Source organism: Clostridium weizhouense, assembly GCF_019431045.1.
Lineage (GTDB): Bacteria > Bacillota > Clostridia > Clostridiales > Clostridiaceae > Clostridium > Clostridium weizhouense.
Map to the genome: position 1 here is coordinate 1 of NZ_JAHXPT010000009.1, position 191,283 is coordinate 191,283.

Here is a 191,283-nt window from a genome sequence, read left to right on the forward strand (position 1 = left end):
AGTAAAGATCCACTAAGTATAAATTTTGATGATGAAACAGGAGTAACTCTTACAAGTCCAACAGGATTAAACCTAAATGCAGGTGGAAAAATAGCAATAAGGACAAAAAATAACGTAAACATAACAGCACAAAGCAAAATATTAATGACCAAAGGAAATACAGAAAATGGAGTCTCAATAGAAGGAGAATTTCATATAAAAGGTAATAATGTAATAAAAAAATGGAAGCTGTAGAGAAACTTATGCTCCTTTTGCAGAGGGAGGAGTATAAAATGGACTTTAATATTGGAAATTTAGTAAGTGGTGTTGTAGGAGGAATAGCAAAAGTAGCAAATGCAGTAGGTAATGCATTATCAGCAGTAGCTAAAAGTGAAGGAATCATTGGAAGCTTTGCTGGAGTTGCAGCAGTTCTTGCAAATGTTTGTGAAGATGGAGAGATTGATGAGGAGGAAGAACTCCTCGAAGAAGTATTTAAATTGTTGGTTGGAGCTCTTATACCAAGGTTTGGTTTTGAATGGTCAGACGGTGATTATGATGATGATATACCTAGTGATCATGTGTGTTATATCTTATATCAAACAGGTGAAAAATCTGGTGATAAAAAACATACATTTGATGAACAAGCAAAGATACAGATGAGAAAATATGAAAAAAAATATCCTGGCACAAATGTAATTTTGATGCCAGTTAGCAATCCTCAAGAATTTAAGAAAAATGGAATAATATGGATGATGAGTATAATAATATTGATGCTGTAGAAATTATTTTACATGGTAGTATAAATGATGATAATGATGATGATGACTATAAGGGTGCAGGATTTATGTATTTTGAAGATGAAACACACAAAGATCATCCAGATACTTGGTGGTATAGAATTGCAACGGATACAACTGTTATTCCAGATCAACAAAAACAAGAGGCTATATTGATATCAGATTTAGATAAGAAGAAAATGAATGAATTATATTTTAGTTCTTGTAATTCTGCTAATCCTGATGCACAAAATACAGCAAGTGCATTTGAGGAGATTGTTGATGCAAATGAGATAACTGGATGGGATGGGGGAACAGTATATGTTTATAATGATAAAGAACAAGAAAAATCAGAAGAGGTTGCAGGAGGAGAAGGATGGCTAAAAGATTGGGAGTATAAACTTACTGATAAAGGTTTATTAATATATCCAACTTCATCTAAAGGGCAACCAACTTGGTGGAAATATGTTGAAAAAGATGAATATGGATGGCCAGTTAGAAAAAGACAAGGAAAAGTAAGAATAAAATAATAAAAGTTATAATAAGATTAAATTTACATATGAAAGGAGGACTATTGTGAAAAAAATATTAATTGCAATAAGTATAATTTTTATAATAGTATCAATTAGAATATTTCATAGTAGTACCAAAGTAAAACTTTTTGAAAATATTGATATAGAGCGTGTTGATCAAATTTCGATTTCATATATTGGCGGAACATTTAGCACTAAAGATAAAAGTCAGATATCAGAAATTATGAATTATCTGAAGAATGTGCAGTTTTCTGAACGTTCTGACAACAATGCACCTAATACTACTCCAGATGTTTTAATAGGGTTAAGTGGTAAAGACAACTATGATATTCCGTGTTTAAAAATTTATGGCGATTTAGCTAGAGTTGTACCTGAACAAGAGCATGATTATACAATTCCAGATGATTTTTATAGGGAAATTGAAAGTTTATGTAAAAAATATAAAGAGGCTAATAATTAATTATTATGTAATTTACATTACAAAGTTTTAAAGAAAGCATTTATATTAAGTAATTACTTCAATTATATTAGGATTTTGGCTAAGAGAATTTTTATAAAAAAAGATAATTATTATTTATTATTTTAACTGACTGCAATTTTTTGGTCAGTTAAAATTTTTCTTAAAATCCAGTTATGATAACAGCACAAAGCAAAATATTAATGACAAAAGGAAATACAGAAAATGGAGTCTCAATAGAAGGAGAATTCCATATAAAAGGTAATAATGTAATAAAAAACGGAAGCTGTAGAGAAACTTATGCTCCTTTTGCAGAAGGAGGAGTATAAAATGGACTTTAGTATTGGAATTTTAGTAAAAGGTGTTGTAGGAGGAATCGCAAAAGCAGCAAAAGCAGTAGTTGATACAGCAAAATCTATAATATCAGGAATTTCTGAAATATTTTCATCAGCTGGTGGAGCACTTGCATCAGTTCTATCTGGAGCAATGTCTGTACTTGGTGTTGTGGATTTTGATGAAGATGGTGATTTGGACATTGATGACGCAGAAGAATTATTAGGAGAAATAAGGTATGGATAAAAAATTTATCGTAGCAATATTAATTTTTGCTTCAATAATATATTCATGTTACTGGGTTAATGGAGGAAGTAAGTGTGGGAGACATAAAACAATGGTCATTTGAATTTTATGAATTGAAATTTTTTTTGTTTAATAGAAAAATTTGTAGAATATGTGGAAGTAAAATGAAAAAAATAACAAGCAAGAGATATATTGGAATGAAAAAGTTTAGAGGTATTGTGACAGGTTTATCATATAGTAAAGCATATGAAATCACAATTTTTTATTATTGCTCAAAATGTGATAAAAAATATTCTTTAGAAGAGCTAGCAAAGGGGAACAAATAATTATGAAAAATTTAATAAAAAGAATAGTAACCAATAAATTGTATATAGGATGTTTGGGAGCTGTATTAATACAATATATTTTTAGAAATAATTATATTAAACAAGCATTATTTAATACCACAAACATATCATCAATCAGTCAATATGGATTATTAGTTTTAACAATTATAGGAGCGACTATTCTTGCAGGAACTATACTTTTTGGTGGACTTTATATTTTTATACTAGTATTCACAAAATTTATATTCCCAGGATGGAGAAAAATTTTTTATATGTTAAAAAAATAAAAAAGGAGATTTGATTGTGAAAACATTATTACCAATAGGTTCAATTGTATTATTAAAAGATAGTAATAAAAAATTAATGATAATAGGAAGATTGCAGAGAGAATTAGAAAGTAGAAGGGAAAATTAATGGGATTATTCTGCTTGCTTATATCCAGAAGGAAATTTAAGACCAGAAAGTGCGTTTTTATTTAATCATGAACAAATTGAAAGGGTTTATTTTATAGGGTTTCAAGATATAGAAGAATTAGAATATAATAAAAAAATAAGTGAATATATAAATAAAAATATTTAATAAAATTAAATGTAAGTGATAATTTTAGGGATAAAAGAGTTAGATATTTTCAATCAGGTGAAAAAATACTGTAATAGTATCTATGGATGTATTTCAACATGTTTGCCAGCACAATACCCTAGCCATAAAAAAAGAAGAACAATTTGGTATAAAACACTAAATAAATCTGAGATTATTAAGGCAATAAATATTGACCAATTATTCAAATGTATTGTATTAAAGAAAGGTAAAGATTTTTACGAATATAAAAATGCAATACTATTCAATCCAGCAGCAGTTAATGCAGAGGCTTATAAATTACCCGTCTCAGAATATAGTGCTGATATGACTTCATATATTGTGGAAGGTGAAGCACTAAATGCTTGTGAAGATGTTATATCAAAACCAATTAGTAAAGCAGTTTATTTACCTACGCAATATCCTGTTGATACTGCGATAGGTCCAATAAATAGTGCAGATGCAATTGCAAATCACTTAATTGGTGCAGTAAAAGAATCAATAAAGCAATATAATTCGAATGAAAAGGTGATTATATCAAGGACAGTAGATAATAAAATTAAAGAGTTAGGTGAGAATTTAAATGAAGCATTTAACAGCCCTAAGGTACAACAGTTCTTAAGATAAAGGATTATATTATCAATGCGAAGGAGAAATAAGGTATGGATAAAAAATTTATAGTAGCAATATTAATTTTTGCTTCAATAATATGTTCATGTTACTGGGTTAATGGTGGATCAACATACATAATAAATAATGTAATTGATTATATTTCTAGTAAAACCAATAATGGTGAATATAAAATTATTAATATAAATATTTATAGAAACACTCCAGCATGGAAATTAGCATTAGCTGTAAGAGATGAAAAAACTGAAACTATAGAAAAAATAATAAAAGATAATGAGGAATTATTGAATTATCAAGACCCTAAATATGGTGCTACTTTGTTATTATGGGCAGTAGGTATGGAAAAGTATAAATCAGCAGAGACATTATTAAAATGTGGTGCAGACCCCAATATAGCATCAACAAGTGAGGGAGAGACTCCACTTTTTCAAGCAGCAGGTTTTTCTTGGATAGATAACGATGCTAAAAATGATCCTAAGTATGTAAAACTTCTATTAAGTTATGGTGCAGATCCAAATAAAAATTATGTCGGAAAGGATCATGACATTATAGAGGAAGGCACAAGCCCATTAATGCATTCAATTATATGTGGTATTGAGAAAACAAAAGCTTTAGTAGAAGCAGGAGCTGATATTAACTATAAAACAAAAAGTGGACATACAGCAGGAATCAAAGCTTTACATGCAGGTGGCCCAAATGCTACATTGGAAGGCATGCAATATGCATACTATTTAATTGTAGAGAAAAAAGCAAAAGTAAATGAAGCTTATTATGCAACAGAAAATGTTACAATGCCAGGTGATGATCCTAATGAAAAATTTTATCCAGTAGATATACTAAGGAATTGGATATATGAATTAGATTCAGAAGAATATAAGATTAAAATGGAAATTGTTAAAGAATTTAATAATCAAGGGGTAAAATACTGGGAGACTAAAATTCCTGAATATAGGTTAAAACTAATTAAAAAGACTTATCCAGATACTTGGGAAGAATATATAAAAAAATATTAAAAATATATAATAAAAAAAATCCTCCTAACTTCTGTAATTAAAGATGAGGAGGATTTTTAGTGTTAATAAATGTTTTAAATTACAAATGAAGAAGCCTATTGGTTTAGATATGCACCATCACTTATTCAATGCCTATTCTTGGAGAAAGTGCAAGGCTTTATTTTCCAAGTGAAGATGGTGCAGAACCAATTATTACAGGTTGCATAAGAAAAAATGGAGATACTTGTGAAAAAACATCTGATACAACAAATAGATATTTTGCTTCAGAACATGGAAGTGAGATAGAAATGCTTCCAGGAGCTTTAAATATAAATGGTGGAAGTAAAGATCCACTAAGTATAAATTTTGATGATGAAACAGGAGTAACTCTTACAAGTCCAACAGGATTAAACCTAAATGCAGGTGGAAAAATAGCAATAAGGACAAAAAATAACGTAAACATAACAGCACAAAGCAAAATATTAATGACCAAAGGAAATACAGAAAATGGAGTCTCAATAGAAGGAGAATTCCATATAAAAGGTAATAATGTAATAAAAAACGGAAGCTGTAGAGAAACTTATGCTCCTTTTGCAGAAGGAGGAGAGTAATATGGGTTTCTGGGGGAACATGGTAAGTGCTGTTAAGGGAGCAGTAGCCAAAGTAGCAACAGTAGTAACACAATTAGAAACAACAGTAAGTAATAAAATAGCAGGATTATTTGAAATAGGGACTTCAATGATAAATCTAGTAGGAGATGTTACTGGAGTTATAGCAGATATTGCAAATATTTGTGATGATGGGGAGATTAATGAAGACGAAAAGGAAAGACTAAATAAAGATATAAATAAAGTGTATGTTGGAGCTTCTATATTATTTAACGAATTAAAAGATTCTGATGTTGGAAAGCTCATTGATGATCCTACAAGTACATTTAATCAGCTAAATGATAACCTTAGAAGCAGTAGTTTTAATAGATGGTTAAATGATAAAGAAAATGATAATGGATTAATAAAATGGGTTAAGGATGAAGTACACGATACTTTAAAGAAGAGAATAATTAGAGCAGAGGCAATGACATCAACTGTAATTAATACAACAAAGGGAGCGATAGAATTTGTAGAGAAACCATTTGAGTTAGAGACAAAAGAAAAATGGAGATATGTAAATTCATTATTTGGAGAAGATGGATTTTTTAGAACAGGTAATCCTGATAAGTTTATAGATGCAAATAAGCAGAATTTAAAGGAAAGAGAGCAGTGGGTAAATCAAATAAAAAGTATTCCAGGTCAAATAATTGACGATGCAAAAACAGCATTAACACCTAATAAAATATATGATTGGTGCTTTAACCCTGATATGAGTTTAGAAGATGCTACAGAATCGAATCAAAGTACGGTTAATACAGCAATGTTAGTAGATGGTGTGAATGGTTTGGTAAAGGGAAAATTTAATAAGGTATTAAAAGAAAATATGAATCTATAAATAATAGAGTAGGGTTATTTGGACTAGGATGGACATTTGCAGCAGGTGTTGTTGCAGGGTGTACTATTTGAGCAATAGGTGAGTTTTGGAAAGAGAGTTGGATAAAATGATTGACACAATTAAGTACCTTTTAGTATTGGGAATATCAATATCTTTTATTTACTATACAATTTTTGTTGTCAAAAAAGATATTTGTTTAAAAATATTTTCAATGTTACTTTCAACTACTGGGATCTTACTATTTTTATGGAAAGTTAGTGGTATAAATGAAGTTCTATTTAGAAATTTATTTTTTATTTCTACAGCAGTATTAGTAATTCAGATAACAGTTATGGCGTGGAGAATAAGAAAAATTCCAGATAAGAGATATGGTACATATGCTTGGTTAGGTACACTTATTTTCTTGTGTTTAGCCTTAATCGCAATTTATGTAATGTCAAAAATGGGAGTATATGGATAGATGGATTATGCATCAAATCTGTTGTGAACTTTTTCGCACACATATTTTGCATAATATAATGAAGCAACAGTTGTAAATAATACAAGTTTTTCCAATGAGTAGGTAAGAAGAGTTGAAAGATAAGCTGATGCAATTTGTGACCCAACTCCAGAGTCAGAAGAAAAAGGAGGACAAATATCTTATTATAACATAAATGATAAAAATTTAAAATTTAAGATAGAAGATAAGATTAGGCAATTTTCAGGAAGTAAATTTAATACAGAAGGATGTGATAATTATCCAGCAAAATATGTTAAGGAGGAGAATAAAGATATGTTTGAAGATATATATTGGGAGAGAATTTATGAAGATGGACATACCGAACAAATAGATATTGGAGGACCAAGAAAATGAAAATAATTAAAATAATAGGTAGAAGTATTATAGCATTTATTTTATTAATACCTATTATTGTTAGAATACCTGTAGAGCACATTGCAATTCATATAAATACTACTAAAGGCTTAAAAGAAGATTTTGTTGAAGAGAAAACAGCACAAATTTATGTTGGTAGCTATCCAGAATATCCTGGATGGTGTATATATGGAAAAGATGGTGTAATGTTTGAGTTTGACAAAGATCATCATATGGACTTTATATTTATTACAGGTAATTTTCCAGATAAACTAAATTATGATTTGGTTGAAAATACTTTTGTTCTTAATGGAAAATATTTGGGTGAAAAGAAATATAAAAATATTTCTGCAGGTTGCTTCTATGTGGAAAGTTGGGGAACATTAGGAGATGTTAAAAGAAGCAAGGGAGATTGCGAAAATTTCTCAAAGTCAAGTTTAACGATACTAGATAAAGTATTTACCGACCCAATACTTGTACATAGTCTTGATGAATTTGAGGATGTGGGCTATTCTAAAATTACAGAATAATATTATTTAGAAAATAAGGAGTAAGTATAAATAAAGTTAAAATGAAACGTATAGAGAATTAATATGTATAAGAATACGTGAACTGCCAATAATCCTTCTCATTTATATAATTAAAGATAAGGAGGATTGTTAATTGATAGTATGAACTATGAGGCTTTCAAAGATTTAAAAAGATTTCATGAATCTGGTGGAGATGAAGCTTATAGAAATAAGGAGGAAATAATCTATAAATATAAATTATGTAGAAAAAATGGGGTATGGCAAATAAAAGAGAAGAAGAGTTACCTGATTCTGCATCTTGCAAGGCTGGACGAATATTTGGTGATATATGGTCACTTATAGGAAGTGGACTTGAATTTGGTGGTGGTAGTTCTGAAGCAATGGGAGGCGTTGTTTTAGATAGTTCAGGAGCTGGAGCTGTAATAGGTGTACCACTTAACATATCTGGAGTGGCAATTGCAGCAGATGGAGTTATTAATGCGGAGAGATCATTTAATAATCTTGCAAAGGATACAATGAGTCTTATATCTTCTAGGAGGATGAGTAAGGCGGGGAATAGACCTCTTAATTTAAGTCCAGAAGGAGCGGAAGAAATGATAAAATTAGATTTATACTAGCATGTAGTAACGAGATCTATTCATTAGTTAATGATAATAATATTCTAAAGGAATATAAATTTTACCTTGTAGTAAATAAAAAAATAAAAGACATAAATTCAAGAGTAGAAAATTATAAAAAAATATGGAAAGATATGAATAAAAATTGGAATATAGAAGATTTTAATAAAGGACCTGAGATAAAAGTAGATATTGAAGGGAGTTATTATTTCTCTAGTATTTCAGAATTTAATATAGAGAAGCTCCCACTTGCACTTGAGATTGTTTCAATTAATTCAAAACTTAATACAATTATTATGAGTAAATGTGATGATATTTTAACAGAAAACTATATAGATGAAATGTTCCGGATATTGTTCAATTGTGAGGCACAGTATTCAAATGAAATTGATTATTATGGTTTGGCTATGCAATGTTGCAATAAAGGGGATATTGCAATAAGATGGGGGACCTCGTTTGAGGAAGTAGAAGCTGCTTTAATCTATAACCCTAGTATAGTAAATATATAATAAATGCAGTGATTTTGGTGTCTGAAAAAGCATATTAAAAACAAAAATACAACTTGCAGAAGAATTAGTTGAGTATGATAAAGTTAAATATTAAATTTTATTCTTTTTTAGATGGAATATAGTGTAAAAAATAAGTGTGTAAGTGTATTTACACACTTATTTTTTTAGATTTTACACTATAAAAATAATCTATAAGTAAGTAATAAAGCCATTTTAGGAATCTTTATTTATATATTAAAAGTTGGCATGTAATTTGCTTTATATAAAAGGTGTACGATAAAAAATATTAAGTTTAAATGAATATGTTTACAAGAAGAATGAGATTTATGTTTAGAAAAGGATTATAGTTATTAAAACACAATAAAAAAATATAGGAGGAATATAAATGAAAAATATATTATTGGTTTGTTGTGCTGGAATGTCTACAAGTTTATTGGTATCAAAAATGCAGCAGGCAGCAAAGGAAAAAGGTATTGAATGTAATATACAAGCAACAGGTGAAGCTGAAGTCAAACAGTATATAGATAATACAGATGTTTTATTATTAGGTCCACAAGTTAGATTTTTATTATCAAAATTTAAGAAAAGTTTAGCTGATAAAAATGTACCCGTAGAAGTAATAAACACAATTGATTATGGAACAATGAATGGTAAAAAAGTTTTAGAAAGAGCCTTAGAAGTTATAGAAAATAATTAAAGCATGAAGGGGAGAAACTTAATGGAAGAAATAATAATGACTCTTATAGTACACAGTGGAGAAGTTAGAAGTTATTCAATGGAAGCAATTCAATGTGCTAAAAGTGGGAATATAGATGAAGCAAGAGAACTTATTAAAAAAGCTGAAGAAGAAGAATCAAGGGCGCATAGTGTTCAAACGTCTTTAATACAAAAAGAAGCTAATGGAGAGAAAACAGAAGTTACTTTATTAATGGTTCATGCTCAAGACCATTTAATGACAAGTATGACAGTAAAATCTCTTGCGGTTGAAATTATAGATATACATGAACAATTGCATAGTAAATAAAAAAGTCTTGTTGTTGTATTTTAAGGAGATGTTAATACTACAATATAAACACTATTTTAAAATATAAATGACTAAATATTAAGTGAAAAAAGTGTGGTGATTATGTGAAATATGTTATAGGAGTTGATGGTGGAGGCACCAAAACTGAAGCTATTGCTTATTCTTTAGATGGAAAAGTTATTATGAGTTCAATAAAGGGATTTGCTAATTTATTAAATAATAAGGAAAAAGCTTTAGAAAATATAGTAGGTTCTATAAAAGAAATAGTAGAAAAACTTGGATATGAAGAACTTAGTGGTGTATATCTTGGTGTCGCTGGAGTAGAGGTTGGAGATAATTCTAAAGTAATAAAAGATGCAGTAAAAGATAAGCTTAATATTGACTGTATAGTTATGAATGATGCAGAGATAGCTTTAAAGGCAATGTTAAAAGGAAAAGATGGAATATTAGTTATAGCAGGGACAGGCTCAGTAGCATTTGGAGTTAAAGATAATATAAATGTGAGATGTGGAGGCTGGGGAAATCTATTAGGTGATGAAGGTAGTGGGTATAAAATAGCAATAGAATCAATAAAAAGAATGATATCAGAAGAAGAATATTCTTTAGAGCAATCAGAATTATCTAAAAGGATTTTAGAAAATCTAAAAATTAGTTCAGTTAATGAAATAACAGAGTTTGTATATTCTTCAACTAAAGATGAGATAGCGTCATTAACCAAAATAGTTGCTAGATTAGCTGAAGATGGGGATATTATAGCAAGTAAAATATTAATAGATGAAGCAAGAAGTTTTGGAAAGAGAGTTGAAAATGTATACAAAAAATTGAACTTTGAAAGTTGTTCTATAGCATTAGTTGGAGGTGTAATTAGAAAGGCAAAGGTATTTAGAAAAGCTTTTGAGGAGTATTTAAAAGAAACTATAGTTCTTGATGAGATTGTAGATGAAGAAATTTCTCCTACTATAGGGGCTTATTATCTGAATAAACAATAGCTTCAAAAGTTAAATTCAGATTTTAGTTTATCATTATGCCACAATATAAATAATATTTTAAAACACAATTATTTATACGTAAGAGTTATAGATTGATAATAATAGATATAGAATTAGTGAAATCAATTATTAAACTGTTTAGATTAATCAATATAAGGTAGAAAATGGAGGGAAAAGGATGAAGAGGTTAGGGATTTCAGTATATCCAAATCATACTGATATAAATGAAATCGTTAAATATATACATTTAGCAGGAAGGTATGGATTCAAAAGAATATTTACATGTTTAATTTCTGTAGCTGATAAAAATTTGGATGATGTACTGGGTGATTTTAAGCTTATGTTAAATGCTGCAAAGGAAGAAGATATGGAAGTAATTGCAGATTTAGAGCCAGCTGTATTTAAGTTTTTAGGAGCATCCATATATGACTTGAAAGCGTTTAAAGATATGGGCTTAGATGGTATAAGATTAGATTTAGGCTTTAGTGGAATGGAAGAATCTATAATGAGTTTCAATGAGTATGGTTTAAAAATAGAATTAAACATGAGTAATGGAACTAAATATGTGGATAATATTCTTTCTTATAATTCTAATGTGAACAATTTATATGGATGTCATAATTTTTATCCTCATAAATACACAGGACTTTCACTTGAACATTTTATGAAGTGTTCAAAACAGTTTAAGGAACTTGGAATAAATACATCAGCATTTGTAAATTCCAAGAGTGCAAAATATGGTCCTTGGCCTGTTTCAGAAGGATTATGTACATTAGAATCTCATAGAGATTTAAATATAGAAGTACAAGCTAAACATCTTTTAGCAACTGGATTAATTGATGATGTAATAATAGCAAATTCATTTGCATCAGAGGAGGAATTAAAGGCATTAAGTGATTTAAATAAAGAAAAATTAGTTTTTAATGTTCAGTTTAATGAATATGCAACTGAACTTGATAAAAAAATAGTTCTTGAAGAATATCACTATAATAGGGGGGATGTCTCAGAGTATATGTTAAGATCCACTCAAAGCAGAGTTAAATACAAAGGAGAAAGTTTTCCACCAGTTAATACTCCAGATATTAAAAGAGGAGATATATTAATAGATTCAGATTTATATACAAGATATGCAGGGGAACTTCAAGTTGCTTTAAAAGATATGAAAAATACAGGGAAAACAAATGTTGTTGGAAAGATAGTTGATGAAGAAATATTTTTATTAGATTATATAAAGCCTTGGACAAGCTTTGGCTTTAAGCAATAATTATGTTTTAAAGAAAAGTTTATATTTTTAAGTTTTACTTTATCCTAAAATATAAACAGGTATTTTTAAAACACAGTCAAATAAATAAGAAGATTAGAAATTATAATTATTATTTAACTTAGACTAAAACAATATTAAATTAGTAAATTTATTAAAAAAATTTATATTAACTAAAACTTAATACAAATCTTATAACTTAAAACCTAAAATTTAATATAAACCTAAAAACATATATAAGTTCTAATAAAGTTTGTTCATTAATATAAATCTTAGAATAGTTATAAATAGTATTACTTATAAGTAGAGTAAGAAACTTATATAGAAAATTTATTATATAGAGATTTATAACTAGAAACTATTAATTAAAGATATAATTCTTTATAAAAACTTATATAAAAGATTTTAAATGTAATAACTTAATTAGAACATATAGAATTTAGAAGTTAAATCTTAATCAATAGAATTAAAATATTAACTGAATTAAAATAAATATTTAATATAGGAGGAAATATCAATGAAAAAATTTTTTGATTGGATGGAAGAGCATTTTGTACCGATTGCAGCAAAGATTGGTTCACAAAGACATCTTGTAGCAATACGTGATGGTTTTGCAACAATAACACCATTAGTTATGGCTGGAGCATTTGCGGTATTATTCAATAATTTAGGATTTAAATGGTATCAAAACTTTATGAACTGGTTATTACCGGTAGGATGGACAGCTTGGGGTGGAGCTATTTGGAATGGTTCCTTTGGAGTAATGTCAATATTAATTGTATTTACAATATCATATCATTTAGCTAACGGTTATGGTAAAGATGGACTGTCTGCTGGAATAGTTTCTTTATCAGCAGCAATGATTTTATATGCAACTAATGCTGAAGGTGCATTACCATTTGATTTTTTAGGGGCACAAGGATTATTTGTTTCTATAATAGTAGCATTAATAGCAACAGAACTTTTTGTTAAATTAATAGGAAATCCTAAGTTAGTAATAAAGATGCCAGATGGTGTTCCACCAGCAGTTGCTAAATCTTTTGCAGCATTATTTCCTTCAATGATAATATTAGCAATCACAGCAGGAATTAAAGAAATATTTATAGTTTTAAGTGTTCCTGATATTCATAAAGCATTATTTACAGCATTACAACAACCATTACAAGGAGTTGCAGGAAGTTTAGGTGGAGTATTACTTATAATTTTTGTATCTCAATTATTATGGTTCTTTGGATTACATGGTTCAAATATACTTGCACCACTTATAAATGCATTATTATTACCATTACTTGTTTTAAATACAGAAGCGGTAAAAGCTGGATTAGAGCCAAAAAATATTGTAAGTAGTCAATTCTTAGATTCATATGTAAATATGGGAGGATCAGGAGCTACAATTGCATTAATTTTAGCGATATATATTTTAGGAAAGAAAGCTGGTTCTCAACAAAAGATGATAGCAAACTTAAGTATAGCTCCAGGATGTTTTAATATAAATGAACCAATAATTTTTGGTATGCCAATAGTATTAAATCCAATGTATTTTATTCCATTTATGTTAGCACCTCTAGCTTCAGCGTTAATAGCTTACAGTTTAACTGTAATACACTTTGTACCAAAGGTTTCCATTATGGCAACATGGACAACACCACCAATTTTAGGTGCATTTTTATCAACTAACTCAATTATGGGTGCAGTAACAGCTTTAATTTGTTTAGCTGTAAGTGTATTAATATATCTTCCATTTGTATATGTAGCTGGAAGACAAGAATTAAAAAATAATAAATAGATTTAATTTAAATTTAATTTTGCCTCTTAAAATAACCCATATTATATAAATGTTTTATTTACAAACAAAAAAAGCACCCCTGGGGTACCCCAGGGGTGCTTATTACATATAATAATTATAGAAATTTAGTATGTAATTTAAAATTACGTATGATACAAATTATATTTGCAACATAATGTCGAAATTTAAACTAAAAGTATATTTAATAAATTAAGTATATTAAATTTTATACGATAAATATAAAGAAAAATTAAAATATATAAGGGGTAAATTTGAATGATGGGTTTTAAAAGATGGTCTTTAGTAAAAAAAACTGTTACTTTTACTACAATAATACTTTTATTATATAGTCTAATTTTAGGTGCAGTAACATCTATAAAAACTAAAAATAATATACAACAAGAATTTAATAAGAATATTGTCAACACATTAAATGTAATTACTGCAAATATAGATGGTGATAAACTTGAGGAATTAATAAAAAAAGGTAAAGAATATAATGGTTACTATGATGAATTGCATCAATATTTAAAAGATGCCAAAGAAAAAAGTGACTTTAGATTTTTGTATACAATAGGAAAATTTAAAGATAATAATTTTTATTATTTAGTAGAAGGATTAGATGAAAATAGTGAAGAGTTTACAGGTTATGGAGAACAAGTTGAAGTCACAGAAGATGAAGAGATTAATTATAAAGATGAAAATGAAGCTTTAAAAAAAGGAAGTTATGTTACAGATATAGAGTATTATGAGGAATGGGGATATTTAATAACTGCTAATGTAGCTATATATAATAGCAAAAATGAACCAGTAGCAATTTTAGCGGCAGATTTGAATGCAAATGAGTATAATAGTACTTTAGATAAAACCACATATTTTATTATAGCTAATTTAATTTTTGGTGGAATTCTTATAGCGATTTTTATAGGAATTTATTTATTTAAGGCATTAAAACCTATGAAAAAGATTGAAAATGCAGTATCAAGTATTGCAAAAGGAAATCTAAATGTTTCTTTAGATGTAAAATCAGAAGATGAAATAGGTAAAATATCTAAAGCTATGAATGATATGGGGTCAAATTTAAATAATATAGTTAGTAATATAACCAATAATTCTAAAAATGTATTTATATATTCTAATGATTTGCAAGAACAATCTGAACAATTTACATCTTCAGCAAAACAAGTAGTTGAAAAAACAGGAGAAATAGCTGAGTTTTCTGAAATACAATATGACAAGATACAATTAATTGTTGATAAAGCAAAGAGTATTAATTCAGAAGTAGAAAATATTATTAATAAACTTGAAAAAGTTGCATCGGAGATTGAAACATCTCATAGTCATGCAGAACAAGGTGAAAATATAATAAAAAATTCTACAGATAAAATTATAACAGCTAATAATAGCATGGAAGTATCTAAAGAAAAGATTTTAGAACTAGATAAGAAAATAAATGATATTATAAATTTTGTAGAAGTAATAACTAATATTTCTGATCAAACGAATCTTTTAGCATTAAATGCTTCAATAGAATCATCTAGAGCTGGAGAAGCTGGCAAAGGATTTAGTGTGGTTGCTGAAGAAGTAAGAAAATTAGCAGATGAATCTTCAAAAGCAACTAAAGAAATAAATACTATTCTTAAAGATATTAACTTAAGTTCTAAAGAAGTTTTTTCATCAATTGATAAAACTTATAATGATTTAAAACAAGGGACATCAAGTTCTAAAGAGGCAGAAAAATATTTTGTAAATATACTTGCCTCAAGTAATAATGTGAAAAATAATACCTCAGAAGTTTTAAAAAGTATAGATAATTATTCAAAAGAGACAGAGGATATTTTAGTTGCAGTTAAAGATGCAGATGATAGTATTGAAAAGTTATCTAAGAGTTGTGAAAGTATTTCAAAAATATCAGAAGAACAATTTGCATCTTCAGAAGAAATATTAAGATATGCTTCAGAATTAAAAATGGTATCAGAAAAACTTGATGAATCTATTAAGGTTTTTAATATCCATAGTTAAAATTATAAAAATATTAGCCCCTCTGGGGTACCCCAGAGGGGCTAATATTTTTATATATCAGTTGATTCTAAATTTTCTCTTCTATTATCTAATGGATTAAGATTTATGTGATGAATTCTTTTGTTTTCATCAGCATTTAAAATAAGTCTATCTAAATAAATTCTACCATCTGGAGTGTTAGCTACAACACAAGGTTCACCATTTATTCTATGATTAACCCAAGTATATTCCTCAGTTACAACAGTTTTTAAATCTTTAGCAGAAATTAAAGCTTTTGAATGTGCGTTGCCATATTTATCTTTTAATATTATAGCAACAGTTTTATCATCAATTTTTTCAACTTCGTTTAATTCATTTCTTTTAAAGATTCTTAAATTAACTCTTCTATTGTCTAAAGTGTCACCATTTATATGTATAACAGGTGTAGCAGGATTAACATCCATAATAACTGTTTGTAGGCTTTGCTTTAAAGGCTTAGATTTTTTATTAAGCTTAGTTGAACTTATATTTTGAACTAAATAACTATTAAAATCTTTATGCCATTCAGCAAACCAAATTCCAGCATTTTTAACCTTTTCTAAGTCAACATTATCTATTTTAGCAGTAAGTGAAGTTCCATTTTTCTTTAATACAGTCATTAATGTAAAGTTTTCTTTGGATTCGAATTCATTCTTTGTAGTTTTATAATTAGTATTTATGATGTATACCTTCTTTCTTTATATTTAGTCACATCCCTAAAAATAATAGACAACCATTTGGGCCTATTACTTTATGTCATGTGCCTTAATAGCGTTTATTATGTCATTTAGTTATTATAACAAATTAACATAACAAAAGATATTAAAATAAGTATTTTAAATATACTCCAATATACCCCTGGGGTACCCCAGGGGTATATTTTTTCATTATTACAAAAAATATACATAGTTTTTATAATAATATAAATTAAAAAATAATATATAGATATAAAAAAATGGGAATTAAATACGATAATAAAACAGAATATGAATTATTTAATAAAATAACCATTAATAGGTAAGGAGGATTTATGAAAAGAGAAAAATCGATAGTTAAAAAAATAGCAATAAGTTCAGTCACGGTTACAGTGCTTAGCATTATAATATTAACAGTAGCTGTATTTTTTATGGTGTTCAAAGAGAATCAGGATAATTTTATAGGAAATGCAAATAAGTATAATAAAAATTTAGAGCAAACGTTAACATCATATTTTAATAGTATAGAACTAAATTTAGATGGTATTATGAAATCAAAAAATGCAAGTGAATTAAGTAATAATTCAATAACTACATATGTTGATAAAATAGGTGAAGGTGGAATTGTAAAGATGACACCAGATCAAAATGGAGAATTTGAAGCAGATCTATATAATTATTTTAAGAGCATTGCAGAAAGTAATCCTATGATTAAAACAATGAGTTTTGCATCTCAAAAAGATGGTGGTTATGTACAATATCCAGCAGAAGACAGAAAGAATAATTATGACCCAAGAGAAAGAGGTTGGTATAAAGATGCATTAAATGGTGATGGAATAAAATACAATATATTCTCAACTACTAATGGAAATTTAGCTGTTGCTGCTGTAAAACAACTTAAGGTAAATGGTGAAGTTATAGGAGTTTTTAATATAGGTTTATCGCTAGATACAATAGTTAATACTACAGAGAATTATAAAACAGGTGACTTAGGAAGAATTTTAGTTGTAGATTCAAATAATGTAATTATTGCTGATAGTGATAAGAAGTATACTAGTAAAAAAATAGAAGATATTGAATTAAAAGATGAGTATAAAGACAAGCTATTAAAAGAAAATATAATTTTAGATTATAAGGGCAATAAATATCAAACTGTTATTGATAACTTTAATAAAAACAATTTAAATCTTACAATAGTTTCTATGGTATCTAAATCTGAAATGTTAGGTTGTGCAAAAAAGACGGTTTCTATTATATCAATAATAACAATTTTAATAATAATAATTTTAATCTTTATATGGATTAAATTAAGCAAGAATATAAGTAATATAATGAATAAAATTATAAAATTATTAGGTAATATAGGAAATGGAAATTTAAATATTGAAATTGAAAAAGAACTTTTAGATAGAGAAGATGAAATTGGAATGATTTGTAACAGTATAAGTAAAACGAAAGACTCAATTAAAGGGGTAATTGAGCAGTTAAATGAAAGTGTGGAAAAAGTTGAGGATGGAATTATTAAATTAAATGATGTTTCATCAACAGTAAATAATTCATCAAGTAGAGTATTGTTATCAGTACAAAATGTTGCAGAAGGGTCTAGTACACAAGCAAGTAGTTTAATGGATATTAATAATGTATTAAATGATTTTAATGAAAAGATTAAGAATATAGTTCTCAATATTGATAATTTAAATATTAGTGCAAAAGATGTTAAATCAGATAATATTGATAATAAGATAATAATGGATGGGATAGTGTCTAGTTCAGATGAGGTTTCTTCAAAGGTTAAGGAATTTAATAATAAGATAGGAACTTTAGGAAAGAGTATAACTAAGATTGGTGAAATTATAGGCGTTATAAATGGAATGTCTGAGCAAACTAATCTTTTAGCATTAAATGCATCAATTGAAGCAGCACGTGCAGGGGAGGCAGGAAAAGGATTTGCAGTTGTTGCAGATGAAGTTAAAAATTTAGCAGAACAAAGTAGACAAGCGGCGAAAGAAATAGAAGATATTATTAATGAAAATATTAAGCTTATGGATACTATTTCAATAGAATCAAATGGTGTTAATAAAACTATAGAAAAGCAAGTTATAGAGATGAAAAAAGGTGTAAATATATTTTCTAAAGTTAATCAAAGTTTAGATATTATAATTCCACAAATAGAATTAATAGATACTGATATTAATCATATACAAATAAAAAGTGGTAAGATATTTGAAAAAGTAGAGGAAATATCATCAGTTTCAGAAGAAGTATCTGCTTCATCACAAGAAATAGTGTCTCTAGCAAGCGAGCTAGAAAATGTAACAGGAGATATATATAGTTTATCAAATAATCTTAATGAAGTTTCACATGAAGTTACAGAAGGACTTCAAAAATTTGATATATAGATGTTGTGTAGTAGCTTATTTTATGTGAAAAAATGGGACAGTAGATAATTTTGGTTTTTTACACAAAATTATCTACTGTCCCACTGTCCTATAAAATTAGCTACTATCTATATTATTATATTACTTTACTTTGTAATGATAGATTATTTATCATTAGTGATATTTCAATCTAGTAATAAGCAAGTGTTATTGTTCCATCGACCTCTATACAAATATTTAAATTCTTCATTTAAATTTACCTCTATGGTTATAATACTATTTAAAGGTTAAAATAACAATTAAGTTTAGATTAAGGCACATGAAATAAAATAATAGATCAAAGAGGAGTTGTATATTTTGTGTCAGACAAGGAAGTAAACTTACTTAATAACAGCTATTAGCTAAATTTACTGACGCAGTATCACACAAAATAGACTAGAATACTGGTATATTATTTTTTGAATGTGCCTAAATATAATTAAATTTTATTGAGGGTGATAAAAGTGATTAAAAGAATTGGTTATGCTTGTATAAATAATAATTTAAAGCCAAGAAATTTTCAGCAATGTAGGCTTAATTCTGTATACAAATATGGAATAGATTATTTAAGAGATAAGATAGTTAATAATTTGGAGTTAATTAAAGATATATTAAGGTGGAATATTGATAATGGAATATTTATGTATAGAGTTACTAGCAATCTATTACCTTTAGTAGAGCATCCTGATATATTAAAAGATTTTGAGTGGAGATGGAAACAAGATAAAGAATTATTAAATATAATGTATGAAATAAAGAATATCGTACAAAAAAATGATATTAGACTTTCGATGCATCCAGATCAATTTACAGTCCTAAACAGTACTAAAACAAGTGTTGTTGAAAACAGTATAAATTATTTAAATCATCATTATGAAATATTAAATCTTCTTGGTGGGAATGATATTATTATCCATACTGGGGGAGTTTATGGAGATAAAACTAGTGCTATTGATAGATTTATAGAGGTATACAAGGAGTTATCAAAAGGCATTAAAGAGATGTTAAGGTTAGAAAATGATGATGTTTCATTTAATATAGATGATGTATTATTTATAAGTAAAAAGACTTCTATCCCAATAGTTTTAGATGTGCATCATCATCGTTGTAATAAAAAAAGAGAGATAACAAATGATGATATAAAGATTATAAAAGATACATGGAAGAATACAGGAATTATTCCTAAGATGCATATTAGTAGCGGGAAAACAGGTTTTTATGATAAAAGTCATGGTGATTATATATTAGAAGAAGATATTAAATCATTTATTTCATTAATTCAAGATATTGAGATTGATTTAATGGTAGAGGCTAAGGAAAAAGATAATGCTGCTTTAAGATTAATAAACTATTTATAGGAGGAAGATATTTATGATAGATAAAAATAAGCCAACTATATTATTAAGTAGATGTTTAGAGGAAGCTTGTCGCTATGATGGTACTGCGAAAAAGAATACATTTATAGATAGGTTAAAACCTTATGTAAATATAATTACAGTATGTCCAGAAATGGATATTGGTTTGCCAACTCCTAGAGAAGCTTTAAGATTAATTGAAAGTGATTATGGATATTCATTAGTTTTTTCTAAAACAGGAAGTGATTTAACAGAAAAAATGAATAAATTTTCAGATGAATTTATTGATAAATTATTATCATTGAAAATTGATGGTGCTATATTAAAGAGTAAATCACCTTCATGTGGAATAAATGATGTTAAAATTTATAAGAGTTTTGGTAAGTCAGCTAAAATTTCTAAAAAAACTAATGGGATTTTTGCAGAAAAGCTAATTAATAGAGTTAATAGTATACCAATAGAGGATGATGGAAGATTAACTAATTTTAACATAAGAGAACATTTCTTAACTAGATTATTTGCTATGTTTAATTTTAAACAAGTTGAAGAATGTAAATCTATCAATGAACTTATAAAATTTCAAAGTGAGTATAAATATTTATTAATGGCCTATAGTCCCTTAAAACAAAAGCAATTAGGAAGGATAGTTTCAAATACTGATAAAGAAAATATAGAAAAATCGCTGACAGAATATAAGGAACTTTTATCAAAGGCATTATCTGTATCTCCAAGTACAATGAGAAATATAAATATGTTATTACATCTTTTTGGATATTTTTCTAAGGATTTAACTACAAAAGAAAAAGCATTTTTTTTAGATAATTTAGAAAGATATAGACAGAAAAAGGTACCATTTTCTTTGCCTTTGACAATAATAAATTCTTGGGTTATAAGATTTGATAATAAGTATCTTTTAAGTCAAAAGATATTTCAAGCATTTCCTATAGAATTAGTTGAAGTAACTGATTCTGGAAAAGGAATATAAATTTATATACAAATTATATACAAAGATAAAAATCTAGTAACTTAATTAGAACATATATATTAAAAATAAAGGAGATGATTCATTATAAAAAAGCATAATAATATTTTAATTTATATTAATAGGATTTTTTTTATGGCATTAGGTGCACTTTTAGCATCAGTAGGACTTGAAATATTTTTAATACCTAATAATATAATTGATGGTGGAATGACAGGAATATCGATAATGGCAAGTTATTTAACAAAAGCTGAATTGGGAATATTTATATTTATATTTAATTTACCTTTTGTTATTATAGGTTATAAACAAATAGGAAAGACATTTGCCTTATCAACTATATTTTCAGTAATATGTTTATCAATTTGTGTAAGTTTATTTCACTCTGTTCCAAGTATAACACAAGATATATTACTTGCTACTATATTTGGTGGTATAACACTTGGTGTAGGGGTTGGATTAATTATAAGAAATGGTGGTTCGCTAGATGGAACTGAAATTGTAGCGATAATATTAGATAAAAAAAGTGCATTTTCTATTGGTGAAATAGTTATGTTCTTTAATCTATTTATATTAGGAAGTTCTGCTTTTATATTTGGATGGGATAGAGCAATGTATTCTTTAATAGCTTATTTTATAGCCTTTAAAACAATAGATATTACTGTTCAAGGTCTTGATGAATCAAAAGCAGTAATTGTTGTTTCTGAAAAAAGCAAAGATATTTCTGAAGCTATAATGGCAAGGCTAGGAAGAGGAGTTACCTTTTTTGATGGAAAAGGTGCTTATAGTGGTAATAAAACAAATGTAATATATGTTGTTTTATCAAGACTTGAAATAGCAAAATTAAAAAATATTGTACACGGTTTTGATGAAGATGCCTTAATTACAATCACAAGTGTTGAAGGCACAGGAAAAAGATATGGAAAGAAAGCTATACATTAGAGATAATTTTAAATTTGGCATGGAGAAGTTGCATACAAAAATAAAGTTGTTATAAAAGCATTTATTTTTGTAACTTTTTATATTTATTAACTATTTAATAGTAAATTAGCTAATAATAGATTAAGAGAATAATAAAGCTGTTTTTTCAAGAAAGAATTAAACATAAGATGGTTATATAGTAATAAAGAAGCTAATGATATTAAAGGGAACATTGGCTTGTGTTATAATTGTCTTAAAATATAGCGAAATTTTAAGAGGGGAAGTGAGATGGTGAGGAAAAGGTTTAATACAACAGGGGTGTGTATCCCTAGAAAGCATTACATGGTAGATATATCAAAGAAGATAGATGAAATAGAAAAACTTGTAGAGGAAGAATTTTATTTTGTTATAAATAGGCCAAGACAGTTTGGAAAAACAACAACATTGAATGAATTATATAAGAGATTAAATAGTAAATACAGCGTAATAAGAATGGATTTTGAACTTATAGGAGAAGATTTTGCAAGTGAAGAGAGATTTTGTGAAACTTTTGTAGATTATATGTCTAGATTCACTAATATAGATATAAGAAAAGCATCAACATTAACGGAGCTTTCAAATAGAATAATGGATTTGACAAAAGACAATGAAATTATACTTATTATAGATGAAGTTGATAAAAATTCTAGTAATAAATTATTTTTAAGTTTTCTTGGTATGCTTAGATCTTTATATTTAAGTAGAGAGCAGGATCTTGCTACAACTTTTAAATCAGTTATATTAGCAGGTGTGTATGATATTAAAAACTTAAAGTTAAAGGTTAGAGATAATTCTGAAATAAGATATAATTCACCGTGGAATATAGCAGTTAATTTTAATATAGACATGAGTTTTAGTGAGATAGAAATAGGAACTATGTTAAGAGAATATGCTGATGAAAATGCATTAACATTAAATATAGAACTTCTTAGCAAGGAGATATATAAATTTACATCAGGATATCCATTTTTAGTATCAAGAATATGCCAAATAGTAGATGAGATTTTATTAGCAGAAGATAAAAGGGAATGGACACCATTTGATATACAAAGAGCAGTAAAATTATTATTAGAAGATAAAAATACATTATTTGATGATTTAATTAAAAATCTTGAAAATAATTCGAATTTATATGAGTACTTGTATAATATTTTAGTTAGTGGTTTACAAATAACATACAATATAAACAATCCCACTATAGATTTAGGGCATATGTTTGGATATTTAATAAAAGATGAAAATAACAATACTATTGTATCAAATCAGATTCTTAAAGAAGTTATTTACAATTATATGATATCAAAAACAGATACTAGAACAATGTCTAGATATAATTTTAAAGATAATTTTATAAATGAAGATAATACGCTTGATATGGAGAATGTATTATTAAGATTTCAACAATTTATGAAAGAAAATTATAGTTCTAAAGATAAGGAGTTTTTAGAAAGGCAAGGCGTTCTTTTATTTTTATCATTTATAAAACCAATAATTAATGGAGTAGGCTTTGATTATAAAGAAGTTCAGATTTCTGAGGAAAGAAGATTAGATATTGTTATTCAATATAATAAATGTAAGTATATTATAGAAACAAAAATTTGGCATGGAGAAGTTGCACATAAAAAAGGTTTAAATCAATTAAAAAATTATCTTGAAATAGAAGGTTTAAATAAAGGATATTTATTGATATTTAACTTTAATGAAAATAAAAAATACACTCATAGTGAATATTGTTTAGATGATAAAACTATATTTGAAGTTATTGTTTAGCCACATTCAAAAAAATAATAGCCCAGTATCTGCATTAAAAGAAATAGTAGTTTCACGATTAAAAGTGAAGCTACTATTTTTTTTGATGTATAGACCAGGAAATTATAGAATTTTTGAAGACTTAAAGAGTGATAAAATCTAAGGTGAAGGATATATTTTTGAATTGACAATGGACAATGGACAATTGACAATGTAGGATGAAATCACTCTGTGATTTCTAAAAAAATATATATTAAATAAAGCCCGTGGTTTTCAACTGCAATTGTCAACTGTCAATTGAAACATGCTTTTTGTTGGTTAAAATTATTTTATATGAAAAATGAACCATTTATAGACTTGAAGGCTCTTATATATAGATGCATCTTAAAAGGGATTATTTAGGAAAGGAGATATTACCAGTGAATGAAGCAAAGATTGTTAAAAAAATCCAGGCTGGTGACATGAATGCTTTGGGGGAAATATTTGAAATATATAAAGATCAGGCATTTAAATACTCATATCTTATTACAGGTAATAAATTTACAAGTGAGGATATTGTGCAAGAGACATTTATAAAATGTTATTTAAGTGCAAAGAGTTTAAGAAATGTAGATCAGTTTAAATCGTGGTTCTTTAAAATACTTACAAGAATTGCATGGAAACATGCAGGTAAGGATAAAAAAGCATTACCATTAGAAAATATTTTTGAAAAAGCTGACAATAACAGCATTGAAAAATCAATAAATATGTATATAAAAGATCAGGAGGCAGAAACACTTCATGCTGAAATTGAGCATTTAGATTTAAAACAAAGAACCGTTATAGTACTTTTTTATTTTAATGAATTGTCTGTAAAAGAAATTGCAAAAGTTATGGGGTGTTTTGAAGGTACAGTAAAATCAAGACTTCATAGTGCAAGAAAAAAATTAAAGGCAAGTCTATTAAATAATGAAGATACTAGATATGAAAAGATAAAGGGGTGTGAATCTTAATGAGAAGAAAATTTAATGAGGATATAGATAGAAAAATTACTGAATGTTTAAATAATAAAGCAGAAGAGATTTCAACTCCAGAAAATATGTTTTTTAAAATTAGAGGTGAAATTTTAAAAGAGAAAAAGGGAGGATTTTTAGATATGAAATTTAGATTTTTAAAGGGTAAAACAATAATAGTAGCAGGACTTTTATGTATAGCAACAACAGTAAGTTGTGTTGCAGCAACAAATGGTAGACATTGGATTTCAAGTACTTCTAGAGCTACTGAAATTAAGAACTTTCCTACAGAGGATAAGGTAAAAGATACAGTAGGATTTTCACCTAAATATGTAGATTCATTTGAAAATGGGTTTAAATTTGAGTCATTTAATGTTTGTAATGAAGCAGAAACGGATGATAATGGAAATGAAGTTAGAAAACTAAAATCAGCAGAGTTTGATTATAAAAAAGCAGGAGCTCAAAAAGGTCAAAGTTTATCTATGAACGCTCAAGCTATAGATGAAAAAGAGTTTGATCAGAATATAGAAATGTTTAAAGATAACATGACAGAATATAAAGGTGTTAAAATATATTACCATAGTATGCATAATAAATTTGTTCCAGAAGGTTATGTAAAGGCAGAAGAAGAGATAAAATTAATGGAAGAAGGAAAGTTAAATATAGGCTATGGTAGTGATGAAATTCGTGAGTCTGATAGTCAATCTGTTTATTGGTATCAAAATGGTATTCAATATTCAATTTTTAATATGGAATATAATGATGTTGATAAAGATCAAATGATAAAAATGGCTCAAAATGTTATAGATAAATAAATTTTAAAAAATAGACTAGCATACTGACTTGTTATTTATTTTAATGTGCCTAATTAAATATTGAGTTGATATTGTAGTATGTACTAGAATATCAACTCTATTTAAAAATATAGTTAAATAAAGATAATAATACAAAAATGATTGTCTTTAACTTATATGACATTTAGACAATCATTTTTACTATTTAGTATTGATATAATTACCACTTATTTCATTTATATTATCTACTACAATAATTGTTTGATCTTCATCATCTTTGAAATTATATCTCATAGAAACACATCCAGATTTTTTTGTACTCTTATAATAATTGTTATAAGTCTTTAAATTGTAATTATTTTCCATTTTATATACGCCTCCAACCTTGATTGATAATATTAATATTCATATTCATTCTTTCAACATTTCCTTCAAAAATATAAGCATTGGATTCATTCAGTGTTTCAATTATTCCTGAATAAACAGAAAAATCACCATTATTATCAGCACAGTTTTCAGCTACAAATGGAGTATTTAGCATAAAATCATTTTCATATGTTTTATATAAATCCCAAATTTTTTTTTCAAATGCATCATCACAATAGGTTACAGGAAGTTTAATATCTTCTTTTGCTTCTTTTCGTGTAATCATATAGTTATGAGAAGGCAATCTTTCAGTAAGAATATTTACAATTTCATTTATTTTATATTCATCTTTATAATCCATATGTATTAATAAAAGTTTTTTTGCTATAGAACGTATAAGTGCATGAGTTCTATACACGCTTCCAGCAGCAAGAGGATGAACATATTGAGTTAATTTCATAAACATATTCATTAAGGATTCATCTGTTTTAATACCAACTATATCTTTTGCTAAAGATATAAATGAGTAGACATCTTCAACATTAATAGGGAGTTGATTCTGTAAATCATTATCCTTAGTATTAAAAGGCGTGATTATATTAGGATCAACTGGACTTAATTCAGACATTTTTCCCATAACTATTTCTGAAGCACCAAGACATATAAGTGTTCCTGAACTGTATGCTTTATAAGGGACAATAACTGAAAAGTTATCAGTAAACTCATAAATAAGTTCTACTAACCTTAAAGCTGTTAGAACATCACCACCTTTTGTATATAAAATTAAATCAATTTTATCATTTTTATCAATATTTTTTAATTGATTATAAAATATTGGAATAATATCAGGTGCAATTCTTATACTTACATTTTTTCTATCACCACAAATGTAGCAAATTACTTTTGAGTTTCTTATCTCTGAAATCTCTTTTATAAGAGATTTTCTATTATTATCCATACGTTCACCACTTTCTTTTTATGTTCTCTTTTGAAATACTTAATTAGTTTATACAAAAAAAAATAAATTATATATGTTCTAATGTGATTTATTTATAAAGTACTTAGTTTTAATTTAAGTATAAATTTTTAACATAATATAACATAAAATTTTAAAGTATATATTTTTCTTCTTAGAACAAAATAATTGAGTAATTTAAAATTGATTTTTTTTTAGAGGAGGAATTACAATGAAAGTAAATACAAATTTAAACAATTCAGTATCAAAAATGCACTTATCACCAATAAGTTCAAATATTTCCTTTGGAGGAACAACTGTATCTTATGGTATTAGAGGAGAAGGTGGAAGTTCAATTAATGCCTTTAATAATCAAACTTTAGCTTCTGGTAATTGGGGAAATAATTGTGGTAATTGGGGAAATGGTCAATTAACAAATCAATGGCAACAATCACAAGAAATGTATCCTACTATTTCTGCTTCAAACTATAATCAATCTAATAGTGGAATGTATCATCATGGTAATCAATATGGAAATCAATTTTCTAATCAAAATTGTCAGTTAAACTATGTAAGAAGATTTACTCAAGGTCAATCATTACAACCTACTGTAGATATATCAGAAACATCAAATGATATAGTAATATCAGCATATGTATCAAATGGAATTATGGATGATATTTCATTAAATGTTTCAGAAGATTCTGTTACTATTTCAGGTTCAGTATGGAATGGAAATGATGGAATTGCTTTAAGAAGAATAATTCCACTTTCAACAACTGTAAGAGCTGAAGCTTGCGATGCTTCATTACAAAGTGGTATGCTTGAAATAAGATTACCAAAAACAGAAAAAATGAATAGAACTAGACCTACATTATCAAATGATTCGTCTAATATTAAATAATTAATAAAGTAAAAATATTATATAGTAAATATAAAAATAGTAGTGCTCTAATTAAATTTAGGTACTACTATTTTCATGTTTATAAATATATTATTCAAAATAAAGAAAATATTGACATATATATATCACAGTGATATATTATATATATCATAGTGATATATATAATAGAGGTGAAGTTAAATTGGCAAAGGTAAATAAAACTAGATATGCTCTTTTAGGAGTACTAAGTCTAATGTCAGGTTCAGGTTATGATATAAAAAAGTTTTGTGATTATTCTATAGGTCATTTTTGGAATGAAAATTATGGACATATATATCCTGTACTTAAAAAAATGGAAGAAGAATTTTTAATAACAAAAAAGGTTGAACAAACAGAAGGAAGACCATCAAAAAATATATATTCTATTACTGAAAAAGGTAGAGAAGAATTAGAAAAATGGATCACTCTTCCGGTAGAGCAAGAACCTATTAGATCAGAACTTTTGTTAAAAATATTTTTATCAAAAGATATACCAGTAAAAAATGTTATTGAAAAGATTCAAAAGTTAAAGGAAGATTCAGAAGAAAATCTTAAAAAATATTCAGAAGTTGAGAATTTGATTAAGGGTAAAAATGATATAGATAAAAAGAATTTAATATTATGGCTTAGTACCATTAATTTTGGAAAGCATGATGAGGAAGCAAAAATAAAATGGTGTGAAGAAACATTAAATGCTTTAGAAGAAATAAAAGATTTATAAAGTATTACACTATGTTTTAAGTGAATGTTTATACTACAATATTAACACTATTTTAAAACATAGCTAATAATAAAAGGGAGAGATTTGAAATGAAGGTTTTAGCTATAAATGGAAGTCCGAGAGGGGAAAAAGGGAATACACAGGTTCTTTTAAAGTCTTTTCTTAATGGATGTGAAGAAGCCGGTGCAGAAACAGAAATAGTATATCTTAAAGATAAAAATATAAAACATTGTAGTGGATGTTTTACTTGTTGGACAAAAACTCCAGGAAGGTGTATTCATAAAGATGATATGGAGGAATTACTTAACAAAATATCTGAAGCAGATATAATAGTTTATGCTACTCCTTTATATTATTATACTGTTACTGGGCTTATGAAGGATTTTATGGATAGAATGCTTCCGTTAAATAATAAAGAAATTGTCAAAGTTGATGAAGGGTACTCTCATCCAAGGAGATTTAAAAGAAAAACTTCTCTTAAGACTGTACTAATTTCAAATTCAGGATTTCCTGGTGCTTATAATTTTTCAGGATTATTAGAAACTTTTAAAGTGCTAACAAAAGGGAATCTGGCAGGCACTATTTTATGTTCACAAGGTGGAGTTCTTAATAGTGTTAATACTAATGATATATTAAGAAAAATGTATAGTCCATTTTTTGAAGCATTAAAAAGTGCTGGAAAAGAAGTAATAAATGATGGGTATATAAAATCTGAAACTCAAGAAATACTTGATAAAAATATTATTGATCCAGATGTTTATGTAAAAGCTGCAAATGAACATGCAAAATATTAGGGGGAAAAAGTAATGGAAAAATCAATTGGTAATTTAAATAAAAATAATTCAGTATTAAAAAATATATTAAATAAAGAGTTTGTTGTAAGTGCAATTATTCCTATTATAATATTTTCAATTTTTGATAAATTACAGATGACTTTTACTGGAATAATATTATCTGGAGTTTGGAGTATAGGAGTAGTTGTAATAAATTTTATTAAAGAACATAGAATTAATGCACTTGCATCGATGAGTGCTATCTTCTCTGGAATTGGACTTGTAGGTACAATTGTTTCTAAAAATCCAAATTTTTATTTAATATCTCCAATAATACAAGATATCTTATATGCTTTAATTTTTTTCGGATCATTATTATTTAAAAGATCATTAATTCAAGTAATAGTAGAGCAAAGTTATTTAAAAAATGTTTCTGAAGAATTTAAGAAGCAACCAGAGTATAAATCAGTTTGGAGAATACTTACTGTAGCATGGGGATTTTTAAATATAAGTCAAGCTGTTTTAAGAACTATATTGTTATACTCTGTATCTATGAGTTCATATTATGCAATAAGTACTTTATATAGCAATATTTCTTCTCCATTACTTATAGCATTTTCAATTTTGTTACCTAAATGGTATTGGAAAAATAAACATGTATATTAAAAGGATATGATGTTATATTTTATAAATATAATAAAAGTTCTAACTACTATGAAATCGTGATTATGACTTTTATTATTTTTAAAACATAGACAAATCTTATAATTAATGATTTTTTAATAAATAAGTATATTTATTATCTAAATATTTTAATATATAATAATATACAAATATTAAGTGAGGTGATAGGGATGAAAAAAAAGGTAATATTAAGTGTTTTATTTATGTTAATTATTACAATTATTTTATTTATACTTAAAACCTCTGTAGGATTGCATAAGGATGTTAAAAATGTTAGGATTCCTACTAAAGAAAGTAGACATTTGGGTGAAATGAGTACTTATAAATGGATTACAGTTAAAAAATTATCTAAAAAGTATGACATAAGTGAAGAAGAAATTTTTAAGACTTTTGAAATTGTTCCAGAACCAGGAGATGAAAATATACCTATTAAAAATTTATCTCAAAAATATAATATATCACTTGAAACAATGAAAAATAATTTATCTAAGATTATAGGACCATATGAAAATAAAAAAGGGAAAAAAGTATGAATCAAGTTATAATAGAATATTTAAGGATATATAATGTTTGGCTTTTGGGTGTTTTACTTTTGATTCAGTGTATAGGAATCCCAACAGGAGGAACTTTGTTAGTAATTGCTTCTGGAGCTTTTGCTTATGCTGGTGAGTTTAATATATTTATTCTTTTTATAGAAGTTTGGATTTTTTTATGTATTGGTGATGTAATAGCTTATATGTTATGGAATTTGATAGGACATAAGATATTAAATAAGTATCCTAAGCTTAGAATTTATGTTAAACCTAAAATATTAAAAGGACATAAATATTTAGAAAAGCATGGTAAGGGAGCAGTTTTTTATACTAGATTTTTAATATCACCAATGGGGCCGTTTATAAATGCAGCAGCAGGCATTACAGAATATAAATTATCTCACTTTGCTGTTTTTGCAGCTTTAGGAGAACTATTTTGGGCTTGCATGTATTTGGGATTAGGATATTGGTTTGGAGATTCATGGGAAAATATAATTCCAATAATAACTCAAATAAGTAGAATTTTTGTTTATATAATTATATTAATAATTATTTTATACTTTTTTATAAAAATACTTAAAGAAAAATAAAAATAAGTCAAGTTTTATAAATAAAAAAATTAGTAGCTTCCAAATTGCGTGTGGGGCTACTATTTTTTTGATATTTTATCTATAAGTAACACTACGAATTTTAATAGTGTTAATAAAATAAATAATAATATTAAAAAATTCTAAGGAGATATTATGTTATAATTTCTAGTGGAAATAATATCTTTATAAGATTTTATTAATGAATAAACTTTATTGGAACTTATATAAACTAAAGAATAGAATACGGAAGGGGATATAAATTTAAGTATGACTAAAACTGAAAAAAATAATATAAGCCGAAATAACTGGATAATTCTTGCGATAGTAGTTATGTCACCATTTATGGCATGTCTTGATAGTAGCATAATAAATGTAGCATTACCTGTTATGGCAAAGGATCTTTCAACAACTATGGCTGGTATACAACAAATAGTTACAACATATCTTATAGTAATTTCTGCAACTATACTTATATTTGGAAGATTAGGAGATATAAAAGGAAAAACAAGTGTATTTAAATACGGATTTATAATATTTGTTTTAGGTTCTTTATTGTGTGGAATATCAACTACACTTAATTTCTTAACATTTTCAAGAATAGTTCAAGGAATAGGTGCAGCTATGACTATGTCAACAAGTCAAGGAATTATAACACATACATTTCCAAAGAATGAAAGAGGAAGAGCACTTGGAATCTCTGGAACTTTCGTAGCACTTGGAACTTTACTTGGACCACCTTTAGGGGGATTAATAATATCAATAGTAAGCTGGGAGTACATATTTTTAATAAACGTTCCAATAGGAACACTAGCATTTATAGCAGCTATGAAATATTTACCTAAGGATAAAATAAATTTAAATACAAAGCAAACTTTAGATTATAAGGGAGCTATACTTTTTCTTATATGTATAGTTTCATTATTTCAAGGACTACTTACAGGGCAAAAGATTGGTTACAATCATATAACAGTAATTTTATCATTTATAATAGCTCTAGTTAGTTTTATTATATTTATTGTATTGGAATTAAAAATAGAAGATCCACTTGTAGATTTATCAATATTTAAAAATAGAGTTTTTTCTATTAATGTATTTTGTGCATTTTTATCATTTGTAGGAATCAGTTGTATAAATATAATACAACCTTTTTACCTTCAAGATGTATTGGAATTATCACCAGGTACAACTGGATTTATCATGATGGGTTATCCTATAGTTTTAACTGTTATAGCCCCATTAAGTGGATATTTAGCAGATAAAATAGGAAGTAAAATACTTACTTTAACAGGTCTTATGATAAGTGCGATAGGTTTATTTACTATGACAATTTTAAATGAACATTCATCATTTTTAATAATAATAATTTCTCTATCTATAGTAGCTTTAGGTAATGGGATTTTCCAATCACCTAATAATACTTTAGTTATGTCTTCAGTTGAAAAAAGTAAGCTTGGAATAGCTGGAGGATTAAATGCTCTTATTAGAAATTTAGGATTTGTTTTTGGAGTTTCATTTTCAACTACTGTATTGTATAACAGAATGAGTTATAAAATAGGGTATAGAGTATTAGGTTATGTAGAAGGTAGAGGAGATATATTTATATATGGTATGAAATGGGTATATGCTCTTGCTGCAATAGGATGTATTATAGGATTTATTATATCTTTAATTGATAAATTAGAGGTAAGAAATATTAAAAAGAACAACGAACCTAAAATTACTGAACAATCTATATAGGAAAGAATATGTGATTATGTATAATAGTTTGTTAATATAATAAGACTATGATAATATATAAGCCTAACACTAACGAATGGAGGAAATGAATTAATGGTTAATTTACCAAATTGTCCAAAATGTAATTCAGAATATACTTACGAAGACGGAAATCTTTTTATCTGCCCAGAATGTGCTCATGAATGGAATTTAGAATCACAAAATGCAGGTAATGATGATGAACTTGTTGTAAAAGATTCAAATGGAAACATTTTAAATGATGGTGATTCTGTAACAGTAATCAAAGATCTTAAAGTAAAAGGATGTTCATCACCTATTAAAAAAGGTACAAAAGTAAAGAATATACGTTTAGTTGATGGAGATCATAATATTGATTGTAAAATTGATGGTTTTGGTGCTATGCAACTAAAATCTGAATTTGTTAAAAAAGCATAAATTAAAAGCTCATGCCTAAAATTATTAAGGTATGAGTTTTTTTAGTATGTCACTTTTAAATGAAAATTTCCATTCTGTATACTCTTCTATAGGAATTTTGTATTATTTATTTTGTATATTATTTTATTTCATATGCATAAAGATATAATTTTCTATAAAAATTATATAAAACATTATAAATGTAATAACTTAATTAGAACAGATGTATTAAGTAAAATGAAAATAGTTTATAATAATACTAAAATGCTATGTTTTAAGTGTATTTTAATATTATAGAAAATAAATTTTAATTTCATTTAGTCGTATACTATAATATTAAGATTGGTTTAAAGTATAGCCTATAAAAAATAGTGTGGATGGAGGTTTTATTCTATGAAAAAGAGGTTTAATACCACTGGGGTTTGTGTACCTAGAAAACACTATATGGTAGATATTACAAATAAACTTAAAGAAATAAGAGAACTTATAGATAATGAATTCTATTTTACTATAAATAAACCTAGACAATATGGAAAAACAACAACTTTAAGTGAACTAAAAAAATTATTAAGTGATGAATATTTAATAATAAGTATTAGCTTTGAAGGTATTGGTGATAGTGTATTTGAAACAGAAGAATATTTTTCAAAGACTTTTATTGAACTATTAAGTGAAAATATAGAATTTATAGATGAAGATGAAAGTAAAAGATTAGATTTTTTAGGCAATAATACAAAAAGCATAAAGGATTTATCTAAGGTAATAACTAGATTTGTTAGAGATTCAAAAAAAGAAGTTGTTTTATTTATTGATGAAGTTGATAAAAGTTCTAATAATCAATTATTTTTAAGTTTTATAGGAATGCTTAGAAATAAATATTTAGATAGGGAAATGGAAAGAGATTATACATTTAAATCTGTTATATTAACAGGACTTCATGATGTGAAATCATTAAAGTTAAAATTGCGTCCAGAAGATGAAGCAAAATATAATTCACCTTGGAATATAGCTGTGGATTTTAATGTAGATATGAGTTTTTCACCAAAAGAAATTTCTACAATGATAGAGCAGTATAGTAGAGAAAATAATATAGATATGGACAAAAAATCTATAAGTCAAGAAATTTATTTTTTTACAGAAGGATATCCTTTTTTAGTAAGTAGACTTTGCCAGATTATAGATGAAAAGATTAAAAAGGATATAAAAGAAGCATGGAGTAAAGAGGATATTAAAAAAGCTGTTAAGATGATTTTAGAAGAAAAAAATACTTTGTTTGATACTCTTATTAAAAATTTAGAGAATAACAAAGAATTATATAGTTATATAGAAGATATTATTATTAGAGGTATTGAAAAAGGATTTAATAATGATAATCCTCTTATAGAAATTGGAATAACCTATGGTTACTTTAAAAATAGAGATGGAAAAGTAGCTATGTCTAATAAAATATTTGGTGAAAGAATATATAATTACATGGTTTCAAAACTAGAAAACACTTATAGTAAAATGGATGGATATAATTTTAAAGGTGAATTTATAGAACCAAATGGAGAACTTAATATAGAAAAAATTCTTAAAAGATTTCAGCAGTTTATGAAAGAACAATATTCATCTAAAGATCAACAATTTATAGAACATCATGGAAGACTATTATTTTTAGCGTTTATAAAACCTATAATCAATGGAACAGGATTTGATTTTAAGGAAGTACAAGTTTCAGAAGAAAAAAGATTAGATGTAGTAATAACATATAATAATTTTAAATATATAATTGAAATGAAAATATGGAGAGGACAAAAGTATCATGAAGATGGGCTTAATCAACTTTGTAACTATTTAGATATTCATGGATTAGACAAAGGATACTTGGTTATATTTAATTTTAATAAAAACAAAGAATTTAAGGAAGATAGATTAAATATTCAAAATAAAGATATATTTGAAGTTTATGTTTAAAATATAGATTAAAAGCTGTTATAAGACTAAATGAATTAGTTTTATAACAGCTATTTTAAAAAATTATCTATTGAAGCGTGATGTAGATAATTTTATTTTTAGAGTAAAATAATTAAGTATATAAGTTCCAATAAAGTTTGTTCATTAATATAAATCTTAGAATATTTATAAATATTATGACTCACCAGTATAGTAAGGAAATTATATAGAAAATTTATGATATATATGCTTCTAACTAGATATTATTAATTAAAGATATAATTTTCTATAAAAATTATATAAAAGATTATAAATGTATTAACCTAATTAGAACATATATATTAAATTTTTTTAGTAGATCTTTTAGCTTTTAATCCTGCTACAGCAAAAATAATTAATGTCCAACAACTAATAAAAGAATATCGAGGTTGAACTTCAGAAATCAAATAGAATGAAGTAAATCCTAATGAAAGTATTAAAAATAAATTTAATTCAGTTAATAAAGTTTTATTTTTTCTTAGACCAATAATACCAAAGTAAAGTAGAAATATATAAAATAGGGTTATTAAGGTTAAGAAGGTAAATTCAAAATATCGTAATACTCTAATTCCTAGTGTTTGGTCACTACTTATTACTGTAAATTGAAAAGCACCAAAATCACTAACACCAACCTCACCTGACAGTTTTCCAATATACAAAGCTGCTACGTTTTTTATAGGTGAATGTAGCAATCTTTGTTCAATTAGTTTTATACTTTCTTTTTTTATCTTGTCATTGTCATAATTATATTTGATTGGAATATTAGAATCTTCTTCATTCCAAAATCCAAAGGAATTTAAATTCGTACCTTTTAAAACACTAGTTAAAACTGTTTCTTTAGGTTTCCATAAATGTGATTCTGTTATTTTGTTATTAAGAAGTACAGAACTTATAATATACATGGGTAATATAAACATAATAACAGTAATTAAAATTGGTTTTATAGAACTTTTAAATCCTTTATAAATAAGTAAATACATTAAGTATGCTATTAAGAAAATAATTCCTACCATTCTAAATAGGTTTCCAAATGAAAGAGCTAGTCCACTAAAAATAATCCATCTACATTTAGTTGTATTTTTTATATATTTTATAAAAAAATATATACTAAGCAAGTAGAATGGTATTGCTATGTTTTCTGACAATGCTTGAGAGTTATACATTATAAATGGTGGAAATAACGAAAAAAGCATTGATGATACAATTGCACTTTTATAACCAAATAATTCTTTTACAATACAATACATAATAAAAACTGATACAGTTGAAAAAAGTACATTAAAAAGTTTAATTAAAAAAATTGGATTATCATTAAAATTAAAAAATAAAGAATAATATAATACTGGAATAGTATCATGAGTAAATCTAGCGAAATAATTAAATCCATGAAAACAACTAAAATTTCCATTAAAAACATCTTTACTAGAGTTATACATAATTGCAAAATCAGAAACAGGTATAGTTTTAGTTAAGCTTATCCACAAAATTCTAATTATAAAACTAATAAGCAATATAAAAATTATTAAATTTTTAGTATCTAGTAGTTTTTGTAACCAATTTATTATCTTATTTCTTTTATAATAAATTATACTTAGCAGTAATATTATTATTAACATAGAAAAAATATTTGCTACAAGCTTCATACCTTTTGGAATTTCAATATATACAGCAAAATTTATAATAAAATTAACTAATATAGAACTTATAATAGAAAAAATAAATATTCCAATCATAAGCTTTCTTAAAAAATTATTAAACAGGTTCTTTATCATAGGGTTATCTCCTTAAATAGAATATATTTTATTTATCTTTAAATGAAATTTTCCATTCTTTCTACTCTTCTATAAGACTTTTGTATAATTTCTTTTGGATATCCTATATAATCTAAAAGTTTAATTGCATTTCTTGTTTTAGATATGCCTTTTTTTAGCTTATAATCAAACTTTAATCCATTTTTATTATCTACATCTTCACTAAAATAATAGAAATCATAATTTTCTTTAAGAATATCTGAAAGTTCTCTATCATGGGTAGCAACAATACAAATGGCATTTCTTTTATTGATATAATTAAGTATCTCTGCTGAGGAAGATATTCTTTCAGCAGGATTTGTTCCCCTGAATATTTCATCTATTGGACAAAAAACAGGGATTTCTTTTTCTGATCCTTTTATTATTCTTAAGATAGATTCAGCTTCTGCTAAGTAGTAGCTTTTTCCACTAGTAATATCATCCTTTGGACTTATTGATGAGATTATATTTAAGAAACATCCTTTATATTCATGTGCTAAAGCAAAATTAAAAGTCTGTGCTAAAAGTATATTGGTGCTTATCATTCTTAAAAATGTAGACTTACCAGACATGTTTGTCCCAGTCAAAACAATTCCTTTCTTAAAAATTTCAAGTGAGTTTGCAACTGGATTTTTAAGAAGAGGATGTATTCCATCTGTTATTTTTAATGAATTTTCTTTAATAAACTGTGGTGTGCAGCATTTTTCTTTATTATCATTTTGATAAAGCGAGATTGAAATTAAAGCATCAAGTTCTCCAACTAAATAATATAATTCTAATATTTTATTTTTCTTACCAACTAATTTTATACTCATTCTATAAAATACACTTTCTTCTATAAGAAAAGGAATAGAAAACATCTGTAAAAGTCCACCAAAAGAATTAAGTACTTTAAGTAAGTAGGTAGATTTATCTAAAACGCTTAATTCATTTAATAAAGTTTTCATTTTAGTAGTATATAATTTAATTTCATCATTTTTAATAGAGGATAATTTTTTTGATGTATTTATCAAATCTCTTAAATAGATAAGTCCTATAGCATTTATGGTACTTTCTTCTTTATTATGTATATACATATTTATAAATATATCTACTAGTACAGCAATCATTATTTTAGGTTCTTTAAATATAATAGCAGCCAATATTAATAATATAGGTATAATACCTACAATGCCATAAAAAAAGGATTTTAACTTACTTACAGGAATTAAGTCATTTATCATATCTAGTAATCTATTTTTACTATCATAAATCATATTGTAAAAGGTTTTTCTTAAATTTACTGTTAAATCTAAATTTTCTTTAAATAGATCTATTAACTTTCCTCTTTCTTTTAATTTTTCTTCATCCATTATTGGATTTCTAAGCATTTTATATAAAGCAGCTTCCCCTTCTGTTGAATAAGTCCTATCTAATTCATAAAATACTTCATTCATCATCAAATCATCCCAAGTCTGATCATCAATAGTAAAATCATTTTTTTCAGTTAGTTTAAATAATGTGTTTATTTTGTTAATATTTCTTTTCCTATATTTTGTTGAATTAAGATCTTTTTTAATAAAGTCTTTGCTGACATCAAGAAACATAAAATCACTCTTTTCTATTTGGCTATGTTTTAAAACATAACCTTCTATTTTTAATTACGTATAGATTTAATAAGGCACAATTAAAAAATAAAAAGTCCATTTTCTAGCCTAGTTTCATGTGCATAATATAATAACAATCATTCTAGAATTAAATAAAGAAACTTTATTTTAGTAAATATGCTTTTGGTATTATATATCTATTATAATACGATTAACATAAAAAGTATATTTTGGGAAGGAAAAGTTATTGCAAATTAGATCGAATAGGATTGTAAAGATTTCACAAAAGATTATAAATTGTAATAACTTAATTAGAACATATATATTAAGTAAAATGAAAATAGTTTATAATAATACTAAATGCTATGTTTAAAAGACAATTTGAATTTTTACAAAACACCCATTTATGCTTTAGATGAGAGATAGTTTTGAATTGACAATGGATAATGCACGATTGACAATTTAGGATGAAATCACGCTGTGATTTCTAAAAAAATATATATTAAAGAAAGCCGAAGGCTTTCAACCACAATTGTGAATTGTCAACTGTCAATCGTCAATTGAAAAGGGGCTTTTAACTAAAACTGTCCATTATCAACTGTCAATTGTTCATTAAAACGTGGCGCAGCCACTTTTGTTGAAACATAGCTTATAAAAAATAGTGTGGATGGAGGTTTTATGCTATGAAAAAGAGGTTTAATACCACTGGGGTTTGTGTACCTAGAAAACACTATATGGTAGATATTACAAAAAAACTTAAAGAAATAAGAGAACTTATAGATAATGAATTTTATTTTACTATAAATAAACCTAGACAATATGGGAAAACAACAACTTTAAGTGAATTAGAAAAATTATTAAGTGAAGAGTATTTAGTCATAAGTATTAGCTTTGAAGGTATTGGTGATAGTGTATTTGAAGATGAAAAAGATTTTTGTAATAAATTTTTAAAGATAATGGCTAAATCTTTAAAGTTTACTGATAAAAAAGAAAGTGAAAGGCTATTAGAATTAAATGAAAATGTTAATGACCTTGAAAATACATCAGAGGTTATAACTAAATTTATTGAAGATGCATCAAAAGAAGTTGTTTTATTTATTGATGAGGTTGATAAAAGTTCTAATAATCAATTATTTTTAAGTTTTATAGGAATGCTTAGAAATAAATATTTAGATAGGGAAATGGAAAGAGATTATACATTTAAATCTGTTATATTAACAGGACTTTATGATGTGAAATCATTAAAATTAAAACTACGTTCAGAAGAGGAATCAAAATATAATTCACCTTGGAACATAGCAGTGGATTTTGATGTAGATATGAGTTTTTCACCAAAAGAAATTTCTACAATGATAGAGCAGTATAGTAGAGAAAATAATATAGATATAGACATAAAATCTATAAGTGAAGAATTATACTTTTTTACAGAAGGATATCCTTTTTTAGTAAGTAGACTTTGCCAGATTATAGATGAAAAGATTAAAAAAGATATAAAAGAATCTTGGATTAAAGAAGATGTTCAAAAGGCAGTTAAGATTATTAATGAAGAAGTTAATACTTTATTTCAAAGTATAGTAAAAAATTTAGAAAATAATAATGAACTTTATGAATTAACAAAGAGAATTTTAATAGATGGAGAACAAATAATTTTTAATCCATTAGATCCAGTAATAAGCATAGGGTTAACTTACGGTATATTTAAAAAGGGGAAAGATGGACTAGAGATAAGCAATAAAATATTTGAAGAAATTATCTATAATTATATGATATCAAAGGTAAGAACTTCCACTGAAAATATGAGTATATATAATATTAAATCAAGATTTATAAAAGAAAATGGAGAACTTAATATAGAAAAAATTCTTCAAAGATTTCAGCAGTTTATGAAAGAACAATATTCATCTAAAGATCAAGAATTTATAGAACATCATGGAAGATTACTATTTTTAGCGTTTATAAAACCAATAATAAATGGAACAGGATTTGATTTTAAGGAAGTACAAGTTTCTGAAGAAAAAAGATTAGATGTAGTAATAACATATAATAATTTCAAATATATAATTGAAATGAAAATATGGAGAGGACCAAAGTATCATGAAGATGGACTTAATCAGCTTTGTGATTATTTAGATATTCATGGATTAGACAAAGGATACTTGGTTATATTTAATTTTAATAAAAATAAAGAATTTAAAGAAGAAAGATTAAATATTCAAGATAAAGATATTTTTGAAGTTTATGTTTAAAGATTAATATAAAAACACTTATACATAAGTTGAATTGCCCTTGTCAAGTAGATAGAGAGCAATTCAAGTATAGGTGTTTTTATATTTAATTACAGAATTTAAAATATACTAAAATAATTTTGATAACTAACAGAAAGTTTTAAATTTTAGATAAATGAGTATTAATATTTTTTACCCAAACATTCATATCTTCAAAGTTACCACATATATTACAATTATTTATTAATTTTCCTCTAAATTTATAATTATGTTTACTTAAAACAAAATTAATACCTGGATTTATTGATCTAGCTAAGCTATACAAAGCAATAAATCCTTTAGACTTAAGGTCTAATTCTAATAAATGAACAATATTTGATAATATGCCTTTACCTCTATATTCAGGATAAGTAGCACAATCAGTTATCTCAGCATTTAAGTTCTTTTTATCCATATCTGCTGAAGCTATAGCAATTACTTTCCCATTATCTGTTGCAACTTTATATAGAACTTTCTTATTCATAGTTTGTCTTAAAAATTCTTCATCATAAACTGGAGATGGATAAGTTGAAAATACATTAGAAAATAGTTTTACTATTTCTTTTATATCATTCTCATTTGCATCTCTTATATCATATGCACTATTATTAATGTTATTATTGTAAGTATTTTCTAAATCTAAGCATTTATTTAATATTAAATTTTTTTCATCTATATTATTGTAAATTCTTCTTTTATTATTTATAAAATAAGACATTAAAAATGCATCTTTTCCTTTAAAATAACCTTCAATTTTACCCTCTAAATCAAATCCGGCTTCAAAGAAAAATTTTAAATTTTCAATATCAGTATTACAAAGTATTTTACTTAAATTCTCCTGAATACAGAAAGACATTATATTCTTTATATTTTTTATAGATATATTATTAAAATCAATTATTTTTATACGTTTATTAGTGTAATCTACATAGAGATTGATATCATCTATTGTAATATAATAATTTTTATTTATTTTACAATTATTTATACTCATAATTTTACGCCCTTCTTTTTATTCTAATGTTACTTTGAGGAATTAAGCAAACACGTTCATCTTTAAAAAGTTGCTCTAATCCTTTAGAATCATCTTTTTTAAATTTATTACATATTCCACAATGATGACATTCATGAGTTTTATCGGTTGGTTCATTATAAGTACATAAAACACCTTCATAATTTCTAAGAATTAATTTTTCAGGAGATTGTGAGATTAAGTATTGAGGATTAATAGGAATTTTCCCCCCACCTCCTGGAGCGTCAATTACAAATGTAGGAACTGCAAATCCAGAAGTATGTCCACGTAAAAGTTCTATAATTTCAATACCTGTTGAAACAGGAGTTCTAAAATGTTCAATTCCTTGAGATAAATCACATTGATATATATAATAAGGTCTTATTCTATTCATCACTAGTTTGTGAACTAGACTTTTCATAATATAAGGACAGTCATTTATATTCTTTAATAGAACAGATTGATTTCCTAAAGGAATTCCAGAATCAGCAAGCTTTTTGCAAGCTAAAATAGACTCTTCAGTTATTTCACTTGGATGATTGAAGTGGGTATTAATCCAAATTGGATGATATTTTTTTAAAATATTACAAAGATTACTAGTTATTCTTTGTGGCATAACAACAGGGACCCGTGTTCCTATTCTTATAACCTCAACATGTTGTATTTCTTTTAATTTCTTTAAAATAAATTCAAGTTTTTCATCTGATACACACAAAGCATCACCACCTGATAATAATACATCTCGTACTTCTTTATGTTCTTTTATATATTTAATAGCTTTTAGGATATTATTGGTTGAGAGAGAACTATCTTTGTGTCCAGCAAATCTTCTTCTTGTACAATGACGACAATACATTGAACATTGCTCAGTAATAAGAAGAAGAACTCTATCAGGATATCTGTGTGTTAATCCAGGGACAGGAGAATCAATAGTTTCATGTAAAGGATCATTACTATCATATTTAGAAATTTTTGTTTCTTGAATAGTAGGAATAGCTTGTCTTCTGATTGGACAATTATAATCATTTGGATCTATTAATGTTGCATAGTATGGTGTTATTGCCATTTTAAGTTTTTTTAGAGTGGCTTTTATTCCATTTTTTTCTTCATCAGTAAGATTTACAATATGTTCTAATTCATCTATTGTTGTAATTCGATTAGCAATCTGCCATTTCCAATCATTCCATTGTTCCTTTGTGGTATTTTTCCATAATAATATATCATTATAGTTTCTTTTCAATATAAACACTCCTTTTATAGTTAAAAAATAAGGTATAAATTTAATGTAGAATTATAGTTAATTAAAATTTTGAATTATTATAAGAAGGGTTATAACACTTTAATATTTTTATGAAAGTCTTTATTTTTTGAGAAATAAAGATTATTTAAATAGACTTTTATTAAGAAAATTTTATAGAAAATTTAAAATAAGTTATAGAGCATTTGTTTGTTGAGATAGATATAAATCTTCTATAACTTTGGATAAGCATAATATATCACTCATTTCATAAAAGCCAATTTTATTTTGTATAAAATTTATTGCATAAATGGCTCCTAGAGCAAAAACTTTTCTTGAAAATGATTCATGAGAAATTGTGATTATATCATCTTCACCAACAATAGATACTGTATGTTTTCCAACTACACCACCAGCACGTATGGAATTTATTGAAATTTTTGATTCATTAATATCTTTACCAGAGTATTTTAATCCATTTTCTATTTCAGTAGCTATTTTTAATGCTGTACCAGATGGGCTATCCTTTTTATTTTTATGATGAATTTCTGAAATGTTAAAATCATAATCGTTTAATAGAACAGATGCTAGTTTAGTTAAAATCATTAATACATTAATTCCAACTGTTATATTTGGAGCATAAACCATTCCAGTATGATTCTTAGTAGCTAAAGTCTCTAGTTTTTTTAAATCTATTTCTGAAAAACCTGTAGTACCAATAACCATATTAACTTTCATTTTTGAAATCAGATTTGCATTTTTTAAAGTAGCTTCAGGATTAGAAAAATCTATAACAATATCTGGTTTAGACTTTAATATATTTTGTTCTAATGTATCAATACTTTCTATTTTGATATCAGTTTTTTGTATTTTAAGAATTTCACCTAAATCTCTATTTTTTTTACTACTGTTAGGACTACATAGAACCGATACAAGCTCCATATTTTTATTCTTAAGTATCATTTTAGCAATTTCCTTACCAGTTTTTCCAAGACCAATTAAACAAATTTTTACCATAAAATACCTCCTTAAATTGTTTGTTAAAAAATAATAAGCTGCAGAGAAGTCTCTGCAGCTTATTAAGCATCATAAATTATAGGAACACTAAAAAAAGTATATAATAGTATACCTAAAAACTTCCCTTCAACGCTTACGAGATTAGCTGACGGATTCGGATTGAAGAAATTAACCCTACTTATCATAACGATAAGATTCACCCCAAAAATTGGTTCTCCCGCTCAAATTGATTCAGCGCTATAAATATTCAATTACTCTTTTAAATTAATACCATCTATAAATAATTTTATCTCTTTAAGATAATAATGTCAAATAAATACAAAAATAGCTTGTTTATTTTAAAATAATGTATTGACTATAACGTTACGTGATAGTTTATTATAAAGATGTAAGAAACAAGTACTAAACAATAAGGGGATGATTTTATTTCTTATAAAGTAAAAGAGGTCTCTAATATGGTTGGAATAAGCGTACGAACACTCCACTATTATGACCAAATTGGATTATTAAAATCAGATACTATAACTGCCGCGGGGTATAGACTTTATACAGAAAAGGATCTTGAAAAATTACAACAAATCCTCTTTTTTAAAGAACTTGATTTTAGTTTAAAAGAGATAAAAAACATTATAGAAAATCCGGGATTTGATAGAAAGCATGCATTAAATAATCACAAAAATTTATTATTGCAGAAAAAAGAGAGACTTGAAAAAATAATAGATACGCTTGAAAAAACTATAAATTCAATTGATGGAGGAAAAGAAATGGATAAGAAGGAAATGTTTAATGGATTTGATATATCTGAAATAGAAAATTATAAGGTTAAATATGCAAAAGAAGTTAGAGAAAAGTATGGTAATTCAGAAGCATATAAGGAAAACAAAATAAAAACATCAAAGTATACAAAAGAAGATTGGAATAATATTATGGCATCTGGAAATTTAATATTTGAAAAATTATCAAAATTAATGGATAAACCAAAAGAATTTTCAGAAGTTCAAGATGTAATTGAAGAATGGAGAAGGTATATAACTAATAATTTTTATAATTGTACACCAGAAATATTTAGGGGTTTAGGACAAATGTATATTTATGATGAAAGATTTACAAATTTTATTAACGAAATTAAACCAGAATTAGCTAAATTTTTTAGTGAAGCAATTGAAGTATATTGTGATAATATAGATAAAAAATAGTAAACAAAGCATTGTTATAAAAATGAAAAAATTATTGAACTATATTATGATGATTTAAAAGTTTCCATGAAAAATAATAAATAAAAAATAGCTTATATAACTAATAATTATATAAGCTATTTTTATGAATAAATTATAAAATTAATATGTTATATAATGTTAATATATAGTATAGTTAGTAAAAATTAAAATAAGTTAAGAAAGAGAAACGGTGATTATATGGATACTTGTAATATATTAATTATAGAAGATGATGATGAGATAAATGATTTGATTTGTGATGCATTAAGCAAGGAAAATTATAATATAAGTCAAGCATTTGATGGAAGACAAGCTTTGGAAATGTTCAATGATAGTATTAAGTTAATTATACTTGATTTAATGATCCCATATATTGATGGAATAGAAGTATTAAGAAGGATTAGGGAAAAGAGCATTTTGCCAGTAATAATTATTTCAGCTAAAGATGATGAATGTGATAGAGTAATTGGTCTTAGTATGGGTGCTGATGATTATATGATAAAGCCATTTTCAGTAAGAGAATTAACAGCTAGGGTAAAAGCACAACTTAGAAGATATGTTGATTACAACAATAATGAAAATAAAAATTCTATTTTACAACATGATGAATTAAAATTAGATGTTTTGAATTATAGAGCTTTTAAAGGGGATAAAGAGTTAAATTTAAGACCAAAGGAATTTGAAATTTTAAAATTATTTCTTTCAAACTCTAATAGAGTTTTTACAAAGGCTCAAATATTTAATAATGTATGGGAAAATCAATATTTGAATGATGATAATAATACTGTAATGGTTCATATAAAAAGACTCAGAAATAAAATAGAAGATAATCCTAATGAGCCTAAATATATTCAAACTGTATGGGGAATAGGATATAAACTTGGTGAATAATATGAGTGTATTAAATTATGTATTAATTACTATCATAGTCATTCTTGTAATTTTGCTTGTTTCATTATATCAAAAGTTAAATTATATATGTAAAATACTTGATCAAATATTAGATGGAAATTTAAATCAAAGAATAAGATTTCAAAATCATGTGAGACTTTTAAAAATATTAAGCATAAAAATAAATAAAGTAGTTGAAAAATTTCAGAGGTTATATGAAAAGAATAAGATAGATGAAGAGTCAAGAAAAAGGATGATATCTAATATATCTCATGATCTTAGGACACCTTTAACTTCAATGCTTGGATATATGGAACTTATTCTTGAAGAAAGTAATTTTAATGATGAAGCTTTAAACTTAAATAATAGATTAAATGAAACTCAATTAAAAAATAATACTTTAAATGATGAACAAATATTGAAATACTTAAAAATAGTTTATAGTAAGGGAAATTATTTATACAATTTAATGGAGGAATTTTTTCAGATTTCTAAGTTAGATTCAAACGATATAAAATTAGAAATGAAGAAAATTAATATATCTGAAATTATAAGGAAAAATATAATTTCATTTTTTAATGAGATAAAAAAGCTTAATATAGATCCAAAAATAAATATTACAGAAGAAGACATATATATATTAAGTGATGAAAAAGCATTAAATAGAATTTCAAGTAATTTAATAAATAATTCGTTAAAACATGCCTCAAAGGCTACAGAAATAGGAATTGATTTAAATTATGATGAGAATAATGTTTTTATTAATATATGGGATAACGGTATTGGAATACCAAAAGAAGAAATAAAATATATTTTTGATAGACTATATACAGTAGAAAAATCAAGAAAATTAAATTTAAAAAGCAGTGGACTTGGACTTACTATAGTAAAGAAATTAGTAGAATCATTAGGAGGAAGTATATCTGTGAGCAGTGTTCCGTTTGAAAAGACAGTGTTTAGAGTTATATTGCCAAGAAATTTTAAGAAAGTATCATGAGATATTTAATCATATTCCGTTATGATTTAAAGAATATTGATATTATAGTTATAAGATTATAGAAAGTAAATTTTAATGTTAGTTCACATTTATACGATATTTTTAAATTTTGATTAAATTTCAATTTACTAATTAATGGGAAAGTTAAGAAATATGTAAGAACTTATTAAAAGTGGTGTAAGGACTATGTTGTATATTAAAAACATAGTCTTTTTTAATGTCTAGGAAAGTATAGAATTTTTGAAACCTGAAAGCCTATGACTTTCAAGCACAATTGTTCATTGTCAACTGTCAATTTTTCATTGGAACGTGGCGTATTCGCTTTTGTTCTTTATTGAATAATTATTAAAAGATTAATTAAATTTAGGAGGAGAGAGATGGATTATATTTTAAAAACAAATAATTTAACTAAGAATTTTAAAAAATTCTCTGCAGTTAAAAATTTAAATATGAGTATCAAACCAGGAGAAATTTATGGTTTTCTTGGTAAGAATGGTGCTGGAAAAACTACAACAATAAGGATGATCATGGGACTTATAAAAATTACTTCAGGTGAAATAGAATTATTTTCACAAAAATATTCAAATAAAAATAAAAATCTACTTCAAAGAGTTGGATCAATGATAGAATATCCAGGTTTTTATCCCAATCTTACAGCAGCAGAGAACTTAGAAATACACAGAAGAATGATGGGAATACAAGATAAAGATAGTATAATAGACTCCTTAAAAATAACAGGTATAGCAGATGTTAAGGATAAAAAGGTTAAAGAATTTTCTTTAGGTATGAAACAAAGACTTGGAATAGCTAGATCACTTTTGCATCATCCAGAATTTTTGATATTGGATGAACCAATTAATGGACTTGATCCAACAGGAATAAAAGAAATTAGAGAATTGATTATAGAATTATGTAACAAGCAAGGAATTACATTTTTAATTTCAACACATATATTAAGTGAAATTCAACAGATGGCAACAAAGATAGGAATAATTCATAAAGGAGAGTTGCTAGAAGAAATAAATTATGATGAATTACAAAAAAGAAATAGACATTATATAAATATAAGAGTAAATGATGATAAAAAGGCTTCATTCATATTAGAAGATAAATTGAAATTAAAAGACTATGTTATATGGGAAAAGAACACTTTAAGAGTTTATGAAAATTTAGAACAAGCCTCAATTATAAATAAAATCTTAGTTTCAAATAATGTAGGGATAAATGAATTATGCATTAAAGCAGATAGTTTAGAAGATCATTTTCTAAGACTTACTGAAAAGTAGTAGATTTTATGTAAATAAAAAACAGTAGAGTAGTATACTTGTTTACTAAATGGGAGGAAGTACATGTTTAATATAATATATTCAGAATTTTTGAAGCTTAAAAAGTCATACATTATTATAATTGCTTTAATTGTAACATTGTTTATTCCAATAGTTATGGTTATTGAAATGGGAAAAGATAATTGTATTAAAGGTTATATAGTAAATATGGATTTCTTTCAAATTCAATTTATATATATAGTTATTTTTTCTTTAATATCAAGTTATATTTTTTCAAGGGAATTCATAGATAAGACTGCTAATGTGATATATTCTTATCCAATGAGTAGAATGAAAATTTTTTTTGGAAAATTCATTACAATATTAATGATTATTTTATTTATATATGTAATCAATTTTTTTATTAGAATTTTAATATTATATGCAATATGGGGATGGGCAGAAGTCAAAGATGTGATTAATTATGAAGTCAAAATACTAGTATATTCATTTTTAGCTCAAATTTTAATAATTCCTATACCAATATTAATTGGAGGTATAAGTAAAAATATTATATTTTCAGTAATATATGGTGTACTAGGAGCAGTTTCATCAATATTTATGATGATAAGTGGAATATACATGCAATGTTCACCTTTAATGATACCATTTCTACCTGTTTGTTATTTCTATGTAGGAGATCCAATTGATTTTATATTAGTTCCTATTGTTGGAGTATCAACTTTTGTTATATCTATGTTTTTATGTATATATCATTACAATAATATAGAGATAAATTAGGCACATTCAAAAAAACAACTAGTCCATTTGCCAGCCTATTTCCCATCAATGGTGTCGATAAAAAATATTCATGGCAACTTTAGATTTATTATTTATTTTCATGTGCCTTAAAGAATGGAGGATTTAAGATGTTAAATGTAATATATTCAGAATTTTTAAAGCTTAAGAAATCTTATATTATTCTCTTAGTATTAATAGGAGGAAGTGTAAATCCAGGATTTATGGATTTAGCAATAATGGTATCAGGAGAAAAAAATAGGACTTTTGAAAAGTATGTTTATAATATAGAGCTAATAAATTTTAGTTTGATATATGGGATTTTATTTGCATTAATAGCAGGATATATTTTTTGTAGAGAGTATAGTGATAAAACTGCAAGTACACTGTATGCTTATCCAATTAGCAGAGTAAAAATATTCATAGGAAAATTAATAATAATATATGCACTAATTACTATAGTTTATTTTATTCAAATGGTAACAATGTATCTAGGATATTATATGTTATATGGTTCAATAGAATATAAATTGATAATTAATGATATAAAGGTTAATATATGCTCACTATTATTTCAATTTTTACTCATTCCAATCCCAATATTTATTGCAAATATAAGTAAAAATATTGTGCTTACAGTATCATATGGAATATTAAGTTTTATAATTACAGCATCATTAACTAGAATGAAGTCTTTTTATATAAAATACATTCCATTACTTACACCATATTTTTGTGCAAAAAATTTTTATTATCCAGGTAAGGTTGATATGATGGCAGCAATAACTTCTGGAATTATATGTTTTGTCATATCAATAGCATTATGTATTTATCAATACAATAAAACTGATATGACCTATTAATTAATATGGCTATGTTTTAAGTGAGTGTTGATATTATAGAAAGCAAATTCCAATGCGATTTCGCCCTTATACTAGAATATCAATACTGTTTTAAAACATAACCATTAATATTAAAGATAGAATATATAAGAAAAATTTCATATTAAGGAGTTTTATATGAGAAAATTTATAAAAATTAATTTCTGTTTTGTATTAGTTTTTTTACTACTATTTATTACTGGATGTGAAACTCAGTATTTAGGAGGAGATAGAAATACTAAATGGGAGAAAGATTTAAATTATTTACAAAAAGCTCTTCCTAAAAAGCATGTAAACTTATTTTTTAGAATTAGTGAAGAAGAATTCAACAAAGAAATAAATGATTTAAAAGAATCAATTAATACGTTAAATGATGATGAGATAGTAGATGGTATTTATAAGATTGTTGCATCTGTAGGGGAAGGACATACTAAAGCTTATAAAGGTTTTTTGAAAAAGTATCCTTTACAATTTTACTATTTTGATGATGGCATATATTTAATTAATACAATGGATAAATATAAAGAAGCATTAAATTGTAAACTAACAAAGATAAATGGAATGGATATACAATCTATTAAAAATATTTTGTTGCCTTTAGTATCAAATGAAAATGAAGCAACTATAAAAAAATGCATTCCTACTTATTTAAATGTACCAGATGTTCTTCATGGAGTAAAAATAATTGATAATATTGATTCAACTAAATTTACTTTTGAAAATGCGGATGGAAAAGTATTTGATTTGCAAATAGATGCACTGGAAACAGATAAAAATAATGAAGAATTTATTGTAAGTGATGAGAAGGATGATTCTTATCCTCTTTATATGCAAAAAAGAAGTTTAAATTATTGGTATAAATATTTAGAAGATGAGAAGACGTTATATTTTAAATATAATCAATGCTTACCAGATGAAGAAGCGGGAGATATAACTAATTTTACTAATGAAGTCTTAAATTTTATTGATAATAATCCAGTAGAGAAATTTGTAATTGATATGAGAAATAATTCTGGTGGAACTAGTGGATATTTAGATCCTATTATAGATGGGATAAAGAGAAGAAATAGAAATAATGAAAAAAAATTATTTGTTATAGTTGGAAGAGAAACTTTTTCTGCTCCAATAGTAGATGCATGTAAATTAAGAGAAGAAACAAATGCTACATTTGTTGGAAGCCCAACTAGTGGTAAGCCTAATCATTATGGTGAAGCAAAAGGATTTGAATTACCTAATTCTAAAATATCAATAAGATATTCAACAAAGAAGTTTGAAATATCTAAGGATGAGGGTGATGCATTAATACCAGATCATATTATTGAGATTTCTATGAATGATTATTTAAATAAAAAAGATCCTGTTTTAGATTATATTTTCAATGTGGCTAAATAGTAAATTAAAGTATTAAACAATACATTAAAGTTTAGTATTTTAAGTATCAGTAATGTATTAAGTAAAATGAAAATAGTTTATAATAATACTAAAATGATATGTTTTAAATGAATGTTGATATTATATTCAAGATAAAGATATGTTTGAAGTTTATGTTTAAGTCTTAATATAAAATAATAAAACACCTATACATAAGTATAGGTGTTTTTATGGTTGCGGGGGCAGGACTTGAACCTACGACCTTCGGGTTATGAGCCCGACGAGCTACCAACTGCTCCACCCCGCGTTAATTTATAAGACATAGTTTTTAAATAACTCCTGTCTAGAGTTCTACTATACCTTAATAAATACATAAAGTCAAGTAATTATACTAATTAGTTTAAAAAAAGACCCTGTTTTAGATTATATTTTAAATAATGAAAATTAGGCTTGGTAGATTGACTTGTTATTTTTTTTGATTATGCCTTAAATAAAATAATAAATGAATAGGTTTCTATATTATTTTTATTAATATTATTTATGAGTAAAGTTATAATTTAAAAACAATTATACTTTTAATCTTAAAAATAATATATTAATTATAATATTCTGTCATAGTTTGATATAAAGTTTCATAATTATATATATTACCCTAATATTATTTTATCTTAATAATTGTATATATTGTTAAAATAAGCTATTTATTTAAAAAAATTGTTAATAATTTGTGATTTATAACAAAAAAAGAGTTATTAGATATATAATTTTTGTATTTTATCGAGAAAAAAGTAATTGAATAAAATATCTACAAAATATTACATTTTTCAGTATTTACTTCCAAAAATTATTAAGGTATGATAGTTAACGATTTTAAATTTTAGGGGGTAATTACAATGAAAAGAAACAGAATATTATGTTGTATAACATCAGCGTTAATAGCTTGCAATATGTTTATTTCAGCACAAGCTATACCAGCAAATGCTAGTTGTGTTAATAAGTCAACTACTGCGGCAGCTGTAAGTTATGAAGTTAATCAAGATAAGTTAGAGGGATCAAATTTAGATGCTGAAGTATCTTTTTCACCATTTGATAATCAAGTAGAAAAGGTGCTTAAAGTTTTAGATGAAGCACAAGAAGAAGTAGTTATTGCACATTATAATATACGTCTAACACCAATATTATCTAAACTTGTTGAATTATCAAAAAGAGGAGTAAATGTTAAGGTTGTAGTGGATAAGGATAATGCACTTAAAGAATGGAATACAGGGGATGACTATTTAGAAGAAAATGGAATAGAAGTTGTAAAATCTAAGCCGGAAAAGACAGTAGGAACTACAAATTATTCAATAATGCATTTAAAATCAGTTGTAATAGATAAAAAAACTGTTATGACTGGATCACTTAATTGGAATGCTACAGCTGCATATTGTAATGATGAAAATATGATTCTTATAAGAAATGAACAAGTAGCTAGAATTTATAGAAATCAAATTCTTCAATTATTTGAAAAAAAACCTTTTGAAATAGAAAAAGATCAATATAATGATGTAGTATCTATTCATTTTTCTCCAGAACAAGGTTTATCAAGATATATTGAAAAACAAATAGAAAAAGCCAATAAATCTATTGAAGTTTCAATGTTCACATTCACTAATAAATACATAGGTAAAAGTTTATTAGATGCAGCTAAAAGAGGTGTAAAGGTAAAAGTAATAATGGAAAAGAAGCAATGTGATTTTTCCAAAGTAGATGAAGAGTTAGAAAATCAACCTAATATAGAGTTATATAGAGTTGGTAATAAATTATCAAAATTTTCAGCTATGCATCAAAAATATTGCGTAATTGATGATAAAACAGTTATAACAGGATCTGCTAACTGGACAGCATCTGGCACAAAATTTAATGATGAAGATATTTTAATTTTAAATAATAGAGACATTGCAAAAAGATATCATCAAAACTTTTTAGATTTAGTACATGTATATAAAGGTATATCAAGTACTTTTGAAGGGGAAGAGATTAGAGAAAAGACACCTATATTATTTCATACAAATTGTTCATTAACACAACCAAGAGATAAGGTTGTTATTGTAGGAAATGTACCAGAACTAGGAGAATGGAAGGCAGAAAATGGCTTAGAAATGTCAACATCTGATGATTTATTTCCAGATTGGTTTGTTAAGGCTGATATTAAATCAGGAAGTAAGATTGAATATAAATATGTAATAGTAAGAGCAAATGGTAATGAAGAATGGGAAAATGGGGCAAATCGTAGTATAGATATTTCAGATACATCAAGAGCTTTTGAGGTTAGTGGAGCATATGGAGATACTTCGAATAATTGGCAACCATCACAAGAATAAAATATAAATAGTAACTTCATAGGAGGAATTTAAATTGAGTAAATTTAAACAAATCAAAGCTTTAGTTTTAACAGTAATTTTTATAACAGTTGTTAATTTAAATGGAGCAACATTTGCAAGCACAATTGATAAAACAGAAATGAATCAAGAAAATGTTATAGATATAACTGATATATCAAATGAATCTGAAGCAAACGAAAAAACTGTAGAAGATAAAATTAAAGGTGATAAATTAGATAATCAAAATACGGATAATATAATTAAAGACAATGATTTAAATAGTGAGAATAATGATTTAAACAAGGATAATAAATTAGATAAAATTGAAACAGAAAATAAAGAAAAGAGTATTGTTACAACTGAAAAAGTTGAAAAAGATGCAGATAAGGCTATAGACATAACTGAAGATTCTAAAGAAAATATTGAAGATATAGAAGAAGACAATGAAAATATAGAAGTCAAAAAAGAAGATTTTGCAACGCCTATAGATTATGGTTTTTGGTTTGACAAGGATAATAAAAATAAAGATATAATTAGAGCTTATGTAGATTTAGGGGTAAATAACTATGAATATCACAAAAAAATGACTCTTAATATGCATATAGAAAGAGAAAATGGAGCTATTGAACATTATTTATATTACTTGAAATATAAGGGGAATATAGAGAATGGGAAAGAAAAGTGGGGAACTGATAGAATAAATATTGATACTAATCCTAGTTGGAATGGTGAAATAAAAAATGTATATATTACATACAATATTTTAAATGATATAAATGATGATGGAAAAAGAGAATTATGTCCATCAAAAAATAAGTATCTTATTGCAACTTTAAAAGATTTAGATAAAACAAATTTAAAAAGCAATATAGGAATACCTAAAGTTGCAAAAGATAATGATTATATAACTCCTAATAAAGTTGTGGATACATCTTTAGCAAAAACTATGTCTCATAAATTTAAAGATTCAATACCAAAGACAGATGTATATTTTGCACCTTATGGTAATCCAGAATGTAGAGTTATTAAAGAAATTGAAAAAGTAATAAAAAATAAGCAAAAAGATCCTGATGGATATCATTATATTCACGCTTCTTATTATGATATAAATGATTATAGAATTGTTGATAAACTAATAGAAGCTCATAATAAAGGTGTAGAAGTTTTAATATTAAGTGATTCTAGTCATATGTATACATCAAAAACTTGGGAAACTGAATACAAAAAGATGCAACAAGCAGGAATTGAGGTTTTAGGAGTATGTAGAGAAGGATTTGCAGCTTCAAATCATACTAAAATTGCAATATATGATGGCGATGTGGTATCAACTGGTTCTTATAATTGGGAGTATGGAGCTGCTGAACAAAATTGTGAAAATGTATCATTTTTCACTTCTAAAGAGTTAGCTTCTGTTTATGAGCAAATTTTTCAAAGTGTTGCAGGTTTAGGAGAGATTACATATAAGAATAGTTCATCAAGTAAAATAAATGTATATTATTCTCAGTATCATAATATTCCTAAAGCTATTTATGATGAAATTGAAAATGCAAAGGATGAAGTAGTCATATCAATGTTTACATTACGTCATTTGAATTTTAATCATAATGGTGTAGAAAAAGACATGCTTGATGCATTAGTAAGAGCGCAAAAAAGAGGAGTAAAAGTTAGATTAGTTTTAGAAAGTAATATTGCTGATGAAGGAGAATATTATGGAACAACAACTCCAAATGATTTAACAGATGAATGGCTTTCAGAAAATGGAATAGATGTGGTTAAAGTTCATACGAATTATCATGGGAATAAATATTCTACTATGCATCATAAATTTGCTGTAATAGATAGAAAAACTGTACTTACAGGTTCTGCAAATTGGTTTTCAGCTACAGTTGTTTCAGATGATGATCTTATTGTTATAAGGGATAAAGACGTTGCAAAAAAATATTTTGGTGAATTTGTTAATTTAAGAAGTCATTATGATCCTAAATTTAATGCAGAAGAATTTCCACAAACTAAATTAAGTTTTTCTATGTTTAATAATAATACAAGCTTTGGTGAAAAGGTATATGTAGTAGGAAATATTCCGGAATTAGGAAATTGGGATATAAATAATGCACTTGAATTAAGTGGTGATAGTTGGCCAAATTGGAAATCAACAAATAGTATAATTCTTCCATCAGGAATGAATTTTGAATACAAATATGTTGTTAAAACATCAAATGGTTTAGTTTATGAATCAGGTGAAAATAGACAACATATTGTAAATCCTGTTGATTCTGAGGACAATATAGAAGAAAGTTTTAATAAAAAATAGGGGTAAAACTACTGGTAATATGTTTTAAACACCCTATAATATAGAATTTAAGTTATTTAGGCAACTGGTATTACTAGAAAAAAGTAGCTTCCATTTACGATAATGGGGCTACTTTTTTTGAAATTTTATTTATAAGTAACACGATAAGGGATAGTCCTAATATATGATCTGATTACTGAAACGTACATACACTAAAAATGTTAAAAGTGTTACTAAAAATAATTAGGGTATTTTGGACAAGGTACTTTCTTTTATATGACTAACATTAAAATATTGTTAATTATATGTATCATCTCTTTAGAAAAGGTAAGTGATACTAGTAACCCATATTCAAATATATTAAATTGTACCTGAAAATTAGAGCTTAAAATTTAGTTATATAATTCAACATTAAAGCTTTCTAATATTTTCATTACATTTCTATCTGGAATTTTATCTGTAACTATTCCATTAATATCATTTAAATTTGAAAAAGTATATATACCATGAGAATAGAATTTTTCATTTTCTATTAATATGTATGAATTATTACTTGAATTAATTATTTCTTGTTTTGTATTACCTTCTTCTAAATCAAAATTATAAACATCCCCATTTTCTAAATTTATGCCTGAACTTCCAATAAAGGCTTTATCAAATCTATATTTTTTTAATGTATTAATAGTTTCTGCACCAACTGTTCCACCTAATTCTTTATTGTAAATTCCACCAATGACAATTAATTTACAGCTAGAATTATTTTTAAATAATTCAGGTATAGATGACATATTTGTTATTAAGGTTATTTTTTTATCACTATTTGCAATTAATTCTGCCAACAAAAAATTTACACTAGAGATATCCAAAAATAATGTATCAGAATCTTTTATTATATTAAATGCTTTTTTTGCAATTATGTGTTTATTTTCAATATTTTTATGCATTCTAGTATCAATATTTAAAGTTTTTTTAATTTCATTATTTGCTATAGCACCACCATAAGTTCTTGTTAGCTTCCCCAGACTTTCTAATCTTTGAAGATCTTTACGTATCATTCCATCAGACACACCAAATTTTTCACTAAGATTTTTAACAAAAACTTTTCCTTCTTTATTAACTATATCTATTATTTCTTGTAATCTTTCTTCTTGAAACATTCTTTACTTCCTTCCTAAAATAAAACAATTGATTTTAATAATTAGCTATATTTTAAAATAGTATTGATATTAGTATAAGAGCAAAAATGGTGTTGGAATTTTCTTCTTAGAATTTTTAAGTAAAAATGAAAATCTAAATTTTATCTGATAACTAGTATCTGTAATTTTATAGCAGTTACATGTCCATAAATAACTAATTCTAACCATCAATTAAATATAAACTTTATCGGGTGATTAGAATTTTGTTTACACTATAATATCAATATTTATTTAAATCATAGCTTTATAATTTAATTCATAATTATAATAACATAATAATTAATTATTATTATAACCTAAAATGATAATGAATAATACTAAATGATATTAAAATTATTGACAAATATAAAAACGAGGGTTAAAATAAAATCAAACAATAATAAATAATAATAAACAAAATTAAATAATAAAAAATAATACTACTAGAAGGAGGTGAAGTTTAGTGAGAATTTGTTCATAAGAGTATATATCTCACTAAATATGAATTATGGAAAAAGCACTTATTTGTAATATTGAAAAATATGCTACCCATGATGGACCTGGGATTAGAACAGTAGTTTTCTTTAAAGGATGCCCACTAAAATGCATATGGTGTAGTAATCCTGAAACTCAAAGTAAAAAAAATGAATTATATTATAACAAGAAAAAATGTATTAGTTGTGGAAGTTGTATAAAAAATTGTGATAAAAATGCACTTTCATTTGAAGATAATCTAATAAAAATTGATAGAGATAAATGTATTAGTTGTGGTAAATGTACAGAGATTTGTCCTACAGATGCTTTGAATATGGTTGCAAAAGAAATGACTACAGATGAAGTATTTAAAGAAGTTATTAAAGATGAAATTTTTTATTCTAAATCTGGAGGTGGAGTTACATTATCAGGTGGGGAAGTATTAAGCAGTGGAAGATTTGCATTAGATTTACTTAAAAAATGCAGAGAAAATTATATTAATACAGCAATTGAAACAAGTGGATTTGGAGATACTGAAACTCTTTTAAATTTATCAAAATTTTGCGATTTAGTTATGTTTGATATTAAAAATACTAATAATGAACTTCATAAAAAATTCATAGGTGTGGATAATTCTTTAATAATTAAAAATTTAGAAAGATTAAGTAAAGTTCATAACAATATAATTATAAGAATTCCTTTAATACCAGCTTTTAATGATAATGAAGAAAATATAAAAAAAGTTATTGATATAGCTTTAAGGAATGGAATAAGAGAAATTCATTTATTACCTTATCACTCATTAGGTAAAGAAAAATATAATCAATTAAATAGAAATTATGATCTTGAGGATATGAAAACGCCTAATAAAGATAAAACAGAAAGCTTAAAAGAAATTATTGAAAAAAATAATATTAAATGTGTTATAGGGGGTTAGTAAAAATGAGAGATTATACAATTAAAAGTGAAAGAATAAAAAAATTAAGAGAGAGTGTACTTAATAAAACTCCTTCTGTTTGTATTGAAAGAGCTAGATATTTTACTGAAGCTTATAAGGAAAATGAAGATAAACCAATATATATAAAGAGAGCTAAGGCCGTAGAAAAAACCCTAGAAAATATGAGTATTTATATTAAAGATGGTGAACTTATAGTTGGTAATCAAAGTTCTGATGAAAGAACAGCACCAATATTTCCTGAATATGCTGTTCAATGGATAGAAGACGAATTAAAAGAATGTGGTAATTTTAATAAAAGAGAAGGAGATAATTTCTATATAGATGAAAAAAATATAGATGAACTTTTAGAAATAGTTCAATACTGGAAAGGCAAAACATTAAGAGATAAATGCTATGGAATAATGCCAGAAGAAATAAAAAAAGCGATTAATGTTAAGGTAATACATGGAGAAGGAAATATGACTTCAGGAGATGGTCATATAGTTCCAGACTTTGAAAAAGCTTTGAAATTAGGTCTTTATGGAATAATAAAAGAAGCAGAAAAAGCTTTAGAAAAAATTGATATAAGTGAAAATGATGGATTTAAAAAGAAAGCTTTTTTAGAATCAGTAATAATCATAAATAAAGCTATCATAAACTTTGGATTAAGATATAGTGAACTTGCTAAAAAATTAGCACTTGAAGAAAAAGATATAAATAGAAAAAATGAATTATTATTAATATCAGATATATGCTTAAGAATACCAAGAGAAGCTCCAAAAAACTTTTATGAAGCAGTTCAAATGATTTGGTTTGTACATTTAGTAATACAAATAGAAAGTAATGGTCACTCAGCATCATTAGGTCGTGTTGATCAATATTTATATCCTTATTATAAAGAAGGAATAGAAAATGGAACTTTAACAGAAGATTTTGCTAAAGAATTATTACATTGCTTATGGATAAAATTATTTTCTATATTAAAGATTCGTCCAACATCTCATGCAGGGTATGGAGCAGGATATCCAACTTATCAAAATGTAACAATTGGAGGATGTAATGAATTTGGAGAAGATTGTACAAATGATTTAAGTTATTTAATATTGCAATCTGTTGGAGAAATGAAATTAACTCAACCAAACCTTTCAGCAAGACTTTTTTCTAATAGTAGTGAAAGATTTATAAGAGAATGTGCAAATGTTATAAAAACAGGATTTGGAATGCCAGCACTTCATACTGATGAAATAATAGTACAAGCATTATTAAATAAAGGTGTTAATTATAACGATGCATATAATTATACAATGGTAGGGTGTGTAGAAGTTGCAGTTCCTGGGAAATGGGGCTATAGATGTACTGGTATGAGCTTTTTAAACATGATAAAAGTAGTAGAGTTAACTTTAAATGATGGATATGATGAAAGAACAGGGGAAACATTACTTACTGGAAATGGAGATTTATTAAATTTTAATAATTTTGAAGAATTATGGACAGCATGGGAAAAGAACATAGCTTACTACACAAAATTAACTGTTGCATTAGATAAAATTGCAGATACAAACCTTGAAAAATTTCCAGATATATTCTGTTCATCATTAGTAGATGATTGTATAGGTAGAGGAAAGTCTATTAAAGAAGGTGGAAGTATATATGATATAGTTGCAGGTCTTCAAGTTGGCTTAGCAAATGCAACCAATTCATTATCAGCTTTAAAAGATATTGTTTTTGATAAAAATATACTTTCTAAAGAAGAAGTAATGAGTGCATTAAAAAATAATTTTGAAGGTTTAGAAGGAATTAAAGTTAAAAAAATATTATCTTCTTCACCTAAGTATGGAAATGACATAGATTGTGTTGATAATATGGCAAAAGAGGTTTATCAAACTTATATAAATGAAATATCAAAATATAAAACAACAAGATATGGTAGAGGACCTATTGGTGGAATCTATGGACTTTCAACATCAGGAATTTCTTCTAATGTACCAATGGGATGTGTAACAGGTGCTACTCCAGATGGAAGACTTGCATGGACTCCAGCAGCAGAAGGGGCATCACCAATGCAAGGATCAGATATAGAAGGACCAACTTCTGTTTTAAAATCTATAACTAAGTTACCTACTATATTAATCACTGGTGGACAATTATTAAATATGAAATTTTCACCTAATTTATTAGTTGGAGGAGAGCAATTTATAAAGTTTATTGATCTTATAAAAGCTTTTGTTGCAATGAAAGGATGGCATATACAATTTAATGTAATAGATACTAAAACTTTAAGAGAAGCTCAAAATGACCCTGAAAAATATAGAGATGTAATTGTTAGAGTAGCTGGTTATTGTGCTCAATTTGTAACTTTAGACTCAACTACTCAAGAGGATATAATATCAAGAACAGAAGAAGTATTTTAGGAGGAATTAATTATGATATATATGATAGATACAGCAAACGTTGAAGAAATTAAAGATGCTATGGAATATTATCCACTTAGTGGAGTAACAACAAATCCAAGCATTCTTTCTAAGGAAAATAAAGACCCAATAAGTTTATTAAAAGAAATTCGTACTGTTGTTGGGGAAGAAACAATGATACATGCACAAGTTATCTCTATCTCTACTGAAGGTATGATCAAAGATGCAGAGTATTTAAAAGAAAATATAGGAGGAAACTTATATATTAAGATTCCAGTTACAAAGGATGGGATTAAAGCTATAAAAATTCTTAAGTCAAAGGGTTTTAATATAACTGCTACAGCTATATTTACAGCTCAACAAGGATTAATGGCATCAGTTGCAGGGGCAGATTATATAGCTCCTTATGTAAATAGAATTGATAATTTAAGTGGTAACGGTGTATGTGTTGTTGGATATTTAATAAATATGATAAGAGAATATAATTTATCTACTAAAGTTTTAGCTGCTTCTTTTAAAAATGTTCAGCAAGTACATGAAATAAGCAAATTAGGTGGACATTCTGTTACAGTTGGAAAAGATATTTTTGATAAATTAATAGAACATCCAATGACTGATTGGAGTGTTGATAAATTTATAGAAGACTGGGAGAAAGCTTTTAATAGAAAATCTTTAATTTAGGCTATATTTTAAAATACCATTTCAGGCTTATACTATAAAATATCAATATTCACTTAAAACATAGTATTAATTTAATATATATTTTAATTAAGATCATTTAAATAAAAAATTTACTTATAAATAACTACACCAATTTTTAGTATAATTGTTTTATAAACAAATCTAATACTAAGAATTGGTGTATTTTTATTTTTAGTAAATTATCAAAATTTAAATTAATGTATGACTTATATTAAAATATAAGTTATAAAAATATAGACAGATAATTTACTTATAATATTTTCTTTAGATGCCTAAAAAAGGGGTAGCGTAAAAATTTGATATTTCTATAGTACTACTTGGAAAAATATTCATTAAGAAAAATAAATTTAATATTTTTCTTAATGAAATTAAAACTAAAATAAATTATTATAAATAAAAAACTAAAAAATTTATATTTTTTGATATAAAAAAATATGTTTTGTATAATTTTTAGATTGAAATAGAAAACAATTTGTAAAAATTTGCTTGAATATTTGATGTTTAAATATTACAATAATTACATAAAATATTTAAGAAAACGTTTAAAAAGAAAATTATAATTTGAAATTTATATAAGAGATAATATATTTGTATGTATAAGAGATAATATATAATTAAAAATTTAAGTATTTACTTTTTAAAAATTATTTTCGTATTAAAAAATATGATTGAAAAAAGGGGAGTTTATTATGAAAACAAAAATGCATGCAAAAACCATTGCTTTAGTACTATCAGCACTTACAATTACGCAGTTTGCTTTAGTAAGACCAACAAAAGTATATGCTACTGAGACACAAAAACAAATAATTGCTCATAGAGGGGCATCAGGATATTTACCTGAACATACGTTAGAAGCATATTCTATGGCATATGCAATGGGAGTAGATTATATAGAAGCAGATGTTAATATTACTAAAGATGGTATTCCAGTAGTAATGCATGATACTCATTTAGATACTACAACTAATGTAGCCAAGCTTTATCCAGAAAGAAAACGTTTAGATGGAAGATATTATATAGTAGATTTTACATTAGCTGAAATTAAAAAACTTAGTGTACATGAACGTATAGACCTTGCAACAGGAAATCCTGTTTTCAAAGATAGATTCATTTTAGATAATTCTCATTTTGAAGTACCAACTTTAGAGGAAGAAATTCAATTAATTCAAGGTCTTAATAAAAGTACAGGACGTGATGTAGGAATATATCCAGAATTAAAGTTTCCTAAATTTTATAAAGAAAATGGGTTTGATATAGGTGAGATAACTTTAAAAATGCTTGATAAATATGGGTATAACCAAAAAGATGCAAAGTGTTATATTCAATGTTTTGATCCAACTTATTTAAAGAATTTTAAGGAAACCTTAAAGCCTAAATGTAAATTAGTTCAATTAATAGGTCATTCAGATTGGGATGATAATAAAGGTGATGATGTTCCATATTTACTTTCAGCTAAAGGATTAAAAGGAATATCAAAATATGCTGATGGTGTAGGACCATCTATAGACCAAATATTAGATGAAAATGGAGAACAAAAAAAGAGTGAGTTAGTTTGTAATCCAAACTTTGTAAAAGATGCACATGATAACAATCTTGAGATACATCCATACACAGTACGTAAAGATGATCTACCTAAGTATGCTAAAAATGCAGACGAATTTATTAGAAAATTATTATTTGATGTTAATGTAGATGGACTATTCTCAGATTTTGCTGATATAGGAGTACAAGCAAAGAATGAAGGCCTATTAAAAAAATAATAACAATAAATAAGCTATGTTTTAAGTAAAACTAATGCCAGTTAATTTTTACATTATAATATAAGCACAGCTAATAAATAAAATTTATTAAAAATATAAAGTAGCTCTTACTTAAATTTCAAGGTAAGAGTTACTTTTATTATTTTACTAAGAATTTTTACTAAAAAAATTTAATATTGGTACGATAATATAAGATGGTAGTATTTTAGTTTAATTATAATAATTTAACTAAAAAATTTGTTTAAGTATGAAAATTGTATAATATTTCATAATGTTGTATCATAGACAAAGAAAGATTTTAAAGTGATTTTAATATCTTTATTACAAAATAATCATATGCCGTACCATTATTCCAGTACTACGTTTGGAAAGGATGCATGGCTAAAAAAAATCGTGGCACCACAGTCGTCTTGGCGATTTTTTTTAATAGCAAAACAGTAAAACGGGACGAAAATCTCATTTAGGGTTATTAAATTTATATAAAAAGTTTTAATAATTAAATTTAATAAAAGTAATAAATGATTAAAATTTGGATTGGAGGGATTTTTTGTACTCAATTATTTTAGTAGAAGATGATTTTATGCAAAGGACTATTTTAAAAAAAATGTTAACTTCTACATATGATTTTGTAAAAGTTTATGAAGCGGATAGTGAAAGTGGTGCTTTAGAAATAATAGAAAATAATGAAATTAATATGTTTATAATAGATATTAGTTTAAAAGAATCTTCAGGGTTGGATCTTGCAAAAAAGATTAGAAATATTCCTAAATATGAATTTAATCAAATAATTTTTTTAACGACTCATATTGAATATATAACTCAAGCATTTAAACAAGTACATTGTTATGATTATATACTAAAACCATATGATAAAGATGATGTATATGCTATGCTGAATAAGATTATACTTAATGAAAATAAAAAAACTTTAGAAGATAATAAAGAAATTGTTGTAACATTAAAATGTGGAATATATATTGGAATAAAGATAAAAGAGATTGTTTTTATTGAAGTGAAAGGAAAAAATTGTGATATACATACTCCAACAGGTACATATACAGTTACTAAGACAAGTTTAAAAAAAATAATGGAATTAATTGATTCTGAGAATATACTGCAAAGTCATAGAGCTTTTGCTATAAATGTAGATTACATATCTAAAATAGAGAAGGTAGATAGTAAGTTAAGTATTATATATTTTAATGGAACTTCTGAACAAGCATTTTTAGGGTATAAATTTAAAAAGAATGTTATAGATCAATTCAAAAAAGGTAAAGTGATATTATGTTAACTAGTTTTATTATAAATGGTCTAGATACGATTAATATATTGTATTTATATACAAGCCTTATTAAAAAAAATAACAATATATTTAAACTATTATTAACAATATTACTTATTTCTATTGCAGTTACAATTACTGAACAATTAGGATGCAACTTTATTTTTATATATGCAATAAATATTATAATAATTAAACTTATGTATAAAGAAAATATAAAAGAAATAATATTAAAATTCTTTTTGATAATTCTTATAGATATAATTTTACAATCAATATTTGCTTTAGTAGTTAATCAATTCATCTATAATTATTCAATTGTGGCAATTATTGTTGAGTTTATAATCTTAGTAGGAATAGTTATATTATCTAAGTTAAATTTATTAAATATTAATTTTAAACCTGTAGATAATGGTATAGTAATTTATTTAATATCAATATTTAGTATATATTCTATAGTCTTTAAATTTATTTGGGATTATGATAATAGAATAATTTTAAATAATTTATTAGTAATTTTTTTAATAATGAGTGTATTAGTTATTTCTCAAATATTGATATATAGTTATCTTATTAAATTAGTAAAAGAAAAAGAAAAATTAAAGCTTTCAAATGAATATAATGTTGTTATTAATGAAATAGTAGAAGAAATAAAAAGAAGGCAACATGATTTTGTTAATTACAAAAATACAATAAAAGGTATAGTAGAAGTTTTAGATGAAAAAGAAATAAAACCTGCAATTATTAAATATATAAAAGGTGAAGATGTATCAGATAATAATATAAATAATCTTATATATATTGATAATTTTATTATTAAGTCTATAATATACAGAAATATATGTAGAGCTAAACAATACAATATTAATTTAAAATATGAAATCCAAAATAATGTTTTAGATGATATTTTAAATTATCATGAAATTTCTAATTTATTAAGTAATTTATTAAATAATGCTTTTGATGAAGTTATACAAAATGGGTGTAATAAAAAAAATATAGAAATTAAGATTTTCACTGTAATGAATGAATCACATTTGATTATTAAAAATCAAGTTACTAACCCTAATAACATTGATATAAGTAAAATATTTAAAAAGGGATATTCAACTAAGGATCATGATAAAAGAGGTTATGGATTATATAATGTGCAAGAAATAGTTAATTCACATAAGGGACACATAAAAATAAACATAGAATCTGACGAGATTATCTTTGATATTTGTTTTAATAATTTTTAATGCCAGTTCGCCCTTATACTAGAATATCAACACTGTTTTAAAACATAACGTAAGAAAAAAATAAAGAAAAAATTATATTATTTAATGTACTGTAAAATGATACCTATAGAGTAGATACTTAGAAAAAAGTGTCTTTCTATAGGTGTTTTTTTATATTTGATTAAAGTTTGGATTATTATTTTTACCAAATAGTTTTACAAAAAGAAGAGAACCTAAAAGAATTAAAAAAATACCTAATAGATCAAAGCATAAAGGTTGATGAACTACTAAATCAGTATTTAAATTAAAACCTGTTATATTGATATTAAATATATATGTAAGTATGCGATGTAAAGAATTAGATAAGAAATGAGCAAATATATTTGAAAAAAGAGAATTAGTTTTAATATAAATCCAAGCAAAAAATAAACTACTCCAAAATGCTTGAAATGATTGACCTATTTCAAAGTGCATAAGTGAGAAAAATAAAGATGATATGATAATAGAAGTAAGTTTACTGTAGTTTTTTAAATACCCATTTAGTATTATACCCCTAAAAATTAATTCTTCTAAAATGGGAGCGATGATAACAGGAATTATTATAGCGGCTATAAACATATTCTGGTTAGTAAATCCACTCTCTAAAGTATTGTGACCATGATTACAATTAGAACAAATTGATTGGATTATATTATCAAATTCTGATAATATAATATTCATTCCAGTTGAAAAAATAGCTATTGAAATTAGAACTACAGGAGAGATTTTTTTAAATGAAAAAATATCCTTATATAAAAGTTTACTTTTTTTTGTAGCATAAAAAATAATAAAACCTTCACTTAAAATAATCATAAATATTTCAGCATAAGGGGTGTTAATAAAATCTGTATTATATAAATTATCAATAAACTGAATAATGGCATATGAAAAACCAAATAACGCGAGCATGATAATTAAAAGTCTTATACTATCTAAAATAGTAGGATAAGTTTTAGTCTTAGTCATTATAAATGTACTCCTTGTATAGAAAATTTATTTATTATTTATATATAATCAGTTTTGTGTTTTACTTAATGGAATTTTTAATATTATGAAAAATGTTATAATGAAAATTATTATACTAGTTATGCCTTTATAAAAACCTTTAGCAAAATCTTTTGCATTATCATAACCGTGATCCCTCAAATCTTTATAAATATGTTTAGCACCATCATAAAGGTCATCAATACCGATAAGACTCTTTTTTTTACCACCTTCTATTTTTAAAAGTTCATTTTCATTTAAAGTTAACATTTTCAATCACTCCTAATTATAAATTTTAAATAGATGTTTAATAAGCTGGAGTACAGCCAATGGTATGTCTCCAAACGTAATTTGCTGCTCTGCTAATATCACGTCCGACTTTATATCCAAAATCCGTATCTTTTTTACTACCACCATTTATTTCTGAAATTTCATCTAAAGAAAGTTCTGTTAATGATTTATTTAAAGCATTCATAGTTATTCCTCATTTCTATAATATTACAAAATTTTTTGTTTTATATTCTTTCGCGATAGAATATTTAAATAAGTTTTATATTATATAATAATTAAAATTAAATTCAGATATCTAAGTTCATATACAATATTTACATAAAAAAGAGAAAAAGTTAATAATTTATACTTAAAAGATATAAATTAAGAACTTAAAAGGCCTAATTGAGTGTATTAACAATAGAAAAATATGTTTTATTCCCCAAAATGTAATCTTTATGATTATAGTATTGAATTTATAATAAAATATGTTATAAATTTCATAGTATTTAATTAAAATATATACTATTAAAGAATCTGTTATGCTGAATAGTTACTAAGTATTTTTATTTTTTAAAAATTTCCATATTACAATTCCAAATAATGATCCACCTAATAAGGAGAATATTAATATATTAATTACTGTACTAATTATAAAACTTTTTATTGAATGTATATTAGAATCAACAAGTAACATTAATATAGAATATAAAATACCTGTAGGAATTCCCCATCTAACAATTCCATATTTTAAGATAAACTTTTTTATCCCAATGTCTTTAATATTATTCCAAGTTAGGGTATTGTTATTTTCAAAAATAACTTTATCATCTGATAGATAATCTAAATATATCCATTTTGAAGGAAAAAATAAATAGAATAAGACAAACAACTGTTTTAGTCCACTTATTGTACTTCCACATACTAAACTTACTTCTTGCTCTTTAGTTAAATTTAAATTTAATTTTTTACTTTTACACCAATCAATTTTCATATAGATTTGGTGATAACCTTATGAAACTTCAAATATTTTTTTTCACTATCATTAATTGAACTTATTTTTTCTTCATCCATATAAATATCGTATTCTCTCATGCGATTAATTCTTTGAGAGGTTCTTGAAATTATTATTTTAGGCATATATATCACCTCCAATTATATATGTAATCATCAACTATTCTTAATTAATGAATAATGTATACTAAATATGTGTAATCTAGATTTCAAATTAATTCTTTTTATATGTAATAATGGATATTAAATATAGCATAATTGCAATTATAAGTATAAATAATTGTATTAAAGTTAGATAAGACATTAAATTAGAATTTAGTATTTTATCTAAAAATAGTATTCTACAAAAATCTATAAAAAAGAAAATTGATAAAAGTAGTAATTTTATATTTCTATCAGTTTTGTAATAATATAGAATTGATAAAAATATAATGAGTTTTATTACAATATTCATGTAAATATCTCCCAAACTAGTATTAGTTTATAATAATAGATTATTTTCTAAATTATAGTTATAATAGTTTTTTATTTAAACACAATCAATTAAATAGCATGTTATAGAAATGCTCAAAATATATAAAGTGAAATTGATATTTTTAGGGTGCATTAAAAAATTTTAAGTAATACCATAGATTCAGTAATTATAATAATGAAAACTAATATAAATCTTAAATTATTTATAAACGTAATAACTTAATAAGAAGATATATATTAACAAGCTATATGAAAAAGGAATTTTCTTCATATAGCAATAAATCTAATACAGCCCCATATTTGAATAATCTTACAACTAAATAAAATAAAAAACTTTAATAAACTTTATTTAGTTGAGTATTACTTTTCTAGATAATTTATTTTAATTCTTCTGGATAATCAGGTTCACCAAATAATCCTAAACAAGATGTATTAGATATTAAATCAAATAATCTAATTAATACTGTTGAAAAAACTCTTGCAGATCTTTGCATTTGAAATTCCTCCTTTTATGTTAAGTATAATTACTTGAAGTATTTGTAAAAATATGCTTAAAAATATGCAATTACATATTTTTGTATTAGATAATCTAAAAAATAAAATACTCCAAAAAGTAAGCGATATTAAAGATAATATTTTTAACAGCCTTTTATTTTTTATAGGTCTTTTTCCATTATTACATGGAGCAAAAATTAAAGTAGTAATAATTGAAAAGATAAGAAATAATAAATAAAAATTAGTATGCAATTTAATTGGCAAGTTACTAAAAAATAATATGCTTAAAAAATAAATTACACTACATATTAAACATGAACTAAAAGTTTTACAGTGAATGCCACCAAAGAAAAATCTTATTGAAATTAAAATAATAAATGAAAATAAAAAAATAGATAATTCATTTAAACTTAAAAATATTAAGAATAAAATTAAAAATTTACTTAAATCACCTAAGATTACTTGAAGCGAATATTGTATTTTTAGTAAATCATTTTTGGTTAAAGCAGTGTTATTTTTAGCTAGGTATTCAGATATTAAATTTGATAATGTTTTTAACATTTTAACCTCACTTGTATTATAAGAAAAAAATATATATAACATTATAACTCATTATGTAAATTTATCAAATAAATATAATATTATCTAATATTAACATATTATTCTGATTTTTATATTTAAAAAATTAACATAATGAATAATATTATTAAAAATATATAATTTAAGGGTAAAAAATCTGTTAATCTAATGCTTCTAAAATAGAAAAGTATAAAAATCGACAAAAGTATAATTTCATTGAAGCTTTTTTAAATATAATTAATATATTTTTAAAAAATATTAAAAAATTTACTTTGAGTACGATAATAATAGTGTAGTGATATGGTTGGGCTTATTTAGAATAGATTGGAGTGTGATGTTTAAGATTATGTATTGATAATAGTGTAGAGTATATGGAAATAAGCATTTTTTATTAAATGTTAATTTTTACATATGAATTTAACAAAGGAAAAGTGATAGTATGTTAGAGAGTTTAGTAATAAATAGTATAGATTCAATTAGTGTGATTTATTTATGGACATGCCTAACTAAAAATAATAATAACTTATATAAATTATTTTTTAGTATAATTAGTTCTTCTATTATACTTACAGTAAATGAGCATTTTAATTTAACTTTTCTTATATCATATATAGCTATTATTACATTGCTTGTAGTTATATATAAAGAAGGCTTGAAAAATACTGTACTAGTATTTCTTTTAGTACTATTTGTAGATATAATTTTACAATTAATGTTTTCTTTAATTATTGGTAGATTTATAAATGCTTATACGACTCAGGGAATGATTGTTGAATCATTAATATTGATTATAATAATTATATTTTCAAAGACAAAGTTCTTAAGGAATAAGATTAGTTTTGATAATATAGAGAATAATATTTTAATATATTTAATTTCAATATTTTGTGTATATGTTATAGTCTTTAAGTTTATTTGTGAATATGATAGCAGAATAATTTTAAATAATACTTATATGACGATAATTATAGTAGGTATATTATTTATTTCGCAAATATTAATATACCTATATCTTACTAAAGTAATAAAGGAAAAAGAGAAGTTAAAGCTTTCAAGTGAATATAATAATATTATTGATGAGATAGTCGAAGAAATAAAAAGAAGGCAACATGATTTTGCTAATTATAAAAATACAATAAGAGGTATAGTGGAAGTTTTAGATGAAAAAGAAATAAAACAAGCAATTACCAATTATGTAAAAGATGAAGATACATATGATAATAATATAAATGAGCTTATATACATAGAAAATGTGGTTATTAAATCTATAATATATAGAAGTGTATGTAAAGCGAAAAAGTATCATATTAATTTTCACTATGAGATAGAAAATTATGTTCTTGATGATATATTGAATTACCAAGAAACTTCTAATCTATTAAGCAACTTATTAAATAATGCTTTTGATGAAGTTTTAAAGAATGAATGTAATGAAAAAAATATAGATATTAAGATTTTTTCTGAAATAAATAAATCACATATAGTTATTAAAAATCAAGTAGTTAATTCAGAAGATATTAATCTAAATAAAATATTTAAAAAGGGATATTCAACTAAAAGTAATGATACAAGGGGCTATGGATTGTATAACGTACAAGAGATAGTTAATTTGCATAAAGGGTATATTAAAATAAGGGTAGAAGATGATGAAATTATCTTTGATATTTATTTTGATAATATTTAATTTAAGTTAAATAATCCCAAAAATGAACTTAAATCATTTGTTTTGGTGCATTAAAGAGAAGAAAAAAGGAATAAAAAGAATAATTAAGCAGAAACAATACATTAAATGCAGATAAGTTATTTATTTGCCGTTGGTGTATTGTTTTTTGAATTTAGAAGAATAAAGGTTTACTTAATACATATCTTATGTAAATATATAGGTACAAGATAACTATTCAGCTTAAAAATAATCCGAATTTTAATTATATCTGTTTTGCGACAAAATTTCGATTATTACCATTAATTATCATGTTGATTTCATAAGAGTTTAACTCAAATACATATGTCGACATTAAATAAGTTAAACGATTATTTGTATATTAATATTTCAATAATAAGTAAGATCAATCCTTCAGCTGGATAGTTATTAAACAAAAAAACATTACAAAGTCATAAGAATGTATTTTCTTATGACTTTTTTTATATAAAAATTTATAATATAAAAACTCCCAAAGGTATAAAGTTTATACTTTTGGGAGATTGTTTTTTAAAATTATAGTTTATATTCAATAACAGGAGTTTTTCCACAAGAAACTGTTTGATTAATTATTGGATTTAACATTTTTAATTTATCATGGTTAACTATAAGTACAGGAGTTATTAGAGAAATTCCTTTTGATTCTATGAAAGTCCTATTTACTTTTAAGATAGGAGTTCCAGCTGTTACTTTAGTGTTTACTTTTTGTAAAACTTCAAATCCTTCTCCATTTAATTCAACAGTTTCTAAACCTACATGTACTAATAATTCAATTCCCTCATCAGTAGTCATTGCAAAGGCATGTTTACTATCCATTATCAGTGTTATTGTACCATCACAAGGAGCAACTACTGTATCTCCTGTAGAGTCTATAGCAACACCGTCACCTGCCATTTTTTCTGCAAATACTGGATCTGGAACTTTATCAAGACTTATTGTTTGTCCAGAAATTGGTGCTATAATATGTAGTGGTTTTTTTAAAAAATTAAACATTATTTATTACCATCCTTATATAATATATTTAGATTGATTAAGGTAACCTATAACCCTTTATTAACTGTATATTTATACAATTCTTTTTTTAGTTAAATGTTTACATTGGACCTGTGATACTAAAAATAATATATTAATGAGCATCAAGATGTGTTAATGAGAGTGTAACAATATGGATTAATAAGATACTAATATATTATTTTTAAAATTATATAATCTTTATGACTAATTCACATAAGGTACAATAACCCAAATAACATATTAACAATGCTTGTGCATTATTGTATTTTAATGTGATTAATTCTAATTTTAAAGATAGATTAAAGTAAAAACAATAGTATATCTGCAAGGTGTGAAATTTCACATAAATAATAACAAATACCAATGTATGTGAAAAAGAACTACATGTCCAAAAGTTATTGTAAACGTAATCTTGTGGTGATAATATAAACACAACAAAGCAATACAACAGTAGAAAAATGATGAGGGGGAAAACGTTATGATGCAAAAAATCCAACGATTTGGTGGCGCTATGTTTACACCGGTATTATTATTTTCATTTTCAGGAATAATGGTAGCACTATCAATATTATTTAAAAATCCTGATTTGATGGGTTCGATGGCAACAAAAGGAACTATGTGGTACAACATTTGGTACGTAATAGAAGAAGGATGTTGGACAGTATTTAGACAATTACCGTTATTATTTGTAATTGGACTTCCAATAGGACTAGCAAAGAAAAACAATGCACGTGCTTGTTTAGAATCATTGGTTATATACATCACTTTCAATTATTTTATGGCAGCGATGCTTAATTTATGGGGACCATCATTTGGTGTTGACTATAGCTTAGAACCAGGTGGAACAAGTGGACTAGCAATGATTGCTAACATAAAAACATTGGATCTAGGAATGATTGGAGCAATACTAATTTCAGCAATTACAGTATTCATTCATGACAAATATTTTGATACAGAATTACCAGAATGGTTAGGGGTATTTAAAGGATCATCTTTTGTATGCATAATTGGATTCTTTGTAATGATACCAGTTGCATTAGCATTATGTTTCATATGGCCAATTATCCAAGGTGGAATTAATTCAATGCAAGGTTTCTTAAAAGTTTCAGGAGTATTTGGAGTTTGGATATATACATTCTTAGAACGTATATTGATACCAACAGGATTACATCATTTTATTTACACACCATTTATATTTGGACCAGCAGTTGTTAATGAAGGAATTCAAAGTTATTGGCCAGCTCATATACAAGAGTTTACTAATACAGCTCATACATTAAAAGAAATGTTTCCAGAAGGTGGATTTGCTTTACATGGATTATCAAAAGTCTTTGGTTGTACAGGTATAGCATTAGCAATGTATGCAACAGCAAAACCAGAAAAGAAAAAGATAGTAGCAGGACTTTTAATTCCAGCAACATTAACAGCAGTATTTGCAGGAATTACTGAACCACTTGAATTTACATTCTTATTTATTGCACCAGTATTATTTTTAGTACATGCATTATTAGCAGCAACATTAGCAGCAACATCATTTGCATTTGGAGTAACAGGTAACTTTGGATCAGGTTTAATAGATTGGGCAGCTCAAAATTGGCTTCCATTATTTAAATATCATCCAGGAACTTATATAACTCAAATAATAATAGGATTAATATTCACAGGAATTTATTTCTTTGTATTTAGATTCTTAATACTTAAGTTTGATTTTAAAACTCCAGGACGTACAGATAGTGAAGAAGAAAAGCTATATAGAAAAGCTGATTATAAAGCTAAAAAGAATCAAGAAAACTCATCACAAGGAGAAGATGCTAGAGATGTTAAAGCAAAAGCATTTTTAGAAGCTTTAGGTGGAAAAGACAATATTCAAGATGTTACTAATTGTGCAACTAGACTTAGAGTTACAGTAAAAGATCCAAGCTTAGTAAAAGATACAAGTGTATTTGTAGCAGCTGGAGCACATGGCTTGGTTAATAAAGGAAAAGCAATACAAGTTATAGTAGGATTATCAGTACCACAAGTTAGGGAAAGATTTGAATCATTACTATAAAGTTTAGAATAAGATTTTAAGGGTATGTTTTAAATTAACATTATACTTAAAACATACCCAAACTTAAAAGTTAAATATATGATTAAAGCTATAAACACAATAAATCATATTATATAAATAATAAATACAAAATATATAAATATAAAATAAAGATTAAATTTAATAAAATATAGTAATTTTAGGAGGAATGAAAAATGAAAAAATTCTCAGTAGTAATAGCAGGCGGTGGAAGTACATTTACACCAGGAATAGTATTAATGTTACTTGAAAACTTAGAAAAGTTCCCAATTAGAAAGATTAAATTTTATGATAATGATGCTGATAGACAAGATAAAGTTGCTAAGGCATGTGAAATAATATTAAAAGAAAGAGCACCTGAAATAGAATTTATGCAAACAACAAAACCAGAAGAAGCATTTACAGATATTGATTTTATAATGGCTCACATTAGAGTTGGTAAATATGCAATGAGAGAATTAGATGAAAAAATTCCATTAAAATATAATGTATTAGGTCAAGAAACTTGTGGACCAGGAGGAATTGCATATGGAATGCGTTCAATTGGTGGAATACTTGAAATAATTGATTATATGGAAAAATATTCTCCAAATGCATGGATGTTAAATTACTCTAATCCAGCAGCAATAGTTGCAGAAGCTACTAGAAAATTAAGACCAAACTCAAAGATATTAAATATCTGTGATATGCCAGTTGGAATTGAAGAACATATGGCTAAAATAGTTGGATTATCTTCAAGAAAAGAAATGGAAATTAAATACTTTGGATTAAATCACTTTGGTTGGTGGACAAGTATTAAAGATAAACAAGGAAATGACTTAATGCCAAAGATAAAAGAACATGTTGCTAAATATGGATATAATGTTGATGTTGAAGAATACCAACATACAGATGCTAGCTGGAATGATACTTTTGGAAAAGCAAAAGATGTATTTGCAGTAGATCCAACAACTTTACCAAACACATATTTAAAATACTACTTATTCCAAGATTATGTTGTAGAACATTCTAATAAAGAATACACTAGAGCAAATGAAGTTATGGATGGAAGAGAAAAATTTGTATTTGGAGAATGTGAAAAAGTTGTAGAGAAAGGAACAGCAAAAGGATGTGAATTACATGTTGATGAACATGCTTCATATATAGTTGATTTAGCTAGAGCTATTGCATATAACACTAAAGAAAGAATGTTATTAATAGTAGAAAATAATGGAGCTATTGAAAACTTTGATAAAACAGGAATGGTTGAAATACCATGTATAGTTGGAAGTCAAGGACCAGAACCATTAGTTGTTGGAACTATTCCTCAATTCCAAAAAGGATTAATGGAACAACAAGTTTCAGTAGAAAAATTAACAGTTGAAGCATGGGCAGAAGGTTCATATCAAAAATTATGGCAAGCAATTACATTATCAAAGACAGTACCAAGTGCGAAAGTTGCAAAACAAATTCTTGATGATTTAATTGAAGCTAATAAAGAATATTGGCCAGAATTAAAATAAAAGTTAAATTTATCAAAATTTCTTACAAAATAACTAAAATGTAATTAGGTAGAGGTTGCTTGAATTTGAATTATTCAAATAAGCAACCTTTCTTTTGAGGAATTATGTCATTTTCAAACTCTGAAATGTTGATAAAATTTAATGGTATTAAGGTATTTTTGAATTGACAATAGATGATGGACAATTGACAATGTAGGATGAAATCACCTTGTAATTTCTAAATATATATTAAAGAAAGCCTATGGCTTTCAAGCATAATTATCTATTGTCAACTATCAATTGAAACATGGAACAGCAACGTTCTCAGCTTATAGCATATAGAATAAATATAAATAATATATATTATTTATATTTATTTGATATAATTATAATAGCTGGGGAGGTGTCAGAGATGAGGTTAGAAGAGGTAGTAAATAATAATTATTCAAAACTTAATGAAAATGATTTGTATATTTTAAAGTTTATATGTAGTAATAAAAAGAAGTGTCGAAATATATCTATAAATGACCTTGCTGATAATTGTAATGTATCAAGGACAACAATTTTAAGATTCACTCAAAAATTAGGTTTTAAGGGATATAGTGAATTTAAAGTATTTTTAAGGTGGGAAGAACAAGAAGAAGAAAATACTGAAGAAGACTATGTAAGTAAATTTTATTTAGATTTAGAAGAAACTAGAAGACATTTAGATAATAAAAAGCTTTCTGAAATCTGTGAATTAATACAAAATGCTGATAGGGTATTTGTATATGGTACAGGAATGACTCAAACAGCAGTAGCAAAAGAAATGCAAAGAACTTTTTTAATAGTAAGCAAATATTTTTATGTAATTGAAGGAGAAACAGAATTAAAAACTGTAGTTTCAGATATAACGGATAAAGATGTGTTTATAGCAATATCATTATCTGGAAATAATGAACTTTTAAAAGGAATAACTACTATTTTTAAAATGAATAGAATTAATACTATATCAATGACTAAATTTAGTGACAATATATTAGCAAGGAATTGTAAATATAATTTATACATATCAACTGCAAAAATTAATCTTGATAAAGGTAGAGTACATGAAACAACAGCATTCTTTTTCCTTTTAGTTGATGTACTTTTTAGGCAATATTTAACTTACATAAAAACTCAATCTATGACTATTGAGGAGGAAAATAATGAAGAAAAGGGAATTGAAACAGATTAATAAAACAAATAAAGATAAATATAAGCATGAATTTTTAATATTAAGGATTATAACATTATTTCTAGAAATGACCCCAATTTTATTTTTAATATATTTATATATAAATTCATTACAAACTGGAGAAATGATCTTTAAGCAAGTTATTGAAAATCCAAGTATGACAATTGCATTTATTACTTCAATGTTAGCTCCTTTTAGTGGAATTTGTTGTGATTATTCGCTAAAAAATTTAGAGAATGATAAAAACTTACTATTATCAGAAATAATATTAGGATTAGTAGTACTTGGTCAAATTGTATTATTTAATTTAATTGCAGCATTTCCTATAATATATGTAATGTATAAAGTATTTGATAAGAAAAAAATTGATTTTAATAAATTTAAGATAGAAATAAAAAATAAAAAAGCTATAGGTAATTTAGCAATAAGTGTATTTACGATGTTTATTGTAATAATATGTACTTATGTAAGAATGAGATTGTAATCTAAATTATTGATATTATATAGATAAAATCTATTTATAGAAATTAAAATTATTATTAATAGATCTTAAATTATTTATAGTATATAGATAGTTATATAAACATATAATGATTTTTTATTTTGTTTAAACGAAAGTTGATATTAAGTATGAGTTTTATACTTAATATCAACTTTTTTATGTATAGGAAAGTATAGAATTTGAGAAGCATGAAACCTTGATAAAATATAAGTTTATGGAGAGGTTTTTGAATTGATAATGGACGATGGACAATTGACAATGTAGGATGAAATCACCGTGTGATTTCTAAAATATATACTTTTAAGAAAGTCAAAGGCTTTCAACCATAATTGTGCATTGTCAACTGTCAATTGAAACGTGGCGTAGCCACTTTTTTGTAGTATTTATTTTGAAAAAGCTTTAATTTTGTTTTCACATGTAAATCTATACAAGATTTATATTACTGCATAATAATTATTTATTAAATGATTATATAGTTACTTTTAAGGGTTACATACTTAATAAAATTTGGTATTATTGTATTATATAATATATTAAGGATTAATAATGAAAGATTATATTAAATATTTAAATATTTATTAAATAAATTTTAATAAGTAAATCAGTATGTTTTTAAAAAAGTATTATTAAATTTAATATATATATTCTAATTAAGTTATTAGATTTATAATCTTTTATATGATTTTTATAGAAAATTATATTTTTAATTAATAACATCTAGTTAGATTATATATATCATAAATTTCCTATATAAGTTCATTACTAAAATAGTTAGTTATACTTTGTTATAAATAGTCTAAGATTTATATAAATAAACAAACTTTATTGGAACTTATATATTACTTTTTTAGTTAGGAGAGATCAAATGAAAAATATTCTTTTAAAGAAGGCTGTGGCAGCAGTACTTGCAGCTACGACTGTTTTAAGTGTTGCACCGACCGGAGTTTCAGCAGCATGGAATAAAGATAATTATGGAAATTGGAATTGGATAGAAGGCAATTCTAGAGCTATAGGATGGAAGTCAATTGATGGAAAGTGGTATTATTTCGATTATAGTGGAAATATGAGAAAAGGTTGGATTAATGACTGGGGTGCATGGTATTATACAGATTCTACTGGTGTAATGCAAACAGGGATAATCGAAATTGATGGTAAGGTTTATGCTTTTGGTGGGAATGGAATTATGCAGACAGGCAATATTTCTATAAATGGTAGATCATATACATTTAATCAACAAGGTATAGCAGTAGGAGATAAAATACCAACTCCAAATAAAAGTTTTGATATAAATAACAACATCTTAGATGGGAAGTTTAAACCTCCTTATACTGAAAACGGGGAATCATGGGGAGCTAATTCAAATAATTCTTCTTATAAAGAGGATGAAGAAGATGATATATTTGATGATGTTAAGGAAGTAAAGGTTAAATTTAAAGTTACTTTTGATTCAAATGGTGGAAGTAAGGTATCATCAATAAGTGGAATAAAAGCAGGAAAAACAATAGAGTTACCAGATGAGCCTACAAAAGATGGCTATGAATTTGATGGATGGTATAAAGATGAAGATTTTGATAAGGAATTTACAGATGATACAAAAGTAAGATCTAATCTTAAATTACATGCTAAATGGGTTAAAAAGGGTTCTTCTGGTGGATCTGAATCAGGTTCAGGAAATGAAAATAATGGATCAGATAATGAACAAGTACAACTTGTAAAGGTAACTTCAAAAGTATTTACCAATGATTCAGGGGTAAGTAGCGTTAAAGTAACTGCAAATGCAAAGAATTTTGCATCTGGAACAAAAGCAACTATTGAATTAATTGATAAAATCACAGGACAAGTAGTAGAAGGAAAAACACAAACTGTAGGAATAAATAGCAATGGATATATAGGATGCACATTTACAGATATGATACCAGGAACCTTTACTGCTAAGGTAACAGTAGGAAAAGTAAGTGTAAGTTCAGAAGAGTTTAAGGTGTTATCAAAGAATGATATATCAAATACTGATATTCAAAATGCAGCAGATAATCTTAAATTAGGTGATGTAAGCTTAGTAACTTCTGATTTAAATTTACCAACAACAGGAGCATATGGAACTACAATTAAATGGACAGCTAATAATCTTGATGGAGAAACTGATAAAGTTATTACTATTGAAGAAGACTCTTCAAGTAATAACAATGTTATTGGAAAAGTAACTAGACCTGATGGAGATGGCAGTAATGTAAAAGTAAAATTAACAGCTACTATTTCAAAGGGAGATGCAACTCCTCTAACAAAAGATTTCATTGCATATGTCAAGAGATTTAATACAAAATTGGGAAAGGCAGTAGAAGGAATAAATAATGCAGTAAATATGCAAGGTGATGAAGATGCAAAAATATTAGCAGTTAAGGAAAAATTAACTCAAGATAATATGTTATCTATTGGAGTAAGCGAAGCTCAATATAATAAGTATAAAGATTTAGAATTGACATCTGATAAAGAACAAGTTTATCAATTAGGTGTTGCAAAGGCAGTTTATGCTGATATAAAATCTAGAAATTATATATCAGGAAATTCTAATGAAAATGTATATAAAAAAGAACTTGAAAGTGAAGCAATAGGAATTTCAAATATATTTAATATGGCTGTTATAAATCAATCTAGATCAAAACAGGAAAATGACAATAAAACAGAATCAGATAAGAAATTAAAAGAGGCAAAAGAAAAATTAACGAAAGCTATTAATGACCAATATTCTGATGGAGTTTCAAGAACCACTTTAAAAGCAAAGCAAGAAGAAAATACTAAAGAAAGTTGGAATAGATATATTTTAGCATTAACAAATGCAAAAGAAGTTGAAAGTAATGATAATGCTGTTTTATCAAATGTAGAGGGTGCAATAAACTATTTAAATTCATCTAAGGATGCATTAACAGGTGCTCATTTAGTAACTGTTAATATTTATAAAAACGATGATGTATGGACTGATTTTTATAAAGATATGAGTTTCCAAAAAGGATTATCTACTCCAATAAAAGCAGATCGTGGAGGAGAAAGTTCATATAAGGCAACATTAACTAAAGGAGAGTATAAGATATTAGTTGATGGAAAGCCTACAGGAAAAACTATAACTGTACCAGATACTATATCTGACAATAAATTGCCTGAAGAAAATTTATATTATTATACAGTAAAATATGAAATGAAAAACTCAGATATAACAAAGGGTGAAATTATTGCTAAGTATGGTAATACCTTAACTGGTTATTTATCTGTTAAATCTGGAGACGCTGTACTTTATGATTCTAATAATGATTTAGTGCTTACAATGAATGCTAATAGTAATGAGACAAAAGAATTTACTTATTTATGGAGTAGTATAGATGGTAAAAAAGAATCAGAATCTGCTTCATATTCAATTTCAGATTTAAAAGTACATGGGAAGGTAGACCTTGTTTGTAATGTGTATCCAAATGAAGTGATAATAAGTAATATTAAAGGTATGGCAGCTAATGATAATTCAGGTAATGCTACAGTTACTGCAAAGGTATATAAATATGAAAGTCAAAATGCAAAGGTCGAATTATTTAAAGATGGTGCTTTAATTGCTGCAAAGAATGGATCTGATGTGAAGATAGATGAAGATGGAAATCTTACAACTGATTTTATAGGATTAGGAAAAGGGGCATATAAAGTAAAAATAACAATAGGAGCATTAGAACGTGAATCATCAGGATACTTCTATGTTAATAAGATAGCTCAAGAGGTTTTAGATGGAGTGAATGCTATTAATGATGCAATGAAAAAAGATGCTGGGGATACTAAATATTCAAATCTTGTTAACTTATTTAATACAGATGGATTCAGCAAATCTGCACAAGCTCTTGGATTAAATAAATCAGATTATGCAAATTTAATTGAATTAACTAATAAATATACAACAGAAGTTGCTAAAAGTGTTTATAGACCATTAGAGTATACCGTAGATGAAGTTGGAATCATTAGTAAGAATTTTAATAATGCAGTTATGACCCAAACAAGATTAAAGAAAAATGATGATGCTAATTTAGAAGCAACAGAAAAATTAAAAAAGGCAAGAGAAGAATTAAAAGTTACTTTAGATAATGAGATGGATGTAAACCGTACTACTTGGAAGAAAAAAGAGACAGATTACACGGAAGAAAGTTGGAGAAAATATGTACCAGCAGTAATGAATGCTGTAAAAGTTGAACAAAATCAAAACTCATCATTATCTCAAATAGAAAGTGCAACAAAAACTTTAATAGCATCAGTATTAAAAAATGGTTATGAAGCAACTATAACTATTAATAAAGATGGTAGTGCATGGGATGGAACTGGAACAATAACATTAAAGAAAAAATTAGATAATGGAAGCTTAGGAACTTCAATACCAGTAATGAATGATTCATTAGGTAAGGTAAAAACAAAGAGATTAGAAAGTGGAATTTATAATATATTTATTAATAATAAGGATATAGGAGAACAAATTGAAATAAAAGATGCAGCAAATAGTTCTACAGTATTAAATTACTATACATTTAATTGCAATTTAACTGGTACAAGCTCAATAGATATTACTAGAAGTAAAGTAAGTTTAACAGAGGTTAATAATAGATCTAATAGTACTAATACAATTAAATCAGGTGATGCAGTACTTGGTGGAAATAATGTAATTATAACAGTAACACCTTCAATGATAAGTGGAATTTCAGGAATGAACGAATTTTCCTATGATTGGACAGGGGTAACTTCAGATACTAATATAGCTACAGCGTATAAAGTATCAAGTAAATTAGATATAGGTTGTAAAATAAAGCCTAAAAATGCTGTAATAATAAATATTTTAGCTTCATCAGATGATACGGGAAAAGTAATTGTAACAGGTAAAGTGGATTGTGTAGTAGGTAAAGTTGCTACAGTTGAATTATTAAAGAGTAATTCTTCATTAAATCCACAAATTATAAAAAATGATGTTGTAATACAAAGTGATGGTACATTTAATGTAGACTTTAATGCAGCAACAAGTGGAACATATTCAGCAAAAATAACAGTAGATTCAATAACTAAGTCATCTAATAATATTGAAGTGACAAAAAAATAAATTAAAATATTAACAGTAAAAGACTTAAAGTTAGCTTATTTAAAGTTGATTTTAAGTCTTTTATAATAAGAGGAAATTATAGAATTTTTAAAGTTTGATAAACTTAAATTTTGGCTATAATTAAGGATAACTAAAGTTAAACTATATAGTTCAAATAAAGATTATTTATATGTTTGATTTTAGAGAATATATTAACGATGATCATAAAATGAGTTAATCAATATGTATTTGAACTCTTTTATATGATATAATACTTTAGGCAATATATATGATTTTAGGCACATTCAAAAAATAATAGACCAGTATGCTCGTCTGTTTTGCGTCATACTGCGTCAGTAAATTTAGTTAATAGCTCGCTATTAGTTAAACTTGCTTCCTTGTCTGACACAAAATATACAAAGCATCTTTGGTCTATTATTTTATTTCATGTACCTAACTAGATATATATTGTAATTTGCAAATATATATTTTAATATTAATATTGTATTTGCAATAAGGCACATTTCTCTTATGTGTCTAAACTCTAAAAAATCTTAAAGTGATTTTTATTACTATTAATGCGTTTTAATTATTTTTGAAGATGTTTTAAGGTTAAAATTTATATTTACTTAAAACATAATTTGATTTTAGACTTAAATAAGTTGCATTTATAATTTTGTGTTATATATGTCTACTGCAATAAACATAATTATTTTGTAATGCAAATTATATAGTGCAGCTTATATGTTTTTTTGTTTTTAGGGAATTATAGAATTTAAAAAAATATATTTTTAAAAAGCCTGTGGCTTTCAACCACAATTGTGCATTGTCAACTGTCAATTGTAAACTGAAAGATGGCACAGTCACTTTTGTTATTTAGCATTTGGAATTATATATTATTATAGTGTTTAAGATATAACTTAAGCATGATTTAAGATACAAGTAATTAAAAAAAATTAGGGAGGAATTATTTTGGCTGATTATATAAATGAAATTCAAAAGAGAAGAACTTTTGCGATTATTTCCCATCCTGATGCCGGAAAAACTACATTAACAGAAAAGTTTTTATTATATGGAGGTGCTATTAGACTTGCAGGTTCTGTTAAAGCAAGAAAAGCATCTAAACATGCAGTTTCTGACTGGATGGAAATAGAAAAACAAAGAGGTATCTCAGTTACTTCCTCTGTTATGCAATTTAACTATAATGATCATTGTATTAATATATTAGATACTCCAGGTCACCAAGACTTCTCAGAAGATACATATAGAACACTTATGGCAGCAGATAGTGCAGTAATGGTTGTAGATGCTGCAAAAGGTATAGAGGATCAAACAAGAAAGTTATTCCATGTTGCATCTTTAAGAGAAATGCCTATTTTTACTTTTGTAAATAAAATGGATAGAGAAGCTAAAGATCCATTTGGTTTACTTGAAGATATTGAAAATGAATTAGGAATTAAAACTTATCCAATGAACTGGCCAATAGGTTCAGGTAAGGAATTTAAAGGTGTATATGAAAGAGATAATAATAGAATTATAGCTTTCAATGGTGGAAATCATGGTCAAAATGAAGTTGAGGCTATAGAAGGTTCTCCAGATGATCCTAAGTTTAGAGAAATTTTAGGGGAAGCACTTCATGATAAGTTAATGGAAGATATTGAACTTCTAGACATTGCTGGAGATGATTTAGATTTAGATGCTGTAAGAAGAGGAGAATTAACTCCAGTATTCTTCGGTTCAGCATTAACAAACTTTGGTGTAGAACCATTTTTAGAACATTTCTTAGAAATGACTACATCACCACTTGCAAGAAATTCTACAGAAGGACGTATTGATCCATTTGAAGATAAATTTTCTGCATTTGTATTTAAGATACAAGCTAATATGAATAAAGCACATAGAGATAGAATTGCTTTTATGAGAATTTGTTCAGGTAAGTTTAATAAAGGTGAAGATGTATACCATATGCAAGGCGAAAAGAAAATTAAACTTGCACAACCTCAACAATTTATGGCTCAAGATAGAGAAATTGTTGAAGAAGCTTATGCAGGAGATATCATAGGGGTATTTGACCCAGGTATATTCTCAATAGGTGATACATTGTGTTCTCCATCAAAGAAATTTAAATTTGAAGGAATTCCAGTATTTGCACCAGAACATTTTGCAAGAGTAAGACCAGTGGATACTATGAAGAGAAAGCAATTTATAAAAGGTGTTACTCAAATAGCTCAAGAAGGAGCAATTCAAGTATTTAAAGAAATACATATAGGTATGGAAGAAATTATAGTTGGAGTTGTTGGTGTGCTTCAATTTGAAGTTCTTGAATATAGATTAAATAATGAATATAATGTTGATATCAAGATGGATAGATTATCTTATAGATATGTTAGATGGATTGAAAATAAAGATGTTGATATGGACACTTTAAATTTAACATCAGATACTAAGAAAGTTAAAGATCTTAAAGATAGAAACTTACTTATATTCCAAAATGATTGGGGCATAAGCTGGGCTCTAGAGCATAATAAGGGATTGGTACTTTCATCTGTAGGTAAGAGTGAAGATTAGATTTTAAATATGAAAATTAATAATACTATTTAAAATTAAATGTGTAATTAAAAGATAATAATATTGCCAATATTAGATGAAAAGTAGTAGCTTTTTAATTTTAAAAGCTACTACTTTTTTGAGTGTGTGTAAATAATTATATACCCCTGGGGTACCCCAGGGGTATGTTAGGACAAAAATCTGATTTTTATTCATAAAATTAAAAAATAAATAAAAAGTTTGTATTGACGTAGTTGTTATATAAAGAATTTTATACAATAATCGAAAATATATGGTAACATATTTTTCTATAGTTAAATTTAATGGTTTTTTACATAATCAAGGAGAAAAAAATGTTTAAAATTGTTATAATTAAATTGATATTTAATATATACTCTAATTACGTTATTACATTTTAAATTTTTTATAAAAGTTTTATAGAATTTTTAATAGAAAATTATTTGTTTAATTAATAATATCTAGTTAGAAGCATATATAATATTTAATTGATAGGAATAAATTTGGACAATCTATAAGGGGGGATAATCATGACAATTTTAGATTTATTAAATCAAACATATACTAATAATAAATTGATAGAGAAATCATTACAAATTATTAAAGAGAGTTATATAAATCTTGTAAATGATAATTATGAATTAGTTCTTAACGAGATAGGAAAATTAACTGTAAAAATGCCAAGTCTGGAAAAGAAGGATGAATATATTTATAAAGATATAAGTGAATATGAATACTCTTTAGTAATGTGTATGAGAATTTCAACTATAATTAATGAAGAAGGACATAAATATGTATTAGCTAAGTTTATGGAGATATATAAAGATAAGCTAGAACTATTTTTTAAAGATGTTAATAATGTTGACAAGCTTATGGAAAAAGTAAAAAATACTAAAAGTAAAATAGATTATATTACTTATTTTTCAATAGGAGGATCAATTTTACTTGGAATTTTTATGTTTATATTTAAAGAGCTTTCTAATAATGTAAGATATCTACTTACATTAGGAGTTACTCTATTATTTACAGTAGGGTTAGTAGAGCAATTTACTAAAGAAGCTCAAATTAAAAAAATAGTAGATGCTTATATTAGTATAATCAAAACAGACTGGTATAGAAAAGAATTAAGAAGACAATATATATTTCTTTGCAATTTTACAGGATAAAAAATAAAGGCTATCCAAATGATATAGTCTGGATAGCGCTTTAATTAATTTTTATTAAATTTTAAAATTACTAACAGTAGAAACTAATTTAAAAGTACTATCATTAACTTCTTCAAGTAAGTTTATCATAGTATTAGATTTTTCAGATATAATATTCATTTTTTTACTAATATTGTTTGTTCCATTTGCAGACTCATTATTTGCAGAATTTATTTGCTTTATAGATTCTACAACAGTACCAATTGAAATACTCATTTTATTTGAAGTCTCATTAAAATCAGTTGTCATATTATTAATAATATTGGCATCATTACTATATTGTTCTCCAGTTTTAACAATCATATTATAATCTTGTATGACTTGACTATTTATAAATTCCACCATTTCTTTTGATGTATTTACTAGATTTTCAACTGTATTAATAATCATATCATTAACTGTTTTTATTTCAGAAACAGTAGTTTTTGAATCATCTGCAAGCTTTTTAATTTGGTTAGCTACAACAGCAAAGCCTTTTCCAGCTTCTCCTGCACGTTCTGCTTCAATTGATGCATTTAATGATAATAAATTAGTTTGAGAGGCTATTTGTAATACAGATTCAGATAAAATATTGATTTTTTCTACCTCTTTAGATTTTTCGATAGCTTCTAAAAGTTTTTGTTGAGTTTCAACATTAATTTTTTCTGCTTTTTCCTTAGAATTAATAGCTATATTTTTAAGTGTGTTAGCTCTTTCTGTAATTAAAAATGAATTTTCAGATTCATTTTTAGCCTTTGTTGTAATTGCATCAAGATAAGAGTTAATTTTGGATGTTATTAAACTTACTTCTTCTGTAGATGCAGCTGTTTCTTCCATTCCGCTGGAAAGCTTTTCTGTTGAAGCAAACATATCTTGTATTAAATAATCCAATTCATCAATGTTTTTATTGGTATTTTTAAGCTTGTGTTCAACAATATTAGATTCATTAACAATAACTTTAACTATATTTCTAAAGGACTCCTGCATTAGATTGAAATTTTTTGCTAATTCACCAATTTCATCATTACTAGTAAAATCAATATGTTGAGTTAAATCACCTTCATTATTAGCCATAGATTTTAATTTTGATAAAATTTTTGTTATTGGATTTACAATGTTTTTAGTAATAAATATCCATGATAATATTGTTATTATTACTGAAATTATAATAGATATCATTATAATGGTTATAGTGTTTTTAATAGAGTTTTCTATATTTTTTATAGATTTACTAATATTTTTAGTAGAAGATTCCTTATATTTATCTACTTTATCATTAATTAATTCTGCTGTAGTATCAAAATCTTCCATATATAAGTTACCTTCTTGCGGACCACCATTAATATATGCATTTGCCATATTTTTCCCGGTTTCGTAATAGGGATTAAAACTTTTTTCTATACTTTCAATATCTTTTATATTTTCAGGATTTATCTTTTTTAGTTTTTGAGTTATAGATTTTATATTCTGTGCATATTTTTCAGCATTATCAAAGCCATCATCAAATCCTTCAGCAGCTCTTGTTGCACTTATGTCAGTAAGCCATTGTTGAACTTGTACAACATCAAGTTTTAACTCATCAGCCATTGAGCTAGTAGTAAAATGTTTTTCATTCATTTCTTTTACTAATTTTAAATTATTATTTGTGTAAATAAATTGAATTACCATAAAACCTATAAAAAATATCAGCATAAAAAAAACAGGTACAAGTATTTTTAGTTTTATACTTTTCATATAAAGTTCTCCTTTTCTATTTTCTTTAGTAAATAAATTGAAATTTATCCATATTATAATAAAATTATAAAAAATTAAAAAAATACCAGTTATTTAAGTGATTTTTTAATATTATACCATTTTAAATTGGTATATACCATTAGGTCGGAAATACTTTTGAGTTTTTATAATTTATTTTTTATGTTACTATATTCTGATTAGTAGTTAATATAAAAAATAAAAAATGCAACATTTTATCTTCTTTAGTTGTTTTAATAAATGAGGGGGTAATTATGATGAATGATATTTCATTGCGTACGGATGAAATTATATCAGAAGATTTAGAGAAATATGGAAATATGTTACTTAGGCTTTCATATTCATATATGAAAAATATCCATGATTCAGAAGATATACTTCAAGATGTTTTAATAAAGCTAATTAAAAATAAAGATGATTTTAAAAATGAAGAACATAAAAAATCATGGCTTCTTTGTGTAACTAGAAATCTTTGTATAAATAAATTAAAATCTTCATGGTTTAAATATAGAGAATCGTTAATAGAACTTCCTCATTATGATAATTATACAGAGGGGAATGCCGATGTATTTGAAGCAGTAATGAATTTACCAATAAAATATAGAGAGGTAATACATTTATTTTATTATGAAGATTATACTACGGCTAATATTGCTTTGATAATTGGTAAGAAAGAGTCTACGGTACGTTCTTTATTACATAGAGCTAGAAAAATACTTAAAAAGACATTGAAAGGAGGATATGATTTTGAGTAAGAACTACAAGGATGTAATGAATAAAATTGTTATGGATGAAGATATGAAAAATCGGATACTTTCTAATGTTAATAATGTAAATGAAAAAGAAGATAATGTTAAGGTTAAAAGACTTTCTAACAGAATATTTAGTAATTTAGTAATGTATGCTGCTTGTTTTTCAATTGTTTTATTTAGTATAACTAATAATACATTTATAAAATTATTTAAATTTGGAGAGCCTGATTTACAACAAATGAATGTTTCAAAGAACATAAATATAACAGAAAAAACGGATAATAGTGATGAGTTAAAAAATAAGGATTTAGAATCAAGGGAAAGAAAAGAAGATACGGAAGAAAAGATAAACTCTACAAATACAGATTCTTCATTAAATAAAGAAAATGAAAATAATCAAATAAAACGATCAAATGTAAATGAACCTATAAATCAAGAAGGAAATGAAAGTAAAGTACCTTTAAAAAATGATAAGTTTAATGAAAAAAGTATAAATTCACAAAATAATTTATTAGATAATGAAAATGTTAAGAATACCCCTTATAGTAGTCCAGAACCTAAAATGCAATCTAATGCTAGTAGCCAGTTAGTGCGAACAATATTAAATGAAAGGAATTTTGAAAGCTTAACAGAATTGAAAAAAGCAGTTGATTTTGAGTTTAAAATTCCGAAGAAGTTACCTCCAAACTTTAAAATAGATACCATAAGTTATATTGAAAATAGTGTAGTGTCAATAACATATTCTAATAAAGTAGATAACAGTTCTATTAATTTTAGAACCTCTAAAAAGGATAAAGATATAAGTGGTGACTATACTCAATATAAACTAGAAAAAATAATAAATTTTGATGAAACTAATATAAGTTTAAGCGGAGATAAGAGTTTAATAAATCTTGCAAAATGGAATAAGGATAATATATCTTATAGTATTTTAACTAAAAATGGTCTTGGGGAAGAAGAAATTTTAGATATAGTTAAAAATATCGATATAAGTAAGTAAACGGAACTTTAAAATTATTACAATATATTTCAATAGTTAAATATGGGGGCGATTAATTATGATTTCGGATGAATTAAGAAGGAGAAGACTAAAATTAAGAGAAGAATTATATAAATCAATACATAAATTTGGAATAGATAATGAAAATAGCTTAAGAATAAGTCAAGAAATAGATAAAATAATTGTTGAAGAGATGAAATTACAACTATTTAAGTCAAAATTAGCATATTATTAATTGGGAGTAAAATATTAAGTAATTCAATTACTTAGAATATAAGAACAATAAAAAATATGATAATCAGTTTTATAGTACTGATTATCATATTTTTTTAGGTTAATCATGACATATTAAATATTTCTACCATTTATATAGAATTTGATTAATAAGGAAGCTGATTTTTATTAAATATAACATTGGAAGAGTTATATAATTTTATAGTAATAGTTTAATCTATTACTATAAGAAAATTTACATTAATCTATGGTTAGAAATATTAAGTAAATGAAGTTTTAGAAAGCATATTTTTATAATTTTATAAAATATATACTATTTATAAGTTGTACGTGGAGAAGGTTCATTTTTGCCATAAGGACTTTTTTGATGTTCCTCATTATTAATTTTCTTAGGATAGTTTCTTGATGAAACATCAGAAGTACTTTTATTAATCATATTAAATCCTCCCTTTAATGCATAATCAAATTTTCTTTATTAGTCTTATCATTTTATTTAAAAATATTCTAACATTTATATTAATGAATAAACTTTATTGTAACTTATATAATTTATTCATCAATATAATAAGTTTTTAGATTATAGTTTAGAATAATTTGAATTCAATGGAAAAGCATGCTATAATTACTATTGAAAGATAATAATTATTATATAATAAAAACGAGTTGTGATATCTTGTGTAGATAAAAAATTCGTTACTTAACAAACGTTTAAAAATATGAGTTATAAAATAAAATTGTGATTTAAATATATAAATGATATGGGGGATATAAAATGGGAGTTGCATTTAAAGAAGTAAATTTTAATGAATTAGTTAATAAATTAGCACCATGCTGTTTGGGTGAAGAAGAGTGTAATGGATGCGCTAAAGAAAAATGTTTAGTTGGATATGGAAAAGAATGTATTAAGGGATGCTTGAAAAATAAAGTAACATATATTAGAGATGGATACAAAAATATTCCTATAACAGATACAAGAGTATATGATCAAGAAACAGTTATTACGGCAATTTCTGATATATTAAAAAGATGTAAAAGTTGTAGTGAAGAGCATTATGAAAATTGTATTATAAATGTTATAAGAAGTTGTTATGAAGTCAGCTTATTTGGAGAAGAGCAAGAATATGAAGGAAGTGCTTTTTTATATTTAAATAATTTGAAAAATATAAACGAAGAAATAGCAGATAAAATTTTTGAAAGGTACAATTCTAAATAATTAAAAAAATATCTTAAATAGTAGTGGCTATAAAACTAGTTTTTAAGAGTAAAAAGAATAATTTATAGTTAGAGTTTATATTAAAATATCAAAATTACTGTTAAAGATACAGTTTTATAATTAAGTTGAGTTATGATGAATAAAGAACAATTGATAATGAAAAGAAGTTTTTATTATCAATTGTTCTTTATTCATGTACCTAAATTATATTGTTATGTCTGTGTTTCTTTAGAAAAATATTGCATAATATATTGTAAATAGATACTTAAGTTTAGATGGAGGAGATGTTTTAATGAGGAAAAATAATATAAAAAAAAATAATAATACTAAAAGTAAGAAAAGTTTAATTCAAATGCTACTAATAATATTTATATTTGTTATAACTGTAGTGATATCATCATTAAGCGCTATTATGGTATTTCGCAGGAATACTCCTTCATTTTCTGTATTTAATATAAAAAATGAATTAAATATGATTAAGGGTACTGGATGGATAGAAAAGAATGGAGATTTTTACTATTATGAAGATTGGAATATGAAGAGTGGATGGATTAAGTATGATAATAAATGGTATTTTACAGAAGAAGATGGAAAAATGAGAACTGGTTGGATTCAATATAAAGGTAATTGGTATTATTTAAATTCTGATGGTAGTATGGCTAAAAATACTACAGTAAATGGATTTTATTTTAATGAAGAAGGAATATGGACATCTACCCCAGAAGAACAGAAATCTTAGTCTCTAGTAAAGCATTTCTTTAACTGAGCTAAGATTTTGCTATCTAGAAGTATTTAGCTATTAAGAATATTTATTAAAGTGCAAATTTTTCTATTGCCTTTGCAACACCATCATTTATATTTGTATCAGTAATGTAATCAGCAGCTTTTTTTGCCACTTCAGATCCATTGCCCATAGCAATACCAAGTCCAGCATATTTAATCATTGATACATCATTTTCATTGTCACCAATACAGATAGTTTCTTCTTTTTTTATTCCTAATTTTTCTCCAAGTATTTTTGCAGCATTGCCTTTTGAGACACCTTTTTGCATTATTTCAAAGTTATTACTACCAGAGCTTACAGTTTCTAAATCAGAAAATTTAAGAAGTTCATTTTTTACATTAAGAAGTTTTTGTTTATTATTATTGGAGTCATCTAATCCTATAATTTTAATTATAGAATCTCCAAATTTATCTAGTATTTCATGTATATCTGAAGTTATAAAGAATTTAACTTGTTTTTCTGCAGGAACTAACTTGTTTGTAATATTATATGTATGGTTTTCCTTAAAAGGAGTATCTATAATTGCAGTATCACAAGTGTAATATATAATTCTAAATCCTTTATCATGTATAGTATTATAAATTTTCAAGACTTGTTCTTTTGTTAATGTATTTGAATATATGACTTCATCAGTAGCTCTATTTTTAATATAAGCTCCATTACAAGAAATAAGTTCAGTTTTTATACCTACAAGATTTGCAAAATAATCGGCAGAAGCAAAAATTCTTCCAGTACTTATTGCAATTTTTATTCCTTTATCAACAGCTTTCTTTAATACGTATTTATTTTTTTCACTTATTTCACTATGTCCACTTAATAAAGTTCCATCCATATCTATACAGATTAGTTTATATTTCATAAAGTTATCCTCCTGTAATTAATATTAACTAAGAATTGCCTCGATGTTAATATTCCATCGAGGCTATTTTTTATTCTTTTAGGGAATTATATACTTTAAAAATTTAAAGAACCATCTAAATAACTCTTAGCAATTGAGTTAAATCCTAATTCAACTAAAACGTTTAAACAGATGGAAAAAATTTCATAAGATGAAGTTTCACTTCTCTTTAGTTTTTCTAAAATTTTGATTACTTCTTTTTCAATTAAGTTAAGTTCAGAATCCGACAAAGCTTCTTGTGTTTGTTTTGAAGCATTAAGGATTGATCTCTTTATTTTAGAAACTTCAAATTCTTCTATGTTTCCACTTTTTTTTATAATGTTCATAAAATCAACTCCAATCTTAATTTAATTATATTATTATTTTAAAAAAACTTAAAGTACTTACTTGAATAACTTTGATGTATTTTGTAATATTTGATTTAAATTTAAAAATTATTAGAATAAAAGTATTAAAAATAGATAATTGTGGACGAATATATTAATATTATTATAAATTTACATTTTTTATCGCCTATGCTAGAATTGAGTTATATGTAGTAAAAACTTGTTTAAAAAACTTAGGCTCATTAAAAAAATAATAGACAAGTATGTTTATATATTTTGAGTCATATTTTGTCATAAATTTAATTGATAGTATATGATTGTTTCTGTATTTTTATCTAACTTTAAATATATAGCATATAATTTATTATTTTCTTTGGTATGTCTTAAGAGGAGGGGTGGATTATTTTGACTATGAAAAATAAAATAGCATCATTTTTAATTGCTTTTGTAATGCTTATAGGTTTAATCCCGACAACAATTGCAGAAGCTGCTGTTACAGATATTAATATAATATCTGATACTTCTATAACAGCTAATCAAGCAAAAAAATGGGCAAAAACTAAAGGGGCGAGTGAAGAATTTTTAGAGTTAGCAGATCTCTATTGGAAATATTCACAGAAATGTGGGAATGTTAATCCTGCAATTGCTTATGTACAAGCAGGAAAAGAAACTGCATTTGGTAATTTTGGGGGAGTATTAGATGCAAATTATCATAATCCATGTGGAATGAAGACATCACAAGGCGGAGGAGATAAAGACAAAAATGCTCACAAAAAGTTTGATTCATGGGATGAAGGTGTACAAGCTCATCTGGATCATTTAGCATTATATGCAGGAGCAGATGGGTATCCTAAACAAAATACTTATGATCCAAGACATTTTATAAGTATAAAAGGTAAAGCAAAAACAGTTAATTCATTAGGAGGCAAATGGGCTCCAAGCCTTACTTATGGTGAAGAGGTAAATAATTATTATAGAGCATTATCTTCTTATTTAAATATAGATTTAGATGACAGTAACACTGATGATGAAGAAGATGATGATAGTTCATCAAAACTAAAGCCAGGAAGTACAGAAAACAAACCAGGTGGATTAGTTGGTGATTTGGTTATTAATTTTGAAAAACCAGTAATACCACAACCGTCAAATGAACCTAAGAACAAATCTACAATTGGTTGGAAAAATGAAGATGGAGATTGGTATTATTACAATTCTGATAACATCAAAGAAAAAGGCTGGATTAAGCCAGATAGTAATTGGTACTATTTAGATGATAGTGGAAAGATGAGAACTGGTTGGATAAATTATAGTGATTCATGGTACTATTTTAATGATAATGGAACGATGGTTATTGGATGGAAACAAATTAATAATAAATGGTACTATATGCAAACAAGTGGAGCTATGGCAACAGGATTTATTTGTGATAGATCAGATTTATATTATTTAGAGAAATCTGGAGCTATGTATTCAACTGAAGGATGGATATCAGTTGATAAAAAATGGTACTATATTGAAAAGTCAGGCAAATTAAAATTAGGATGGCTTTCAGATAATGGTTCTAGTTACTATATGCAAGGTGATGGAAGTATGGTAACAGGAGTTAAATCAATAGATGGAAAAACATATTGTTTTAATGATAGCGGAAAAAATATAACAGGGTGGATATCTGTAAATAATAATTGGTATTATTTAAATCGTGATTCACAAATGTTAACAGGCTGGATTAATCCGGATGGAAACTATTATTATTTATATGATACAGGTGCAATGGCTAAAGGATGGCTTGAACTTGATGGAACTTGGTACTATTTAAATAGTAATGGAACAATGGCAACAGGTTGGGTACAAAGTGGATCAAACTTTTATTATTTAGATAAGACTTCAGGAAAAGTTCTTACAAATACAACAGTAGATGGATATAAAATAGGAGCAGATGGAAAGAGAAAATCTAATGATTCTTCTAATAATTCTAATGGAAATAAACCTTCTGTTACTCCAAATCCAGGAAATAATACTAATAATGGTGGTAAAGAGTTAGTAGTAATAGATCCAGGACATAACTTTGGTGGAGATGATGGAGCTTATGCTACACATAATAGAATTACATATTCAGAAAGAGATTTAAATATGCAAGTTTCAATTAAACTTAAATCATATTTAGAATCTAAAGGATATACAGTTGTTATGACAAGAAATGAATCTGATAGAGAAACTTTAGCTGTAGCTCAAAGTCTTGATAAGAGAGTGAACTTAGCTAATGGACTTAATGCAGACTTTTTTGTGAGTATACATCATAATTCAGCAGAGGCAGCATCAGCAAATGGTATAGAAGTTTTCTATAGTACAAATCCGCAAGATAGTAGAATGGGTGGAAGATCAGCAAATCAAGATAGAATTCTTAAAAGTAAAGCAATGGCAACAAGTATTGTAAATAAAATTTGCAATAATGCTGGGTTTACTAATAGAGGTGCAAAAGATCAAAACTTAAATGTATGTAGAAATACAAACATGCCAGCAGTATTAGTAGAATGTGGATTTATTACAAATCCGAGTGAAGCTGCTAAATGTGCAGATTCAAATAATCAATCAATGGTGGCATCATCAATAGCAGAAGCTATAGCAAGTGAGTTAAATTAAAAAATAGTGATAATTGTTTCGAAGAACTAAGGTGCATTCAAAAATGAATCTTAATAAATAATATAAGAAAGAGCATGTTTCAAAAAAATTATATTGAAATATGTTCTTTTTTATGTATATAAAGAATAGAGAAAAATTTAAAATAAATTAAAAGTATGGTAATTAATATATTATTATAAATAATAGAATTTAACAGTATTTCTAAAAATATTTAATAAAATTGAAAATAAACAAAAAATAATCTTGGTAAATAATAGATGAATATGTTTTTCAAAATATTATAAGGCTTGTATTATCAACGGATTCCAGGGGTTAATAGTGGGGAGGTTGATTAATTTACTTTTGTTTGACCCTATGTTAGAATTGGGACAAAGCCAGATTTAATGCTTTAAATGTCGAAAAATGAATAAAAAATTTTACGATATATTAAAGAGAAATATCTGAAACAAAGAATGTTTAAAGTAAATAAGGTGGTGGAAAAGGCTTGAAATTTAATAGAAAAATAGTTTCATTGTTTCTTAGTGTAGCTATTACAGTTTCTATAGTTCCAGTAACAAAAGTACAAGCTGCTCCATTAGATATTAATATAATATCTAATACGGAAGTAACAGCTGAGCAAGCTAAGAAATGGGCAGCATCTAAAGGAGCCAGTAGTACTTTTATAAATTTAGCTGATCTTTTTTGGAAATATGCAAAGGATCATGGAAATGTAAATCCAGGTATTGCATATGTTCAATCAGCAAAAGAAACTGGATTTGGAAAGTTTGGTGGAGTATTAGATGAAACTTATTATAATACTTGTGGACTTAAAACATCTTCAGGTGGTGATGATTATGATCCAAATGCTCACTATAGATTTAATTCATGGGATGAAGGTGTACAAGCTCAGTTAGATCATCTTGCTTTATATGCAGGAGCAGAAGGCTATCCAAGACAAAATACTTATGATCCAAGACATTTTCTAAGCATTAAAGGAAAAGCAACAACTGTAAATTCGTTAGGTGGAAAGTGGGCTCCAAGTAGTACATACGGAGAAGAAATAAATCAATCATATGTAAATTTATTGACTTATTCAGGTATTAATAATCCTTCAAGTGTAAATAATCCAATACAAAATACAGATAGTAATGGGAATATGATTTCTTCAATAGGATGGAGATATAAATCAGGTAAATGGTACTATTATAAATCAGATGGCACACTAGCTACTGGTTGGATAAAAACTAATAATAATTGGTATTATTTACATGGAAATGGAAGCATGGCAACTGGATGGACTAGTATATCTGGAAAATGGTATTACCTTAAGTCATCAGGTGTGATGCAAACGGGATGGATTAAAGATAAAAACAAATGGTACTATCTACAAGGTGATGGTAGTATGGTAACGGGATTAAATTCAATTAATAATAAAAAATATTTTCTTGATTCGAGTGGAGCTATGAAAATAGGTTGGGTTAAGATAGGGTGGCATTGGTATTATTTTAATACTGATGGACGTATGTTAAATGGATGGATAAAACCAAATGGAAAATGGTATTATCTTTATGCAGCGAGTGGAGCTATGGCAATAGGATGGGTAAATCCAGATGGGCAAAACTGGTATTATCTGAATAGTGATGGTTCTATGGCAACTGGATGGAAAACAATAGGTGATGATATTTATTATTTAAATCCTTATTCAGGGGTTATGAGTAAGAATACCATTGTAGATGGATGGGAAATTGATGCAGAGGGGAAAAGAGTAAAAAAAGTTAGTCTAGCCTCTAAAAAATTAATAGTAATTGATCCAGGACATAATTTTGGTGGAAATGATGGTGCATATGCTACTCATAATAGAATTACTTATTGTGAAAGAGATTTAAATATGCAGTTAGCATTAAAATTAAAGTCAAAACTTGAAGCGCAAGGATATCAAATAATGTTAACAAGAAAAGAAACAGACAGAGAAACTTTAGCATTAGTTCAAAGTCTTACTAATAGAGTTAATATGGCTAATAATTTTAATGCAGACTTTTTTATAAGTATACATCATAATGCATCAGAATCATCAGCAGCAAATGGGGTTGAGACTTATTATAGTTCAAATAGACAAGATTCTGGTTTTGGATATGGTCCAAGTGATTCTAAACTTTTAGTTAGTAAAAAAATGGCTAATAGTATTAATAATAGTATAGTAAATAAAACAGGTGCTTATAATAGAGGAGCAAAAGATGCAAATTTCTTTGTATGTAGAAATACTAATATGCCATCTGTATTAGTAGAAGCAGGTTTTATAACGAATCCTCAAGAAGCAATAAAATGTGCTGATAATAATTATCAAAATAAGACAGCTGAGGGAATAAAGGAAGCTGTAATTAATGGAATATAGAATATATTATAAAGACTTATCTCAAAAATATTTTGAGGATAAGTCTTTTTTCTTATGTCTAGAAAAATATAGAAATTCTTAAGTCTAGAATGCTGATAAAATCTAAGGTAAATGAGATATTTTGAATAAAGAATGGACAATGGACGATTGACAATTTAGGATGAAATCACATTGTGATTTCTAAAATATATATTTTTCACAAAACCTGTGGCTTTGAAGCATAATTTTGCATTGTCAATTAAAATGTGGGGTAGCTACTTTTATTGTAGAAATTGTTAATTAAGGTATAACAGAACTATAGTTATCATATTTAAATATTTTTATAATATTATAATAAATACCATAATAAAGTATAGAAAAATGGAGAAAAAATCAAAAAATAGTTAGATGCTATATAATTTACTTTTTTTTTAGTATATGTTAGAATTATGATGGTTTTAGAATATTACATAAACAAGGTTTTGACGAATTTTGTAGTAATATTATCAAATTAAATTTAAAAGGAAATGGAGGGAAAGAAAAGCTTGAATATTAATAAAAAGATAATGTCATTTTTTCTTGCTCTAGCTATAATATTTTCAATAGTTCCAGCAACAGATGTACAAGCTGATGCTAATGGAAATGCTGTTTTTGCTGATATTAATATAATATCAAATACAAAATTAACAGCGGAGCAAGCTAAAAAATGGGCTAAATCAAAAGGTGCTACTACTACTTTTATAGATTTAGCAGAAGTTTATTGGGAATATGCGGAGTTACATGGGGGTGTAAATCCAGGAATTGCATATGTCCAATCAGCTAAAGAAACCGGATATGGGAAGTTCGGTGGAGTATTAGATGATACTTATCATAACCCTTGTGGAATGAAAACTTCAGCTGGGGGTGGAGATACAGATCCTAATGCTCATATGAAATTTGATTCATGGGATGAAGGTGTACAAGCTCATTTAGATCATCTTGCTTTATATGCAGGTGCTAAGGAATATCCAAGACAAGATACTTATGATCCAAGACATTTTGTAAGTATAAAAGGCAAGGCTAGTACAGTAAATTCGTTAGGTGGAAAATGGGCTCCAAGTAGTACATATGGTGAAGAAGTCAATAAATTATATAATGATATGTTAGCTTATTCAGGACTTGAAAGTAAATATGAAGAAGTGAGTAAGCCATCAAATCCAGGACCTGCACCAAGTGTTCCAGATGCAACTGTACCAATAGAAAATTCAAATAATAATACTGCGAATATCACATCATCAATTGGATGGAAATATGAAGGTGGTTATTGGTATTATTATAGATCAGATGGAAGTAAAGCAACAGGTTGGATAAAGCCAGATTCTAATTGGTACTATTTATATTCAAATGGAGCTATGGCAACAGGATGGCTAAAATCAGGAAGTTCATGGTACTATTTTCAATCTTTTGGAGGAATGAAACTAGGCTGGCTTAAAGATGGAGCTACTTGGTATTTTCTTCAAGGTGATGGAAGTATGGTAAATGGATTTAAACTAATTGATAGTAAAAAATACTTCTTTGATGTTAGTGGTGCTATGAGAGTCGGTTGGTTTGAAATCAGTGGAAACTGGCATTACTTTAATACTGATGGAAGTATGCTTACAGGTTGGATAAGGCCAGATTCTAATTGGTACTATTTATATTCAAATGGAACTATGTCAACCGGTTGGGTTAAACTGAGTGACAAATGGTACTATTTCAATAGTAATGGTTCAATGGCAACAGGTTGGGTTACAACAGGACAGTATACTTATTATTTATATCCTTCTTCAGGAGAAATGGCTAAAGCAACTGTTATAAATGGTTGGGAAATAGGTCCTGATGGTTCAAGAGGAAAGAGAGTAAGTGGTGGATCTTCAAGATTAATAGTTATAGACCCAGGTCATAACTTTGGTGGAGATGACGGAGCATATGCTACACATAATAGAGTAACTTATTCTGAAAGAGATTTAAATATGCAACTTGCAGTTAAGCTTAAGGCAAAACTTGAAGCTAGAGGATATGAAGTAATGATGACTAGAAATGAAACTGATAGAGAAACTTTAAGTGTAACTCAAAGTCTTACTAAGAGAGTTGATATGGCTAATAACTTTAATGCAGACTTCTTTGTAAGTTTACATCATAATTCAGCTGATGCAGTTGCAGCAACGGGTGTAGAAACTTACTATAGTTCAAAACCACAAGATTCTGAATTTGGTGGAGCATTTAGTGATTATAAACTTTCAGTAAGTAAGAAAATGGCAACAAATATTACAAACAGTATTGTAAATAATACTGGTGCTGTAAATAGAGGGGCCAAAGATGGAAATTTATTTGTATGTAGAAATACAAAAATGCCAGCAGTATTAGTAGAGTCAGGATTCATAACTAATCCAGAAGAAGCAGCAAATTGTGCAGATTCAAGTTATCAAAATAAAATAACAGATGGAATTGCAGATTCTATAGCAAATGCAATTTAGAACAAATTAGTAGTGATAATTGTTTCACAGAACTAAGAAAATTTCACTGGATGTTTCTAAATGAAAAGTTGCACCCATTCCTACTTGTTCCAAAGGTAAAACTTTGGACAAGTAATTAATGGAACAACTTTTCATTGAGAACATCAACAGTTTATTTTCAAATGTCTGATGCACCAATATCACTACTATTTTTATTTAGAATTTCTAAAAAAGTAAATACAAGTTCTCTGATTTTAAAATTCATTCCAAAATTTATTAGAAAATTTAGCACATATATTTTTTAATGATTCTGCAACTAAAAATGTTCGGATACTTTCATCATAAGTTATACCATCTTTGATTTCTAAAAAATTCTTTATTTTATCAGGTGAAAGATGGGCAAGTTTTTCAATAGAACTAGTTGAAAACTTATAGTTTATAATTAAATCATTTAGAATTTTAACAACTCCAGACATATTTAAATCTTCTGCTGTATAAGATTCTTTAAAAGGCATCAATTAATATCACTCCTTATATATATGAATAAAGTATATATAATAATGTGAAAAATGTAAAATATTTTCTTGAATTTATATATTAAAAATTTAAGAATGAAGAAACATTAGATTATATTAAAAAACGGTTTTATTTTAGTACTTAAATTGGATATATAGTTTGTATTATGTAATATATAAAAAGTAAATAATTTTTTAAGATTTTTATTATATAGAGTTGAAATGTTAGTTATATGAAAAATTATAAATCGCTTTGGCGATTTTTTTAATTCTATAAGAAATTATAACTTAGTCAAATTTATGGATAGCTTAGATTATATTGTTGAATTGACATTGACAATGTAGCATGAAATCATCATGTGATTTTTAAAATATATACTTTTAACCGTAATTGTCCATTATCAATTAAAACATGATGTAGACATTTTATTTATTTTGAAGATTTATTTATTATATCTAAATAATAAGAAATATGGTTAATAGAAATAACTTGTGTTATGTTTTACAATGATGACAAATTTTTATAATAAGTATAAAGATAACAAAATTTTCAACGAAAAGTAAAGTGAATAAAAAATATTATAAAAGTTAGTAGTATTTTGTATATATTATGATTATATAATTTCTAAAATAACCGACATATTTCCTGAGAAATAGTATGTAAACCAAAAATGTTATTATTTACTACAAATATTAGGCGAATATTTGATATAGATAGGTTATTTGTATAAGAAAAATATGATAATATATAAATATATTGATAAATTGGGAAGAAATATTATTAGGAGGAGAAACATGGGGAAGAAGATTAGTAAAAAGAGAATTATATCATTATTTTTAGCATTCACTTGTATATTTTCACTTTTACCAACACCATTTGGTGGATATGGTGAACAAGCTAATGCAGCAACAACACCAACCTTAGATATATCAGGTGCAGATTATGCTTTAACTGTAACAGGAACAGCACTTGAAGGTAATACTGCAGACACAGATGGGGTTAAGGTAGATAACACAAAAACAGTTTATACAACACGAGGAAGGTTTAAAGATTTTCAAATAGATCTTCCAACATATAAAGAACAAAGTGTAGAAAAGGAATCAGAAGAAAAAAATAATACTAAAATTGAAAAAGAAATAACAACTACAATTAAAAGAACAATAGAAATTCAAACTATCAATAGAATGACTCCAGATGAATTTAATACTTTAGGATGTACTATTGAACCTACACAAACTAAATTAAGTAATGGTACAGTTAAAAATGGAGTAACAATTAAAGAACTTCCTTTAGGAAGTAATGAAGTGGTTTATAAAGTAAAAGAAACTAAAGATGTAAGCGTAAAAGAGACAGTATATGACATTAACATTGACGACAAGGGGAACAAAACTTATATACAAAAAAGTGAAGGAACCACTCCACTACCACAAGAAGTTTTAAATAGTAAAGATGCTACAATAACAATGGAACATGCTTCAGAGTATGCACAAGGAAAAATTAGAAAAATAAACTTTTCTAGCTATGTAGGATCTAAAGATATTTATAAATTAAACAAAGATGAAGATAAAAATAAAGTTCCGTTCTTATATAAGAAAGAACTTATAACAACTGAAACTGAAAGCTTTTTTACTTACGAACATGTTGTAAATGACCAAATTAATAGTTTAGACTATGAAATAAGTTTTGAAGAATCATTTAACTTAGATGGTGCAGTAGTTTGGATGGATGGTGCTAAAGATAGCGACATACAGAGTAATGGAAATAAGTTAACAGGATTTTTAACTAAGACAGATTCGAAAATTTTGGTAATTAGTATACCTAATGATAAAGGTCTTGGAAAAAATTATGCTATTAAATTAAAGTTTAAAGATGAAAATAGTAAAGAAGATTATACTCTTAGAAAAGTAGATATAGAAAGTAAATATAATAATGATGAAATTTTAGCTGCTCAAACAAATTATATTGGAAAAGAGTTTTATGATATAACTGAAAAAGGTGATTCAAAAAGATTTACTGGGAAAATACATTTGGATAAGCGTGCAGGAAAGGTTAGGATAGCACCAACTTTTGGAGCACAAAGTGGTTTTGTGGTAAAGGCAAGTAATCATTATATTGATGAATATGGTAAGGTTCAGATAAAACAACAGGATTTTGATAAATATGTTTCGTTTACAGATAGTACAAGCACCAAACCAAATGCAAATGTAATTTATTTAGATGTTTATCAAGGATCAGATAGTTCGGATCAATTAGGTGCTCTTATAGCAACATATGAATTGGAAGTTGTATTTAATGGAGAATCGTCTGTATTTAACTTCAATTTTGGTAATGCTACATTGAAAGAAGCTAATGGAGGAACACAAGCAATATCATTTAATTCTTCTATTCATAAATATGATTTTTATGTTAACAATCCTACAAGTAAAGTAAATATAAATTTTGAGACTAGCTTAAATCTTGCAGTAGCACAGGTTAAAGTTAATGGTAATGAGTATTCTATCCAAAAGGGTGGTAATTTAGATTTAGATTTAAGTAAATCAGGTGGAACTCAAATGACAATAATACCATATAAAGATGGTAGACCAGCATCAGAAAAATATATATTTAATATTCAAGGAGAAGGAGATGATGGAGGAGATCCAGAAACTCCAAGTGAACAAAATGCATATTTAGGGTCTTTAAATTTTAGTACAGGAGATTTAAAACAAGAAAATGGAAATATAGGTTTTACAAGAGAAACTTTAAATTATGATTTAATAGTTAAAACTGGTGTTAGCAAGTTAGATGTTACTGCAATAGTAGATGAGCCAGGTGCTAGAATTTCTGAAACTAAGATTATGGAAACAGGAGATACATATGATTTGGTTTCAGGAACAAAACATGAAATTTCATTACAAGAAGTAGGGCAAACAACTTTACAGATAACTGTTACTGCAAAGAATGGTAAAGATAAAAAAATGTACACTATTACTATTAAAGCTGATGAAAGAAGTAATAATGCTAAGCTAAAAAATGTTGAACTTAATACTGGAGATTATACTTTTAAACCAGATAATTCTTCATGTAAAGTTCGTGTAGATCAGGATGTTAGAAGTATTAAAGTTAAACCAATTCCAGAAGACGAAAATTATTCAAAGATTACTGTAGATGGAAATAAATTTTCTGGGACTCCTATATCTGTTAGTTTAAAAGGACAATGGAAAACAGAGATTGATATAGATATTACTGCAGAAGATGGAACTACAACTAAGACTTATACTTTAAAAATTTATAGAACAAATGATGATATTGATGACATAAAAGATCCAGATGATGATGACGACGACGATGATGATGACGATAATAGCAATAAAAATGATGCATATTATGATGAAAGTAATAAAATATGGATTGATTTAAGTAAATATGAAGAATGGGCAAAAGTAAATGGAAAATATGTTTATTTTGATAAGAGAGGTAGACAAGTTAAAGATGCTTGGGTAAAAGTTGATGCTTCTTGGTATTTTGTTAATAAATCAGGATATAGATTAACTGGTTGGAAGCAAGAAACAGATGGAAAATGGTACTATTTAAATGATAATGGAAAAATGGTAACAGGATGGTTTTATGATAAAGAATCAGGAAAACAACATTACTTTAATCCAAATGGAACTATGAAAACAGGGTGGTTATCATTAGGTGGATATTGGTACTATTTTGATGCAACAGGTAAATTATTAAAGAATGAGAATGCATATATAGATGGAAGATGGTATTCATTTTCTAACTATGGAACAATGTATCAATAATATCAATATAAATTAAAAATATAAAAATGTAGAGTAAAATAGTATGTATTTAAACAAATAGTTAAAATACATACTATTTTTTTATTTAATATATATTTATTATAAAATTTATACAAAAATATTTCCTATGTTGGTATAATATATTAATGATAATGATTTTCATTAATATATATTCTGATTAAGTTATTACATTTATAATCTTTATTGGAACTTATATTATAAGGTTGTTTATAAGATATATAAGTAAATAGCTTAGTTTAAGCATGTTAAGGGGGACATAAAAATATGTATAACAAACTATACCAAAGAATAAAGAATGATTCGATAAATTTAAAAATTAAAAAATTATTATTAGTACTTATTTTTTTAATATCCATTGTAATGATTATAACAATAGGAACATTATATACTCTATCATATAGAACAAATTCATTATATAATGGACCATATAAACTTTCAGATACTATATCTAATATGAGAATTAGTTTACAAAAAATTGATAAAAATATTTATAAAATCATATCAGAAGTAGATAATGATAAAGATGAAACTTTAGTAAAAAATATAGATGAAGAAATAAAGATATTAAATACTAATTTAGAAATTCTTAAAACTGAATTTAAAGGAGATAAAAAATTAATAGATAATCTTGAAAAAACTTTAGAAGAATTATCTGGTAGTAGAAAAGAAATTAAAGACTTAATTATTAGAGGCGATAAAATTTTAGCAGTAGAAAAAATTGAAAATGGATATTCTAATAAAGCAGAAGATACTGTAAATAAAATAGTTACTATATATAAAGACTCTCAAATAAGAGCTTCTAGTTTTGTACATAAAGTTAATATATATAAATATATTATGATTGGAATTATTTTTATTTTTATGTTACTTATAATAATGACTACAATTGTTATAAGTAAAATTTTAACAGATGTATTTATTAAAGGAATTAATAATATAAAAGAGATATCAGAAGAGCTTTTATATGGAAATTTAAAAGTAGAAAATCAATATGAATCTCAAGATGAAATGGGAGAAATGGCAACTAATTTAATTGAAGCAATTAGAATGATAGATTCATATATAGATGATATTACAAGTGTTTTAGAAGAATTATCGGTTGGGAATTTAAATATAAAGTTAAATAAAGATGTTGATTATAAATGTGATTTTATTCCTATACAAGAAGCACTTGAAACTATTATTGAAACATTAAATAATGATTTTATTTCTATAAGAAAAGCTGTTGATTTAACTGCGCATAAATCAGATGAAATATCTTTAACAACTAAAAAGCTTTCCGATGGAGCTCAAAATCAATCTGAAATAATTGAAGAGTTATTATCAAGTTTTAATGAAATATTAAGTAAGGTTAAGGTGAATTCTGAGCATGCAGAGAAGGCAAATAGTGTTTCAGAGAATACTAAGAATATTGTTACAGATGGAAATGATAAAATGGAAGAATTGATGAATTCAATGAATGATATAGCTAAATCATCTAAGAAGATAGGTGAAATTATAAATACTATAGAAAGCATTGCTTCACAAACAAATCTTTTAGCTTTAAATGCAGCTATTGAAGCAGCAAGGGCAGGAGAGGCTGGAAAAGGTTTTGCTGTAGTTGCAGAAGAAGTTAGACATTTAGCAGAGCAATCTTCAGAAGCTGTTAAGAATACTACTACGCTTATAGAAAATTCTTTATTCACAGTAAAAAAAGGTGAGAATTTAGCAAAAGAAACAGAACATGTATTGCAACAAATAGTAAAAAATGTGGATGATACTAATTCATTGGTAAATGAAATATTTATAGGTTCACAAGATCAGACAGAATCTATAACTCAAATGACTTCTGCTGTTGATGAAATAGCAAAAGTTGTACAAGTTAATACTGAAAAAACTGAGGAAACAGCTTTATCTACAAATGATTTAGCTCATCAGGCATATGTTATAAGTGAAAGAATGTCTTTATATAAATTGACTGAATAAAATAATAATTAAAAAGTGCTAATCATCAACTTAATATGAATAAATGTAGTATGTATAAGTTTCAATAAAATTTGTTCACTAATATAACTCTTAAAATATTTATAAATTATATTAATGACAACTATAGTGAGAAACTTATATAGAAAATTTATGATATATATACTTCTAAATAGATATTATTAATTAAAAATATAATTTTTATAAAAATTATATAAAAGATTTTAAATGTGACAACTTAAATTAGAATATATATATTGATAATTAACACTAAAGTATAAATATAAAAGTTTAGAAGTTTGAAGATCTTATTCTACTAAATAAATATAAGTCTTCTTTCTTCCAAATTTTTTTACTTGTTGATGGTTTGGAAGCCATACATCTATTACGTAAGTTCCATCTTTTTTTATCTTAATTGCACCACCTCTATCTTCTACGTTAAACATACAGTCTGATTTATAAGACTTTAATTCAGGAATGTAAAGTTTACTTCCTAGAGGAATATTTTTAGGAGCGGCAACAACTCCGATTCTAGTTTTTGTTTGCATTGCAGTTTTTGATCCCCATGACTCTGAACATGAACTACAGTTACAATATGCTGTAAGTTCAGCTTTTATAGCTTTATTTAAATTACCACCACGACTGATTTCCGCTCTATTTTTAGCAGATGTAGTAGATGCAGATGATTCATAAACTTGATACGGTGGCTTTTCATCATATTCTATAACATAATTCTTATTAACATAACCTTCTACATCATCATGTTTTATGTTATACCAATCACCTTCCAGTTTTAATATGTCAAATGTCATACCTTTATATAAACCATAATATACCTCACTATTTATATCAGCTTCTTTTCTAATAGATAAACTAGAATCTATATTTATGACTTGTCCATATTTTTTTGGTTGGTGTTGACTAGAGTTATTTACCTCCGAGACTCCACTTGATAGCATTTGTATTTCTGAATCAGAAATTTTTTCTTCATTGGTTGAGTCTGAATTTTCTATTATTTGCGTATCATATTGAATTTCGTTTTGAACCACTGGTTTTCCTACTAATGTTGATGAACATATAATATATAGTCCACACATACATTTTGCTAATTTCGACAACCAATCACTCCTTTCTATTGAAATCACTTCCAGTATTGAAAAGGAAATGTATCTGATTATTTTCATGATAGATAGCATTATTAAAATTTTTACTATTATGTTATGCTATCTTTTTGATTGGTAATTAATAACAATTAGATATTATTAATGTTTATTAAGTTTGTTTTAAAAATATACTTTTAAAATTTAATAATATACTTTTTGCAATTATTTTTAGCTGATTATTAATAAGTTTAATCAGCTAAAATTTAGACCTTTGATTATATTATATAAAGCAACGACTTTGAAACCGGTTCCGCTTTATTAACCAGTTGATAATAAAAGTATTATATACTTACTTAGATACTTAGAAAATTCATAATTATTTTTATTAATATATGTTATTGTCTAGCATAAAAAGTATACACTTTTTAATACTACAATAAACGACAAAAATATAATAATAAAATAAGGTCTGTTGCACAATGTTTTTAATTATAACAAATTTTAAAAGAATTTAAAACCCCTTATTAGTAATAAATATGTAAAATAATGTTCTAATTTGTTGTTAATTAAGGATTTACAAGTAAAATTAAAAAGATAAATATTTTAAATTTAAGCATATAAAAATAAAAAAGTATATAAGTTTCGATAAAGTTTGTCTTTTAATATAAATATTAGAATATTTATAAATAGTATAATTTTTTTTATAAAAATAGTATGAAAAATTATAAATGTAATAACTTAGAAATATAGATTTGTTATTTTTGATTATGCCTCAATTAGAACAGATATATTTAATTTACTAATTATATAAATTTAAGCTATTATTAGAATATAATAATTTTATTGGATAAATTTATTATATATATTATAATGAACTTATTGAGAACTTATTTTTTAAAATAGTACTAAAGAATTAGGGGGGAGAGAATATATGGTTGAGGTAAAGTATAAAAATACAGTAGAACAATGGGTGGAGTTTAATATTTATAAAGTAAACAATTCTATTGAAAATGAGAAGTCTGTTAAAATCAGAAGAACATTAGCATTAGGGATAGGTCTGCTTATAGGAGTTTTATATTGTATATTAGCATTGCAGGATTATATAAAAGGAAATAGTCCTATTTTTTCGATTATACTTGGAATTATTTTTGCTGGTTTAGGTATTTTTGGATATTATCATTTGCCAGCATATTGGGATAGAAGAGCTAAAAAATTATTAAAAGAAAGTTTTGAAAAAAATGAACGAGAGTTAGGAAGAAATATAACAGTAACATTAGAAAATGAAAAGTTAATGATTTATAAAAATAAAAGCAAAAAAGAAATTTTATTAGATTCAGTAGTAAACGTTATTATTTCAGCGGAATTTTTGGGGATTATTTTAAGCAATGATAGAGATATTATAATTCCACTTCAGGCATTTACAAGTCAAGAAGATAGGGTTAAATTTGAGAAATTTATTAAAAAATGTTGTGAAAATAATAAGAGGGAAAAAGAGTTAATGAAAGAAAATATCATAAAAGAAAAAGAGGTAGTGGAAAATTAAATTCTAATGTAAGTATACTCTAATATTAAAATATCGATATTTTAATATTTTAATATTTTAATATTTTAATATTTAAAATGATTATAGGATTATCCTAAATACATAAATATGTATTTAGGATAATCTTTTTTGTAAATTTAAACCAAAAAATGAACATATGTATTTACATTTAAGATACAATATAATATAATTTAAACAATGAGTTCAATTTATGAACAAAGAGTATAGGCAATTAGATGAAAGGGAGAGTATTATGTTAGAAGATAGACTGGAAATATTAAAGATTTTAAATGATAATTTTAATATTAATCAAAGAGAGTTATCAAAAAGGACAAATATATCTTTAGGTAAGGTAAATACAATATTAAAGGAATTTACACTTGATGGAACAATAGAAAGAATCATTAATAATAGGGGGATTTTATATAGAGTAACTGATAAGGGGATAAAAACTCTAGAAGAAAATCTTGCTTCTGCTAAAAATACAAGATTAAAGCTTCATGAAGAAGAACACAAAATTGTTAAAGAAGCTGTTATACTTGCAGCAGGTAGAGCAAAAGACTTTGGAAAGCCAGTTGGTATGCTTGAAATTGAGGATAGCAAATTAATTGACAGAACTTTAAATATACTTAAGGAAAACGGAATAAATAAGATTACTATAATAACAGGATATGAAAGTGGTTATTTTGAAGAATATTTTGCATCTAATAAAAACATAAATCTAGTTAAGAATGAAAAGTATAAGTGGACAGGGACAATGTTTTCATTAGCATTAGCAAAAGAGTATGTTGAAGATGATTTTCTTCTTATTGAAAATGACTTGATTTTTGAAGCAAGAGCTATTAAGGAATTAGTTGAAAGCAATAAACGTGATTGCATACTTTTAACTAATGAAAGCGGTTCTGGAGATGAGGCTTTTGTTGAAATAAGAGATAATCATTTATTTAAGATGTCTAAAGATATTCATCAATTCAATAAAATTGATGGTGAGATGATTGGAATAACTAAAATATCTTATAAATTATATCAAATGATGTTAGAAGAATTTAAAGATAATATAAATCCATATTTAAATTATGAATATGTTTTACTTGATGTGGCTAGAGATTATAAAATAGGATTTGTTAAGATTGATGATCTTGCTTGGGGAGATGCAGATACTAAGAAAGAATATGAAAATATAGTAAATCATCTTTATCCAAGTATAAGAAGAAGAGAAATTAATTATGAAATAAATAATATAAAGAATATAATTAGAGAAGCTATGAAAGTTTCAGAAGAAGATATAACTGAAGCTTTACCAGCTGGTGGAATGACTAATAAAAACTATAGAGTATGTGTTAAAGGAAAAAGATATATTTTAAGAGTTGCAGGAACTGGAACAGAAGAAATGATAAGCAGAAAAAATGAGATGTTTAATTCATCAATTGCTTCTGAAAGAGGATATAATGTTGAGATTCCTTATTTTAATGTTGAAACTGGAGTTAAGATGTCAAGATTTATAGAGAATGCAGAAACATTAACTCCTAGAAGTGTTAAAAAAGAAGAAAACTTAAAACAAGTAACAGATATATTAAGAAGGTTGCATGAAGATAAAGAATTTCCAATGAATAATGAGTTTAATGTCTTTAGAGAACTTGAAAAATATGAAGAGATATTAAAATCAGGCAATGGAGAATTTTTTGATGACTATGAAGAAGTAAGAAAAGAATTTATGGCATTAGAGCAAGTATTAATGAATTCAGAAAGAGTATTTGTTCCATCACATAATGATTTAGTTTCAGAAAATCTAGTTAAAGATACAGAAGGAAGAATTTATTTAATTGACTGGGAGTATAGTGGGATTAATGATGATATGTGGGATTTAGCAGCATTATCTTTAGAAAATAGTTTCTCAGAAGATGATATAGAGCTTATGTTTAGACTTTACTTTAATGGAGAACCTGATGAAAATTCAAGAAAGAGATTACTTATTCATCAAATAAGCCAAGATATTTTATGGGCAGTTTGGACATTAATAAAAGAAAATGAAGGCGACGATTTCGGAACATATGGAATAGACAGATACAATAGAGGAAAAGAAAACCTAAAAAGACTATCAAGAGAGTTTTAAAAAATATTGATATTATAGTATAAAAAAATATATGAACTAGACTATGTTTTAATTATGATAGTTTAATATTGTAATATAAGAGCGAACTGGTATTGGAATTTGTTTTCTATAATCTCCTAATGAAGATTTGTACAATTAATTGCTTGTCAGCAATCTTTGATTGGGAGCATGCATTAATTGGACTAATCTTTATTTTTGGAGTTATTAAAACAAATTCCTCTGTTCATGAGCTTTAATTACAATATTAAACTTAGGTTAAAACATAGTGAAAAACTACGGATTAGAGGAGAGTAGGAAACATGAGAGCAATTTTAGTTGCCGCTGGTATGGGTACTAGACTTAGACCCCTTACAAATACAACACCAAAGTCATTAATTGAGGTTAATGGAGTGTCTTTACTTGAAAGACAAATTATCAATTTAAGAGAAATAGGGATAGAAGAGATAATAGTTTTAACTGGATATTTAGATGAAAAGTTTGATGATTTGGTTGAAAAATACAATCTTATTAAAGTTTATAATGATAAGTTTGATGTTTATAATAATATTTATACAATGTATTTGGCAAGAGAATATCTTCATGATGTTTTTGTTATTGATGCAGATAATTATATAAATAGGAATTTCTTGCCCAAAAGTAGACCTGAACATTCAGAGTACTATTCAGCGTGTAAAGAAAGCATTACTGGCGAATGGATTTTAAGACATGATGAAAATAATAGAGTATTCAAAGTTGATATAGGTGCCGAGGGGGATAAGCCATCATATATAATGTCAGGTGCATCTTATTGGAGTGAAAAGGATGGAAAATTTATAGCAGAAAAAATAGCTAAAAAGGTAGAAAAAGAAGAATTTGAAAATTTATATTGGGATGATATAGTTGTAGAAAATCTTGATAATTTAGATGTTCGTATAAATAAAATTAATTCAGATGATATATTTGAAATAGATTCACTTAAAGATTTAGAATATCTTAAGAAGAAACTTAAGGCAATTTAAAAAATAACAAGCTGATTTTCTCATAAAAACAACCACAGATTTAATTTTTAAAATTAAGTCGGTGGTTATTTTTATGGTTGATGATTTATAACATAAAATGAATTTGACAAGATTTTATGTTAGTGTAAAATATAGTAGAAGTAAAATAATCCATTTTAGGATTATGGGAGGATACATATATGGCTAAGTCAATGTCAAAAAATGCAATTTTTAAAGCTATACTAAATTTATTTAATATTATTTTGCCTATATTAGTAGGGCCTATATTAACAAGGGCGCTAGGACCAAATCTTTATGGATATATGGGATATGGTGAATCTTTGACTGCTTACTTTTTAATATTTGCAAGTTTTGGAATTTATCAATATGGATTAAGAGAAATAAGTAGAGTAAGAGATGATAAGAAGAAGTTAAAACAAACTTTTACTAGTTTATTTCTTTTTACAGTGGCGACAAATATAATTGTATCAACTGTATATATGATTTTTGTAGCAACTGTCTATAAGAATGAGCCATATTATTTTTATACATGTATGATTTTAGGATTTAACTTAGTATCTAATTTATTTTATGTAGAATGGGTTAATGAAGCATTAGAAAATTATGATTTCATAGCTATTAAGACAATGATTGTTAGAATAATATATTCTGTATTAATAGTTTTATTTGTTAGAAATGAACAAAACTTTTGGTTTTATTTATACATAGTTGTTTTCTTTAATTTTTTAAACAATATATTAAGTTTTATATATATAAAGAGGAGAATAAAATTCGATTTTAAAAATTTACATTTTAGAAGACATATAAAACCTATGTTTTTTGTGGTTATTTTATCAAATACAAATGTTTTATATACTCAACTTGATAAGATAATGATAGGAAATTATATAGGAGCAATAGATGTAGGATATTATTATACAGCTCAAAAAATAATGACAATAATAAACACACTTATGTTAACAGTAATTCAAGTAACGATGCCAAGACTTTCTAATTATTTAGGGAATGATTCTAAAGAGGAGTATATGGTTTTACTTAAAAGAATAATAAAAATATATTTTATGTTCTTGTTCCCAGCATCATTAGGATTATTATGTTTATCAAAAGAGATAATATTAATTTATGGTGGAGCGAAATTTATAGAGGCAGTTCCTGTGATGATAGTATTTTCTATTTATATGCTCACTATTGGAGTAGAAGGAATAATAGCAAATCAAATGATTTATCTTCATGGAAAAGAAAAAGATGATGTTATATTAATATTAATTGGAGGAATATTAAATTTAATATTTAACATAGCATTATTGCTTACAGGAAAATTTAATGCTACAACTGCTATGGAAACTACACTTATAGCAAATTTAATTGTTATAGTGCTTGAATATAGATTAGTAAAGAAAGTATTAAAGTTAGATATTAATTTATTTAGTTTTCAAAACATAAAATATTTTTATTATTCATTGTTATTTATTCCAATAACATTTTTAGTTAAATACTTTGTAAATAGTACATTATTAGTTACTTTATCAGTAGTATTTTTATGTGGGATAGCTTATGTTGGAATTTTAGCTATTACTAAGGATAAGGTGTTTTTTGAATTGTTTAATACATTTTTAGTAAAATTGAAGTTGAAAAGATAATGTAATAAATTACATGGATTTTTTATTTTTTTAATTTTGCCTAAAGGCTATGACAGAGTAATTTCTTAGGACTTTAAAATATAAATGTTATGTTAAAAGAAGGTTTAAAGCTATATCAATGTAATAAGTTGGTATAGTTTTTTTTATAAAGTTATTATAGTAATAATTCGATAAATAATTATTGAAAATAGAATGTTTATTATAAAGAAATATATAGTTATTTAAATGATCTTTTTAAAGATAAGCATAAATTAAATTCAAAATTTGATTAAAGAAATCATATTATAACGTATATATTAAATTTAAAATAAAAGTATAGTATAGTATAATATTATTCATATATTAAGCACGTTTTAATTTATTATTTCTATGTGCATTAGGAGATGTGGAAACTTATGGAGTTATTTATTAAGAATAGAAAAGAGATAGTAAGAGCTTTACCTTTTGAGAAGGTAAAAGAAGCTTTTGAAAAGATGAATATTAATGAAGAAAAAAGAAAAGAAAAGTATGTTATAATTGCTCAAAAAGATAAGATGATTAAAGAATTAGAAGATTTAAAAACTATAAGCACTATGATTGGGGCAGCAAGAACATTAAGAAAAATGGCTGATGTAGAAAGTGAAATAAAAGGATTAGAGTCTGCACTTAGAAATATAGAATTATATGAAAATAGAGATTTAAAAGAAGAAATTAAAAATGCTACAAATAATCCTACAGCAATAAATGTCTTATCAGCATATCAATTAAGTTGTGAATCATATGAGGAATTTAGATTTGAAATAAATGAGATATTAAATGAAAGAGAAGTAATTGCTTCTAATAATATAAATCAAGAATTTTTAGATAATCTCCAAACATTAACAGATATACAACAATTATTAATTAAGATGTTTATAAACGGTAATAAACTTTATAAAGTATCTGAAGAATTAGAAAATATAAAAATTATGATGAAAAAATCTTTAATAAAGTCATAGTATAATTATAAATTAGATTATATTTTTAAATTAAGAATGAACCCTGGACAATTGACAATGTAGGATGAAATCACTGTGTAATTTTTTAAAATATATACTTTCAATTATAATTTTGCATTGTCAATTGTCAATTGAAACATGGCATAGCGACTTTTATTCTATAAAGAAATCTATGAATAATTATATTAAAATATAATTATTTTACTAATTTTATAAATTATAGGAATAATATGGAATTGATTTACATAATATATTAATAGGTAACTTTTTGAATGCGTCTAAAAAGAGGGGGACTATTGATATGTTAGGAAGAAGTATAAAAAGAGGTTTAGTATCATTTATTACAATTACATCTTTGAGTATGCTTGTAAATATAAATTTAAATTATAATACTTTGTATGCAATAGCGGCAGAATGTACTGACCCAATTTATAACTTAAATATTCAAACTGGAGAAAAGCTAATGAAGTTTTCAATGAAGGATAATGTGTATAAAGCAATTGTGAACAACAATACAGGTAGAGTTATGATTTTATATGATCATAGTGATAAATTTGAAAGTAATGATTTAGAGATAGTTATAGATGAAGCTAAAGATCAGATAAATAATTTAAAATGTAGTAAATATATTGTAGACACAAATAGTCCTGTTATAATGATTGAGAATCTAAAAATTGGACTTAACACTATAAGAATAAAATATAAACCAACAGGTAAAGAATTATATAAAATATATATAGAATATGATAAAAATTTTAATGATAATAAAGTGGGTTGGTTAGAAGAGTTTGGTCAGAGATATTATATAGATCCTTATACACGAAATAAGAGGATTGGTTGGGTTAAGGATAATGGAAAGTGGTACTATTTAAGTTCTACAGGAATAATGCAAACTGGTTGGGTTTTAGATGGTGATGATTGGTATTATTTAAACTCATCGGGAGTACTACAAACAGGTTGGATACAAGATGATGATGGTAAATTCTATTATTTAAACTCTGATGGTTCATTAAAATCATAGACTATATTTTAAAATAGATTTGATATTTAGTATAAAACTTATAATCAGAGGAAGTTAAGTATGAAAATTTATTTAAATCACGTATAAAAAATTTATTTTATGTATATACTAATATATAAAGTTATATAAAAATAAACGACATAACATAATTACTAAATTGTAATTATATATAGATATAAAAATTAAATAAAGCAAACACATAATTTAAAGAATGAAGAGGTATTAAATTAAAAAATACCTCTTTTTTCTTTAAAGAATATACTTAACCTTTAGGTAGTTTAAAGGTAATGTTTATATATAATATAAAGTTAATAAATGGGAAAATATAGTTCTACATTTAAAGTTTGTTCATTAATATTATATAAAAGATTATAGCTATATTAACTTAATTAGAACATATATATTAAAATATTAGTGTATAAAAAATACAAAGTGGCTGTCCATTGAGAAAGTTACTTTGTATTTTTTTATATATTATAATATTTTATTAAATAATTTTTAATTGAACATATTGTATTGAACAATGAACAATGATAATATAAAAATGTTCATAAAATGAACGGAATAAAATGGTATGTATTTTAATTAAATCCTATTTAAGTTAATAATAACTATAAATATAATTTTAGAATTTAATGAAACTAATTAATATATGCTAATTTTAAGGTGAAGTTTTAGTAAGATCAAAGACTTGTGTAATCAATTTATGTAAATTTAAAAGAATAATAAAAAGGGGAGATAAATATGAATAATAATTATAAGAAAGGTGTTATGTGTGCAATTAGCTCGGCTATATCTTGGGGAGCATATACAGTACTTATGGGAATTATACTAGCTATGACACCATTTGTTAAAACAGAACAAGCCTTAGTTTTAGCACCAATAATAACTGCATTTTTACATGACAGTTTTTCAGCTATATGGACATTTATATATCTTGGTTTTAGAAAACAACTTAAGAACTTTTTTAAAGCAGTTAAAACTAAAAGTGCTTTATGGGTGGTGCTTGGAGCACTTTTAGGAGGGCCAGTTGGAATGACAGGATATTTATTGTCTGTTAAATATATCGGACCATCTTATACAGCAATTATTTCATCATTATACCCAGCAGTTGGTGCTTTGCTTGCAACAGTTGTATTAAAAGAAAAAATTAATAAGAAAGCATGGATTGGATTAATAGTAGCAATTATTGGAGTATCAGTTTTAGGATATACATCAGTATCAACTTCAGTAAATCCAGTAGGCTTTTTATTCGCATTATTGTGCGTATTTGGATGGGGAAGTGAATGCGTTATATGTGCTTATGGAATGAAAGGTGATGAAGTTACATCAGAATTTGCACTTCAAATAAGACAATTTACATCAGCAGTAGTTTATGGATTGATTATAGTTCCAATAGTAGGTGGAATAGGATTAAGTTTTGATATACTAAGAAATAGTGTTATCTTTTGGATTGGTGGAACAGCACTTGTAGCAACAATATCATATTTATGTTACTATACAGCAATTTATAAAATAGGTCCAACAAGAGCAATGGGTTTAAATATAACTTATGTTGTATGGGCAATTATATTTGATAAAATATTCTTAGGTAGTGAAATAAGTTTATTAACAGTTCTAAGTAGTATACTTGTTATAGGCGGAGTTTATTTTGTAGCTAAAGAGCCAGAAATAGAAGTTGAATCTGAACCGAAACTTTTAGAAGTTAAATAGAAGAAAAATTTTTAAAATATATTTAAATGATAGACTATCTCAAATAGTGGTAATTTTTTGAGATAGTCTATTTTTGTTTTAGAAAATTAGGTATATGAAATTGTTGTTAATTTTTGATTATGCCTTATAAAGTTTATGAATTATCTATCGAGTATAGATAAGGTTACTAAAGAATAATTTATACTATATTGACATCAACTAATATCTTATGTAAATATAAAAATGCATAGTATTTTTATTATTAATTAAAAATAATTAATAATATATAAAGAAAGTTCAAGAATTTAATATTAAATAACTTGAAATAATGATTATTTTGTAGAAGCATAGTACAATTATATAATAATACATAATAAATGGGGTGGAAAAATGAACATAAGAAAAAAGTTCATTATATTGTTTATATTTTTAATTACAATACCTACTTTTATTATAACAGGTATTTTTCTTAAAAGTTTTAATAAGAAATATGATAATCTTATAAAGCAAAATATAATTACAGCAGCAAGTGAAGAATCAAAAAAAATAGAAGATTTTTTTAATGAACGTTTAATTAATATGAGAATAATAACAGATATATATTTTTGTAAAGAATTACTTTATAATTCGAATAATGGAATTGATTATAATAAGGAAGTAAAAATATTAAATGAAATTTTATGGAGTAGAGAGAAAGAACAAGATTTTTTAGATTCAATTATACTTATAAATAAAAATAAAGAGATAGTATCATCAAGTAATAGTAATTATTTAGGTAAGACTATATCAATTGATGAAGAAAATTTAAATATTTTATATAACAATAAAGTTATTATAGATAACATTATACTAGAAGAAGTGAATGATTATGAAAAAAATGTAATCATAGCATTGCCTATTTATGATGAGGATTATCAAGGAGCTATTATTAATTTAATAAATATAGAACATTTTAGGAATATTGTAAACAGTATTGATTTATTTAAAACGGGGAAAGTTTCTATTTTGAATAGAGAAGGGGATATTTTATTTTCTAAGAATAGGACATCTATATTTAATATAAATGATAGTAATATAGATAATACTTTGTATAAAGAATGGAAAAACATAAATTTTGATGAACAATCTAGTGGTATTATTACCTATAATATATATGGAGTTAAAAAGATAGGATATTATGATAAAATTTCTGATACTGATTGGACGGTACTTAGTAGTGTAGAAGAATCAGAATTTAAAACAGATATTGAAGAATCTATCAAAACAGTAGTTATATTTATATTAGTAGGTGTAGTATTAATAATAATTGCTAATATTTTTATAATAAATTATTTTTCTAACCCATTATATTCATTATTAGCAACTATAAAGAATATAAAACAAGGAAATTATAATAGTGAATTTACATATAATAAGAATAATGAATTTGGAGAGATAGCTAAGGCATTTAATGCTTTAATTGATAAGGTGGCTAATCAAAAAAAGGAACTTGAATATAATAATAAAAAATTTGAATCTTTAATATCTAATATTCCAGGAGGAGTAAATACATATAAACTAAATAGTAAATCGTATGAATTAGAATTCATAAGTAATGGATATTTAAATATTTTAGGGTATACAGAAAAAGAATTAAGAGATAAATTTAATAATAAAATATTAAATTTAGTATATGAAAAAGATTATGAAAGAATTCAAAATGAAATTCGAAATCAGATAAAAGAAAAAGAAAAATTTGTTACGGAATATAGAATAGTTAATAAGGATAAAAAAATTCTTTGGATATTTCATAGTGGCCAAATAGTTCATCATCATAATGGAGAAACATATCTTTATACTTTATCAATAGATATAACTAAACAGAAAACAATAGAGGAAGAACTTAGATTAAGTGAAGAACGTTACAGTATTATTATGAGTCAAACTGAAGATATTATATTTCAATGGAATATTGATGAGAACACTATTTCTTACTCTGATAATTGGTGGAAGAAATTTAAATATGATCCAATTACAAGAAATGTTAAAGAAGAAATTGATAATGCTAATATAATTCATAAAGATGATATGTATTTATTTAAAAATTTGCTTAAGGGAAGTTTAAATAATAATGTGTGCAAGCAAGTTGAAATAAGAGCAAGAACTTATGATGATAATTATAGTTGGTTTAGAATAAGAATAAGTACTTTTCTTGATAAAAATGGAAATTTATCCAAAGTAATAGGAGTAATTATTGATATTAATGAAGAAAAAAATGAAGCTGAGAGATTATTATTTAAAGCTGAGAGAGATAGCTTAACACATTTATATAATAAAGGTACGGTAGAGAGAAATATCCAAGACTATATTGAAAATCAAGGTGAAAATAAATGTCATGCATTGCTTATGATAGATATAGATGATTTTAAATTAATTAATGATAATCTAGGACATTTATCTGGTGATGAAGTTTTAAGTAATATTTCTCTAAAAATGTCAGAAGTATTTTCAAAGAATGATATAATAGGGAGAATTGGAGGAGATGAATTTATTGCATTTTTAAAAGATGTAAAATATGAAGAAGATATTGATAATAAGGCAAAAAAATTAGTATGTGCTTTTAAAGATATTTTAATAGAACAAAAATCAGATTATAAGATATCAGGAAGCATAGGAATTTCAAAATATCCTAAGCATGGTAAAACATTTAAAGAATTATTTAAAAATGCAGATAAAGCATTATATTTAGCTAAAGAAAAAGGAAAAGATAATTACTACAAATTACCTTAAAAGTATGCTATGTTTTAAGTTAATGTTAATATTGTAGTATAAAGACTATTTCAAAACAGAATTAAAAAACAAGACTACCTTAATAAAATTAATATTTAAGGTAGTTTTCTTTTTAGAAACAGTTAGTGTTGGAGTTTAATAAGTTTTAAAATATCAATTAAATTTATTATTAATAAAAGCTACAATGTACAGTTAAGGATGTAAGTCGTATAAACTATACATGTGGCTTTTGTTTGTTTTACATTAGAATTTAAAAATAAATTTTAAAATATATATTTATTTTTAAAACTATTTTAATATTTATTACGAATATGTAAATGAATAGATAAGATGCTAGTAGTTAACAAATGATGAAAGGGGGCGTTGTAAATTGGTATGTTCCAAGATTTGAAGCTTATTAAATTAATACAAAAAAAAGGTGATAGAACTGCGGCTAACACTTTAATTACTTTATATTATAAAGAAATATATGCATATGTTTTTAAACAAAGTAATAATATAGAACTTTCTTTAGATTTAACTCAAGAAATTTTCATTAGTATGATGAAATCTATTAATGATTTTAATAGTAAAAAAGCTTCTTTTAAAACTTGGCTTTATAAAATTTCAAGTAATAAGATAATTGATTATTATAGGTCTAAATATTATAAACAGGGGATTAATCTTGGGAATATTGATGACTTAGAATTTAAAGATAATTTAAATATTGAGGAGTGTTTTATTATAAATGAAGATGCTAGAGAGATAATGGAAATTATTAATAAAATGGAAGGAAGTATTCAGCAAATAATAAGGTTGAAAATTTTTGCAGATATGACTTTTAATGAAATATCTAAAGCTTTAGAAATTAAAGAATCAACTGTAAAAACTAGATATTATTCAGCAATTAGAAGAATAAATAAAATTCTAGAGGAGGAAGTAATATGAAAAAAGAGATTGACTTTCCATCATTAGAAGAAGTAAATGTAGAAATAAATAAAATTTTAGATAAAGGCTTCAAAAAGAAAAAAGGTTTTTTCCAGTATATAATTTCAACAATAAAAGAATTAGGTTTTAAAAATATATTTCATGATAAAAGTGAATTGATATTTATATCTATTGTGTCTTTGATATTTTTTGGATTTATAGGAAATCAAGTTGTATTGGATATTAGCAGAAAAGATATATACATATATAAGTTATACGAATATATTTTTATAGTTTCTCCTATTATATATGTAATAATCTCATTATTTTCTTTTATAAATACTAGATTAAAAGGAACTTATGAAATAGAAGCTGTATGCAAATATAATATGTATAATTTGGCAGCTATAAGAATGTTTATTTTCAGTATAGCTAGTATGTTTTTAAACTCTTTTTTAATAGTTGTGATATATTTTATGTCTAATATTTTTAACATAATAAGAGCATATGTTGTATCTATAACATCACTATTTTTATTTTCAACTATTTTTATATTAACAATAATTTATTTGAAGAGAACTATTTACAAATATTTGGCTATAAGTGCTTGGATTTTAGTTAATTTAATTTTAATGATTAATGAAAATTTATTATATATAAATTTAATTACACAAGCACCATTATATATTCATTTAATTGTTACAATAATTTGCATAATTATTTATATTAAAGCTTTAAAAAGACTTATATATGTTAGAAAAGAGACGGGGGAAGTATAAATGTTATCAATAAATAATTTAAGTAAAAGTTTTGGGGATTTTTCAGTTTTAGAAAATATAAATTTAGAATTTAAAAATGGAATATATGCATTATTAGCACCTAACGGTGCAGGTAAGACAACATTAATTAAGATGCTTACAACATTAATTTTCCCAAGTAAAGGAGAGATTTTGTACAATGGAACTAATATCATAAGTCTTGATGAAGAATACCGTGATATATTAGGATATTTACCACAAAATTTTGGTTATTATAAAAATTATTCACCTAAGCGATTTTTATTATATTTGGCGGCACTTAAAGGTATAGAAGAAAAAAAAGCTAAAGAAAGAGTGATAGAAGTATTAAATCTGGTTTCATTAGAAGATGTTGTAAATAAAAAAATGAAGAAATTTTCAGGTGGAATGTTACAAAGAGTTGGAATAGCTCAAGCACTTTTGAATGATCCTAAGATTTTAATTTTAGATGAGCCAACTGCAGGATTAGATCCAAAAGAAAGAGTAAGATTTAGAAATATTTTAAGTGAACTTGGAAGAGATAGAATAGTTATAATTTCTACTCATATAGTAAATGATATAGAATTTATAGCTAATGAAGTAATTATGATTAAAGATAAAAAAATATTATATAAAGATGCTGTAGAGACTATATGCAATACCCTTAAGAGAAAGGTTTATGAAACAGAAATTGCTTTTAATGAAGCAAATGAATTTAGAAAAAATCATATTGCCCTATCTGAAAAACAAGAAAACGGAAAAATGAAGATAAGATTCATAGAAGAGAAAAACAAGGAAGATGAATGGATATTAGTTTCTCCTAACATTGAGGATGTTTTTCTTTATGAATATAATGATGGAATTTAATGATAACCAAATATCTATACCTTTTAGTTTGATAATGCATCCTAATGTTAGAATTATGGAAAGTAGAAGATTAACCTTATAGTAGCACTTATTTTAATAAATTATAGATATTATGAGTTGATAACCATATTAATATGAGGAATGTTATTAATGATTATTGGAAATTCAAGTATAAAAAAATTTGAGAAGGAAGATTTGAATTAGGAGAAAAAGATGAGAATTTTAATAAATGAACTTAAAAAGATATTTAATTTCAAGAGCATAGTGGTTTTATTATTAATAAATGTAGTAATATATTTTTTATTCATAGAATTTGATATTAGTATTTTCCCAAATGGTAGGCCGCAAATGGATTCTTATAGAATATCGGTAAAAATGATTAATGAAAAAGGAAACAACCTTAAAGATAACGATATTAATTATCTTTATAATATGAAAGAAGATATGATAAAGGAAGCAGATAACTATCTTAAAAATAATGAAAAAGCAAAAGAACTTAATATAAAAGATTATGCTAGTTTTAAGGAAGAATCTTCAAAACAAGATAAAGTTTCAGAAGAGTTTGATAAGTTATATTCTGACATAATGTTTAAAGAGGGTGTTAATGTATTTTGGGAATTAGAAGTTATAGATAATGATATAGATCATTTTAAATATAAAGAAAATGAATTTAAATTTTTACAAGGTAAAACTTATGAAAAAAGAATAAATGAAATTAGAAAAAATAATTCAAAAAATAGTATATTGCCATGGTTTGTTTTTGAAAATTATAATAATATCATAATCAATACTTCTATAGCAGTAATAATATCAATAATATTTATGATAGCACCTATATTTACAAGAGATAAAAATATAGCCTTAGAATTATTACAATATACATCTAAAACAGGAAGAGAATTATACAAGGATAAGATTAAAGCAGCAATTCTTGCAACAAATATACTTATAACAATACAGCTTGGAATATTATTTTTATTATTTATAACACGTCCGTATACTGTAAACATATTTTATAATTCAAATATAAATTCATGTTTTTCAGGCAATTTGTTTTGGTTTGATATAACATTTTTACAGTATATAATATTAACAATAATCTTATTATATATTATTGGAATTATAGTAACTTTAATAACTTGTATTATATCAGTAAATATTTCGAGCTATATACAACTTATAGTTGCCTTAACACCTATATCAGTAGTTTTAATTTATATAACTCAATCTTTAATATTAGATAGAGTGGGATTTATATATCGTTTTAAGTATAAATTAGCGATTTTTAAGTATAGAGTACCGATTTTAATATTATTACTTGCTTTGACAAGCATTATGTTAATAGTTAGAAGATATAAAAAAGAAAAAAATATAGATATATTAATTTAAAATTAATAAAGAACTCTAGTTAAAAAAATTGAACTAGAGTTCTTTATTTTTGTTAAGATAATATAAAATTCATGTGATTTAAGATGCTATAAACTTAGGTTTTAAGTTACTTTTTTGCTATATTTAAAACTAATTGTAAAAACTTTACATGAACATATTGTATTGAACAATGAACAATGTTAATATAAATTTGTTCATAAAATGAACAATAAAATCTATATTAACTTATAAAATCTAAACAGGTTTTGTAATTATGTATTTTAAAACGCAATTAAATTTTTATATTCTATGGGGGGAAAAGATTATGAATAAATTTATAAAAGGGTTTTGTTCATTAGGATTAAGTACAATTTTAATGACTGGCTTGGTTGGCTGTGGTGAAAAAACATCTGCTAATCAAGCACAAAATACAGAGAATGGGAAAATACAAGTAGAGTATTGGTATGGTCTTGGAGGTAAGCTTCAGGAGAATATGGAGAAGATTATTAATGATTTTAATGCTTCTCAAGATAAATATGAAGTTAAGGGAATTGCACAAGAAGACTACAAGGCTACATTTAAAAATTTGCAAGCTGGTATTGCAGCTAAAAAAGCACCAGCTCTAGCTATATTAAAACCTGATAAAGCAGCTGTTTTTAATAATAAAAATGTATTACAAGATATAGGAGAATATACAAGTAAGGACAATGATTTTAAGAGTGATAGTTACATAGAATCATTTTTAGAATTAGGTAAAAGTAATAATAAACAATATGCATTTCCAGCCTTTGGAACAACTCAAGTATTGTATTACAACAAACAAGCTTTTAAGGATGCTGGAATATCTATGGATTCTATAAAAACATGGACTGAACTTGGAGAAGCAAGCAAAAAGCTAGTCAAAAAAGATGGGGATGAAGTTAATTTTTATGGATGGGAACCAATGTGGGGACCTGATAATTTAATTGATGCTTCATTAAGTAATGGTGGAAGTATTTTAAGTGAGGATGGAAGTAAAGTTTTAATAAATTCACCAGAGTGGATAGAAGTTTGGGATGCATTTAGAGGATGGATACATGACGACAAGAGCATGAGAATTCACTCAAATGGACAAGGATGGGAATATTGGTATTCAACAGTTGATGATGTAATGCAAGATAGAAGTGCAGGTTATACAGGATCATCAGGAGATCAAGGGGATTTAGATTTTGAAAAGTTATCTGCATGTGAACAACCAGCATTTAAGGAAGGAAAAGAATCAAAACCAGTTGCAGAGTCAAGAGTTTTTGTTATTCCTAGTATTGCAAATGATGAAGTTAAACAAGGTGCATATGAGTTTATTAAGTATTTCACTAAGGCAGAAGTAAGTGCAAAATGGTCTATAGCATCAGGTTATATTTCTGTAAATAAAGAGAGTGCTAATACACCAGAATTTAAGGAATTTATTTCAAAGAATCCTCAAGCTGCAGTACCAACATCACAAGCACTTCACGCTACAAAGGTATTTATTGATCCAACAGATGGGAAAATATATGATGCATTAAAGATTGCGGCTGATAAAGTTGAAATAGAAAATGTATCGGCTAAGGAAGCACTAGATGAAGCTCAAAAAGTATCTCAAGAAGAATTAAATAAAGTTTTAAAAAAATAGCTATATTAAAAGTAATGATGGGGTGGAATTATGAGAAGATTAAAGAGTAAAAGTATAAAGCACATATTGACTATATTAATGTTTATATTACCAGCAGTAATTCCACTTATTATATTTTGGTTATATCCAATAGTTAAGTCTATATTTATAAGTTTTACAGATTGGGACTATATGACCTCTAATTATAATATTGTTGGATTTGATAATTATAGGGGAGTATTTTCAAGCGATATATTTTATAGTGCACTTAAGAATACAATTATATTTACATTAGGAACTTTAGCACCAACTATAATAGGGGGATTGGCTCTTGCAATGTTATTAAAATCTAACTTTAGAGGATCTGCTTTATATAAAGTTATAATATTTTCTCCTTGGGTCACACCAACAGTTGCTATTTCAATTGTTTGGAGTTGGATATTTGAACCCAAATGTGGATTTGCAAATTATATATTACAGTTATTTAGTTTGCCAAAGCTTGAGTGGTTACAGAGTTCAGATACAGCTATGCTTGGGGTAATAATTGTTACTGTTTGGAAAGGAATCGGTTGGGCAATGGTATTTTATCTAACAGCTTTAGAAAAGGTTCCTAATAATTTATATGAAGCAGCTTCAATAGATGGGGCAAATTCATGGAATAAATTTAAAAGTATAACATTACCTTTAATATCGCCAACTACATTTTTTTTAAGCATAATAACAACTATAAATTCATTACAGGCCTATGACCAAATTCAAGTATTAACTCAAGGGGGACCATCAGGAAGTACACGTACATTATTATATATGTATTATCAATCAGCATTTGAAAATTTTAATATAGGAGAAGCAACTGCAATTGCTACAGTTATTTTACTTATAACAGGTGGATTGTCTATTATACAATTTATAGCCTCAAAAAAATGGGTTCATTATTAACTAAAGTTATATTTTAGTGAAATGATTATAAAATCTAAGGTAAATGAGATATTTTGAATGGACAATGGAAGATTGACAATTTAGGATGAAATCACTCTGTAATTTCTAAAATATATATTTTTCAAAAAGCCTGTGGCTTTCAACGCAAATTGTGCATTGTCAACTGTCAATTTGGAAAGTGGTGTAGACACTTTTTTATTCTGTATTGGAGGAAATGATATGGAAAGAGATTTAAATGATAATAATGGTTTCACTTCAGAAGATATTAATCAAGCTATAGATGATAAAAAAAGTCATAGCAAGAAGAAAATAATTTTTCTTGATAGATATGTTTTATCAAGTGAATTATATAATGTAAGTAAGACGCTTATGGATAATAGATTAGAAAATAAACAAGCAAAAAGTGATCCTTATGCTTATGGAAAAGTTAAGTTATCTAAGAAAATATTTATAACTAGATTAATTAAATATTTTTTGATTTTGTTTGCTAGTATTGTTGCAATATTTCCTTTTGTATGGATGATATCTAGCGCATTAAAAACAAAGAGTGAAGTTTTTAGTTTTCCTCCAAAGATTATTCCATCTAATCCACAGTGGGGGAACTTCATAGAGGTATTTAAAGAGGCCCGTTTTGGTACTTATATGTTTAATAGTTTATTTGTTGCAACTTCAGAAGTAGCGCTTCAAATAGTTACTTCTGCAATGATAGCTTATGCTTTAACCCAGTTGAAATTTAAAAGTAAAAAAGTTTTATTTGGTGTTATAATGGCTACGTATATGTTACCATCTGCTACCACTTATGTGCCTTGTTATATATTACTTTCAAATATAAATTTATTAGATAAATTATCAGGATTAATTATAAGTAATGTTGTAAGTATATTTGGGATATTTTTATTAAGACAGGCATTTTTACAAGTTAATCATAGCTTGGTAGAAGCAGCAAGAATAGATGGTGCCTCTCATTTTAAAATATTATGGAAGATTATATTTCCATTAACTAAACCTAGTTTTATAACATTTGGCTTAATAACTTTTGTAAAATCTTATAATGATTACATGTATCCTTCTCTTATATTAAAAACACCAGAAAAGTTTTTAGTGTCATCAGGACTCAGACAGTTTTTTATAGAAGGAGGAGCTTATGGGATAAAATGGCCACAAGTTATGGCTGCAAGTACAATTACTGTATTACCGCTTTTAATATTATTTTTAATAGCACAAAAATGGTTTATGGGAGGTATTGGTGATACGGGAGTAAAAGAATAAGGCACATGAAATAATATATTAAATAGACGATTGTACTGGTTTGTTATTTTTTGAATAAGGCTAAATAAGAATAATCAAAAAATATATCAGAAACAGGGTTATAATAGATAACCCTGTTTTTAATTTATCATAAATTTTTTTTATATAAGTCCCTTATATACTGATAAGTCATATCATTTATAAATATTCTAAGGTTTATATTAATGAACAAAGTTTAATGAACTTATATATTATCTAAATGGTAATTAGTAAAAAATTATAACTTAACAATTTTTTCATTTTTAATTAGATATTTTGTTTTATAATGTTTTTATAAGTAAAAATTACAAGAAATTTTTGTGATATAATATAACCATGTTTTTAGTTAACTATGTTTTAAGTGAATGTTTATATTATAGTATAAAGCTCATGGACAGAGGAATTTACTTTAAGAACTCTAAAATGAAGATTAGTCCAATTAATGCATGTTCCCAATCAAAGATTGTGACAAGCAATTAATTGTACAAATCTTTATTAAGAGTTCTAAAAAGCAAATTCCAATGCCAGTTCGCCCTTATACGATAATATAAACACTATTTTAAAACATAGTTAAAGTTGAATTTAAATTGGAGGAAATTTTATGAGTTATAAGGTTAGTGTTATAGTGCCAGTTTATAAGGTTAGAGGTAGAATTTTAAAGACACTAGAATCTTTAAAAGCACAGACCTTTAAAGAATTTGAAGTTTTATTTATTGATGATGGGTCACCAGATGATAGTAGTGAATTCGCTGATAACTATTTAAAAGATTCAGGTGTTAATTATAGAATAATAAAAAAAGAAAATGGTGGAGTAAGTTCAGCAAGAAATTTAGGAATAGATGAAGCTAATGGCGAATTTATTCAATTTTTGGATTCAGATGATTATATAGATAAAGATATGATTAAGGATTTATATGATAAAATTACTGAAGAAAAGTGTGATGTAGTATATTCGGCATATGTTTTTGAAGAGAATGATGGAAAGAGAATTACTGATAATATAGAAGGTTTAAGTGAAGGGAAGTTTTCAGGAAAGGAAGCAGCATTAGGACTTATTTATGGTATTTCATATACTCATATAATGGCCAATTTATTTAAGCGTTCATTATTAGTTGATAACAATATTAAATTTGATGTTAATAGAAAATTTGCAGAAGATATATCTTTTATGATTAAATCTTATGCTTATGCTGAAAATATTTACTGTATGAAGAAAATTTATGCTCATTATGTAAAATGGGGAGAATCTGTTATGAATAATGTATCTTTAAATTATTTAGATGTTTATTATTCAAATATAGAAACTTTACAATATATCAGAGCAAATTTTAATGATCAAGAATTAGAAAAGGCAATGATCCAAAATAGAATTCCAACTGCTATAGTAAATATTTTTATTGCTTTTGCAACAAAACAAAATTTACATAAAGAAATGTACAAATTTATAAAGAAAAAAGATGTTAGAAAGAACTTAAGTAGATATAAAATGGTTAGAATAGAAAAAGATAGAATTAAGTATTCAATACTAAGTAAATTAATATTACATAGTCCTAAGATAGTAGAAAAATATTATTCAAGAAGATAAGACGGAAGGTGACTTTAATGGAGAATGTATCTAAGAAAAATCATGAGGAATATAAATATAGCGAAGATAAGTATGAAGATTTAAGCTTAAGAGATGCACAAATGTTAATGGTTAGTATTTTAAAAGATGTTGATGAAATATGTGAAAAACATAATCTTAAATATTTCTTAGATGCTGGAACATTACTTGGTGCAGTAAGACATAAGGGATTTATTCCTTGGGATGATGACATGGATATTGGTATGCTTAGAGAAGATTATGAAAAGTTTTTAAAAATAGCTAAAGAAGAATTACCAGAGCATTTATTTTTACAAACATTTGATAATGATAAGAATTATGATATTTATCAAGTACCATGTAAAATTAGATATAATAATACTATTTTAATTGAAAAGAATATAGCTGAAAATCATGATATGCATAATGGAGTATATATTGATGTATTTCCATATGATAGCCTTCCTAAAAAAGGATGGGTTTATAAATTTCAAAGAATGTTAAGCTATAATGTTTTAAAGAGCTTTATAAGATTACGTGAAACTCCAGAAAAATTAAGTTTTAAAAATAAAATAACGTTTACATTTTATAAGGCTATTACTAAAATATTTACTGTAAAAAGAAGAGAAAAGTTTTTTAAGTTCTTAGTAAACTGGAATGACAAAAACTCACCATATATGGGATATGGTTTAGATACTGTATGGAGTGAGTATGTTTATAGAAAAGAAGATTACTTTGATTTAATAAAACTAGAATTTGAAGGGGAGCATTTTTATGGTCCTAAAAATGCTGATGCTATTTTAACTCAGTTATATGGAGATTATATGACTCTTCCTAAAGAAGAAGAAAGAGTATGGCATGCAAAGGTAATTAAAAAGTTAAAAGTTTAGAGTTCTGATTAATACTATAATATAAACACTATATTTTAAGATATAGTATTAATTCATCAGAGTCCTTCTCACTTATGAAATTTTACTTAAGAAAAATGACTAATTATTGCATATAATCAGTAATATTAGTATAATTCATATAGTAATAAACACAATTTAAAATACAATAAAATAGTTTTATTAGTTATTATGTTAAATGATAAAAAATATTGTATTTTTTGGTTAAAATCAAGAAAAAAGGGAGAGAGTGGTGTGGTAAAGGTATCTATAATTACTCCTGTTTATAATGTGGAGGCTTGTATTGAAAAATGTATAAGATCAATAATGAGCCAAACATGTAAAGACTTTGAATTTTTACTTATAGATGATGGGTCTAAGGATAGAAGTATTGATATAGCTAAAAGTTTACTTAAGGATTCTGATGTAAACTATAGAATCATAACTCAAAAAAATTCAGGGGTTAGCACTGCAAGGAACAAAGGAATACTAGAAGCACGTGGTGAATATATTACGTTTTTAGATTCAGATGATTACATTGATTCTAAGTTTGTTGAACTTATGTATGATAAAGCTAAAACAACGAATTGTGATATAGTTTTTTGTGATTATAGTGAAGTTGATGCTAATGGAAATACTTTGGTTAAGAATAGAACAAAGTATTTAAATGATTTTATAAGCGGAAAAGAAGCAGCTTTAAGGCAATTAAGTGATGATATAACTATAGGAATGAGAAGTGCTATATATAAAATGTCAGTTATAAAAGATAACAATCTTTTGTTTGATAGTAATAGAAAATATGGAGAAGATATGGTTCTTATAGTAAAAGCTTTAATTCATGCTAATAAAGTAATAAGTGTAAATGAAGTTTTGGCATTTTATGTAATTTGGGAGAATTCAATAACTCAAAATGTTTCATTAAAGCATCTGGATTGCTATAATTCATATGTGGATTTATTAGAATATGTAAAAGGAATGGGGGATTTAAAGAAAATAGAAAAATTCTTAATAGAATATAAAATTCCTTACTCTATAGCACATATTTTTTCTGTCTTCTCTAGGGATAAAAACTTTCATCAAAATCTTTTTGAATTTTTAGCTAGAGATAATGTAAAAAGAGATTTAAGAAAATATAAACTTCAAAGATTGGATAAAAGTAATATTAGATATTTTATTCAATGTAAGGCTATGAGTTATTTTCCTAAAACATTCTCAAGGCTAATTAATAAGGTGAAATAACTTTTAAATTGATAATATAGGATGAAATAACGTTGTGATTTCTAAATATATATTTTTTAAGAAAGCCAGTGGCTTTCAACCACAATTGTCCATTGTCAACTGTCAATTGTTGATAAAAGGTGGCTTAGCTGCTTTATTATGTATATTAAATAAATGAATAACTTGCTTAAGTTTTAGCAAGAATCTCTTGAATGGGAGGGAGATTACATTGAAGAATTGGAAAACATTAATTATTATGATAATAGATATATTTATGGTAAATATGGCATACCTTTTTGCTATAAATATAACTCATGAAGGAAGTTTTACAGAGATTGCAGGAATATATTCTCAAGATGTTATAGTTTTAACTATAATTTACTTAGTATGTTTTTATCTATTTAAAATGTACGAGAGTTTATGGCATTTAACTGGAACAGATGAATTCTTACTAGGGGTTGGAGGAAGTATTTTAGCAGGAATATTAGTTATAGGATATACAAGAACATTAGGATCAACAATACCACTAAATATTTCAGTTGTTGGTATACTTTTGACTATTTTCTTTGTACTAGGATATAGAATCCTTTATAGGGTTTATAGAAGAACACTTTTATACATACCATTTAAGTATTCATCAGATCAAAGAAGAGTAATGATAGTAGGTGCAGGTTCGGCTGGTACTATGATTATTAATGAAATGATGGCAAGAAGAGAACTAAAATATAATCCTATAGTGCTTATAGATGATGATAAAAATAAGCTAGGTAGAAGAATATCAGGGGTTAAGGTAGAAGGAAATAGATATGATATACCTTATATAGCCGGTGAGCAAGAAATTGATTTAATATTAATTGCAATACCATCACTTGATGCAAAAAACAAGGCTGAGATCATAGATCTTTGTAAAAATACTAATTGCAAACTACAAATAGTACCTGGAATGTATGAAATTCTAAGTGGGGATGCCACAGTTAGTAGAATTAAAGATGTAGATTTGGAAGATTTACTAGGAAGAGATCCTATACAGTTAGATAATAAGGGGATTTCAGATTATATACAAGATAAAGTTATTCTGGTTACTGGTGGTGGAGGATCTATAGGGTCTGAACTATGTAGACAGATAGCAAATTATAATCCTAAAAAGCTTATTATTTTTGATATTTATGAAAATAATGTATATGATATTCAAAATGAATTAAAAGAAGAATATCCAGACTTATCATTAAAGGTATTGATTGGATCAGTTAGAGATAAAAGCAGAATCCGTGAGGTGTTTAAAAAACATAAAATTAACGTTGTATTCCATGCAGCGGCTCATAAACATGTACCTTTAATGGAAGATAGTCCTAAAGAAGCAGTGAAGAATAATGTATTTGGAACATTAAATGTTGCAACAGAAGCAAGTTTAGCTAATATTGATAGATTTGTATTAATATCTACAGATAAAGCAGTTAATCCAACTAACATAATGGGAGCAACAAAGAGACTTTGTGAAATGATTATTCAAGCTATGGATAAACAATCAAAAACAGAATTTGTTGCAGTTAGATTTGGTAATGTACTTGGAAGTAATGGATCAGTTATTCCTTTATTTAAGAGACAGATTGCTCACGGTGGACCCGTTACACTTACTCACAAGAAAATAGTTAGATACTTTATGTTAATTCCAGAAGCAGCCCAATTAGTGCTTCAAGCAGGAGCATTTGCTAAAGGGGGAGAAATTTTTGTTTTAGATATGGGCAAGCCAGTTAAGATTTATGATTTAGCTTGTGATTTAATTAAATTATCTGGTTTTGAACCTAATAGAGATATAAAAATTGTAGTTACAGGACTTAGACCAGGAGAAAAATTATATGAAGAACTTTTAATGAGTGAAGAAGGTCTTAAGGATACTCAACATAAAAAGATATATATAGGCAAACCTACATTTGAAAGTATGGAAACTTTAAAACAAAAACTTGACCAATTAGAAAATCTATTAGAATTAGATGATATTGCAGAAATAAAATATCAAATGCAAAGAATAGTACCAACATATCATTGTAAAAATGAAGATGAAATTGCAGCGGATAATGCAGATCAAGAATAGTCTTTAGAGGATAGCATAGAAAGGGTGGTGAGCTCTGGTTAGATAAAGTATCTAACCAGACCTATATGGAGAATCAGAATAAAACAAGGAATATATTCTTAGCAATATTATTTATAGTTGCTATAGGATTAGGAGTATTAACTAACAGTTATTTAATTACAGGGATGTATATATTAACGATTTTAGCAGCTGTATACATTATTAAGGATAAGGACATTTATAATTTATTATATGCTACACTATTAGTTTCCTTATTTTATGATTACACGTTACATGTTCCTAAAATAGAAAGCATATACTTTTTTCACATAGTTTTAGGAATATTTACTTTATTATCACTATATAAAGTTTTTAAAGATAGAGATATATTGGCTAAATTAGATAAAAAGATATTAATATTCTTTATAATTTGGTTTATATATATGTGCATGAGTGTTGCATGGGCATTAAGTAAGGGCCTAGCTATAAAATATATAGCTATATATATTATGATGTTTGCATTTATTGTAGATATGATGATATATAACATTAATAAAGAAAGACTTAAAGAGACTATTAAGTTATTATTACTTTTGATTTCAATTGTAGTAGTTGTTGGCGCTGTAGAAGTATTATTAGGACAACAACTTCCAGTAAAACATTATTATGATACTTTTAAATTATCAAATTTGCATCTTAGTATAATAAGGGCAAGGCCCATAGTATTCTCATTTAACACTAATAATTTAGCAGCATTACTTGCTATTTTATCACCTATATGTTTTTATGCTATATATAAATTTCAAAATACATTATTAAAGATTATCTTTACTATAGTTACATGTATAGCATTTTCATTAATAATGATTATAACTTCAAGGACAGGATATGTATCTATGTTATTTGGATTTGTAGTATATTGCATATATTCAATATTCAATATAAAAAATATAAAATTAAAGGGTGTTATATTTCCAATAATAATAGCAATTAGTTTTATTTTCTTATATAAATATAGTTTTATGTTTATGAATATAAGACCAATACAAGATGAGGTAAATGGAAAAACAGAAGTAGGAAATATATTAGCAGGAAAGATGCATTCATTAGAATCAAAAGAGTTTGAAGAAGGCGGAGAAGGATCAGAAAATGTTAGATGGACTATAATAAATGATGTTATAAATGGAGTTATAAAAGAAAAAAAATATTTCGGATATGGTGTTGGTAATGTAGAGGAATATATTAGACAACAAGGAAATACAAATAAGGTATATAGTCCACACTGCTATGCGATAGAGATACTTGGAGATTTTGGAGTAATAGGGATATTATTATATGGGGTTTACTATTTATATTTATTAATTGGAAATCTTGTAATAGGAATAAGGAAAAAGAAAATAATGTGTTTTGCAACAGTATCTGGTCTTATAGCGTTTGCTCCAGCAAGCTTTGGACCAAGTTCTATAACATACGTATTATCATATTGGGTACTTATGGGATTTGCAATTTCATGTATTCAAGTTTATAAATCAGAAGAGACTGATTCATTACCAGAAAAAATAAAAGAATTTCATTTTTAGAATATACTATAATATCAACATTTACTTAAAGCTAAAGACTATCTCATAAATATGTTACTGAGATAGTCTTTTTTAGTTTAAGGTTATGTGTTAATTAACCTATATATTTTTGAATTATATTTGTAATTATTTCTGAAGTATTTCCTTCACCAAAGGCTGAAGGAGGATTACCAGTTGGGTTAAAGTTTGCGATTGCATCTAAAATTTTATTTGAATCACTTCCAACGATTGTATTCCAACCATTATTAACAGTTTCAACCCATTCAGTTTCATCACGCATAGTTATACATGGTTTCTTTAAGAAATAAGCTTCTTTTTGAACTCCACCACTATCAGTTAAGATTTTCTTTGAATTATTTTCTAAAGAAATCATTTCTAAATATCCAACTGGATCAATTATAGTTACATTTTGTCCAATAGGTAAATTATATTCTTGAATAAACTTCTTAGTTCTTGGATGAAGTGGAAGTATTATTTTTTCATTGCAATTACTTAATGCACCAATTATTGAAGTTAATCTTTCGATGCTATTAGTATTTTCAGCACGATGAATAGTTGAAAGTATATAGCTTTCTGGAGCTAAGTCTAACTTTTCAACTATGTTTGACATTTTTTTAGCTCTTTCTTTGAAAAGATTTATAGCATCATACATAACATCACCAGTATTATACACACCTTTTGTTATGTTTTCAGCTTTTAAATTATTTTCAGCTGTTAAAGTAGGAACAAAAAGTAAATCAGAGATATGATCTGTTAATATTCTATTTTGTTCTTCAGGCATAGCCTTATTAAAACTTCTAAGACCTGCTTCAACATGAGACACTGGTATTAATAATTTACTAGCACATAAAGCTCCAGCAAGTGTTGAGTTAGTATCACCATATACTAAAACCATATCAGGTTTTTCTTTAAGATATATTTCTTCAAGAGCAATCATCATACTACCAGTTTGATGACCGTGATTAGATGATCCTATACTTAAATTATAATCTGGTTTTGGAATTCCAAGCTCCTCAAAAAATATATCAGACATATTATTGTCATAATGTTGACCAGTATGTACTAATATTTCAGTATTATTATTTTTTCTGATTTTATTCGAAACTGTTGCCGCTTTAATAAATTGAGGTCTGGCACCTATAACAGTTAAAACTTTCATAAAAGTATTACCTCCTTAAATTTCATGTAATTTATTTCTAAAATATATATCTACAATAAATATCACTTAGTAAAGTTAGGCATATAAAAGAAAATAACAAGTTCAAAATCCTATGATTATTTTTTTGAATGTGCCTTAGCTAAAATAGTGTCTATAGTTTAGATATGACTATTTTATCACATAAGAACCGTAAATGAAATAATTTAACAGAACATTAAAAAGCAAATACTATCAGCTTTTTAATAATATAAATTTTTATTTGAAATATATCTAAAGAAAAAAACTATTGACTTTAATTTCAGTTGCAACTAAAATAGTTACAACGGGAGTGATAAAAATGAAAATAAGCAGTAGATTTTCTGTAGCAGTTCATATTTTATCTATATTATCTATGGAAGATAAAAATTTATGTACTTCTGAATGGATAGCGGGTAGTGTAAATACTAATCCAGTTGTTATAAGAAGAGTTATTGGAATGCTAAAGAAAGCAGGGTTAGTTAATGTTATTGCAGGGGCTGGTGGAGCCTATTTATTAAAAGAATTAGATGAGATAACATTACTAGATGTATATAGGGCTGTGAATGTTGTGCAAGAAGGAGAATTATTTCAATTTCATGAATCACCGAATATAAATTGTCCTATTGGTGCAAATATTCAGTCAGTACTAGAATGTATTTTATTAAGTGCTCAAGAAGCTATGGAACAAGTATTAGAAAATGTAACAATGGAATATGTGGTTACTGGTATAAGAAAAAAAATTGAGAAATAAATCAATTTTTTTTATACTAGTTGTAACTTATAAAGTTACAACTATCCGTAGATTGATAAATTTGTGGTACATAAGTCTAATATCATAGGTAAAAATTTAGAATTGTTGTAACTGATATAGTTACAAATGAAAGTAGGAGGAGATTAAAATGTCATTAAATATTAAAGTATATTTTGATTTTGTTTGTCCATTTTGTTTTTTAGCAGAGGAAACTTTAAGTCAAGTAATAAAAGGAAAGGATATAAATATTCAGTGGATGCCGTTTGAATTAAGACCAGAACCATCAGAGAGAATTGATCCATGGAATGATCCATTAAAATTAAATTCATGGAATAATTTTATAAAACCAATGGCAGATAAATTAGGAATAAATATGAAGTTACCCAAATTATCGCCTCATCCATATACTAATTTAGCTTTTCAAGGTTATCATTATGCAAATGAACTTGGAAAAGGTGATGAATACATTAGAAAAGTTTTTAAAGGATTCTTTGAAGATGAATTAGATATTGGTAAGGCTGAAGTATTATCAAATTTGGCTGAACAAGTCGGTATAAATAAAGAAGAATTTATAGAAGTTTTAAATGCAAAGAAATATAAAGGTAAACAAGAAGAAGCATTAAAGCAAGCTTACGAGAAAGCAGATATTACAGCGGTACCTACAATTATGATAGGTAAGGAAATAATACAAGGGAACACTTCAAAAGAAAACTTAAAAAAAATAATAGATAAACAACTAATTTAAAAATAGTAAAATTATAGCTATATTTAAGTAAAATTTAATCATAAAGTTTATGTTAAGTTATACTTATACTTAAATATCAACTTATTAAAAAATAGTTAAACTTATAAATTAAATATTAAGTAAAAAAGTAATATTAGAATATACTTAATGTAACGAAAAAAGAGTATATAAGTGTAATAAATACAAAAAAATCAATTTATATTTATAATATGTAAAAATACCATTTAATTCTTAAGATTATATTATATATTCCGATAATTTATATAATAGAATACTTAGTTTAAAAATGGATTTACTAAGTGTTGTTGTCCAAGAGTGTGCAACCGTTAAGTTTACATATAGAAAAATTTACAGCATTAAATATAGAATTTAGATATACATTTTTGATTTTAACTTATAGAAACAGATTAGTTACGGATGCCAGCTATGGGAAAAAATAAGTTATGGGAGTGATAGAAATGTTGAAAAAGTTGTCTTTTAAAATGAAGCTGTTAATTATGATTTTGCCTGTTGTGATAATTGGAATGTCAATTTTGAGTTTTACAACATTTTATCAATTTAGAAAAAACATTCAAGAAGAACTTATTAATAACAGATTAGAGGAAGGAAAAAAACTAACTGAGAACATAAACACTTGGTTAGAAGGGAAACTATTAGAAGTACGAAGTGCGACTAATACACCTACAGCAAAACTAATAGAAACAGATATTGCAGCAGTAGATAATTTTAATGCAGAAAGAATTAAATTTTTAGAAAAAAATTATCCAGGAGAATATGATAATACATCTGCAACTTTATTTAATAATGATGGGAAATCTAGAGCACAATATTCAAATGGAAACTTTGTAAATGGAGATGTATCAGAAAAACCTTGGTATCAAAATTTAATGAAAGGTGTACCATATAATATATCTAATCCAGTAATATCAAAAGGTACTGGTAAGCTTTTAGTTGTAATAGGAGTTCCAATTAAAAATGAATCAGAACAATCAATAGGAACAATGATATCAGCAGTAAATCTTTCATATATTCAAGAAAAGGTTAAGGATTTTAAATTTGGTGAAAAAGGATATAGTTTATTAGTTGGACAAGATGGTACTATTCTTGAACATCCAGATGAATCATTAATAATGAAAACAAAAATGTCAGAAATACAAGATGGAAATATGCAATTGTTAGAAAAAGAAATGATGGAAAATGAATCAGGTGTATTTAGATTTGGAAGTGGAGATAATAAATCAATTGTATTTTATAATAAAGTTCCTTTATCAGGATGGAGTGTAGCAAGTGTAGTATCTGAAAAAGAATTATTTGCTTCTGTAGATAGATTAATGTTTATTTTATTACTAATAACGATAGTAATTGTATTTCTTATTGCACTTGTAATTATATTTGTGGCAAAACAAATGACATTACCATTAACTAAATTATCTGATTTTGCTGAAGAAATTGCATCAGGAAATCTTACAAATGAATTAGAAGTTCATGGTCAAGATGAAATTGCAAAAGTAACAAAAGGGTTAAATAATACAGTTTTAAAACTTAAAGAAATGATAGGTGACATAAGTAGTTCTGCTGATGAGGTTATGGTAGTATCCAATAGCTTAACTTCAGCGACAAGTGAATCTTTAAAAGGAAATGAAGAAGTTTCAAGAAGTATGCAAGAAATAGCTTCAGGAGCAGTATCACAGGCAGAGGGAGCAAGTAAAGCATCTATTGTAACTGAAGAGTTAGTTCAAGATATAAATGAAGTGTTTAAAAAGTGCAATTACATGATGAATATAGTAGAAAAATCAAGTGATACTAGTATTTCTGCTTCACAAGGTGTTAAAAAAGCAGTAGATAGTATAAAGAATATAGCTGTTACGAATAAATATAATGTTGAAGAAACACAAAAATTATTAGAACAATCTAGAGAAATTGGACAAATTGTAGATGTGATAACAGAGATATCAGAACAAACTAATCTTTTATCACTTAATGCAGCAATTGAAGCAGCTAGAGCAGGAGAGCAAGGTAGAGGATTTGCTGTAGTTGCAGAGGAAGTTAGAAATTTAGCAGAACAGTCAAGTAATTCATCAAAAAGAATAGCAGAACTTATTAATGGGGTTCAAAAACAAATTGAAATCATATCAGATAAGATGAATTCTGGAACAGATGAAGTTATGCATGGAGTTGAAATGGCTAAATTAGTTGGTAATGATTTTAAAGATATAGAAAAAGTATTTAATGAAGTTAAAGGTATAGTATCAGAGGTATCAGAAGCTACAAACAGAATGGAAAAGAAAGCAAATGTAACATCAGAGGTAATAAATAATGTTGCGGCTGTAACAGAAGAAAATTCAGCTGTAACAGAAGAAGTTACTGCATCAAATGAGGAACAAACTGCTTTTATGCATCAAATTGTAGATTCAACTTATACATTAGAAGAGTTAGTTAAGAAACTTAATAATACAGTAGAAAAGTTTAAACTATCATAATTTAGTTATATAAAAGCATTATAAAGAATAAAAAGCTTACAATCTTTATTTTAGAAGAGTGTAAGCTTTTTTATTTGATTATGTTTTTAGTGAATGTTGATATTGTAAAACATAGCATTTTATAATATTACTACGATTGTAATAGTTATTTAATTTTTATAGATTTAAATAAAAATTTTTTTATGTTATAATCTATTAGAATTATAAAGAAAAATAGTATAAAATGATATAATTATGTAAAAAAATAACAAAGAGGATTGAAAAATAATTAAGGCATTTTGGACTCGTTATTTTTCTACATATGCCTAATTTAAGGAGAGAAATTTAAATGAATATTTTGCTTATAAACCACTATGCGGGTTCTGATTATCATGGGATGGAATTTAGATCATATTACATGGGGAGAGAATGGGTTAACATGGGTCATAATGTAACAATTGTTGGTGCAGATTTTTCTCATTTAAGAAAGAAGAATCCTACGGTTAAAAATGATTTTGAAGAAGAAATAATTGATGGAATTACTTATGTATGGGTTAAAACTCCAGAATATAAAGGTAATGGTTTAGGAAGAGTTAAAAATATAGCTACTTTTATGTATAAATTAAGAATGAACTATAAAAAATTAGCTGACAAATATAAACCAGATGCAGTTATAGCATCTTCAACATATCCTTTAGATATATATCCAGCTCATAGAATAGCTAAAAGAAGTAATGGTAAAGTGTTTTTTGAAATACATGATTTATGGCCATTAACTCCTATGGAAATTGGAGGATATTCAGAAAAAAATCCAGCAATAGTAATGCTTCAAAAAGCAGAAGATTTTGCATTTAAAAATTCAGATAAAATAATATCAATTTTACCTAATGCAGATAAGCATATAAGAGAAAGAGGATTTAGTACAGATAATTATGTAAATGTACCTAATGGAATTATAATAAGTGATGAAAAGAAAAATCCTCCTATGGAAAGTAGTATAGAAAGATTACAAGAATTAAAAGAACAAGGATATTTCTTAATCGGATATACAGGAAATCATTCACCAGCAAATTCACTAGATACTATGCTTGATGCTGCGAAAAAAACTAAAGATGAAAAAGTAAAATATATATTAGTTGGTAATGGAAACATAAAAGATGAATTAATAGAGTATGCAAAGAGCAATAATATAACTAATGTAGAATTTTTAGATCCAGTGTTAAAAGACAATATGGAAAATGTATTAAAGTTATTAGACATATGTTATATTGGCTTAAGAAAAGAAAAATTATTTATGTATGGAGTTAGTCCAAATAAATTATTTGATTATATGTTAGCTGCTAGACCGATAATTTATTCTATAGAAGCTTCAAATGATCCAGTAACTGATGCAAACTGTGGAATTTCTGTTCCAGCTGAAGATAGTGATGCTGTAGTAGAAGCAGTTCTTAAAATTAAGAATTTATCAGATGAAGAAAAAGTAGCTATGGGTAATAATGGTCATAAGTATGTACTAGAAAATCATACTTATCATGGATTAGCAGAAAAGTTCTTAAATGCACTTAAGTAAATGTAATTAAGGCATAATAAAAAAATAAGGGATTTTGGGACTATTATTTTCGTTTATATGCCTAAATAATTTTAGTAAAGGATAGATATATGAATAAGTTTAATAAAATAATTAAAAGAATATTTGATTTTATATGTTCTTCTTTAGGACTTATAATACTTAGTCCACTATTTCTTATAATAGTTTTTAGAATAAAGTCTGGTTCAGATGGTCCAGTATTCTTTAAACAGATAAGAGTCGGAGAAGATGAAAAAGAGTTTGAAATTTTAAAATTTAGAACTATGGTAGTTGATGCAGAAAAGCTTGGCAAACAAATTACTGTAGGAAAAGATAATAGAATTACAAAAGTTGGAGCATTCTTAAGAAAATATAAGTTAGATGAATTACCACAATTAATTAATGTTTTTAAAGGTGAGATGAGTCTTGTAGGACCAAGACCTGAGGTGCCTAGATATGTTAAGTTATATAATGAAGATCAAAGACAAGTGTTTAAAGTAAAACCAGGTATAACTGACTTAGCATCAATAAGATATAAAGATGAAAATGAACTTCTTGGAAAAGCTGAAAATCCAGAAGAATTTTATATAAATACAATTATGCCAGATAAGTTAGCATTAAATTTAGAGTATATAAAGAGAAGCAATATCTTTTTTGATATTTACATAATACTTAAGACCATATTAAAGTGTATATAGTTTAATCAGAACATTGAAAAAATAATACTAAAATATAAAACTATATTTAAAATTTATACTATAATATTAATATCTTTTTAATATAGCCAAACATAAAATAAAAGAAAGAGGCCGGGTGAGATTATTATGAAAAAATTAAAATTTGCTATTATAGGTTGTGGAAGAATTTCTTATAAACATGTAGAAGCATTAGCTAAAAATATTGGAGAAGCTGAATTAGTTGCAACGTGTGATGTGGTTTTAGAAAAAGCTGAAGCTAAAAAAGCTGAATATATAGAAAAAACAGGAGCATCTAATGATACAGTTCATGCTTATGAAGATTATAAAAAGATGGTAGAAACTGAAGATATAGATGTTGTTACTATAGCAACAGAAAGTGGATATCATGCTGAAATAGCTATATACTGCATGAAAAAAGGTATAAATGCTTTAATAGAAAAACCAATGGCTATGTCTATTGATGATGCAAATGAAATGATTAAAGTAGCTAAAGAAAACAATGTAAAACTTGCTGTATGTCATCAAAACAGATTTAATAAACCAATACAAAAATTAAGAAAATCAATTGAAGAAAATAAATTTGGAAGATTAGTTAATGGTACTGCAAGAATACTTTGGAATAGAAATATGGGCTATTATGAACAAGCACCTTGGAGAGGAACTTGGGCATTAGATGGTGGTACATTAATGAATCAATGTATACATAATATTGACTTACTTCAATGGATGATGGGCGGAGAAGTTGAAAGAGTATATGCTGAATGTGATACTTATTTAAGAGATATTGAAGCAGAAGATTTTGGAGCAATTGTTGTAAGATTTAAAAATGGAGCTATTGGAATTATAGAAGGATCAGCTTGTGTTTATCCAAAGAATTTAGAAGAAACTTTAAGTATATTTGGAGAAACAGGAGCAGCTGTTATTGGAGGTCTTGCTGTTAATGAACTTAAGACTTGGAGATTTGAAGGTGAAGATGAAGAAGCGGCTAAAGAAGCTGTAAATGTAAAGATAGATAATGTTTATGGGGAAGGCCATACTCCATTATTTAAGGATGTAATTGATTCTATAAATAATGATAGAGAACCTTTAATATCAGGAGAAGAAGGTAAGAAAGCTATGTCAATAATTCTTGCTGCATATAAATCAAGAAAGACAGGAATGCCTGTTCAATTCCCATATGAAAACTTCAGTACATTAGATATGAAAGACGATTTCAAGGGTAGAAAATAATTAAATAAAGAGTCTATTTTAATAGAATTGTTAGTGTAGTATAAAACTCACATGGACAGAATTAAAATAGGAAACTTGACTCATATACATTCGTCCAGTAAGTTCGAGAAACAAAATATAAAATTTTGACTCTCACTTAAGAGTTCTAAAAAGCAAATTCCAATGCCAGTTCGCCCTTATACTAAACTAACAATGTTTAATTAAAACATACTCAAAATAAAGGCTGAAGGAAAGAGGAGTTCTTTTCTTCAGCCTTTTATATATGTTTAAGAAAGTATAATTTTTATATAAATTATGTATTTTTAGTTACTAATTAAAACGTTAATTAGTAAAATTTTTAGCATAAGTTAGTTACTTTTTGTTTTGACATAGGAAATATAATATATCCTATTAATATAGAAATTATAGTTGGGATAAGCCATGCAAATCCTGATTTTGCAAGAGGAATAAAACTTAAGTCAATGAAAGGTAGTATTTCAAATATACCAAATATTAATGAAGTATAAACTCCAATTCTTACAGCTTTTCTGTTTGTTAAAATTCTGTTTACTAATGTAGTAACGATTAAAGTTATAGTAACAGGATATAATATACTTAAAATAGGACCAGATATTTTAACTATTTTATCAACACCAAGAGAACCAATAAAAATACTTATTAATGAAATTACAATTGCATTTATCTTATAAGGTAATTTTCCATTAGAAACTTTTTCAAAAAATGAAGATCCTGCTGTTAATAATCCTATAGAAGTTGTTAAACAAGCAAGTCCAATAGCAATTCCTATTATAGTAGTACCAATATTACCTAATATATTGTTTGAAATTAATAATAACAAACTTGTTTTAGATAAATCAGCAATTTCAAATCCACTTGTTTGAGCACCTAAAAACATTAATCCACCATAAATAAATGCTAGACCAATTACAGCAACACCACTTGCTTTTAAAGTCATAGGAAGCAATTCTTTATCACTATATTTCTTTTCTCTAAGTGTAGTTGTAATCACAGTTGCAAACAATAATCCGGCTAAAGCATCCATTGTTTGATATCCTTCTATAAATGAGGAAGGTAATACAGAAGTTACTCCAGTTGAAGTTACATGTCCTATAGGAGAAACTATGCCTTTTATAATTATAAGAGTTAATATAACTATTAACATAGGAGTAAGATATTTACCTATAGTATCAATTATAGAAGATCTTTTTATTACAAATAATAAATTTACTGCAAAATATATTATCATTGAAATAAGAGGACTAAGATTAGGAACCAAAGGACTTATAGTTAATTCATAAGTTGTTGCAGCAGTTCTTGGAATTGCTAACATTGGACCTATTGTTATAAATAATATTGTAGCAAAAATTATTGAAAATTTTGGACCTATTTTAGATGCCATTGTTTCAAATGTACCATCACCTTTTGTTGCAGCTATTATAGCAAGAAGAGGTAATCCAACGCCAGTACATACAAAGCCTATAATACCTAAAATATATTGATCACCAATCATACGCCCTAAGAATGGTGGGAATATTAAATTACCCGCACCAAAAAACATAGCAAATAAAGCGAAGCCTATTATAATTACATCTTTTGTACTTTTTTTCATATATAATTTCCTCCTTAAATTTTTGAAAATATAATACTAATTCAGATTTTTATCAAATATTTTATATCTAGAAAGCATTTATTATGCCTAAATTGAAACAAAATATATAATCATAAATAATAATCTTTAATTTAAATAATTACTTAAAATTAAAGATTATTATTTAGAAGCATGTCTATCAATAAAGTCGCACTTTAGATATTAACATAACATTAAGATATCATCAACAAAGAATATCAATATATGACTAGAAATTTAAATAAAAAGCATAATAAAAGCGGTATATTTTTATTAAAATATTAAAAAAATATTTCGATATTTAATATTTAAGCAACTGAATATGAAGACTTAGCATTACATATTAACACATTACTAAATATGTGATAACATAAGAGTATAATAGTGTTAAAACTAAACTAATCTATATTTATTGTAAAAAAAGTTTTCTTTAAAATTATGCTTATAAAAAATTCAAATAAAGTTAAGAATTATTTTATAATAAAAAATATATGGAAAATATTAAAACTATTATTTCTTTTAGATGTTTAATATTAAAAAATATAACTTTATGAGAGGAATGTATAAAATGAAAGTTAAAAAAGCGATTATTCCAGCAGCTGGACTTGGAACAAGATTTTTACCAGCAACTAAAGCTCAACCAAAGGAGATGCTTCCTATAGTTGATAAGCCAACAATTCAATATATAATTGAAGAAGCCGTTGCATCAGGAATTGAAGAGATACTTATTATAACAGGAAGAAATAAAAAATGTATTGAAGATCATTTTGATAAATCAATAGAATTAGAATTAGAACTAGAGAAGTCAGGTAAGGCGGAATTATTAGAATTAGTAAAAGACATTTCTGATATGGTTGATATCCATTACATAAGACAAAAGGAGCCTAGAGGTTTAGGTCATGCTATTCATTGTGCTAAAACATTTGTAGGCAATGAGCCATTTGCAGTATTATTAGGTGATGATGTTGTTGATAGTAAAACACCATGCTTAAAACAATTAATTAACTGTTTTAATGAGTATAATACAACTATTTTAGGAGTTCAAACTGTACCAGAAGAAAACGTATCAAAATATGGAATAGTTAACGGAATTCATATAGAGAATAATGTATATAAAGTTAAAGATTTAGTTGAAAAGCCATCTGTTGAAGAAGCACCAAGTAATGTTGCAATTTTAGGAAGATATATAATAACTCCTCAAATTTTTGATATTTTAGAAAATACAAAACCAGGTAAGGGTGGAGAAATACAATTAACAGATGCATTAAAAGTATTAATTAGTCAAGAAGCTATGTATGCTTATAACTTTGAAGGAAAACGATATGATGTTGGAGATAAACTAGGATTTTTACAGGCTACAATAGAATTTGCTTTAAAGAAAAATGAATTAAGAGAAAGTTTTATTGATTATTTAAATACAAAACCTTGGGAAAAATAAAAAAATATTTAATATGTAAAGAGATTATTTTAAATTTTTAAATTTAAGATAATCTCTTTTATCTTTATAGAAATTTACAGATTTTTTTGTATAAAATTTTAACTTTTAGTATTTGTAATTTATAGATTTAAATAATAAAGCATTATATAATAATATTTCATAAAATAATTTAATTAAATAATAAATATAATATAAATTTCTTTAAAATCCTTTAATTACAATTAAAGTATATTAAAAAAATATCGAAAATATTAATGTGTAAAAATAAAAGGGGGGAATTGTTAAAATGAAAACAGATAAAAAGGGAAATATTAAATTAAATTTTAAATCTATTAAAGATAAATTAGTTGCAATAATGATAGGAATTGCAGCAATTCCTATATTAGTATTAGGCATTGCATCACTTACAGAGTTTACAATTTCAAGTGATAAAGAATTTAAAAAAAGTGGAACTAGTTTAGGACAATCTGTCAAAGAAAATGTAAATTCGAAATTTAATACTGTAGAACAGGCTATGAATTATATAATAAATAATAATAAGTTTGATGAATCAGAAGAATCAAATAAAAAAATAAACCAAGATTTTGAATTATTTAAAGAAGGTAATAAAGATATTGTTACAGCTTATTATTATAGTGAAAATAGCAAAAAATTCCTGATGTATCCTTATGAAGAGATGCCACAAGCTGATTATACAACTAGAGAGTGGTATGTAAAAGCAAAAGAAGCAAATGGTGAATTTGCAATAACAGATGTATATCAAGATATAACAAGTAAAGAATATGTAGTTACTATTTCTAAAAATGTTATTAAAGATAATAAACTTGTTGGAGTTTTATGTGCAGATGTTAATTTAACTAGTATTGCAAAGTCTATATCTAACATTAAATATGGAGAAAAAGGAATTTTAGAGATAGTTGATAAAAAAGGTACAACAATTGCACATACAAATAGTGAGTACATAGGAAATAATAATATAACAAAAAATTCTAAGTGGAATAATATATTAAACACAAATGAAGATTTTATAGATATGGATATTGATAAAGTAGAATATAAAGTTAATTTTACAACTTTAGATAAGATAGGATGGAAAATATTATTACAAATACCACAATCAGAATTGAAAGCAACACAAAAAGATTATAAGGTAGTTTTGTTTGCAACCTCAATAGTATTATTAGTTTTAGTAATAATTATAGGAAGAATATTTTCTATTAGATTAGCTAAGAATATAGTTAATTTAAAGAAAGCAATAGGGAAAACAGCAACAGGAGATTTTAGTGAGAAAATAAGTATTCCAACTGGTGATGAATTAGAAGAATTAGCTATAAGTTTTAATGATATGCAAGAAAATGTTTCTAAATTAATTTATGATGTGGATAATTCTATTAAAGAAGTAAATAGTACTTCTGCTAATTTATCTAGCATGAGTGAAGAAGTATCATCAGCAATTTCTCAAGTTGCAGATACTATTGGTGAAATTTCTAAGGGGAGTATGGAATCAGCACAAAACCTTGAGATTTTATCAAGTAATTTAGAAGATGTATCAACTGAAATAAATACAATAAATACTGAAAGTAAAAATATCAATAATTTAGCGATAGATACTAACAATTTAAGTAAAGAAGGACTTGAAATGATAAAAACTATTATGGATAAATCAAGTCAAACTAAAGAAAGTACAATTGATGTTAGTAATGTAGTCTCAACGGTTGCAGAAAGTGTTCAAAGCATTGCATTTATGAATGAAGCAATAGCTAAAATTACTGAGCAAACTAATCTTTTAGCATTAAATGCTGCAATAGAAGCAGCAAGAGCAGGAGAAGCAGGGAAAGGATTTGCAGTTGTAGCAGATGAAATAAGAAAATTAGCAGAACAAACAGCACAATCGGCTAAAGAAATTGATAAAACAATAAAGGATGTTTCTACAAATGTTGATAGGGCAGTTTATCAAGTAGAAGAAACTAGTAAGGCAGTAAAAAGTCAAGAAGAATCAGTTTTAAATGCAGAGAGTATTTTTAATAGCATATTATCATCAATAAATGATTTAACAAATAAACTAGAAAGAATTACAATTGGAGTAGGAGAGGTTACGTCAAAGAAAGATAGTATTGTAAATCAAGTTCAAAATTTATCTGCGATAGGAGAAGAAACAGCAGCGGGTACAGAAGAAGTATCAGCGTCATCCGAAGAAGTTGCAGCATCATCAGATGAATTTGTTGGATATGCTAATAGATTAAAAGGATTATCATCACATTTAAATGAAGAAATAAAGAAATTTAAATTGAAATAAGACTTTAATATATTATATATCACAGATGAGAATTGTAATATAACAATTTGTTTTAAATAAAAATAGAAGCCAGTTTTGGCTTCTATTTTTATTTAAAATGATTTTGGAATAAATCCTATTTTCTTTTGCATCTTTCTTAATGTCTTATTAGCAATATAAGAAGCTTTTTTAGCACCTTCACTGTATATTGCTTCTAATTTAGTTTTGTCTTTTAAGAATTCAGCAACTTTTTCTTGTAGTGGAGTTAATTCACCAATTACAGCATCAGCTACATCATTTTTTAATTCTGCATAACCTTTACCTTCATAGTTACTAACTAAAGATTCTGGACTTTCACCTTTTATAGTTCCTAATATATTTAATAGATTTTTAACACCAGGTTGATCGTCAGTATAATTTACAACTCCAAGACTGTCAGTTACAGATCTATTAATTTTCTTTTTTATAACATCAGGTGGATCCATAATTAATATAAAGCCATTAGGATTATCATCAGATTTTGACATTTTCTTTGATGGATCTTGAAGACTCATAATTTTTGCACCAGCTTTTGGAATGTATGGATCTGGAATCTTAAATGTATCACTATAAGTACTATTAAATCTTGCAGCAATATCTCTTGCTAGTTCTAAATGTTGCTTTTGATCAGCACCAACCGGAACTAAATCTGTATTGTATAAAAGTATATCTGCTGCCATTAATACTGGATAATTAAATAGTCCAGCACCTATTGAATCACCATATTTTTGTGATTTATCTTTATATTGAGTCATTCTACCAAGTTCACCCATATAACTATTACAAGTAAGTAGCCATGAAGCTTCTGCATGGGCTGAAACATGAGATTGAATAAATAATGTATTTTTATTAGGATCTATTCCTGCTGCTAAATATATAGATAATAACTCTAAAGTTCTTCTTCTTAAATCAGCAGGTTTTTGACGCACTGTTATAGCATGTAAATCTACAACGCAATAATAAGTATCAAATTCATCTTGTAGCTTTACCCAATTTTTTAAAGCTCCAAGATAGTTACCTAAAGTTAAATCACCAGAAGGTTGAATACCACTAAAGATAACCTTTTTCTTTTCAACTGTATTTTCTGACATGAAAAACACCTCTTTCTAAGGTAGATAGTAATACTTATATTATAGTTTTTGCTTAATAGGAAGTCAATTATTACAAAAATAAGTAGAATTTTATTGGGAAAATATAGTATATATTGTATAGAATACTATGAATAATAGATTAATAAGAATTAATATGATAAAATGGTTGTAAAATACTGTAGATGGATATAGTCAAAATAAAAAAATGTATTTAGGTTTTGGAGGCTGAAATTATGAAAATATGTTATTTAGCAGATATTAATAGTGCTCATACTCATAAATGGTTAAATTATTTTGTGAAGAAGGGGTATGATATTCATGTTATATCACTTGGAAAAGGTGAATATGAGGGGGTTACAGTACATTGTTTAGATGTAGATGATACTGTTATGAAAAAGGCTTCTGATAAAACAAAAATGGGATATTTAAAAAAGCTTACAAAGGTAAAGGAATTAGTTAAGAAAATAAAACCCGATATACTTCATGCACATTATGCTAGTAGTTATGGTTTATTAGGGGCATTAACTAATTATCATCCATATGTGATTTCAGTTTGGGGTAGTGATGTATATGATTTTCCTATAAAATCTCCACTACATAAATTTATAATAAAATATAATTTAAAGAAGGCAGATTATATTTTATCAACAAGTAATGTTATGAAAAAGGAAACTGAAAAATATACTAATAAAGAAATTGAAGTAACGCCTTTTGGAGTTGATATTAATAAATTTGTACCAAATAAAATAGATAAAGACGAAATTATAATTGGAACTATTAAAACATTAGAAGAAAAATATGGAGTTCAGTATTTAGTTAAAGCATTTAAAGAGGTTAAAGATAGAAATAAGAATTTAAATCTTAAATTAAGAATTGGAGGAAAAGGAAGTCAAGAAAGTTACTTAAAAGAATTATCAAAAAAACTTGGAATAGAAGATGATGTTACATTTTTAGGATTTGTTAGACCAGAAAATGTTATAAAGGAATTTCAAAATTTTGATATGGCAGTATTTCCTTCGACTTTAGATAGTGAAAGTTTTGGTGTTGCAGCAGTGGAATCAGAGGCTTGTGGTACACCAGTAATTGTTTCAGATGTAGGGGGACTAATGGAGTCGACCAAACCTGGAGTTACTAGTTTAGTTGCTAAAAAAGGTTCTGTATCTGAACTTACAGATAGAATAGATGAATTAGTTAAGAATAAAGAATTAAGAGAAAAAATGGGAAGAGATGCAAGGCAATTTGTTATTGATAACTATAGTTTAGAAGATAATTTTAGCTATGTAGAAAGTATATATAAAAAAATAATTAACATGTTTTAATATAGTATTGATATTATAGTATAAACCTTATGGACAGGGGAAGCTATTTTAAGAACTCTAAAATATCAACATTTATTTATTAAATCAATAATATATTGTATCGCTACATTTGAATGAAACATAATTTTTGAATATAATATCCTTAGAAATTATTTTAAGGGGGCAAAAATTATGGGAAGTAAAAAAATAAATACTAAAGAGCTAGTATTAATGGGATTAATGATAGCTTTAGTATACTTAGCTGGGAGTATAATTAAAATTCCTTCAGTTGGAGGATTTGTTCACATTGGTGATTGTATGGTGTTTTTATCAGTAATAGTACTTGGTAAAAATAAAGGGGCTGTTTCTAGTGCATTAGGTATGTTTCTTGTTGATGTATTAGGTGGATATTATTTGTGGGCACCATTCACTTTAATAATTAAAGGATTAATGGCATATATTGCAGGAATTATTTTAGAAAGAATGAAAAGTCATAATGTAGTGTTTAGTTATGTAATAACATTTTTTATTAGTGGATTATTTATGGTTGTAGGATATTTCTTTGCAGGTACAATTATGGCAGGTTTTTTAACAGAAAAATCAGGATTTCTTCAAGGGCTAATATATGCATCTAAAGATATATTAGGAAATATAATACAAGTTGGAACTGGAATAGTAATTGCAATACCATTAAGTACTATATTAATAAAAGCTAAAAACTCAGTTTTTAATTAGATTATGCTTGGGATTTTAGCTACATTAAATAAGATATAGTTAAAAAATAACGAGTGTATCTGCCAAGTCTAATTTTAATTATACTGCGTCAGCAGATTTGTCTAATAAAAAATAATCATGGAATTTCAGACACGTTATTTTCATTTATATTTTTAAAATAATAGATTAAATAGATGATTATACTAATATTGTATTAATAGTAATCTAGAATATAGTTAAAATAATAAAAAGTTCTTTATGAATTTAATTCATAAAGAACTTTTTATGAGTCTTAATATAAAAATAACTATCTTCTGTTATTTCTTTCAGCTTTTCTAGCTCTTCTACAATCAGGACATCTTACAGGTTCATTTTCAAATCCTTTTTCTTTGTAGAATTCTTGCTCTCCAACTGTGAAAATGAATTCCTTTCCACAATCTTTACACATTATTTTCTTATCTTCCATATTGAAATCCTCCTTAAATTTATAGGGCTAATTGACTTTGATAACTCCAACCTTATAAATAGAGAAGGAACGGGAAATTATCATCGAGAATCACCTATTATCTTTTAAATTTATTATAACATATATATGTTTTAATACAATATTTAAAATTTTAATTGAATAAATTTTATAAAACGATTAAATAACTGTATTTTATAGAATAAAATACTCACTTTATTAATTTTTTCTTTGAATTTTTTTATATTGTGTATACATTATAATATAACCTAATAATGGTACTATCAATAATAGTATTAATGAAATTAATTGAAAATATCTTAGTGAATTAAACAAAATATAATTATTATTTGAAATTATATAAGATATTATAAAAACTACTATAGTAAACAAAGAAAAATATATTTTTTTATTTTTAATCTTATTTCTATACAATAAGTATATACCATAACTACATAAAATATACTTAATAAAAAAACTTATAATTATTCTAAAAATATAAAAAAGCTGACCAAATTCTACAAACTCTAATGTTTTTACTCTTTGAGATTGTATAAATCCTGAATAAAAGATGTTTGCAGATCTTTCTACACCTAAAGAAGCAATTACACCTATTATAGAAAATAATAATATTACTGAACATATTATTGTGCCATTAAGTGAATGTTTTTTCAATTTATCTTTATTATTTAGTAACATTAAATAAGGAATTGTTATTGAAATTGAGGATAAAGATCCTATTAATAGAATAATACATTTAAGTGAATCCCAATTTAATGCATCATGCAAAATTGGAAGAATATAACTATAATTTTTGTATGGTTCAACTAAAACTCCAAGTATTACATCATTAACTAATAAAAACGAAAAGCCAACGATAATAAAGATTAATATTGATGAAAATTTTCTTGTTAATACATAAAAAGTAGGTATTAAAAACAACAATACACAACACCAAACAGGAGCTTCAAGAAAGAAAGATGTATATACAAAATTTGATTCTGTAGAGGCACTTTCTATAGAGGTTAAGAATAATCCTATAGCAAATAAAAATATGAAAAGTTTTGATAAAAACTTAGACATATATGAACTTGATAGATCTGTTATATTAAGATTTTGCATTTTAATTGATGAATTAATAATAAAATAAAAAAATAATATCATAATTAATAATGATATTAGTAGATATATCCAAGTATCTTGTTTGCCATATTTTATAAATAAAGAACAATAGGTTCTAAGGCTAATTAAAGTACTTGCTAATATAAAAAATATAAAATGTTTACTTGATAAATCTTTTTTCATTTAAATTACTCCCTTTTTAGTGTATATCAATAATTATTATTAGTATTTTATATAAAGTAATAAAATACTAAACTAAATATATTATTTGTATTATTTTTCAAAATAATACCTCTATTTTAGTATTAACAAAAAAATGAATATTAAACCATGGATAGAGAGATAATATTTTCAGGTGATGTATTTATGAATAAAAATTTAAATTATTTAAAAAAACGTTTTGAAAAAGCATTTGATGCAAAGTACAGAGAAATTGATACTAAATTAGGAAAGGCGACACTAGTATTTATTGATACTTTGTGTAATTCACAGTTTATAAGCGATTATATTGTAAGTCCTTTAAAAAATAAACAATATGAATGTAATACTATAGACGATGTAGTTACAAAAGTATTAGAAATCAACATAACTGATTATGTAAAAGACTTGGATGATGCAGTATTACATATATTATCTGGTGATATTGTATTAACTTTTGAAGATGAAGAAAAGATGATTTATTGTGAAGTTAAGGGGTTTCCTACAAGAGGGATTGGTATACCATTAACTGAATCAGTGCTTAAAGGACCTAGAGAAGGATTTAATGAACTATTTGTTAACAGTATTTCTTTAATAAGAAGAAAAATTAAAAATTCTGATTTGAAATTTGAACCAATATATGTTGGAGAAAAATCTCAAACAGTAGTATGTATATCTTATATAGAAGGAGTAGCACCAAAACATTTAATAGATGAAGTTAGAAATACAATTAATGGATTGAACTTAGATTTTATTTTAGATACAAATTATATAGAATCTAAATTACGAAAGAAAAATTCATTATTTGATACTGTAGGTTATACAGAAAAACCTGATGAAGTAGCATCTAAAATTATGGAGGGAAGAGTAGCTGTATTAGTTGATGGGACTCCTTTTGTTATAACATTACCATGTTTCTTTTTAGAAAATTTTCAAACTCCAGATGATTATTATTTAAATAGGATGTTTGTAAATTTTATGAGAGTATTAAGATGGGTAGCATTTTTTTTAGCAACATTTATGCCAGGCTTATACATAGCAACTGTTACACATCATTTTTCTTTATTAACGCCGATGTTTACATTTAGATTAGCAGTTGCAAGAGCAGGAGTACCATTTCCAACATGGCTTGAAGTGACAATAATGATGTTAGCATTTCAACTTATAAAAGAAGCGGGACTAAGATTGCCTCAACCAATTGGAGGGGCAATGAGTATAGTTGCTGCTTTAATATTAGGAGATGCAGCAGTAGGAGCTGGAATAGCATCAAAAATAACTATAATAATAGTAGCATTAAGTACATTAAGTTATTTTTTAATACCTAAAATTTATGGGGCAATTTCAATATGGTCTATTATAATAACAATTATGAGTGCAATTTTTGGGTTACCAGGTTTATTTACAGGTTTTATAGTTTTACTGACTAATATAGCTGATTTAGAAACAGGAGGATATACATATTTATTCCCAGTTGGAACTAATTCAATATATAAATTTAAAGATGTAACTTTCAGAGGTCGTATAAGTAGAATATCTAAAACGATAATAGGAAAGGGGATAGATGATGAAAATTAAAAAAATATTTATAATTTTAATATTAATTATATCTTCATTTTCTATGGTTTCTTGCTTTAATTATAATGATATAAATAGGGTGACATTTGTAACAGGTATTATTTTTGATGAAGATAAAAATTCCAATGTTGTATTATATTTAGATTGTGTAAAAGCATATAGAAATGCTAATGAAAGTGCTGATAAGGGTAAAAGAATACTTTATAAAGGAGAGGGAAAAACAGCATTGGAAGCAATAAAAGATGTAAATAGGGTTTCGAGTTTTAACTTGAATTTTTCTCAAAATAGGGCATATATTTTTACTGGAAATGCTGTTAATAGTGGAATAAAGAAATATATAGATTTAATAAATAATGACCCTGAATTTCCTATAACTCCAAATATATTTGTATATCATGGTGATATTAACCATCTTTTAGATATGTCTAAAAGTGATGAAGAATATCTAGGTTTATTCTTAGATAATTTGATAGAAAAAAATAAACATACTCCAAAGGTTATACAATCTAATACAAGTGATTATATGGCAAAAAGATTGATGGAAAATAATCTTGCTATTATGACTTCAATAGATTTAAAAGATGATGTTTTTGATAAAAAAATACAACTTAATGGTGGAACTGTAATGCAAGATGATAGAATGGTTGGTAAAATAGATAATTTAAATGCCTTAAGTTATAACTTATTAATAAATAATGTAAGAACTGGAAGTTTAGAAATTGTTAATGAAGAGACTGAAAATGATTTTATAACATTAAATATTCTTAAAACTAATACTAGTACATCTATAACATCTAATGATGATAAATTTATTTTGAAGAAAAAGATTAATTTAAAAACTAATATAGCAGAATCTCAAAGTAAGCTTTTAATAAATTCTGAGCTTTTAGATAAATTAAAAAGATTAGAAGAGGAAAGTATAAAACTTCATACTAAACAAGTTTTTGAAGAATATAAAGAAAGAAATATTGATATATTAGAAGTTTTAAATTTACTTAATAAAAAATATGGGTATGAAGAAGAACCTGATTATTTATCAAAGGTAGAGTTAGAAGTTGATGTAGATTTACAAATAGATGGCACTGGAAGAGTTAAAAATACTTTATAATTACGATATGTTAAAAAACATGTAGATATTTACTTAAAATTTATCTTTTGCAATAAAAATGCCTAATGTAAACTGAGAGGATTTTTGGCCAATGTTGCCAAAATATAAGTATGAGGCTATACTATACATAAGGTACAATCGAAAGATGTATATGTTTTAGTTTTAACTAGTTATTTATTTAGGAGGTTTTATAGTAATGGCAAATGTATTAGATGAGTTACTGGATCGTGGGTATATAAAACAATTCACTCATGAAGAAGAAACAAGAAAATTATTAGAAAATGAGAAGGTAACTTTTTATATAGGATTTGATCCAACAGCAGATAGTTTACATGTAGGTCACTTTATAGCTATGATGTTTATGGCACATATGCAAAGAGCAGGACATAGACCAATTGCATTGTTAGGTGGCGGAACAGCAATGGTTGGAGACCCAAGTGGTAAAACTGATATGAGAAAGATGCTTACTAAGGAACAAATTCAACACAATGTTGATTCTATAAAGAAACAAATGGAAAGATTTATAGATTTTTCTGACGATAAAGCTTTAATAGTGAACAATGCAGATTGGTTATTAGATCTTAATTATGTTGACTTTTTAAGAGAAGTTGGAATTCATTTTTCAGTAAATAGAATGTTATCAGCTGAATGCTTTAAGCAAAGATTAGAAAAAGGACTATCATTCTTAGAATTTAACTATATGTTAATGCAAGGATATGATTTCTATGTTTTAAATCAAAAATACGGTTGTAAGATGGAATTAGGCGGAGATGACCAATGGTCTAATATGATTGCTGGTGTTGAACTTGTAAGAAGAAAAGCTCAAGGTGATGCAATGGCTATGACTTGCACATTATTAACTAATAGCCAAGGACAAAAGATGGGTAAAACTGTTGGAGGAGCATTATGGCTTGATGCTAATAAGGTATCTCCTTTTGATTTTTATCAATATTGGAGAAATGTTGATGATGCAGATGTAGAAAAATGTTTAGCTTTATTAACATTCTTACCAATGGATGAAGTAAGAAGACTTGGTGCATTAGAAGGTGCAGAAATAAATCAAGCTAAAAAGATTCTTGCATTTGAAGTAACAAAACTTGTACATGGTGAAGAAGAAGCTAAAAAAGCAGAAGAAGCTGCAAATGCTTTATTCTCAGGTGGCGCAGATATGTCAAATGTACCAACAGTAACTATATCAAAAGAAGATTTAGGTTCATCTCTTTTAGATATAATAGCAAGTACTAAAATTGTACCATCTAAAAAAGAAGGTAGAAGATTAATAGAACAAGGTGGTCTATCAATTAATGGTGAAAAAGTTACTGAGATTTCTAGAATTTTAACAGAAGATGATTTTAAAGATGGTTCTGCATTAATAAAAAGAGGAAAGAAAAATTATAATAAAATCGAAATAAAATAATATATTTTAATTATAAGTGTTGTTTTAAATATACCCTATAGCATGGATAAGTAAAAAGTCTATTCTATAGGGTATTTTTATATATAATTAATGATAAGAAAAGTTAATTTATTCTTTAATAAGACGATAATTATATAGTATATTATAAACAGAGTTCTTAGCTTCAGACAGAGCTTGCCTCTGACTGAACTTTAGAACACGTTATCCAGGAAGGTGCAGATGTTAAGAATAATTATATAAGAAATAGGAGAAATATTTAATGATTTACATAAAGTGAAAAAGAGTTAGGGGAGGGGAAAATATATGCCGGGTATTTGGAATGTAAATAATGCTTATACCAATAATACAAAAAAAATTTCAAGTAAATTAACATTTGAGGTTGGAGAAAGATTTACTGGAAGAGTTGTTTCAAAAGGTCAAGGAAAAGACATTACTATAAGATTAGCTGATGGATGGCAATTTATTGCTGAACTTGATGAAAATGTAAATCTAGATGATTTAAAATTAATGAAATTTGAAGTAGATGATTTCCAAAATGGTAAATTAAAATTAAAATTAGTTAAAGGTGAAACTAATAAATCTCAAACTACTGATGAAGTTTTTCAGGAAATTATAGATAAAGAAGGACTTTCAAGTGAAGATGTTAAAATTTTAGAAAAGATGCTTAAACATAATATGCCTTTGACGAGAGAAAATATAAATAAAGTTAAAGGATTAATTGAATTTAATGAAAATATAAAATTAAACCCGGATGAAATAGATTCATTTATACAAAATTATCTTGAAAGTAAAGGGATAGATGTATCTACTTCAAAGGGATTATTAATAAAGCAAAATTTAACTGAATTTTTTAAAGCATTTAAAAATATGTCTAGTGAAGAAATTATCCTTTTTTTAGAAAATAATATTGACTTTTCAGGTGAAAATATAGAAAGTTTTAATAAATTATTTAAAAGTGATATTTCAATGGAAAAATCGCTTACAGAATTACTTTCTAAATTAGAAATTCAAGATAATAAATTAGATGAAATACAAAGTAAAGAAGTTATAGTTAATAAAACTAATATTGAAAATAAAGAATTAAATAATAAAGCAGAAAAAAATAATAATATAAATTCTTTAATATCTAAGTTATATGACTCAAATGATAATTCTAAGAATAAAGTAAGTATGTTATCACTATTAAAAAGTATATCAGGTGAGAATAAAGAAATTTTCAATTATTCACTTAGAGATGTTGTTGATTCAAGAGCAGAATCTTTATCGACTAAAGATTTCAATGAATTAAGTGCATTAGTTTCTAAGTTAGATGATGATGATGTTATGAATTTATTAAAAATAAGTTTAGAGGAAAATGGACTATCATTAGAAGATCTTAAAAAAGATGGATTAAAATCTCTTGACAAAAATGGAAAAGAAATTTTAGAGCAAGCATTAAGTAAGGGGTTAGAAAAAGATATTAAGCTTACAGATAAAGAATTTGAAAGATTTAATAATTTAATAAAATATAAAATTCAATTGGATAATAATGAAAAAGTACAAACTTCTAATTTAGAAATCAATAAGTTAGAAACTTCTCAAATCAATAAAGAGACTCAATTGCCATTAGTAAAAACTGAAATTAAGAATGATCTAAACTTAAAAGATACAATGATACTTTCCAATAAAGATCTTATAAAAGAAGATATGATTAATAAAATAAATGAAATAAAAGATGTTGTAAAAGATATTATAAGAAACATTGAAAATAAAAATATTGGATATGAAAAGGCAATGGAATTTATAAAGAATAATATTAGTGACTTTAAAGTTTTTAATTCTATAAGTAATGAATATTATTATTTGAATTTTCCTGTAAGTGTAAATGCACAAGAATATCCTTGTAAATTAGTTATAAAGGATAATAGAAAAGATGGAAAAAAATTAGATAAAACTAATGCCAAAATGATAGTTACTGTTAAAACAATAAATTTAGGGGAAATAGATGGGTATTTAACGTTAAGAGATAATAATATAGATGTAGTATTAAAATGTTATAATGAGCATGTGTTGACTTTAAATAATAATAAAAATAAATTAATAGATGGATTAAGAACATTGGGATTAAATTCAACTGTTAAAGTATCATTAAAAGAAGAAAATATGAATTTAGTTAATTGTGGTGAATTTTTTAATGATTTAAGTATTTCTAATATAGATATTAAGGTATAATAAGTTTAATCTAATTAACAGTGTATATTTAAAAGTATAGGTAATTAATAAGGTTAAAAAGTATTTGTGGAGTAGGTGAAAAGTATGACTCAAAGGAAAAAAGCGGCAGCTCTTAAATATGAATTAAACAGTGATGCACCTGTTATAACGGCTTCGGGAATGGGACATATTGCTGATAAAATAATTCAAAGAGCAGAAGAAAACGAAGTACCAATAGTGTATAATAAAGAGTTGACAGAATTACTTTGCAATGTAGATGTTGGTGATGAAATACCAACAGAATTATATGAAGCAGTAGCTCATGTAATAGCATTTGTTACAGATATAGATAAAATGATATAATTATTATCAGTGTTATGTTTAAGGCATAATAAGAAAATCACAAGTCCATATTCTAAGTCTATGTTTCATTATACTGTGTCAGTATGATTCGCATAATGAAAAATAATTGGGGAATTTGGACTCGTTATTTTCGTTCATATGCCTAAGTAGAAATGATGATAGTAAAAAATAAACAACTTAGTTAATAATTATAGCATTTGGAAAATAGAAAGGTGATACACGCTATGGCACTTTATACCATTTCAGATTTGCATTTAGCATTTAATCTTGAAAAGCCAATGGATATTTTTGGAGATAACTGGATAAATCATTGCGAAAAAATAAAAAATAATTGGATTAGTAAGGTAAAAGACGAAGATACAGTTTTGATTGCAGGAGATATATCATGGTCTTTAAAGGAATCAGATAGCAAATTTGATTTAGATTGGATTGATTCATTACCAGGGAAAAAAATTATAAGTAAGGGTAATCATGATTATTGGTGGGGGAGTATATCGAAGTTAAATAAGATGTATGAAAAAACAAAATTCCTTCAAAATAATTTTTATGAATATAAAAATTATGCAATATGTGGAACTAGAGGATGGATTTGTCCGGGTGGAGAAAAATATTCATTAAAAGATGAAAAAATATATAAAAGAGAACAAATAAGATTAAGATTATCTATAGAAGCAGCAAAAAATAGTGGCTTTGAAGATATAATAGTTATGATTCATTATCCACCAAGTAATGAAAAATTTCAAAAATCAGCTTTTATTGAAATTTTTGAAGAATATAATGTAAAGAAAGTTATATATGGACACTTACATGGGCCATCTCTAAAAGGAAAGTTACTTGAAGGAGATGTTGATGGAATAGAATATATATTATCATCAGCAGATTATATTGATTTTTCACCTAAACTTATTATAAAGTAAAAGACGTGTCAAAAATGATTGTTATATCATTTTTGACACGTCTTTTAGTATTTAAATAATATCAATTAAGAACTATTTAAATATAAGATGTATAAGTTAATATAAATGGAGATGTTTATAGGGAGGGTACTTTGGGAAAAGGATATATATTAGTAAGAACATTTAAAGTAAAGGAATTGTTACCTAATGTTGAAGGGAAACTTATAATTACCAATTCTAAAAATGGAAATATAGTTTATAAAAAAGATAATGCATTTGATATCAGTGGAAGAAGTGAATTGATAGAAGTAGTTACTCCAGAAAAAAGTTTGTCTCAGCAGCCATACGAAGAAGGCGTTATTCCATATGCTAGATATAATATAAATGTATTATCTGAAAATTTTAAGGAAGTTATTATTGAAGGTGTAAGTGTTTTTGAAGAAATCATATCTATACAAAATATTGAGCTGATTGAAAAAAAGAAAACAGATCTTACGAAGCCTTCACCACAAAAAATTGTTATTCCACCAGAACAACTTGTACTTAATGCGAAAAGAGATAAACAAGTCGGCACTATGATTGAACCATTAGTTTTAGATAAGCCGTATATACCAGAATTTATTATAGTACATTTAGGGGCACCAAGTGTTCCAGCTGAAAATGTAACAGTGGGATTTGTTGATTATATTAAAAATGTTGCTTCAAGTGAAATATATCCAACATGGCCAGAAGAATCTTTAAAGTCTAATATATATTGTCAAATATCATTTGCATTAAATAGAATTTATACAGAATGGTATAGAAGTAAGGGATATGCATTTCAAATTACTAACTCGACTGCATATGATCAGTACTTTATAAAAGGTAGAAACATATATGATAATATAAGTAAATTAGTTGATGAAATTTTTAGTAAATATATAATAATTATTGGAAATAAAACACCGTTTTTTGCACAATTTTGCAATGGCACAACAGTTAAATGTGACGGTTTATCACAATGGGGAACTGTAGATTTAGCAAAGGCAGGAATGCCAGCTTTAGATATTATTCAATATTATTATGGATATGATAAAGATTTAGTCAGAGCAACAATGATTGAAGGTATACCAGAATCATATCCAGGAACCCCTATTAGAATCAATGATGAAAATAATAATGTAATGATTATACAAAAACAATTAAATAGAATATCTAAAAATTTTCCTGCCATACCTAAAATACCATCTGAAGATGGAAAATTTGATAAAACAACTGAAGATGCAGTAAAGATATTTCAAAAGGTTTTTAATCTTACACCAGATGGGATTGTAGGAAGAGCAACTTGGTATAGAATATCATCTATTTATGTTGGAGTTAAAAGATTAGCGGAGCTTAATCCAGAACCTGATCCAGATTTACCACCAGAAGGAAATTATCCAGGATATATATTAAAATATGGTTCTAGAGGAGAAAAAGTTAAAGAGGTACAAACGTATCTTTCAGTTATTTCTAAATCATATAATATACCAAGTATTAAGGCAGATGGAATATTTGGAGAAAAAACAAAAGAGGCAGTTATAGCTTTTCAAAGATTATTTAAATTAGTTCCAGATGGGATAGTAGGATTAAATACATGGAATAAAATATATGAAATATATATAAATTTAAAGAAAGAAAATCAATCACAAAGCTCTTTGTTAGAATTTGATGGGAAATATCCGGGGTATGTATTAAAATATGGTTCTAGAGGAGAAAAAGTTAGAGAGATGCAAACATATATTTTAGCTATTTCTAAAGTATATAATATACCTAATATTAAAGCAGATGGAATATTTGGAGAAGACACAAGGGAGGTAATATTATCATTTCAAAGATTGTTTGGATTATCTCAAAATGGAATAGTAGATTTAAACACTTGGAATAAAATATTTGAAATTTATACAGGTTTAGAAAAATTTAATCAAGAAGAAAAAATTTATTCGCTAGATTATCCAGGATATATCTTAAAAGAGAATTTATATGGAGAGGATGTAAAATGGTTACAGACTTATTTAAATGCCATATCTGAAATTTATAAAGAAATACCTAAAATAAAAGTAGATGGAATATTTGATAAAAGAACAAAGAATTCTGTAATAGCTTTTGAAAAAATTTTTGGACTAAGTGCAGATGGAAAGATTGGGGTAAATGATTGGGATAAATTAATATCAGTATATAATAGTTTAGATAGTGAACAAAATATTAATAAATCTGATATATTATATGATTATCCAGGTTTTGTTTTAGAATTAGGAGATCAAGATGGATATGTTACTATTTTGCAAAAATATATAAATGTTATTGTTAAAAATAATTATATACAAGGTTTAATCAAAGAAAATGGTATTTTTGATAGAGAAACGGAAGAGGCAGTTAAAAAGTTGCAGAAAAGATTTAAGTTGCAAATAACAGGGGTAGTTGATGAATTAACTTGGGATAAAATAAGATTATTATATGAAACTTTATATAGTGGTAAAACAGTAAAAAAATAAATATTACAAATATTTTAAGGATGAAAGGAAAAAGATGGTGATTTTATCTCCATCTTTTTTATAACTTGTTTTAAATTAAAAGTTAGACTTAAGGTTCAAAATTGATAATTGTGTATATAAAAATTATTAATATTATTCGGAAATATTTTTGTTTAAATTATTTAATGCTGAATTAAACTTGTTGATCGAATTTGATTGTTTCTCTAAGTTAGCAGCAATTTCTTGAGTCACAGCTGAATTTTCAGCAGTATATTCATTTATTTTTTCAATAGAATCAATAATTTTATCTTTTTCAGCAGATGCTGTAGTTAAATTATCAATACTAGTAGTGATTTCATCAACAGTTTCTACGATAGCAGATTTTATATTTTTAAAACTACCTTTTGTAGACTCTAATGAATTATGTTGAGTAAGTAGAGCAGAATTTCCAGCATTCATGGCGTTCGATGCATTTATAATATCTACTTTAATTTCTTCTAATATGTTAGTTATACTTTGAACGGCAAGTTTTGAATTTTCAGCAAGTTTTCTTACTTCACCAGCAACTACAGAAAAACCTTTTCCAGCTTCACCAGCTCTAGCAGCTTCTATAGCAGCATTTAATGATAAAAGATTAGTCTGACTTGCTATTTGGCTGATAGAATCAGTAATGCTATTAACGGATTCTAATTTACTAACTAAAGCATTAACTGTTGTTGTTGATGTGGTAAAAACATCTTGAAGTTCATTTAATGAAGTATCAAGATTTTCTATAGAGTTTATACCAGTATCAGCTAATTTATCAGTATCTAATACTTGTGAATGAACAGTACTTATATTAAAAGCTAATTCTTCCATATTTCCTCTAAAGTTATGAAGCATATCTGTAGCATTAACTATTTCTCTATGTTCAGATACTGTTGAATCGGCTAAGTTTGATAATGATGAACTTATACTATCAATTGATTGATGTATTTTAGAACTTTCATTCATTAAATCTGAAAGATCATCACCTATCTTATTTAAGTTTGAATTAGTATTAGTAGCAGCTATGCCTATTTCTTGAGTATTATTTAAGTTGTTAGTATTTGAATTTTGTTCTTTTTTTCTGAAAATGCTCATATAATATATCCCCCTTGAATAATTCTTAATATTTATACAATTATACGTTTAGACATTAGTTCCTTTAATTATATCTCGACCATTTCTAGCTAGTTCTTTAATTTTATAAGATGAACCTAATGAAGTTATAGTTTTTGAATACCATATTAAGGCCTCTTGATAATTCCCAATACGTCTGTTTAATTCTCCTATTAAATACATAGTAGAATCACGTTGAAGACCGTACATTGGGAAACCTTCATTCATATATGCATTATTAAGTGCAATTAAAGCTTTATTTAAGAAGTGTAATTCTTCTTTTTCCATGTTTAAAAGCCTATACATCCATGAAATTTTTAAACAAATCATAGCTTTCGTACTATAGTTAAGTTCAATAATAATAGCATTTAATAAGGCTAATTTATAACGTTCTATAGCTAAAGTTTCTGTTATTATATCGGGATAAACTCTTGGTTTCCATTTTGGTTTAATATTAGTTAAAACTATATCTCTTTGATGTTTTTTTAGACTATTAAAATCTACTTTGAGTGCTGCATATCCACAATCATTACATATCCATACATCATAAAAATACGGATTGGCCACAGAATATCTTATAAAAAAATCAGAATCTCTAGATTGTATTCGTGGCGAATTAATTTTTACTACATTAACATTAAAGACATTATTACATACTGGGCATGTAACTTTTTTCTGAAATAAATGACTTTTTATTTCAATATTGTCCATTTATTGTTCACCCCTGATGATAAAAAATATTAAGTATATATATATTTAGATTATATTTATAAAACTTATGCTCAGCTATTAAATTATAACATAATTAAATAATAAAAAAAATAAAACTAGTGAATTATGAAATCAATACACATAAATTGAACTTTTTGATATAATAAATATGAATGACAATTAAAAGGATGGTATTTATGGCGATAAACGATTGGAAAAGTTTTTTAATGCCTTATGAACAAGCAGTAGATGAACTTAAGGTAAAGCTTAGATCTATTAGAAAAGAATACAGGAGAAAAAATGAATATTCACCAATAGAATTTGTAACGGGTAGAGTAAAAGAAATTTCTAGTATATTAGAAAAAGCCAATAAATTTGAGATACCTATAGATTGTGTTAAATATGAATTAGAAGACATAGCTGGAATAAGAATAATGTGTCAATTCGTGGATGATATAGACAGGGTAGTTGAACTATTAAGAGGAAGAAAAGATATGCAAATTCTTTATGAGAAGGATTATGTAAGAAATGTAAAGGAAAGTGGATATAGAAGCTACCATATGATAATTAAATATCAAGTAAATATGGCAGAAGGTCCAGTTGAAATTTTAGCAGAATTTCAAATAAGAACATTAGCTATGAATTTCTGGGCTACTATAGAGCATTCTCTTAATTATAAGTATAAAAAGAACATACCACACGAATTAAAGAAAAAACTTAAAAGTTCTGCAGATGCAGCATTTAGATTAGATGAGGAAATGCTTCAAATTAAAGATGAAATTAAAGATGCCCAAAAACTATTTGAAGTTAAATCAAGTTTGATATCTAATATAATGAATTCTCTATTGACCTTGAGTTCATTAGGTAAAGAAGCAGAATCTGCAAGATATGAAAAAATGTTAAACAAACTTATTGAAGATGGAGAAGTTTGGGAATTAAATAACTTGTTATTTTCAGTAAAGAGAGATATAGAAAAGTATAGAGATCAATAATTGAAGCTATGTTTGATATGTAAATCAAACATAGCTTTAAGTTTAGTAAATATTTTACTAAATTACAATAATGAGGAGTTGAAGGTTGATGATTTATAAATATTCTAAGACTTATATTAATAAACAAATTTTATTGAAACTTATATAAATTATTTACTAAACAGTAATTTAGCAATTTTATTTTATCTTAAAAGGAGAAGTATATATGGAACAAGAATATTTATTTGAAAAATTAAAATATGAACCTCAATATATTCAACAAATTGAAAATGTTGAAGAAAAATATAAATTATTTATAGTTAAAAATAATGGAAATAACATAAAATATATTAAAAATCCTAGTAAGGAAATCCAATTAGAAGCAATAAAAAATAATTCTTTATCTGTACAATATATTGAAAATATTGATGAAGAAGTGGGGATTATTTCGGTAAAAGCATTATGGAATTCTTTGGGGTTAATAAAAAAGACAACAGAGAAAATTATAGAAGAAGCTATTAAAACTAAAGGATGGGCAATACAGTTTGTAAAGAATCCAAGCGAAAAATTACAAATTTTAGCTGTCACAAAAGACTATGATGCGATTAAATATATTGATAATCCATCTGAAGAAGTACAAATTGCAGCTATTAGAAATTATTATGTTGCTATAAGATATATAAAAAAGCCAACATTAAAAGCTAAAGTTGAAGCAATAAAATCTGATGCTGAAGCAATAAATTATATTTCTAATTATGATTTAGATGAGATTAAAGTATTTATATATGAAAATATAAACATTGTTAAATATATATATGAAAATATAGATGTTGATTTAGTGGTAGAAGTATTAATAGATAAAATTAAAAAAGAAAATATAGATAAAAATTATATTGAAAAATTTTTGGAATTAGAAATATTAGAAATGAATAAAATTAAATTTGTTGAGGAATATGGATCTAGAAGTGCTAAGAAATTATTAGTAGATTATAAATTATCATATTAATCATAATGTTAATATTTTAGTATAAATAAAGTTCTTAGTTACAGCAAGAGCTTATGATAAAATTAATGATAAATGTAATTACGTATTTAAACGTGGCATAGCCACTGTTGTTCTTAGACAAAGATCATGAACAGCATAAATGTGTAGAGAGGAGAAAAGACTTTGAATTATTCAGAAACTTTAAAAACAGTTGATTTAGTTATAAATTCACAAGATGTTCCTTTAATAATTGGAGAAAGTGGAATAGGTAAAACATCTTTAGTTAAGGAAATAGCGAGAGATAATAAGGCATATTTAATTACAATAGATGCTAATTTATTAAAAGAAGGAGAAATAGGAGGATTACCTGTAGTACAAAATAGGGAAACTATATATGCTACTCACCATAAGCTTATTGAAATAAAAAAAGCATTAGAAGAAGATGAAAATAGAGATATAATTTTATTTATTGATGAACTTAATAGGTGTGATCATGCAGTATCACAAGAACTTATGAACCTTATCTTAAATAGAGAAATAAATGGATATATTTTAGATGAAAGAGTTAAAGTAATTGCTGCCATGAATCCTTCAAATAAGTATGATGGTTTTACTGATAGTCAATATGAAGTAGTTGATATGGATCCTGCTCAGGAAGATAGATTTGTATGGATAGAGATGGATTCAGATGTAAAGGAATGGATAAAGTGGGGAATGAGTAAAGATGGAAATATAAATGAACATATAATAGAATTTATATCAACATTTCCACAATACCTACATACACCAAATTCAGAAGAGAGCATAAAGGCAACTCCTAGAAGTTGGCATAGAGTTTCAAAAGCTTATAATGTTTATTTAACTAATAAAGAAAAGTATGCTTTTAATATATTTTTAAATACTGTTAAAGGAAATGTTGGCATTAATATTGCAAATGATTTAGGTGAATTTCTATTACATATCAAGAAACCTTTAATTAAGATAGAAGATTTATTTGAAAATGAAATTTTAAGTTTTGAGTTAAAGGAAAATATAAAAAATGAAAATCATTCAAGATTATATATACTAGCTAAAAATTCACTTAATTTTCTAGAAAATAATTATTGTGAAAAAAATTTAATATTATTTTCTAAAATGTTAAATTTATATCCAAGAGATTTAAGGCTTGGAATAATGAAAGAAATAAAAAGAGATTATAAAAATGGAGTATATGAGCTTTTACTAGATCAAGATGAATTCATAGAGAGCTTTTTTAATATATTTAATTAGGAGATAAATTATGGATTTTAATAAAAGAAGAGAGGAACTATTAGAAGAAGCATATAATATAAAAAGTATGAATGAATTTAATAGCACTTTTTATAAAAAGTTTTTTGAATTGGTTGAGAATGTTATTCTTAGTTTATTGCAAAGCGAAGATTCGTTTTTTGGACAATTTATGCTTAAAGTAAAAAGAGGAATACGTGTAGACATAACTTATCCTATAGCAACAATACCTAAAAGAGATGGATTTAATATGTATTTTAATCCAGTACTTTTTTTACAATGTGAAAAAAAAGAAATGGGGGCTTTATTTAAACATGAAATTTATCATATAATGAATTCTCATTTTGAAAGAGAAAGAAAGATGAAATATAAGTTAAATAAAGAAGCTATAAATGTTGCTTTAGATATATCCATAAATCAATATATAAAAAATCTTCCCGCGTGGAGCAAAAAAATTAATTCTGTAAATATGGAATATAATTTAAATTTAAAAGATGATAGAAGTGTAGAAGAATATGGAGAAGAAATATACAAGTCAATAAAATCAAGAATTAAAGAAATCAAAACTATGGATGATAGTAATGATAAGTATAATGAAATAAATTTTGAAAGTGCACATGATATATGGGAAGAGATAGATATATCTGAAGAGGATATTAAAAGTTTAACTAAAAAAACAGCATTAAGTATAAATGATAAAAATACTCCAGGAGAATTTGAAAAAATAATTTTAATGTATAAAGAAAAAGCAGAAATTCCGTGGCAATCAGTACTCAAAAATATTTTACCATATGTAAGATGTGGATATAAGAAAACTATAATGAGAAGAGATAGAAGGCAACAGGACAGATTAGATTTAAGAGGACGGCTTCCGAAAAATGAAGCAGAATTAATAGTTGCAATAGATATAAGTGCAAGCATTAAGGATGATGATATTCATAAAATTTTACTTGAAATACTATATATAAGTAGAAATACAAAAAATAAAATTACTATTATTGAATGTGATGATAATATAAGAAGAATTTATAGATTGAAAAATGAGAAAGATATAAAAAAGAGAAGTGACAATAATGGTTCTACAGCATTTACTCCTGTGTTTAAATATATATCAGAAAATAATTTAAGAAATTCTGTGTTGATATATTTTACTGATGGAGTAGGAGAAAGAGAATTAGGGGTAAAACCATTGAATAAAAAAATTTTATGGGTTTTAATTGGGAATGAAGAATTTTCTTTAAAATATCCATATGGTCAAGTAAAAAGAATTTATAAAGAAAGAGAAGAAATGCTTGAGGGAAATGTTGGGTTACAAATGGTTAATGAGGTTATTCATGATTGGGCAAGATAGAGTTTTTAAAATACAAATTTAATTTTAAATTTTGATATTATATGAAAAAAATATTAAAGTTTAATTACAAAATAATTTAATATAATAAAATCAAGTAGTTATATTGAAAATTATATGATAAAATTACCTATATAATTTTCAATATAAGGGAGAATAATATGAATAAAAAAATAAAATTAAAAAATTATACACCTATATTGATTATATTTCTTCTTATTAGTATATTTATTAATATTTATAGTTATTTAAATATTAATAAATATAAATATAAATTAGGAAAAGAGTCTCAAATAAATATAGAAGATATAAGGCAAAGAAATGAAAGTAATATGAATATACTTAATGTAAGTATAGGACAAGGATGTATAAAGAATGAAGACTTGTTAAAACTATATAAGAATTATGATATTATTACAAGTGAAATAATAGAGTTATGGGGACAGTATGCTTCATATAAGGATAATACATTATCAATCTTTTCTAAAAACATTGATGATAAAAAGGTGTTAGAAAATGATGTATATTTAAGAATAAAAGATTATTTATCAATAATTTTAAATCAAACAATGAAAAGCAAGGATATAGGGTTAACATTATCATCAGGATATCTTGAAAATTTTGAGACTATGAGTGAATTGACTAAAAAAGTTAATAGTTATTTTGAAGAATTTAATTCACAAAAGTTATTAAATGTTACTGGTGAACAAAGAGAAAAAGAGATTATAAAGAATCACTATTGGATTGATATGTTAGAAGGAATATATAATATAAATAATGATTATACTAATATTGAATTTAATGTAGATGAGAGTAAAAACGTTAATAATATTGAGATAATGAATGAAAAAAAGTAGAAGTTTTGTATTTATGATTAAAGGTAAATTAAATATAAAAAAATAAAACTACAACTACTTAATTTTAAGTAGTTGTAGAAATTTAACTATTTTAGCTAAGGATTAATGGCATCCACCACAAGAACCACAGCCACCTTCAGGAGCTATAACTGGTTTTAAGCTTAACCCTCTACCATCATTTTCATCAGTAGAAAGAATTATAAATCCACCAAATTCATCTACTAAAGTTTTTTCCATTAGGAAAGATATATCATTAATTTTTTCTACTACATCAGCATCAGTAGGTTCAGAAACTGATATGTTGAATATAGGACCACTGCATGCAGAACCAGCAAAGTTTATTCTAATATTAAAATCGCTTATATTATTTTCTTCTAAAAAACCTTTGAATTCATTATAAGCTTCTTCACTTATAGTAATATTTTTCATATAAATCACCTGCTTAAATTAAAATGGTTAACTTAATGTTAACGAAATAAGTATAACATACATAATTAAAAATATAAAGATGATAACATAATTATTAAATTTAATTATATTGGAAAATTGACTAATAAATATACCTTAAATAAGATTACATAATTAAATAAATTTAGATAAAAACAAACATTTTATTTTAAATAATTTTTACATAAGCTTAGAAAGAGGTTTGATATTGTTAATTTTTAATATAAAAATTTAAAAAATACTAATCATAAAGGAAGAATAAATTATTCAAAACATAGAGTGTAAATGTAAAATATGATATAATTTACCAATGGGTATTTTGAATTTAATGAATAAAAATTCATTGTTTAAATAATAATTAAGGCACATTTTTAACTTATTATTTTTTTATGTGCCCAAGCTATAATTTGAAAGGGAAAAACTTATGAAACCATATAATCAAGATTTTATACTTCAGGAAATACAGGAATATAATTCTTTGATAAATGAAAGTATTTGTGGAAAATATAAAATAGAAAAAAATAATAGTTTAGGAAAACATATACAAGGATATATGTATGAAAATAACTATCAATATGATATCCCAGTAATTCAATTATTAAAGGATAATGTTAGTTTAATGAGGCTTACTCCTAAGGAAATAGAAAGTTCTTATGAAGTAATAAAATTTGCTAGGGGAAAAGTTGGTATTGTAGGGCTAGGTCTTGGATACGTAGTTCAAAAGATTGCTCAAAAGTCAAAAGTACAAGAAGTAATTGTATATGAAATAAGCGAAGAAGTAATTAATATGTATAAAAAGAACTTCGGAAATAATGAAAAAGTAAAAATTATACATGGAGATGCATTTAATGCGAGTTCAGAAAAATTTGACTTTTTTTATGTTGATATTTATGAGTATAAATTAGATTTAAAGGTTGTTGAGGATTATAAAAGATTTAATGAGTTACATGATATAGAAGAATATACATTTTGGGGTATGGAACATTTTCTGTTAAGTTGTAAATATGAAGATATAATATGGGTATATATACCTGAAGTATGGGTTGAGATGAGTAAAAGACTTTATACATCTCTTGATATGTCAGGTTATATTAAATATTATAAACAATTAGATGAGGATATGGTTAAAGAAATATTATTAGCATTTAAAGAAATTTTAAATGAAGGAATGTAAGGCATATTCAAAGGAATAGTAAATCAGTATAATTTCATCTTTGATCTATTATTTTATTTCATGTGCCTAAAAGAAAATATAGAATTTTGAAGTTTGAAAAACTAATAAAATCTAATATTACGTAGATATTTTTGAAATAAAAAGGTGGCTTTAGAGCCACCTTTTTATTATTTAACCACTATATTAACAAGTCTTCCTTTTATAACAATTACTTTAACAATATTTTTACCATTTGTATTTTCTTTAATTGTTTCATTTGATAAAGAAGCTTCTTTTATTTGTTCTTCAGTTAAGTTAGAAGGTATATTTATCTTAGCTTTAATCTTACCATTTATTTGAATAGCAATTTCAATTTCATCTTTAACTAAAGCTGAAGGATCAAATTCAGGCCACTTTTCATTAAAGATTGTTGTAGTATTTCCAATTAAACTCCATTGTTCTTCAGTAAAGTGTGGTGCAAATGGTGCTAATAATTTTAAGAAATCAACTATAGTTTCTTTTAAGAAACTTGGATTCTTAACTTTTTCTTGAAGATATTTATTAAATGCATTTACAAGTTCCATAAGTCTTGCTATTGCAGTATTAAATTGCATTTTATCTCCATCTTCAGTAACACCTTTTATAGCAGTATGTTTCCAGAAGTTTAATTCTTTTTCAGGACTATCGATTGTATTTTTAACATTTTCAGTAGATTCAAGAACTGTTCTAGAATTTTCTAATATTCTTTCAATTCTATCAACAAATCTACCAACAGATTTTATACCATCATCACTCCATGCTCCACCTTCAGTATATCCAAAACCAAACATTAGGTACATTCTAAATACGTCAGCACCATATTCTTTAATATAATCATCAGGAGAAATAGTATTTCCTTTTGATTTACTCATTTTTAATCCATCTGGTCCTAAGATTAATCCTTGGTGAGTTAAGCTTAAGAATGGTTCATCAAAATTTAAATATCCCATATCTCTTAGAGCTTTATTTATAAATCTAGCATATAATAAATGCATACAAGCATGTTCAGGTCCACCAACATATTTATCTACTGGAAGCATCTTATTAATTAATTCAGAATCAAAAGGTGCATCTGTATTTCTGTTATCAGGATATCTTAAATAGTACCAAGATGAACATACAAATGTATCTAAAGTATCAGCTTCTCTTTTAGCATGACCTCCACAATGAGGACATGTAGTATTTATAAATTCTTCACATTTACTTAATGGTGATTTACCGTCTGGTGTAAATTCAACATTGTAAGGAAGTTCAACTGGAAGATCTTTTTCAGGTACTGGAACAGTTCCACATTTTTCACAATAAATAACTGGAATAGGAGCTCCCCAATATCTTTGTCTTGACACTAACCAGTCTCTTAATCTATAATTTACTTTCATTTCACCTAAAGAATCTTTTTCTAACTCTTCAACAATTTTAATTTTTGCTTCAGCAGTTGTTAAACCATCAAATTTTCCTGAATTAACAAGCACACCATGTTCGCAGTAAGGAAGTTCTGGAGTAGTATTACCTTTATCAGTTATAACTCTTTCAATTGGTAAATTAAATTTAGTTGCAAAAGCAAAGTCTCTTTCATCATGAGCTGGAACAGCCATAACACAACCAGTACCATATGTAGCTAATACATAATCAGAAATCCAAATAGGAACCACTTTACCGTTTATAGGATTTATAGCATATGAACCAGTGAAGACTCCTGTCTTTTCTTTTGATGATGATTGTCTTTCAATTTCAGACTGTTTAGAAGCAGCTTCTTTATATTCTTCAATAGCTTCTTTATATTCTGGAATTGTTAACTTATCAACTAATTTATTTTCAGGTGCAAGAACCACATAAGTTACTCCATTTAAAGTATCAACTCTTGTTGTAAATACATCAAATTTTAAATCTGAGTCTTTAACTTTAAAAGTAACTTGTGCACCGTATGATCTTCCAATCCAGTGTTTTTGCATAGACTTAGTTTTTTCAGGCCAATCTAAGTCATCTAATTTATCAAGTAATTCATCAGCATAATCAGTTATTTTGAAGAACCATTGAGTTAAATCTTTCTTTTGAACTTCAGAATCACATCTTTCACAGCAGCCCTCAACTACTTGCTCATTAGCTAAAACTGTATTACAAGATGGACACCAGTTAACTGGAGCTTTTTTTCTATAAGCTAATCCTTTTTCATATAATTTTAAGAATAGCCATTGAGTCCATTTATAATAATCAGGCATACAAGTTACAACTTCATTTTCCCAGTTAAACATAGCGCCCATAGCTTTTAATTGTTCTTCCATTTTTGCTATATTTTTTATAGTTGAATCTTGGGGATGTATACCAGTTTTTATTGCATAATTTTCAGCAGGTAATCCGAATGCATCAAAGCCCATTGGTTGAAATACATTATATCCTTGCATTCTTTTAAGTCTAGCCCATGAATCTACTGGACCATAGTTAAACCAGTGACCTGCATGTAATTGAGCTCCTGATGGATATGAAAACATTTCAAGTGTATATAGCTTTTTATCTAATTTACTAGAATCAAACTTATAAGTTTGATCATGTTCCCATTTATCTTGCCATTTTTTATCGATAGATGTTCCGTAATTTGACATTTTATATTAATCCTCCTCTTAGTTAATTGGTAATTATGTTTTAATATATAGTCAATAGTATAGTCTACACCACAATATTAACCTTTATTTAAAACATAGCAAATTATTGAAATTAAATATAATTAATTATAAAAAAAAACCCTTCATCTCAATTTAAGAGACGAAAAGTATAACTTCCGTGGTACCACTCTTATTAGAAAAATTAAATATAATAGCATATTGATTAATAGTATATAATACTAAAAGATAATTAATTTTTCTCACTCGATATTATAACGGAATTACCGTACTTGTTTTAGCAAGTAAACTCCTAGGCAAGTTCATATATTTATATCACTATTTTTCACCAACCAATAGCTCTCTTCAAGATATAGACAATATTACTACTCCTATTCATAGTTAATATTAATATTAAATTATATTTTAAATAATTATATATTAAAGAATATAAAAAAGTCAAGAAAGTTAAATTTGTGTAAAATATATAATCAAATTTTAGTACATCATGATACAATATAGTAAGGCACTTTGAATTTAGGCACATTCAAAAAATAGATCAAGTATGCTCGTCTATTTTAAATGATACTGCGTCAGTAAATTTAGCTCTCGCTATTAACTAAATTTACTTCCTTGTCTGACACAAAATATACAACGCTCATTTGATTTGTTATTTTATGGTGATATGCTTTAAGTGTTAAAAATGAAGTTTTATAATTTCATTTAAAAAATTAACGTAGAGAAAAGAGATGAGATAGAGTGAACATACTATTTGGTTTAGGTGTAATTTTTTTGATATTAAATATTATATTTTCTTTATCATTAATATTTTTTGAAAGAAAAGATCCTACAACAACATGGGCATGGTTATTAATATTTATAATGTTACCGGGTTTGGGATTTGTATTATATCTTTTATTAGGCCAAAATTTAAGTAGACAAAAAATATTTAAGGAAAAAACACAGATTGATGAAATAAAGAGAAAAAATATAAATAGTAAATATATGGCCAACACTAATTATCATGATGGAGGAGAAAGATTTTTTGATTTAAGAAAGATGAATTTTAATCATTCAGGAGCACAATATACTACTAATAATGATGTAGATTTATACTTTAGTGGAGAAGATAAATTTAAGCAATTAATAGAAGACATTAAAAATGCTGAGAAATATATTCATGTAGAGTATTATATTTTTCGTAATGATTGTTTAGGAAAAATTATAGTAGAAGAACTTACTAAAAAAGCTAAAAGTGGAGTTGAAGTTAGACTATTAGCTGATAGTATGGGATCACATACTTTAACAAAGAGAGCTGTTAAGAAGTATTTAGATGCTGGAGGAAAATTTTCAATATTTTTTCCAGGAATTTTACCTCATATAAATACTCGTATAAATTATAGAAATCATAGAAAAATAGTTGTTATTGATGGTAAATATGGTTATGTTGGTGGATTTAATGTTGGAAAAGAATATGTAAATAAAGATGGGAAAATTGGGTTTTGGAGAGATACGCATGTCAGAATACATGGAGAAGCAGTAAATTCTTTAAATGAACGATTTTTATTAGACTGGTGTTATGCTTCAGCAGAAAAAATAGATGATTATGAGAAATATTTATCAGAACCAGAGTCTTATATTGGAGATACAGGAATACAGATTGTAACAAGTGGGCCAGATCATGAAGAAGAATATATAAAAAATGGTTATATAAAACTTATTAATAATGCTAAAGATAATGTATATTTGGAAACACCTTATTTAGTTCCAGATATACCTATACTTGAAGCATTAAAAATATCTGCTTTATCTGGTGTTGATGTTAGAATAATTATTCCAGGAAATCCTGATCACTTTTTCATGCAATGGGCAGCTAGTTCATATATAGGTGAGTTATTAAATGCAGGAATAAAAGTGTATTATTATAACAATGGATTTATTCATGCTAAAACAATTGTTGCAGATAGTGCTGTATCATCTGTAGGAACAGCTAATATGGATATAAGAAGTTTTAAATTAAATTTTGAGGTAAATGCATTTATATATGATGAGATGATAGCTAAAAAAATCGAAGATCAGTTTATGAAGGATATTGAATTTTCAGATGAAATAACAATAGAATCTCATTCGAATAGAAGTGTTTATCTTAGAATAAAAGAATCTTTAATAAGATTATTATCACCAATATTATAATAATTTTGTTAGAATAATATTTTTTAAATATAGAATCCTAAGTTTAGAGAGAATTTAATTTCAGTTTAGACTTAGGATTTTTTAATTACATAAAGATTTCTAATTATTTAGCTGTAGATTACTTCATTTAAAATTAAGAATATGTGTATCTATCTTATAACGTTAATATTTATTTAAAGCATATTATATATTTAAAACATAGATTAATATTAAAATATAGTTTAGAATTATTATACTAACATTTAAAAATACATATAAGTTCTAAGAAAGTTTATTCATTAATTAGGCATATGAACTTGTTATTTTTTTTTTTTTTGATTATGCTTTAACTAGTATACTAAGAAATTTATTATATACTTCTAATAAATTTCTCATTAAATACTATTAATAAATGTTTATATTTTTTATAAAAATTAGATTGAAAAATATAAATGTATTAACTTAATTAGAATATATATATTAAAGTGTTAAATTTAAAAAAATAGGAGTATTACATATGAATAAAAAAATAAAATTTTATTATTCTATAACAACTTACATAATATTTGGAGTATTTAGCATAATAACAACTTTTTATGTTCCCTATTTAAATCAATCAATAGGATTATCATTAACCGAAATTGGACAAGTGGTTTCAATAGGAGCATTATTTGCAATTTTTGCACAACCATTTTTAGTTAATAGACTTTCCAGGACTGAAAATAAAAAGAAATTTATAATTACTCATTTATCTATATTAATTTTAATGATTATACTTTTAATGTTCATAAACAAAAATACAATATATTTATTTGCAATTTTGTATGGGATTTTAATATTAACAATTATGCCAATATATGAAGTATATGTTGAAGAATTATCAGTTAAACAAGACATTGAATATTCTGAAATAAGAAAATGGGGATCGATTGGATTTGGTTGTATAGTATTTTTAAGTGGAGTTTTAATTTCAAAATATGGATTTAGAACAATACATTTATTAGGGATTTTGATGATAGGCATAACTATATTTATGATAACAACTAAATTTAAAAATATTAAATTAAAAGAAAATAGAAAAAAAGTAAAATTAATCACTATATTAAAAAATAAAAATGTATTAATTCTTGGAATGATTAATATTTTAGCTATTGGTACTTATAATGCAATAGAATTTGCTTATTCAACTTACTTAATAGACTTAACAGGAAATAATATTATAGCCAACAATATTTATAGTAAATCTATAGGACTTAGAGTTTTCATTGAGTTTTTATCATTTATAGTTGTTACAAAATATTTTAAAAAAGGTAGTCCTAAGAAATATTTAATTTTGGCTTTTGTTATAGCAGGAATAAAAATATTGTTATTTTCAACAGGATATATACCTTTAGTTGTATTAGGAGATCAATTACATGGAACGATGTTTGCAGTTTATTTAACTTTCTTATTTAAATATATTAGAAAAATTTTTGAAGAGGAATTAGTAGGAGAAATATTTTCATTTGTTAATGTATTAGGATCAGCAGGCGCTAACTTTGTATATCCTCAGATATTTAGTACAATTCAAGTTAATTTTGGATATAGAATAATGTACTTAGTAGCATTTTCAATTATATTATTTTCTGCATTAATATCATTAAAAATCCTTCCTGAGAATGAAGAATTGATGGATATTTTAAACGAAAATTAGAATTAATCACAATCATAAAATAATTTAATAAATATATAAAATTATAAGTCTAAAATTGAAATTTAATTTAGACTTATAATTTTTTTAACTTACATATCATTAAAGTTTAATGAAAAATAATCAGGGCATTTTGGACTCGTTATTTTTCTTCATATTTCTAATTATTTTGTGTGAATTCCATTTTAATAATATTAAAATATAAATATTGAGTTAAGATAGGATTTTAAATAGAAAAAATAAACAGATTGATAAAATTTAAAATAAATTTATATAAAAGTAATAATAAATATTGACAAATTATTTCAGGTTGTTATAATGTTAACAAGATTAAATTACTGATTAAAAATTAATAATTTATAATATTAATTATTTTTGCTTATCATAGTTAAAATAATTAAAGTGGTTTAAAATATAATAAATGTTTAAAAATAGAGTTTTGAATTAAAATGTTGTAATAGGAGGAAATCATGAATAAAGATATTATAAAAACAGTTGTAGCAAAATTTTATAGCTTTTTCTATTTTATGTTCTGGGGCTTTTATTTTAGCGCTGGCTATTTATTTTGCAAAAAACTGAATAATATATCTTTAATGGGTGATTGAATTATATAACAATTTGATATCTAAATTTTAAATTCTAAAATTTACTAATTAAAAGTTTGATATTTGATAGAGCTCATTATGAGCTCTATTTTTTTTACTCTTTATAAAAATAATAAAAAATAATGATATTTAAGGGGGCAATAAAAAATGATAATAATATTAAAACAAAAAACAGAACAAGAAAAAATAGTTAAATTAACAAAAGCGTTAGAAAATGAAGGAGTTAAAGTTAATCCTGTAATAGGAACAGATATAAGTATACTTGGGTTGATTGGTGATACAAGCAAGATTGATAAATCAAAGCTTGAAGCAAATGAAATAGTTGAAAAAGTAATGCATGTACAAGAACCTTTTAAAAAAGCTAATAGAATGTTTCATCCAGAACCTACAATAGTTGATATAAATGGAGCAAAGATAGGTGGAAATAAAATTGCTATGATTGCAGGTCCTTGTTCAGTTGAAAGTGAAGAGCAAATAACTGAAATAGCTAAAGATGTAAAAAAAATAGGGGCAAATTTTTTAAGAGGAGGAGCATTTAAACCAAGAACTTCACCATACGCATTCCAAGGGTTAAAATATGAAGGTTTAGATCTTTTAAAAAAGGCAAGAGAGAATACTGGTCTTCCGATAGTTACAGAAATTATGTCTCCTTATGATATAGAAGTATTTAATGATAATGTTGATGTGATTCAAGTTGGAGCTAGAAATATGCAAAATTTTGATTTACTTAGAGAATTAGGAAGAATAAATAAACCTATCCTTTTAAAAAGAGGGTTGTCTGCAACTATTGAAGAATTATTGATGAGTGCTGAATATATTATGGCTGGTGGAAATGAAAATGTAATTCTTTGTGAAAGAGGAATAAGAACATTTGAAACATATACTAGAAATACGTTAGATTTAAGTGCAATACCTGCTCTTAAAAAATTAAGTCATTTACCAGTTGTTGTTGATCCAAGCCATGCAACAGGAAAGTACTGGATGGTAGAACCTTTAGCTAAAGCAGCAATTGCAGTTGGTGCAGATGGTCTTATTATAGAGGTACATAATGATCCAGCAAATGCATTATGTGATGGCCCACAATCAATAACACCAAATAATTATGAAAAATTATTTGAAGAACTAAAATTAATCGCAAAAGCAGTAGGAAGAGAGATATAAATAAGGAGTATTAAAATGAGAGATTTGGTTGTTGATTTAAAGGAGAAGAGTTATTCTATTATAATTAAAAAAGGGTTAATAGATGAGATTAATAAAGAGATAGCAAAGATTTATAAAGGAAAGAAGATTTTTGTATTAACTGATGAAAATGTGAATTTTCATTATGGGGATAGGGTAAAGGAATCATTAATTAAGGGTGGCTATGATGTTAAGGTAATGGTATTAAAGCCGGGAGAGGAAACTAAATCTTTTAATACTCTACCTAGTATATATAATGAATTTTTAGATTTTAAATTAACAAGAAGTGATCTTATTATAACGCTTGGTGGCGGTGTGATAGGTGATCTTGGAGGATTTGCAGCTTCAACCTTTTTAAGAGGCGTAGATTTTGTTCAAATTCCTACATCATTACTTGCACAAGTGGATAGTAGTGTTGGTGGTAAGGTTGCAGTAGATTTAGAAAGAGGAAAAAATTTAGTTGGTAGTTTTTATCATCCTAAAGTAGTTTTAATTGATCCAGATGTTTTAAATACATTAAGTGATAGATTTTTTAGAGATGGTATGGCGGAAGTTATTAAATATGGATGTATCAAAAACAAAGATTTCTTTTATAAGTTAAAAAGTTATAAAACTAAGAAAGAAGTTATGAAAAATATAGAAGAAATTATTTATATATGTTGTGATATTAAAAGAATTGTTGTGGAGAATGATGAAAAAGATAAAGGTGAAAGAATGTTATTAAATTTTGGTCACACTTTAGGGCATGCGATAGAAACTTACTATAATTTTAATAAATATAGTCACGGGGAAGCTGTTGGAATAGGAATGTATGAAATAACAAAGATAGCAGAAGAAAAGGGAATTACTAAAATAGGAACATCAGATGAACTTAAAGATATACTAATTCAGTATTCTCTTCCATATAGTGTTGATATCAAAAATAGTGATGAAATATTAGAAACAATATCTTTAGATAAGAAAAATATTAATAATACTCTTAAGGTTATACTACTTAATGAAATAGGAAAGTCAATTTTAGAGAATACTAATATAGAATTTTTTGATTAAAATGATTAATTGTGAGGTGAGAGAATGGGGAATTTAAAACTGCATCCTACTAAGTTAAAAGGAAAAGTTACCATACCACCATCTAAAAGTATGGCTCATAGAGCAGTGATTTGTGCAGCTTTAGGGGATGGAGTAAGTAAGATAGAAAATATAGATTATTCGGATGATATTATTGCAACTATAAATGCTATGGTTTCACTAGGAGCTAAAATAACTAAAAATGAAGATCATCTTGAGATCATAGGGTTAAAATCAGAACAAGGACAAAAAAATATAGAGTATCAAAGGGTTATTGATTGTAATGAATCAGGATCGACATTAAGATTTTTAGTTCCTATTGCAGCTTTATTTGAAGGGTGTAATAGATTTATTGGAAGAGGTAATTTAGGTAAAAGGCCATTAGACACATATTATGATATATTTGATAAGCAAGATATAAAATATTGTTATAGTAAAGATACTCTTGATTTAAATACTGAAGGGAAACTTAAACCTGGGGAATTTGAATTAAAGGGCAATATAAGTTCTCAATTTATAACAGGATTATTATTTGCACTTCCACTTTTAGATGGAGATTCAAAAATTATAATAACCACAGAATTAGAATCTAAGGGTTATATTGATTTAACTTTAAGTGCTATGAGGGATTTTGGAATTGAAATTATAAATAATGATTATAAGAGTTTTGAAATAATGGGAAATCAAACATATAAGAGTAGAAATTATAGGGTTGAAGGAGACTACTCACAAGCTGCCTTCTTTTTAGTAGGGGATGTACTTTCAAACAATATAATTATAGATGGTTTAAAATTAGATTCACTTCAAGGTGATAAGGAAGTTATAGATATATTGGAAAGAATGGGTATGAAATTAATTAAATATAGTGATGGTATATTAGGCAAAACAGATAGAAACCTAAAGTCGACTATAATTGATGCCTCTCAATGTCCAGATATAATACCTGTAATTTCTTTAGCTGCAAGTTTAAGTGAAGGAACAACTGAGATAATAAATGCTGGAAGATTAAGAATTAAAGAATGTGATAGATTAACTGCTGTTAGAAGCGAATTAAATAAACTAGGAGCTAATATAACAGAAAAAGAAGATGGATTAATAATTAATGGGGTTAAAAAATTAAAAGGTGGAACTAATGTATGGAGCCACAAAGACCATAGAATAGCAATGACTTTAGCTATAGCATCTACAGTATGTGAAGAACCTATTATTCTTGAAGATTATGAATGTGTTTCAAAATCATATCCAAAATTCTTTGATGATTTTAAAGTGTTGGGAGGAAAGTTTGATGAGTGGAATGTGGGGAAATAAATTAAAGATATCAATATTTGGTGAATCTCATGGTAATGCAATAGGCATTACAATAGATGGACTTCCAACAGGATTTGAAATAAATATGGAAAACATATTAGAAGAAATGTCAAGAAGAGCACCAGGAAAAAGTAAACTTTCTACAGCTAGAAAAGAAAGTGATAAACCTGAAATACTTAGTGGTTTTTTTGAAGGGAAGACAACAGGAACTCCATTATGTGCGATTATTAGAAATTCAGATATGCACTCAAAGGATTATGGAAAACTTAAAAGTGTAATGAGGCCAGGCCATGCAGATTATAGTGGAAATATTAGATATAATGGATTTAATGATTATAGAGGTGGAGGACATTTTTCTGGAAGAATTACAGCACCTTTGGTATTTGCAGGTTCCATATGTAAGCAGATTTTAGAAAGCAAAGATATATACGTTACTTCTCATGTTAAAAGAATAGGAAAAGTTGAAGATAAAGATTTTAGTGAAGTAAAGTTAAATAAAGATATTATATCTGAATTAAGAAATGAAGAATTACCTTTATTAATTAAAGATAATGAAGAAAAAATGAGAAATGAAATACTTGAGGCAAAAAAAGATGGAGATTCAGTTGGAGGAATAATTGAATGTGGAATTATAGGAATACAAGCTGGAATAGGGGATCCGTTCTTTGATTCAGTAGAATCTACATTAGCACATTTATTATTTTCAGTACCTGCAGTTAAAGGGGTAGAATTTGGAAAAGGATTTGAAATGGCTTCTCTTAGAGGATCAGAGTGTAATGATGAATATTATTATGATAGGGAAGAGGTAAAGACATATACTAATAATAATGGTGGAATTCTAGGCGGAATCACAAATGGAATGCCAATATTATTTAAAACAGTTATAAAACCGACGCCATCAATAGCAAAAGAGCAAAAAAGTATAAATATATCTGAAAAGAAGGATGAAAGTCTTAAAATTGAAGGAAGACATGATCCATGTATAGTTCAAAGAGCTGTACCTGTAATTGAGAGTGTAGCAGCGATTGGATTGCTTGATTTAATACTTTAAATATAGGAAATTAAACATATAATGGTTAAGAATAGAATGTGGATAGTTAAGTGGAAAATTCTTATTTAAATTTTAGATTATGTTTTAAAATATATTATTTTAAAAAGTTTTAAGGTTTTCAAGCACAATTATTTATTGTTAACTGTAAATTGTAAATTAATAATAAGGGGAGAGCGGGAGATGGAAGGATTAGATGATTATAGAAAGAGTATAGATGAAATAGACAAAGAGATCATAGAATTATTTGAAAAGAGAATGGATGTAGTTCTTAAAATTGGAGAATATAAAAAGAAAAATAACTTACCTGTTTTTAATAAGCAAAGAGAAGAGCAAGTAGTTGAAAAAAATTTAAAGCATCTTAAAAATAAAGATTATCTTGAAGAAACAAGAACCTTTTTTTATAGATTAATGAAAACTTCAAGAGAGCTTCAAGTTAGAAAAATAAATGAGGAAGAATTAGAAAAAGATTTAGATATAGAAGAAGAGAATATTAAAATTAAAGATAGTATTGGATTTTATGGTGTAAAAGGTTCTTTTACAGAAGAGGCTATGATTAAATATTTTGGAAAGAAAAATAACGCAAAGGCTTATGAAGAATTTGAAGATGTATTTTTAGCAGTTCAAAAAGGGGATATTCGTTATGGAGTACTTCCTATAGAAAATTCTTCAACTGGCGCTATTTCAGATGTTTATGATTTTTTATATAAGTATGGATTTTATATAACAGGAGAAGTTTGTATAAAAATAAATCAAAATTTACTTGGTATTAAAGGAACAACAGTAGATGAAATAAAAGAAGTATATTCTCATCCACAAGGATTTAAACAAACATCTGAATTTTTAAAAAAAAATTCAGATTGGAAGTTAAGTCCTTTCCATAGTACAGCAACAAGTGCTAAATTAATTAAAGATTTAAATGATAACTCAAAGGCTGCTATTGCAAGCAAAAGAGTTGCAGAAATATATGGTTTAGAAGTACTTTCAGCTAATATAAATAATCAAGATGAAAATTTTACAAGGTTTATAATTATAGGAAAAGAACTTAGAAAAGATAAAAATGCAGATAAAGTAAGTGTAGTATTTTCACTTGAAGATAAGGCAGGAACATTATATAAATTATTAAGATATTTTGCAGAAAATAATATAAATATGATAAAAATAGAATCAAGACCAATGAAGCAAGGGCCTTGGAAGTACTTTTTATATGTTGATTTTGAAGGAAATCTATTTAATGAAGAAGTAACTAAAGCGTTAGCATTAATTGAGCAAAGTAGTGCATACTTTAAGCTTTTAGGAGCTTATAGAAAAGAGTGATCAATATTTTAAATATTGATATTGTAGAATAAAGCAAATTTCAATGCTAGTTTGCCATTATACTAAAATATCAATAATAGCTTAAAATATAGACAAAAATTAAATATTGTTAGGGGTGAGTCCTTTGGAGTTTTATGGAGTATTAGGAGAAAAGTTACCACATACTATTTCACCAATGATTAATAATAAAATTTTTTATTTATTGGGAATTGAAGCTGCTTATAAGAAGTTTGAAGTAGAGAAGAAAGATTTAGAAAAATTTATAGATGGCTTAAGAGTTCTGAAAATAAAAGGAACAAATGTAACGATTCCTTATAAAGAAGAAGTTATAAAATATTTAGATTATGTATCACCACAAGCAGAAAAAATAAAAGCAGTGAATACTATTTTATTAAAGGATAATAAATTGTATGGATATAATACAGATTATTATGGTTTTGAAAGTATATTAATTAAAAATAATATTAAAACCAAAGGTGAAACTGCTATGGTACTCGGAAGTGGAGGAGCATCTAAAGCTGTCATTACTTTATTATTAGATAAGGAAATAAAAAAGATATATTTAGTATCTAGAAACAAAAAAGTTAATCCTGAATATGAAGATTCAAGAGTTGAATATATGACTTATTCAGAAATTGATAATATAAAAGGAAGTATTTTAATAAATACTACTCCTTTAGGAATGCATCCTAAAGTTGATGTATCAGTTGTGGGTGAAACTATTATTAATAATTTTGATACACTAATTGACCTGATATACAATCCAAAAGAAACTGAGTTTTTAAAGATAGGAAAAAAACTAAATAAAAAAGTTTGTGGAGGACTTGAAATGTTAATTGGTCAAGCTATTAAATCAGAAGAAATTTGGAATGATATATCTATAAGCGATGAAATAACAAATCAAGTAAATTTATATATTGATAAACACTTTAAATAGAGAGGTTGCATTATGAAGAATAGAATAGTTATTATAGGTATGCCAGGGTGTGGTAAAACAACTATTGGAAGAATGTTAGCAGAAGAATTATCAATGAAATTTTATGATATGGATGAATATATTGAAAATATGACATCTAAAACTATTAGTGAGCTTTTTGAAAAAGGAGAAAATCACTTTAGGAATAAAGAAACACTAGCCTGTAGGCAACTTGTAAGATATAATAATATATTAATTTCTACAGGTGGAGGAATTATAAAAAGGAATATAAATATTGATATTTTAAAAGAAGAGGCTTTAATAATTTTTCTTGATAGACCTATTGAAAAAATTATTTCAGATATAGATATATCTAAAAGACCACTTTTAAAAGAAGGAAAAGAAAAGTTATTAAAACTATATGAGCAAAGGTATGAGCTTTATAAAAAAGCAGCAGATGAAATTATTCTAAATGATGGTAACATAGAAGACGTAATAATTAAATTTAAAGATATAATAAATGAAAATATTAATTTAGATTAAGATTATGTTTTAAATAAATATTTTAATATATACTTAAATAAAAATAATTTTATAATGTAGAACAGTAGAATAGTAGAAATTTTAAAAGATTTAGGTACAGGAAAGAAGATAATAGCTCAAATGTATATTGATTTATTATTTTTGAAATGTGACTTAAGAAGTATAGGAGGAATTAAAAATGATAATTGTTATGAAACCAAAATCAACTGAAACTGAGGTAAGAAAAGTAAAGGCGATAGTAGAGTCTAAGGGACTAGAAATTAATTTATCTAAAGGAGCTACTAATTATATATTAGGGGTAATAGGTGATACATCTATAATAGACCCTAAAAAATTATTAGCCTTTTCAGGTGTAGATAAAGTGGTAAAGGTTCAAGAACCTTTTAAGAAAGCTAATAGATTATTTAAGCCAGAGAATACTGTGGTAAAAGTTCAAAACTCAATTATTGGAGGAAAAAATTTAGGAATAATAGCAGGGCCATGCTCTGTTGAAAGTGAAGAACAAATTGTTGAAATTGCAAAGAAGGTAAAAAATGCAGGAGCAAATTTCTTAAGAGGAGGAGCATTTAAGCCTAGAACTTCACCTTACAGTTTCCAAGGATTAGAGCTTGATGGACTAGAATTATTAAAAACTGCAAAACAGGAAACAGGTCTTCCAATAGTGACTGAACTTATGTCTACAGATTATATAGATAAGTTTGTTGAGGATGTAGATGTTATACAAATAGGTGCTAGAAATATGCAAAATTTTGACTTATTAAAACAAATTGGAAGAACTAATACACCTATTTTATTAAAAAGAGGATTATCTGCAACAATAGAAGAATGGCTTATGTCAGCTGAATATATAATGTCTGAAGGAAATGAAAATGTAATTCTTTGTGAAAGAGGAATTAGAACATTTGAGACTTACACTAGAAATACTTTAGATTTACAAGCGGTTCCAGCTATTAAAAAGTTATCTCATCTACCTATTATTATTGATCCAAGTCATGCTGGTGGATATGCTTACTTAGTAGAACCTATGGCTAAAGCCTCAGTTATAGCAGGTGCGGATGGACTTATGATAGAAGTTCATAATGATCCAGAAAATGCATTAAGTGATGGCCAACAATCAATTAGACCAGAAGAATTTAAAACTTTAATGGATAAAGTTAAAATAGTAGCTGAGATGGAAGGTAAAGAAGTTTAAGCTTCTTAAGGTGAAAGAATATGAGAGTAGTAGTGGTTGGTCTTGGAGTTATTGGTGGTTCATTTGCGATGGCATTGAAAGAATGTGGTTATGAAGATGTTTATGGGATAGATGTAGATAGAGAAACATTAATAAAAGCTAAAAATCTTCAATTAATAAAAGATGGCTTTGTTGATGGAAAAGAAATTTTAAAAACAGCAGATTTAGTTGTAATTTCAATCTATCCTAAGCTTGTTAAGCAGTTTATTATAAGCAACATAGATAATTTTAAAGATGGAGCAATAATTACTGATGCTACTGGTATTAAAAAAATGTTTATTCAAGATATAATAGATGTACTTCCAGAAAATATAGATTTTATTTTTGGTCATCCTATGGCTGGAAGGGAGAAAAAAGGGATAGATTTTGCTACAAATGATGTGTTTAAAGGAGCAAACTATATTTTAACCCCTATTAAGAGAAATAAAGAAGAAAATTTAAAACTTATAGAAAGTTTAGCTTATAAAATAGGTTTTAAAAGAGTTAAAAGAATAACTCCAGAATATCATGATGAGATGATAGGTTTTACAAGTCAGCTTCCTCATGCTTTAGCTGTAGCTTTAATTAATAGTGATATAGAAGGAAGAGATACGGGAAGTTTCATTGGGGATAGTTATAGAGATTTAACTAGAATAGCTAACATAAACGAAAATTTATGGAGTGAACTTTTCTTAGGAAATAAAGAAAATTTATTAAAGTGTATAGAGTCATTTGAAATAGAACTAGATAAATTAAAAGATGCTATAAGAGATGAGGATAAAGAATCCTTGAAAAAATTATTTATAAAATCAACTAAGAGGCGTGAAAAATTATAGACATAATAGGGCTATCGCATTTTGATACATCCCTTGTCAAGTAGACAAGAAAAATAATTAAATTCAAGGTTGTAATATAACCAGCATTCGAGAGAGTGC

158 protein-coding genes, 1 tRNA gene, 2 pseudogenes, 1 riboswitch and 1 other annotated feature are annotated in these 191,283 nt (G+C 25.8%); of the genes and pseudogenes, 128 read left to right on the forward strand and 33 right to left on the reverse strand.

Translation table 11 applies throughout. The features are described from left to right. The 23 genes and pseudogenes from KYD98_RS11345 to KYD98_RS11450 form a co-directional block, all read left to right on the forward strand. A pseudogene (locus KYD98_RS11345) lies at window positions 1-234 on the forward strand (late control protein D); the annotation flags it as partial. Between the two features lie 38 nt (window positions 235-272). After that, window positions 273-758, forward strand: a complete 486-nt coding sequence (locus KYD98_RS18230) for a hypothetical protein (protein ID WP_258049779.1) — start codon at window positions 273-275, stop codon at window positions 756-758. Continuing rightward, window positions 725-1,285 carry a hypothetical protein gene (locus tag KYD98_RS18235; protein ID WP_258049780.1) on the forward strand — a complete coding sequence of 187 codons (561 nt, stop codon included), beginning with the start codon at window positions 725-727 and terminating at the stop codon, window positions 1,283-1,285. Before KYD98_RS18230 ends, KYD98_RS18235 begins: the two co-directional genes overlap by 34 nt. Window positions 1,286-1,331: 46 nt before the next feature. Further along, window positions 1,332-1,748 (forward strand): hypothetical protein, encoded by a 417-nt coding sequence (locus KYD98_RS11355; protein ID WP_219780161.1) that lies wholly within the window; start codon window positions 1,332-1,334, stop codon window positions 1,746-1,748. A 200-nt stretch (window positions 1,749-1,948) separates the two neighbouring features. Beyond that, on the forward strand, window positions 1,949-2,074 hold the full coding sequence (locus KYD98_RS11360; RefSeq protein ID WP_017825709.1) for a hypothetical protein: 126 nt from the start codon (window positions 1,949-1,951) through the stop codon (window positions 2,072-2,074). 1 nt (window position 2,075) lies between these two features. Then, window positions 2,076-2,324: a hypothetical protein gene (locus tag KYD98_RS11365; RefSeq protein WP_219780162.1), complete on the forward strand. Its 249-nt coding sequence runs from the start codon at window positions 2,076-2,078 to the stop codon at window positions 2,322-2,324. Between the two features lie 74 nt (window positions 2,325-2,398). Next, entirely contained in the window at window positions 2,399-2,650 is a 252-nt protein-coding gene (locus KYD98_RS11370) for a hypothetical protein (protein WP_219780163.1), read from the forward strand. 2 nt (window positions 2,651-2,652) lie between these two features. Continuing rightward, window positions 2,653-2,937: a hypothetical protein gene (locus KYD98_RS11375; RefSeq protein ID WP_219780164.1), complete on the forward strand. Its 285-nt coding sequence runs from the start codon at window positions 2,653-2,655 to the stop codon at window positions 2,935-2,937. Between the two features lie 16 nt (window positions 2,938-2,953). Then, a pseudogene (locus tag KYD98_RS11380) lies at window positions 2,954-3,229 on the forward strand (DUF4176 domain-containing protein). 57 nt (window positions 3,230-3,286) lie between these two features. Next, window positions 3,287-3,853 (forward strand): hypothetical protein, encoded by a 567-nt coding sequence (locus KYD98_RS11385; RefSeq protein WP_219780312.1) that lies wholly within the window; start codon window positions 3,287-3,289, stop codon window positions 3,851-3,853. 35 nt (window positions 3,854-3,888) lie between these two features. Beyond that, window positions 3,889-4,869, forward strand: a complete 981-nt coding sequence (locus KYD98_RS11390) for an ankyrin repeat domain-containing protein (RefSeq protein ID WP_219780165.1) — start codon at window positions 3,889-3,891, stop codon at window positions 4,867-4,869. A gap of 128 nt (window positions 4,870-4,997) precedes the next feature. Continuing rightward, entirely contained in the window at window positions 4,998-5,459 is a 462-nt protein-coding gene (locus KYD98_RS11395; protein ID WP_258049782.1) for a hypothetical protein, read from the forward strand. Window position 5,460: 1 nt separating this feature from the next. Continuing rightward, window positions 5,461-6,333: a hypothetical protein gene (locus KYD98_RS11400; protein WP_219780166.1), complete on the forward strand. Its 873-nt coding sequence runs from the start codon at window positions 5,461-5,463 to the stop codon at window positions 6,331-6,333. A 106-nt stretch (window positions 6,334-6,439) separates the two neighbouring features. Continuing rightward, the gene (locus KYD98_RS11405) at window positions 6,440-6,793 is read left to right on the forward strand and encodes a hypothetical protein (RefSeq protein ID WP_219780167.1); all 354 of its coding nucleotides are present in this window, start codon (window positions 6,440-6,442) and stop codon (window positions 6,791-6,793) included. A 389-nt stretch (window positions 6,794-7,182) separates the two neighbouring features. Continuing rightward, on the forward strand, window positions 7,183-7,716 hold the full coding sequence (locus KYD98_RS11410; protein WP_219780168.1) for a hypothetical protein: 534 nt from the start codon (window positions 7,183-7,185) through the stop codon (window positions 7,714-7,716). A gap of 257 nt (window positions 7,717-7,973) precedes the next feature. Continuing rightward, window positions 7,974-8,333 (forward strand): hypothetical protein, encoded by a 360-nt coding sequence (locus tag KYD98_RS11415; RefSeq protein ID WP_219780169.1) that lies wholly within the window; start codon window positions 7,974-7,976, stop codon window positions 8,331-8,333. A 134-nt stretch (window positions 8,334-8,467) separates the two neighbouring features. Next, entirely contained in the window at window positions 8,468-8,842 is a 375-nt protein-coding gene (locus KYD98_RS11420; protein ID WP_219780170.1) for a hypothetical protein, read from the forward strand. A gap of 385 nt (window positions 8,843-9,227) precedes the next feature. Beyond that, window positions 9,228-9,539, forward strand: a complete 312-nt coding sequence (locus tag KYD98_RS11425) for a PTS sugar transporter subunit IIB (RefSeq protein WP_219780171.1) — start codon at window positions 9,228-9,230, stop codon at window positions 9,537-9,539. Between the two features lie 21 nt (window positions 9,540-9,560). Further along, entirely contained in the window at window positions 9,561-9,866 is a 306-nt protein-coding gene (locus KYD98_RS11430; protein ID WP_219780172.1) for a PTS lactose/cellobiose transporter subunit IIA, read from the forward strand. A 104-nt stretch (window positions 9,867-9,970) separates the two neighbouring features. Then, complete coding sequence (locus tag KYD98_RS11435) at window positions 9,971-10,855, forward strand: N-acetylglucosamine kinase (protein ID WP_219780173.1); 885 nt, start codon at window positions 9,971-9,973, stop codon at window positions 10,853-10,855. 178 nt (window positions 10,856-11,033) lie between these two features. Next, window positions 11,034-12,119 (forward strand): DUF871 domain-containing protein, encoded by a 1,086-nt coding sequence (locus KYD98_RS11440; protein WP_219780174.1) that lies wholly within the window; start codon window positions 11,034-11,036, stop codon window positions 12,117-12,119. A 514-nt stretch (window positions 12,120-12,633) separates the two neighbouring features. Continuing rightward, the gene (locus KYD98_RS11445; RefSeq protein ID WP_219780175.1) at window positions 12,634-13,902 is read left to right on the forward strand and encodes a PTS sugar transporter subunit IIC; all 1,269 of its coding nucleotides are present in this window, start codon (window positions 12,634-12,636) and stop codon (window positions 13,900-13,902) included. A gap of 276 nt (window positions 13,903-14,178) precedes the next feature. After that, window positions 14,179-15,924 (forward strand): methyl-accepting chemotaxis protein, encoded by a 1,746-nt coding sequence (locus KYD98_RS11450; protein WP_219780176.1) that lies wholly within the window; start codon window positions 14,179-14,181, stop codon window positions 15,922-15,924. Window positions 15,925-15,974: 50 nt separating this feature from the next. Here KYD98_RS11450 and KYD98_RS11455 read toward each other — a convergent pair whose 3' ends face one another. After that, entirely contained in the window at window positions 15,975-16,562 is a 588-nt protein-coding gene (locus KYD98_RS11455; protein WP_219780177.1) for a hypothetical protein, read from the reverse strand. Between the two features lie 410 nt (window positions 16,563-16,972). Here KYD98_RS11455 and KYD98_RS11460 point away from each other — a divergent pair, with 410 nt between their 5' ends. The 7 genes from KYD98_RS11460 to KYD98_RS11490 all read left to right on the forward strand — a co-directional run bounded on the left by KYD98_RS11460 (window position 16,973) and on the right by KYD98_RS11490 (window position 25,907). Beyond that, window positions 16,973-19,036, forward strand: a complete 2,064-nt coding sequence (locus KYD98_RS11460) for a methyl-accepting chemotaxis protein (protein ID WP_219780178.1) — start codon at window positions 16,973-16,975, stop codon at window positions 19,034-19,036. A 482-nt stretch (window positions 19,037-19,518) separates the two neighbouring features. Next, entirely contained in the window at window positions 19,519-20,412 is an 894-nt protein-coding gene (uvsE, locus tag KYD98_RS11465) for a UV DNA damage repair endonuclease UvsE (RefSeq protein ID WP_219780179.1), read from the forward strand. Between the two features lie 13 nt (window positions 20,413-20,425). Next, the gene (locus KYD98_RS11470) at window positions 20,426-21,394 is read left to right on the forward strand and encodes a YbgA family protein (RefSeq protein WP_219780180.1); all 969 of its coding nucleotides are present in this window, start codon (window positions 20,426-20,428) and stop codon (window positions 21,392-21,394) included. A 132-nt stretch (window positions 21,395-21,526) separates the two neighbouring features. After that, the gene (locus tag KYD98_RS11475; protein ID WP_219780181.1) at window positions 21,527-22,333 is read left to right on the forward strand and encodes a YitT family protein; all 807 of its coding nucleotides are present in this window, start codon (window positions 21,527-21,529) and stop codon (window positions 22,331-22,333) included. Between the two features lie 267 nt (window positions 22,334-22,600). Then, entirely contained in the window at window positions 22,601-24,121 is a 1,521-nt protein-coding gene (locus KYD98_RS11480; RefSeq protein WP_258049784.1) for a GxxExxY protein, read from the forward strand. Between the two features lie 398 nt (window positions 24,122-24,519). Beyond that, the gene (locus KYD98_RS11485) at window positions 24,520-25,092 is read left to right on the forward strand and encodes an RNA polymerase sigma factor (protein WP_219780182.1); all 573 of its coding nucleotides are present in this window, start codon (window positions 24,520-24,522) and stop codon (window positions 25,090-25,092) included. Further along, complete coding sequence (locus tag KYD98_RS11490) at window positions 25,092-25,907, forward strand: hypothetical protein (protein WP_219780183.1); 816 nt, start codon at window positions 25,092-25,094, stop codon at window positions 25,905-25,907. The genes KYD98_RS11485 and KYD98_RS11490 overlap by 1 nt, the downstream gene beginning before the upstream one ends. Window positions 25,908-26,087: 180 nt before the next feature. Here the strand turns inward: KYD98_RS11490 and KYD98_RS11495 are convergent, their stop codons facing one another. Together KYD98_RS11495 and KYD98_RS11500 are read right to left on the reverse strand one after the other, a co-directional pair. Beyond that, window positions 26,088-26,252: a hypothetical protein gene (locus KYD98_RS11495; protein WP_219780184.1), complete on the reverse strand. Its 165-nt coding sequence runs from the start codon at window positions 26,250-26,252 to the stop codon at window positions 26,088-26,090. 1 nt (window position 26,253) lies between these two features. After that, on the reverse strand, window positions 26,254-27,210 hold the full coding sequence (locus tag KYD98_RS11500; protein WP_219780185.1) for an SDH family Clp fold serine proteinase: 957 nt from the start codon (window positions 27,208-27,210) through the stop codon (window positions 26,254-26,256). Window positions 27,211-27,439: 229 nt separating this feature from the next. Between KYD98_RS11500 and KYD98_RS11505 the strand changes: the two genes are divergently transcribed. The 9 genes from KYD98_RS11505 (at window position 27,440) to KYD98_RS11545 (ending at window position 35,537) form a co-directional block, all read left to right on the forward strand. Next, the gene (locus tag KYD98_RS11505) at window positions 27,440-28,111 is read left to right on the forward strand and encodes an Hsp20/alpha crystallin family protein (RefSeq protein ID WP_219780186.1); all 672 of its coding nucleotides are present in this window, start codon (window positions 27,440-27,442) and stop codon (window positions 28,109-28,111) included. A 181-nt stretch (window positions 28,112-28,292) separates the two neighbouring features. After that, window positions 28,293-28,850, forward strand: a complete 558-nt coding sequence (locus KYD98_RS11510; RefSeq protein WP_219780187.1) for a PadR family transcriptional regulator — start codon at window positions 28,293-28,295, stop codon at window positions 28,848-28,850. A gap of 89 nt (window positions 28,851-28,939) precedes the next feature. Beyond that, window positions 28,940-29,644, forward strand: a complete 705-nt coding sequence (locus KYD98_RS11515) for a flavodoxin family protein (protein ID WP_219780188.1) — start codon at window positions 28,940-28,942, stop codon at window positions 29,642-29,644. Between the two features lie 12 nt (window positions 29,645-29,656). Then, complete coding sequence (locus KYD98_RS11520) at window positions 29,657-30,289, forward strand: VC0807 family protein (RefSeq protein WP_219780189.1); 633 nt, start codon at window positions 29,657-29,659, stop codon at window positions 30,287-30,289. 188 nt (window positions 30,290-30,477) lie between these two features. Further along, on the forward strand, window positions 30,478-30,840 hold the full coding sequence (locus KYD98_RS11525) for a hypothetical protein (protein WP_219780190.1): 363 nt from the start codon (window positions 30,478-30,480) through the stop codon (window positions 30,838-30,840). Further along, complete coding sequence (locus KYD98_RS11530; RefSeq protein WP_219780191.1) at window positions 30,837-31,430, forward strand: DedA family protein; 594 nt, start codon at window positions 30,837-30,839, stop codon at window positions 31,428-31,430. Before KYD98_RS11525 ends, KYD98_RS11530 begins: the two co-directional genes overlap by 4 nt. Window positions 31,431-31,697: 267 nt before the next feature. After that, window positions 31,698-33,167, forward strand: coding sequence for an MFS transporter (locus KYD98_RS11535; protein WP_219780192.1), 1,470 nt, complete (start codon window positions 31,698-31,700; stop codon window positions 33,165-33,167). A gap of 93 nt (window positions 33,168-33,260) precedes the next feature. Continuing rightward, window positions 33,261-33,602 (forward strand): zinc ribbon domain-containing protein YjdM, encoded by a 342-nt coding sequence (locus KYD98_RS11540; protein ID WP_219780193.1) that lies wholly within the window; start codon window positions 33,261-33,263, stop codon window positions 33,600-33,602. A gap of 372 nt (window positions 33,603-33,974) precedes the next feature. Continuing rightward, window positions 33,975-35,537: a P-loop NTPase family protein gene (locus KYD98_RS11545; protein ID WP_219780194.1), complete on the forward strand. Its 1,563-nt coding sequence runs from the start codon at window positions 33,975-33,977 to the stop codon at window positions 35,535-35,537. Window positions 35,538-35,857: 320 nt separating this feature from the next. Here the strand turns inward: KYD98_RS11545 and KYD98_RS11550 are convergent, their stop codons facing one another. Then, window positions 35,858-37,327: a glycosyltransferase family 39 protein gene (locus tag KYD98_RS11550; RefSeq protein WP_219780195.1), complete on the reverse strand. Its 1,470-nt coding sequence runs from the start codon at window positions 37,325-37,327 to the stop codon at window positions 35,858-35,860. A gap of 38 nt (window positions 37,328-37,365) precedes the next feature. Then, complete coding sequence (locus KYD98_RS11555; RefSeq protein WP_219780196.1) at window positions 37,366-38,931, reverse strand: MutS-related protein; 1,566 nt, start codon at window positions 38,929-38,931, stop codon at window positions 37,366-37,368. 683 nt (window positions 38,932-39,614) lie between these two features. Between KYD98_RS11555 and KYD98_RS11560 the strand changes: the two genes are divergently transcribed. Continuing rightward, entirely contained in the window at window positions 39,615-41,177 is a 1,563-nt protein-coding gene (locus KYD98_RS11560) for an AAA-like domain-containing protein (protein ID WP_219780197.1), read from the forward strand. Between the two features lie 139 nt (window positions 41,178-41,316). Here KYD98_RS11560 and ablB read toward each other — a convergent pair whose 3' ends face one another. The 3 genes from ablB to dapB form a co-directional block, all read right to left on the reverse strand. Further along, window positions 41,317-42,189, reverse strand: coding sequence for a putative beta-lysine N-acetyltransferase (gene ablB, locus KYD98_RS11565; RefSeq protein ID WP_219780198.1), 873 nt, complete (start codon window positions 42,187-42,189; stop codon window positions 41,317-41,319). A gap of 4 nt (window positions 42,190-42,193) precedes the next feature. Then, on the reverse strand, window positions 42,194-43,447 hold the full coding sequence (kamA, locus tag KYD98_RS11570) for a lysine 2,3-aminomutase (RefSeq protein ID WP_219780199.1): 1,254 nt from the start codon (window positions 43,445-43,447) through the stop codon (window positions 42,194-42,196). 192 nt (window positions 43,448-43,639) lie between these two features. After that, complete coding sequence (dapB, locus tag KYD98_RS11575) at window positions 43,640-44,461, reverse strand: 4-hydroxy-tetrahydrodipicolinate reductase (RefSeq protein WP_219780200.1); 822 nt, start codon at window positions 44,459-44,461, stop codon at window positions 43,640-43,642. Window positions 44,462-44,576: 115 nt separating this feature from the next. Further along, a riboswitch (cyclic di-AMP (ydaO/yuaA leader) is annotated at window positions 44,577-44,708 on the reverse strand. 178 nt (window positions 44,709-44,886) lie between these two features. Between dapB and KYD98_RS11580 the strand changes: the two genes are divergently transcribed. The 7 genes from KYD98_RS11580 (at window position 44,887) to KYD98_RS11610 (ending at window position 51,902) form a co-directional block, all read left to right on the forward strand. Further along, complete coding sequence (locus tag KYD98_RS11580; protein ID WP_219780304.1) at window positions 44,887-45,657, forward strand: MerR family transcriptional regulator; 771 nt, start codon at window positions 44,887-44,889, stop codon at window positions 45,655-45,657. A gap of 219 nt (window positions 45,658-45,876) precedes the next feature. After that, the gene (locus tag KYD98_RS11585) at window positions 45,877-46,569 is read left to right on the forward strand and encodes a response regulator transcription factor (RefSeq protein WP_219780201.1); all 693 of its coding nucleotides are present in this window, start codon (window positions 45,877-45,879) and stop codon (window positions 46,567-46,569) included. A 1-nt stretch (window position 46,570) separates the two neighbouring features. Further along, the gene (locus KYD98_RS11590) at window positions 46,571-47,566 is read left to right on the forward strand and encodes a sensor histidine kinase (RefSeq protein WP_219780202.1); all 996 of its coding nucleotides are present in this window, start codon (window positions 46,571-46,573) and stop codon (window positions 47,564-47,566) included. Window positions 47,567-47,943: 377 nt separating this feature from the next. Then, entirely contained in the window at window positions 47,944-48,852 is a 909-nt protein-coding gene (locus KYD98_RS11595; RefSeq protein WP_219780203.1) for an ABC transporter ATP-binding protein, read from the forward strand. A 63-nt stretch (window positions 48,853-48,915) separates the two neighbouring features. Beyond that, window positions 48,916-49,632, forward strand: coding sequence for an ABC transporter permease (locus KYD98_RS11600; RefSeq protein WP_219780204.1), 717 nt, complete (start codon window positions 48,916-48,918; stop codon window positions 49,630-49,632). A gap of 128 nt (window positions 49,633-49,760) precedes the next feature. Continuing rightward, complete coding sequence (locus KYD98_RS11605; protein WP_219780205.1) at window positions 49,761-50,492, forward strand: ABC transporter permease; 732 nt, start codon at window positions 49,761-49,763, stop codon at window positions 50,490-50,492. 156 nt (window positions 50,493-50,648) lie between these two features. Further along, window positions 50,649-51,902, forward strand: a complete 1,254-nt coding sequence (locus KYD98_RS11610) for a S41 family peptidase (RefSeq protein WP_219780206.1) — start codon at window positions 50,649-50,651, stop codon at window positions 51,900-51,902. A gap of 210 nt (window positions 51,903-52,112) precedes the next feature. Here KYD98_RS11610 and KYD98_RS11615 read toward each other — a convergent pair. Continuing rightward, window positions 52,113-52,188, reverse strand: a tRNA-Met gene (locus tag KYD98_RS11615). Window positions 52,189-52,774: 586 nt separating this feature from the next. On the opposite strand from KYD98_RS11615, the gene KYD98_RS11620 reads away from it, so the two are divergent. After that, complete coding sequence (locus KYD98_RS11620; RefSeq protein ID WP_219780207.1) at window positions 52,775-54,244, forward strand: phospholipase D-like domain-containing protein; 1,470 nt, start codon at window positions 52,775-52,777, stop codon at window positions 54,242-54,244. Between the two features lie 34 nt (window positions 54,245-54,278). Continuing rightward, window positions 54,279-56,555 (forward strand): phospholipase D-like domain-containing protein, encoded by a 2,277-nt coding sequence (locus KYD98_RS11625; RefSeq protein ID WP_258049786.1) that lies wholly within the window; start codon window positions 54,279-54,281, stop codon window positions 56,553-56,555. A 371-nt stretch (window positions 56,556-56,926) separates the two neighbouring features. Here the strand turns inward: KYD98_RS11625 and KYD98_RS11630 are convergent, their stop codons facing one another. Beyond that, entirely contained in the window at window positions 56,927-57,691 is a 765-nt protein-coding gene (locus tag KYD98_RS11630) for a DeoR/GlpR family DNA-binding transcription regulator (RefSeq protein WP_219780208.1), read from the reverse strand. A gap of 526 nt (window positions 57,692-58,217) precedes the next feature. Between KYD98_RS11630 and KYD98_RS11635 the strand changes: the two genes are divergently transcribed. The 6 genes from KYD98_RS11635 to KYD98_RS11660 all read left to right on the forward strand — a co-directional run bounded on the left by KYD98_RS11635 (window position 58,218) and on the right by KYD98_RS11660 (window position 66,516). Further along, the gene (locus tag KYD98_RS11635) at window positions 58,218-59,120 is read left to right on the forward strand and encodes a glycyl-radical enzyme activating protein (protein ID WP_219780209.1); all 903 of its coding nucleotides are present in this window, start codon (window positions 58,218-58,220) and stop codon (window positions 59,118-59,120) included. A 5-nt stretch (window positions 59,121-59,125) separates the two neighbouring features. After that, entirely contained in the window at window positions 59,126-61,531 is a 2,406-nt protein-coding gene (locus tag KYD98_RS11640; RefSeq protein ID WP_219780210.1) for a glycyl radical protein, read from the forward strand. A 12-nt stretch (window positions 61,532-61,543) separates the two neighbouring features. Beyond that, complete coding sequence (locus tag KYD98_RS11645; RefSeq protein WP_219780211.1) at window positions 61,544-62,212, forward strand: fructose-6-phosphate aldolase; 669 nt, start codon at window positions 61,544-61,546, stop codon at window positions 62,210-62,212. A gap of 710 nt (window positions 62,213-62,922) precedes the next feature. Further along, window positions 62,923-63,993 (forward strand): glycerophosphodiester phosphodiesterase, encoded by a 1,071-nt coding sequence (gene glpQ / locus KYD98_RS11650; protein ID WP_219780212.1) that lies wholly within the window; start codon window positions 62,923-62,925, stop codon window positions 63,991-63,993. 547 nt (window positions 63,994-64,540) lie between these two features. Then, the gene (locus KYD98_RS11655) at window positions 64,541-65,284 is read left to right on the forward strand and encodes a LytR/AlgR family response regulator transcription factor (RefSeq protein WP_219780213.1); all 744 of its coding nucleotides are present in this window, start codon (window positions 64,541-64,543) and stop codon (window positions 65,282-65,284) included. Next, window positions 65,278-66,516 (forward strand): GHKL domain-containing protein, encoded by a 1,239-nt coding sequence (locus KYD98_RS11660; protein WP_219780214.1) that lies wholly within the window; start codon window positions 65,278-65,280, stop codon window positions 66,514-66,516. Before KYD98_RS11655 ends, KYD98_RS11660 begins: the two co-directional genes overlap by 7 nt. Before the next feature lie 150 nt (window positions 66,517-66,666). On the opposite strand, the gene KYD98_RS11665 is transcribed toward KYD98_RS11660, so the two are convergent. From KYD98_RS11665 to KYD98_RS11695, 7 genes are all read right to left on the reverse strand, one after another. Then, window positions 66,667-67,500: a CPBP family intramembrane glutamic endopeptidase gene (locus KYD98_RS11665; RefSeq protein WP_219780215.1), complete on the reverse strand. Its 834-nt coding sequence runs from the start codon at window positions 67,498-67,500 to the stop codon at window positions 66,667-66,669. Between the two features lie 48 nt (window positions 67,501-67,548). Next, entirely contained in the window at window positions 67,549-67,788 is a 240-nt protein-coding gene (locus tag KYD98_RS11670) for a hypothetical protein (RefSeq protein ID WP_219780216.1), read from the reverse strand. Window positions 67,789-67,825: 37 nt separating this feature from the next. After that, window positions 67,826-67,993: a hypothetical protein gene (locus tag KYD98_RS11675; RefSeq protein WP_219780217.1), complete on the reverse strand. Its 168-nt coding sequence runs from the start codon at window positions 67,991-67,993 to the stop codon at window positions 67,826-67,828. Between the two features lie 351 nt (window positions 67,994-68,344). Continuing rightward, on the reverse strand, window positions 68,345-68,782 hold the full coding sequence (locus tag KYD98_RS11680; protein ID WP_219780218.1) for a hypothetical protein: 438 nt from the start codon (window positions 68,780-68,782) through the stop codon (window positions 68,345-68,347). Then, complete coding sequence (locus tag KYD98_RS11685; protein WP_219780219.1) at window positions 68,779-68,928, reverse strand: hypothetical protein; 150 nt, start codon at window positions 68,926-68,928, stop codon at window positions 68,779-68,781. Before KYD98_RS11685 ends, KYD98_RS11680 begins: the two co-directional genes overlap by 4 nt. Before the next feature lie 725 nt (window positions 68,929-69,653). Then, window positions 69,654-69,770: a cyclic lactone autoinducer peptide gene (locus KYD98_RS11690; RefSeq protein WP_219780220.1), complete on the reverse strand. Its 117-nt coding sequence runs from the start codon at window positions 69,768-69,770 to the stop codon at window positions 69,654-69,656. Further along, window positions 69,730-70,374: an accessory gene regulator B family protein gene (locus KYD98_RS11695; protein ID WP_308462456.1), complete on the reverse strand. Its 645-nt coding sequence runs from the start codon at window positions 70,372-70,374 to the stop codon at window positions 69,730-69,732. The genes KYD98_RS11690 and KYD98_RS11695 overlap by 41 nt, the downstream gene beginning before the upstream one ends. Window positions 70,375-70,789: 415 nt before the next feature. On the opposite strand from KYD98_RS11695, the gene KYD98_RS11700 reads away from it, so the two are divergent. After that, window positions 70,790-72,034, forward strand: coding sequence for a GHKL domain-containing protein (locus tag KYD98_RS11700; RefSeq protein WP_219780222.1), 1,245 nt, complete (start codon window positions 70,790-70,792; stop codon window positions 72,032-72,034). Window positions 72,035-72,565: 531 nt separating this feature from the next. Here the strand turns inward: KYD98_RS11700 and KYD98_RS11705 are convergent. Further along, window positions 72,566-73,042, reverse strand: a complete 477-nt coding sequence (locus KYD98_RS11705) for a PTS sugar transporter subunit IIA (RefSeq protein WP_219780223.1) — start codon at window positions 73,040-73,042, stop codon at window positions 72,566-72,568. 499 nt (window positions 73,043-73,541) lie between these two features. On the opposite strand from KYD98_RS11705, the gene KYD98_RS11710 reads away from it, so the two are divergent. The 7 genes from KYD98_RS11710 to KYD98_RS11740 all read left to right on the forward strand — a co-directional run bounded on the left by KYD98_RS11710 (window position 73,542) and on the right by KYD98_RS11740 (window position 87,150). Next, window positions 73,542-75,113: an alpha-glucoside-specific PTS transporter subunit IIBC gene (locus KYD98_RS11710; protein WP_219780224.1), complete on the forward strand. Its 1,572-nt coding sequence runs from the start codon at window positions 73,542-73,544 to the stop codon at window positions 75,111-75,113. 194 nt (window positions 75,114-75,307) lie between these two features. Next, entirely contained in the window at window positions 75,308-76,633 is a 1,326-nt protein-coding gene (locus tag KYD98_RS11715; RefSeq protein ID WP_219780225.1) for a 6-phospho-alpha-glucosidase, read from the forward strand. Between the two features lie 391 nt (window positions 76,634-77,024). Beyond that, complete coding sequence (locus tag KYD98_RS11720; RefSeq protein WP_219780226.1) at window positions 77,025-77,828, forward strand: MurR/RpiR family transcriptional regulator; 804 nt, start codon at window positions 77,025-77,027, stop codon at window positions 77,826-77,828. Then, on the forward strand, window positions 77,800-78,312 hold the full coding sequence (locus KYD98_RS11725) for a hypothetical protein (RefSeq protein WP_219780227.1): 513 nt from the start codon (window positions 77,800-77,802) through the stop codon (window positions 78,310-78,312). The genes KYD98_RS11720 and KYD98_RS11725 overlap by 29 nt, the downstream gene beginning before the upstream one ends. An 883-nt stretch (window positions 78,313-79,195) precedes the next feature. Continuing rightward, window positions 79,196-83,440, forward strand: a complete 4,245-nt coding sequence (locus KYD98_RS11730; protein ID WP_219780228.1) for an InlB B-repeat-containing protein — start codon at window positions 79,196-79,198, stop codon at window positions 83,438-83,440. 951 nt (window positions 83,441-84,391) lie between these two features. After that, window positions 84,392-85,987 carry a peptide chain release factor 3 gene (locus tag KYD98_RS11735; protein WP_219780229.1) on the forward strand — a complete coding sequence of 532 codons (1,596 nt, stop codon included), beginning with the start codon at window positions 84,392-84,394 and terminating at the stop codon, window positions 85,985-85,987. 527 nt (window positions 85,988-86,514) lie between these two features. Beyond that, window positions 86,515-87,150, forward strand: coding sequence for a hypothetical protein (locus KYD98_RS11740; RefSeq protein WP_219780230.1), 636 nt, complete (start codon window positions 86,515-86,517; stop codon window positions 87,148-87,150). A 54-nt stretch (window positions 87,151-87,204) separates the two neighbouring features. On the opposite strand, the gene KYD98_RS11745 is transcribed toward KYD98_RS11740, so the two are convergent. After that, window positions 87,205-88,902 carry a methyl-accepting chemotaxis protein gene (locus tag KYD98_RS11745; RefSeq protein WP_219780231.1) on the reverse strand — a complete coding sequence of 566 codons (1,698 nt, stop codon included), beginning with the start codon at window positions 88,900-88,902 and terminating at the stop codon, window positions 87,205-87,207. 275 nt (window positions 88,903-89,177) lie between these two features. Here KYD98_RS11745 and KYD98_RS11750 point away from each other — a divergent pair, with 275 nt between their 5' ends. Genes KYD98_RS11750 through KYD98_RS11760 form a run of 3 tightly spaced genes read left to right on the forward strand, consistent with a single transcriptional unit; the run spans window position 89,178 to window position 90,907 of the window. Beyond that, the gene (locus tag KYD98_RS11750) at window positions 89,178-89,675 is read left to right on the forward strand and encodes a sigma-70 family RNA polymerase sigma factor (RefSeq protein WP_219780306.1); all 498 of its coding nucleotides are present in this window, start codon (window positions 89,178-89,180) and stop codon (window positions 89,673-89,675) included. Beyond that, window positions 89,668-90,672, forward strand: coding sequence for a DUF4367 domain-containing protein (locus tag KYD98_RS11755; protein ID WP_219780232.1), 1,005 nt, complete (start codon window positions 89,668-89,670; stop codon window positions 90,670-90,672). The genes KYD98_RS11750 and KYD98_RS11755 overlap by 8 nt, the downstream gene beginning before the upstream one ends. Before the next feature lie 58 nt (window positions 90,673-90,730). Then, window positions 90,731-90,907 carry a Spo0E family sporulation regulatory protein-aspartic acid phosphatase gene (locus tag KYD98_RS11760; protein WP_219780233.1) on the forward strand — a complete coding sequence of 59 codons (177 nt, stop codon included), beginning with the start codon at window positions 90,731-90,733 and terminating at the stop codon, window positions 90,905-90,907. Window positions 90,908-91,219: 312 nt separating this feature from the next. Here the strand turns inward: KYD98_RS11760 and KYD98_RS18240 are convergent, their stop codons facing one another. Next, window positions 91,220-91,342, reverse strand: coding sequence for a hypothetical protein (locus KYD98_RS18240; RefSeq protein WP_258049791.1), 123 nt, complete (start codon window positions 91,340-91,342; stop codon window positions 91,220-91,222). A 336-nt stretch (window positions 91,343-91,678) separates the two neighbouring features. Between KYD98_RS18240 and KYD98_RS11765 the strand changes: the two genes are divergently transcribed. Continuing rightward, complete coding sequence (locus KYD98_RS11765) at window positions 91,679-92,119, forward strand: hypothetical protein (protein ID WP_219780234.1); 441 nt, start codon at window positions 91,679-91,681, stop codon at window positions 92,117-92,119. A gap of 292 nt (window positions 92,120-92,411) precedes the next feature. Continuing rightward, complete coding sequence (locus KYD98_RS11770; RefSeq protein ID WP_258049793.1) at window positions 92,412-92,858, forward strand: hypothetical protein; 447 nt, start codon at window positions 92,412-92,414, stop codon at window positions 92,856-92,858. A gap of 73 nt (window positions 92,859-92,931) precedes the next feature. Here the strand turns inward: KYD98_RS11770 and KYD98_RS11775 are convergent, their stop codons facing one another. Then, window positions 92,932-93,762, reverse strand: a complete 831-nt coding sequence (locus KYD98_RS11775) for a Cof-type HAD-IIB family hydrolase (protein WP_219780235.1) — start codon at window positions 93,760-93,762, stop codon at window positions 92,932-92,934. Window positions 93,763-93,857: 95 nt separating this feature from the next. Beyond that, window positions 93,858-94,127, reverse strand: a complete 270-nt coding sequence (locus KYD98_RS11780; RefSeq protein WP_219780236.1) for an ATP cone domain-containing protein — start codon at window positions 94,125-94,127, stop codon at window positions 93,858-93,860. A 405-nt stretch (window positions 94,128-94,532) separates the two neighbouring features. Here KYD98_RS11780 and KYD98_RS11785 point away from each other — a divergent pair, with 405 nt between their 5' ends. The 3 genes from KYD98_RS11785 (at window position 94,533) to KYD98_RS11795 (ending at window position 101,612) form a co-directional block, all read left to right on the forward strand. After that, on the forward strand, window positions 94,533-96,767 hold the full coding sequence (locus tag KYD98_RS11785) for an N-acetylmuramoyl-L-alanine amidase (protein ID WP_219780237.1): 2,235 nt from the start codon (window positions 94,533-94,535) through the stop codon (window positions 96,765-96,767). 484 nt (window positions 96,768-97,251) lie between these two features. Beyond that, on the forward strand, window positions 97,252-99,138 hold the full coding sequence (locus tag KYD98_RS11790) for an N-acetylmuramoyl-L-alanine amidase (RefSeq protein WP_219780238.1): 1,887 nt from the start codon (window positions 97,252-97,254) through the stop codon (window positions 99,136-99,138). A gap of 524 nt (window positions 99,139-99,662) precedes the next feature. Next, a complete protein-coding gene (locus tag KYD98_RS11795) occupies window positions 99,663-101,612 on the forward strand; it encodes an N-acetylmuramoyl-L-alanine amidase (RefSeq protein ID WP_219780239.1) in 1,950 nt (649 codons plus the stop codon). Window positions 101,613-101,845: 233 nt separating this feature from the next. On the opposite strand, the gene KYD98_RS11800 is transcribed toward KYD98_RS11795, so the two are convergent. Then, window positions 101,846-102,109, reverse strand: a complete 264-nt coding sequence (locus KYD98_RS11800; protein WP_219780240.1) for a hypothetical protein — start codon at window positions 102,107-102,109, stop codon at window positions 101,846-101,848. Window positions 102,110-102,901: 792 nt separating this feature from the next. Here KYD98_RS11800 and KYD98_RS11805 point away from each other — a divergent pair. Further along, a complete protein-coding gene (locus KYD98_RS11805) occupies window positions 102,902-105,895 on the forward strand; it encodes a cadherin-like beta sandwich domain-containing protein (RefSeq protein WP_219780241.1) in 2,994 nt (997 codons plus the stop codon). Between the two features lie 285 nt (window positions 105,896-106,180). Continuing rightward, window positions 106,181-107,881, forward strand: a complete 1,701-nt coding sequence (locus tag KYD98_RS11810) for a methyl-accepting chemotaxis protein (RefSeq protein ID WP_219780242.1) — start codon at window positions 106,181-106,183, stop codon at window positions 107,879-107,881. Window positions 107,882-108,186: 305 nt separating this feature from the next. Here KYD98_RS11810 and KYD98_RS11815 read toward each other — a convergent pair whose 3' ends face one another. Then, on the reverse strand, window positions 108,187-109,074 hold the full coding sequence (locus KYD98_RS11815; RefSeq protein WP_373368736.1) for an SH3 domain-containing protein: 888 nt from the start codon (window positions 109,072-109,074) through the stop codon (window positions 108,187-108,189). Window positions 109,075-109,912: 838 nt separating this feature from the next. On the opposite strand from KYD98_RS11815, the gene KYD98_RS11820 reads away from it, so the two are divergent. From KYD98_RS11820 to KYD98_RS11915, 20 genes are all read left to right on the forward strand, one after another. Beyond that, window positions 109,913-110,524: a YcxB family protein gene (locus KYD98_RS11820; RefSeq protein WP_219780243.1), complete on the forward strand. Its 612-nt coding sequence runs from the start codon at window positions 109,913-109,915 to the stop codon at window positions 110,522-110,524. A 253-nt stretch (window positions 110,525-110,777) separates the two neighbouring features. Further along, entirely contained in the window at window positions 110,778-112,637 is a 1,860-nt protein-coding gene (locus KYD98_RS11825; RefSeq protein ID WP_219780244.1) for an NTP transferase domain-containing protein, read from the forward strand. A 299-nt stretch (window positions 112,638-112,936) separates the two neighbouring features. Continuing rightward, window positions 112,937-113,635, forward strand: a complete 699-nt coding sequence (locus KYD98_RS11830) for a sugar phosphate nucleotidyltransferase (protein ID WP_219780245.1) — start codon at window positions 112,937-112,939, stop codon at window positions 113,633-113,635. 179 nt (window positions 113,636-113,814) lie between these two features. Then, window positions 113,815-115,275 carry a flippase gene (locus KYD98_RS11835; RefSeq protein WP_219780246.1) on the forward strand — a complete coding sequence of 487 codons (1,461 nt, stop codon included), beginning with the start codon at window positions 113,815-113,817 and terminating at the stop codon, window positions 115,273-115,275. A gap of 395 nt (window positions 115,276-115,670) precedes the next feature. Beyond that, window positions 115,671-116,252: a hypothetical protein gene (locus KYD98_RS11840; RefSeq protein WP_219780247.1), complete on the forward strand. Its 582-nt coding sequence runs from the start codon at window positions 115,671-115,673 to the stop codon at window positions 116,250-116,252. Between the two features lie 301 nt (window positions 116,253-116,553). Further along, on the forward strand, window positions 116,554-117,273 hold the full coding sequence (locus KYD98_RS11845; RefSeq protein WP_219780309.1) for an N-acetylmuramoyl-L-alanine amidase family protein: 720 nt from the start codon (window positions 116,554-116,556) through the stop codon (window positions 117,271-117,273). Window positions 117,274-118,017: 744 nt separating this feature from the next. Further along, window positions 118,018-118,986, forward strand: coding sequence for a DMT family transporter (locus tag KYD98_RS11850; protein WP_219780248.1), 969 nt, complete (start codon window positions 118,018-118,020; stop codon window positions 118,984-118,986). A gap of 369 nt (window positions 118,987-119,355) precedes the next feature. After that, window positions 119,356-121,734, forward strand: a complete 2,379-nt coding sequence (locus KYD98_RS11855) for a diguanylate cyclase domain-containing protein (protein WP_219780249.1) — start codon at window positions 119,356-119,358, stop codon at window positions 121,732-121,734. Between the two features lie 375 nt (window positions 121,735-122,109). Next, window positions 122,110-122,661, forward strand: coding sequence for an RNA polymerase sigma factor (locus tag KYD98_RS11860; protein ID WP_219780250.1), 552 nt, complete (start codon window positions 122,110-122,112; stop codon window positions 122,659-122,661). Next, window positions 122,658-123,419 (forward strand): hypothetical protein, encoded by a 762-nt coding sequence (locus KYD98_RS11865; RefSeq protein WP_219780251.1) that lies wholly within the window; start codon window positions 122,658-122,660, stop codon window positions 123,417-123,419. Before KYD98_RS11860 ends, KYD98_RS11865 begins: the two co-directional genes overlap by 4 nt. Next, the gene (locus KYD98_RS11870; RefSeq protein WP_219780252.1) at window positions 123,420-124,283 is read left to right on the forward strand and encodes an ABC transporter ATP-binding protein; all 864 of its coding nucleotides are present in this window, start codon (window positions 123,420-123,422) and stop codon (window positions 124,281-124,283) included. Between the two features lie 213 nt (window positions 124,284-124,496). Next, on the forward strand, window positions 124,497-125,672 hold the full coding sequence (locus tag KYD98_RS11875; protein WP_219780253.1) for a hypothetical protein: 1,176 nt from the start codon (window positions 124,497-124,499) through the stop codon (window positions 125,670-125,672). A gap of 304 nt (window positions 125,673-125,976) precedes the next feature. Next, window positions 125,977-127,302 carry an ABC transporter substrate-binding protein gene (locus KYD98_RS11880; RefSeq protein ID WP_219780254.1) on the forward strand — a complete coding sequence of 442 codons (1,326 nt, stop codon included), beginning with the start codon at window positions 125,977-125,979 and terminating at the stop codon, window positions 127,300-127,302. A 30-nt stretch (window positions 127,303-127,332) separates the two neighbouring features. Further along, on the forward strand, window positions 127,333-128,220 hold the full coding sequence (locus KYD98_RS11885) for a carbohydrate ABC transporter permease (protein WP_219780255.1): 888 nt from the start codon (window positions 127,333-127,335) through the stop codon (window positions 128,218-128,220). Between the two features lie 369 nt (window positions 128,221-128,589). Then, window positions 128,590-129,489 carry a carbohydrate ABC transporter permease gene (locus KYD98_RS11890; protein ID WP_219780310.1) on the forward strand — a complete coding sequence of 300 codons (900 nt, stop codon included), beginning with the start codon at window positions 128,590-128,592 and terminating at the stop codon, window positions 129,487-129,489. A gap of 619 nt (window positions 129,490-130,108) precedes the next feature. Then, window positions 130,109-131,092, forward strand: a complete 984-nt coding sequence (locus tag KYD98_RS11895; protein WP_219780256.1) for a glycosyltransferase family 2 protein — start codon at window positions 130,109-130,111, stop codon at window positions 131,090-131,092. 17 nt (window positions 131,093-131,109) lie between these two features. Beyond that, window positions 131,110-131,979 carry a LicD family protein gene (locus KYD98_RS11900; protein WP_219780257.1) on the forward strand — a complete coding sequence of 290 codons (870 nt, stop codon included), beginning with the start codon at window positions 131,110-131,112 and terminating at the stop codon, window positions 131,977-131,979. 252 nt (window positions 131,980-132,231) lie between these two features. Next, a complete protein-coding gene (locus KYD98_RS11905; RefSeq protein WP_219780258.1) occupies window positions 132,232-133,215 on the forward strand; it encodes a glycosyltransferase family 2 protein in 984 nt (327 codons plus the stop codon). Between the two features lie 208 nt (window positions 133,216-133,423). Continuing rightward, entirely contained in the window at window positions 133,424-135,286 is a 1,863-nt protein-coding gene (locus tag KYD98_RS11910; protein ID WP_219780259.1) for a polysaccharide biosynthesis protein, read from the forward strand. Between the two features lie 65 nt (window positions 135,287-135,351). Beyond that, on the forward strand, window positions 135,352-136,845 hold the full coding sequence (locus tag KYD98_RS11915; RefSeq protein WP_219780260.1) for an O-antigen ligase family protein: 1,494 nt from the start codon (window positions 135,352-135,354) through the stop codon (window positions 136,843-136,845). A 94-nt stretch (window positions 136,846-136,939) separates the two neighbouring features. On the opposite strand, the gene wecB is transcribed toward KYD98_RS11915, so the two are convergent. Next, a complete protein-coding gene (wecB, locus tag KYD98_RS11920) occupies window positions 136,940-138,004 on the reverse strand; it encodes a non-hydrolyzing UDP-N-acetylglucosamine 2-epimerase (protein ID WP_219780261.1) in 1,065 nt (354 codons plus the stop codon). 337 nt (window positions 138,005-138,341) lie between these two features. On the opposite strand from wecB, the gene KYD98_RS11925 reads away from it, so the two are divergent. From KYD98_RS11925 to KYD98_RS11950, 6 genes are all read left to right on the forward strand, one after another. Next, window positions 138,342-138,773 carry an Rrf2 family transcriptional regulator gene (locus tag KYD98_RS11925; protein WP_219780262.1) on the forward strand — a complete coding sequence of 144 codons (432 nt, stop codon included), beginning with the start codon at window positions 138,342-138,344 and terminating at the stop codon, window positions 138,771-138,773. A gap of 148 nt (window positions 138,774-138,921) precedes the next feature. Continuing rightward, window positions 138,922-139,518 (forward strand): DsbA family oxidoreductase, encoded by a 597-nt coding sequence (locus tag KYD98_RS11930; protein WP_219780263.1) that lies wholly within the window; start codon window positions 138,922-138,924, stop codon window positions 139,516-139,518. A gap of 458 nt (window positions 139,519-139,976) precedes the next feature. After that, on the forward strand, window positions 139,977-141,998 hold the full coding sequence (locus KYD98_RS11935; RefSeq protein ID WP_258049794.1) for a methyl-accepting chemotaxis protein: 2,022 nt from the start codon (window positions 139,977-139,979) through the stop codon (window positions 141,996-141,998). A gap of 328 nt (window positions 141,999-142,326) precedes the next feature. Continuing rightward, on the forward strand, window positions 142,327-143,547 hold the full coding sequence (locus tag KYD98_RS11940) for a glycosyltransferase family 4 protein (protein WP_219780264.1): 1,221 nt from the start codon (window positions 142,327-142,329) through the stop codon (window positions 143,545-143,547). 89 nt (window positions 143,548-143,636) lie between these two features. Beyond that, window positions 143,637-144,242, forward strand: coding sequence for a sugar transferase (locus tag KYD98_RS11945; protein WP_219780265.1), 606 nt, complete (start codon window positions 143,637-143,639; stop codon window positions 144,240-144,242). Between the two features lie 126 nt (window positions 144,243-144,368). Further along, on the forward strand, window positions 144,369-145,472 hold the full coding sequence (locus KYD98_RS11950) for a Gfo/Idh/MocA family protein (RefSeq protein ID WP_219780266.1): 1,104 nt from the start codon (window positions 144,369-144,371) through the stop codon (window positions 145,470-145,472). Window positions 145,473-145,809: 337 nt separating this feature from the next. Here KYD98_RS11950 and brnQ read toward each other — a convergent pair whose 3' ends face one another. After that, window positions 145,810-147,081 (reverse strand): branched-chain amino acid transport system II carrier protein, encoded by a 1,272-nt coding sequence (gene brnQ, locus KYD98_RS11955; RefSeq protein WP_219780267.1) that lies wholly within the window; start codon window positions 147,079-147,081, stop codon window positions 145,810-145,812. 586 nt (window positions 147,082-147,667) lie between these two features. Between brnQ and galU the strand changes: the two genes are divergently transcribed. Together galU and KYD98_RS11965 are read left to right on the forward strand one after the other, a co-directional pair. Next, a complete protein-coding gene (gene galU, locus KYD98_RS11960; RefSeq protein WP_219780268.1) occupies window positions 147,668-148,537 on the forward strand; it encodes a UTP--glucose-1-phosphate uridylyltransferase GalU in 870 nt (289 codons plus the stop codon). A 286-nt stretch (window positions 148,538-148,823) separates the two neighbouring features. Next, window positions 148,824-150,833 (forward strand): methyl-accepting chemotaxis protein, encoded by a 2,010-nt coding sequence (locus tag KYD98_RS11965; RefSeq protein WP_219780269.1) that lies wholly within the window; start codon window positions 148,824-148,826, stop codon window positions 150,831-150,833. A gap of 92 nt (window positions 150,834-150,925) precedes the next feature. On the opposite strand, the gene trpS is transcribed toward KYD98_RS11965, so the two are convergent. After that, window positions 150,926-151,942, reverse strand: coding sequence for a tryptophan--tRNA ligase (gene trpS, locus KYD98_RS11970; protein WP_219780270.1), 1,017 nt, complete (start codon window positions 151,940-151,942; stop codon window positions 150,926-150,928). A gap of 233 nt (window positions 151,943-152,175) precedes the next feature. On the opposite strand from trpS, the gene KYD98_RS11975 reads away from it, so the two are divergent. Further along, window positions 152,176-153,261, forward strand: coding sequence for a glycosyltransferase family 4 protein (locus tag KYD98_RS11975; protein ID WP_219780271.1), 1,086 nt, complete (start codon window positions 152,176-152,178; stop codon window positions 153,259-153,261). A 171-nt stretch (window positions 153,262-153,432) separates the two neighbouring features. Then, entirely contained in the window at window positions 153,433-153,975 is a 543-nt protein-coding gene (locus KYD98_RS11980; protein WP_219780272.1) for an ECF transporter S component, read from the forward strand. 286 nt (window positions 153,976-154,261) lie between these two features. Here KYD98_RS11980 and KYD98_RS11985 read toward each other — a convergent pair whose 3' ends face one another. Together KYD98_RS11985 and KYD98_RS11990 are read right to left on the reverse strand one after the other, a co-directional pair. After that, complete coding sequence (locus KYD98_RS11985) at window positions 154,262-154,420, reverse strand: zinc-ribbon domain-containing protein (protein ID WP_219780273.1); 159 nt, start codon at window positions 154,418-154,420, stop codon at window positions 154,262-154,264. A 216-nt stretch (window positions 154,421-154,636) separates the two neighbouring features. Further along, entirely contained in the window at window positions 154,637-155,722 is a 1,086-nt protein-coding gene (locus tag KYD98_RS11990; RefSeq protein ID WP_219780274.1) for a GerAB/ArcD/ProY family transporter, read from the reverse strand. A gap of 183 nt (window positions 155,723-155,905) precedes the next feature. Here KYD98_RS11990 and KYD98_RS11995 point away from each other — a divergent pair, with 183 nt between their 5' ends. The 7 genes from KYD98_RS11995 to KYD98_RS12025 all read left to right on the forward strand — a co-directional run bounded on the left by KYD98_RS11995 (window position 155,906) and on the right by KYD98_RS12025 (window position 165,799). Continuing rightward, on the forward strand, window positions 155,906-157,312 hold the full coding sequence (locus KYD98_RS11995) for a spore germination protein (protein ID WP_219780275.1): 1,407 nt from the start codon (window positions 155,906-155,908) through the stop codon (window positions 157,310-157,312). Next, window positions 157,302-158,420 carry a Ger(x)C family spore germination protein gene (locus tag KYD98_RS12000; protein ID WP_219780276.1) on the forward strand — a complete coding sequence of 373 codons (1,119 nt, stop codon included), beginning with the start codon at window positions 157,302-157,304 and terminating at the stop codon, window positions 158,418-158,420. The genes KYD98_RS11995 and KYD98_RS12000 overlap by 11 nt, the downstream gene beginning before the upstream one ends. A gap of 196 nt (window positions 158,421-158,616) precedes the next feature. Beyond that, a complete protein-coding gene (tyrS, locus tag KYD98_RS12005) occupies window positions 158,617-159,837 on the forward strand; it encodes a tyrosine--tRNA ligase (RefSeq protein WP_219780277.1) in 1,221 nt (406 codons plus the stop codon). A 303-nt stretch (window positions 159,838-160,140) separates the two neighbouring features. Continuing rightward, the gene (locus KYD98_RS12010) at window positions 160,141-162,048 is read left to right on the forward strand and encodes a flagellar hook-length control protein FliK (protein WP_219780278.1); all 1,908 of its coding nucleotides are present in this window, start codon (window positions 160,141-160,143) and stop codon (window positions 162,046-162,048) included. Window positions 162,049-162,132: 84 nt separating this feature from the next. After that, window positions 162,133-162,390 carry an EscU/YscU/HrcU family type III secretion system export apparatus switch protein gene (locus KYD98_RS12015; RefSeq protein ID WP_219780279.1) on the forward strand — a complete coding sequence of 86 codons (258 nt, stop codon included), beginning with the start codon at window positions 162,133-162,135 and terminating at the stop codon, window positions 162,388-162,390. A 224-nt stretch (window positions 162,391-162,614) separates the two neighbouring features. Continuing rightward, window positions 162,615-163,307 carry a metallophosphoesterase gene (locus KYD98_RS12020; protein WP_219780280.1) on the forward strand — a complete coding sequence of 231 codons (693 nt, stop codon included), beginning with the start codon at window positions 162,615-162,617 and terminating at the stop codon, window positions 163,305-163,307. A gap of 131 nt (window positions 163,308-163,438) precedes the next feature. Then, window positions 163,439-165,799 carry a peptidoglycan-binding protein gene (locus KYD98_RS12025; protein WP_219780281.1) on the forward strand — a complete coding sequence of 787 codons (2,361 nt, stop codon included), beginning with the start codon at window positions 163,439-163,441 and terminating at the stop codon, window positions 165,797-165,799. Between the two features lie 132 nt (window positions 165,800-165,931). Here KYD98_RS12025 and KYD98_RS12030 read toward each other — a convergent pair whose 3' ends face one another. Together KYD98_RS12030 and KYD98_RS12035 are read right to left on the reverse strand one after the other, a co-directional pair. Then, window positions 165,932-166,900, reverse strand: a complete 969-nt coding sequence (locus tag KYD98_RS12030) for a methyl-accepting chemotaxis protein (RefSeq protein WP_219780282.1) — start codon at window positions 166,898-166,900, stop codon at window positions 165,932-165,934. 48 nt (window positions 166,901-166,948) lie between these two features. Then, window positions 166,949-167,629, reverse strand: coding sequence for a DUF2225 domain-containing protein (locus KYD98_RS12035; RefSeq protein ID WP_219780283.1), 681 nt, complete (start codon window positions 167,627-167,629; stop codon window positions 166,949-166,951). Window positions 167,630-167,826: 197 nt separating this feature from the next. Here KYD98_RS12035 and yjbM point away from each other — a divergent pair, with 197 nt between their 5' ends. From yjbM to KYD98_RS12060, 5 genes are all read left to right on the forward strand, one after another. Further along, the gene (gene yjbM / locus KYD98_RS12040; protein WP_219780284.1) at window positions 167,827-168,621 is read left to right on the forward strand and encodes a GTP diphosphokinase; all 795 of its coding nucleotides are present in this window, start codon (window positions 167,827-167,829) and stop codon (window positions 168,619-168,621) included. A 205-nt stretch (window positions 168,622-168,826) separates the two neighbouring features. Continuing rightward, window positions 168,827-169,606 (forward strand): hypothetical protein, encoded by a 780-nt coding sequence (locus KYD98_RS12045; protein WP_219780285.1) that lies wholly within the window; start codon window positions 168,827-168,829, stop codon window positions 169,604-169,606. Between the two features lie 162 nt (window positions 169,607-169,768). Continuing rightward, a complete protein-coding gene (locus KYD98_RS12050; protein ID WP_219780286.1) occupies window positions 169,769-170,854 on the forward strand; it encodes an ATP-binding protein in 1,086 nt (361 codons plus the stop codon). A gap of 10 nt (window positions 170,855-170,864) precedes the next feature. Continuing rightward, on the forward strand, window positions 170,865-172,202 hold the full coding sequence (locus tag KYD98_RS12055) for a vWA domain-containing protein (RefSeq protein ID WP_219780287.1): 1,338 nt from the start codon (window positions 170,865-170,867) through the stop codon (window positions 172,200-172,202). Between the two features lie 158 nt (window positions 172,203-172,360). Next, the gene (locus KYD98_RS12060; protein ID WP_219780288.1) at window positions 172,361-173,056 is read left to right on the forward strand and encodes a hypothetical protein; all 696 of its coding nucleotides are present in this window, start codon (window positions 172,361-172,363) and stop codon (window positions 173,054-173,056) included. 102 nt (window positions 173,057-173,158) lie between these two features. Here KYD98_RS12060 and KYD98_RS12065 read toward each other — a convergent pair whose 3' ends face one another. Then, window positions 173,159-173,485, reverse strand: a complete 327-nt coding sequence (locus KYD98_RS12065) for a HesB-like protein (protein WP_219780289.1) — start codon at window positions 173,483-173,485, stop codon at window positions 173,159-173,161. A 442-nt stretch (window positions 173,486-173,927) separates the two neighbouring features. Between KYD98_RS12065 and KYD98_RS12070 the strand changes: the two genes are divergently transcribed. After that, complete coding sequence (locus KYD98_RS12070; RefSeq protein WP_219780290.1) at window positions 173,928-174,677, forward strand: polyamine aminopropyltransferase; 750 nt, start codon at window positions 173,928-173,930, stop codon at window positions 174,675-174,677. Window positions 174,678-174,844: 167 nt separating this feature from the next. Here the strand turns inward: KYD98_RS12070 and leuS are convergent, their stop codons facing one another. Beyond that, window positions 174,845-177,295 carry a leucine--tRNA ligase gene (gene leuS / locus KYD98_RS12075; protein ID WP_219780291.1) on the reverse strand — a complete coding sequence of 817 codons (2,451 nt, stop codon included), beginning with the start codon at window positions 177,293-177,295 and terminating at the stop codon, window positions 174,845-174,847. Between the two features lie 153 nt (window positions 177,296-177,448). Continuing rightward, window positions 177,449-177,701: a binding site (T-box leader), on the reverse strand. 350 nt (window positions 177,702-178,051) lie between these two features. Between leuS and cls the strand changes: the two genes are divergently transcribed. The 12 genes from cls to KYD98_RS12130 all read left to right on the forward strand — a co-directional run bounded on the left by cls (window position 178,052) and on the right by KYD98_RS12130 (window position 191,184). After that, entirely contained in the window at window positions 178,052-179,485 is a 1,434-nt protein-coding gene (cls, locus tag KYD98_RS12080) for a cardiolipin synthase (RefSeq protein ID WP_219780292.1), read from the forward strand. A 496-nt stretch (window positions 179,486-179,981) separates the two neighbouring features. Next, the gene (locus KYD98_RS12085; RefSeq protein ID WP_219780293.1) at window positions 179,982-181,157 is read left to right on the forward strand and encodes an MFS transporter; all 1,176 of its coding nucleotides are present in this window, start codon (window positions 179,982-179,984) and stop codon (window positions 181,155-181,157) included. A gap of 467 nt (window positions 181,158-181,624) precedes the next feature. Continuing rightward, complete coding sequence (locus tag KYD98_RS18245; RefSeq protein ID WP_258049797.1) at window positions 181,625-181,759, forward strand: hypothetical protein; 135 nt, start codon at window positions 181,625-181,627, stop codon at window positions 181,757-181,759. Between the two features lie 147 nt (window positions 181,760-181,906). Further along, window positions 181,907-182,920, forward strand: coding sequence for a 3-deoxy-7-phosphoheptulonate synthase (gene aroF, locus KYD98_RS12090; protein WP_219780294.1), 1,014 nt, complete (start codon window positions 181,907-181,909; stop codon window positions 182,918-182,920). Between the two features lie 15 nt (window positions 182,921-182,935). After that, on the forward strand, window positions 182,936-183,988 hold the full coding sequence (gene aroB, locus KYD98_RS12095; protein WP_219780295.1) for a 3-dehydroquinate synthase: 1,053 nt from the start codon (window positions 182,936-182,938) through the stop codon (window positions 183,986-183,988). 24 nt (window positions 183,989-184,012) lie between these two features. Further along, window positions 184,013-185,314 (forward strand): 3-phosphoshikimate 1-carboxyvinyltransferase, encoded by a 1,302-nt coding sequence (gene aroA, locus KYD98_RS12100; protein ID WP_219780296.1) that lies wholly within the window; start codon window positions 184,013-184,015, stop codon window positions 185,312-185,314. Then, on the forward strand, window positions 185,292-186,365 hold the full coding sequence (aroC, locus tag KYD98_RS12105) for a chorismate synthase (protein ID WP_219780297.1): 1,074 nt from the start codon (window positions 185,292-185,294) through the stop codon (window positions 186,363-186,365). Before aroA ends, aroC begins: the two co-directional genes overlap by 23 nt. Before the next feature lie 180 nt (window positions 186,366-186,545). After that, a complete protein-coding gene (pheA, locus tag KYD98_RS12110; RefSeq protein ID WP_219780298.1) occupies window positions 186,546-187,679 on the forward strand; it encodes a prephenate dehydratase in 1,134 nt (377 codons plus the stop codon). A 124-nt stretch (window positions 187,680-187,803) separates the two neighbouring features. Beyond that, the gene (gene aroE / locus KYD98_RS12115; protein ID WP_219780299.1) at window positions 187,804-188,616 is read left to right on the forward strand and encodes a shikimate dehydrogenase; all 813 of its coding nucleotides are present in this window, start codon (window positions 187,804-187,806) and stop codon (window positions 188,614-188,616) included. A gap of 12 nt (window positions 188,617-188,628) precedes the next feature. Beyond that, window positions 188,629-189,138: a shikimate kinase gene (locus KYD98_RS12120; RefSeq protein ID WP_219780300.1), complete on the forward strand. Its 510-nt coding sequence runs from the start codon at window positions 188,629-188,631 to the stop codon at window positions 189,136-189,138. 178 nt (window positions 189,139-189,316) lie between these two features. Continuing rightward, window positions 189,317-190,330: a 3-deoxy-7-phosphoheptulonate synthase gene (aroF, locus tag KYD98_RS12125; RefSeq protein ID WP_219780301.1), complete on the forward strand. Its 1,014-nt coding sequence runs from the start codon at window positions 189,317-189,319 to the stop codon at window positions 190,328-190,330. A gap of 20 nt (window positions 190,331-190,350) precedes the next feature. Beyond that, window positions 190,351-191,184 carry a prephenate dehydrogenase gene (locus KYD98_RS12130; RefSeq protein ID WP_219780302.1) on the forward strand — a complete coding sequence of 278 codons (834 nt, stop codon included), beginning with the start codon at window positions 190,351-190,353 and terminating at the stop codon, window positions 191,182-191,184. Window positions 191,185-191,283 lie beyond the last annotated feature (99 nt).

Excerpts from the sequence above, each read along its gene's own strand:
- KYD98_RS18230 (WP_258049779.1), top strand. The coding sequence starts at position 273 with ATGGACTTTAATATTGGAAATTTAGTAAGTGGTGTTGTAGGAGGAATA.
- KYD98_RS18235 (WP_258049780.1), top strand. The coding sequence starts at position 725 with ATGGATGATGAGTATAATAATATTGATGCTGTAGAAATTATTTTACAT.
- KYD98_RS11360 (WP_017825709.1), top strand. The coding sequence starts at position 1,949 with ATGACAAAAGGAAATACAGAAAATGGAGTCTCAATAGAAGGAGAATTC.
- KYD98_RS11365 (WP_219780162.1), top strand. The coding sequence starts at position 2,076 with ATGGACTTTAGTATTGGAATTTTAGTAAAAGGTGTTGTAGGAGGAATC.
- KYD98_RS11375 (WP_219780164.1), top strand. The coding sequence starts at position 2,653 with ATGAAAAATTTAATAAAAAGAATAGTAACCAATAAATTGTATATAGGA.
- KYD98_RS11390 (WP_219780165.1), top strand. The coding sequence starts at position 3,889 with ATGGATAAAAAATTTATAGTAGCAATATTAATTTTTGCTTCAATAATA.
- KYD98_RS11395 (WP_258049782.1), top strand. The coding sequence starts at position 4,998 with ATGCCTATTCTTGGAGAAAGTGCAAGGCTTTATTTTCCAAGTGAAGAT.
- KYD98_RS11400 (WP_219780166.1), top strand. The coding sequence starts at position 5,461 with ATGGGTTTCTGGGGGAACATGGTAAGTGCTGTTAAGGGAGCAGTAGCC.
- KYD98_RS11405 (WP_219780167.1), top strand. The coding sequence starts at position 6,440 with ATGATTGACACAATTAAGTACCTTTTAGTATTGGGAATATCAATATCT.
- KYD98_RS11410 (WP_219780168.1), top strand. The coding sequence starts at position 7,183 with ATGAAAATAATTAAAATAATAGGTAGAAGTATTATAGCATTTATTTTA.
- KYD98_RS11415 (WP_219780169.1), top strand. The coding sequence starts at position 7,974 with ATGGCAAATAAAAGAGAAGAAGAGTTACCTGATTCTGCATCTTGCAAG.
- KYD98_RS11420 (WP_219780170.1), top strand. The coding sequence starts at position 8,468 with ATGAATAAAAATTGGAATATAGAAGATTTTAATAAAGGACCTGAGATA.
- KYD98_RS11425 (WP_219780171.1), top strand. The coding sequence starts at position 9,228 with ATGAAAAATATATTATTGGTTTGTTGTGCTGGAATGTCTACAAGTTTA.
- KYD98_RS11430 (WP_219780172.1), top strand. The coding sequence starts at position 9,561 with ATGGAAGAAATAATAATGACTCTTATAGTACACAGTGGAGAAGTTAGA.
- KYD98_RS11440 (WP_219780174.1), top strand. The coding sequence starts at position 11,034 with ATGAAGAGGTTAGGGATTTCAGTATATCCAAATCATACTGATATAAAT.
- KYD98_RS11445 (WP_219780175.1), top strand. The coding sequence starts at position 12,634 with ATGAAAAAATTTTTTGATTGGATGGAAGAGCATTTTGTACCGATTGCA.
- KYD98_RS11450 (WP_219780176.1), top strand. The coding sequence starts at position 14,179 with ATGATGGGTTTTAAAAGATGGTCTTTAGTAAAAAAAACTGTTACTTTT.
- KYD98_RS11455 (WP_219780177.1), bottom strand. The coding sequence starts at position 16,562 with ATGACTGTATTAAAGAAAAATGGAACTTCACTTACTGCTAAAATAGAT.
- KYD98_RS11460 (WP_219780178.1), top strand. The coding sequence starts at position 16,973 with ATGAAAAGAGAAAAATCGATAGTTAAAAAAATAGCAATAAGTTCAGTC.
- KYD98_RS11470 (WP_219780180.1), top strand. The coding sequence starts at position 20,426 with ATGATAGATAAAAATAAGCCAACTATATTATTAAGTAGATGTTTAGAG.
- KYD98_RS11475 (WP_219780181.1), top strand. The coding sequence starts at position 21,527 with ATGGCATTAGGTGCACTTTTAGCATCAGTAGGACTTGAAATATTTTTA.
- KYD98_RS11480 (WP_258049784.1), top strand. The coding sequence starts at position 22,601 with ATGGTGAGGAAAAGGTTTAATACAACAGGGGTGTGTATCCCTAGAAAG.
- KYD98_RS11490 (WP_219780183.1), top strand. The coding sequence starts at position 25,092 with ATGAGAAGAAAATTTAATGAGGATATAGATAGAAAAATTACTGAATGT.
- KYD98_RS11495 (WP_219780184.1), bottom strand. The coding sequence starts at position 26,252 with ATGGAAAATAATTACAATTTAAAGACTTATAACAATTATTATAAGAGT.
- KYD98_RS11500 (WP_219780185.1), bottom strand. The coding sequence starts at position 27,210 with ATGGATAATAATAGAAAATCTCTTATAAAAGAGATTTCAGAGATAAGA.
- KYD98_RS11505 (WP_219780186.1), top strand. The coding sequence starts at position 27,440 with ATGAAAGTAAATACAAATTTAAACAATTCAGTATCAAAAATGCACTTA.
- KYD98_RS11515 (WP_219780188.1), top strand. The coding sequence starts at position 28,940 with ATGAAGGTTTTAGCTATAAATGGAAGTCCGAGAGGGGAAAAAGGGAAT.
- KYD98_RS11520 (WP_219780189.1), top strand. The coding sequence starts at position 29,657 with ATGGAAAAATCAATTGGTAATTTAAATAAAAATAATTCAGTATTAAAA.
- KYD98_RS11525 (WP_219780190.1), top strand. The coding sequence starts at position 30,478 with ATGAAAAAAAAGGTAATATTAAGTGTTTTATTTATGTTAATTATTACA.
- KYD98_RS11530 (WP_219780191.1), top strand. The coding sequence starts at position 30,837 with ATGAATCAAGTTATAATAGAATATTTAAGGATATATAATGTTTGGCTT.
- KYD98_RS11535 (WP_219780192.1), top strand. The coding sequence starts at position 31,698 with ATGACTAAAACTGAAAAAAATAATATAAGCCGAAATAACTGGATAATT.
- KYD98_RS11540 (WP_219780193.1), top strand. The coding sequence starts at position 33,261 with ATGGTTAATTTACCAAATTGTCCAAAATGTAATTCAGAATATACTTAC.
- KYD98_RS11545 (WP_219780194.1), top strand. The coding sequence starts at position 33,975 with ATGAAAAAGAGGTTTAATACCACTGGGGTTTGTGTACCTAGAAAACAC.
- KYD98_RS11550 (WP_219780195.1), bottom strand. The coding sequence starts at position 37,327 with ATGATAAAGAACCTGTTTAATAATTTTTTAAGAAAGCTTATGATTGGA.
- KYD98_RS11555 (WP_219780196.1), bottom strand. The coding sequence starts at position 38,931 with ATGTTTCTTGATGTCAGCAAAGACTTTATTAAAAAAGATCTTAATTCA.
- KYD98_RS11560 (WP_219780197.1), top strand. The coding sequence starts at position 39,615 with ATGAAAAAGAGGTTTAATACCACTGGGGTTTGTGTACCTAGAAAACAC.
- ablB (WP_219780198.1), bottom strand. The coding sequence starts at position 42,189 with ATGAGTATAAATAATTGTAAAATAAATAAAAATTATTATATTACAATA.
- dapB (WP_219780200.1), bottom strand. The coding sequence starts at position 44,461 with ATGGTAAAAATTTGTTTAATTGGTCTTGGAAAAACTGGTAAGGAAATT.
- KYD98_RS11585 (WP_219780201.1), top strand. The coding sequence starts at position 45,877 with ATGGATACTTGTAATATATTAATTATAGAAGATGATGATGAGATAAAT.
- KYD98_RS11590 (WP_219780202.1), top strand. The coding sequence starts at position 46,571 with ATGAGTGTATTAAATTATGTATTAATTACTATCATAGTCATTCTTGTA.
- KYD98_RS11595 (WP_219780203.1), top strand. The coding sequence starts at position 47,944 with ATGGATTATATTTTAAAAACAAATAATTTAACTAAGAATTTTAAAAAA.
- KYD98_RS11600 (WP_219780204.1), top strand. The coding sequence starts at position 48,916 with ATGTTTAATATAATATATTCAGAATTTTTGAAGCTTAAAAAGTCATAC.
- KYD98_RS11605 (WP_219780205.1), top strand. The coding sequence starts at position 49,761 with ATGTTAAATGTAATATATTCAGAATTTTTAAAGCTTAAGAAATCTTAT.
- KYD98_RS11610 (WP_219780206.1), top strand. The coding sequence starts at position 50,649 with ATGAGAAAATTTATAAAAATTAATTTCTGTTTTGTATTAGTTTTTTTA.
- KYD98_RS11620 (WP_219780207.1), top strand. The coding sequence starts at position 52,775 with ATGAAAAGAAACAGAATATTATGTTGTATAACATCAGCGTTAATAGCT.
- KYD98_RS11630 (WP_219780208.1), bottom strand. The coding sequence starts at position 57,691 with ATGTTTCAAGAAGAAAGATTACAAGAAATAATAGATATAGTTAATAAA.
- KYD98_RS11635 (WP_219780209.1), top strand. The coding sequence starts at position 58,218 with ATGGAAAAAGCACTTATTTGTAATATTGAAAAATATGCTACCCATGAT.
- KYD98_RS11640 (WP_219780210.1), top strand. The coding sequence starts at position 59,126 with ATGAGAGATTATACAATTAAAAGTGAAAGAATAAAAAAATTAAGAGAG.
- KYD98_RS11645 (WP_219780211.1), top strand. The coding sequence starts at position 61,544 with ATGATATATATGATAGATACAGCAAACGTTGAAGAAATTAAAGATGCT.
- glpQ (WP_219780212.1), top strand. The coding sequence starts at position 62,923 with ATGAAAACAAAAATGCATGCAAAAACCATTGCTTTAGTACTATCAGCA.
- KYD98_RS11660 (WP_219780214.1), top strand. The coding sequence starts at position 65,278 with ATGTTAACTAGTTTTATTATAAATGGTCTAGATACGATTAATATATTG.
- KYD98_RS11665 (WP_219780215.1), bottom strand. The coding sequence starts at position 67,500 with ATGACTAAGACTAAAACTTATCCTACTATTTTAGATAGTATAAGACTT.
- KYD98_RS11670 (WP_219780216.1), bottom strand. The coding sequence starts at position 67,788 with ATGTTAACTTTAAATGAAAATGAACTTTTAAAAATAGAAGGTGGTAAA.
- KYD98_RS11675 (WP_219780217.1), bottom strand. The coding sequence starts at position 67,993 with ATGAATGCTTTAAATAAATCATTAACAGAACTTTCTTTAGATGAAATT.
- KYD98_RS11680 (WP_219780218.1), bottom strand. The coding sequence starts at position 68,782 with ATGAAAATTGATTGGTGTAAAAGTAAAAAATTAAATTTAAATTTAACT.
- KYD98_RS11685 (WP_219780219.1), bottom strand. The coding sequence starts at position 68,928 with ATGCCTAAAATAATAATTTCAAGAACCTCTCAAAGAATTAATCGCATG.
- KYD98_RS11690 (WP_219780220.1), bottom strand. The coding sequence starts at position 69,770 with ATGCAAAGATCTGCAAGAGTTTTTTCAACAGTATTAATTAGATTATTT.
- KYD98_RS11695 (WP_308462456.1), bottom strand. The coding sequence starts at position 70,374 with ATGTTATATATATTTTTTTCTTATAATACAAGTGAGGTTAAAATGTTA.
- KYD98_RS11700 (WP_219780222.1), top strand. The coding sequence starts at position 70,790 with ATGTTAGAGAGTTTAGTAATAAATAGTATAGATTCAATTAGTGTGATT.
- KYD98_RS11705 (WP_219780223.1), bottom strand. The coding sequence starts at position 73,042 with ATGTTTAATTTTTTAAAAAAACCACTACATATTATAGCACCAATTTCT.
- KYD98_RS11710 (WP_219780224.1), top strand. The coding sequence starts at position 73,542 with ATGATGCAAAAAATCCAACGATTTGGTGGCGCTATGTTTACACCGGTA.
- KYD98_RS11715 (WP_219780225.1), top strand. The coding sequence starts at position 75,308 with ATGAAAAAATTCTCAGTAGTAATAGCAGGCGGTGGAAGTACATTTACA.
- KYD98_RS11720 (WP_219780226.1), top strand. The coding sequence starts at position 77,025 with ATGAGGTTAGAAGAGGTAGTAAATAATAATTATTCAAAACTTAATGAA.
- KYD98_RS11725 (WP_219780227.1), top strand. The coding sequence starts at position 77,800 with ATGAAGAAAAGGGAATTGAAACAGATTAATAAAACAAATAAAGATAAA.
- KYD98_RS11730 (WP_219780228.1), top strand. The coding sequence starts at position 79,196 with ATGAAAAATATTCTTTTAAAGAAGGCTGTGGCAGCAGTACTTGCAGCT.
- KYD98_RS11740 (WP_219780230.1), top strand. The coding sequence starts at position 86,515 with ATGACAATTTTAGATTTATTAAATCAAACATATACTAATAATAAATTG.
- KYD98_RS11745 (WP_219780231.1), bottom strand. The coding sequence starts at position 88,902 with ATGAAAAGTATAAAACTAAAAATACTTGTACCTGTTTTTTTTATGCTG.
- KYD98_RS11750 (WP_219780306.1), top strand. The coding sequence starts at position 89,178 with ATGAATGATATTTCATTGCGTACGGATGAAATTATATCAGAAGATTTA.
- KYD98_RS11760 (WP_219780233.1), top strand. The coding sequence starts at position 90,731 with ATGATTTCGGATGAATTAAGAAGGAGAAGACTAAAATTAAGAGAAGAA.
- KYD98_RS18240 (WP_258049791.1), bottom strand. The coding sequence starts at position 91,342 with ATGATTAATAAAAGTACTTCTGATGTTTCATCAAGAAACTATCCTAAG.
- KYD98_RS11765 (WP_219780234.1), top strand. The coding sequence starts at position 91,679 with ATGGGAGTTGCATTTAAAGAAGTAAATTTTAATGAATTAGTTAATAAA.
- KYD98_RS11770 (WP_258049793.1), top strand. The coding sequence starts at position 92,412 with ATGAGGAAAAATAATATAAAAAAAAATAATAATACTAAAAGTAAGAAA.
- KYD98_RS11775 (WP_219780235.1), bottom strand. The coding sequence starts at position 93,762 with ATGAAATATAAACTAATCTGTATAGATATGGATGGAACTTTATTAAGT.
- KYD98_RS11780 (WP_219780236.1), bottom strand. The coding sequence starts at position 94,127 with ATGAACATTATAAAAAAAAGTGGAAACATAGAAGAATTTGAAGTTTCT.
- KYD98_RS11805 (WP_219780241.1), top strand. The coding sequence starts at position 102,902 with ATGGGGAAGAAGATTAGTAAAAAGAGAATTATATCATTATTTTTAGCA.
- KYD98_RS11810 (WP_219780242.1), top strand. The coding sequence starts at position 106,181 with ATGTATAACAAACTATACCAAAGAATAAAGAATGATTCGATAAATTTA.
- KYD98_RS11815 (WP_373368736.1), bottom strand. The coding sequence starts at position 109,074 with ATGCTATCTATCATGAAAATAATCAGATACATTTCCTTTTCAATACTG.
- KYD98_RS11820 (WP_219780243.1), top strand. The coding sequence starts at position 109,913 with ATGGTTGAGGTAAAGTATAAAAATACAGTAGAACAATGGGTGGAGTTT.
- KYD98_RS11825 (WP_219780244.1), top strand. The coding sequence starts at position 110,778 with ATGTTAGAAGATAGACTGGAAATATTAAAGATTTTAAATGATAATTTT.
- KYD98_RS11830 (WP_219780245.1), top strand. The coding sequence starts at position 112,937 with ATGAGAGCAATTTTAGTTGCCGCTGGTATGGGTACTAGACTTAGACCC.
- KYD98_RS11835 (WP_219780246.1), top strand. The coding sequence starts at position 113,815 with ATGGCTAAGTCAATGTCAAAAAATGCAATTTTTAAAGCTATACTAAAT.
- KYD98_RS11840 (WP_219780247.1), top strand. The coding sequence starts at position 115,671 with ATGGAGTTATTTATTAAGAATAGAAAAGAGATAGTAAGAGCTTTACCT.
- KYD98_RS11845 (WP_219780309.1), top strand. The coding sequence starts at position 116,554 with ATGTTAGGAAGAAGTATAAAAAGAGGTTTAGTATCATTTATTACAATT.
- KYD98_RS11850 (WP_219780248.1), top strand. The coding sequence starts at position 118,018 with ATGAATAATAATTATAAGAAAGGTGTTATGTGTGCAATTAGCTCGGCT.
- KYD98_RS11855 (WP_219780249.1), top strand. The coding sequence starts at position 119,356 with ATGAACATAAGAAAAAAGTTCATTATATTGTTTATATTTTTAATTACA.
- KYD98_RS11860 (WP_219780250.1), top strand. The coding sequence starts at position 122,110 with ATGTTCCAAGATTTGAAGCTTATTAAATTAATACAAAAAAAAGGTGAT.
- KYD98_RS11865 (WP_219780251.1), top strand. The coding sequence starts at position 122,658 with ATGAAAAAAGAGATTGACTTTCCATCATTAGAAGAAGTAAATGTAGAA.
- KYD98_RS11870 (WP_219780252.1), top strand. The coding sequence starts at position 123,420 with ATGTTATCAATAAATAATTTAAGTAAAAGTTTTGGGGATTTTTCAGTT.
- KYD98_RS11875 (WP_219780253.1), top strand. The coding sequence starts at position 124,497 with ATGAGAATTTTAATAAATGAACTTAAAAAGATATTTAATTTCAAGAGC.
- KYD98_RS11880 (WP_219780254.1), top strand. The coding sequence starts at position 125,977 with ATGAATAAATTTATAAAAGGGTTTTGTTCATTAGGATTAAGTACAATT.
- KYD98_RS11885 (WP_219780255.1), top strand. The coding sequence starts at position 127,333 with ATGAGAAGATTAAAGAGTAAAAGTATAAAGCACATATTGACTATATTA.
- KYD98_RS11890 (WP_219780310.1), top strand. The coding sequence starts at position 128,590 with ATGGATAATAGATTAGAAAATAAACAAGCAAAAAGTGATCCTTATGCT.
- KYD98_RS11895 (WP_219780256.1), top strand. The coding sequence starts at position 130,109 with ATGAGTTATAAGGTTAGTGTTATAGTGCCAGTTTATAAGGTTAGAGGT.
- KYD98_RS11900 (WP_219780257.1), top strand. The coding sequence starts at position 131,110 with ATGGAGAATGTATCTAAGAAAAATCATGAGGAATATAAATATAGCGAA.
- KYD98_RS11915 (WP_219780260.1), top strand. The coding sequence starts at position 135,352 with ATGGAGAATCAGAATAAAACAAGGAATATATTCTTAGCAATATTATTT.
- wecB (WP_219780261.1), bottom strand. The coding sequence starts at position 138,004 with ATGAAAGTTTTAACTGTTATAGGTGCCAGACCTCAATTTATTAAAGCG.
- KYD98_RS11925 (WP_219780262.1), top strand. The coding sequence starts at position 138,342 with ATGAAAATAAGCAGTAGATTTTCTGTAGCAGTTCATATTTTATCTATA.
- KYD98_RS11930 (WP_219780263.1), top strand. The coding sequence starts at position 138,922 with ATGTCATTAAATATTAAAGTATATTTTGATTTTGTTTGTCCATTTTGT.
- KYD98_RS11935 (WP_258049794.1), top strand. The coding sequence starts at position 139,977 with ATGTTGAAAAAGTTGTCTTTTAAAATGAAGCTGTTAATTATGATTTTG.
- KYD98_RS11940 (WP_219780264.1), top strand. The coding sequence starts at position 142,327 with ATGAATATTTTGCTTATAAACCACTATGCGGGTTCTGATTATCATGGG.
- KYD98_RS11945 (WP_219780265.1), top strand. The coding sequence starts at position 143,637 with ATGAATAAGTTTAATAAAATAATTAAAAGAATATTTGATTTTATATGT.
- KYD98_RS11950 (WP_219780266.1), top strand. The coding sequence starts at position 144,369 with ATGAAAAAATTAAAATTTGCTATTATAGGTTGTGGAAGAATTTCTTAT.
- brnQ (WP_219780267.1), bottom strand. The coding sequence starts at position 147,081 with ATGAAAAAAAGTACAAAAGATGTAATTATAATAGGCTTCGCTTTATTT.
- galU (WP_219780268.1), top strand. The coding sequence starts at position 147,668 with ATGAAAGTTAAAAAAGCGATTATTCCAGCAGCTGGACTTGGAACAAGA.
- KYD98_RS11965 (WP_219780269.1), top strand. The coding sequence starts at position 148,824 with ATGAAAACAGATAAAAAGGGAAATATTAAATTAAATTTTAAATCTATT.
- trpS (WP_219780270.1), bottom strand. The coding sequence starts at position 151,942 with ATGTCAGAAAATACAGTTGAAAAGAAAAAGGTTATCTTTAGTGGTATT.
- KYD98_RS11975 (WP_219780271.1), top strand. The coding sequence starts at position 152,176 with ATGAAAATATGTTATTTAGCAGATATTAATAGTGCTCATACTCATAAA.
- KYD98_RS11980 (WP_219780272.1), top strand. The coding sequence starts at position 153,433 with ATGGGAAGTAAAAAAATAAATACTAAAGAGCTAGTATTAATGGGATTA.
- KYD98_RS11985 (WP_219780273.1), bottom strand. The coding sequence starts at position 154,420 with ATGGAAGATAAGAAAATAATGTGTAAAGATTGTGGAAAGGAATTCATT.
- KYD98_RS11990 (WP_219780274.1), bottom strand. The coding sequence starts at position 155,722 with ATGAAAAAAGATTTATCAAGTAAACATTTTATATTTTTTATATTAGCA.
- KYD98_RS11995 (WP_219780275.1), top strand. The coding sequence starts at position 155,906 with ATGAATAAAAATTTAAATTATTTAAAAAAACGTTTTGAAAAAGCATTT.
- KYD98_RS12000 (WP_219780276.1), top strand. The coding sequence starts at position 157,302 with ATGAAAATTAAAAAAATATTTATAATTTTAATATTAATTATATCTTCA.
- tyrS (WP_219780277.1), top strand. The coding sequence starts at position 158,617 with ATGGCAAATGTATTAGATGAGTTACTGGATCGTGGGTATATAAAACAA.
- KYD98_RS12010 (WP_219780278.1), top strand. The coding sequence starts at position 160,141 with ATGCCGGGTATTTGGAATGTAAATAATGCTTATACCAATAATACAAAA.
- KYD98_RS12015 (WP_219780279.1), top strand. The coding sequence starts at position 162,133 with ATGACTCAAAGGAAAAAAGCGGCAGCTCTTAAATATGAATTAAACAGT.
- KYD98_RS12020 (WP_219780280.1), top strand. The coding sequence starts at position 162,615 with ATGGCACTTTATACCATTTCAGATTTGCATTTAGCATTTAATCTTGAA.
- KYD98_RS12030 (WP_219780282.1), bottom strand. The coding sequence starts at position 166,900 with ATGAGCATTTTCAGAAAAAAAGAACAAAATTCAAATACTAACAACTTA.
- KYD98_RS12035 (WP_219780283.1), bottom strand. The coding sequence starts at position 167,629 with ATGGACAATATTGAAATAAAAAGTCATTTATTTCAGAAAAAAGTTACA.
- yjbM (WP_219780284.1), top strand. The coding sequence starts at position 167,827 with ATGGCGATAAACGATTGGAAAAGTTTTTTAATGCCTTATGAACAAGCA.
- KYD98_RS12045 (WP_219780285.1), top strand. The coding sequence starts at position 168,827 with ATGGAACAAGAATATTTATTTGAAAAATTAAAATATGAACCTCAATAT.
- KYD98_RS12055 (WP_219780287.1), top strand. The coding sequence starts at position 170,865 with ATGGATTTTAATAAAAGAAGAGAGGAACTATTAGAAGAAGCATATAAT.
- KYD98_RS12060 (WP_219780288.1), top strand. The coding sequence starts at position 172,361 with ATGAATAAAAAAATAAAATTAAAAAATTATACACCTATATTGATTATA.
- KYD98_RS12065 (WP_219780289.1), bottom strand. The coding sequence starts at position 173,485 with ATGAAAAATATTACTATAAGTGAAGAAGCTTATAATGAATTCAAAGGT.
- KYD98_RS12070 (WP_219780290.1), top strand. The coding sequence starts at position 173,928 with ATGAAACCATATAATCAAGATTTTATACTTCAGGAAATACAGGAATAT.
- leuS (WP_219780291.1), bottom strand. The coding sequence starts at position 177,295 with ATGTCAAATTACGGAACATCTATCGATAAAAAATGGCAAGATAAATGG.
- KYD98_RS12085 (WP_219780293.1), top strand. The coding sequence starts at position 179,982 with ATGAATAAAAAAATAAAATTTTATTATTCTATAACAACTTACATAATA.
- KYD98_RS18245 (WP_258049797.1), top strand. The coding sequence starts at position 181,625 with ATGAATAAAGATATTATAAAAACAGTTGTAGCAAAATTTTATAGCTTT.
- aroF (WP_219780294.1), top strand. The coding sequence starts at position 181,907 with ATGATAATAATATTAAAACAAAAAACAGAACAAGAAAAAATAGTTAAA.
- aroB (WP_219780295.1), top strand. The coding sequence starts at position 182,936 with ATGAGAGATTTGGTTGTTGATTTAAAGGAGAAGAGTTATTCTATTATA.
- aroA (WP_219780296.1), top strand. The coding sequence starts at position 184,013 with ATGGGGAATTTAAAACTGCATCCTACTAAGTTAAAAGGAAAAGTTACC.
- aroC (WP_219780297.1), top strand. The coding sequence starts at position 185,292 with ATGAGTGGAATGTGGGGAAATAAATTAAAGATATCAATATTTGGTGAA.
- pheA (WP_219780298.1), top strand. The coding sequence starts at position 186,546 with ATGGAAGGATTAGATGATTATAGAAAGAGTATAGATGAAATAGACAAA.
- KYD98_RS12120 (WP_219780300.1), top strand. The coding sequence starts at position 188,629 with ATGAAGAATAGAATAGTTATTATAGGTATGCCAGGGTGTGGTAAAACA.
- aroF (WP_219780301.1), top strand. The coding sequence starts at position 189,317 with ATGATAATTGTTATGAAACCAAAATCAACTGAAACTGAGGTAAGAAAA.
- KYD98_RS12130 (WP_219780302.1), top strand. The coding sequence starts at position 190,351 with ATGAGAGTAGTAGTGGTTGGTCTTGGAGTTATTGGTGGTTCATTTGCG.